This is a genomic window from Phytohabitans houttuyneae, from assembly GCF_011764425.1.
Taxonomy (GTDB): domain Bacteria; phylum Actinomycetota; class Actinomycetes; order Mycobacteriales; family Micromonosporaceae; genus Phytohabitans; species Phytohabitans houttuyneae.
The window spans coordinates 3,829,140-4,047,722 of the sequence record NZ_BLPF01000001.1; the positions used below are offsets into that span (position 1 = coordinate 3,829,140).

General features: G+C 70.7%; 247 protein-coding genes, 35 tRNA genes and 4 pseudogenes (2 of these 286 running past the window's edge). 71 read left to right on the forward strand and 215 right to left on the reverse strand.

Going from position 1 to position 218,583, the window contains the following annotated elements; translation table 11 throughout:
- The 9 genes in view from Phou_RS17150 to Phou_RS17190 are tightly spaced (at most 9 nt apart) and all read right to left on the reverse strand, a layout consistent with a single transcriptional unit that may run on beyond the window.
- Window positions 1-635, reverse strand: the 5' portion of a protein-coding gene (locus Phou_RS17150; protein ID WP_173056944.1) for a nucleotidyltransferase domain-containing protein. Its footprint begins 46 nt before the window's first position; 635 of the gene's 681 nt are visible here — the first part of the coding sequence; the start codon lies at window positions 633-635; its stop codon lies off the left edge, out of view.
- A 2-nt stretch (window positions 636-637) separates the two neighbouring features.
- A complete protein-coding gene (locus Phou_RS17155; RefSeq protein WP_173056945.1) occupies window positions 638-1,072 on the reverse strand; it encodes a phosphatase domain-containing protein in 435 nt (144 codons plus the stop codon).
- Window positions 1,069-1,458, reverse strand: coding sequence for a hypothetical protein (locus tag Phou_RS17160; RefSeq protein ID WP_173056946.1), 390 nt, complete (start codon window positions 1,456-1,458; stop codon window positions 1,069-1,071). The genes Phou_RS17155 and Phou_RS17160 overlap by 4 nt, the downstream gene beginning before the upstream one ends.
- Entirely contained in the window at window positions 1,445-2,023 is a 579-nt protein-coding gene (locus Phou_RS17165) for a hypothetical protein (RefSeq protein WP_173056947.1), read from the reverse strand. Before Phou_RS17165 ends, Phou_RS17160 begins: the two co-directional genes overlap by 14 nt.
- Window positions 2,020-3,705: an ATP-binding protein gene (locus tag Phou_RS17170; RefSeq protein ID WP_173056948.1), complete on the reverse strand. Its 1,686-nt coding sequence runs from the start codon at window positions 3,703-3,705 to the stop codon at window positions 2,020-2,022. The genes Phou_RS17165 and Phou_RS17170 overlap by 4 nt, the downstream gene beginning before the upstream one ends.
- A 2-nt stretch (window positions 3,706-3,707) precedes the next feature.
- Window positions 3,708-4,637, reverse strand: coding sequence for a hypothetical protein (locus Phou_RS17175; RefSeq protein WP_173056949.1), 930 nt, complete (start codon window positions 4,635-4,637; stop codon window positions 3,708-3,710).
- Window positions 4,634-5,122 (reverse strand): hypothetical protein, encoded by a 489-nt coding sequence (locus Phou_RS17180; RefSeq protein ID WP_173056950.1) that lies wholly within the window; start codon window positions 5,120-5,122, stop codon window positions 4,634-4,636. Before Phou_RS17180 ends, Phou_RS17175 begins: the two co-directional genes overlap by 4 nt.
- A gap of 3 nt (window positions 5,123-5,125) precedes the next feature.
- Window positions 5,126-5,470, reverse strand: a complete 345-nt coding sequence (locus tag Phou_RS17185; protein ID WP_173056951.1) for a hypothetical protein — start codon at window positions 5,468-5,470, stop codon at window positions 5,126-5,128.
- A 9-nt stretch (window positions 5,471-5,479) separates the two neighbouring features.
- Window positions 5,480-5,992 carry a hypothetical protein gene (locus tag Phou_RS17190; protein ID WP_173056952.1) on the reverse strand — a complete coding sequence of 171 codons (513 nt, stop codon included), beginning with the start codon at window positions 5,990-5,992 and terminating at the stop codon, window positions 5,480-5,482.
- A gap of 144 nt (window positions 5,993-6,136) precedes the next feature.
- On the opposite strand from Phou_RS17190, the gene Phou_RS17195 reads away from it, so the two are divergent.
- From Phou_RS17195 to Phou_RS17205, 3 genes are read left to right on the forward strand one after another with little or no spacing between them, the layout of a single operon-like run.
- Window positions 6,137-6,403 carry a hypothetical protein gene (locus tag Phou_RS17195; RefSeq protein ID WP_173056953.1) on the forward strand — a complete coding sequence of 89 codons (267 nt, stop codon included), beginning with the start codon at window positions 6,137-6,139 and terminating at the stop codon, window positions 6,401-6,403.
- Between the two features lie 9 nt (window positions 6,404-6,412).
- Entirely contained in the window at window positions 6,413-6,667 is a 255-nt protein-coding gene (locus Phou_RS17200; RefSeq protein ID WP_173056954.1) for a hypothetical protein, read from the forward strand.
- A gap of 28 nt (window positions 6,668-6,695) precedes the next feature.
- Window positions 6,696-6,896, forward strand: a complete 201-nt coding sequence (locus tag Phou_RS17205) for a hypothetical protein (protein WP_173056955.1) — start codon at window positions 6,696-6,698, stop codon at window positions 6,894-6,896.
- 7 nt (window positions 6,897-6,903) lie between these two features.
- On the opposite strand, the gene Phou_RS17210 is transcribed toward Phou_RS17205, so the two are convergent.
- The 45 genes from Phou_RS17210 to Phou_RS51130 all read right to left on the reverse strand — a co-directional run bounded on the left by Phou_RS17210 (window position 6,904) and on the right by Phou_RS51130 (window position 15,214).
- Window positions 6,904-7,449 (reverse strand): hypothetical protein, encoded by a 546-nt coding sequence (locus Phou_RS17210; RefSeq protein WP_173056956.1) that lies wholly within the window; start codon window positions 7,447-7,449, stop codon window positions 6,904-6,906.
- 386 nt (window positions 7,450-7,835) lie between these two features.
- Entirely contained in the window at window positions 7,836-8,105 is a 270-nt protein-coding gene (locus Phou_RS17215) for a hypothetical protein (protein WP_173056957.1), read from the reverse strand.
- Window positions 8,106-8,241: 136 nt separating this feature from the next.
- The gene (locus tag Phou_RS54460) at window positions 8,242-8,376 is read right to left on the reverse strand and encodes a hypothetical protein (RefSeq protein ID WP_281365037.1); all 135 of its coding nucleotides are present in this window, start codon (window positions 8,374-8,376) and stop codon (window positions 8,242-8,244) included.
- Window positions 8,377-8,848: 472 nt separating this feature from the next.
- Window positions 8,849-9,175, reverse strand: a complete 327-nt coding sequence (locus Phou_RS17220; protein WP_173056958.1) for a hypothetical protein — start codon at window positions 9,173-9,175, stop codon at window positions 8,849-8,851.
- A gap of 5 nt (window positions 9,176-9,180) precedes the next feature.
- A complete protein-coding gene (locus Phou_RS17225; protein ID WP_173056959.1) occupies window positions 9,181-9,513 on the reverse strand; it encodes a hypothetical protein in 333 nt (110 codons plus the stop codon).
- 104 nt (window positions 9,514-9,617) lie between these two features.
- Window positions 9,618-9,926, reverse strand: coding sequence for a hypothetical protein (locus Phou_RS17230; protein WP_173056960.1), 309 nt, complete (start codon window positions 9,924-9,926; stop codon window positions 9,618-9,620).
- Window positions 9,926-10,114 (reverse strand): hypothetical protein, encoded by a 189-nt coding sequence (locus Phou_RS17235; RefSeq protein WP_173056961.1) that lies wholly within the window; start codon window positions 10,112-10,114, stop codon window positions 9,926-9,928. Before Phou_RS17235 ends, Phou_RS17230 begins: the two co-directional genes overlap by 1 nt.
- Before the next feature lie 41 nt (window positions 10,115-10,155).
- On the reverse strand, window positions 10,156-10,695 hold the full coding sequence (locus tag Phou_RS17240) for a hypothetical protein (protein ID WP_173056962.1): 540 nt from the start codon (window positions 10,693-10,695) through the stop codon (window positions 10,156-10,158).
- Between the two features lie 219 nt (window positions 10,696-10,914).
- Window positions 10,915-10,987: transfer RNA gene (locus Phou_RS17245), tRNA-Arg, on the reverse strand.
- Window positions 10,988-10,991: 4 nt separating this feature from the next.
- Window positions 10,992-11,073, reverse strand: a tRNA-Tyr gene (locus tag Phou_RS17250).
- A 1-nt stretch (window position 11,074) separates the two neighbouring features.
- Window positions 11,075-11,149: transfer RNA gene (locus Phou_RS17255), tRNA-His, on the reverse strand.
- 2 nt (window positions 11,150-11,151) lie between these two features.
- Window positions 11,152-11,223, reverse strand: a tRNA-Val gene (locus Phou_RS17260).
- Window positions 11,224-11,235: 12 nt separating this feature from the next.
- Window positions 11,236-11,309 (reverse strand) — tRNA-Ile (locus Phou_RS17265).
- Window positions 11,310-11,313: 4 nt separating this feature from the next.
- Window positions 11,314-11,395: transfer RNA gene (locus Phou_RS17270), tRNA-Ser, on the reverse strand.
- A gap of 1 nt (window position 11,396) precedes the next feature.
- Window positions 11,397-11,487 (reverse strand) — tRNA-Asn (locus Phou_RS17275).
- Window positions 11,488-11,492: 5 nt separating this feature from the next.
- A tRNA-Glu gene (locus Phou_RS17280) sits at window positions 11,493-11,566 on the reverse strand.
- Window position 11,567: 1 nt separating this feature from the next.
- Window positions 11,568-11,643, reverse strand: a tRNA-Val gene (locus tag Phou_RS17285).
- Between the two features lie 2 nt (window positions 11,644-11,645).
- A tRNA-Met gene (locus Phou_RS17290) sits at window positions 11,646-11,721 on the reverse strand.
- Window position 11,722: 1 nt separating this feature from the next.
- Window positions 11,723-11,794: transfer RNA gene (locus Phou_RS17295), tRNA-Lys, on the reverse strand.
- A gap of 6 nt (window positions 11,795-11,800) precedes the next feature.
- Window positions 11,801-11,872, reverse strand: a tRNA-Arg gene (locus Phou_RS17300).
- A gap of 4 nt (window positions 11,873-11,876) precedes the next feature.
- Window positions 11,877-11,949, reverse strand: a tRNA-Arg gene (locus tag Phou_RS17305).
- A gap of 6 nt (window positions 11,950-11,955) precedes the next feature.
- Window positions 11,956-12,028 (reverse strand) — tRNA-Lys (locus tag Phou_RS17310).
- A 1-nt stretch (window position 12,029) separates the two neighbouring features.
- Window positions 12,030-12,115: transfer RNA gene (locus Phou_RS17315), tRNA-Ser, on the reverse strand.
- Window positions 12,116-12,119: 4 nt separating this feature from the next.
- Window positions 12,120-12,194, reverse strand: a tRNA-Pro gene (locus Phou_RS17320).
- 1 nt (window position 12,195) lies between these two features.
- Window positions 12,196-12,272 (reverse strand) — tRNA-Pro (locus tag Phou_RS17325).
- A 5-nt stretch (window positions 12,273-12,277) separates the two neighbouring features.
- A tRNA-Arg gene (locus Phou_RS17330) sits at window positions 12,278-12,350 on the reverse strand.
- A gap of 5 nt (window positions 12,351-12,355) precedes the next feature.
- Window positions 12,356-12,429, reverse strand: a tRNA-Ile gene (locus Phou_RS17335).
- 1 nt (window position 12,430) lies between these two features.
- Window positions 12,431-12,518: transfer RNA gene (locus Phou_RS17340), tRNA-Ser, on the reverse strand.
- A gap of 4 nt (window positions 12,519-12,522) precedes the next feature.
- Window positions 12,523-12,598, reverse strand: a tRNA-Asp gene (locus tag Phou_RS17345).
- Between the two features lie 9 nt (window positions 12,599-12,607).
- Window positions 12,608-12,680 (reverse strand) — tRNA-Leu (locus Phou_RS17350).
- A 5-nt stretch (window positions 12,681-12,685) separates the two neighbouring features.
- Window positions 12,686-12,758 (reverse strand) — tRNA-Ala (locus Phou_RS17355).
- Window position 12,759: 1 nt separating this feature from the next.
- Window positions 12,760-12,834 (reverse strand) — tRNA-Thr (locus Phou_RS17360).
- 1 nt (window position 12,835) lies between these two features.
- Window positions 12,836-12,912 (reverse strand) — tRNA-Thr (locus Phou_RS17365).
- 4 nt (window positions 12,913-12,916) lie between these two features.
- Window positions 12,917-12,988 (reverse strand) — tRNA-Gln (locus Phou_RS17370).
- Window positions 12,989-13,024: 36 nt separating this feature from the next.
- A complete protein-coding gene (locus tag Phou_RS17375) occupies window positions 13,025-13,468 on the reverse strand; it encodes an HNH endonuclease (protein WP_173056963.1) in 444 nt (147 codons plus the stop codon).
- 35 nt (window positions 13,469-13,503) lie between these two features.
- Window positions 13,504-13,577 (reverse strand) — tRNA-Gly (locus tag Phou_RS17380).
- Between the two features lie 4 nt (window positions 13,578-13,581).
- Window positions 13,582-13,654: transfer RNA gene (locus tag Phou_RS17385), tRNA-Thr, on the reverse strand.
- Between the two features lie 5 nt (window positions 13,655-13,659).
- A tRNA-Leu gene (locus Phou_RS17390) sits at window positions 13,660-13,732 on the reverse strand.
- 1 nt (window position 13,733) lies between these two features.
- Window positions 13,734-13,807: transfer RNA gene (locus Phou_RS17395), tRNA-Gln, on the reverse strand.
- A gap of 6 nt (window positions 13,808-13,813) precedes the next feature.
- A tRNA-Gly gene (locus Phou_RS17400) sits at window positions 13,814-13,886 on the reverse strand.
- Between the two features lie 15 nt (window positions 13,887-13,901).
- Window positions 13,902-13,975, reverse strand: a tRNA-Glu gene (locus Phou_RS17405).
- A 129-nt stretch (window positions 13,976-14,104) separates the two neighbouring features.
- Window positions 14,105-14,177, reverse strand: a tRNA-Ala gene (locus Phou_RS17410).
- A 5-nt stretch (window positions 14,178-14,182) separates the two neighbouring features.
- Window positions 14,183-14,255: transfer RNA gene (locus Phou_RS17415), tRNA-Pro, on the reverse strand.
- Between the two features lie 110 nt (window positions 14,256-14,365).
- A tRNA-Trp gene (locus Phou_RS17420) sits at window positions 14,366-14,439 on the reverse strand.
- A gap of 295 nt (window positions 14,440-14,734) precedes the next feature.
- Window positions 14,735-15,214, reverse strand: coding sequence for a YozE family protein (locus Phou_RS51130; RefSeq protein WP_218579040.1), 480 nt, complete (start codon window positions 15,212-15,214; stop codon window positions 14,735-14,737).
- 120 nt (window positions 15,215-15,334) lie between these two features.
- Here Phou_RS51130 and Phou_RS17430 point away from each other — a divergent pair, with 120 nt between their 5' ends.
- From Phou_RS17430 to Phou_RS17485, 12 genes are all read left to right on the forward strand, one after another.
- On the forward strand, window positions 15,335-15,592 hold the full coding sequence (locus Phou_RS17430; RefSeq protein WP_173056964.1) for a hypothetical protein: 258 nt from the start codon (window positions 15,335-15,337) through the stop codon (window positions 15,590-15,592).
- A gap of 117 nt (window positions 15,593-15,709) precedes the next feature.
- A complete protein-coding gene (locus Phou_RS17435) occupies window positions 15,710-16,276 on the forward strand; it encodes a hypothetical protein (protein ID WP_173056965.1) in 567 nt (188 codons plus the stop codon).
- Window positions 16,273-16,551 (forward strand): hypothetical protein, encoded by a 279-nt coding sequence (locus Phou_RS17440; protein WP_173056966.1) that lies wholly within the window; start codon window positions 16,273-16,275, stop codon window positions 16,549-16,551. The genes Phou_RS17435 and Phou_RS17440 overlap by 4 nt, the downstream gene beginning before the upstream one ends.
- Before the next feature lie 133 nt (window positions 16,552-16,684).
- Entirely contained in the window at window positions 16,685-16,840 is a 156-nt protein-coding gene (locus Phou_RS17445; protein WP_173056967.1) for a hypothetical protein, read from the forward strand.
- Window positions 16,841-17,019: 179 nt separating this feature from the next.
- Complete coding sequence (locus tag Phou_RS17450; protein ID WP_173056968.1) at window positions 17,020-17,178, forward strand: hypothetical protein; 159 nt, start codon at window positions 17,020-17,022, stop codon at window positions 17,176-17,178.
- Window positions 17,175-17,360, forward strand: coding sequence for a hypothetical protein (locus Phou_RS17455; RefSeq protein ID WP_173056969.1), 186 nt, complete (start codon window positions 17,175-17,177; stop codon window positions 17,358-17,360). Before Phou_RS17450 ends, Phou_RS17455 begins: the two co-directional genes overlap by 4 nt.
- Before the next feature lie 43 nt (window positions 17,361-17,403).
- On the forward strand, window positions 17,404-17,604 hold the full coding sequence (locus tag Phou_RS17460) for a hypothetical protein (protein ID WP_173056970.1): 201 nt from the start codon (window positions 17,404-17,406) through the stop codon (window positions 17,602-17,604).
- 220 nt (window positions 17,605-17,824) lie between these two features.
- Window positions 17,825-18,187, forward strand: coding sequence for a hypothetical protein (locus Phou_RS17465; protein ID WP_246273597.1), 363 nt, complete (start codon window positions 17,825-17,827; stop codon window positions 18,185-18,187).
- Between the two features lie 232 nt (window positions 18,188-18,419).
- A complete protein-coding gene (locus tag Phou_RS17470) occupies window positions 18,420-18,848 on the forward strand; it encodes a hypothetical protein (protein WP_173056971.1) in 429 nt (142 codons plus the stop codon).
- Window positions 18,845-19,285 carry a hypothetical protein gene (locus tag Phou_RS17475; RefSeq protein WP_173056972.1) on the forward strand — a complete coding sequence of 147 codons (441 nt, stop codon included), beginning with the start codon at window positions 18,845-18,847 and terminating at the stop codon, window positions 19,283-19,285. The genes Phou_RS17470 and Phou_RS17475 overlap by 4 nt, the downstream gene beginning before the upstream one ends.
- Before the next feature lie 56 nt (window positions 19,286-19,341).
- The gene (locus Phou_RS17480; protein WP_173056973.1) at window positions 19,342-19,599 is read left to right on the forward strand and encodes a hypothetical protein; all 258 of its coding nucleotides are present in this window, start codon (window positions 19,342-19,344) and stop codon (window positions 19,597-19,599) included.
- 85 nt (window positions 19,600-19,684) lie between these two features.
- Entirely contained in the window at window positions 19,685-19,912 is a 228-nt protein-coding gene (locus Phou_RS17485; protein WP_173056974.1) for a hypothetical protein, read from the forward strand.
- Window positions 19,913-20,171: 259 nt separating this feature from the next.
- Here Phou_RS17485 and Phou_RS17490 read toward each other — a convergent pair whose 3' ends face one another.
- The 3 genes from Phou_RS17490 to Phou_RS17500 all read right to left on the reverse strand — a co-directional run bounded on the left by Phou_RS17490 (window position 20,172) and on the right by Phou_RS17500 (window position 21,575).
- Window positions 20,172-20,525 carry a hypothetical protein gene (locus Phou_RS17490; RefSeq protein ID WP_173056975.1) on the reverse strand — a complete coding sequence of 118 codons (354 nt, stop codon included), beginning with the start codon at window positions 20,523-20,525 and terminating at the stop codon, window positions 20,172-20,174.
- The gene (locus Phou_RS17495; protein ID WP_173056976.1) at window positions 20,506-20,988 is read right to left on the reverse strand and encodes a hypothetical protein; all 483 of its coding nucleotides are present in this window, start codon (window positions 20,986-20,988) and stop codon (window positions 20,506-20,508) included. The genes Phou_RS17490 and Phou_RS17495 overlap by 20 nt, the downstream gene beginning before the upstream one ends.
- A gap of 299 nt (window positions 20,989-21,287) precedes the next feature.
- Window positions 21,288-21,575 (reverse strand): hypothetical protein, encoded by a 288-nt coding sequence (locus Phou_RS17500; RefSeq protein WP_173056977.1) that lies wholly within the window; start codon window positions 21,573-21,575, stop codon window positions 21,288-21,290.
- 154 nt (window positions 21,576-21,729) lie between these two features.
- On the opposite strand from Phou_RS17500, the gene Phou_RS17505 reads away from it, so the two are divergent.
- From Phou_RS17505 to Phou_RS17535, 7 genes are all read left to right on the forward strand, one after another.
- Window positions 21,730-22,893, forward strand: coding sequence for a coiled-coil domain-containing protein (locus Phou_RS17505; RefSeq protein WP_173056978.1), 1,164 nt, complete (start codon window positions 21,730-21,732; stop codon window positions 22,891-22,893).
- A 1,576-nt stretch (window positions 22,894-24,469) separates the two neighbouring features.
- Window positions 24,470-24,838, forward strand: coding sequence for a hypothetical protein (locus Phou_RS17510; RefSeq protein WP_173056979.1), 369 nt, complete (start codon window positions 24,470-24,472; stop codon window positions 24,836-24,838).
- A gap of 55 nt (window positions 24,839-24,893) precedes the next feature.
- A complete protein-coding gene (locus Phou_RS17515; RefSeq protein ID WP_173056980.1) occupies window positions 24,894-26,867 on the forward strand; it encodes an ATP-binding protein in 1,974 nt (657 codons plus the stop codon).
- Window positions 26,864-27,061: a hypothetical protein gene (locus Phou_RS17520; protein ID WP_173056981.1), complete on the forward strand. Its 198-nt coding sequence runs from the start codon at window positions 26,864-26,866 to the stop codon at window positions 27,059-27,061. Before Phou_RS17515 ends, Phou_RS17520 begins: the two co-directional genes overlap by 4 nt.
- 27 nt (window positions 27,062-27,088) lie before the next feature.
- Window positions 27,089-27,289 (forward strand): hypothetical protein, encoded by a 201-nt coding sequence (locus Phou_RS17525; protein ID WP_173056982.1) that lies wholly within the window; start codon window positions 27,089-27,091, stop codon window positions 27,287-27,289.
- A 220-nt stretch (window positions 27,290-27,509) separates the two neighbouring features.
- The gene (locus Phou_RS17530; protein ID WP_173056983.1) at window positions 27,510-27,926 is read left to right on the forward strand and encodes a hypothetical protein; all 417 of its coding nucleotides are present in this window, start codon (window positions 27,510-27,512) and stop codon (window positions 27,924-27,926) included.
- 4 nt (window positions 27,927-27,930) lie between these two features.
- Window positions 27,931-28,248: a hypothetical protein gene (locus tag Phou_RS17535; RefSeq protein ID WP_173056984.1), complete on the forward strand. Its 318-nt coding sequence runs from the start codon at window positions 27,931-27,933 to the stop codon at window positions 28,246-28,248.
- 50 nt (window positions 28,249-28,298) lie between these two features.
- On the opposite strand, the gene Phou_RS17540 is transcribed toward Phou_RS17535, so the two are convergent.
- A complete protein-coding gene (locus Phou_RS17540; RefSeq protein WP_173056985.1) occupies window positions 28,299-28,571 on the reverse strand; it encodes a hypothetical protein in 273 nt (90 codons plus the stop codon).
- Window positions 28,572-28,693: 122 nt separating this feature from the next.
- Here Phou_RS17540 and Phou_RS17545 point away from each other — a divergent pair, with 122 nt between their 5' ends.
- On the forward strand, window positions 28,694-29,956 hold the full coding sequence (locus tag Phou_RS17545; protein ID WP_173056986.1) for a helix-turn-helix domain-containing protein: 1,263 nt from the start codon (window positions 28,694-28,696) through the stop codon (window positions 29,954-29,956).
- Here the strand turns inward: Phou_RS17545 and cutA are convergent.
- Window positions 29,886-30,212, reverse strand: coding sequence for a divalent-cation tolerance protein CutA (gene cutA / locus Phou_RS17550; protein ID WP_173056987.1), 327 nt, complete (start codon window positions 30,210-30,212; stop codon window positions 29,886-29,888). The genes Phou_RS17545 and cutA overlap by 71 nt on opposite strands.
- Window positions 30,213-30,496: 284 nt before the next feature.
- Between cutA and Phou_RS17555 the strand changes: the two genes are divergently transcribed.
- The 4 genes from Phou_RS17555 (at window position 30,497) to Phou_RS17570 (ending at window position 31,764) form a co-directional block, all read left to right on the forward strand.
- Window positions 30,497-30,664 carry a hypothetical protein gene (locus tag Phou_RS17555; protein ID WP_173056988.1) on the forward strand — a complete coding sequence of 56 codons (168 nt, stop codon included), beginning with the start codon at window positions 30,497-30,499 and terminating at the stop codon, window positions 30,662-30,664.
- The gene (locus tag Phou_RS17560) at window positions 30,661-30,837 is read left to right on the forward strand and encodes a hypothetical protein (RefSeq protein ID WP_173056989.1); all 177 of its coding nucleotides are present in this window, start codon (window positions 30,661-30,663) and stop codon (window positions 30,835-30,837) included. Before Phou_RS17555 ends, Phou_RS17560 begins: the two co-directional genes overlap by 4 nt.
- On the forward strand, window positions 30,834-31,112 hold the full coding sequence (locus Phou_RS17565) for a hypothetical protein (protein WP_246273598.1): 279 nt from the start codon (window positions 30,834-30,836) through the stop codon (window positions 31,110-31,112). Before Phou_RS17560 ends, Phou_RS17565 begins: the two co-directional genes overlap by 4 nt.
- Before the next feature lie 400 nt (window positions 31,113-31,512).
- Window positions 31,513-31,764 carry a hypothetical protein gene (locus tag Phou_RS17570; RefSeq protein ID WP_173056990.1) on the forward strand — a complete coding sequence of 84 codons (252 nt, stop codon included), beginning with the start codon at window positions 31,513-31,515 and terminating at the stop codon, window positions 31,762-31,764.
- Between the two features lie 135 nt (window positions 31,765-31,899).
- Here Phou_RS17570 and Phou_RS17575 read toward each other — a convergent pair whose 3' ends face one another.
- Window positions 31,900-32,376 carry a helix-turn-helix transcriptional regulator gene (locus Phou_RS17575; protein ID WP_173056991.1) on the reverse strand — a complete coding sequence of 159 codons (477 nt, stop codon included), beginning with the start codon at window positions 32,374-32,376 and terminating at the stop codon, window positions 31,900-31,902.
- Window positions 32,377-32,458: 82 nt separating this feature from the next.
- On the reverse strand, window positions 32,459-32,665 hold the full coding sequence (locus Phou_RS17580) for a hypothetical protein (RefSeq protein ID WP_173056992.1): 207 nt from the start codon (window positions 32,663-32,665) through the stop codon (window positions 32,459-32,461).
- A 169-nt stretch (window positions 32,666-32,834) separates the two neighbouring features.
- On the opposite strand from Phou_RS17580, the gene Phou_RS17585 reads away from it, so the two are divergent.
- The 3 genes from Phou_RS17585 (at window position 32,835) to Phou_RS17595 (ending at window position 34,004) form a co-directional block, all read left to right on the forward strand.
- Window positions 32,835-33,062 (forward strand): hypothetical protein, encoded by a 228-nt coding sequence (locus Phou_RS17585; RefSeq protein WP_173056993.1) that lies wholly within the window; start codon window positions 32,835-32,837, stop codon window positions 33,060-33,062.
- A gap of 89 nt (window positions 33,063-33,151) precedes the next feature.
- Complete coding sequence (locus tag Phou_RS17590) at window positions 33,152-33,493, forward strand: hypothetical protein (RefSeq protein WP_173056994.1); 342 nt, start codon at window positions 33,152-33,154, stop codon at window positions 33,491-33,493.
- Window positions 33,494-33,500: 7 nt separating this feature from the next.
- Window positions 33,501-34,004, forward strand: a complete 504-nt coding sequence (locus tag Phou_RS17595) for a hypothetical protein (RefSeq protein WP_173056995.1) — start codon at window positions 33,501-33,503, stop codon at window positions 34,002-34,004.
- Between the two features lie 130 nt (window positions 34,005-34,134).
- On the opposite strand, the gene Phou_RS17600 is transcribed toward Phou_RS17595, so the two are convergent.
- From Phou_RS17600 to Phou_RS17615, 4 genes are read right to left on the reverse strand one after another with little or no spacing between them, the layout of a single operon-like run.
- Entirely contained in the window at window positions 34,135-34,551 is a 417-nt protein-coding gene (locus Phou_RS17600) for a hypothetical protein (RefSeq protein WP_173056996.1), read from the reverse strand.
- A 4-nt stretch (window positions 34,552-34,555) separates the two neighbouring features.
- On the reverse strand, window positions 34,556-34,723 hold the full coding sequence (locus Phou_RS17605) for a hypothetical protein (protein WP_173056997.1): 168 nt from the start codon (window positions 34,721-34,723) through the stop codon (window positions 34,556-34,558).
- On the reverse strand, window positions 34,720-34,887 hold the full coding sequence (locus Phou_RS17610; protein ID WP_173056998.1) for a hypothetical protein: 168 nt from the start codon (window positions 34,885-34,887) through the stop codon (window positions 34,720-34,722). The genes Phou_RS17605 and Phou_RS17610 overlap by 4 nt, the downstream gene beginning before the upstream one ends.
- Window positions 34,884-35,255 carry a hypothetical protein gene (locus Phou_RS17615; RefSeq protein ID WP_173056999.1) on the reverse strand — a complete coding sequence of 124 codons (372 nt, stop codon included), beginning with the start codon at window positions 35,253-35,255 and terminating at the stop codon, window positions 34,884-34,886. Before Phou_RS17615 ends, Phou_RS17610 begins: the two co-directional genes overlap by 4 nt.
- A 178-nt stretch (window positions 35,256-35,433) precedes the next feature.
- On the opposite strand from Phou_RS17615, the gene Phou_RS17620 reads away from it, so the two are divergent.
- The gene (locus Phou_RS17620) at window positions 35,434-35,793 is read left to right on the forward strand and encodes a hypothetical protein (RefSeq protein WP_173057000.1); all 360 of its coding nucleotides are present in this window, start codon (window positions 35,434-35,436) and stop codon (window positions 35,791-35,793) included.
- Here Phou_RS17620 and Phou_RS17625 read toward each other — a convergent pair.
- On the reverse strand, window positions 35,778-36,158 hold the full coding sequence (locus Phou_RS17625; RefSeq protein ID WP_173057001.1) for a hypothetical protein: 381 nt from the start codon (window positions 36,156-36,158) through the stop codon (window positions 35,778-35,780). The genes Phou_RS17620 and Phou_RS17625 overlap by 16 nt on opposite strands.
- Entirely contained in the window at window positions 36,155-36,781 is a 627-nt protein-coding gene (locus Phou_RS17630) for a collagen-like protein (protein ID WP_218579041.1), read from the reverse strand. The genes Phou_RS17625 and Phou_RS17630 overlap by 4 nt, the downstream gene beginning before the upstream one ends.
- A gap of 91 nt (window positions 36,782-36,872) precedes the next feature.
- Between Phou_RS17630 and Phou_RS17635 the strand changes: the two genes are divergently transcribed.
- A complete protein-coding gene (locus tag Phou_RS17635; protein ID WP_173057002.1) occupies window positions 36,873-37,133 on the forward strand; it encodes a hypothetical protein in 261 nt (86 codons plus the stop codon).
- Window positions 37,134-37,164: 31 nt separating this feature from the next.
- On the opposite strand, the gene Phou_RS17640 is transcribed toward Phou_RS17635, so the two are convergent.
- From Phou_RS17640 to Phou_RS17745, 22 genes are all read right to left on the reverse strand, one after another.
- Window positions 37,165-38,049, reverse strand: coding sequence for a hypothetical protein (locus Phou_RS17640; protein WP_173057003.1), 885 nt, complete (start codon window positions 38,047-38,049; stop codon window positions 37,165-37,167).
- Window positions 38,050-38,498: 449 nt separating this feature from the next.
- Window positions 38,499-39,017 (reverse strand): hypothetical protein, encoded by a 519-nt coding sequence (locus Phou_RS17645; RefSeq protein ID WP_173057004.1) that lies wholly within the window; start codon window positions 39,015-39,017, stop codon window positions 38,499-38,501.
- Between the two features lie 10 nt (window positions 39,018-39,027).
- Window positions 39,028-42,447, reverse strand: coding sequence for a hypothetical protein (locus Phou_RS17650; RefSeq protein WP_173057005.1), 3,420 nt, complete (start codon window positions 42,445-42,447; stop codon window positions 39,028-39,030).
- Window positions 42,447-46,001, reverse strand: a complete 3,555-nt coding sequence (locus tag Phou_RS17655; RefSeq protein ID WP_173057006.1) for a hypothetical protein — start codon at window positions 45,999-46,001, stop codon at window positions 42,447-42,449. The genes Phou_RS17650 and Phou_RS17655 overlap by 1 nt, the downstream gene beginning before the upstream one ends.
- Window positions 46,002-46,007: 6 nt before the next feature.
- Entirely contained in the window at window positions 46,008-46,361 is a 354-nt protein-coding gene (locus tag Phou_RS17660) for a hypothetical protein (protein ID WP_173057007.1), read from the reverse strand.
- A gap of 47 nt (window positions 46,362-46,408) precedes the next feature.
- Window positions 46,409-47,014 (reverse strand): hypothetical protein, encoded by a 606-nt coding sequence (locus Phou_RS17665; protein ID WP_173057008.1) that lies wholly within the window; start codon window positions 47,012-47,014, stop codon window positions 46,409-46,411.
- Entirely contained in the window at window positions 47,011-47,511 is a 501-nt protein-coding gene (locus tag Phou_RS17670) for a phage tail tube protein (RefSeq protein WP_173057009.1), read from the reverse strand. Before Phou_RS17670 ends, Phou_RS17665 begins: the two co-directional genes overlap by 4 nt.
- Window positions 47,508-47,840, reverse strand: a complete 333-nt coding sequence (locus Phou_RS17675) for a hypothetical protein (protein ID WP_173057010.1) — start codon at window positions 47,838-47,840, stop codon at window positions 47,508-47,510. Before Phou_RS17675 ends, Phou_RS17670 begins: the two co-directional genes overlap by 4 nt.
- A gap of 68 nt (window positions 47,841-47,908) precedes the next feature.
- Window positions 47,909-48,235, reverse strand: a complete 327-nt coding sequence (locus Phou_RS17680) for a hypothetical protein (RefSeq protein ID WP_173057011.1) — start codon at window positions 48,233-48,235, stop codon at window positions 47,909-47,911.
- Entirely contained in the window at window positions 48,236-48,673 is a 438-nt protein-coding gene (locus tag Phou_RS17685; RefSeq protein WP_173057012.1) for a hypothetical protein, read from the reverse strand.
- Window positions 48,666-49,013 carry an HK97-gp10 family putative phage morphogenesis protein gene (locus tag Phou_RS17690; RefSeq protein WP_173057013.1) on the reverse strand — a complete coding sequence of 116 codons (348 nt, stop codon included), beginning with the start codon at window positions 49,011-49,013 and terminating at the stop codon, window positions 48,666-48,668. Before Phou_RS17690 ends, Phou_RS17685 begins: the two co-directional genes overlap by 8 nt.
- 22 nt (window positions 49,014-49,035) lie before the next feature.
- Complete coding sequence (locus Phou_RS17695) at window positions 49,036-49,488, reverse strand: DUF6093 family protein (protein WP_173057014.1); 453 nt, start codon at window positions 49,486-49,488, stop codon at window positions 49,036-49,038.
- Window positions 49,488-50,141, reverse strand: coding sequence for a DUF2057 domain-containing protein (locus Phou_RS17700; protein WP_173057015.1), 654 nt, complete (start codon window positions 50,139-50,141; stop codon window positions 49,488-49,490). Before Phou_RS17700 ends, Phou_RS17695 begins: the two co-directional genes overlap by 1 nt.
- Before the next feature lie 13 nt (window positions 50,142-50,154).
- Window positions 50,155-51,186, reverse strand: a complete 1,032-nt coding sequence (locus Phou_RS17705; protein ID WP_173057016.1) for a DUF4082 domain-containing protein — start codon at window positions 51,184-51,186, stop codon at window positions 50,155-50,157.
- A gap of 25 nt (window positions 51,187-51,211) precedes the next feature.
- Window positions 51,212-53,176: a N,N-dimethylformamidase beta subunit family domain-containing protein gene (locus Phou_RS17710; protein WP_173057017.1), complete on the reverse strand. Its 1,965-nt coding sequence runs from the start codon at window positions 53,174-53,176 to the stop codon at window positions 51,212-51,214.
- Between the two features lie 15 nt (window positions 53,177-53,191).
- Complete coding sequence (locus Phou_RS17715; protein ID WP_173052357.1) at window positions 53,192-53,425, reverse strand: hypothetical protein; 234 nt, start codon at window positions 53,423-53,425, stop codon at window positions 53,192-53,194.
- On the reverse strand, window positions 53,425-53,811 hold the full coding sequence (locus tag Phou_RS17720) for a hypothetical protein (protein WP_173057018.1): 387 nt from the start codon (window positions 53,809-53,811) through the stop codon (window positions 53,425-53,427). The genes Phou_RS17715 and Phou_RS17720 overlap by 1 nt, the downstream gene beginning before the upstream one ends.
- Window positions 53,811-54,968 carry a phage major capsid protein gene (locus Phou_RS17725; protein WP_173057019.1) on the reverse strand — a complete coding sequence of 386 codons (1,158 nt, stop codon included), beginning with the start codon at window positions 54,966-54,968 and terminating at the stop codon, window positions 53,811-53,813. The genes Phou_RS17720 and Phou_RS17725 overlap by 1 nt, the downstream gene beginning before the upstream one ends.
- A 13-nt stretch (window positions 54,969-54,981) precedes the next feature.
- Window positions 54,982-55,356, reverse strand: coding sequence for a capsid cement protein (locus Phou_RS17730; protein ID WP_173058478.1), 375 nt, complete (start codon window positions 55,354-55,356; stop codon window positions 54,982-54,984).
- On the reverse strand, window positions 55,353-57,167 hold the full coding sequence (locus Phou_RS17735; RefSeq protein WP_173057020.1) for a hypothetical protein: 1,815 nt from the start codon (window positions 57,165-57,167) through the stop codon (window positions 55,353-55,355). The genes Phou_RS17730 and Phou_RS17735 overlap by 4 nt, the downstream gene beginning before the upstream one ends.
- Before the next feature lie 75 nt (window positions 57,168-57,242).
- Window positions 57,243-57,881 (reverse strand): HNH endonuclease, encoded by a 639-nt coding sequence (locus Phou_RS55520; RefSeq protein WP_173057021.1) that lies wholly within the window; start codon window positions 57,879-57,881, stop codon window positions 57,243-57,245.
- A 183-nt stretch (window positions 57,882-58,064) separates the two neighbouring features.
- Window positions 58,065-59,201: a phage minor head protein gene (locus tag Phou_RS17745; RefSeq protein WP_173057022.1), complete on the reverse strand. Its 1,137-nt coding sequence runs from the start codon at window positions 59,199-59,201 to the stop codon at window positions 58,065-58,067.
- Between Phou_RS17745 and Phou_RS17750 the strand changes: the two genes are divergently transcribed.
- Complete coding sequence (locus Phou_RS17750) at window positions 59,200-59,520, forward strand: hypothetical protein (protein ID WP_173057023.1); 321 nt, start codon at window positions 59,200-59,202, stop codon at window positions 59,518-59,520. The two genes, Phou_RS17745 and Phou_RS17750, sit on opposite strands and share 2 nt — an antisense overlap.
- On the opposite strand, the gene Phou_RS17755 is transcribed toward Phou_RS17750, so the two are convergent.
- The 6 genes from Phou_RS17755 to Phou_RS17780 form a co-directional block, all read right to left on the reverse strand.
- Window positions 59,517-59,801 (reverse strand): hypothetical protein, encoded by a 285-nt coding sequence (locus Phou_RS17755; protein WP_173057024.1) that lies wholly within the window; start codon window positions 59,799-59,801, stop codon window positions 59,517-59,519. The genes Phou_RS17750 and Phou_RS17755 overlap by 4 nt on opposite strands.
- Window positions 59,798-60,346 carry a hypothetical protein gene (locus Phou_RS17760; protein ID WP_173057025.1) on the reverse strand — a complete coding sequence of 183 codons (549 nt, stop codon included), beginning with the start codon at window positions 60,344-60,346 and terminating at the stop codon, window positions 59,798-59,800. The genes Phou_RS17755 and Phou_RS17760 overlap by 4 nt, the downstream gene beginning before the upstream one ends.
- Window positions 60,347-60,365: 19 nt before the next feature.
- Entirely contained in the window at window positions 60,366-62,702 is a 2,337-nt protein-coding gene (locus tag Phou_RS17765; protein WP_173057026.1) for an ADP-ribosyltransferase, read from the reverse strand.
- Window positions 62,699-64,537 (reverse strand): hypothetical protein, encoded by a 1,839-nt coding sequence (locus tag Phou_RS17770; protein WP_173057027.1) that lies wholly within the window; start codon window positions 64,535-64,537, stop codon window positions 62,699-62,701. Before Phou_RS17770 ends, Phou_RS17765 begins: the two co-directional genes overlap by 4 nt.
- An 18-nt stretch (window positions 64,538-64,555) precedes the next feature.
- A complete protein-coding gene (terL, locus tag Phou_RS17775; protein ID WP_218579042.1) occupies window positions 64,556-66,064 on the reverse strand; it encodes a phage terminase large subunit in 1,509 nt (502 codons plus the stop codon).
- Window positions 66,065-66,139: 75 nt separating this feature from the next.
- On the reverse strand, window positions 66,140-66,781 hold the full coding sequence (locus Phou_RS17780; protein ID WP_218579043.1) for a hypothetical protein: 642 nt from the start codon (window positions 66,779-66,781) through the stop codon (window positions 66,140-66,142).
- A 49-nt stretch (window positions 66,782-66,830) separates the two neighbouring features.
- Here Phou_RS17780 and Phou_RS17785 point away from each other — a divergent pair, with 49 nt between their 5' ends.
- Complete coding sequence (locus tag Phou_RS17785) at window positions 66,831-67,007, forward strand: hypothetical protein (protein WP_173057028.1); 177 nt, start codon at window positions 66,831-66,833, stop codon at window positions 67,005-67,007.
- Between the two features lie 173 nt (window positions 67,008-67,180).
- Here the strand turns inward: Phou_RS17785 and Phou_RS17790 are convergent, their stop codons facing one another.
- The 23 genes from Phou_RS17790 to Phou_RS17900 form a co-directional block, all read right to left on the reverse strand.
- Window positions 67,181-67,558, reverse strand: coding sequence for a helix-turn-helix domain-containing protein (locus Phou_RS17790; protein WP_173057029.1), 378 nt, complete (start codon window positions 67,556-67,558; stop codon window positions 67,181-67,183).
- Window positions 67,555-68,625 (reverse strand): hypothetical protein, encoded by a 1,071-nt coding sequence (locus tag Phou_RS17795; RefSeq protein ID WP_173057030.1) that lies wholly within the window; start codon window positions 68,623-68,625, stop codon window positions 67,555-67,557. The genes Phou_RS17790 and Phou_RS17795 overlap by 4 nt, the downstream gene beginning before the upstream one ends.
- 121 nt (window positions 68,626-68,746) lie before the next feature.
- Complete coding sequence (locus Phou_RS17800; RefSeq protein WP_173057031.1) at window positions 68,747-69,022, reverse strand: hypothetical protein; 276 nt, start codon at window positions 69,020-69,022, stop codon at window positions 68,747-68,749.
- Window positions 69,019-69,384, reverse strand: a complete 366-nt coding sequence (locus tag Phou_RS17805) for a hypothetical protein (RefSeq protein ID WP_173057032.1) — start codon at window positions 69,382-69,384, stop codon at window positions 69,019-69,021. Before Phou_RS17805 ends, Phou_RS17800 begins: the two co-directional genes overlap by 4 nt.
- A complete protein-coding gene (locus tag Phou_RS17810; protein ID WP_173057033.1) occupies window positions 69,381-70,148 on the reverse strand; it encodes a hypothetical protein in 768 nt (255 codons plus the stop codon). The genes Phou_RS17805 and Phou_RS17810 overlap by 4 nt, the downstream gene beginning before the upstream one ends.
- Window positions 70,145-70,459, reverse strand: a complete 315-nt coding sequence (locus Phou_RS17815) for a hypothetical protein (protein WP_173057034.1) — start codon at window positions 70,457-70,459, stop codon at window positions 70,145-70,147. The genes Phou_RS17810 and Phou_RS17815 overlap by 4 nt, the downstream gene beginning before the upstream one ends.
- Window positions 70,456-70,935: a hypothetical protein gene (locus Phou_RS17820; RefSeq protein WP_173057035.1), complete on the reverse strand. Its 480-nt coding sequence runs from the start codon at window positions 70,933-70,935 to the stop codon at window positions 70,456-70,458. The genes Phou_RS17815 and Phou_RS17820 overlap by 4 nt, the downstream gene beginning before the upstream one ends.
- Window positions 70,936-70,946: 11 nt before the next feature.
- Window positions 70,947-71,216 carry a hypothetical protein gene (locus tag Phou_RS17825; protein WP_173057036.1) on the reverse strand — a complete coding sequence of 90 codons (270 nt, stop codon included), beginning with the start codon at window positions 71,214-71,216 and terminating at the stop codon, window positions 70,947-70,949.
- Window positions 71,217-71,277: 61 nt separating this feature from the next.
- The gene (locus tag Phou_RS17830) at window positions 71,278-72,060 is read right to left on the reverse strand and encodes a dATP/dGTP pyrophosphohydrolase domain-containing protein (RefSeq protein ID WP_218579044.1); all 783 of its coding nucleotides are present in this window, start codon (window positions 72,058-72,060) and stop codon (window positions 71,278-71,280) included.
- Window positions 72,061-72,349: 289 nt separating this feature from the next.
- On the reverse strand, window positions 72,350-72,976 hold the full coding sequence (locus Phou_RS17835) for a hypothetical protein (RefSeq protein WP_173057037.1): 627 nt from the start codon (window positions 72,974-72,976) through the stop codon (window positions 72,350-72,352).
- Between the two features lie 3 nt (window positions 72,977-72,979).
- Window positions 72,980-73,531: an HD domain-containing protein gene (locus Phou_RS17840; protein ID WP_218579045.1), complete on the reverse strand. Its 552-nt coding sequence runs from the start codon at window positions 73,529-73,531 to the stop codon at window positions 72,980-72,982.
- Window positions 73,528-73,965 carry a hypothetical protein gene (locus Phou_RS17845; RefSeq protein ID WP_173057038.1) on the reverse strand — a complete coding sequence of 146 codons (438 nt, stop codon included), beginning with the start codon at window positions 73,963-73,965 and terminating at the stop codon, window positions 73,528-73,530. The genes Phou_RS17840 and Phou_RS17845 overlap by 4 nt, the downstream gene beginning before the upstream one ends.
- Window positions 73,958-74,266 (reverse strand): DNA translocase FtsK, encoded by a 309-nt coding sequence (locus Phou_RS17850; protein WP_173057039.1) that lies wholly within the window; start codon window positions 74,264-74,266, stop codon window positions 73,958-73,960. The genes Phou_RS17845 and Phou_RS17850 overlap by 8 nt, the downstream gene beginning before the upstream one ends.
- Complete coding sequence (locus Phou_RS17855) at window positions 74,263-74,532, reverse strand: hypothetical protein (protein WP_173057040.1); 270 nt, start codon at window positions 74,530-74,532, stop codon at window positions 74,263-74,265. Before Phou_RS17855 ends, Phou_RS17850 begins: the two co-directional genes overlap by 4 nt.
- Before the next feature lie 2 nt (window positions 74,533-74,534).
- Entirely contained in the window at window positions 74,535-76,250 is a 1,716-nt protein-coding gene (locus Phou_RS17860; RefSeq protein ID WP_173057041.1) for a hypothetical protein, read from the reverse strand.
- Window positions 76,247-77,407 carry a hypothetical protein gene (locus Phou_RS17865; protein WP_173057042.1) on the reverse strand — a complete coding sequence of 387 codons (1,161 nt, stop codon included), beginning with the start codon at window positions 77,405-77,407 and terminating at the stop codon, window positions 76,247-76,249. The genes Phou_RS17860 and Phou_RS17865 overlap by 4 nt, the downstream gene beginning before the upstream one ends.
- Window positions 77,404-77,901: a hypothetical protein gene (locus Phou_RS17870; protein WP_173057043.1), complete on the reverse strand. Its 498-nt coding sequence runs from the start codon at window positions 77,899-77,901 to the stop codon at window positions 77,404-77,406. Before Phou_RS17870 ends, Phou_RS17865 begins: the two co-directional genes overlap by 4 nt.
- Window positions 77,902-77,954: 53 nt before the next feature.
- Window positions 77,955-78,257 (reverse strand): hypothetical protein, encoded by a 303-nt coding sequence (locus tag Phou_RS17875; protein ID WP_173057044.1) that lies wholly within the window; start codon window positions 78,255-78,257, stop codon window positions 77,955-77,957.
- A gap of 38 nt (window positions 78,258-78,295) precedes the next feature.
- Complete coding sequence (locus Phou_RS17880) at window positions 78,296-78,886, reverse strand: hypothetical protein (protein ID WP_218579046.1); 591 nt, start codon at window positions 78,884-78,886, stop codon at window positions 78,296-78,298.
- Between the two features lie 266 nt (window positions 78,887-79,152).
- Window positions 79,153-80,496 carry a replicative DNA helicase gene (gene dnaB / locus Phou_RS17885; protein WP_425571165.1) on the reverse strand — a complete coding sequence of 448 codons (1,344 nt, stop codon included), beginning with the start codon at window positions 80,494-80,496 and terminating at the stop codon, window positions 79,153-79,155.
- On the reverse strand, window positions 80,484-81,140 hold the full coding sequence (locus tag Phou_RS17890; protein WP_173057046.1) for an ATP-binding protein: 657 nt from the start codon (window positions 81,138-81,140) through the stop codon (window positions 80,484-80,486). The genes dnaB and Phou_RS17890 overlap by 13 nt, the downstream gene beginning before the upstream one ends.
- Window positions 81,137-82,003 (reverse strand): phage replication protein O, encoded by an 867-nt coding sequence (locus Phou_RS17895; protein WP_173057047.1) that lies wholly within the window; start codon window positions 82,001-82,003, stop codon window positions 81,137-81,139. Before Phou_RS17895 ends, Phou_RS17890 begins: the two co-directional genes overlap by 4 nt.
- 43 nt (window positions 82,004-82,046) lie before the next feature.
- Complete coding sequence (locus tag Phou_RS17900; RefSeq protein ID WP_173057048.1) at window positions 82,047-82,241, reverse strand: hypothetical protein; 195 nt, start codon at window positions 82,239-82,241, stop codon at window positions 82,047-82,049.
- Window positions 82,242-82,371: 130 nt separating this feature from the next.
- Between Phou_RS17900 and Phou_RS17905 the strand changes: the two genes are divergently transcribed.
- A complete protein-coding gene (locus Phou_RS17905; RefSeq protein ID WP_173057049.1) occupies window positions 82,372-82,584 on the forward strand; it encodes a hypothetical protein in 213 nt (70 codons plus the stop codon).
- A gap of 8 nt (window positions 82,585-82,592) precedes the next feature.
- Here the strand turns inward: Phou_RS17905 and Phou_RS17910 are convergent, their stop codons facing one another.
- From Phou_RS17910 to Phou_RS18010, 21 genes are all read right to left on the reverse strand, one after another.
- Entirely contained in the window at window positions 82,593-83,591 is a 999-nt protein-coding gene (locus Phou_RS17910; protein WP_173057050.1) for a hypothetical protein, read from the reverse strand.
- The gene (locus Phou_RS17915) at window positions 83,588-83,956 is read right to left on the reverse strand and encodes a LexA family protein (protein WP_246273600.1); all 369 of its coding nucleotides are present in this window, start codon (window positions 83,954-83,956) and stop codon (window positions 83,588-83,590) included. Before Phou_RS17915 ends, Phou_RS17910 begins: the two co-directional genes overlap by 4 nt.
- A gap of 25 nt (window positions 83,957-83,981) precedes the next feature.
- Window positions 83,982-84,638: a hypothetical protein gene (locus Phou_RS17920; RefSeq protein WP_173057051.1), complete on the reverse strand. Its 657-nt coding sequence runs from the start codon at window positions 84,636-84,638 to the stop codon at window positions 83,982-83,984.
- The gene (locus Phou_RS17925) at window positions 84,635-84,925 is read right to left on the reverse strand and encodes a helix-turn-helix domain-containing protein (protein WP_173057052.1); all 291 of its coding nucleotides are present in this window, start codon (window positions 84,923-84,925) and stop codon (window positions 84,635-84,637) included. Before Phou_RS17925 ends, Phou_RS17920 begins: the two co-directional genes overlap by 4 nt.
- The gene (locus Phou_RS17930) at window positions 84,922-85,527 is read right to left on the reverse strand and encodes a helix-turn-helix domain-containing protein (RefSeq protein ID WP_173057053.1); all 606 of its coding nucleotides are present in this window, start codon (window positions 85,525-85,527) and stop codon (window positions 84,922-84,924) included. The genes Phou_RS17925 and Phou_RS17930 overlap by 4 nt, the downstream gene beginning before the upstream one ends.
- Entirely contained in the window at window positions 85,520-86,116 is a 597-nt protein-coding gene (locus Phou_RS17935) for an ASCH domain-containing protein (RefSeq protein ID WP_173057054.1), read from the reverse strand. Before Phou_RS17935 ends, Phou_RS17930 begins: the two co-directional genes overlap by 8 nt.
- A complete protein-coding gene (locus Phou_RS55525; protein WP_371872188.1) occupies window positions 86,113-86,478 on the reverse strand; it encodes an endonuclease VII domain-containing protein in 366 nt (121 codons plus the stop codon). Before Phou_RS55525 ends, Phou_RS17935 begins: the two co-directional genes overlap by 4 nt.
- A 266-nt stretch (window positions 86,479-86,744) precedes the next feature.
- Complete coding sequence (locus tag Phou_RS17945; RefSeq protein WP_218579047.1) at window positions 86,745-87,197, reverse strand: DUF4326 domain-containing protein; 453 nt, start codon at window positions 87,195-87,197, stop codon at window positions 86,745-86,747.
- The gene (locus Phou_RS17950) at window positions 87,197-88,237 is read right to left on the reverse strand and encodes a DUF5131 family protein (RefSeq protein WP_173057057.1); all 1,041 of its coding nucleotides are present in this window, start codon (window positions 88,235-88,237) and stop codon (window positions 87,197-87,199) included. The genes Phou_RS17945 and Phou_RS17950 overlap by 1 nt, the downstream gene beginning before the upstream one ends.
- A complete protein-coding gene (locus Phou_RS17955) occupies window positions 88,230-88,985 on the reverse strand; it encodes a hypothetical protein (protein ID WP_173057058.1) in 756 nt (251 codons plus the stop codon). Before Phou_RS17955 ends, Phou_RS17950 begins: the two co-directional genes overlap by 8 nt.
- Window positions 88,982-89,218, reverse strand: coding sequence for a hypothetical protein (locus tag Phou_RS17960; RefSeq protein ID WP_173057059.1), 237 nt, complete (start codon window positions 89,216-89,218; stop codon window positions 88,982-88,984). Before Phou_RS17960 ends, Phou_RS17955 begins: the two co-directional genes overlap by 4 nt.
- Before the next feature lie 77 nt (window positions 89,219-89,295).
- A complete protein-coding gene (locus Phou_RS17965) occupies window positions 89,296-89,628 on the reverse strand; it encodes a hypothetical protein (protein WP_173057060.1) in 333 nt (110 codons plus the stop codon).
- Complete coding sequence (locus Phou_RS17970) at window positions 89,625-90,104, reverse strand: hypothetical protein (RefSeq protein ID WP_173057061.1); 480 nt, start codon at window positions 90,102-90,104, stop codon at window positions 89,625-89,627. The genes Phou_RS17965 and Phou_RS17970 overlap by 4 nt, the downstream gene beginning before the upstream one ends.
- On the reverse strand, window positions 90,101-90,628 hold the full coding sequence (locus Phou_RS17975; RefSeq protein ID WP_173057062.1) for a hypothetical protein: 528 nt from the start codon (window positions 90,626-90,628) through the stop codon (window positions 90,101-90,103). The genes Phou_RS17970 and Phou_RS17975 overlap by 4 nt, the downstream gene beginning before the upstream one ends.
- Window positions 90,621-90,890: a hypothetical protein gene (locus Phou_RS17980; protein WP_173057063.1), complete on the reverse strand. Its 270-nt coding sequence runs from the start codon at window positions 90,888-90,890 to the stop codon at window positions 90,621-90,623. Before Phou_RS17980 ends, Phou_RS17975 begins: the two co-directional genes overlap by 8 nt.
- Before the next feature lies 1 nt (window position 90,891).
- Complete coding sequence (locus tag Phou_RS17985; protein ID WP_173057064.1) at window positions 90,892-91,458, reverse strand: hypothetical protein; 567 nt, start codon at window positions 91,456-91,458, stop codon at window positions 90,892-90,894.
- The gene (locus tag Phou_RS17990; RefSeq protein ID WP_173057065.1) at window positions 91,455-92,309 is read right to left on the reverse strand and encodes a hypothetical protein; all 855 of its coding nucleotides are present in this window, start codon (window positions 92,307-92,309) and stop codon (window positions 91,455-91,457) included. The genes Phou_RS17985 and Phou_RS17990 overlap by 4 nt, the downstream gene beginning before the upstream one ends.
- Window positions 92,306-92,827: an HNH endonuclease gene (locus tag Phou_RS17995; protein ID WP_173057066.1), complete on the reverse strand. Its 522-nt coding sequence runs from the start codon at window positions 92,825-92,827 to the stop codon at window positions 92,306-92,308. Before Phou_RS17995 ends, Phou_RS17990 begins: the two co-directional genes overlap by 4 nt.
- Window positions 92,824-94,662 (reverse strand): UvrD-helicase domain-containing protein, encoded by a 1,839-nt coding sequence (locus Phou_RS18000; RefSeq protein WP_173057067.1) that lies wholly within the window; start codon window positions 94,660-94,662, stop codon window positions 92,824-92,826. Before Phou_RS18000 ends, Phou_RS17995 begins: the two co-directional genes overlap by 4 nt.
- Entirely contained in the window at window positions 94,659-95,159 is a 501-nt protein-coding gene (locus Phou_RS18005) for a hypothetical protein (RefSeq protein ID WP_173057068.1), read from the reverse strand. Before Phou_RS18005 ends, Phou_RS18000 begins: the two co-directional genes overlap by 4 nt.
- Window positions 95,156-96,139: an AAA family ATPase gene (locus Phou_RS18010; RefSeq protein WP_246273601.1), complete on the reverse strand. Its 984-nt coding sequence runs from the start codon at window positions 96,137-96,139 to the stop codon at window positions 95,156-95,158. The genes Phou_RS18005 and Phou_RS18010 overlap by 4 nt, the downstream gene beginning before the upstream one ends.
- Before the next feature lie 86 nt (window positions 96,140-96,225).
- On the opposite strand from Phou_RS18010, the gene Phou_RS54980 reads away from it, so the two are divergent.
- Window positions 96,226-96,534 carry a helix-turn-helix transcriptional regulator gene (locus Phou_RS54980; RefSeq protein ID WP_308784459.1) on the forward strand — a complete coding sequence of 103 codons (309 nt, stop codon included), beginning with the start codon at window positions 96,226-96,228 and terminating at the stop codon, window positions 96,532-96,534.
- Between the two features lie 5 nt (window positions 96,535-96,539).
- Here the strand turns inward: Phou_RS54980 and Phou_RS18020 are convergent, their stop codons facing one another.
- The 19 genes from Phou_RS18020 to Phou_RS18110 form a co-directional block, all read right to left on the reverse strand.
- The gene (locus Phou_RS18020) at window positions 96,540-96,899 is read right to left on the reverse strand and encodes a hypothetical protein (RefSeq protein ID WP_173057069.1); all 360 of its coding nucleotides are present in this window, start codon (window positions 96,897-96,899) and stop codon (window positions 96,540-96,542) included.
- Window positions 96,892-97,158, reverse strand: coding sequence for a hypothetical protein (locus Phou_RS18025; RefSeq protein ID WP_173057070.1), 267 nt, complete (start codon window positions 97,156-97,158; stop codon window positions 96,892-96,894). The genes Phou_RS18020 and Phou_RS18025 overlap by 8 nt, the downstream gene beginning before the upstream one ends.
- Window positions 97,155-97,580 (reverse strand): helix-turn-helix domain-containing protein, encoded by a 426-nt coding sequence (locus Phou_RS18030; RefSeq protein WP_173057071.1) that lies wholly within the window; start codon window positions 97,578-97,580, stop codon window positions 97,155-97,157. The genes Phou_RS18025 and Phou_RS18030 overlap by 4 nt, the downstream gene beginning before the upstream one ends.
- The gene (locus Phou_RS18035; protein WP_173057072.1) at window positions 97,573-98,145 is read right to left on the reverse strand and encodes a hypothetical protein; all 573 of its coding nucleotides are present in this window, start codon (window positions 98,143-98,145) and stop codon (window positions 97,573-97,575) included. The genes Phou_RS18030 and Phou_RS18035 overlap by 8 nt, the downstream gene beginning before the upstream one ends.
- On the reverse strand, window positions 98,142-98,597 hold the full coding sequence (locus Phou_RS18040; protein WP_218579048.1) for a protein-tyrosine phosphatase family protein: 456 nt from the start codon (window positions 98,595-98,597) through the stop codon (window positions 98,142-98,144). Before Phou_RS18040 ends, Phou_RS18035 begins: the two co-directional genes overlap by 4 nt.
- Window positions 98,594-98,932, reverse strand: coding sequence for a hypothetical protein (locus tag Phou_RS18045; RefSeq protein WP_173057073.1), 339 nt, complete (start codon window positions 98,930-98,932; stop codon window positions 98,594-98,596). Before Phou_RS18045 ends, Phou_RS18040 begins: the two co-directional genes overlap by 4 nt.
- Window positions 98,929-99,585, reverse strand: coding sequence for a hypothetical protein (locus tag Phou_RS18050; RefSeq protein WP_173057074.1), 657 nt, complete (start codon window positions 99,583-99,585; stop codon window positions 98,929-98,931). Before Phou_RS18050 ends, Phou_RS18045 begins: the two co-directional genes overlap by 4 nt.
- Window positions 99,586-99,587: 2 nt before the next feature.
- The gene (locus tag Phou_RS18055; protein ID WP_173057075.1) at window positions 99,588-99,866 is read right to left on the reverse strand and encodes a hypothetical protein; all 279 of its coding nucleotides are present in this window, start codon (window positions 99,864-99,866) and stop codon (window positions 99,588-99,590) included.
- Between the two features lie 142 nt (window positions 99,867-100,008).
- Window positions 100,009-101,358, reverse strand: coding sequence for a glycosyltransferase (locus Phou_RS18060; RefSeq protein WP_173057076.1), 1,350 nt, complete (start codon window positions 101,356-101,358; stop codon window positions 100,009-100,011).
- Entirely contained in the window at window positions 101,355-101,546 is a 192-nt protein-coding gene (locus Phou_RS18065) for a hypothetical protein (protein ID WP_173057077.1), read from the reverse strand. Before Phou_RS18065 ends, Phou_RS18060 begins: the two co-directional genes overlap by 4 nt.
- Window positions 101,546-101,851 carry a hypothetical protein gene (locus Phou_RS18070; protein WP_173057078.1) on the reverse strand — a complete coding sequence of 102 codons (306 nt, stop codon included), beginning with the start codon at window positions 101,849-101,851 and terminating at the stop codon, window positions 101,546-101,548. Before Phou_RS18070 ends, Phou_RS18065 begins: the two co-directional genes overlap by 1 nt.
- A gap of 53 nt (window positions 101,852-101,904) precedes the next feature.
- A complete protein-coding gene (locus tag Phou_RS18075; RefSeq protein ID WP_173057079.1) occupies window positions 101,905-102,093 on the reverse strand; it encodes a hypothetical protein in 189 nt (62 codons plus the stop codon).
- Complete coding sequence (locus Phou_RS18080) at window positions 102,071-102,979, reverse strand: deazapurine DNA modification protein DpdA family protein (protein ID WP_218579049.1); 909 nt, start codon at window positions 102,977-102,979, stop codon at window positions 102,071-102,073. The genes Phou_RS18075 and Phou_RS18080 overlap by 23 nt, the downstream gene beginning before the upstream one ends.
- Window positions 102,976-105,009: a DNA cytosine methyltransferase gene (locus tag Phou_RS18085; RefSeq protein ID WP_173057080.1), complete on the reverse strand. Its 2,034-nt coding sequence runs from the start codon at window positions 105,007-105,009 to the stop codon at window positions 102,976-102,978. The genes Phou_RS18080 and Phou_RS18085 overlap by 4 nt, the downstream gene beginning before the upstream one ends.
- Window positions 105,006-105,452, reverse strand: a complete 447-nt coding sequence (locus Phou_RS18090) for a hypothetical protein (protein ID WP_173057081.1) — start codon at window positions 105,450-105,452, stop codon at window positions 105,006-105,008. The genes Phou_RS18085 and Phou_RS18090 overlap by 4 nt, the downstream gene beginning before the upstream one ends.
- Entirely contained in the window at window positions 105,449-105,814 is a 366-nt protein-coding gene (locus Phou_RS18095; RefSeq protein ID WP_173057082.1) for a hypothetical protein, read from the reverse strand. Before Phou_RS18095 ends, Phou_RS18090 begins: the two co-directional genes overlap by 4 nt.
- A 130-nt stretch (window positions 105,815-105,944) precedes the next feature.
- On the reverse strand, window positions 105,945-106,193 hold the full coding sequence (locus Phou_RS18100; RefSeq protein ID WP_173057083.1) for a hypothetical protein: 249 nt from the start codon (window positions 106,191-106,193) through the stop codon (window positions 105,945-105,947).
- Complete coding sequence (locus Phou_RS18105; protein ID WP_173057084.1) at window positions 106,190-106,480, reverse strand: hypothetical protein; 291 nt, start codon at window positions 106,478-106,480, stop codon at window positions 106,190-106,192. Before Phou_RS18105 ends, Phou_RS18100 begins: the two co-directional genes overlap by 4 nt.
- Entirely contained in the window at window positions 106,477-106,725 is a 249-nt protein-coding gene (locus tag Phou_RS18110) for a helix-turn-helix domain-containing protein (protein ID WP_173057085.1), read from the reverse strand. Before Phou_RS18110 ends, Phou_RS18105 begins: the two co-directional genes overlap by 4 nt.
- Window positions 106,726-106,901: 176 nt before the next feature.
- Between Phou_RS18110 and Phou_RS18115 the strand changes: the two genes are divergently transcribed.
- Window positions 106,902-107,378, forward strand: coding sequence for a helix-turn-helix domain-containing protein (locus tag Phou_RS18115; protein WP_173057086.1), 477 nt, complete (start codon window positions 106,902-106,904; stop codon window positions 107,376-107,378).
- Here the strand turns inward: Phou_RS18115 and Phou_RS18120 are convergent.
- Window positions 107,375-108,778, reverse strand: a complete 1,404-nt coding sequence (locus tag Phou_RS18120; RefSeq protein ID WP_173057087.1) for a tyrosine-type recombinase/integrase — start codon at window positions 108,776-108,778, stop codon at window positions 107,375-107,377. The genes Phou_RS18115 and Phou_RS18120 overlap by 4 nt on opposite strands.
- 315 nt (window positions 108,779-109,093) lie before the next feature.
- Window positions 109,094-109,549 carry an iron chaperone gene (locus tag Phou_RS18125; RefSeq protein WP_173057088.1) on the reverse strand — a complete coding sequence of 152 codons (456 nt, stop codon included), beginning with the start codon at window positions 109,547-109,549 and terminating at the stop codon, window positions 109,094-109,096.
- Between the two features lie 188 nt (window positions 109,550-109,737).
- Between Phou_RS18125 and Phou_RS18130 the strand changes: the two genes are divergently transcribed.
- Window positions 109,738-110,919, forward strand: a complete 1,182-nt coding sequence (locus Phou_RS18130) for a monooxygenase (RefSeq protein WP_173057089.1) — start codon at window positions 109,738-109,740, stop codon at window positions 110,917-110,919.
- Window positions 110,920-111,925: 1,006 nt separating this feature from the next.
- On the forward strand, window positions 111,926-114,040 hold the full coding sequence (locus Phou_RS18135) for a copper-translocating P-type ATPase (protein ID WP_173057090.1): 2,115 nt from the start codon (window positions 111,926-111,928) through the stop codon (window positions 114,038-114,040).
- A gap of 116 nt (window positions 114,041-114,156) precedes the next feature.
- Here the strand turns inward: Phou_RS18135 and Phou_RS18140 are convergent, their stop codons facing one another.
- The 3 genes from Phou_RS18140 to Phou_RS18150 form a co-directional block, all read right to left on the reverse strand.
- Window positions 114,157-114,441, reverse strand: a complete 285-nt coding sequence (locus Phou_RS18140; protein ID WP_173057091.1) for a hypothetical protein — start codon at window positions 114,439-114,441, stop codon at window positions 114,157-114,159.
- Complete coding sequence (locus Phou_RS18145) at window positions 114,407-115,474, reverse strand: TerC family protein (RefSeq protein ID WP_173057092.1); 1,068 nt, start codon at window positions 115,472-115,474, stop codon at window positions 114,407-114,409. Before Phou_RS18145 ends, Phou_RS18140 begins: the two co-directional genes overlap by 35 nt.
- 210 nt (window positions 115,475-115,684) lie before the next feature.
- Complete coding sequence (locus Phou_RS18150) at window positions 115,685-116,695, reverse strand: coiled-coil domain-containing protein (RefSeq protein WP_173057093.1); 1,011 nt, start codon at window positions 116,693-116,695, stop codon at window positions 115,685-115,687.
- Window positions 116,696-117,015: 320 nt separating this feature from the next.
- Here Phou_RS18150 and katG point away from each other — a divergent pair.
- Window positions 117,016-119,204 (forward strand): annotated as a pseudogene (gene katG / locus Phou_RS18155) (catalase/peroxidase HPI).
- 304 nt (window positions 119,205-119,508) lie between these two features.
- A complete protein-coding gene (locus Phou_RS18160; protein ID WP_173057094.1) occupies window positions 119,509-119,796 on the forward strand; it encodes a hypothetical protein in 288 nt (95 codons plus the stop codon).
- 46 nt (window positions 119,797-119,842) lie between these two features.
- Here Phou_RS18160 and Phou_RS18165 read toward each other — a convergent pair whose 3' ends face one another.
- From Phou_RS18165 to Phou_RS18185, 5 genes are all read right to left on the reverse strand, one after another.
- The gene (locus Phou_RS18165) at window positions 119,843-121,702 is read right to left on the reverse strand and encodes a Xaa-Pro dipeptidyl-peptidase (protein WP_173057095.1); all 1,860 of its coding nucleotides are present in this window, start codon (window positions 121,700-121,702) and stop codon (window positions 119,843-119,845) included.
- A gap of 89 nt (window positions 121,703-121,791) precedes the next feature.
- On the reverse strand, window positions 121,792-122,790 hold the full coding sequence (locus tag Phou_RS18170; RefSeq protein WP_173057096.1) for a hypothetical protein: 999 nt from the start codon (window positions 122,788-122,790) through the stop codon (window positions 121,792-121,794).
- Window positions 122,791-125,031: a xanthine dehydrogenase family protein molybdopterin-binding subunit gene (locus Phou_RS18175; RefSeq protein ID WP_173057097.1), complete on the reverse strand. Its 2,241-nt coding sequence runs from the start codon at window positions 125,029-125,031 to the stop codon at window positions 122,791-122,793.
- The gene (locus Phou_RS18180; RefSeq protein ID WP_173057098.1) at window positions 125,028-126,005 is read right to left on the reverse strand and encodes an FAD binding domain-containing protein; all 978 of its coding nucleotides are present in this window, start codon (window positions 126,003-126,005) and stop codon (window positions 125,028-125,030) included. The genes Phou_RS18175 and Phou_RS18180 overlap by 4 nt, the downstream gene beginning before the upstream one ends.
- Complete coding sequence (locus tag Phou_RS18185) at window positions 125,992-126,519, reverse strand: (2Fe-2S)-binding protein (protein WP_173057099.1); 528 nt, start codon at window positions 126,517-126,519, stop codon at window positions 125,992-125,994. The genes Phou_RS18180 and Phou_RS18185 overlap by 14 nt, the downstream gene beginning before the upstream one ends.
- Window positions 126,520-126,624: 105 nt before the next feature.
- On the opposite strand from Phou_RS18185, the gene Phou_RS18190 reads away from it, so the two are divergent.
- The 6 genes from Phou_RS18190 to Phou_RS18215 all read left to right on the forward strand — a co-directional run bounded on the left by Phou_RS18190 (window position 126,625) and on the right by Phou_RS18215 (window position 134,048).
- On the forward strand, window positions 126,625-129,291 hold the full coding sequence (locus tag Phou_RS18190) for an AAA family ATPase (protein WP_218579050.1): 2,667 nt from the start codon (window positions 126,625-126,627) through the stop codon (window positions 129,289-129,291).
- A 78-nt stretch (window positions 129,292-129,369) separates the two neighbouring features.
- A complete protein-coding gene (locus Phou_RS18195) occupies window positions 129,370-130,452 on the forward strand; it encodes a hypothetical protein (protein WP_173057101.1) in 1,083 nt (360 codons plus the stop codon).
- 104 nt (window positions 130,453-130,556) lie between these two features.
- Window positions 130,557-131,144 carry a hypothetical protein gene (locus Phou_RS18200; protein ID WP_173057102.1) on the forward strand — a complete coding sequence of 196 codons (588 nt, stop codon included), beginning with the start codon at window positions 130,557-130,559 and terminating at the stop codon, window positions 131,142-131,144.
- Between the two features lie 71 nt (window positions 131,145-131,215).
- Window positions 131,216-131,455 (forward strand): DUF6458 family protein, encoded by a 240-nt coding sequence (locus Phou_RS18205; RefSeq protein WP_173057103.1) that lies wholly within the window; start codon window positions 131,216-131,218, stop codon window positions 131,453-131,455.
- A gap of 209 nt (window positions 131,456-131,664) precedes the next feature.
- Window positions 131,665-131,886 carry a hypothetical protein gene (locus Phou_RS18210; protein WP_173057104.1) on the forward strand — a complete coding sequence of 74 codons (222 nt, stop codon included), beginning with the start codon at window positions 131,665-131,667 and terminating at the stop codon, window positions 131,884-131,886.
- Window positions 131,886-134,048, forward strand: a complete 2,163-nt coding sequence (locus tag Phou_RS18215) for a bifunctional polysaccharide deacetylase/glycosyltransferase family 2 protein (RefSeq protein WP_173057105.1) — start codon at window positions 131,886-131,888, stop codon at window positions 134,046-134,048. Before Phou_RS18210 ends, Phou_RS18215 begins: the two co-directional genes overlap by 1 nt.
- A gap of 10 nt (window positions 134,049-134,058) precedes the next feature.
- Here the strand turns inward: Phou_RS18215 and Phou_RS18220 are convergent, their stop codons facing one another.
- The gene (locus tag Phou_RS18220; protein WP_218579051.1) at window positions 134,059-134,673 is read right to left on the reverse strand and encodes a hypothetical protein; all 615 of its coding nucleotides are present in this window, start codon (window positions 134,671-134,673) and stop codon (window positions 134,059-134,061) included.
- 88 nt (window positions 134,674-134,761) lie between these two features.
- Between Phou_RS18220 and Phou_RS18225 the strand changes: the two genes are divergently transcribed.
- Window positions 134,762-137,788 carry an AfsR/SARP family transcriptional regulator gene (locus tag Phou_RS18225; RefSeq protein WP_218579052.1) on the forward strand — a complete coding sequence of 1,009 codons (3,027 nt, stop codon included), beginning with the start codon at window positions 134,762-134,764 and terminating at the stop codon, window positions 137,786-137,788.
- A gap of 141 nt (window positions 137,789-137,929) precedes the next feature.
- Here Phou_RS18225 and Phou_RS18230 read toward each other — a convergent pair whose 3' ends face one another.
- The 24 genes and pseudogenes from Phou_RS18230 to Phou_RS18345 form a co-directional block, all read right to left on the reverse strand.
- The gene (locus Phou_RS18230) at window positions 137,930-139,084 is read right to left on the reverse strand and encodes a molybdopterin molybdotransferase MoeA (protein ID WP_173057108.1); all 1,155 of its coding nucleotides are present in this window, start codon (window positions 139,082-139,084) and stop codon (window positions 137,930-137,932) included.
- 80 nt (window positions 139,085-139,164) lie between these two features.
- Window positions 139,165-140,625 carry an adenosylhomocysteinase gene (ahcY, locus tag Phou_RS18235; protein WP_173057109.1) on the reverse strand — a complete coding sequence of 487 codons (1,461 nt, stop codon included), beginning with the start codon at window positions 140,623-140,625 and terminating at the stop codon, window positions 139,165-139,167.
- A gap of 121 nt (window positions 140,626-140,746) precedes the next feature.
- Window positions 140,747-142,924 (reverse strand): MMPL family transporter, encoded by a 2,178-nt coding sequence (locus tag Phou_RS18240; protein WP_173057110.1) that lies wholly within the window; start codon window positions 142,922-142,924, stop codon window positions 140,747-140,749.
- A gap of 82 nt (window positions 142,925-143,006) precedes the next feature.
- Window positions 143,007-143,609, reverse strand: coding sequence for a TetR/AcrR family transcriptional regulator (locus tag Phou_RS18245; protein WP_173057111.1), 603 nt, complete (start codon window positions 143,607-143,609; stop codon window positions 143,007-143,009).
- Between the two features lie 199 nt (window positions 143,610-143,808).
- Window positions 143,809-145,281: an RICIN domain-containing protein gene (locus Phou_RS18250; RefSeq protein ID WP_173057112.1), complete on the reverse strand. Its 1,473-nt coding sequence runs from the start codon at window positions 145,279-145,281 to the stop codon at window positions 143,809-143,811.
- A gap of 26 nt (window positions 145,282-145,307) precedes the next feature.
- Window positions 145,308-146,753, reverse strand: coding sequence for a pectinesterase family protein (locus Phou_RS18255; RefSeq protein WP_246273602.1), 1,446 nt, complete (start codon window positions 146,751-146,753; stop codon window positions 145,308-145,310).
- 229 nt (window positions 146,754-146,982) lie between these two features.
- The gene (locus Phou_RS18260) at window positions 146,983-148,218 is read right to left on the reverse strand and encodes an ROK family transcriptional regulator (protein WP_173057114.1); all 1,236 of its coding nucleotides are present in this window, start codon (window positions 148,216-148,218) and stop codon (window positions 146,983-146,985) included.
- On the reverse strand, window positions 148,215-149,102 hold the full coding sequence (locus Phou_RS18265) for a DUF6807 domain-containing protein (protein WP_173057115.1): 888 nt from the start codon (window positions 149,100-149,102) through the stop codon (window positions 148,215-148,217). The genes Phou_RS18260 and Phou_RS18265 overlap by 4 nt, the downstream gene beginning before the upstream one ends.
- A gap of 98 nt (window positions 149,103-149,200) precedes the next feature.
- Window positions 149,201-150,073 carry a DUF6807 domain-containing protein gene (locus Phou_RS18270; protein WP_173057116.1) on the reverse strand — a complete coding sequence of 291 codons (873 nt, stop codon included), beginning with the start codon at window positions 150,071-150,073 and terminating at the stop codon, window positions 149,201-149,203.
- A complete protein-coding gene (locus tag Phou_RS18275) occupies window positions 150,067-151,548 on the reverse strand; it encodes a glycoside hydrolase family 43 protein (protein ID WP_173057117.1) in 1,482 nt (493 codons plus the stop codon). Before Phou_RS18275 ends, Phou_RS18270 begins: the two co-directional genes overlap by 7 nt.
- Window positions 151,545-152,744, reverse strand: coding sequence for a Gfo/Idh/MocA family protein (locus Phou_RS18280; RefSeq protein ID WP_173057118.1), 1,200 nt, complete (start codon window positions 152,742-152,744; stop codon window positions 151,545-151,547). The genes Phou_RS18275 and Phou_RS18280 overlap by 4 nt, the downstream gene beginning before the upstream one ends.
- Entirely contained in the window at window positions 152,741-153,568 is an 828-nt protein-coding gene (locus tag Phou_RS18285) for a carbohydrate ABC transporter permease (RefSeq protein ID WP_173057119.1), read from the reverse strand. The genes Phou_RS18280 and Phou_RS18285 overlap by 4 nt, the downstream gene beginning before the upstream one ends.
- Window positions 153,558-154,499 (reverse strand): carbohydrate ABC transporter permease, encoded by a 942-nt coding sequence (locus tag Phou_RS18290; RefSeq protein WP_218579053.1) that lies wholly within the window; start codon window positions 154,497-154,499, stop codon window positions 153,558-153,560. The genes Phou_RS18285 and Phou_RS18290 overlap by 11 nt, the downstream gene beginning before the upstream one ends.
- Window positions 154,496-155,821 carry an ABC transporter substrate-binding protein gene (locus tag Phou_RS18295; RefSeq protein WP_173057120.1) on the reverse strand — a complete coding sequence of 442 codons (1,326 nt, stop codon included), beginning with the start codon at window positions 155,819-155,821 and terminating at the stop codon, window positions 154,496-154,498. The genes Phou_RS18290 and Phou_RS18295 overlap by 4 nt, the downstream gene beginning before the upstream one ends.
- 333 nt (window positions 155,822-156,154) lie before the next feature.
- Window positions 156,155-157,015, reverse strand: coding sequence for an alpha/beta fold hydrolase (locus Phou_RS18300; protein WP_173057121.1), 861 nt, complete (start codon window positions 157,013-157,015; stop codon window positions 156,155-156,157).
- Between the two features lie 27 nt (window positions 157,016-157,042).
- The gene (locus Phou_RS18305) at window positions 157,043-159,058 is read right to left on the reverse strand and encodes a beta-galactosidase (protein ID WP_173057122.1); all 2,016 of its coding nucleotides are present in this window, start codon (window positions 159,056-159,058) and stop codon (window positions 157,043-157,045) included.
- Window positions 159,059-159,060: 2 nt separating this feature from the next.
- Complete coding sequence (locus Phou_RS18310; RefSeq protein ID WP_173057123.1) at window positions 159,061-159,885, reverse strand: carbohydrate ABC transporter permease; 825 nt, start codon at window positions 159,883-159,885, stop codon at window positions 159,061-159,063.
- Window positions 159,882-160,772, reverse strand: a complete 891-nt coding sequence (locus Phou_RS18315; protein ID WP_173057124.1) for a carbohydrate ABC transporter permease — start codon at window positions 160,770-160,772, stop codon at window positions 159,882-159,884. The genes Phou_RS18310 and Phou_RS18315 overlap by 4 nt, the downstream gene beginning before the upstream one ends.
- A 70-nt stretch (window positions 160,773-160,842) precedes the next feature.
- Entirely contained in the window at window positions 160,843-162,171 is a 1,329-nt protein-coding gene (locus Phou_RS18320) for an extracellular solute-binding protein (RefSeq protein ID WP_173057125.1), read from the reverse strand.
- A 52-nt stretch (window positions 162,172-162,223) separates the two neighbouring features.
- Complete coding sequence (locus tag Phou_RS52720) at window positions 162,224-162,820, reverse strand: Gfo/Idh/MocA family protein (RefSeq protein ID WP_246273603.1); 597 nt, start codon at window positions 162,818-162,820, stop codon at window positions 162,224-162,226.
- Between the two features lie 167 nt (window positions 162,821-162,987).
- Window positions 162,988-163,308 (reverse strand): annotated as a pseudogene (locus tag Phou_RS52725) (Gfo/Idh/MocA family protein); the annotation flags it as partial.
- A gap of 17 nt (window positions 163,309-163,325) precedes the next feature.
- Window positions 163,326-164,321, reverse strand: coding sequence for a Gfo/Idh/MocA family protein (locus tag Phou_RS18335; protein WP_173057127.1), 996 nt, complete (start codon window positions 164,319-164,321; stop codon window positions 163,326-163,328).
- Window positions 164,318-165,307: a Gfo/Idh/MocA family protein gene (locus tag Phou_RS18340; protein WP_173057128.1), complete on the reverse strand. Its 990-nt coding sequence runs from the start codon at window positions 165,305-165,307 to the stop codon at window positions 164,318-164,320. Before Phou_RS18340 ends, Phou_RS18335 begins: the two co-directional genes overlap by 4 nt.
- Entirely contained in the window at window positions 165,304-166,377 is a 1,074-nt protein-coding gene (locus Phou_RS18345; RefSeq protein ID WP_173057129.1) for a Gfo/Idh/MocA family protein, read from the reverse strand. The genes Phou_RS18340 and Phou_RS18345 overlap by 4 nt, the downstream gene beginning before the upstream one ends.
- Before the next feature lie 196 nt (window positions 166,378-166,573).
- On the opposite strand from Phou_RS18345, the gene Phou_RS18350 reads away from it, so the two are divergent.
- The gene (locus tag Phou_RS18350; RefSeq protein ID WP_173057130.1) at window positions 166,574-167,602 is read left to right on the forward strand and encodes a LacI family DNA-binding transcriptional regulator; all 1,029 of its coding nucleotides are present in this window, start codon (window positions 166,574-166,576) and stop codon (window positions 167,600-167,602) included.
- Window positions 167,603-167,826: 224 nt separating this feature from the next.
- Entirely contained in the window at window positions 167,827-168,624 is a 798-nt protein-coding gene (locus Phou_RS18355; protein WP_173058505.1) for an SDR family NAD(P)-dependent oxidoreductase, read from the forward strand.
- Window positions 168,625-168,628: 4 nt separating this feature from the next.
- Here Phou_RS18355 and Phou_RS18360 read toward each other — a convergent pair whose 3' ends face one another.
- Both Phou_RS18360 and Phou_RS18365 read right to left on the reverse strand, forming a co-directional pair.
- Window positions 168,629-169,015 (reverse strand): VOC family protein, encoded by a 387-nt coding sequence (locus Phou_RS18360; RefSeq protein WP_246273604.1) that lies wholly within the window; start codon window positions 169,013-169,015, stop codon window positions 168,629-168,631.
- Window positions 169,016-169,076: 61 nt separating this feature from the next.
- On the reverse strand, window positions 169,077-170,057 hold the full coding sequence (locus Phou_RS18365) for a hypothetical protein (RefSeq protein ID WP_173057131.1): 981 nt from the start codon (window positions 170,055-170,057) through the stop codon (window positions 169,077-169,079).
- 272 nt (window positions 170,058-170,329) lie between these two features.
- On the opposite strand from Phou_RS18365, the gene Phou_RS18370 reads away from it, so the two are divergent.
- The 4 genes and pseudogenes from Phou_RS18370 to Phou_RS56180 form a co-directional block, all read left to right on the forward strand.
- Window positions 170,330-170,932 (forward strand): DUF4956 domain-containing protein, encoded by a 603-nt coding sequence (locus Phou_RS18370; protein WP_173057132.1) that lies wholly within the window; start codon window positions 170,330-170,332, stop codon window positions 170,930-170,932.
- Window positions 170,929-171,744 carry a polyphosphate polymerase domain-containing protein gene (locus Phou_RS18375; RefSeq protein ID WP_173057133.1) on the forward strand — a complete coding sequence of 272 codons (816 nt, stop codon included), beginning with the start codon at window positions 170,929-170,931 and terminating at the stop codon, window positions 171,742-171,744. Before Phou_RS18370 ends, Phou_RS18375 begins: the two co-directional genes overlap by 4 nt.
- A pseudogene (locus Phou_RS54470) lies at window positions 171,720-173,363 on the forward strand (CotH kinase family protein); the annotation flags it as partial. The gene Phou_RS18375 and the pseudogene Phou_RS54470, both read left to right, overlap by 25 nt.
- Window positions 173,364-173,405: 42 nt before the next feature.
- Window positions 173,406-173,816: pseudogene (locus Phou_RS56180) on the forward strand (cellulose binding domain-containing protein); the annotation flags it as partial.
- 68 nt (window positions 173,817-173,884) lie between these two features.
- Here the strand turns inward: Phou_RS56180 and Phou_RS18385 are convergent.
- Window positions 173,885-175,879, reverse strand: coding sequence for a glycosyl hydrolase family 28-related protein (locus Phou_RS18385; RefSeq protein ID WP_173057134.1), 1,995 nt, complete (start codon window positions 175,877-175,879; stop codon window positions 173,885-173,887).
- A gap of 160 nt (window positions 175,880-176,039) precedes the next feature.
- Between Phou_RS18385 and Phou_RS18390 the strand changes: the two genes are divergently transcribed.
- The gene (locus Phou_RS18390) at window positions 176,040-176,648 is read left to right on the forward strand and encodes a GNAT family N-acetyltransferase (RefSeq protein WP_246273605.1); all 609 of its coding nucleotides are present in this window, start codon (window positions 176,040-176,042) and stop codon (window positions 176,646-176,648) included.
- 44 nt (window positions 176,649-176,692) lie between these two features.
- On the opposite strand, the gene Phou_RS18395 is transcribed toward Phou_RS18390, so the two are convergent.
- Window positions 176,693-178,534 (reverse strand): pectate lyase-like domain-containing protein, encoded by a 1,842-nt coding sequence (locus Phou_RS18395; RefSeq protein WP_173057138.1) that lies wholly within the window; start codon window positions 178,532-178,534, stop codon window positions 176,693-176,695.
- A gap of 172 nt (window positions 178,535-178,706) precedes the next feature.
- Entirely contained in the window at window positions 178,707-179,711 is a 1,005-nt protein-coding gene (locus tag Phou_RS18400) for an NAD(P)-dependent alcohol dehydrogenase (RefSeq protein WP_173057140.1), read from the reverse strand.
- A gap of 166 nt (window positions 179,712-179,877) precedes the next feature.
- Here Phou_RS18400 and Phou_RS18405 point away from each other — a divergent pair, with 166 nt between their 5' ends.
- The 3 genes from Phou_RS18405 (at window position 179,878) to Phou_RS18415 (ending at window position 183,510) form a co-directional block, all read left to right on the forward strand.
- Window positions 179,878-181,914 carry a family 20 glycosylhydrolase gene (locus tag Phou_RS18405; protein WP_173057142.1) on the forward strand — a complete coding sequence of 679 codons (2,037 nt, stop codon included), beginning with the start codon at window positions 179,878-179,880 and terminating at the stop codon, window positions 181,912-181,914.
- A gap of 175 nt (window positions 181,915-182,089) precedes the next feature.
- A complete protein-coding gene (locus Phou_RS18410) occupies window positions 182,090-182,443 on the forward strand; it encodes a hypothetical protein (RefSeq protein ID WP_173057144.1) in 354 nt (117 codons plus the stop codon).
- A gap of 92 nt (window positions 182,444-182,535) precedes the next feature.
- Complete coding sequence (locus Phou_RS18415; RefSeq protein ID WP_173057146.1) at window positions 182,536-183,510, forward strand: aldo/keto reductase; 975 nt, start codon at window positions 182,536-182,538, stop codon at window positions 183,508-183,510.
- On the opposite strand, the gene Phou_RS18420 is transcribed toward Phou_RS18415, so the two are convergent.
- Window positions 183,427-184,563: an FAD-dependent oxidoreductase gene (locus Phou_RS18420; RefSeq protein WP_173057148.1), complete on the reverse strand. Its 1,137-nt coding sequence runs from the start codon at window positions 184,561-184,563 to the stop codon at window positions 183,427-183,429. The genes Phou_RS18415 and Phou_RS18420 overlap by 84 nt on opposite strands.
- A gap of 59 nt (window positions 184,564-184,622) precedes the next feature.
- On the opposite strand from Phou_RS18420, the gene Phou_RS18425 reads away from it, so the two are divergent.
- The gene (locus Phou_RS18425) at window positions 184,623-185,210 is read left to right on the forward strand and encodes a TetR/AcrR family transcriptional regulator (protein WP_173057150.1); all 588 of its coding nucleotides are present in this window, start codon (window positions 184,623-184,625) and stop codon (window positions 185,208-185,210) included.
- On the opposite strand, the gene Phou_RS18430 is transcribed toward Phou_RS18425, so the two are convergent.
- Window positions 185,207-186,532, reverse strand: coding sequence for an MFS transporter (locus Phou_RS18430; protein ID WP_173057152.1), 1,326 nt, complete (start codon window positions 186,530-186,532; stop codon window positions 185,207-185,209). The two genes, Phou_RS18425 and Phou_RS18430, sit on opposite strands and share 4 nt — an antisense overlap.
- A gap of 848 nt (window positions 186,533-187,380) precedes the next feature.
- Here Phou_RS18430 and Phou_RS18435 point away from each other — a divergent pair.
- On the forward strand, window positions 187,381-187,929 hold the full coding sequence (locus tag Phou_RS18435) for an RNA polymerase sigma factor (protein WP_246273606.1): 549 nt from the start codon (window positions 187,381-187,383) through the stop codon (window positions 187,927-187,929).
- A 58-nt stretch (window positions 187,930-187,987) separates the two neighbouring features.
- On the forward strand, window positions 187,988-188,683 hold the full coding sequence (locus Phou_RS18440; protein WP_173057154.1) for a hypothetical protein: 696 nt from the start codon (window positions 187,988-187,990) through the stop codon (window positions 188,681-188,683).
- A gap of 26 nt (window positions 188,684-188,709) precedes the next feature.
- Here the strand turns inward: Phou_RS18440 and Phou_RS18445 are convergent, their stop codons facing one another.
- Together Phou_RS18445 and Phou_RS18450 are read right to left on the reverse strand one after the other, a co-directional pair.
- A complete protein-coding gene (locus Phou_RS18445; RefSeq protein ID WP_173057156.1) occupies window positions 188,710-193,026 on the reverse strand; it encodes a galactose-binding domain-containing protein in 4,317 nt (1,438 codons plus the stop codon).
- Window positions 193,027-193,180: 154 nt separating this feature from the next.
- Window positions 193,181-194,146 (reverse strand): oxidoreductase, encoded by a 966-nt coding sequence (locus tag Phou_RS18450; protein ID WP_173057158.1) that lies wholly within the window; start codon window positions 194,144-194,146, stop codon window positions 193,181-193,183.
- Between the two features lie 93 nt (window positions 194,147-194,239).
- Here Phou_RS18450 and Phou_RS18455 point away from each other — a divergent pair, with 93 nt between their 5' ends.
- Window positions 194,240-194,797, forward strand: coding sequence for a TetR/AcrR family transcriptional regulator (locus Phou_RS18455; protein WP_173057160.1), 558 nt, complete (start codon window positions 194,240-194,242; stop codon window positions 194,795-194,797).
- A gap of 15 nt (window positions 194,798-194,812) precedes the next feature.
- Here the strand turns inward: Phou_RS18455 and Phou_RS18460 are convergent, their stop codons facing one another.
- The 3 genes from Phou_RS18460 to Phou_RS18470 form a co-directional block, all read right to left on the reverse strand.
- A complete protein-coding gene (locus Phou_RS18460; protein ID WP_308784460.1) occupies window positions 194,813-195,157 on the reverse strand; it encodes a hypothetical protein in 345 nt (114 codons plus the stop codon).
- A gap of 169 nt (window positions 195,158-195,326) precedes the next feature.
- On the reverse strand, window positions 195,327-198,863 hold the full coding sequence (locus tag Phou_RS18465) for a choice-of-anchor D domain-containing protein (protein WP_173057161.1): 3,537 nt from the start codon (window positions 198,861-198,863) through the stop codon (window positions 195,327-195,329).
- A 149-nt stretch (window positions 198,864-199,012) separates the two neighbouring features.
- Window positions 199,013-200,539: an MFS transporter gene (locus Phou_RS18470; protein WP_173057163.1), complete on the reverse strand. Its 1,527-nt coding sequence runs from the start codon at window positions 200,537-200,539 to the stop codon at window positions 199,013-199,015.
- 99 nt (window positions 200,540-200,638) lie between these two features.
- Here Phou_RS18470 and gadC point away from each other — a divergent pair, with 99 nt between their 5' ends.
- From gadC to Phou_RS18495, 5 genes are read left to right on the forward strand one after another with little or no spacing between them, the layout of a single operon-like run.
- Entirely contained in the window at window positions 200,639-202,144 is a 1,506-nt protein-coding gene (gadC, locus tag Phou_RS18475; RefSeq protein ID WP_246273608.1) for a glutamate/gamma-aminobutyrate antiporter GadC, read from the forward strand.
- A gap of 13 nt (window positions 202,145-202,157) precedes the next feature.
- Entirely contained in the window at window positions 202,158-202,622 is a 465-nt protein-coding gene (locus Phou_RS18480) for a hypothetical protein (protein WP_173057165.1), read from the forward strand.
- Window positions 202,623-202,626: 4 nt separating this feature from the next.
- On the forward strand, window positions 202,627-204,003 hold the full coding sequence (locus Phou_RS18485; protein WP_173057167.1) for a dipeptidase: 1,377 nt from the start codon (window positions 202,627-202,629) through the stop codon (window positions 204,001-204,003).
- The gene (locus Phou_RS18490) at window positions 204,000-205,115 is read left to right on the forward strand and encodes an aminopeptidase P family protein (RefSeq protein ID WP_173057169.1); all 1,116 of its coding nucleotides are present in this window, start codon (window positions 204,000-204,002) and stop codon (window positions 205,113-205,115) included. Before Phou_RS18485 ends, Phou_RS18490 begins: the two co-directional genes overlap by 4 nt.
- A complete protein-coding gene (locus tag Phou_RS18495) occupies window positions 205,115-206,413 on the forward strand; it encodes a chloride channel protein (RefSeq protein WP_173057171.1) in 1,299 nt (432 codons plus the stop codon). Before Phou_RS18490 ends, Phou_RS18495 begins: the two co-directional genes overlap by 1 nt.
- On the opposite strand, the gene Phou_RS18500 is transcribed toward Phou_RS18495, so the two are convergent.
- From Phou_RS18500 to Phou_RS18515, 5 genes are all read right to left on the reverse strand, one after another.
- Complete coding sequence (locus Phou_RS18500) at window positions 206,382-208,100, reverse strand: FtsX-like permease family protein (protein WP_308784485.1); 1,719 nt, start codon at window positions 208,098-208,100, stop codon at window positions 206,382-206,384. The two genes, Phou_RS18495 and Phou_RS18500, sit on opposite strands and share 32 nt — an antisense overlap.
- Window positions 208,101-208,135: 35 nt before the next feature.
- Window positions 208,136-208,597, reverse strand: coding sequence for a hypothetical protein (locus Phou_RS54985; RefSeq protein WP_308784461.1), 462 nt, complete (start codon window positions 208,595-208,597; stop codon window positions 208,136-208,138).
- On the reverse strand, window positions 208,594-209,283 hold the full coding sequence (locus Phou_RS18505) for an ABC transporter ATP-binding protein (RefSeq protein WP_173057173.1): 690 nt from the start codon (window positions 209,281-209,283) through the stop codon (window positions 208,594-208,596). The genes Phou_RS54985 and Phou_RS18505 overlap by 4 nt, the downstream gene beginning before the upstream one ends.
- A complete protein-coding gene (locus Phou_RS18510; protein WP_173057175.1) occupies window positions 209,283-209,807 on the reverse strand; it encodes a PadR family transcriptional regulator in 525 nt (174 codons plus the stop codon). The genes Phou_RS18505 and Phou_RS18510 overlap by 1 nt, the downstream gene beginning before the upstream one ends.
- Window positions 209,808-209,874: 67 nt before the next feature.
- Entirely contained in the window at window positions 209,875-210,825 is a 951-nt protein-coding gene (locus tag Phou_RS18515; protein ID WP_173057177.1) for an LLM class F420-dependent oxidoreductase, read from the reverse strand.
- 137 nt (window positions 210,826-210,962) lie between these two features.
- Between Phou_RS18515 and fgd the strand changes: the two genes are divergently transcribed.
- The gene (gene fgd / locus Phou_RS18520) at window positions 210,963-211,967 is read left to right on the forward strand and encodes a glucose-6-phosphate dehydrogenase (coenzyme-F420) (protein ID WP_173057179.1); all 1,005 of its coding nucleotides are present in this window, start codon (window positions 210,963-210,965) and stop codon (window positions 211,965-211,967) included.
- 4 nt (window positions 211,968-211,971) lie between these two features.
- Window positions 211,972-212,802 (forward strand): alpha/beta fold hydrolase, encoded by an 831-nt coding sequence (locus tag Phou_RS18525; protein WP_173057181.1) that lies wholly within the window; start codon window positions 211,972-211,974, stop codon window positions 212,800-212,802.
- Here the strand turns inward: Phou_RS18525 and Phou_RS18530 are convergent.
- The 3 genes from Phou_RS18530 to Phou_RS18540 all read right to left on the reverse strand — a co-directional run bounded on the left by Phou_RS18530 (window position 212,750) and on the right by Phou_RS18540 (window position 214,035).
- Entirely contained in the window at window positions 212,750-213,316 is a 567-nt protein-coding gene (locus Phou_RS18530) for a TetR/AcrR family transcriptional regulator (RefSeq protein ID WP_173057183.1), read from the reverse strand. The genes Phou_RS18525 and Phou_RS18530 overlap by 53 nt on opposite strands.
- Window positions 213,313-213,636 carry a DMT family transporter gene (locus Phou_RS18535; RefSeq protein ID WP_173057185.1) on the reverse strand — a complete coding sequence of 108 codons (324 nt, stop codon included), beginning with the start codon at window positions 213,634-213,636 and terminating at the stop codon, window positions 213,313-213,315. Before Phou_RS18535 ends, Phou_RS18530 begins: the two co-directional genes overlap by 4 nt.
- Before the next feature lie 114 nt (window positions 213,637-213,750).
- Window positions 213,751-214,035 (reverse strand): hypothetical protein, encoded by a 285-nt coding sequence (locus Phou_RS18540; RefSeq protein WP_173057186.1) that lies wholly within the window; start codon window positions 214,033-214,035, stop codon window positions 213,751-213,753.
- Window positions 214,036-214,099: 64 nt separating this feature from the next.
- Between Phou_RS18540 and Phou_RS18545 the strand changes: the two genes are divergently transcribed.
- Window positions 214,100-215,080 carry an IS30 family transposase gene (locus Phou_RS18545; RefSeq protein WP_443094375.1) on the forward strand — a complete coding sequence of 327 codons (981 nt, stop codon included), beginning with the start codon at window positions 214,100-214,102 and terminating at the stop codon, window positions 215,078-215,080.
- A 206-nt stretch (window positions 215,081-215,286) separates the two neighbouring features.
- On the opposite strand, the gene Phou_RS18550 is transcribed toward Phou_RS18545, so the two are convergent.
- A complete protein-coding gene (locus Phou_RS18550) occupies window positions 215,287-215,748 on the reverse strand; it encodes an aminoacyl-tRNA deacylase (protein WP_173057187.1) in 462 nt (153 codons plus the stop codon).
- Between the two features lie 18 nt (window positions 215,749-215,766).
- Between Phou_RS18550 and Phou_RS18555 the strand changes: the two genes are divergently transcribed.
- A complete protein-coding gene (locus Phou_RS18555) occupies window positions 215,767-218,361 on the forward strand; it encodes a patatin-like phospholipase family protein (RefSeq protein ID WP_173057188.1) in 2,595 nt (864 codons plus the stop codon).
- Here the strand turns inward: Phou_RS18555 and Phou_RS18560 are convergent.
- A protein-coding gene (locus Phou_RS18560; RefSeq protein WP_173057189.1) for a zinc-dependent alcohol dehydrogenase crosses the window boundary here: on the reverse strand, window positions 218,306-218,583 show its final stretch. The gene runs 745 nt beyond the window's last position; 278 of the gene's 1,023 nt are visible here — the last part of the coding sequence; the start codon falls outside the window, past its right edge; its stop codon occupies window positions 218,306-218,308. The two genes, Phou_RS18555 and Phou_RS18560, sit on opposite strands and share 56 nt — an antisense overlap.

The window sequence follows — 218,583 nt, forward strand, 5'->3', positions numbered from 1 at the left end:
TCGATGGTGGCCTTGTCTGGCTCGGCGGGCAGCGGGGAGGTGGCGGCGTCGAACTTCGCCTCGGCCTCCGCGAGCGCGGCCCGCGCCAAGTCCGGGTCAGTGGCGACGCGCTCACCGAAGTCGAGGTAGCGCTGCGGATCCTCGACACGGATCGGCAGGTGACCGGTCGTGTAGAGCGCGTATCCCTGATCGAGGAGGCGGAGCAGGTGGCGTCCGTGTTTGGCCTGGCGCTTGCGCATCTTCGACTGGAACTGCCCGGTCTCCAGCAGCCGCTTCAACTGGGAGACGGCGTACCCGAAGTAGGCGTCCCGGCAGCGCTTCGCTGATGTGAACGCCATTCGGATGTCAACGAGGTCGTCGCCCAGCGCGGTGCGGATCTCGTACGACTCCAACCAAAGGATCTCCGAGAGGGTTGGGTTTCCGCCCATCATGAGCGTGCAGGCTTTGAGCGCCTCGTGGAACGTGGAGTCGCCCGGCTCGTGGTGGACCACGGTGGCCTGCTTGCCCATCGGCGGGTTCAGGCCATGGAACGCGACCGTCGGGGCGGCGAAGATCCCGATCCGGTCCACGTCGGAGTCGGGGCCCGCGAGCCCGTAGGCGGTGCTCCCCACGATGCCCGACAGGAGTACATGCATGATCAGAACCTCCCTTCGGCGACCTGGAAGCAGGTCAACCCCATCTGACGCCACTGCTGTACGACACCCTCGCGGTCGTCGACCACGAAGGCCACCTCATATCGGCCGTCGACGTGCGCCTCGTACAGTTCCTTCTTCACGACCGTGTCGGGCCGGTTGTCCTTGTGGGCCCGCATGTGCAGTTCGTCAAACTGGACGCCCTGCGCGGCGAGCCACATCTCCGTCTGCCACCGGCACACCTCGTCACGGCCCGACATTACGATCAGCTTGTAGCGGCCGGACTCGGCGACCAGGCGGCCCAACTCGATTACCGCGGTGTTCGGCAGGTCTTCGCCGACGCGGTCCCAGTCGAATGGCGAACGCACGTCTGGGCCGTCGCCGCGGAGGGCGAGCGTGCCGTCGATATCGAAGAGCACGGCACGGGGCAGGGCGGTCAACGGGTCTCCTCGTTTGTGGTCAGCACGCGGGTCGGGTCGGCTCCGCGCTTCACAGCGCCGGGCCAGTCGAGCCACTGCTCGGCGTGCACATCCCACCAGCGGCGGTGGTAGCGCCGGTCTGGGTCGTTGTGGCCTTCGGCGTCGTCGCGGCGGAAGACGCGGACGTTGGTGCCGCCCGGCTCGGTTCCGGCCAGCCAGGTCCCGTCGCCGGGCTCGTCGGGCACCTCGGTCAGCACGACGTCGGCGATGTCGTCTTCGCGCACCCACGCCTGGTATTGGTCGGTCTTGGAGAACAGCTCGACCAAGGCGCCGACGCCGTCGATGTAGCGGACCACGGTGCCGCGCACGAGGACCTCGTCGCCGACCATCGGCTCACGGCGTGCCATCAGAAACCTCCACTGCAGGCGCTGTCAGAGCGCACTCGGTCAGGAACTCGTCGATCTGCCGCAGATGCCGGCGACACAACCCGGTCTGCGGTGACGGCGCGACGATCAGCGTCGGCTGGGCGGAGGTGATCCGGGTCCGGACGGCGTTCGGCAGGCTCCACACGTCGGAGGCGTCATCGTCGGTCCACAGCAGCGGCCGCCGCTCCTCCTCAACGACGCGCAGGGCGGCGCCGATCTTCCACCACTGCTCGGTTTCCGCCCGCAGGAACAGGTGCCATTCCGGAGCCTCCGCCACCGGGAACGACGGCAGATCCAGCAGCTCTTCGAGGGAGCGTGCCCACTGCTGCCACGTGGTGTGCCAGCGGATCTCCGCCCTGCCCCGTGCGTGCACCTGACGGATGAACTCGGCCACCGGCTTCGCGGCGAGGATCGGCCACGACCGCCCACCGTCCCGCGCCCGGCCGGCGACCCAGTCGACGAGAGGCCACACGTTCCGGTCCGGCTGCTTCGTCGCGGCGTTGATGACCCCGTCGATGTCGAGCAGCCACACAGGGAGGGCCCTCACTGGATGGCCTCCATGAATTCGTTGGACGCGGCCCAGCCGGCGATCAGGTCGAGGGACCGCAGCCGGCCGAGGGCGTTCGACAGCGACGAGGAGCTAGCCGAGTAGCCGGTCCGGGCGGCGACCTCATCGCGGGGCAGGGCTTCCGGCCACGCAGCGACGAGCACGTCGAGGACCGCGCGTTCGGCCTTGCCGAGCCGGCCAGCCCACACCTCGTACAGTGCCTGCCCGGTCGGCAGCGCCTCGAAGTCGTGGAAGTCGGTGGCTGCGTTAAGGCCTGCGTCGGTGGCCTGGATCGGCTCGCCGCCCTTCGTCACCAAGCCCTGCGAGCGGAGTGTCCCGAGGGCGTTCGAGAGCGACGACGACTTCACGCTGTACCCGGTCAGCAGGGCCAACTGGACGCGGGTGCGGCCGGCCGGGTGCTGGGCGAGGACGGTCAGGATGGCGCGTTCGGCGCGGCCAAGCTTCGCCTCCTGCGGGCCACTAGCGACGGTTGCTGCCTTCACCGGACGCGCGGGCGAGGCTGGTGGAGCGGCAATCGGTGTGGGCGCAGCGCGGGGCAAAGGCTCTGTCCGGACCGGCGCGGGCCGGGAAACGACCGCGGCGATCGGCTCCATCGCGGCCGTCAACGTTCGTAGCGCCTCGGCCAGGCGAACGTGGTCGTCCAAGCTGAGCGCGGGCACCTCGACGGTGCGGACCTCGGCGCGGACGGTTTCGAGCTCGGCTCGCAGCGTTGCCACCTCGCCGCGCAGGCGCGCGACCTCTGCCGTGTCCGTCTGGCGGTCGGCTGTTGGAGCCGGTTCGGCGAGACGTTTCCGGAGGTCGTCCAGGTCCACATCGGCGAGCACGCGCGGCGGGACGACGATCTGGCCGGGCTTCGGAGTCGCCGACGAGTCGAACGTCCACCGCCGGCGCACCTGGATCTTCTTCAGAACGCCGAGCCACCCCGGCGACCACACCCACGCCGTTCCCACCGGCAGCGACGCGAGGGAGTCGCGCACCTTCGCGGCTTCGCCTTCCTCGGCGTGTAGGTTCACCCACTCGTTGATGGCCGCTACGTCGCGGACGCCGGTCATCCGCAGTGCGATCAGCACCTCGGACTGGGTGAGGATGTCTTTGTGCAGCGACGCTGGGCGCTGTGTGATCGATGTACACCCGAGGCCGCGGGCGCGGCCGCGGCGGACGATGTCCTCGTAGGCGCCGACCAGGCGGGCAGTGTCGGCGCCTCCGCGCTGCGGGGCGAACAGGTCCGCCTCGTCGACCACCAGGTGCAGCGGGTTCCGGTTGCGGAAGTACAGGCGCTCCATGAAGTCGCAGACGAGTTTCCTGCCCTTGGTCTTGGACAGGTGAGACAGGTCGAGGACCGCAGGGATCCGTTCGCCGATGATGAGGTCGGCGATGGCCGCGCCAGCGTCTGCCGGCAGAGGCAGGTCAGCGTGGTCTCCGCCGAAGATGACGACCGGCAGGCCGGGGCCTTCGCCGTCGGCGGACGAGCGGAGGCCGAACCAAACCCCGACCGGGTCGATGACACAGACGGGCTGCCCGGTGGCGACCATCTCCTCGACCATCACCGAGGCGGTGAACGTCTTGCCGGCGCCGCGCTTCGCCAAGATCGCAAAGGTCTCGACGACCGCCTCGATCGGCAGCGTGAGGTTGTCGGCGATGGCCAGCCCTGGCGTCTGCACGGTCAGACCGCCGCCTCGGCCATGCGCCTCAGCACCCGCAGCATCCAGTGGACCTGGTCGATCGGCTGGCCCGGCATCACCGGCTGTTGAACGGCGGCATGGTCGGAGCTGTTCGGGGCGATCTGGCCAACCCAGTCGCTGTACTGCTTGCGCAGTGTCCGATGCTCCGGCACCCGCAGCAGTTGGTGGCTGCTGCCGGGCTGCGACCAGATCGTGTCCGTGCGGCCCTTGCCGTAGCCGGTGGCGGCGTCCCGCAGGTCAGTCGCCAGGTGCCAGGCCTCGCTCTCCTGCCATGCCACCAGCCGCCGGCCGACGAGCCGGTCGGTGATCTCGGCGGCGACCTCGACGATCGGTCGGCCCGCGGGCGGCAGGTCCCGCTTACGGGTCGGTGCCTCCTGCGGGTGAAGCAGATAGTCGGCCTCGCCGATGCCGGAGATCGGCAGGATCGCGACGTCCACCACCGCCTCCCGCTTCCGCGTCATCGTCGGCGGTTGGCGGACTGCGACGGTTCGGACCTTGAACAGCACGGCGGTGGGGTCCGCCAGGACGTGTTCCGCCCACTGCCGCGCGTGGTCCCGCCAGCCCGGTCGGGCCTCAAGCAGTTGCAGGATGCGGCGGATCCGGCCACACGGCACGCACCGCCGGCCACCGCTCGGGAGTGCCGGAAGTGCGTCGATGTCGTACCGCCCGCACTCGCCACACAGGTGGGCGTCCTCCTGGGCGACGACCGCGGCGCGCTGGCGGGCGTTGAGCGGCGGCAGCAGTTCTGCGTCGTCGATCCGGTACAGGTCGGCGTGCTTGTTGCCGTGGTACAGCAAACGCGCGACCGGCTTCTGCCGGGGTGCAGGCTGGCGGCGCAGCTGGCGCAGCCGGGTGACGCTGGCCAGGCCAGCCGGCACGCTTTGATGGGTGGGCAGGTCGGCCACCGTCATCGGCCCTCTCCGTTCATTGGGGCGGCGGTGGCCGCCACGAGCCGCTCCTCCAGCTCGGCGATCCGCTCGGCTGGCGTCTTCCCACCGCACCGCTGCACGGTGACCGCGTACCGGCCGAGCTCGTCGTGCTCCAGCGTGTAGGTGACGTAGTTTCCAGGGCCGCCGGAGTTCTCCAGGATCGCGATCATCCCGGCGCACATCGCCTTAATCGCGTCGTCGTCCTGCTCGCTGGCGGCAAGGAACGCATGGGCAAGCAGGTCGCCCGGCTCGTCCACACCGAGGGCTACCTCGCCGCGAGCCTGGGCCTGCCGCTCGACGGCCGGTGCGGCGGTCGCGTCGTGCCAGATGACCATGCCGCCGCGCTCTGGGTCGTTCCCGAGCGACAGGGTGTGCTCCGGGTAGGCGGATGCCATGCCCCGCATCGCGGCGAGGGCGTCGTCGAGGGTGATCCCGGGCGGGATGATCGCCACCGCGTTCTTGGCCATGTGTCAGCCCTCGCTTCCGCCGCGCTCGGCGGCGAGTCGCTCCAGCGTCCGCTCGATCTCCACGACCTCCGCGTTGACCGCCGCGACGTCGCGATGGGTCAGCAGGTCGGGGTGGCAGATCGCCAACTCGACGAGGTAGCGCAACGGGTTGAGCTGGGCCTCGGTGAGTTCGCGCTGGATGAGGCCGGCCTCGTGCAGGATTTTGCTCAGGTGGTCGTCGAACGCAGCGTATGCGTCGAGGCGCCGCACCAGGTCGAACTTGGCCAGGTCCTCCTCGCGAGCCTTCCACTCGTCGCCGTTCGCGAGCCGGACGATCAGCGTCGCCTCGACGGGCCGGTCGTAGGTCACGCCCATAGGTCAGCCCTCCACGAGCTGGTAGTCGGCGAGCAGGTGCTTGACGTAGATGAGCCCGGCGGCGCCCCCGGGCCAGTTCGGATGGGCGTTGGGCGGCACGTCGTTGTTTGCGGTCACCCGCACCTGCCAGCCCGTCACTGTGTTGCCGACGGAGGTGACTTTGACGAGCCGGCGGTGGCCGCCCGGCAGCCACGACACCGCGTGCATGTCCTGCCACACGGTGCCCGGCATCGGGAGCGGGTCGAAGCCGGCGGCCGCCAGCGCGCGCCGCAGCTCGTGCTGCTCCAGCACCTCCCGGCCGACGTCCGTCAGGCGCCAGCGTGGCAACTGGAACGACCGGTGCTGACCGGTGTCGTGTAGCTCGGCCCAGCCTGCGGCGGCCATTTCCGCGACACGCGCCGTAACCCGTGTGCCGCCGTCGATGTAGGAGTAGCCCACCGTGTCCCGGAATACCCGGCCGGCGCGGACGTCCGCGAGGAGGGCGAGCCGGGTAGGCGTCGGGTGCAGGTCGCTCATCCGACAGCCCTTCGCCCGCGCGGCCTCTCGGGCGCGATCGTCATCGTCTCGGGCATAGGTACCTCCAGTGGTCTACACAATCTGGTTAACCAGATTCTACGACGGCGGACGACAGTTTGGTTAACCAGATGAGAGACTGATCGAGTGACAGACGAGCGGAAGAGTCCGGACCGGCACGAAACCCGGTCCGGTGTGCTCGCCCGCCCCGATCCCGAGCTGCGCAAGGAGGCTCAGCGCACACTTGCGGAGCACGGCTGGACGATGAACCAGTTCCTCATCGCCTGCCTCGCCCTGGTCGTCGGCAACCCAGCGGCGATGCTGAAGAGCCTGGAGCGGTTCAAGCCGCCAGTGAAGAAGCCCGGCCCAAAGCCTGGTCGGAAAGCCGCCCGGAAGGGTCGGCCCACGCCGTAGATTCGGATCATGGCCGCATTCGATGTGAACAAGTGGTGGGCCGGGCTCAGCCAGCAGGACCGCGACCTGGCACTGCACTGGCGGCACGCCAATCCGCTACCCAACATCGTCATCGAGCGACTTAATCGCCACGGCGTCATGACCGGTTCGGGCTCCGGCAACGAACCGACGTCGAGGTGGGAGTGGGCAAGCGAGGTTCACGGGTTCCTGTGCGCCGAGGCGGGCGATACCGACATGGGAGGCTTCTGGGCTCCGGCCACCTAACCGGTCCATCCGGCGTACCGTCTGGATCATGGCCGAGTTCGACGTAGACGAGTGGTGGGCCGGACTCACCGACCAAGAACGCGAACTCGCCCAACGCCACCGCGACGACGACCCCTTGCACCCCGAAGTCGTCCGCCAACTCCACGCCGACGGCGTAACCGTCCAAACGTCACAGTGGTGGCATTGGACGCCCGAAGTCCGCGACTACCTCGCCGGAGGATGCGAGTAGTTGGCAGTCACCGGCGCCGAACACGCCGCGAGTGAACCCGGGTCCGCCTGGGAATTTGGCGACTCATGTCGTGCCAATGGCCGAAGTCGGGAGAACGGCCACATTCGCATGGGTCCTCGCCATCCGCCAACTTGAACTCAAGCGTGAGGCGGACATCCTTTATGTCGGGATCGAGTCCACGTTCGACTGCCCGCGCCCCACGACGACCTGTCGACGGTCGAATCACGGTGCCGAAGCCCTGTGGCGGCATCTCGACCTCCTCGGGCCGGGCTTGCTTGCCGTCGGTGAACACCGTTGTAGTTCTCACCACATAGCGCCGCCAGGTGAGGTTATGAAGCTCCAGCCAATAAGGCATGTCGGCGGGCGCGTGCTTGATCTCGTATCGAGGCGCCAGCTCCTCATGGCGGCGTGCGGCCTCGATTCGGGCCACGGTTTTGGCGGCTTCAGTCGATGCCTCCGCGGCTTGGGTCGCCTTTTCGCTGATCCAGAGCGCAACGCAGGCGGCTGCGGCGGATGCGACGGTGGCGATGCAAGCGAACGCCTCAATGACCACGAGATCAGCATGATCCGAGTTGGCGGACGTGGGTGGGCGTATCGAGAAGGATCGCAACCCAGCGACGCACAAAGGGCGGGCCTGGGTGTCATCCCGACAACCCGCCGCCCCTGAGGCTGGGTGCACGAGGCGGGATCCTCCGTGCCCATGGGCAAGGCATCTCGCCCTGGTGCGTGGTGGCCGGCTTGGGCCGCTGTAGCGGGTGGCACCGTTTCCAATGCCTGACAACCACCCATGCAACCCCTGATTCTACCGGGCATTCGCAGGTGTCGGTACCGCGAAAGGGTTACGCCGCAAGGGATAACGGCTCTTGCGCGTCAGCCTCCGTCGCAACCACCTCAGCGCCGTGATGGGTTGCGGGATTCATCCCGTCTCTATGCGGGGTTCTATCCGTCACGCCGGTCGGGGACCTGGTCGGTGCGGATGACGATCCAGCCCGCGTTGATCGAAGAGTCGCCGGTGCGGACGGAGGCGCTCGCGGAGACCGTGCTGTTGTCCATAGGGTCCGGGTGGTAGGCGGCCGGGAGTGGCTCCTCGTGCAGCCAGCCGGTTTCTCGGGCGCCGAACAGCGGCACACCGAACACGATGAGCGCCGCGGTGCCGGCGGTGATCTGCCGACCAACCCTGCAGCCGGGGCACTTCGGGTCGTAGGTCATGGCCATGAGTGTGCCGGTGGACGTTCACGCGGTGGGGGTGCACAAGGGTGTATAGGGGTGCATATTGCCGTCGTCTGAGCGTGCTGACCTGCGACGAGGATCACGAACGGTCATCTGGTGGAGCGCAGATCGTCGCTCACGTCGGTAGCGTATCGCCGTCCTTGGACGGCTTGATCTCGTACACGGTGGCGCCGTCGATCTCCCCGGCGGTGACCTTGTAGCCGACCTGCCGCGCCCACTCGACGTGATCGCCAGGCGGCGCGACGATCACGTCTGCCTCGCCGAGGTCGAGCTGGGTAAGTGCCTCCCGGAAGCCGGGGTCGGGTCCTAGTCGGTCATCCGGGGACGCTACCGCCGGGGTGTGACCTGCGCAAAGGTCGTGGACGGGTAGGGCGGTATCGCGCATGGTGAACCACTTATTCAGTCTCTTGTGGACAGAAATTCGCCGTGTCAGGCTGAGGGTGTCAGAGGGAAGCGGGCAACCGCTAAGCCTGGCAGGGGGCTGAGTCTCTGCCCCCACCCCGCTCCCGGGGGTGCTCACGAGACAGGGGGCTGGTCTCTGCTCCCGCCCTCACCAAGGGCGCTCACGAGGCGGGATCGGGAGGCATCCCAGCGGACGCGCGAAACGACTCGACACGATGCCGGAGGTAGCCGGCCGGGGATCCGCCCCGAGGCGAGGGCCACGACAGCGGGCAAGCGCGAGCGGCCAGGCGGCACCAACCGCCTCGGCCGCTCTCGCGCGTCTACGGGTAGTCCGCGACCCGGCAGGTCGCCAGGCTCAGCCAGCCGTGCTCCTCCGCCAGCTCGAGGTAGCGGTGCTCGTCGCCGGCGGCTTCCTCCCACAGCACCGTGGGCATGATCCGCGGGCGCTGCTTGCGCGGGTCTACAGGCTCCCGCACCGCGAGGACCTCGTCGACCAGGCGGGCATCGGCGAGGAACGGGGCGGCGGCCTCGACGGCGGCGCGGGCCAGCTGCTCGGGGTTGCAGCCGCCGGTACCGGTCAACGATTGTGTGATGGCGGCCGCGGCGACGTCGACGGCGGCGGCGCGGAGATCGTCAGCGAGGGACATGTGGATCAGCTTGGCGGCCTGCGGCGGTTGGTGGAAGAACCCCACCGAACGCCGATCAGCCACGGCGTCAGTTTGGGCAGCCGGCCGCGGAGCCGGGCGATCGTCATGTCCCAGTCCATGGTGATGGCCAAGAGGGCGAGAGCCGCGAGCGGGAGTTCCATCCACTGGCTGGTGGCGGCGGCGTAGGCGGCGACAGCGACTGCGGCGAGCGTGCACAAGGCGAGGAGTGCCAGCCCTGCGTGGACCCGGTCAGGGTCGTCGGCTTTCGTCAGGAGGCCCGAAACGACGAGGAGCGGTATCAGGGCCATCAGTGTGAGTGACAGGTAGATGCCGGTCATTCGCGGACGATACGCACGACGCCGGTCCGGGAGAGATCCACGGTTCGGTCAGGATCAGCGTTAACGGCACCCATACGGGTGACGGGTTGGCGACACCGCCGCGGTCACCGTTGCCGACGCTCTCGCTCCAGTGCCTCCATGGTCGCCTCCGCGACTGCGACTCCGACCGACGGTTCACGCGCGTCCGGCACGTCAAGCCAGGCCGGCGGATGTACCGCTTCCTCTGCCGCGATCATCGCCCGGTCTCGGGTGTCGCCCAGCCACCCTCTCTCCATGATGGGTTCGGCTGCTGCCGCGCCTTGCTGAAAGACGACTGGGAACAGGCCCTCCTGCCCGTCGACCTCGGTCCAGGCGACGATCCGCGCGACCCGATCTGGGGATGTGGCGATCCACAGCGGGTACGGCTGGGGCATCACGCGGCGGCCTCCGTCGAATGGCTGCCGGGCCACACCAGCGTCACCCGGACGATCGGGTCCCCCTCGGCTGCGATCTTCTTCCGCCGGGCTGTATCGCGGGCGGCCCGGAGAACGGTGTCGGGAGACTGCCGCACCCGCCACCACGGCACGGTGATCGTCACCTCGTCAGCACCCTCAGTGCTCATAGATCCATGGTGGCGTATGGGTCCGACAAAGTCGATCGGGATCACTCCGACAGCGGCTTCACTGGCACGTACATCTGCCCATCCGCCCGGTTACGCCAATACCGCCGCCCGGCGTTCCGACACAGCATGCAACCCACCACCTGCGGCTCGCCGGGCCTTGGCGCCCAGGCGCCGCCCTGACCGCAGCACGTGGGCGTTGGCGGCGGCGACGGCCGCCACGCCTCGCCGCGGCTCTGCCGCCGCTGCTGCTCATCCCACCAACCCACCGGATTGCCGCCGTCCGGGGGAAGAGACGCGCGTACGTCGAAACCTTCGGGACACAGCACGCGAAGCGCGGAATCCACTGCGCCGGCTGGCTCCACCCGCAACTCAAGCTGCTTGCCCTCGCTGTTGCCGTCACGATGCCGGGAAATGCGCCAAAGGGCCGCAGCCTGGATCGGTGTCAGAGGTCCCTCGATGACGAACTCGCGGCGGCGCGTGGTGATCTGCGCACCGGCCGCACGCAGGTATGCGCTCACGGTCCGCAGGTCCTCGACGCCGGGCACGGTGACGAAGATCCGCGGGAGGGTAGCGTCGGTCATGGGGTCATCGTGCACGGCCGGTCCGACATACCGACGCTGACCAGCGTCGCGAGCCCGGGTGACGATCCCGGCAGGCCGCCGTTATGAGCAGCGGCTGGACCCAACGTCCGCCCGCGAAGGGCTCCGCAGTGGATGGCATCGAGGCGAAGCCGGGACTCGAACCCGTATCACGCGTTTTGCAGGCGCGGCGCCCACCCAGAACGATCACTTCGCCGTGCGTGCCCCCGGACCGATTCGAACGGCCGGCCTTCAGGTTCGGAACCTGGTGCTCTATCCGCTGAGCTACGAGGGCATCGTGCGCGTCCCTGGACTCGAACCAGGCATGCACGAGGGCAACGGTTTTACAGACCGCCGGGCGACCAGCCGCCCACGACGCGCTTGGGGTGACGGACGGGAGTTGAACCCGCAACCACTGGGGCCACATCCCAGCGCTCCACCGTTGAGCTACCGTCACAGTGCCCGCGGAGGGTGTCGAACCCCCGGCCTCCTGGGTGTGGACCAGGCGCTCTTCCGTTGAGCTACACAGGCATCCGCACGACGTGCGCCGCGCGAGAGTTGAACTCGCCACAGTCCGCTTATAAGACGGCTCCCACCGACCGGATGGGCTGCGGCGCGAAGCGGAGGGAGCGGGATTCGAACCCGCGAGGGTGTGACCCCTACGCCGTTTCCAGCGGCGTGTCCGTGACCAGCCGGCCCCTCCATGGCTCTGGCGGCAGGACTCGAACCTGCAGAAGGCTTGCGCCCGCCGGATTAACAGTCCGGACCGCTACCAAGATTACGGTTTACGCCAGAACGGGTAGCGTCGACGGGGTTCGAACCCGCACCATCCGGATTGAAAGTCCGGCGACCTGACCGGTTAGTCGACGACGCCATGGTGTTCCGACCTGGGATCGAACCAGGGGCCTCCGCCGTGTCGAGGCGGTGCTCTGCCATCTGAGCTTCCGGAACGGGAGCGAGGGCCGGATACGAACCGACGAGCTCGGGCTTATGAGGCCCGCGGGAACGGCCGAACTTCCCCACCTCGCAGTGCCGCCGAAGGGAATCGAACCCCCGCAATCCGCATTAAAAGTACGGAGCCCGGCCATCAGGCGCCGGCGGCATGAAGTCTCCCGCCCAGGAGTTGAACCCGGACCCTCCGCTTAGGACGCGGGTGCTCTATCCATTGAGCTAGCGGGAGCAAGTCCCCCGGACCAGAGTCGAACTGGCACCCGTCCGCTTAGAAGGCGGCCGCTCGGTCCGTCGAGCTGCCGGGGGATGTCGTACGCCGGGAGGGACTCGAACCCTCGGCCCACCGCTTAAGAGGCGGTTGTCTCTGCCGCTGAGCTACCGGCGCATGGAGGAAGGTAGAGGAGTCGAACCCCCGCCGTTACCGACGGCCCGGCTTTCGAGACCGGTTGCCCACCGCTGGGCACTACCTTCCACTGTCGGGCTGGCGGGATTTGAACCCACGACCCCTCGCTCCCGAAGCGAGTGCGCTGACCAAGCTGCGCTACAACCCGTTGGTCGGGACGGCCGTATTTGAACCGACGGCCGCCGGTCCCCCAGACCGGTGCGCTACCAAGCTGCGCCACGTCCCGATACGTGCCCTGAGCAGGATTCGAACCTGCGACCCCCTGATCCGTAATCAGGTGCGCTATCCGCTGCGCTACCAGGGCATGAGTCCCGTCGGAAGGAGTTGAACCTTCTGTCTCCTCGTTATCAGCGAGGCGCCTCTACCTCTTTGGCCTCGACGGGATGGAGGAGGGTGTCGGATTCGAACCGACGCCGGGCGAACCCGGTCTGCCTTAGCAGGGCAGCGCGATAGACCTCTCTGCCAACCCTCCGCTGCGGCGTCGACGGGATTTGAACCCGCGCCCTCTGCCTTGACAGGGCAGCGCTCTAGACCAAGCTGAGCTACGACACCATGTGCGCGTACCCGGAGCGCGACTCGAACGCGCACTGACGGCGGTCTGAGCGCCGCGCCTCTACCGTTGGGCTACCCGGGCAAGAGTGGAGAAGGCCGGACTCGAACCGGCTACCTCCTGTTTGCAAGACAGGTGCTCTACCAGGTGAGCTACATCCCCATGGAGCCAGTGGTCGGGCTCGAACCGACTCCGCGCGCTTACGAGACGCGTGCACCACCCGTCGTGCTGCACTGGCGTGGAGCCGACGGCCGGTCTCGAACCGGCTACCTCGCGCTTACAAGGCGCGTGCACGAACCCGTTGTGCTTCGTCGGCATCGCTCCCTCGCCTGGATTCGAACCAAGCTTTCGGCGTTCAGAGCGCCGCGTCCTCCCAGATAGACGACGAGGGAATAGCGGCCGGCGGGCGAGAGATGCCGCCGGCCGCGTCAGCGCTGGGCCAGGGCCGCCCACGTCGGGGCGGTCGCCTTGAACCGCAACCTCATCCCAGCCTCGGCCGGGGTGCGGTCGCCTTTGCGCTGGTTGCAGCCGCCACAGGCCGCAATCGTGTTGGACCAGGTGTTCCGGCCGCCGCGGGAGCGGGGCAGGATGTGGTCGACGGTCGTGGCCACGCCGGGGCAGTAGCCGCAACGGTGACCATCCCGGTTCAGAACCCCGGACCGGGACCAGGCTGGCCCGGCGGTGTACCGCCATTTCGTGACCACGTACTGGACGAGCCGGACGACCTTCGGGAGCGGGTAGACGCCGATCAGCCGGTCCGGCTCGGCTTCGTGGACCTCGGCGACACGCCGGCACAACATGCGGATCGCGTGGCGGAGACTGACCCGGTGGAGCGGGCCGAGGTCGGCGTTGATGACCAAAACGGTGTCCACCGGAAGCCTCCTCTCGGTCGTGGCCGGTGGGTCGTTGGAGCGGCTACGGAGAGTCGAACTCCGGTCTGCTGCATGGCAAGCAGCCGCACTACCGTTGTGCTACAACCGCATCGAGCCTTCGGCGGGATTCGAACCCGCAGCCTCGCCCGTACCAAGGGCGCGCTCCACCTCGTGAGCTTCGAAGGCATGGGTACCGCGAGCGGGGGTCGAACCCGCGCTGGACCGGGTTTGAGCCGGCCGCCTCTACCGTTGGGCTACCGCGGCTTGGCTGGGGATGCAGGATTCAAACCCGCCCTTCCGAGGCCAAAACTCGGCGGCCTGTCACTAGCCCAATCCCCAACGACGAGCGGCCGGCGGGCACCGACCCCGCTGCTCCAGTTTGGAAGACTGGCGTGTCCGCCGAGTTCACCACGACCGCATTGATGGCATTGCGTAGGCCGTACGGGACTCGAACCCGTGATCTCCTCGTTGAGAGCGAGGTGAGCATTCCAACTGCTCCGACGGCCCATGGAGCTGGCGCGGGCGGGCATGGCGTACCGACCAATCCCGCACCAACGTGCCCTTCCTCCGGATCGAACGGAGAACCTCGCCCACTTCACGGGCGCGCTCTGCCTTCTGAGCTTGAAGGGCATGACGTGGACCAGGGCGGATTCGAACCGCCGACCTCCCGCCTGCCGAGCGGGCGCGCTACCAGCTGCGCTACAAGCCCATACGTCGGGAACCGGGGAGTCGAACCCCGCATTTCCTGATCCCAAATCAGGCCCGGTCACCGTGCCGGACGCTCCCGATTGCCCGGCCGCCGACAACAGTTCGCCGGCAGCCGGGCCTTTCGTATGCCATCCACTGTGGAGTTCTCAACCATCAACGCCATTCCGCGCACAAATGCGCAGGGCGAAGCAGGGGCGACAGGACTCGAACCTGCAACCGGCGGTTTTGGAGGCCGCTGCGCTACCAGATTGCGCCACACCCCTATGAAAGTTGTTGTGCTACAACGAAAACGCCGCCCTGTCCCTGGTCGGGTGGGCGGCGCTCGCGCTGTTTGTGTGCGCTACCGTCGCCGCCTGCCCAGGTTCGGCTTCTCGCTGGCGGTCACGTCGATGGGTCGCCCGACGTATGAGGGCATGCCCGCGAAACCGCACAGCGTTTGCCGCTGCGGTTCGGATGAGGCGTGCCACAACATGTCGGTGACTCCCGAGGTTCGTTGGTGTCTTGGTGTTCAAGGTAAGGGCGTCTGTCCAGAAGGGTCAACCACCTTTTCGGCTGCGGCTATTCCGTTTCGCCGGCGCCCGCCTCCAGTTCGTACTGCCGCCACGCCTCGCGCAGCGCCTCCACAGCACCCGGATCCGCGCCGAGGCCCTTGAGGTGCTGCTCGTACCTGCGCAACGATCCCGGGCCTCGCGGCCAGGATCCGTCGGCGAACACGTCGCGGGCGAGGTCGCCGACCGGCGTGTTCTCGTCCTTGCGGGTGCGGAGCCAGTCCCGGAACGACGCGGTCTTCTGCGCCACGCGGCGGCCCGCGCTCGCCCCGACGGTCTGCTCACGCGCGTCGGGGTTGAGCGCCTGGCGGACGGTCTCGCGGCTGTACCCGGTGAGCTCGACGAGCTCCACCTGCTTCCAGCCTGCCGCAGCGGCGCGGCGCAGCTTCTCGTCGCGGGTGCGGATCGCCTCCTCCTGCGCGGCGGCCAGCTGTTGCTTGTATTCGGCGGGGATGCGGCGGATGTCGTCCTCGGTCATGTCGTCGGCCATACCATCCATCCTTCCATGTTTGTTTTGGCCTTTTCACTGTAGGCCAAGTGACACTTGACGACTAGTGACACTTGGCCTAGTGTTACTGGCATCGCAAGGCCGAACGAAGGAGCAGACGAGATGACCACCGCCGCCGCCGAGCAGCCCGTCGAGATCGTCGGAACCGGCAACTCCCCGCTCCATCTCACCGGCGTGGCCATCGACATCAACGGCCGGACCGCGACGCTCGTGACCGCCGACGGCGTCCGCGACATCGACATGAACCACGTGTCGCTCGTCCGCTCGAACGGCGTCCCGATCTGGCTCCGGTCGCAGCACACGACGTGGAACGGCGAGGGCTTCTCCGTCCCGGGCGTCTTCGTCCCGACCGGCCGCTAGACGCAAGACGGCCCCGGCAGGCGATTCCAGCGCCAGCCGAGGGCCTACCGCACCACCCGGAGTTCGAGCTCCGGCCAGTACTTGATCCACACCTGAGGAAGCCAGGAGTGATCCGAAATGCAGCTTACGGCTGACCGCCCGCTCACCGCCCGAGCCGGCACCCACATCGTCCAGCTCTCCATCGCCGGCCCCTCCGCATACCGCGTCGAGGTCCTCGCCGGCGGCGCCGTCGCCACCCCGGTCGACGACCTCACCCGCTCCTACGTCGACGAGCAGCTGGCCCGCACGGTCGCCCGCGTCATCACCCTGGCGCTGCGCCGGGAGGGTGCGACGGTCGAGTCGGCGGCCGCGGCAGTCGCACAGTTCCTCACCGCCGCGCCTGTCCTCGTCGCCGGACCGGTCGGCCTCCAGGCCCTCGCCCGCCTGGGCGAGCGGCGCCAGGTCCGGCCCACCATGGCCGGCGCGCACCACGCGGCGATCAGCGTCCCGCAGCGGCTCGCGCTGGCCACGGCGGTGCAGACGGGCGGCAGCATCCGCCGCGGCAGATCCTTCCCGGCGCCGGTGCTCCGCGCGCTGGCCCGCAAAGGGCTGGCCACCCTCATCTACCGGGACGGCTCGTCGCGCCCCGACATCGTGTCCGCGACGCTGACCGCGCTCGGCTGGCGCGAGGCGGTGGCGGCGTGAGCGAGATCCGCGGCGCGACCGCCGGCAACCTCCTCGACGCGCCGTTCGCCGCCTCGGTCGAGGTTGCGATCCAAGACGGCATCGGCGACGGCGAACGCTGGCTGGCCACGTCCGTCGACCGCGTTCGCCGCTTCCCGGAGTCGGTGCGGTGGAAGCGGGTCGCGAACGCCGAGCTGGTCGGCGCCGAGGTGTCGGTGCAGGTCGACGGGGACCTGTACGCGCAGGCGCCGTCGTACACGATCGTCGTCCGCGACGCGCCGCCGCCCGGTCTCTGATCTTCCCATGTGGGCCCGGCTTGCCGGCCGGGCCAGGCGCCCGCCGCCGCTTCCCCCGCACCGCGCGGCGGGCGCCCCTTCGCCTGATCTTCAACGGATTCAACTGATCGTCAACTGAGAGGCGGCCATCGCCATGCACGGCACCGACCTGAACCACGAACCCAAGCTGCGCACCTTCCACGTGCACACCTCCGCCGGCGGCCGCCGCACCCGCGTCTACCGGACACGGCCGTCCCGGCAGGTGCAGCTGCGGCAGGCGCTGGCCGGGCTGACGGGCCGTCGCCGGTGAGCGCCGTCGAATCGCGGTGCTGTTGATCCCGGCCGGCCTGTTCGTTGCCGTGTGGCCGCTGGTTGAGCTGTCCGCCGGGCGGAAGCCGCGGGACATCGCGCCCTTGACCGCGGGACAGGCCATCTGCCGGGGCGGCCGGGCCGCCGTTCCGATGAGCTAGTGGAGAGCAACCGATGTGGATGGTCAGTGATCTCGGTGTCCCCGACGGGGAGTTGCCCGCCCCGTGGCACCTGCCTCAGCACTACGCCGACAAGCTCCTCGCGCAGGGCGCCGACCAGGAGACCGCGGTCGCCTCCGGCTGGCATCTGGCGATCCGGGCGTGGGAGGTCGGCCGGTGAACCCCGACCTCGAGCAGCTACGCCCGGACCTGCGGGCGCTCGCCGAGGCGATCCTCGCCGAGGCCGCCGCGAACCCCCACTACCGGATCGCGGACCTGATCCGGGCGAGCGGGGTGTCCACGTGGGAGCAGCAGTGCCTGCTCGACGCGCTCGTCGGCGACACCGACGGCGAGACCCGGTAACACCGACCGGTCGCAGACGCGACCAGACAAGGAGAAGCCCACCATGGGTCTGTTCAGGAGCAAGCCGTCGGCGGAGGACATTGCCGCGGACGCGACGACCACCCTGTTCGGTCGGAAGCTGGCCGAGAAGGGGGTCTACGAAGAGGTGATCGGCAGCATGCCGGCCGCAGAGCGGCGGCAGGTCGAGGACGCGATGGACCGGCACGCGGCGCGGATGCGGGCCGAAGGCCAGCCCGGCTGGTAGCGGCGCACCGGCCAGGGTGCGGCCTGACAATCTGGCAGGAGAAACTCCGTACACATGTTGACTCACACGAACCTTTGTGCCTAAACTAGGTACACAACAGAGCGACAGAGTTTGACAACTCCACAGTGGACCCGCGCGAGCGGGACATCGGGGCCTCCCCAACGCCCACGGGGCGTGCAGGGAACGCGAGCACCTCAACACCCAACCCAGGGAGGTCCCCATGTCCATCACCTTCGCCCCCGCGGTCGTCACCGCCCTCGGCGACGAGTCGGTCACCCACGTCCTCACCGCCGAGGGCGTCAACGTGAACGACCGCAACGGGGCCGACCTCCTCACCCTGCTGGGTTTGGACTTCGACGGCGACTACGGGGAAACCGCCGCCGAGGACTTCCTCGGCCGCGTACTGCTCGCCCAGGCGCTCCTCGACGTCGCCACCGACGACGAGCACGGCCGGTTCGCCGCCCGTGAAGCGCGCTGGACGGAGTGCGGACGCCGACCCGGCCACCTGGCCGAACGGCTCACCGAACTCCACGAGGTCGCCCTCCAGGCGATCGAGCGGGACGCGGTCATCAGCTGGAGCTGACGACGGCAACGGGGCGCCCCACCGCCAAGCAGGTGGGGCGCCCACCGGGTCCACTGCCGGTACCACCGACACGGAAGCAGGCACGAATGGGCACCTATGTGATGCGCAGCTACAGGGTCCGGGATTTCGCCCCCGCCCTGCACAACGGCGACGTACGCCCGGCGGCCACCGCCGGCGGACCTTCCTGGGACGTCGCGGCCCGCACCGCGTTGCTCGCCTCGCTGGAGCGGCGGTGGCCGATCGGCACCCTCACCGCCTGGGCGCCGCCCGGTGGCGTCACCTACTTGCTCGACGGCCACCGACGCGCGGGCTGCATCGCGGCTCTCCTCGGGGCGACGACCTTGTCCGCGACCTCCACCACGCAGATCCGGCCTACCTGCACGCGGACGATGTCGTCGCCGGCGGCTCGTATCTGCCCACGAGTGTTCTGCTGGAGACGCTGCCGTTCCTCGCCGCCATCCGGGGCCTGGCGTCGGCCGCGGCCGACCGCGCCCACCACGTCGCCACCGCGGTGATGGGCGCATCGGTGGAGGTGCTCACCGTCACCACCGCCGACCCGAACCGTCTCGTCGAGATCTGCGACCGGCTGGTTCCAGGCCGGGTCAACGCCCGCATCCTGGACGGCGTCGCCGGCGCCACCCAGGCCGGGGGCCGGCCGTGACGTTCACACCGCCCGAGCTGGCGATGATCCGCCACGCCGTGCAGGACTACGCCGGCCGCTGGTACGGCCAGGTCGGCGCGATGACGTTCGGGCGTGACGACGCGGCCCGGTACGTCTCCGAGGGGCACCTCGGCATGCTGTGCGACCGCTACACCCTCAAGCAGGTTTGGCGCGCAGTCGCCGAGGTGATCAACGAGGACCCGGCGGTGCTTGAGCTGCGGCTGTCGGACGCGGAGGTTGAGGAACGCGCAGCGGCCCGCCGTGCCGCCGCGGACGAGATCGACCAGCGGGCCGCCGCCGCGTTCCACGCCGGGGACCTTGCAGGAACGCTCGCCCTGATCGACGAGGCCGAGTTGGCAGCGCCGACGTACCGGAACTGGGACGACCTGCGCCGGTTGGTCCGCGAGCGGCTGACGCCCGCCAGGGATCCGCGATGACGCCCGCGCTGCTCTATCGTCGTCCCCGTGATGACGACCGAGTTTCGGAGGACGCCGTGGCCGAGCAGCCGTTCCTGACCCTCGCCGACGTCGCCGAGATCGGCGAGGTGGAGAAGCGGACGGTGTCCCGGTACCTGACACGGTCGCGGCCGGGACAGCCGTACGCGGACGATCCGTTCCCGGCGCCGGACGGGCTCAACGGGAAGTCGCCGTGGTGGAGCAAGCGGCGTCGCAAGGTGATCGAGGGTTGGTTCGAGCGGCACCGGGATCGGGCTGGTGTGGGCGGTCGGCCACGCAAGGACGCCGGTAGCTAGAAAACTCCGTACACGTGTTGCCCCCTTTTCACTCCGTGGGCTAAACTCAGTACATCACAGAGCGACGGAGTTAGGGAGACCGGAGATGCAGACCACCGCAACCACCACCCCCTGCCAGGTCCGCAGCCACGCAAGGACGCTCGCCGCCCCGCACGCGCTCGCCGTCCGCCTCGGCGAACTCTCCGGCAACACGCACATGGCCGCCACCGGCCGCCGCCACCTCCAGCGCCTCGCCGACCGGTTCGGCTACACGGCCGCCCAGCTCCTACTGGCCGCGAACCGGGACGCCGACCGAGCCTGGCCCGAACGGTAGGGCCGCTCCGGCGGCCACCATCCACCGACCCGACGACCGCCTGAACGGGGCCACGTCGCCGACGACATCGCCGAGACCGCCCGAGCTGCAGAAGCGAAACGACACCGGTGCGGCGCCGGACCACCCGCGGGAGACAACGCAATCGCCGCCATCGGCGCCGGGCCGGCCGGGCGCGAAAGGCTACGGCTGCGGACGCCTAGTCTCCAGACGCTGCAGAGCCCGCTGACGAACCGTCAGCGGGCTCCGAGCGGAGAAGATCTCAGTCAGTCGCCTTGGGATGGCCAGTCCTGGCTAGCGTCACCCAGACGATCCGCCTCTCCGAATCCGGGCAGTACCAGATCCGGCCGCCGCCGGTGACCTCGTACTGCCACTGCTCGAGGTTCTTCCCCTGCACCATCCGGGTGCCCAACTCCCCCTTGAGCGGATGCTGCCGCTCAAAGTTGTCGGGTGTCTCCGGCTGAGTGGAGATCACGTGCCAGGCTTTGAACAACGCGTTCGGCGCCTGTCGATTGAGCTCTTCCCATCCGTCTACGGCACCCTTGCTCGCGTGCCGCAGCTCCCACCCACCAGGCGGAGGCGGCGGCGCGACACGGTCACCCTTCTTCGGCGGCACCCGAGTCTCCCTCGGTCGGCATCATGACGGGCCCGAGGTCGGCATCCAGGGCGCGGGATAGTTCCTTGGCGAGGCGTGGATTGGCGTGGATCGCGGCGGTCTGCTTCCAAGAATGGAGCAGACGTCCGAACGGAGCCCACAAGCCCAGGTCGCTGCACGCGCCGACGGTCCAGGTGAACTCCCGGGCGAACGCGATCTGGTCTTTCTCGGGCAGGAACTTCACCCAGGGAAGCGCGGCCTTGAGGGCGCGGCCGAGGGTTTCGGCGTTGTCGTCGCCGCCGAGGGCATTGAGGAGGCGGGCCAGGGCATCAAGTCCCTCGCGGGTTTGCTCGACTCGGTCCTTGCTGATGAGCAGGAACGAACCTTCCCCGCGGCGTTCGAGGCACACCTCGCCGGCTTCGTCGACGGCGGCGGCTACCTCCTTCGAGTGACGTTGCATCTCGCTCCATGGCATCGTCCGCATACCCCAATGCTGAACTACTTCATGCGATCCTCGCAACTAATTCAGTGTGACACGCGCGATGTGCTTGACGCGCCACGCCGACACATCTAGAGGTCTCGTACTTAATGTTCCAAATGTCTACTTCTGGCGTCCTTGATCTGACTGCACGCAGGAAGTACACACCCACCGTCCGTCATCACCGCTCATCACAGCCCCGCCGGACAGCGTGTCCACCGAACGGGCGAAACCTCTAAGTCCAGCACGCGGCCCTTGCGCTTCCGCGAAGAGCATGCCTAGGCGCGCACTCGCCCGCGCAGCGTTCAGTCCGCAGTAAGGCCGGTCGTCCCGTCCGGGTCGTCCGCGCTTCGCACCTTCCGCGTCTCTGCCAGTACAGCGAGCACGTCGCCCGGGTGCGCCTCGCGCGCCCCGCCCGCTCGGACCCGGTAGCGGATCACCATGCGCTGGGAGCCGGCGAGGCGGACGCCGTCGTTCAGCCACCGGTCGACCATCGAGCGGGTCGCGTCAAACAAGACCATCAGGTCGCCGATCAGCAGCCACTCCCCGTCGCTGACTGCCCGCTCCAGCTCGGCGCGATCTCGTTTGCCCACGTCCCACCCCCTCACCGCGGTTGGCGGTGATCGTAACGGGGCCGGTAGCGCCACACATAGAGGCGCACGGGCGAGGGCCGTGGGCGACACGGACAGATGATAACCCGATCAACCCTGCTATCCCGATCATCCCGTATGTGGCACACTCTCTGATGTGACCACGAGCGGAGATCGCGACAAGCTCGCCGCCGAGCTCGCCTCGACCAGGCGAGAAGCCGGCGTCATCCAGACCTGCGTCTGGATCGTCGTCGGCGGCGTCATGATCTACGGCCTCGTGAACGTCACCGGCATGCTCATCGACCACAAGGTCCCCGCCGAGGTCGCCTGGATGCTGTCACTCCTCGTCGAGACCGGCCTCGTCCTCGCCCTCGTCGGCACCCGCGCCCTCGCCCGCCACGGCGTCCGCGCCGGCTGGGTCGGCTCCCTCCGCTGGATCACCGCCGTGATGACGTGGCTGCTGAACATCGCCACCCCGCTCACCGCCGGCGGCGGCCCGGACTGGATCGGTGTCGGGATCCACTCGGCCGGCCCGGTCCTGCTCTTCTGGGTGGTGGAAGCAGCCGCCTCCTACCAGCACAAGATCGGCGCCGTGATCGCGGACCTGCAGCGGAAGGTGGACGACGTCGACGCCCAGCGGCGCTCCGACCGGGCGGAGCGGGCCGACATGGCGGAGCGGCTCCGCCGCCTCCAGACCGACCTGGACGCAGCGGAGCGGGCCGCGAAGGAGGCCGCGGAGCACGCCGCCACGCTGGAGGCGGAGCAGGAGTCGGAGCGCGCCGCCGCCGACCGCGCCGTCACCTCAGCGGAGCAGGAGGCGATGGCGCTCCGGAGCAGGCTCGCCGAGCAGGCGGAGCGCCTGGCCGCGGAGCAGGCTTCGACGGTCGCGCGGATCCAGGCGGAGTGGGCCGCGCGCACCGACCGCATAGCCGCTGAGCACGCCAGACAGGTCGCCGAACTTCAGGCGGAGCAGGCCGCGAAGATCGCCGCTCTCAGGGACAAGGCGGCCTCGGCGGCGGCCCGGAGCGGCGGGCGGAGCGGGTCGAAGACGAAGGCCGCCGACGACGGCGAGACCCGCTCCGGAGCACCGAAGCTCACCGACGACGAAGCGGTCGCGGCGATGCTCCGCGCCCACCCGGAGCCGGGCTACGAGTGGAAGTCGCGGGAGGTTCACCGGATCACCGGAGCGGGCTTCGGCCGGATCCCGAAGCTGATCGCGATCGTGGCGGAGCACCACGCCCGCCAGACCCAGACCGCCGGCGGCGAGCCCGCCGACGACTCCCAGGAGGATGCCCGTGAACTCGTCGACGTCGGCGCCTGACGCGCGCCTGCCGGTGCTCCGTCAACGCGGCACTGTCGCTGCCCGACGGGCGCCGGCCGTGCCGGTTCCGGTGCTGAGGCTGGGGCCGCTCGCGCACACCGCGGTGGTCGCGACGCTGTTCGCGGTCCCGCTTGTGGGCGCGCTCGCGGCCATCACCACCTGACGTTGTCGGCTGTCGTTGTCGTGTCGCCCCGACAACAGTCACCAACAGGCCCGTGAGCTGCGGAAACGCCGATCCGACACTGTCGCTTGTCGGGGCCGACAAGCGACGCGACAAGCGACAACCGCGAGGGGAGGGAACCAGATGCACCCCGCCGATGTCGACGAGCCGCTGCCCCCGGCAGGGCCGTGGGCGCCGCCCGAACTGCCTGACCCTGCCCTCTCCGGCTGGGTTCCCCCACCCCCGGCCGACACGATCGAGGTGGAACAGGCTTCGCGCCCGTGGGGGCCAATCATCGGCGGGTCCGCGTTGGCGGCCGCGATCGTCGGCCTGGGCGTGTTCAACGTGTTCGGTGTAGCCGGCCTCGCGGTCGCGGGCGCCGTGACCGCGGCTGGTGCGCCGGCGGCCGCGGTCGGTGTCGCCGACTTCCGGCGCAGGTTGAAGACGGGCCGGTGGCGGGCGCCGGGCTCGGGCCGTGGCCGGCGAGGCGCCGGGGCCGCAGCCGGGCGTCTTGGGCAGGCTCTGAAGGGCGTCAGGAGGACGCCGAGCCGGTCGGGCGGCGGCGGCCGGCTCGGCGGCATGCTCCGAGGTGCCCGCCGCGCTGGAGCCGGCGGACGGGCGAAGCCGACGCGGGGGAAGCTGGCCGCAGTCCGATCCGGTGGGCTCCTGGGCCGGCGTGGCGCGGGTGCCGGCCGGGCCGGGGCGGGTCGCCGGGCAGGGCTGCTCGGCCGTCTGCGGCGGCCGCGCGCCGGGCTGGGCCGCGGCTCGGGCTGGCTGCTGGGTAACTCGCTACCACGGTCGGCGACTCAGCGGGCAGGTCGACGAGGTCTTGGCCGCAAGCGCCAGTTGCTCGCGGCGATGGGTCTCGGGCACACCCCGGCGACGCGGAAGCAGCAGCGGATGGCGTTGCGGGCGATGCGGTTGAACCGGCGGCTGGAGGCGCGCCGCCGCAGGTATGCACGGCGGGACGAGCGGCGGACAGCGCGCGGCGCTCGCCGTGCTGTCCGGAGGCAGAGGTGGTCGGGTCGTCTCGCCCGGACCTGGCGGGCACCCTGGCGGACGGTTCGTTGGCTGGGGCGGCGCGGCCGGCGGCCGTTGTCGGCGGCGTGGCGGCGGATCCTGCGGACCCGGTGGGCGCGGAAGGCCAAGGACGTCGGTTTCCGGCGTGCGCTGCGCCTGGTGCTGGCCTGGTGGTGGCAGCGGCTGCGCAGCCTGCTGTGGGTGCCCGAACCTGAACCGGTCGCCGCGGCGACACCCGTCCCGGACCAGCACGACGACGAGCAGGACTCCGACGCGCCCGCCGTCGCCCGGCCACCCCGCGTGCGGCGGCCCGCGCCCCCGGTGGTGTTTCGGCCACCAGTGTCTGCGCCCGCTGTGGCGCCACCACGATCCAAGACCAGAGGAAGAGGTACAGGTATGTCTGATGGGCGTCCACTTCACCCGGCCTGGGAGGCCGTGGTCGAGGCGTTCCGGGAGCACGTCGGCGGCTACGAGATGCCCGAGGGCGGCGAAGGTATCCCCGACGCTGACAGTTTCCTCGGCACCGCCGGGGAGGCGTTCCGCCAGTTCCAGGAGATCATGGCCGGACTCGCGGACCGGTTCGACGGCGACGAGCCCGTCGAGGCCGAGGTCGCCGACCACTGGCGGGACTGCGGCGGCGGCATGGGCCAGATGGGCGAGTCCGCGGACGAGGTGTACGAGACGTGGCGGGTGGCGCAGGCCGCCGACATCGAGCGGCACGAGAACCCGCGGCCGAACGAGTCCAAGACGAACATCCCGGCCTGATCAGGATGGTGACGACGGGGGTCCTACGGTGGCCCGCAGCCGAAAGGTCCAGCCGTTGACGTGGCTGGGCCGGCCGTGGCGTGATCGGGCGTGGCTGCACCCCTTGTACGGCACCGCCACCGTGTACGTCGCCGGCTCCACGATCGAGGCGGTCGTCTCCGCCCATCCGGACTGGCCAGTGTGGGCGGTCGGTGCCGCTACCGGCCTGGTCGGCGCGGCCACAACGGCGGCCGGTGTGCTCGCCGCTGCTGGGGACCGGTTCACCGGCTGGGCGCGCGGCTATCTCGGCGCCGCCGGCCTGGCCGGCGGGACGTGGCTAACGTACGCGGCGGTCACGTCCCCGTACGAGCCGAAAGCGGTCGTGTCCGCGCTGGTCGGGGCCGCCCTGTTCACCGGCGCCTACCCGGCGGTGCGACACGCCCAACTCGAGCACGAGGCCCACTACCGGGCCGTCCGGGCGCGGCCCGCACCGCCGGTCGCCGCAGCTGTACCGCAGTTCCGTAACCCTGAGGCCGCGCGGTGGGAGGGCCTGCTCGCGTCGGTCGGGCTTGCAGGCTGCACCTACCGTGATCGGGAGGAGAACAGGGCCGGGTTCGCGATCCTCATCTCCCTGCCGACCACGGGGAAGGTCACTTATCGGCAGGTGGTCGGCAAGTGTGACGCGTTGGAGATCGCAACGAAGATGCCGGAAGGCACCGTCCACGCCGAACGCGCCGTATCGCCCGACGGGCGCACTCTGGCCTCCGAGGTGTGGATCCACTTCGACGTCGAGGACATCCTCACCAAGACCCTGCCGATGCCCGACGACCACACCCCGCTGTCGATCAACGCCGCGTTCCCGGTCGGTCTGTTCGCCGACGGCGAGCCGATCCTGCTGAAGCTCCGCGAGATCGCGATGCTGATCGTCGGCGTCCGCGGCCGTGGGAAGACGAACCTCCTCAACGTGATCATCCACCAGTTGTCGCGGTGCACCGACGTCGTCATCTGGATGATCGACTTGAAGGGCGGCCGTGCCGCGAAGCCGTGGCTGAAGCCGTGGTTGGACGGCAAAGTCAAACGCCCCGTCCTGGACTGGGTGGCAACCACCCGCACCGAAGCACACCGGATGCTCGTCGGCGGCCACGCCCTGATCGAGCAGCGCGCGAACGCCGGCTACGGCGGCTCCAAAGTGGAACCGACGCGCCAGCGTCCCGCGGTCATCGTCATCTGCGACGAGATCGCCGCCCTGGTCGGGCAGCACGCCCGCGGCCAGAAGGGCGACGGCGGGCCGAAGCTGTACGACCTGATCGCCCAGCTCACGCTGGACATCCAGCTGGGACGGTCGGAGGCCGTCGACTTCGTCCTGGCCACCCAGCGCGGCACCGTCACAATGACCGGGTCCGGTGACCTGAAGTCGCAGTGCGAGCTCCGCGCCGGCTTGGGCGTCACGAGCCCGCAGGATGCACAGTCGGTGTTCACCGGCAACGCCCCTGCGGCGAAACTCCTCGCGAAGCTGAAGGACAAGGCGACCCGTGGCGCGGTGCTGATCCAGGACGGCGACGGCGGCCGGATCTCCCCCGGGAAGCTGCACTTCTACGGCGACGGCGACGCCATGCTCGCCAACGTCCACCGTGCGGCGACGCTGCACGCCAACTACCCGGCGCCCCTCGACGAGGCGGGCGCCCGCGCGGTCGACGCCGCGGTGCGCAAGCTGTACGACGGCTCCGGCTATTCCGGCGACGACGGCCGCTGGTCCGCGGCCCGCGCCGAGCACCTGTACGCCGACGACGGTCTGCCGCCCGAGTTCAGCGACGACGAACCGGCCGCGTCGACGCCCGCGCAGCCCGCGGTGGCCGAGCCGACCGCGCGGGCGTCAAGCCGCGGGGGCGGTTCATGCCGACCCGGGAGGAGCGCGCCGCGCGGCGCGAGGCGCGGGAGCAGCAGGTGTACGACGACGAATGGGCGCAGATTGTGGAGCATTTCCAGGTCGCCGGGGAGCCGGAGCCGGACGCGGCGCCACCGGCCGATGTGGACCGCTACGAGGCCATGATCGCGATCATCGCGCAGGCCGGCAGGAGCGGGATCATGCCCGGCCAGGTCCTGGCCCGCATGGTGAAGCAGAACATCGCCTGGGATGCCCGCACATCCATGTATCCGGCGTTGAAGAGGGCGCTCGCCGACGGCCGGATCGTGCAGCCGGGTGGCCGGAAGGGCCTGTACTACACGCCCGAGAACGCCGGCTGACCCATGCTCGCGAAGATCACATTCCGGGTGGGTGGGCAACCCATCGGCGAAACCGCCGCCGGCGCAGTCCCGGACATCGGGCAGCAGGTGACGCTCGAGCACGGCCTCCGCGGCCGGCTGGTCTACCGCGTCGTCGACGTCGTGCACCAGTACACCGACACCCGCGCTCGGCGCGTTGACCTGTTCCAGCCGGCGCCCGTCCTGGTCGACCTGGAGGAACAGCGGTGACCGCGCCCACCCGTGCACGTACTACCCGCCGCCGCCCTGCCGCCGGCGTGCGAGTCGGGGTCGTCTACGGCATCTACGTCCTGCACCCGGTCACCGGCAACATCGTGCTCGGCTACGTCGGGAAGACCCGGCAGAGCCTGCGGGTTCGGGAGGGCAGCACCGCGACGAGCAGCCGTGGGCCGACACGATCGTCGGCAGCGCGTTCGTCATCGCCAAGGGCGTGTGGACGGAAGCCCAGCTCGACGCCTGCGAGCAGCACCACATCCGGTCACTGCGCCCGCTGTACAACATCGACCACAACGGTGGGAACCCGAACCGGATCCCGCCGTGGGAGGCGGTCGCGCAGAGGCAGGCCCGTGAGCCGGGCTGGACGCCCCACCAGCCGCCGGCGGTCCCGTACCCGCGGTACGCGCCGTACGCCGGCTGGACGTGGCGGCAGTGGCGTCGGGTGCTGCTCGCCGGGCTGTGGCTGCTGCTGGCGGGTGGCCTGTGGTGGACCGCCGCCGATGTGTGGCACGGCTGGGACGGTCCCCGCAACGCCGCGGTCGGTGCGTCGGTCCCGTACGGCGTTGCTGGTGCTGCCCGGTTGCGTCGGTGGTGGCGCCGGCTCGGCCGCCGACCCCGGCGGCGGCGGTGAGCCAGTGGACACGCCTGCCGAGCCGGCCCCGGCCGGCTCCCTGTACTCGGTGACCTGGGTGTGGGAGATCCGCCGCAAGTCCGGGACGGTCAAGGACCAGGGCTCGTTCGTCGGCTGGCGGTACGCGCAACCTCAGGCCGTCGCCGACGACCAGATGGCGCTCCTCGTCGTCGACCTGGCACCCCGCTACCACCTGCTCAAAGGGCTGGTGTGCCGGGCATGGCCGGAGGATGCGCCGGAGGACTTCGGCGAGTCCAGGGGCGACGACTGGTTTGCTACTGCGAAGCCCCACCTGGCGGCGAAGCCGAGTCGGGCGGCGTGAGCGGCAGCGGGGAGATACCCACCTGCCACATCCGGCCAGCGGGCGGTCTCCTAGAACGGCGGCGCTCCACTGCCCTTGATCGACATGCGCGTGGTGTCGGCCCCGTCCATCCGCGACGGAAGGATGTCGCCGACCTTGCCGTCGGGCAGTTGCAGCCGGCCGCCGCTCGCCTCGAACAGCGGGTACAGGTCGTGGTCACTCGACAAGGAGCCGTGCCAGCCGGGAAGGTTGCCGGACCGGTCGATTCGCAGACGTGCAGTAACCGGGATCTCGACGTCGCTGGCGAGGAGCACCGTCGCCGGCCCTGAATAGCTGTCATCCATTCGGGTCACGCTAGAGCGCGGGTGCGACAAATGCTTCCCGTCGACACGCTACGGTGATGGTGGCGGGCGCCGTGTCTAGCGGCCGGCGCCCCACCCCTGTCCGCTAGCAGGGAGCCCAGCACATGCCCCGGTCTATTGCCGACCCACGGTTCCCGCAGACGCTGCGCCGTCTGCGTGTCGACCGCGGGCTCACCCTCCGCGAGCTCGGCCGCCTCGTCCACCACAGCAAGTCGCTACTCCACGAGCTGGAGACCGGCACCCGGCAGCCCAGCGTGGAAACCGCGCAGGCACTCGACATCGCCCTGGAAGCCGGAGGCGAACTCGCCCGCATGGTCACCGCCGACAACGCCGGTGTGCGCCGACGCACCTTCGTCGCCGCCGCGGGCATCGCCGCGTCGCTGCCGCACCAGCGGCTCACGTTCGGCCGCCGGGTCGGCGCCGGCCTGCCCGCCCAGCTCGTCACCCGTCTGGCCCGGCTGCGCCGCCTCGACGACTTCCTCGGCGGCGCCGACACCTACCGGGTGTACATGGCGGAGGTGGAGTCCACAAAGGCCTTGATCCGCGACGGGTCCTACACGGAGAAGACCGGCCGAGCCCTGCTCGCGGTGCTCGCCGAGCAGGCGCAGCTCGCCGGCTGGGCCGCGTTCGACGCCGGCCTGCACGACGACGCCGACGGCCTCTACCGGATGTCTCTCGCTGCTGCTGAAGACGCCGACGACACGGCCCTCGCCGGGAACGCGTGGGCGTTCATCGCCTACCTGCGGCTCGGGCTCGGTCAGCCCGGTGTCGACGAGGCGGTCGCCGCCGTGGATACCGCTGGGCCGAGTGTGACCCCGGGTGTGCGGGCGCTGCTGCATTGCCGGCGGGCCTGGGCGCACGCGGTCACCGGGCAGGCGCAGGAGGCGGAGACGCATCTCGCGCTCGGCGCGACCGCGCTCACCGAGCACGACGACCGGCCCGAACCCGACTGGGTGTACTGGGTCGACCGGTCCGAAGTGGAGATCATGACGGGTCGCTGTTGGACGGTGCTGCGCCGGCCGATGCGGGCGATCACCGTGCTGGAGCAGGTCCTTGCCGCGTACGACGACACCCACGCCCGCGACAAGGCCCTCTACCTGTCGTGGCTGGCCGACGCCTACCTCGACGTGCACGAGGTCGAGCAGGCGTGCGACACCGCCGGCCGGGCGATCGAGCTGTCCGCCGGCATCGGCTCCATCCGACCGGGCCAGCGCATCGACGGGTTCCTCGGCCGGCTCGAACCGTACGGCTCGCTGCCCTGCGTCGTGGATCTGCGGGCGCGGGCGGTCGAGTGGGCTAGGCAGGGTCGGCGGTTGACTGCCGCAGCCACTCCAGACACCGCTCCGCCCCCGCCACGATCGGAGTAGCGGTCACCTGCGGGTTGTCCCACGGGTGGTGCTCGAGCAGGTGCGCCTCCAGGTCGGGGTACCGGTCGCCGGTGGTGTAGAGCAGCAGCTGGTACTCCTCGCCGGTGCCCTGCTCGCCGAGGTGCCAGAACACGCTCACCACCGGGCCGATCACCTGTGCGTTGCCGGCCAGCCGGGCAGCAACCGCGCCCCCAGCGAGGGCGATCGCCTGCTCGCGTGTTTGGGTCGCGGTCGCGACCACCAGGAAATCCGTCACGTGGCTGAGGCTAGCGGCCGGCTTGTCCGCGGACAGGGGTGGACAGACTGCGGACGCTCACCTACTCGACCTTGCCCCTGGTAGCGGTGACGCTACGAAGGTGCCGGCTTGGTCAGGGCCTCCGCCCCGCCCAGGCCGGCACCCAGATCGGAGTGCGGCGGCGTGGTCCCCGCAGGTGTGACTCGGGCGCGCGCCGCCGTACTCCCAAGAACCGGCGCGGCGGCTCCGCTACTTCGGGTGGGGCCGTCGTGTCGTCAACGTTGGATCCGAAGAGGTGATCGCTTGTGGCCCAGGACGGCGCCGTCAAATGGTTCGCCCAGCCCGACGGCGTGCGGCGACCCGCCGACCGCCCCACTGACGCGGCCGCGGCCACCACTCCCGGCCGCACGCCGCACCAGGTGCGCTCTGCCGTCGGCACAAGGGCCGCCGCGGAGCGCGACGCCGGCCGATGAGCGAGTCGAGGTGGGCGAACGCCCCGACCGTCGACTTGCGACAGTTCCGGCCTGTCCGCGGCCAGCAGCTGCCCGGCAACCGGCAACCACCCAACCTGGCCAAGTGGTCATGGCTGGTCCGGGTGCGACCCGTGCGGCCCGACATGCCGCACGAGCCGCGAGAAGGCCAGTGACCGTGGTCGTCCTCGGAGACCACCTGCCGCACCCGCCGGACTGGGTATGTACCGGCTGCAGTAAGGATTGGCCGTGTGACCCAGCCCGGGAAGCGCTCGCAACCGAGTTCGGGGCGGGTGCCGGCGTGGTCACCTTGGGCGCGTTGATGTCGATGCATCTGGCGAACGCCACCGTGGACCTGACCAGTGTGCCGCCGGCGGAATTGTATGAGCGGTTCATCGCCTGGACCCGGCCCGTCCCGCTGGATGCACCGTCGCCCGTAGAGGTCCCGTGATGGTGTTGTGGGAGCGGCCCAGTCGGCCCGTCACCAACGTTGTCATCGACGCGATGGTCGCCGCAGTCTGGTACCAGCGGGCGGTCACGAGAGCGAGGTGGGCCTGGCTACGGCCGTGGACCATCCGACGGCGCCGGGAACAGGTGCGGCTCTGGTACCGCCACGCCTCGTCCTCCCTTGACCGAGTGCGGCGAGCGGTCGGCGAAGCAGACCAGGAAGCCCCCGGTCTTTCCGCGGAAGGAATCGACCGGGAAGAGGGCGCAGCCGGCGGCACGGCGTCAGCGCCCTGAGCGGGGCGCCCGGACGTCAGCGGCCGGGCGCCCTGCGAAATTAGGCCGGCGGGGGTCGCTGGTTGCCGACGGTGGCCCCTGTCTTGACGCTTCGCAGCTACGGTGATCATGTGGCGCGCAAGGACATGGTCCTGGTCTACATCGCCGACCCCCGGTGGTACATCACCGAGGAGGTCGATGACCCGCAGCGGCCGAGGCGGCGCTGGTGGCGGCTGTGGTGGAACTCGATCGACCACGGGTATACCGGGCGGCGGGACGGCGACCAGCTCCGCGAGCTTCTAGAGCGCGCCCGGCTTGACCCGGATCCGGGGGCGTGGCGGCAGCCGACGGCGGAGGAGAAGCGACCACGCCGCGACGGCTGACCCGCGAGCCATCTGTAGACGGGCTGCCGTCAAGGCGAAAACGACCACGGCTGAGGAACCGCGGTCGCGGGGACGGGTAACGGTGAGGCCCCGCAGAGCGGCAGCACTGCGGGGCCTCATGGCCACGATAGCCAGTCAGTTATCGGCACGACGCGGGCGGCCGGGGGTACGGTCCCAGCCGCGGTTGAACGCGTCGATGTCGTCGGCTCGGTAGATGCGGCCGCCGGCGAGCGTCAGGGCCGGCTTCGGGAAGTCGGGCCGCTGCTCCAGCTGGCGCACGCGGGCCGTCGTCACGCCGAGCCGCTCGGCGATTTCGGCGGCGCCGAGCAGGTCCCACATTCGCGCCCTTGCGGCCGACGTCTCGATGACCATGCGCTCAGGGCCTGAGAGCACACCTGCGCGGACGAGTTCGGCGGCGCCGGTCAGTCGGACAGGCCAGTCCTGTGCCTCGCGGACGGCGTCGTCGTACTCCACGGCGTCGAGGGGGCCGCGGAGCCTCAGCACCTGGACGCCGGCCGTGTAGTGCGCGAACGGTGCGCCTTCGGCGGCCTGTTCCATCTGGTCTGGCTCCAGCGGGCCTGTGAACTCGAGCTCGATAAACCATCCACTCATGACGTCTCCTCATGTCGTGGGGTGAGCCGATGGGGTATCGGAGGTGTCCGGGGCCAGGCCGGCTGCCTGGCCCCGGTGCCGACTAGCCCTCCTTGTGGAGGGACCAGTCGAGGCCGGCGCTGATCAGCACCCGGAGAACCTCCAGCACGTCGCCGGCGTCCTTGGGGGATACGAGCCAGTTGTCGTTTCCCTTGCGGAAGTGCCACATGCTGCTTCGGGTCTGCCGGACGAGGAAGCCCTGCCGCTCGGCCTCCTCGGCGATCAGCTGCATCGCCTCTCCGATCTCCATTTCTCACCCCCTCTCCTTGTTGACACCATCGTAGCACGATTCCCTGTCGCGCGCGTAAGGGTTTTGACCAGGTAAGTCTGTCCGAACGGCTGACATAACCCTTGCGTACACGCAAGGGTTTTCGGGTAGCATGGTCATGACGCCAACAAGGGAAAGGAGGTGAAACTACTTGGATTCCTGGGAGGAACTGCTCCTGTGGATCGTGATCCAAGGCGGCTCGTTCCACACGAACGAGTCCGGCGCATGGCTCCTCGACCTCGACGAGGACGACCCATACGCCCCCGCCGTCGCGATTCCCCGGCGGCCCGCCGACCAGTTTGAGCTGGCGCAGCTACTCGGTGCGCTCACTCGGCTGGGGCTGGCATGGCCGCCGCCCTGGAGCGGGCGACTGAACTAGTCGCCCAAGCGGGGGTCGCGTGTACGGCGCGGCCTCCGCCCTCCCGGCCCACAACCAGAAACCCTTGCACACGCGCAAGGGTTTCTGGTATGATTCCCCTTGACACCAGCAAGGGAAAGGAGGTGACAATAGACGTGGAGGACAGCCTCGACGGACTGGTCGACCTGCTGATCAAGGAGGTTGCCGCACAGGGACATGGCGCCTGGATCTCCAAGAGCGGAGTTCGCGTCTTCCAAATAGGAGACGAAATGATCTTCGTGCCGGAGACGCCGCGCGACCTGCCCCAATGGCGGCGCCTGCTATACCAGCTGATCGCCGCCGGGCTGCGCTGGCCTCCCCCAGAGGGGAGTAAGCGCACCGGGGCCGCGTGTACGGCGCGGCCCCGGGTTCCTCCTCCAACCACCGACACCAACAAGGGAAATTGGAGGTAACTCCAGCATGCCGCAATGGAACGCGACCGTCGAGTACGACGGAACCACCAGCCCCGAAGACGCCATGACCCTCGCAGGCCGCGGCGACTTCGTCGTCGTCGCCACCGACCCCCAGCGCGACCGCACCAGAATCTCCTTCGGCGTCACGGCGTCGACGCTGCGCCAGGCAACCGACGACGCGTGGCGACAGGCCCGCACGGTCACCGCCGGCCTCATCAACACGTCCGCCCTGTCGCTGCGGATCATCACCGACCACGACCTGGCCGCCGAGCTCGAGCGGCCCACCGTGCCCGAACTCGTCGACACCACCGGCGCGCGGGAGATCCTCGATGTGCGCACGCACCAGCGGATGTCCGAGCTGGAGCAGCGCGACGACTTTCCTCGGCCGGTCGCCGTCGTGTCCGGTGGTCGGCGTATCTACACGGCGGCCTCCATCAAGGCGTTCGCGAAGGGCTGGACACGTAAAAGTGGCCGTCCGCCTCGGGCTCCCCGCCCAGAAGAGGCCGGTTAGGAGTCCCCGCGTCGCGGCCGACCAGCTCCGCGCCTGGCCGAGCCACGACACGACGAAAATCGGGCCCACGAGCCTGGTCCGAAGACCAGGCACGTGGGCCCGTTGCTGTGCCGGCCACCGCCGGCGGCCGCTACGTCAGCTCGGCGCCCCCGTCGTCGGGCTCGGCCGGCCGGTGGCTCGCGGCCGCCGCCGACGCGGCGATCCAACAGTTCTGGATCTTCTCGCCGAGGTCCTCCCAGCGGGGCATCGGGTCGCCGCGGAAGTTCTTCCAGCCGGCCACATCGCCGTAGCAGGAGTACGCCGCCTTGGCCCGGGCGACCGGGTCGACCTCGGCCGGCTGCTGGTGCAGCGCGAGCGCCGCCCGGTGCGTCTCCGCTGTCTCCCCCACTGCGGTCACCGACGCGACCGCTGACGCCCAGGTGTGCGGGTCGATGTCGACGGTCATCGGCGCGCCGCTGCTGCCAGTCTCGGGTGGGGTGCCGCGCTGGATGCGGACGGCACCGTCTGGCAGGCGGGTGAAGAACCAGTCGCCGTGCGCGTGGAACACGAGGTCAGCCTTTCCAGGTGAAGACAGCCGAGGAACTGTTCGCTGCGGTCGACGACGCCGCGCGGCGGCCGCCGGCGACCCAGACCAGGTGGGCCGGCCCGCCGCCCGACACGGTGACGACCTGCCGTGGCGGGCCGTCGGGTGGTTCGGCGGCGGCGACAAGGGTCTTCACGTCACGGTCACCGCGGCGTCGATGGCGGGCAGCGCCCACACGGCGAGGATCACGCACGCGGCCGCGAGCCAGCCCCACGTCGCCCGGCGCCCGTACCCGTCGAACGCGGCCATGAGCGCGAACACCACCGCGGCGGCGAGGAGCAGCGCCAGCAGCACGGTCACCGCACGACCCGGCCGTTGATGACCTTGTCGCGGACGATGCCGCCCTGCAGCGCCGCCTGCTGGATCTTCGACTTCTGCAGCAGGCCGAAGTAGAAGACCACCGCGAGACCCCAGTTGATCAGCACCGTGTAGGAGGCGGTCACGAAGTTGAACGCGAGGTTCTCCGCGACCGCCGCCGCCCACGCCTCCAGGAACGTCTTCACCGCGGCGACGGCCAGCAGCACGAGGCCCTTGGTGGTGGCCGACCAGTTCGCCCGCATGAACAGGGCGGCGACGAGCGGCAGGACGAAGGTGAGGGCGAGGGACAGCAGCCCGGCGAGCGTGGGCTCGAACAGGTAGGTCGGCAGCTCGGGCAGGACAGGATCCATGGTGTGCCCTCCTTCAGGGCTAGATGCTGCTTTGGAACGGCGTCGCGACGTCCTGGTCACCGGTGGTGCAAGCGATGGCGATGAGCAGCGCGGCCGGGAGGTGGTCGAGGTCGGCCAGGCCGGTCACGACAGGCAGCCGACTCGCCACATCGATAGAACAGGTGTGCGAAACTCGGGCATGGAGTGGGTGCGGACCTGGCTGGTGATCAGCCGACGCGACGACGCCACCAGCAAGGTCGAGCAGCCCGCCCACACCGCCGCCGAGGTCCGTCAACTCCTCACCGCCGCCCGCGCCGACCCAGCCGTATGGCACACCCGCGTCGAGTCCCGCCGCGAGCTCGCGGGCGACAAACCCACCCACTGCGTCTGCGGGGAGGCGTACCGGACCGCCGGGAGCTGGCCGACACCACACGACTGGCTGGACTGCGGCTGTGGCGGTCATTTCTGGTGGCGCTGCCGCGAGTGTGGCCTCGAGCGGGTCGAGCCGCCGGCCGCCTACGACTGCCGGCCACACTGGCCGGGTCAGCGCATGTCGTAGTCAATACGCACGATGCGACCGCCGAGCCACCCATAGTTGTCCGGCTTGTGGTCACCCGGATCCGGATCAAGCCGCGGAAACTGCAGAGTGCCCCACTCCCGCTCCGTCAGCGCTACGCAGCGCGGGTAGACCTGAACCAGCCCCCACAGCCACGACCGGAGCACCGGCGCGACCTTGCCGGCCCACGGCTCGTATTCGTGCCACTGGTACTCGGCCTGGTTGGCCAGCACGCCCCATGCGAACGCTTGGAGCCGGCCGCGAACGCCGCCAGTCGAGCCGCCCCGGAGGCTCGGCACCTTGATCGCGTAGCGGCGGGTCAGGATCACCGTGCGGGTGATGCCGTGCCGTACCAGTAGCGTGCTCACCGCAACAACCTGCTCGGTTGGCTCGTTGTCCGGCACGTGTAGGTCGGGGCGCTTTCCGGCGAGCCGTCGTCGCGCAGGCACTCGTACTCGGCGCCGTCCGGGTCGGTCCACCGCCACGACGCCGGCGGCTTCCCAGCCACGCCGTCCTTGCCGGCGGGGCCCGGCTCACCCTGCGGCCCGGCAGGGCCCGGCTCACCCGCAGCGCCTGCAGGTCCCGGCTCACCAACACCGTCCCGCCCGTCCGCGCCCGGGGCGCCGCTCGGCCCGACCGGACCCATCGGGCCCGGTGGGCCCATGTTTCCCGTCGGTCCCGGAGGGCCTTGCGGGCCGGGCGGCCCGGCCTCACCCTGCGGCCCCGCCTCGCCGCGCAACTCCGCAGGGTCGATCACACATTGCCGACCCAACTGCTCCACCTGCGCGCACAGCTGCTCCGCCGATGAGACGGCCTGGTCGGCGCGCTGCTCCTCGCTGGTGGCCCGCGATGTCAGGCCATGGGCCCACCAGCCGAGTAGGCCAGCCACGACACACAGCAGCAGCCCGAGCACGACGGTCCGGCGGCGGCTGCGTCGGCGGATCAGCCGCTCCAGCCGCTGGCCGGCGATTTCGCGGGTCGTGTCATCCACCGTCGGCCCCCGGGGCAGCTGGTGGGAGGACGATGCTGCGGGTGACCAGCAGGTCCGTTAGCCGCCTCACCTCGCCCTCCAGGCGCTGCACGTGCTCGTTGAGTTCGGCGATCTGGTCGGCCGCCCGTTCGGCGGCCCGGACCGCTCGGGCGAGTTCGTCCTCGGCGCGCCGCCGCGCGGCCCGCGCCTCGTCGAGTTGCTGCTCGGCGAGGTCCCGTTCGGCGCGGGCGGCGTCGGCCTCGCGGCGTTCCGCAGCGATCGCTTCCCGGTAGTCGATCCGGTCGTCGCGGTTCGCTTTGAGGAGGAGGCCGATGACGAAGGCGAGGACACCGAAGCCGCCGGCTGCTGGTAGCAGCGTTGCAAGGTCCACACGACGTGCCGGCTCAGCCCGCAGCGAGGAGCGCACCGACGGCGGCCGACTTGTCCCCGAGCACCGCCTTCAGCCGCTCGGCGATCTCCTCCGGCGTGTCCGCGCCGAGCAGCGTCACCACCTTGTCGGGGGTGGCGTCCACGCCGGCCTTGAGCTCCGCGAGATCCTTCTGCAGTTGCTCTTTGGTGGCCTCGTCGACGTTGCCGACGGCGGTGGCGAGGGCCTTGACCGCGTCGGTCATCCAACCGGCCCACACATGCAGCGGCACCTTGCCGTCGCCGGTCGGGTTGGGGATGGCCACCGCGGTGGTGTAGTGCGCGTCGCGGAGCTGCTGCGCCTGCAACGGGGTCATCTCGGGTACCTCCTGCTGGTCGATTCCGAGCGCGATCGCGACGATCCGCGCCATGAGCGCTTTGTCCGTGAGGTAGCGGCGGTCGAGGCCCGCATGCCAATGCCACAGGTGCGACGAGTCGGAGGTGGCGGCCCGGTCGCGGACGTTGTCCCAGCCGTCGACGACCTGGTCGCCGTCGACGTTGCCGTAGAACTCGCGGACCTCGTTGAGCCGGCCCGCCCGCATCGCGGCGAGGATCCGCTTCGACTGGGCGATCATCTCGTCGACGCTGCCGGGCGTGAAGTCGAACCCGGCGACGTAGCGCTCCTGCAGCGGACTCAACCCGCCCTGAACGGTGTAGGTGCGGTTGCTGCAGAACGCCGACCGCTTGATCCACTCCTGGGAGCGGTGGGAGCCGCGCAGGTGATGCCGGTCGCCCTTCGTCCCCGCCGCCACGCGAGGCCGGCCGGTCCGGCGGCACAGTTCGTCGCCGAGCCAGTCGAGCTCGACGGTGACGATCTCCCGATCCCACCAGGGCTCGGCCTCAAGCTGCGCAAGCGTTGCCATCATCGCCTCCCGTTCGGGGTTCGTCGGCTACCCGACACCAGGTGAAGCCGCGGGTCACGGGCCGACTACGGTGCGGGCCATGGTCGTGCCCGTCCCCCCGCGACGCCGCAGCCGACGGCTTTGGATAGCCGCAGGCGTGGTCGCCGCGGTCATCGCCGCCGCCACCTTCGTTGTGCTCTCGCTCATCCCGAATCGGGAACTCCGAGATCGAGACTTCGTCAAAGACGACCCGCACGGGGCGTCGGCGTGCGCGTACTACGAGATGTGGGTCAACGGTCTGCTCCCAGCCAACGAAGGATGGGCACGGGTCCGCGGCGAAGCCGACCAGGCGGAGACAGGCGCCGTCCGGTCCGCGTCGGATCCGGCCGCGTTCCACGCCGCTTGCGTTGACGCGGGTAGGCCGATGGGTCCTTACAAGCCGCCGCCCGGCTTCTAGCCCGAATGGACTGTCAGGCGACAGGTGTCGCGGTGACCCACGACCCGGCCTTGAGCACTGTCGCGGTCGCGTTCGAGTTTTGCTGGGCCCAGATCAGGGTCAGCGTCACATCGGCGGGGCCAACGATGATCCGGTCGTTGATCCGCACCGACACACCGCCAGCCGATGTCGCGTACGGCGTGTCGGTCGACGGTGATGCCGAATCTGCGGCGCGGAACACCCACTCGGCGTCGCCCTGCGAGCCGGACGCGATGCTGTTGTGTGGGCCCACCGCTCCCATGAGGACGGTCCCAGTGTTGGTCCACGACCACGCGTACTTGAAGTCACCGGCGTTGTCGCCGCCGGTCGTATACGCCTGGCCCATCAGGTTGTAGGTCGTGTTCGCCTTCAACACGAGCACAAGATCCGGGTCGGCTGTCGACGTGGTCGTCGACGCACGGGAGGTGTCGCCCGGTTTGGACGCCTCTACCGGGTTGCGGAGATTCAGGCGCGCCGCCGTGATCCTTTGCCCGACGCTCCAGGTGAGAGTCACGGGTGCCTCCTCACCAGGCCACGTCCGCGGGTTCGGCGACCTCGATCACCGTGCCGGCGTCGTGTGCCTTGCTGATGCCGTTCGTGGAGCGGGTCACGGTCAGCCTTTGCGGCGCCACCGCAACAAAGTCGTCGAAGTCGATGTTGGTGGCGCCGTTGGTGTTCCCTGACTCGCGGCGAGTCAGGAACCCGATCCGGGTGCCGGTCGTGAGGCCGTCGTCTTGGCCCACCGTCAGCCAGCCAGGCTGCGGGTTCGTGGTCTTCCACGCCTTCGCCGCCAGCGTCGTGCCGAAATATTTGAGGCCGATCGACCACGAGTTCCCGGCCGAATGCGCCCCGGACACGGTGACGGCGTTGCCACCCGAGTCGAGGACCCCGCCGGATCCGCCGATGCGGCGGAAAATCTGCAAGGTGACCACGCCGGTGGTGGCGATCGAAATTTGGGCCTCGTAGTAGTTGGCCGCGTCCGTGCACCTGCCGGCCACCCGGACCGTTATCGGCGCACCCGTCGGCACCACCGGAATCGACGTCGTCACATAGATTTCGCCGTCGACAGACCCCATGTCGGCGTGGGCCATGTACAAGGTGTTCGTGACCGAGGTGTTGATCCGGCCGGTGGTGCCGCCAACGACCGAGTACAGCGAAGCTGTTCCCTCCACCACGTAAGCGGTGGCCGGGTAAGAAACACCGGGCGTGCCCATCCCGTTCGACACGGTGCGGGAGAACGAATCCCGGAAACCCTGGTCGACATCGGTGATCGTGACAACCTCGCCGCCCACGACGGCGTCCATCGGGAAGTCGTCGGGGGACTCGGCGTCGTCAGAGACGGTTGCCCAACGCTGCTCCCCAGATACAGAGCCAACAAGCAGGGTGGTGTCGACCGCGGCGGCGGCCGCCGACAGCGCCATATCGTCGCCGCCTGCGACACGCAGATCGAAATCGTGCGTCGCATCATCGTCGTGGACCTCGGCCACCGCCCACGGCCCGCCCGGCGACGCGTTGATGTCCAGCGTCCACTCGAAGCCGTCGAACCGCTCAGTGAACCCCTGCGCCAGTAGGTCCACGTCCCTGGGCGGCAGCCACGCCGGCGGATCGGTGAGGGTGAACCGGTCACCGACGTCGAGCTCCGCGGCGGCCACCGCCACCGCCAGTTTGTCCTCGAGCGCAAGCGCGGGCGGGTCGACGCGCACAGTCGGGTAGCGGGACTCGTCCCAGGTCCCCAACCGCAGGAGCCAGTTGGCGACGTCGGGCAGCTGCTCGTCTTCTGCGACGTTGACGGTTACCTCTTGCGGATACACGCCGACACCGTCCGGCGGGTCCTGAGTGGACAGCGGCCCCGTCTCCAGTGCCGCACGGGCGGACGAGCCCGACAGCCGGTTCGCGGTGACGTCATTGCGCAGCAGCTGGTCGTCGTCGGTGGGCTCCAGCGGCGGCGTCAGCTCCTTGCCGGTGATGCTGAACGCCGCACGGCGGCGCTGGGTGTATATCGACGCCCGGGTCCGGTAGGCGAGACCGACGAAGTCGCGGGGCTCGAACAGGATCCCGCCGTCCGCGTCGGCGGCGTCCTGGATGACCTCCAGGCGGCTGGCGAAACGCTGCGACCCGCACGGCTCCGAGTCGTCTGGGTCGCCGATGATGACGCACGGGATGCCGCCCTCGTCGCAGATGCGTTGGATCCGTACCGCGGCGGGTTCGAAGGCGTAGCCGGTCATGCCGTCGTCGATGTTCTCGGCCAGCGTGACGCTGGTGCCGGTCATGACGTGCCCGAGGGTGACGTCGACGAAGTCACCGTTCGGGGCGATGTACAGCTCGGCCGCACGGTCCACGGTCAGCGAGGTGAACGTGCCGTCGAAGCCGCCCTGGATGACTTCGCCGTCCGCGACGTGCCGGCCGAACAGGTGCCAGTCGACGTCGGCGCCGTCCTGGATCACCGTGAAGCCGATCATCATCGACTTGCCGTTGAGCCCGAACCCCGCCGACCCGCTCTGCAGTATGACGTTGCCGGACCCGACGGCGGCCATTTCCAGCGACCCGGACGACGCTGTCAGGTACGACAGCCGCCACCGGCGGGGGCTGCCGGTGGCCTGCCACAGATCGACCAGGACGGTGCCGTTCGACAACCCGCCGGGCGGGAAGGTGAACAGCGCCCGGAACGCGATCGTGCCTGTGCCCGCGTGCGGGGGGATTCGCCCGCTCAGGGCGTTGCCGCTGGACACGACGAGCAGCGGGGCGCTGCCGGGGAAGCTGGTCGAGTCGGCTGCGAACTGCCGGTTTCCGACGAGCCGCAGGGGTGTGCCGCCGGGCAGTGCCGACGCCACCTGTGTGGCGTCTGAGGCGTCCTCGGCAGGCCAGTAGCCGGTCGTCACGGCCAGGTTGTGCTGCTGCAGGGCCTGTTGCCGGAACGTGGACTCGGCAATGGCGCGGCTGCGTCCGAGCCGCCGCAGGATCCCGGACGCTTCGAGCGGCACCCGGACGACCGTGCCGGTTTGGTCGGACCGCGGCGGCCACGATGCGACTTCGCCGGAGAACCTGATGTTGGGGTCGGCGATCCACGCGTCGACGACGGTCCACGGGCGGCCGGCCGCGTCGTTGAACGCGGTAGTTGGGCCGGGCTCGACTGTGCTGGCGGAAGGGTTCGCGACCACGGTGCCGCCGATGCCGTTGCGGAGTTCGAACCCGTACAGCTTCCCGGTCGGTTTGACCACGCCGAGGGTGTCGTTGTCGCCGACCCGCACTGTTGCCGTGCCGCCATGGACGGACGTGGTGCCCGCTGTCACCACGGGGGTGCCGAGCTGGGTCCATGGCCCGGCCAGTGTCGGTGCCGTGTAGAAGGTGACGGTGTGTCCGCCGGCGCCGTTGTTGACGTCGAGGGTCGCGCGGATCGCGAGCCGCTGGCCAGGTGCCGTCGCTGGCGCCGCATTGGCGGAGATGTCGTGGACGGTGGCGAACGTGCCGGCCGTCGTCCAGCGCAGGATCGGCGACGTCGCACCCATGTGCAGGAACCACGATCGTTGGTCGCCGGCGACCAGGTACTTCTGGGCGAGCCCGATCGAGGCCCAGTCGTCGGGTGCGAGGTCGACGCGGATGTCGATGTCCCCGGTGATGTCCAGCGAGGCGTGGTCGTCGGTGACGAGGTATCCGTGCCGGTGTGGCGACAGCACGACGTGCCGGTCGTCGACCCCGGACACCGACACCCGCAGCGGGGTGTTGCGGCCGAGCTGGCCGTAGTACGGGGAGGTGGGGTTCCGGGGCGAGTACTTGCCGGTGTCGTTGGCCAGGGAGAGCGTGCACGAGCCGGTGTCGACCCGGGACGCCTCGTTACGGCGGCCACGGTTCACGTCGACCAGTTCGCCGGCGGCGTCGGCGGTGACGTCCGTCCAGGTGCCGCCGAGCCGCAGCTTGACGGTGGCGCCCTCGGGTCCGTCGAGCATCAGGAGGTCCCGATCACGATCTGCACGTCACCGCCCCGGACCCGCACCGCACGACGCAGCCTTTCGAGGAGCAGTTCGTCTTCGCTGCTGCCGGACGACCGGATCTCCAACACGATCGGGCCGTGCGGTGCCGCCGGCACGGGGATGAGTGACGGGGGCAAGCTCATCGCCTGCCCGTACGCGGCAGCCAACGCCCCCTTCGGTACGACATCCATCCCGTGCCAGCCCATGGCCCGCTGACCGATCGAGACCGCCCGAGCCCGGTGCCCGTACCTGGGAATGAACGCTTCGCCACCGGTAGCACGTTCGGCGTAGGCGTAGCGGGCTACCGGGTGGGCGGCGGCGATGTGGGCCTCGCGGAGCTTGCCGATCTGGGCGTGCTCGTAGACGCCACCCCACCGGTTGCCGCCGATGCCGACGAAGTTGCCGTTCACCCCGAACCCGCCGGCCTTCACGTTGCGCCGGATTCGGTCCAGGGCGGCGTTGTACCGTTCGGCTTCGCGCCGCATCGTGTCAAGATTCGAATCGACGTTGAGCGGCGGCATCGTCGTGTACCGCTTGATCAGCGTGTCGATCTGCGCCTTCGTCAGGCCGGCCTGCCGCAACTCTTCCCGGAGTGCGGCGATGTGCTGGTTGTAGGCCCGGGACGCCTGCTGCACGGAGCCGGTCTCTTGGTACTTCTGCTGGGCGAGCGCGGCGCCCTGCTCGGCGGCACGCTGCACAGCGATCCGGTTCTCCAACGCGGCTTTGGAGTTTCCGTCGATGGCGCGCCCGTTCTCAGAGAAGGACTCACCGACCGCGTCGATCGCCTCCGCAGCGCGGAGGGCGGCCTCGTCCGCGGACAGCATTTCGCCATGTAGCGCCTTCCACGCGTCGGTGTAGCTGCCGGTGATCTCGATCGCGTCTTCCATCGAGCCGTTCAGCAGCCGCTGAGACAGGTTCGCCCCGCCGACACCGGACGCCAGCTTCTCCATCGCCGCGGTGGACTCCGGCAGCAGCGCCTTGAATTCCTCGAAGGAAAGGCCCGACCGATAGAACTCGTTGTTGTATGCCGCCTGAGCGGCGGTCACGTCCTCACTCGTGTTGAGGAAATTCGTCAGTTCCGCGTCGAGCTGGGCGACGTTCTCCTTGGCGCCAGAGAAGCTTTGGCCATGGAACGTTTCGGAGAAGCCGCGCTGTAGGTCGCCCCAGATCGGGATCGACTCAGCGAACCGTGCTGTGTCTTGCGCCCAGCCGCTCGCCGCCGCCGAGTAGATCTTTCGGGTGTCCTCAGTGTCCCGGCCGAACGTGCGTTGCAGCTCCCCGGTCCGCTTCCCAGTTTTGCCGTACTCCTCCAGCGCCCTGCTCAGCGCCGACACCTTGACCTCGGCGTCGGAGAATTGGTCGAGCAGGATGGCACCGATCTGCATCGCTGCGAGGGCGATCCCGGCCGCCTTGGCTGCGCGGCCCACACGCTCGAGGCCCGCGGCGGCTTGGGCTCCCATCGGACCCATGTGGCCCAGCTGGCCGTTGGCGCGGCCGAGGATCCCGCCGAGCCGGTCAAAGAGCCCGAAAATCTTCGACCCGACCAGGAACAGGGCGGCGCCAGCGAGGACCACCGACTGGATGGGGTCGGGTAGCGCCGAGAACAGCTGGGCAAGGTTTCCCACGATCTGCGCGCCGACCTTGAGGATGTCGAAGAACAGGATCACCGCGTCGCGGGTGCCTTCGTCTGCGAGGGTTTCGCCGAGGGTTTCGCCGAGGACCAGCAGCACCTCGACGAGGCCCTTCACCGCGGCGTTGCCGGTGGCGATGATCCCCTCGACGGACCGCATGTCATGCGCCTCGTCGTTGAACTTCTCCAAGGCGTCGGCCATGTCGCGCAGCAGCGTGGACCCCTGATCCATGCCACCGATCCGGCCCACGAGCTCGATGACCTCACGCCCGATGTCGAGGAGCGCCTCGGCCTGGTCGGCGGCGTCCTCGAAGAACTCCTCCAGCGACCCGTCCTGGGCGGCGCGGTCGATGAAGTCGTTGAAGTCGTCGACGTAGCTGAGCAGGGTGTCGCCGAACCGGTCGATGAACGGCACCGATCCGGTGAACAGGTGGGAAAGGGTCCGCCCGGTGGCGGGGATCCGCTTGTTGACGTTGTCGAAGAAGCGGTCGCTGGCAGCCAGTGCATCATCGAGACCCGCCAGGAACTGGTCGTCGCGGCCCAGCCTCAGCAGGTTTTTGAAGGTGGTGTTCCAGTCGTCGCCGAACCGGATGATCTGCTTGCGGGCGAACGGCAGCGTTTGTGTGAAGGTCTGGGTGAACTCGCGGTCCAGCCCGGCGAAGATCCGATCCTGGGCGAGGTGGCGGAGGCCTTCGATCTCGGTCTTCTGCGCCCGGATCGCGTCGACGAACTTCTTCGCGTTCTTCGACAGCTTGTCGTAGGCGGTCGCCGCAGCCGCCCCGCCACCGCCACCGCCGGCCTGCGCCGCAGCGAGAGCCTCCTGCGCGTCGAGGACTCCGTACTGGGCGTCCTTGACAGCGTCGTACGCGCGTTCCTGGTCGCGCAGCGCCTGCTGGACCGTGTCGGAACCCTCGACGCCGGCCTTCGCCGCCTTGCCCTGGTCCACGGTCAGGTCTTGGAGCCGGTTCCGGGTCTCCTCCACCGCGTGCTGCGCCTGTTCGTACGCGAGTTGGGCACGTTCGACCTCGAGCGGATCGCCGCCGCGGGCCCGGACTTCCCGCAGGTCCCGTTCGGCCTCCAGCACGGCAATGGTCGCGGACCGCTCATCGAGGCGGGTGCCCTTGAGCTGCAGCGCCATATCCCGCAGGTCACGGGTGGCCTGCTCCCGGGCCCGGTTGAGCGCGACCTGGCTCTCGCGGGCGTCCCGCTGCGCGTACCGCAGTGCCCGCTCGGCCTGTTCGAGGCGCCGTAGCGCGCCGGCGGTCTGGTCGATCCCCCCGCCACCGCCGCCACCGCCCGCAGGCGGATCGAAGACCTCTCCGATCGCCCCACCGACACCGGACAGGCCGACGCCGAGGGTGGCCAGGGCGGCTGACGCGCCCGCGGCTAGGCCGGGGATTGCGCCGAGGCCGCCACCGATTGCCGCCAGGACCGGCGGAACGCCCTGCAGCGCACCGACCGCGGCGACCCCGCCGGCGGCGAGCAGCAACAGTGGCCGGCCGGAGATGCCGGACAGGCCGGGCACGACCCCACGGGAGATTCCCCGGCCGAGGCTGCCGCCGAGCCGGGCACCTTCCGTTGCGAACCGGCCGTCCGCGGTCCGGAGCCGCCCCGACGCGTCCCGGGTAAAAGCGTCGCCGAACTCACGGCCGGCCGCCGAACCAGCTCGACCGAACTCGGCACGCGCGCCAGCCATGGAACTGGCCGCCTGCCGAGCCGACTGAGCCACCTGCGCGGATGCACGCTGCGACTCTGTGCCGAGCTTGGCGACCTCGAGCTGCGCGGCCCGGGACTCGTCCTTGAGCCGGCGAACGTCGTCGGCTCCGGACTGCATGTCCCGGTGGAACCGCAGCATCTCGGCGACGAACTCGACGGCGATCCGGCGACGCGCCACGCTCACCGCCGATCACCAGTCGAGGCGTGGCGCGGGCTCCCCGCGGCGCTGCTTCACCACTTGCGGGATCAGCGCCCGCTTGTCGTCCGGTTTCTGGTTGTACAGGCGGGCGGCCGTCCCCACGTGGCAGACCTTCGGCAGCTTCGGCCAGTACACCCACTTGCCGCGCGGGTTGTCCTTGTCAGCGAGCGGGTCCTGACATTCCGCTGGGTCGCCGCCGCAGACTGGGCAGCGGGCCGCTTCCCACTCGGCGTAGGCGAGCATCAGCGCTTGCTGGCGTTCGTCCCACGCCGACTCGACCCACTCGCGGGAGCGGACCAGCTTGCCGTCCGCGTCGTACTCGTACTCGGTGGTGCGTTCCGGCACCCACCCTTCGAACTCCCGCAGGCTGATGCCGAGCTGTCGCGCCGCCGCTACTCGGGCTCGGAGGGCCGGAGAATCCGAGAGGCGGCGAACGAGTTTGGGACGTTGACCTTGTTGACGTTCAACGCGTACGCGGTGTTCTGCAGCTGCACGAACTGGTACTCGGTGAGCACCTCGTCGAGCAGGTGCTCCCAGGCCGCGTCGTCGAGGTCGGCCGGTTCGACCGTGCACGCCTTGATCGCCGCAGGGACGAAGTCGTCGACGTTGTAGCCAAGCTCCTGGTCGGCCTCGTTGTCCTTGCGCGGAGGGTGGTCCTTCTGCAGCGCCGTCCACTTCTTGCGGGGCAGGGCACGCATCCGGAACACGAGCGTGTCGGCGCGCATCTGCCCCTGCAGGGCCTCGATCTGCTGCGCGAGCCGCCTCGACTCACCGCCGGAGTTGAGACGCTTGTCGCCCTGCTCCCGCGCGAACGCCTCGCGGAGCTGCCGCTCAAGTTCCTCCCACTCGGCCTGCAGATCACCGCGCAGGCAGATGTCGACCGTGCGCTCGGGCAGCTTCGCCGCCGCGATCCGGTCCTTCGTGGACCGTGGAACGATCTCATCGGTCGCTCCTGCGGCCTCCACCCCCTCGACGAGATCGGCTGCCTCCGTCGTCATGCGGCGACCACCGCGTCGTCGTACGACTCGCCCGTGATGAACATCTTCTGCGTGACCGTGAGGACGGTGTTCTCGGCGGGCGGGTTCTTGGACGGCTTGCCCGCCTGGATCGGGTACACGTCCGCCAGGTCCGAGGCGGCCCACGCGTTCTCGTAGGGCACACCCCATCGGGCGACGATGTAGCCGGTGGCCAGGTACGGGAACGTCAGGTAGGCGACGTTGTTTGCCGTGCTGTCCGGGTTGTGGACGTACGACAGCGTCATCTGCTTCTGCCAGCGGCCCGGCCGCTCGTATGTTGCCCGGCTGCACAGACGGTTGTCGGTGATCGTCTGCTCGTCGAGCGTGGTCTGGAAGCCGTCCGAGGTGATGTAGCAGGACAGGTCCTTCGACGTGCCCGCGTTCAGCTCGGTGACAGTCGGGTTCTCCGGGTCCGCCAGCGTCGCGACGTAGTAGACCTTCAGATTCCCATCGGCGGGGACCGCGGCCGGTTGCGTCACTGCTCAGCTCCTTCGCTGCTGGTTGGGTTTTCGGCCGGCGGCTCAGCCGGGGCCGCGGTCTTGCGCGGCTTCCTCGCCGCGGGCTCGGTCGGGTCGGTCGCTGCGGTGGTCTGGTGGTCGACCTCGGAGCTCGCCGGTTCGGGCGGCTCAGCGATCGAGCGGCGCGGCTTCGCGGGCCGAGGCCCAACGTCTGGGCCCTCGTTGGGCGCGTAGCCCTCGACGACCTCGACGGCCTTCGCCCTCAGCAGCCGCGGCAACTGCCGGGCATCGACGTCCATGTGGTGGCCGGTTGTGGTATCGCGGCACCACACCCATTTGCGCCAAGCCATGAGCCCTCCTTCGGGCACGAAAAAGCCGGCCCCACAACGGATGGCCGGCGAGACGAACGGGAAGGGGGTTAGCGCTTGATGACGGCGCGGGTCACCCCGGTGGTCGCAGACCACGTGAAGTGGGCAAGGCCGTCGGACGGGTCCTTGTACTCGTCCAGCAGCGGGATCATCTGCTCGCCGCTGTCGGCGGCAAGCGTGTACACCTTGTCCGGGTTCGGCTCACCCCACGCGGTGTTGCCGGGCACGGCGATCGTGACGGTGCGGCTGGCGGCGTTGGCGTTCTTGGCATGCAGGAAGTAGCCCGGCCCGCACTTCGCGGTGTCGCCCGATGCGGCGGCGTTATACGTTGCGGCGCCGCCCGCGATCGTGACTGTGAACGGCTGGATCTCGGCCATCTACGGCTCCTCGGGTGCGCTGAACAGGGAGAACTGAAGGAAGCTGAAGAAGATCGGCTGCCCGTCCGTGGTGCGGACGTTCGGGTCCTTCTCCGGCGCGGGCGGGGCGGGCACGTCCGGCGTCTGTGTGATCGGCGAGCACCTGCGGCCCGCGATCGTTGGCCTCTGGCGGTGCAGGGCCGCAGCCACCCGGTCCAGGGCAGTGATCACCTCGCGGACGGTGCGGCCCGCCGCGGTTACCTGCGTGGTCGTGCGGGCCTCGCCGCCGTAGCCGTTGAGCGTCGACCGTGGCCGGTTCGCCGGCGGGGACCACAGCACCAGGTACTGGTCGGCGTCGTCGGGGATGTCCGCGCCGCCGATGTACACGGTGTACGGCAGCCCGCCGAGCATGGTCTTGATGGCGTCGGCGTGGGCCCAGCCGATGTCGGTGTCAGCCATCGAGCACCGCTGCGCCGAGCGCCTCCGCCGCGGCGTAGAACTGCGGCTCGACGACGTCGGCTGCCCGGTACATGAACGGGTTCGGCGCGATCCGCGACGTGCCGTCGTGTGGGAAATGGGAGTACCAGGCGGTCGGCCCGGTCTCGCCCGCGCTGCGGTCGGCGGTGCGCTCGAACTCGCTGGTGATCGACGCCCGCATGAACCCGGTGCGGACGTTCGCGCCGGCCTTGCCGAGCGCCTCGGTCTGCAGGGTTGAGGCGCGCACGAGCGCGTCGGCGCGGTCGGCCAGATTGTCCGGCGCCTGGTCCATGTCGCGGGCGAGGCGGTCGAGGTCGTCCACAGTGGCCACCCCCGCCCTGCGGCTACGCCTGGTTCGTGGTCGGCTGCGGCATCTGCACGGTCAGCGTCCGCTCCCACGTCTTCGCCGACCTGGTGGCGCCCATCACCTGCAGCGTCTTCCCGACCGCAGCCGGGTCGCCGTCGCAGGCGGTGAGCCGGACGACGTCGTTTTTGAGGATCTCGTCGCTGTCGGTGGGGATCGTGACCGTGTACTGGCCGCGCGGCATGTCCTTGTCCGCGACGGGCGCCGAGCTGGACGGCGCGGTGCCGTGGAAGCGGCACATGCCTTCGTAGACGAGCGCCGGGGCGGGGAACACGTCCCGGCCAGCGACGTCGTCCCACACCGGGCTGGTCGCGGGCCGTTCGATCCGGCACTCGGCCTGCATCCCGTCCTCCGACACCGGCCGGTGATGGGTTTCCCACTCGGCGGGGATGACGCGGGTGCGGGCGAGGCCGGGCCGGCCACCGAGGGGCATCAGAGGTACGTCCGGTAGGCGGCGTACTGGTCGAAGTCGACGATCTCGATGCCGTAGTCGTCGGGGTCGCCGGCCTCGACGTCGGCTTGGTCGCGGAGTGCCTTGGCCCGCTTCATCAGCGAGTCGGCGAGCTTGGCACCGTCGGTCGTCAAACCATCCGAAGTGGTCAACACCTTGGAGACGAGGGCTTCCGACGTGGCGATCGTCTCGATGGCGAGCGCGGCGGCCCGTTTCACGTTGCCCTCGATGGCCAGGAACGCCGAGATCTGGCCGTCCTCGAACACTGCGTCGTCCTCGGCCAGGTCCGTGGCGAGGAGCCGGATCTTGCCGATGTCCGTCGTCGGGTCAACGGTGATCGGCGGGAGGCCGACCAGGGACCGGCGGACCACGAAGGTGGCTTCCTCGGCGCCGTCGGCCACGCCGGTGGCGACGAGCCGGACCGCGTGGGTGCCGGCCACGATGGGGTTGTAGGTGGCCCGGTACAGCTGCTCGGCGGGGACCTCGGCGACGACCATCGGGGTGGTGCCGCCCGGGGCGGGTGGGAGGGTGACGGTGCCGGTGACGGTGACGCCGGGGACCCACGTGCCTTCCGGGTCGCGGATGGGCCAGTCGACGACGACCAGCTTGTCGACCCAGTACGTTTCCAGCGCCACGCGAGCCTCCTCCCTACCGGATGATCAGGCGTGTGCCGCGCGGTCCGAACCGGACCGCGGAGCGGGCAGGGATCGGCTGCGACGACGGGTCCGCGAGGGCGGGCGCGCCCGGTGTGACCGGCACAGCGATCCCGTCCGGGCCCACAGTCGCGGACCATGTCAGCGTCGGGTCCCCCAGCTGGAGGGCGACGGCCAGCCCGTCCGGGGCGACCTGCTGCCCGCCGACGGTTGGATCGCCCAGCGTCACCGGCACGGCGATGCCATCGGGTGCGATGGTGGCCGACCAGCCGAGGGCCGGATCGCCGAGCGTGACCGGTACGGCCAGGCCGTCGGGGGTCACCTGAGGCAGTTCCTCGAGCGCGGGCGGTCCCGGTTCGACCGGGACGGTGACGCTCGTCGGGAAGACGCTGCCCGACCACGTTAGGGCCGGCGCGCCGAGCTCGACGGGGATCTCAAGGCTCGCCGGGGTGATGGTGTCTTCGCTGTCCTGGCTGAGGGTGGGTTCGCCGAGCGTGATCGGAATGGCCAGGCCGTCGGGGGCGATGTTGTTGGGGTCGGCGAACACGATGTCGGCGAAGAACGACGCCGCGTTGCCGGAGATGATGTTCGGGAATTCGTCGGTGCTGCCCAGCCAGCCGTTGTTTTGCTCGGCGCCGCCGTCGTTGCCGGGTGCCGTGATGTCGTCGTTGATGTGGTCGGCGGTGGCGAAGAAGTTCGGCGTCGCGACGTAGTCGCCGGGCGTGTAGATCGCCGCGCGCAGCACAGTGTTCGCGGTGTAGGCGACCGGCACCGCAAGGTCGGGGGTTTCGTTCCACTGCCCGGCGGCGGGGTCGACGAACGCCTGCCGGGCCAGTTCGGTGCCGGCGTCGCTGTACAGCACCCATTCGACCGTGCCGGCGGGCAGCGGGTCCGGGAAGTACCAGCGGCCCCGCACGATGGACCCGTCGACGGAGCGAAGGAACTTGGTGCCCAACGTGTAGTCGGTGGCGTCGTCGCCGTTCGTGATCGCCGGGGTGGTGGCGGGGCTGAAGATGCTGGTGGCCATCGCGATCCCCCTCGGCTGGGGCCGGTTAGCCGACCTTCAGGATGCGGTTGGTGCCGCCGGACCAGCCCACCGCGACTGTGCCTGTGCCGGGCTGGATGGGCAGGCCGGTGCCGGTGTCGTAGTAGGCGATCAGCCGCTGCGCCGACTGTGCGACGTCGGCGCCGCCGGTCACCGCGCTGGACTGGAACACCAGCAGGCCGTGGTTGGTGGCGTTCGCGGTGGTGGCGATCGACGTGTCGTCGGCGTCGAACACGCCGTCGGTGAGGGTGGGGTTCGCGAGCGCGGCGCTGGTGCCGTTGATGGTGCCGGTCGCGACCACGTCGGCGACGAACTCGTCGGTCGGGTCGAAGGTGTAGCCGCGGACCAAGGCGGCCTTGATGGTGGCGGTGTTCAGGTCGTAGAGGCCGCCCAGCAGCCCTTCCTTGAACTTGTTGAAGGCGGCGTTGGCCATTGGGTCCTCCGTGAAGCCGTAGGCGGTGGAATCAACCGGGACCGGCTCGACGAGCCCGGCCGGGAGGGTTTCGGGCGGGACGCCCATGTCGGCGAGCAGGTTGGTGAGCGCCTGCTGCAGCACGGTGGTGGCGAGGGTGCCGCCGGGGTGGCGGTCGTGGATGTCGTCCAGGCCCCACGCGTACTGGACGGTGCCGGCCCCGAACACCATCGCCCCGGACTGCGCCCGGTAGAGGGTGAGGGCGTGGGTGTAGTCACCGGAGCCGGTGTAGATGTTGCCGTCGTCGTCCGCGATCAGGTTCGCCACCGTGTAGGTGACCTCGGACAGGCGCAGCAGCCCGGACGGTGTTTCGCCGGGGTCCATGTCGGCGGGTTCGTCGCCTTCGAAGCCGATGATGTGGTCCGGCGACGTCCAGGTGCTGGCGCCGGACAGCGCCGCCACGGCGGTGTCGCGCCAGAACGGGCTACCCGCGTGGTCGGCGGTCGCGACGAGCTCGTAGGCGGACAGGCCGTTGAGGCGGAACCGTTGCCCGTTCAGGAGGGCGGCCGGCCGCCGGTCGGGGTTGAAGCCGCGGGTGTCCTGCCAGGTGCCCGAGTACACCCCGGTCGGGTTGAGGGCGCCGTCGTGGGTGTCTTTCCAGCAGGCGTACTGGCGGCGGTCGGCGTTGTAGTTGATCCGCCAGAACGCTTCGTTCCCGGACAGGTACAGCTGGTTGACGCCAGCGTCGCGGGCCTCGATGTGCGCGTCCCGCATGCCGGGTGACCAGTACTCGTCGTGCCCGGACGACACCACGGCCTCGCGGTCGAGGAGCAGGTCGGGGTTGGTGTCCACGTCGACGCACGACACGTAGTCCAGGTCGTAACCGCACCGCTCCAGCCACCGCACCAACGGGTATTCGGCGTTCCAGAACGACGTCTGCGGCAGGTGCTGCCGGGTGACCAGCGGCCGGTGGTACGACACCGCCCGCGAGCGGGTGGCCTGGCTGAAGGTGAAGGCGCTGCTGGTCCCGGTGCCGTAGATCGACTTGCCGTTGAGGATGTCGTCCGGGTCGGCGCCGGCGTGGTTGTACGCCTGCCACGTCGAGTCCGACGTCTTCACCGCGAGCGGTGCTTTGCGGCTGGGGTCGCGGACGACGAACGGGCCGATGTGGGAGGCGAGGGCGGTGTTGTCGGTCCGCCAGATCTTGATCACGTACACGCCTGGGCAGGCGTCGGCCGGCACCGCCCAGCTGCCGTTGGTCAGCCAGTTCCCGCAGTCGACCATGCCCGTGGTCGCGTTGGTGGTGCCGGCCGGCTGCGCGGTTTGCGGGCCGGAGACGTCGTCGATGTCGCGGCCGCCGTCCCCGCTGTACCAGCCGAGCCGGTACACAGTTCCTGCCCAGGCGCTGTCCGGCGAGTGGACCGAGAACTGGAGCGTGTCGCCTTGGTTCACGGACATGCGTCGGGGGAAGCCCTGGATGCTGGTGTCGCCGGCGCCGGTGACGTCCCACGTGGCTTTTGGGGTGCCGGTGAGCGCGTTCTCGTCGGAGATCACCGACACCGGTCAGCCCTGGCCTCAGGTGTCGAGCAGGGTGGAGGTGCGCAGCGACGCGAGCAGCGCGTTCACCGTTGTCCTGAGGGCGACGACATCGGCGCGGAGCGCGTTGAATTCGGCTTCCGTCGGCGACTCGCCGCCGCTGATCGGGGCGGCCGACGTCATGGCCGGAGCGTCCGCGACCGCAACGGCCTGGGTCGCGTCGCCGAGGACGGGCTTGGTGCCGTAGTAGGCGGCACGGGGTGCACCTGGCATCAGGGTGTCTCCTTCGTGGTGCTGGTGCGGCGACCGGCCGCGGCCTTCTTGGTCGCCTTCCGGGCGGTCTTCTTCACGGGCTGGGCCGGCTCGGTGAGCGCCACCTGCTCGGCGGTCTGCTCCTCGTCCGGCTCGGCGCCCGTGTCAGGCGACGCAGCGGGTGGTGCGGCGAGGACCGGCGGCGGCGCGGCAGGCTCCCGCAGCTCCACCGCGCCGCCTTCCTCACTCGCCGGCTCCGCGGCCGGCTGCCCGTCGGTGGTCCGCTCGGGCAGCCGGTCACGGATGTCGCGCAGCAGTTCGTTGGTCTCCGCGAGCAGGCCGCACATCGCGGCGTAGAACTTCTGGTCCGGCACCCGCGCCTTCGGCAGCCCGCTCACGTCGACCATCAGGACTCGGAGCCGTTGGAGGCCACGGTCATCTTCGGGTCGACCTGCGCGCCGCCGAAGACGTGCTGGACCTTCTTCTCGCTGGCGCCGTGGTCGAAGCTCCACGGAACCTCGCCGCCGCCGATGCGGCGCATGTCCGGGATCTTCTCGTACAGGGCCGGCTGCTCGTAGCCGCGCAGCCGGCCGAAGGCCAGCGCCGGCCGCGGGCCGTTCGGGTTCGCGAACACCCACCAGCTCGTGTCGGCGTTCGCCGTGCTCGCGACGGTCGGGATCCAGTAGTTGACGGAGACCCGCAGGTTCGCGCCGATACCGTTGCCCTTGATGACCGTCACGTCGCCGTTCGCGGCGACCGCCCGGTACTCGGTCGCGTTGATGATCTCCTGCGCCTCCATGGCAAGGCCCGGGCCGACGACCAGCTCGACCGCCTTGACGACGATCGGGTTGCCCTTCTCGTCCGTCCGCTTCATCAGCTTCGTGATAGCGGCCTGCAGCGCCTCCCGGTCCAGGGCCGGGTTGCCGGTCAGGAGGTTGTCGTTGCCGACGGTGTAGAACGCGGCGTCGGGCCCGCTGGCGTCAGCGAACAGGGTCGTGACGAAGTGCTCCTCGGAGTCCCGCGCCGAGTCAGCGAGGTCCTGCGGCATGCGCATGAACGCGCCCAGGTCGTCGTTGATCATCGCCTCGAACGAGAGAGCGAAGCCGGCCTCGTACTTGTCGACGCCGTACTTGTACTCGGTCTCCGTCTGCGACCGGCGCGGGTGGTCAGCGAGTTCGCCGACCTTGGTGAGAATGCCGCGGATGCCGCTCGTCGCGAACCGCTTGACCTCGCGGAAGTCGTTGACGACCTCCGAGCGGGCGTAGTTCTGCCACGTCGGGACCGTGGCCTCGTAGGCGCCATAGAGCTGGCGGTCGAGGGAGTCGGCGAACAGCAGCGGGAAGTCGCTGGTGCTCATCGCCTCCCGGAACTGCCACAGGTCGCGGCGCCCGGTACGCAGGTCCTGCATGAACCGCTCGGCCTCGAGCAGCTTGCCCTCCCAGGCAGGGTCGTGACGCGGGGCGCGCTGCCCGACCTGGGAGAGGCCGCCGAACGCCTCGCGGATGTCCACGGCGCCGGCGTCGAGCCGCTCCACCGTGGTGCTGAACGTGGTCGTGGTGGTCATCTACTCGGCCTCCTCAGCCGTTCAGCCGGACGAGGATGGTGGCGGTGGCCCCGGAACCGACAGTTGCCATGGCCTGGCCGACCAGCCGGCCGGTGTTCTTCTTCGAGATGGGCGGGGTGTCGGCGTCGACGTAGAACAGCTGGTCGCCGTCGGCGACGGCACTGTTGCCGCCGCCGTTGACGCCCTTGACCGACAGTTCGGCGGTGCCGTTGAACTTCACCGGCGTCTTACCGGTAGCGGTGTCCTCATCGGCGAGGGCGACGCCGACGAGCTCGCCCCAGCGGACCGGCTGGCCCGACTCGGGGCGGCGGGGTGGGAGACGACGATGTCGAGCTGGTCGCCGATCTCGTGCACGATGTTGAGCGCCATGGGTCAGCTCCTTCCTCAGAACGGACGGCCGTTGGCGGCCTTGTTGGCGGCGTCCTCGGACAGGCCGCGGGCGCGGTAAGACTCGACGAGCGCCGCGCGGGTACGGGTCCGCTCGTCCACCGACGGCGTCGCCGCGGCGGTACCGGTGACCGCGGTGGAGCCGGCGCCGCGGACCTGGCCCTCGCCGGCCGACTCGCGCAGCTGCGCCAGGTAGGCGCCCTCCGCGGCGATCTCCGCCCCAATCCGGGTCCGGAACGCCGCCTCGTCCAGGGCGAGCGCCTCGGTCAGCGGCACCCGCTCCCCGGTCACACCGGCCAGGACGCGCTGCTGCGCGGCCGGCGGCAGGTCGGACTCGGCCAGCAGCGTCGTCGCGATCGGCCGGGCGGTGTCCAGCGCCCGGTAACGGGCCAGCGCGCGGTCGCTCTCCGCGCGCTGCGCCTTGGCCTCGGCGGCCTCCCGCAGCGCCAGGTCGCGCTCCGTCTCGGCCTTCGTGCGCGCCTCGGCAGCCTCACGAAGCTGCTCAGGGGTCAGCTCGGGCATGACGCCCTCCTCCTCAGGTGTTTGTTTGGTGTCGGGCGGGCTGCCCGGCCCGGATCCCGGCTCGACGGCCGGAGCTTGTGATGCGGTGGGAGAACGGTCGGCCTCAACGACCTGGGTCTCCGCGCCGCCTGCGTCGGCCGGATCGGCTGGCCGGACGGGGGTGTAGACCATGCGCGGCACGACCTCGACGCGGCCGCCGGTCAGGGAGGCGACACCGCCGACGACCTGGTAGCCCTCCTGCCAGGTGGTGCAGGCGTCGTCGCCGGTGACCTCGTACCAGACGACGGACCGTTCGGCGTCGTAGTCGCGGACCCACACGTGCCGGTCGTCGCCGCCGTAGGTGGCCCACAGCACTGTGGACAGGGCGCGGCGGACGTCCTCGGTGGCGGCCTCGACGATCGCGGTCACGGGCTGCGGTGGCTCGTCGTAGAGGTCCCGTTTGAACAGCTGCGGTGCCCTTTCGAGAACGACCGCGGTCCACGCCTCCAGGCCCTTGCCTATCGCGTTCGACAGGGCGATCCGCTCATCCCGGGTGAGCCGGCCGTCGCCGTACGCGTCGTCCGCGAACTGGGTCAGGGCGAGGTGTAGCCGGGACTCCAGCCACGCGCCGAAGGAGCGGGCTTCCCGCAGCCCGGTCTGGCGCGCCGATTCCAGCAGCGACAGGATCCGGCCGCCCGCACCAGGCTTCGTCACGAAGTCAACCGACTTGCCGAAGTCGATCGACTCCACGATCAGGCCGCGGCGACCCTCCCGCTCCCCGTACTCGCCGGCCCCGTCCGCGTTGATCGAGACCCCGATGTGCGGCCACATCTCTGCGAGCAGGGGGGCGTACGGGGAGAAGACCCGGGCCTTCGCGCGCATGACCTGCTTGCCCTCGACCATCGCGAGGTACGGGGTTTCGGTCAGGACGGCGGTGAGGGTGGACAGCGACCGCTCGGGTCGTTCGACCGCCTCGGACAGGCTGGGGTGGTCCCAGTGCTGGTGGGTGCCGGCCGGGAAGACGGTCGGGATGTCGCGGGCGAGCACGTCGGCCGGGTAGTAGCGGGTCCCGGCCTGGTTCCAGCCGGCCTCGATCAGGATCAGGTCCACGACCGTCGGTCCGCCCGCGCTGGTCGGTGCTTCCGTGAGCGCGGCGGTGACCGTTTCCCGAAGCTCAGCGCGCTCACCGCCGGTGGACGCCACCGGGGCACCGGGCGCCTCGCCGATCGTCACGGTCGCTCCGGGCGCGACGGCGGTGGCGGATTCGCGCAGCCTGTACGGCCCGGGCCGCAGCCTTCGCCGGTTGGACATGGGACCTCCCGTCGAATGCGTGCACGACCAAGGCCCCGGTGATCCCGGGGGCCTTGGGTGTACGGCGGGTTTGGGTTAGAAGAGCAACGGCTGGAAGATCGGTGCCGCTCTGTCGCCCTTGCGGCTGTTGCATCGCTGGCAGGCGGGTACGACGTTGGACGCCGTGTGGGGGCCGCCCTTTGACAGCGGAACTACGTGATCGATCGTCAACGGCAGCCTGCGGCGGCAGTAGGCGCAGCGGAACCGGTAGACAGCCTTGATCTCACGCCACTGCCGCGCCGTCAGGTCGTTGACAGGCGCGTTCTTGTGGAGCGCCTTGCGGCGGCTGTTGGCCGCCCGAACGACGTCGCGGTTCGAGGCGCGGTACCGGCGCCGGTACTCACGGACCCGTTCGCGGTTGGTCGCGTACCACGCGCGCACCGAGGCGGTTGCACGCTCCGGGTTCGCCCGCCGCCACTCCCGGCTCCGCTCACGAGCCGTCTCGCGGTTGGCCGCGCGGTAGACGGCCTGGCTGGCCTTGACGCGTTCACGGTTCGTCTCGTAGTAGAACCGCGTGTGGTGACGCCGGCAGAAGCCTTTGGCGTAGTACTTGTTGCGGCATTCGGCGACCTCGCACAGACGCACTGGCCGCTGACGCACCGGCGCTTCGGGGTCTCCATACTGATGCCACCGGTTGTAGTGGGTGCCGCACCAGCCCCGGGCCTTGGCGGACATACCGCAACTACCGACGGAGCACTTCGGCTTCCGGGGCGCGTCTGTACCATCAGGCATGTCGATCCTGTTCGCTCAGGTCGGCCACAGCCCGGGGGGTGTTACCAGCACCCGCCGGGCCTAACTATTCTCTCAGTCCGCTGACTGTGGACGAAGCCAGACGACCTACGGCGCAAGGGATCCGCGTCACGCCCGTCGTCCGGCGGCGCGCTGCAACGCGTGCAGCGGTGTCGGCACGTAGCTGGGCCGCCAGCCGGGGTTGTCCTTACGGATCGCGAGCTGGTCCCAACGGATCCGACCGGACCGGAGCAGGTCGAGGCGTGCCCGGCCGAGGACCGCCAGCTGGTCGGCTTCGTCGAGGGCGTCGAAGGTTGCCCGCCCGTCGGGGAGGACGTCGGCCGGCTCGTCGACCGCGAACCCGAGCTCGCGCCATGGTTTGACCTTCGGTGCCCGCGCGCACCGGCCTTGCGGGTGGTCGAGCGGGCCAGGTTCGGAGAGCGGGAAGACGGTGCCGTGCATGGCCCAGCAGGCGACGCATGAGGTGGTGTCGAGGCGGCACAGCCACGTCCACCCGGCCAGCACGTCGCTGTTGGCCTCGTGCGCGTACCGGGACGCTTGGCGGTAGGCATCCACCATCTCGGTGCGCGCGACAACGATCGCGCGGCCCAAGCCGCCCTCGAAGGCGTCCTGCACGCGGGCGAGCATGTCCCGCGCGGCGACGTTGGGGTTGTCGCCGACGGCGATGCCCCGGATCAGGGCGCGGCGGACGGCTTCGTCAGCGGTACGGCCGAGCGGCCGGGTCTGCGCGGTGATCCGCTCGGTGGTGCGCTGCACGATCACGTCGAGCGCGGTCGGCAGGACCGCGGCGGCGTAGACGGCGGCCGCGTCGGCGGCCATCTCGGCGGGTAGCTGCGACGCGATGATCAGCGGCTCTGCTGCTGCGGTCGCGGCGACTGCGGTGGACGCCCCGGCGGAGGTGGTGATGCCGGCCTCGGCGGCCAGCGCAGTCAACGCCATCTCGGTCTGCTGTGCGGCGGCCGACACGGACGCGACGCGGTACAGCTGCCATGGCGCTGGCCAGGCGCCCGTGGCCGCCGCGCTGGAGAGGATGTCGTTGAGGGCGCGTCGCCACGCCGGGTCGAGTTCGTCCCACGCCCGCACCCACGCGGCGGTCAGCGACCGGACGGTGTCGTCAACCTCGCCGCCGACGGTTGAGGCGAGGTCGCGGAGCCGGCGCAGCGTCTCGGCGGTGATCGCCACGCGCCACCTCCGGGCGCGCAGGGCGCGACTGCCGTTGTGTCCGTCGAGCACGATGGGCGGCATGCAGCGTTGGGAGTATGGCTACCTAATCTTGATTCGGGTGGCGACCGGGCCGGTCGGGCAGGTCGGCCGTGGCGCAACGATTGTCGTGATCAGCGACCGCGAGGGACGGAACGCCGTTGAACTCGGGCCGCTCGATCCGGGGGACGTTTGGGCGTTTAACCTCGCTGGTGACCGCGGATGGCTGGTCAACGTCAAGGGCGTGTTGTCCCAGAGGAACTCGCCTTGGATGCTCGACCTAGTCGTGAGTTTGGTGGGCCCGGAGGCCCGGTTCGAGTCGGTAACGTCCTACGACATGCGCCGGCCCGTGGCGGCGTCCTAGGTAACGACGCACAGCCGTTCGTCGGCGTCGAGCGGCCGGTCCGTCGGATCGACCACATAGGTGAGCCCGCCGGCCCCGGGCTTGGTGATGCCGGTGCCGATCCGCGCGCCGACCGGCCACCACGACGGCCCGTACCGCTCGGCGCCTTCCATCACGGCGACCCGACCCTCGACCCAGGCGGTGTTGTCCATCAGCGGCCACCCGCACGACACGCACGCCTGCACCATCCCGACCGGCGCGCCCGCAGTGTGGACCGTGAAGACGGGCAGGGTCATCGTCACCCGGCCACCTCCCTCGTCAGCGTGAACGGACCACGGACGCCCGCACTGTGCCGCTCGGCCGCCCGCAGCGCCAACACGATCCGGTCCTCGCCCACCATGTCGGAGCCCGCAGTCGCGTACAGGACGCCGAGCGCGACATCGTCGCCGCAGCCGACCGCGGAGTAGCCGTCGAGCGCTTCGCCGACCTGGTAGTCGCCGTGCACCTCGAACAGCCGGCCGCGGACGCCGACGAGGAACGTGCCGCCGGACTCTTGGCCGTCGTCGATGCGGGCGTAGCCGCCGTCCTTCAACGCCTGCCGGACGGCGTCGATCCACGTCGTGCACATGAACCGTTCGAGGTCCACATCGGAGGGCGGGACCGGTGGGGTGAACGCGTGCCGCAGGAGCTGCCCCATGCGGAAGCTGCCGCAGAAACCGAACACATACGGGCCGTTGACGAACGTCTTCGCGTCGCGGCGGACGGTCATCTGGTACCCGCCGACGCCGGCGGAGTCGCCGCCGAGCAGGACGGTGCCGTTGTCGACGAGCCCGGCGATGACGGTCACTTGCACCTCCGGCCGCACTTCATCGGGCGGTGAGCGCGGCGACCGCTCGGTCGACGGCGCGGTCGATCTCGAACTTGCCCTCAACGGACTCGTGGCGGCGGTTCCGGAGACGGCGGATCGCGTCGGCGAGGCGGCGGCCGCTCAGCCGGCCCGCGGCGACCTGCGTCGCGAGGTCGGCGAGCGCGTCCTCCTCCGGGCCCGGCTCACGGCGAACGAGCGGCACAGCGTGCAGGTCGGCGGCAAGCTGCCGGAGCGCGTCCGGGGTGCCGTCCGGCAGTTCCGGGGCCGGGCTGTCGGGGGCGTCGAGCCGGTCGATGGCGAGGTCAAGTTGGCGGCGGGCCTGGCTGCCGTCGGGCAGCCGGTCACGGACCGCCTTGATGCCGTCGAGGGTCTGCTGCGAGGTGCCGCGGCCCAGCACCGCGTCGGTGGCAAGGCGGCCGAGGATGTCGGCAAGGGGTTCGCCGTCGATGTCCATGAGCGCGTCGTCGCCCATGGCCTTGATGGCGGTGCCAATCTCTCCGTCGTCGTGGAAGTGGATCGGGTCGTTGCCGCCGGTCGCCTGCCCCCACGTGTTTGGCGTTGGTGGTGTGGCGGATCTTGCGCCGGTGACCGCTCCACCGGCCGGCGCGGTTGCGGCGGTCGTCGGCTCGTCCGCAGTTACTCCGGCGGTGTCTGCGTCGCCGTCGCCCCCTGCGGCGGCAGGGTTAGCTCCACCGGGTAGTCCATCGTCATCCTGTCCAGCGCCGCCTGGTCCTCGGCTTCCGCCGACACCTGCGGCTCCTCGCCGTCGTCCGACGGTGTCGGCTCCGCCATCGGGGACCACCTCCACAACCAGCTCACGGTTCTCGCCCGGCCCGCTGTCGGACACCACCCGCATTGTCAGGCCGCGCCTGAGCAGGATCTCAGACTCGCTGCTGGCGCCGATGCCGCCGCCGGACAACTCCACACCAGGGGTCCCGGCTGGCACCCGGATACGCATCTTCGCGCCGCCGCGGGCGCCGAAGTCAGCGAACTGGCCGGCCGTCTTCTCGCTGGTGCTCGTGGACACGTACGCGTGTTCCACCCATTCGGCGCCGGTCAGGTCGCCGTCCCAGGCGTCGCCGAACACAGCCCGGCCGGTCTTGACACCCCGCGCGACTTCTACGTCTGCGGTCAGCGGCGACTTGGCGATCGCGGCGTCGGTGCCTTCGATCCGGCGGGCCAGCGTCCGATACTCGGGGCTGTCCGGGACCTGGCCGGCGCCTTGCCGCAGCACCCCGTTGGCCGACAGGTACAGAGAGCCGCGGTAGTCGACGAGCGCTTGCCGCTCGGCGCGGGTCAGGCCACCGCGTGCGCGGCCGCGGGCGATAGAGACCGGTGCGGCGTCGCGGGCGGCGTCTCCTACCAGGGGTCCGGTCGTCCGGCTGGGAGCCGCCGGCGCGGGCGCCTCCGGGGCTGGGGTGGTGTCGCCGCTGTCGTCACCGCGCTCATCCGCGACGATCATGTCGACGAGCTGTGACTTGCGGGCCCGGCCAGGCTTCAGGCCGCGCTCCCGGGCGCGGCGCTGCAACTCCGGCACCCGTAGCCGCATCAGCTCCGCGCGGAGCGCCGCATCGGTGTCATCGCCGGATGGGGCCGGGCTGGCCTCAGGCATAGCATCGGCAGCCGGCGGCTCTGCCTCCGGCGTCTGGTCCGAACGCTCCCCGCCGGCAGGGGACCGGCCGCCGCTGCCGTCTCGGGCGCCGTCCTTGGGAAGGACGACGAGGTGCATGTCCCAGCCGCCGACGGTGTTCTTCTCGACGCTGGTGACGGCCATCTCCAGGTCGCGGTCAAGGACCAGCTCACCGCTGTCCGGGGCGACGATCGCGGGGGTGCCCTTCGGGACGGCGATCCGCAGGCGGACGTCGTCGGCCTTGCCCGGCACCGTCGACAGGCTCACCGGCGAGTAGGCGGCGTCGCGGACTTTCATCCCGACCAGCTGGTCCGGGGTGGCGTCACCGAACATCGCGAGCGGCACCCGGCGGGAGACGAGCAGGTCGTCCGGCAGTTCGATCATCGCGGCGTCGAGCTCGGCGACGTCCGGGTTGTCGGCGCCCTTGCCCGCCCGCAACGCCTGGTGGACGTCGACGAAGCCGCCTTCGTTCAGGTACCGCTGCACCGCGCTGGTCTGCCCCGGCCCGCTCGAGCCGCTGATCCCGGACAGGTAGCCGGCCGCCTTCGCGCCAGCGACACCGCGCTTCGGCTTGAACCCGGCCATCACCGCGGCCGCCGCCGTACGATCGCCCTTCTTCAGGTCGCGGGTGCCGGACCGGGTGAAGCGGCCGTTCTTGTCCCGCGGGTGCAAGGTCGGGTTGAACTTGCGGCGGGCCACGGTCACCCCGCCTGCAGCTGGAAACGACCCAGGTCGACGTCCTCGTCGTCTTCCTCATCGACCGGCTCGGCGCCAACCTCGCCGCGGTCGCCGTCGCCGGCGTTGTCGCGGCGGCCGCCGAACAGCCCCCAGTCCATGTCCGCCTGCCGCTGCCCGGCCGGATCGTCCACGGCGGGCTGCTCGTCTGCGGGGGCCATCCGTCCAGGGCCGGCCTGTGCGGGATCTCCACCACCGCGGGCCAGGGCGGCCGCGTCGGCGCCGGTGCCCGCACCGGGCGGGGTGGGCCAGCGGAACTCGCCGTCCTCGCCGACCATCTTCCGCATGATCCCGTCGACGTCCCGCACCCCGAGCGCGGTCAACAGCAGCCGGAGGATGACCTCGGGCGGGACGGTGCCGGTGTCGGCGGCGGCCTTGATCGCGGTGATGACGGCGCCGGTCTCGGTTTCGTCCAAGTCCGGCCACGCCAGGTCGATCGTGTCGTCGGTCTCCCCAGCCAGGGTCAGGACTTCGCGGCCGGTCACCTGGTCACGTTTCACCTGGCCCTTGAGCGCGCCCTTCGGCGCGCGGACGGCCTCGGTGATGGCGTAGCGGATGAGCCGCTGGTAGACGGCGCCCCACAGGTCCCGCCGCTGCCCCATCGCCAGCTCGGTCGGCTGGTCCAGCGTTTCGGCGACGGCGCGGGCGCCGGTCTGGCCGGGGTCGGACAGCAGCATGGTGACCGGCATGTCGAGCGCGGACGCGACCATCATCGCCAACGGTCGGCCCGACTCGGCGTCGATCGTCGCCCCGGACTTCGGGATGGCCTCAAGGACCGCGTCCATCGGCGTGATGGCCGTGCCGCCGACGTCCTGGGCGTCGCCGGTGGCCGGGTCACGGCCGGGGGCTTGGGCGATGCGGGCGCGGGCCTGCGCCCGCTGGGAGCCTTTCGCCGTCAGCCGCCAAGCGAACCGGGCCAACGCCTTCATCAGGGTGGCCCACTGCTCCAGGAACTCCTTGTACGCGCGCGCCCAGTTCACCGCGGCATAGGCGTCGGGGATGCCGCGCAGCCAGCCCTCGGGCCGGTTGACGTTGACGTGCATCGTCGGCGTGTCCCAGGCGATATCGATGCCGCCGAGCTGCCGCAGCTTCTGCCGGCCGATTGGCCGGTAGTCGATGTCCGGGTACAGGCGCTCCCGCTGGGCGTAGGTGACCGACCCGTCGGCGTTGTACACCTTCTCGGTCCAGACCCGCCGGTAGTACCAGGGTTCGGACCGGTCCTCCGGGTTGTGGATGACCTCGCTGATCTCGTCGGCCAAGAACACCCGGGTCTGCACGTGCCCGGACACGGGCCGGGTGAAACAGGCGATCCACAGTTCACCGTCGGTACCGAGGCAGTGCTCGAGGCGGTCCCGTGCGGCGGGGCCTGTGACGGCGCGCTGGTTGGCTTCGTCGTCGAGGAACGCGGCGACGACGGCCTGGACGTCCTGCTCGTCTTCGTCTTGCCCGTCGGCGCGGGCGGTGATCTCCACACCGGACGCCCACACGTACGCGCTGCGCAGGTTGAGGCCGCGGCGGATGAGCGGGTTCGCGATCGACATGAGGCGGCACACCGCGCGGAGCTGGCGGCGGCCCTCGTCGGTGAACTCCTGCTCGGTCAGGGTGGTGAAGCGGCGCCAGCCAGGGTCGTTTAGGACGGCGCGTTCGAGGTCGGCGACCGACTCCTCCAGGCTGACGCGGGCGAGGCGGCGTTCGGCGAGTTCGGCGTTGTTCTCCGCGATGGCGACCCGGTGCCGCAGGTCCGCCGACTCGGCCACCGCGACCGCGACCGGCCGGTGCTGGCGGTGACGGCGGGAGCGACCCACGAGGAACCCCTCGCGGGCTCAGTACTGCGAGATGCTGCCTTCGGGGTCTTCGTCGTCGGGGTCCTCGACGATCTCGTCGTCGAAGAGGATCGGGTTGAGTAGCAGCCGGTTCAGCGCCTGCGACATCGCGTCGACCCGGTCGTCGTTCGCCGCACGCGGGAAGGCCTGCGCTTCTTCGATCAGCTCGTCTACCCACGGGCACAGCTCGACGGCGGGGAGTTTAACGTTGCCGGACTCGACGAACGGTGACACCGCGGCGGCCCGGGCCGCCTTTGACCCGTCCGGTTCCACCGGAACCAACCCCGGCACCTTGCGGGAGAGCGCGTTGATGACGGCCGGCCCGTTGGCCTTGTCCTCGACCAGCTTCAGCGCCGCCTGCGGCCACCGGGCGGCGAGCGCCCGCACCTTGTTGCAGGTGCCGACAAAAGACAGCCGATCGTGCACCTGGTCGAGCAGGAAAGCGTCGGCGCCGCGGCGGCCCCAGATCTGGCCGCACACGTAGTCGGTGCCCTCGGTGTCCTTGAACGACATGTCCCACGAGGCGATGACCTCGTCGAAGCCGACCGCCCAGCGGGTGCCGTCGGCCCGTTCTGTCCACTGCGGCTGGTCGTAGTGGACCCACCAGTCGCGGTGGAAGATGTTGCCCTGCGCCGGCGACGGCCTGCCCTGGCAGAGTGCGTTCCAGGCGCGGGAGCCCATCTCCCGCTTCCGCTGCTCCCACTGCTCGTCGGTGCGGCCCCGGGTCGACTGCATGTACTCGCCGGGTTCGCGGCCGAGCGGGTCGGTTTCGCCCTTGGCTGGGTTGTGGTCGGCCTGGGCGGGGATGTTGATGATCCGCCAGTTGACGCCGTCGTCGCGCTTCTGCAGCCAGCCGGACAGGTCGTCGTGCCGCCACCGCGTCTGGATGATCACGACGGCGACGCCGGGGCCGAGGCGTGGGATGGCGACCTCGGTCCAGAAGTCCTGGACGATCTCCTGCCACGCTTCGGAGTCGGCCTGTTCGCCGTTTTTGTACGGGTCGTCGATGATCAGCAGGTCGACTGGTCGTGAGGTGAGCGAGCCGGTGATGCCGACGCAGTAGACGCCGCCCTCGTGCCCGTCGAGCTCCCACTCGTGGGCGGCCGCCGAGTTCGGGTTCACCTTCAGGTCGAGGGTGCTGCTGTGCATGCCGATGTCGTCGCGGATCGCCCGGCCCCACCGGCGGGCGACGCCGTGGGCGTACGACACGATCGCGACCCGCAGGTTCGGGTTGCGGGTCAGCATCCACAGCGGGAACCGCCGCGACGTGCGCTGAGACTTCCCTTCCTGCGGGGCGAGGGAAATCATCAGCCGGTCTTCGCGGCCCTCGGCGACGTCGACCAGCGCGGCGTCGATGAGGTCGAGCGCCGGGGTCTGCACCGTCTTCGGATCGAGGGCCTTCGCCAACTCGCCCGGCGACTGCCACGGCGACTCGCGGGGCTCCGGCGGCGGGGGCGGCTCGAACATGCGGGCGGCGGCTTCCCACGGCGACACCGGCGCGACCGTCACACCATCACCTGCCCGAATGGGCGACTACCAGGCCCGGCAGCGAGTACCACCGCCGGTCAACCGAACAGCCGGGGGTCAGGCGGCTTGAGCCACCGCACGCAGATGCAACGGCACCACCGTCGCGACCTTCTGCTGCTGCTCCGGCGACAGGTCCAGGTCACCGAGGATGCCCTTGATCACCCCGGCCAGGAGCGCGCCCTGCTGCTCAGCAAGCCGCACCTTCCGCTCCTCGATACCGGCGGCGATCGCAGCCTTGCACACGTCGAGCAGGTGCTTGCGTTCCTTTTGCCACAACTCGACCCAGATGTTCGGCGCGGCCGCGAACTTGGTGTCCGTGCCGGGGAACTCGCCCGAGGTCTTGTCGACCTCCTCCGTGCGGCCCCACACCGCGTCCGCCGGGTCGAGCTCGCGGACCTTCTCGCCCAGCCAATCCACGGCGCCGGCGGTCCGGTACACCTCTTCAAGGAGCGCGTCCCGCGGATCGATCTGCCGCGGTAGCCCGAACGTGGCTACCGCGGCCTGCGCGCGCCGCTCGCCGAGGCGCTCGTTCGCCGCGGCCCGGACCTGGGGCGCCTTGCCTCCGTGTTTGATGCACACCGTGCCGCCCTTGATCGGCCAGGCGACGCACTGACGACCGGTGCTCTTCGCGTGGCCGGAGCACTTCGCCAGGTCATGGGGTGACCCGCATGTCGGGCAGGCTGTGGGGTCGGTGGCCACGTCGCAACCTCCGCCCGAATTGTCAGGGGTGCGGCCTAGGATTTTCGGCATGAGTGTGCAGGAGTACGAGATCAACAAGAACTACGACCACGACAGGCGCACGGTCAAAGCGACGAAGGTCGTGACCACGGACGACTTCGTCGACTTCCACGACGGCCTCGGCCTGGTGCTGCGTCTACGAAAGTCGGCCGTTTACACGGTCGAGCGGAAGCAGCCGACGAGTTGAGCTCTTCGCGAGGGCCCTCTGACGGCGGCTCCGTTGAGGGCTCTCGCGGCGGGTGCGCGCTGACCGCTGCGCCACTCCGCGATGCACAAAGGCCCGCACGGTGGCGGGCCTTCCTGTCCTAGGGCATACGTCACCTAGGTCGTGCGGAGCGTATCTGTTACGCGCAAGCAGGGTCAACTTCCGCCACGCGGGCGCCCATTCTGGAGTTCGCGGAGGTCGGCGACTCGGTACCGCCACCCCTCGTTTGTCTCGATGCCTTTCAGCCGGCCGGCGAGGCGGAGCCGGCGAACGTTGGCTGTCGAGGTGCAGAGGAAGTCTGCGGCCTCGGAGGGCCGGAGCACGTCGTCGTCCTCGACGGTGACGAGCTGCGGGACGGCCCAGTCCTCGCCGAACATGCGGGCGGTGGCGTCGGCCTCGTCGCAGGCGGGCACATCCAGGGCGCGGAGCCGGGCACGGTACATGTGGGCGATCTTGCGGGCGCGGACGAGCGGGTTGTCGCCGGGAAACGGCCAAGCGGCGCGGCGCGGCTGCTCGTTCGGTGCCCGGCTCACGCGTCTTCTCCCACTTCTGCTGCCGCGCGTCGCCGCGGGTATGCGAGCTCCAGGCCGACGTACCGCTCGTACTCGTCGTACGTCCAGCGGGATTCGCAGCCCGCCGGGTTGGAGCAGTAGATGTCGCAGGGGTCGCCCTCGTAGCGGGGTTCGTCGCGCCACAGCGCCCAGCCGCAGGTCGAGCAGGAGCCGGGGACGGTGGTGGTGCGGTGGGTACGCCCGAGCAGGGATCGGGAGCGGCGGTGCAGGTCGGCGAGCGCGACGACCGCGTCGACGCCGGTGAGCTCCGCGACTGGGTCGGTGATGCCGGCCGGCCGGACCGGGGTCGCGGGGAGGCGCGAGAGGTCGGGGATGCGGGCGGCGAGGAACCCGGCTGCGCGCTGGACGTCGCGGCCGGGCAGGGTGCGGGCTGGCGGTGGAGGGTTCGACTTGGTGGTGTGCCAGGCGCCGACGATCAGGGTGGTGCGGCGCTGCGCCCGCTGCAGGATCCGCATCTGCGTCTCCCAGGTGAGCAGGACGTGCCGGATTTCGGCCTGCAGCGCTTCGGGGTTGCCCGCAAGGGGCATGGGCGGGCCGGGCCGGACGGACCGCTGGGTGTCCAGGGCCTGCGACAGCATGGGGAGCTGCATCTGCTCGAGGTCGAGCCAGTCGAAGGGCAGCATGCGGACGTCGCGTTCGTAGCCGGCGGTGCACGGCGGGCAGAACAGGTCGGGGCTCCAGCGGGTGTCGTCGGAGACGATCCCTGGGTGTTTGCCGACGTAGTCGTAGCTGCGGCAGGTGGGCCGGCCGTCCTCGCGCTCGGGTGAGGCGCAGAACCTGGCCACGTCGCCGAACTGGTCGACGTCGCTCGCGTTGGCCGACGCGGTTCGGGCGTGCGGGGCCGCCGCGGTGTTGCCCGTGTTGGCGGTGCCGCAGCCGTGGGAGCCGCAGCCGCCGGGAACGGAGCAGGGTGTGTCGAGACCACCGGTGTGGCAGTCACAGTCCACAGGGCACAAAGGGCCAGCGGCGATGAGCCGTTCGAAGGACACGGCCGGCTCGATCGGGTGACCTTGGGTGTTGCGTGGCATGGCGATCTCCATTTGCGCAGGTGAGGAACTACGCTTTCGTGATCGCCGGGGTGGGGACTCCGGTCTCATGGGGTGGTTGGCCCGGGCGCGCTGTGGGGGCGGTGTCCGGGCCGCCGTTTGCTCAGAGCCGGAACGGTCTTCGCAGGTCCTCCTGGAACTCGGCCTCGATCGCCTGCTGGTCGACCACGAGCAGCGTTCCGGCAGGGACCCATTGCGACTCGACGACAGTGAGGATGTCGGCGATTCCAGCCTGGTCGATGAGCCAGCGGACGCGGGTCGCCTGGTCCGGTGGGCAGAGGATGGTGCGTTTCGCCTCCTGGCGGATGATGTCGGCGAAGGCGGCGTCGTGGGCGGCCTGCTCGAATACCGCGAACGAGTTCGTCCAGTCGACGGTCACCGGCTCCTCCTCGGGTCGATGCGGCGCGGCGCCCGCTGCCGTACCGGCGGGCCGGTCGTCGGGGCGCGTTCGGCCGGCGGGCGGAGGACGTTCGTGCACTCGTGGCCAAGCTCGCGGACCACAGCATGTAGGCGGTGGCTGGCCTCGTCGCAGCGCCGAACGGTGGGGAGGTGGTGGGCCTCGTCGAAGATCGACCTGCCCGTGTGTTGCGGCTCGGCGATGTCCATCGCCCACACCACGGTGTACGTCTCGCCGGCCTCCAGCAGGTAACCATCCTCGCCAGGCTCGACAGTCGTACCGTCCGCGCGGCGGACCTCCACGACCACCGGGTGTGGGCCGACAGCGGCGCGGACGCCGCTCACCCGGCCGCCGCTCGGCACGGTGACCGTGGCGAAGACGTGCTCGTCGAACGTCGGCGGTCGCTCGGGACGAGGTGCCGGTGGTTGGTCAGCTCCCGCTCCAGCCGCTCCCACGCCTCGCCGTACGCCGCTGGCACCTCGGCGCCTGCGGGGATATCGCAGCCCACGAACCGGTGACCGTCGTCCAGGCGCAGGTGGACGGTGCCGTCGGCACGGCGGAACGCGGAGCGGAAGAGACCGTCACCAACGTTCAGGCGTTCGCCGACGCCGATCGGCGTGAGGTCCTCGTCCGGTGCATCCAACACGAGGTCTGGACGCCACCTCATCGCCGTCGCGACCCCATGCTGTCCACTGACCTGGCCAGGGCCATTGGTGTCGGTGTCACGGCTGATATGGGTGGGTTCGCAGTCGGACGAGCAGTACGCCGATCCCTCGCGCGGCTCGGCGCCGCACGGGCACAGGCCGTCGACGGCGGCGTCGATCCGGCCGAGGAGGCTGCCGAGCCGGGCGCCGAGCCGGGACTCAAACAGCTCGGCGAGCGAGGCGGTCGACGCGTCCGACGCGACTCGCGGTGCAGGCGCGCCGGCCGGGAGGTCCGCGAGCAGGTTCCCGACCATCGCGTCGGCAGCCTCCCCGTCCAGGGCCGGTTCGAGTGGCCCGGCGAGGTAGGCGCCGAGGTCGACGGCGGCGCCGAGGTCGGCCTCCGTCGGGTTCGTTGGATCGGCGAGGTCGGGCACCCAGTAGATGCGATTCGCAGCGAAGCTCATCGTTCTGCTCCCTCCTCGCTTGCTGGCCCCTTGCGGACATCGGCCATCACCGCGGTCATCAGCCTCTCGTGCTCGCGCGCACGGTCGTCTGCGGCGTCCGGGTCGGGTGAGCCGAACAGCACCATCCGGGTGACACGCTGGCGCACATCCTCGGCGACTCCCTCGGTCTCCAGCGCCAGATCGACCGTGTACAACATCCGTCGGATGAACTTCATCTGCGCCGCGTACGTCGCATCGTGTACGTAGGCGGCGCGCGCTCCAGGCATCCGGTCGACGTAGCGCTGGAATTGTTCGGCGACCACGCGGCTCATGGCCTCACCGTCACCGGGTAGCGCTTCGGGACCGGCGGCCAGCCGCCGCCGGCCGACGGGAGGTGGTAGGCGATCACGTAGTCGCCGTGATCCTCCGGTGGTGGGCTGTACAGCACCTCATCCGGGTTGATGCCGTTAGCGCGCAACAGTTTGATCATCGCGAAGTTCGCGGAGCAGTGCACACACTCCTTCGCGGCGGCAGCCCACGCTGCGTCGTCTGTGCCACCCATCGGTGGATGTCCGTGTGGGTGGGGCGGAAGGCCGCGCTTGGCTCCTTCCGGTAGCAGCCGGCCGGCCCGTTCCAGCCGCTGCCGCTCGTCTTGGCGGATCAGTTCGGCCACCGCGTCGTACGTGACCCGCGCTGCGGCCGCATTCGGGAGCTCGCCGAGGTACGCCATCCGGTCGACGGCGGCCTTCACGCAGCGGTCGCGAAGTTGGACGGCGGCACGTACCCGGGCCAGGTCCTCTGACGTCATATCGGGCATGGTCAGTTCGCCTCTCGCCTGATGCTTCTGGTCCGGTGGCACGGTGCGCAGTTGAAGATGTCCCGGTCGCCCACGCTGCGCTCGAACACCATCTCCTGGTCGCAGCGCGGACACAGCACCACCAGCTCCAGCTTGAGGTTGCTCGCGTCGTGGTCCGGTTCAGTCTCGAAGTGGGCCTCGACCACGCCCATCGTCAGCTCGCCGATAGGTCGCCATCGGCAGGTCGCGCAGACGAGCGCCATGCCATCGGACACGTTCAGGCCCTCGGTCATTCGGCGTTGCCTTTCTCGACAGATCCAAGATCAGCATTTGGTGGACCGCCTCCGACTGCGCCTACGGCAGTGGTCGCGCTCTCGACCCGAGGTGCGCATGGTCCGGCGTGCGCGTAGTGCAGCCGGCAAGCCTCGGTGGAACACGCGCCCTTGAGCTCCAACAGCTCCCGTTCGCGTTCGGCCAGCACCGCTTGGGTGGCCGCGAGGCGGTAGGCCGGCACCACCGCGAGGGGCACATCTTCCTTGCCCCTGCGCGAAGCGCGGAGATAGCTGTTGGAGCCCCTACGACGCTCTCAGCGGGCGCGACGCCGCGGTCGTGCTCGATCGCCTGGCCGGGATCGGTGGTACGCCAGTCCGGCCAGGTACGCGCTTCGCAGCGTGCCTGCTTGGCGACAATCGCGTCGAGGATCTCCTGCGGCTCGTGGCCGGCACGCCAGGCGCCATCCAAGCCCAACATGATGACGTCCACCCACTCACCGAGATCGGTCGGATCAGCCTCGACCTCCACAAGCTCCTTGCGGATGTGGTCGATGACGCCGGCGAGGGCCTGTGGTCCGAACGTGCGCGCCGAGAACTCCCGCTTGCGGGCGACGAACGACGCATCCACGGAGGCCGGCGCGGAGGCTGCGTCAGCACGTACCCGAGCAACCTCGCGCCGCAACGTCTCGATGCGGTCGAGGCAGAACATCACCCACGACCACGAAGGCGCGTTGTCGGCGTACGGCCGGATGCCGAGCGTGTCGAGGCCGGCGACGAGCTTGCGGATCGAGACGTTCAGGTCGTCGGCGCTCTCGTTGAAGAACGGCCCGAGGTTGGATTGTTGCCCTTCGGGTAGCTCGATCATCGGTGCGCCTCCGTGCACGTGCTGGTCTGTCGGGGTGTCCGGAGAGGTGCCTTCCCGGTCTTGCATCGGACCTCTTTCCACAGGGTTATCCACAGGCTGTTTGGTCAGTGGGAGGCGCGTGCCGGCGCCCACCAGCAGCGGGCCGCCACCCGACGCGCCGCCCGCCGGCGGCCACGGATCCGCGCCACCACCGTCTACCGGATCAGCTCCCGGCGCGCCGCCTCCGGGACGCCGGCAGGAGGCGGGACGAAGCCCAGCGCACGCAGCTGATCGGCGGCCGCGGCGTCCATCACCGGGCCGCCTCCGGACGGCGGTCGTCGAGGCGGGACACGCCCACGAACCGCTGCTCGGCGTACTCGGCCGCGGCGAGGAACGCCAAGCCGATCCGGCGGGCGTCCTCGATCCGCAGCGCCTCCCAGTTCCCTGCCCCGTCGAACCGGTAAGCGAGGCTCGGGCTGTCGCAGTCGTGGTCGACGTACACGGCGCCGGCGCTGTCCGGGGTGTCGATCGCGAAGACGCGCCAGCCTCTCGCCGGTGTCCACTCCGGGCCGGGATGCGTGTGGCGGCCGCGCACGTGGTCGGGGCGGGGCAGGGTCGCCGTGTCGATCTGCGATAGCAGCGCGGCGACCTGCCGGCGCAGCAGGTCGAGGGCGACGGGTGCGGCGTCGAGGTCCACGGCGGGCGCCTCCAGGTCGAAGAGGGTTAGGTCGTCTGCCGCCGACCGGGCGGCGGGCAGCCGCGCCGGGCTGGCCGGGCGCAGGCCGACACGCTCGGCGCACTCCGGCCCGACCTCGAGCGACACCCACGGCTCCCGGACCAGCACCAGGCCGCAGAGGCGCCCGGATTCGCGGAGGGCGCGGCAGCGGCTCGTGCGGCGCGGCGCCGGCGCGACGGCGGGCAGCGGCAGCATGGACATCGGTCAGGTCACCGCCGGCGCAAGAACCGCCGCTGGGAGCAGTTCGTGGAGCCGGTCGAGGTAGCGATTCTCCGCCTCGTCCGGCGTCCAGCAGCGGATCTCCACGCCCAGCGGTTGCAGGTGCTCGACGGCCCACGGCTGCGGAGGTGGCGCCATCAGGGCGGCACGCTCGTCGAGGAGAATCCGCGTATCGGCGAGTTTCACCTCGTCCGGGCAGACACGGAAAAGGCCGAACCGGTCGACTATTACCGCTGCAAGCCTGTCCTCCACCTGCCGGTACTCAGGCATCGCGGACTTCAGCGGCCGGATCATGTCACCCAAGTACGCCTCTGTGGCGTCGTGTAGGAGCGCCCACAGCGCGTTCCCCGGCGCCACTGCGTGGCTCAACAGCACGCAGTGCTCGGCCACCGAGTAGGCCAGCTTGACGTGGCCGCCATACCGGCACAGCAGCGACAGCGCATGCGCGATGTCCACCGGGTCGATGTCCTCAACATGCGGGTCGAGCGGGTAGAACGCCCGACCTGTGTAGGTTTGCATCCAGTCACCGTGGCTCACGAGGCCACCTCACCCTTCGCGGCGTTCTCCAGCTGTTCAAGCCGGTAGGTCGCGCGCCACCTCGCGTTCGAGTCGGCCGTGGCGAGCACGTAGCCGGTGAGGTCGTCGAGCTGGCCGCGGACGTGCCGCAGCGACATGCACGGGTCATGCCACACCGCACGCTCGGACGACTGGTAGCTGTGCCGTGCCTCCTTCCAGCGGAACCGCTGGCCGCAGCCTTCGCAGCGGTCCACGATCCACCGCTTGACGTTGAGGTACCGCCACCACCGGAAGTGCAGGTGCCGGACGTGGCGCAGCGCCCAGGCCAGACGGCGAAGGATGCGCTGCGGCGGGTGGCCGCACACCACGGTGGCGTCGTGGCCGCCCGGCTCGTCGTGCCAGATGTCCAGCTTGAGCACGGGCACGGCAAACAGCAGGACGGACGGATCATGCATGGCTGCCCCCGAGCGCGGCGTTCCGGCCTTCGTGTTGGTCGACGGTCAGCACGATGCGGCCGTCGGCGATGGCCCGGTCGATGTCGGCCGCCACCAGTTCTCGGTGACAGGTCAGTCGCAGCGCCGGCCGCTTGCCCTTTGCGCCGACCGGCCCGAGGACACCGACGTCCTCCAGGGCGAGCAGGAGTTGGCTAGCAGTAACGAATCCGACCCGGACCCGGCGCTGGATCAGCGTCGTGGAACCGAACTGTGCCCGGATGCTCACCATGGCCGCGTCGAGAAGAAGATCCCTAGTGATCACGGGCGACGCTCCCGGATCACGTCGCTGACCGTCTTCGTCCCCGCGTCCAGGGCGGCCTTGTCGTCGTCGGTAAGCAGGTGCACGCCCCGCTCGGCGAACAGCCGGACGATCGCCGGCTCGTCCCTGTACTCCTGCGCCAGCATCGCCGGGACGCCGTGGCGGTCCATGAACGCGGCGAGGGTGTCGTAGATGGTCTGGTCGTCGGCGGCCCCCGCCTTGAGTTTGGCGACTTCGGCACGGAACAGGCGGTGGGTCTGTGTCGGCATGATCACTTCTCCTCGTCGTTGGCGTGCTGGGGCGGTGTCCAGGTGCAGCCGCAGCCCTGGATGTCGCAGCCGCGCGCGGTGTGCGGGTGCTCTCCGGGCCCGGCTGGGCAGGTGCAGCGCGGCGAGCGGCTCGCGAGCGCGTCGGCGAACGGATCACCCGGACCGGGCGCCGTGGCCTCCAGGTAGTCGGCGAGGCCGATCGTGACCGCGGGAGAGAAGATCTCCCGCTGTGGCACGCCCTGCGGGTACTGGTGCTGCACCCACCAGGTTTCGTACTGGTCGCGGTCGCGGAGCCGGCGCACGGCCTCGGCGTAGCCCTCGCTGAAGCCGCGCTGCCCGACGCTGGGCTGCTCCGCGGGCTGGGCGCCGTCGCGGATGTACGGCTCGAACCCGCGGGCAATCGCCAGCACCGCGGCGATGACCTTCGCTGGCGTGTCGAGTCGCGCGGCAGGGTCCTTGATCAGGACCTTGCCGATCGCTGTGGTGGCGTGGCCGAGGGCCCGGTCGTGGATCTCTTGTTCGGTGCTCAGCCCGCCGTCGTACACCGCCTCCGGCTCGACGGCCTCGTGGGCGTCGCGGGCGGCTTCGTCCAGGGCGTTCTGGAGCTCGTCAGCATGGATGCGGAGCTTGTCCACGATGGTGAGCGCATTGGCTACGACGTCGCCGCCGAGGCCCGGGGCGACGTAGCCGCGCTCGCTGAGGGCGCGGGCGAGGCGGCCCTCGGCGGGCTCCCAGGGTTGTCCGGCGCGATAGGCGTCGATGGCGGCCTTGGCGAGGGCGTAAGCGAGCTTCCGCTCGTCGGGCATGTCCCACATCGCAGTCGCGCTGAGTCCGCACCGCTCGGCGTGGATGACGCGGGCGACGCGTTCGTGGGCGGCTTCGTCGGCGAGGTCGGCGACCAGGGTGGTGGGCGGGGCGGCCTCGCGCGCGCCGAGCTGGTCGCCCAGCCAGGCGAGCATCAGCGCACAGGTCTGCTCAAGCAGCTTCCGGGGCCTCGACGACTCGTCGTCCCAGTCGGCAGTACCCGTCGGCTCATAGCCGTACCGCGGTGCCAGTTCCCGGTACGTGGTCAGGAAACGGCGAGTCGTCTCCTCGACGGACGGCCAGGCGGCGGCCTCTCGCAGGCGGGCATCGAGGTCGTCGGCCGGCTCGTCGCGGAGGTTGTGGCGGGCGTCGAGCATGGCGTCGACGGCCTTGATCAGCTTGAGTTCCTGGTCGCTGAAGTCGTCTTTCTGGCCGTCGATGAACTCGGCCGGGCCGAACCCGTCCTGCCGCCACAAGATCGCGGCGTCGAGGACGGCGACCACGAGCGGGTCAGGCCGCTCACGGCGGGCCAGTTCGCGGACCGCGTCGACGACGTTGCCGAGCGCCTCCGGTGGCGATTCGCCGGTCGGTGACATGGCCTCGCCGACGTCGAGCAGGGCCTGCGCGCGGCCGTCTGCGAACCGGTCAATGGGCTCGGCGTACCGGCCGCCGTTGGCGTGTATGAGCACCTCCAGCGCGTGGTCGTACTCGGCGAGGCGCTCGGCATCCAGCTCGGGCGAGTGACCGGCGTCGGCCATCGAGTACCTGACCCACGCCGTCGCTTGGTCGATCTCGCGGTCGGTGGCGCGGCGGGGTTGGCCTTCGCAGTCCGGGATGTTGGGGTCGCCGCCGACGTCGCGGTGCGGCGGGTGGACGGCAGAACTGCCGCAGCGGGCGCGTGCCACGTCGGTCATGACGGCGACCCCGCAGCCGCACGCTCGGCGCGCATCGCGTCCACAATCTCCGTGGCGACCGGTGTGCCCTCGAACCCGAGGACCTCCCGCAGCGCTGACGTCACCGTGAGCAGGTCCTTCAAGGTGACGAACTGGACGTTCGGGGTTGCCGCGCCGGTGAACAGCGCCTCGTTCTCCCGCCGGAACGAACCGGCCGCCTTGTCCGCGTACTCGGCCAGGGCGCCGTCGAGGACCGCGTCGAGCTCCTCCACCGTGTCGCCGCCGAAGTACTCGTTGCTGCGCTCGAACACGGCCCGCACGGCGGCGCGCGCCGCGGTGAACGACTCGGCGGGTGCCTGCCCGTCCAACCAGGCCCGGACCCGCCGCCGAGCCGCGCACTCCACGCACACGGTGTTCGCCTTGCCGGGCCGGTTGTCCGGGTCCCAGATTCCCGGCCGGGTGTGAGCGTGCCCCGTCCTCTGGTTCAGCATGATCTCGATGTCGGCGACCAGCGCCGCCAACGCGTCCGCATCGGGTCGCGCCGGCGGCTCCTGGATGACGTCCCACAGGTCGCGGAACAACCGGCAATCGCCGAGTGCGGTGTGACGCTCGTACGCCTGCAGGGCGAGGCCGCACGCCGCGGCGATCAGGTCCGACTTCTCGTCGCCCTGCTCGTTCGTCGGCACCGGGCGCCCCGCCCCTGCCAGCCAGCCGGCGGCCCGGTCCGCGACATCCAAGCCGCGGTAGTACCACTCGGGGACGATCCCGTGCACGGCCATTCGCGGTGCCAGCGTGTGCATGTCGAACGCCGGGTTCGACCCGTGGATGATCGCCTTCCCCTTCGTCCACGACGCGGCCACCGACATCACCGTCCGCTCCGACCAGACCGCCCCTTCCGGCGCAGTCGCGGGCAGGTCAGGGACCACGCCGGCGAGCCGGCCGATGAGCGGCACCTCGGCGGCCTGCGGGTGGCGGCGCCAGAACCCGCCGATCTCCAACGCCTCCGGGTCCGCAGTGCTGGGCAGGTCGAGGTCGTCGATGTTGACGAACCACGACCACTCCGTGTCCGTCGAGGGATCATTGGCGCCGCGGTGGATCAGCGCCACCTCCCAGGCACGGCGATCGGGGTCGAGGCTGACGGTCTCGCAGTCCAGCCAGACGCGGGGTCGTGTGGTCATGCGGTCACCGCCGCGCTCGGGCTGTTGAAGTCGGCGGCGTCGAACCACCGGTACAGGTCCGCCGGGTTCACACCCAACCCATCAAGGTTGTCGGCGAGCCAGTCGACGTCCTCGCCGTTCAGGTTTCCGGCCTCCGGAGTCAGCTCCCACAGCAGCTTGGATATCTCGGCCGGGTCGCCAAGAAGTGCGGCAGCGGCAGCCGTGGATGACACGGCAAGGGCTGTCAGGTAGCCAAGGTCCGGACGCGACCCCTTGCCCGGGTTCGGTGGCAGGCCAGCAACTGCCTCCCGGGCCACACCGTGCGCGGCCAGAGCCAGAGCGGCGTGGTGACGAGCCCAGTCGGACGCCGGGACGTCACGCGAATCGGGGCGCGGGGCCACACGCTCGGCAAGCGCGAACGCGTCACGGGCGAGGACAGCGGTCACGTGGATTGCCGCTCCCCGTTGAAGTTGCTCCTGGATCGCGGGGGACGCGGGGACGAATTCGTCGGTCATGTTGTTCTCCTTCAGGTTGGGTTGCCGTACACAGGACGGCAGAACTCAAGCGGTCATCGCGCGAGGTGGTAGACCCTTTCGCCGCCGAGCAGGGGCTTGTCCTCGGGTCCCTTGACATGCGGAGCAATCCAGAGCGGGCGGTGGACTTGGCGGGCCGGATACCACTGCTGGCGCCAGTGGCCGCGCACGATCCACTGGTGGTTGTACTCGCGGTCTGAGTGACCCGATGCCGTCGAGGCTGGACGCCGCAGGGAGATGACGCGAACCCGCGGTGACGGCTGGCCTTGACGCTCCGCGCGGCGGCGGGCTGCCCGGTCGAACTCGGCCTCCTGCACCGACGCGACCGGCTGCGACATGAGCAGCCACGTCGCGCGGAGCGTGGCCAGCCAGCGCACTACACCGGTTGCCTCTGCGAACGTGGTCTCCTGCCCATCCTGGTCAGCGACACCAACCGGGGTTGTGGTGAAAGGGCTCTGGGACTCGTTGTCCACGAGGAGGCGCCCACTGACCCGGCGGGCGGCCTCGATCCTCCTCGGGTTCCCGCGCCGCGCTCCAGCGCGCTGTCGAAGTTCGCGTCCCGGTCGGCGTACCACGTGACCCAAACGCCGCCGTTGACCCAGGCGGGATTGTTGCCGGTCCAGTGCCCCCACGACGCGGCGACAATCGGGGACTCGGCCTCGTTCTCGTACCACTGGCTGTAGTCGACGGCTGCGATCGGCTTGGCGAAGTAGACCAGACCCGACGGGCTCGGCAGATCTTCTGGCATCAGCGTGAACTCGGGCAGCGACCGGCCCGCCGCGACGGCGAGGGTGGTCATCTGTTCCGAGACGTAGAACAGGTCCGCCTTCCGAAGCCGGCCAACCTCCTGCGCGGTAAGGATGGCGGCACCCCGAGCAGATGAGGCCACCATCGGCTTCACAAGCTGGCGGCCGTCAAGAATGGCCCGCTCGTACAACTCGGGTCCCGAGGCGGAAACCCAGTCCACGGTCTCGTCGCGGAGGGACGGAAGGTCCACCGGGCGGATCAACATCAGGCGGCCTCGCTGTCGGTGGAGTGGGGCGCACCGGTCCACCAAGCCCAGTTGGTGTACCACGTATGCCCGCGAGGGCAGGCGTAGTCGGCAGTCACCCCCGTGCCGCGTTGGTTCCGCCGGACGAGCAGAGGGGGCACGACAGTGCGGATTCGACACTTCGGGCAGCGATCCGCGTATGGAGGCAACTCGTCATCGACGTCGTTCACCGTTAGTGCCTTTCAGGGGAGGATGGCCATGCTGGAGAAGCGGGACAGGTGGAGCTGCGACGCGACGGTGATCGTGTCGGTGGGTCCGGCGCGGTTCTTGTCGACGATGAAGTCGGCCTCGCCCGCCCGCGGGGACTCCTTGTCGTAGTAGTCGTCGCGGTGAATGAGGATGATCACGTCGGCGTCGTTCTCGATCGCCCCGGACTCCCGCAGGTCAGCCTTGGTGGGCCGCTTGTCGGTGCGCATCTCCGGCCCGCGGTTCAACTGGCTGACCGCGATCACAGGTACTTGGAGCTCCATCGCCAGCAGCTTCAAGCCGCGCGAAAGAGCAGCCACGGCGGTCTGCCGGTTCTCGCCGCGCTCCACCGCGATCAGCTGGAGGTAGTCGACGACGATCAGCTTCAGCCCGTGCTGGCGATGCAGTTTGCGAGCCCGGGCGCGGATCTCGGCGAGGCCGATACTCGCCGTACCGTCGAGGATGAGAGGCGCCTCCGACGACTCTCCGGCAGTCCGGGCGACCTTCGCCCAGTCCTCATCGGAGAGGGCGCCGGAGGTGATGACGTTCAGCGGCACACGGGATGCCGAGGACAGCAGCCGCTTGCCCATTTCGACGTCGGTCATTTCCAACGAGAAGACGGCGGCGGGCAGCTTGTGGACCCAGGCGGCGTGCTGGGCGAAGCCGAGCGTGGCGACCGACTTCCCCACTGATGTGCGGGCGGCGACGACAATCAGCTGCCCCGGGTGGAAGCCGTTCAGCAGCCGGTCGAGGTCGTGGAGGCCTGTCGGGACGCCAGGAACCTGGTCGAGGTTGGAACCTGCCTGCTCGATCGAGTCGAGGACGTCGGGGACGACCTCGCTCCACATTCGAGGGCCGGCCGTGTCGGCAGTGGACGCGTCGAGCTCGGCTAGCGCCTCGCGGATCATGTCGGCGATGTCGGTGGCTTTGCGGGTGCCTTCGCCCCCGAAGATGCCGTGCTCGACCTTTTCGGCGAGGGCCGCGAGTCGGCGGAGCCTGGCTTTCTCGGCCACAATGCCCGCGTAGTAGCCGACGGTGGCGACCGTGGGCGGCGCGTTGTAGCACTCGTGGAGGTAGGCGACGCCGCCTACGCGGCTGAGCCGGCCAGTTTCGACGAGTCGGTCGGCAACCGCTACAGGGTCGGTCGGTTCCTTGCGGGCGGCCATCTCCACGAGCGTGGCGAAGATCAGTTCGTGGGCCGAGCGGTAGAAGTCGCCCGGCTTGACCGCTGCCTCAGCCTCGGTCAGCGCCTCCGGGGATAGCATCGCGCATCCGAGCACGATCTTCTCCGCGCCCGCGTCGTGGGGTGGGATGCGGGGTTCGGTGCTCACGCGGCCCACCGCCGGTCTGTGCCCTTGATCGTCACGTGGACGGCGTCCGCGAGGCGCGAGACGACGCGGTCGCCGACGGCGTCGGTGAGCGCCTTCGCGGTCAGGTTGGTCGAGTAGATGGTGGTCTTGCGATTCGACCAGCGGTGATCGACTAGCCGGTACAGGGAGTCACCCGTCCAGTCCGACTGCTTGCCCGCGCCAACGTCGTCAAGCAGGAGCAGTTCGGCTTCGAGGTACGGCTCCAGGGCCCACGAGTGTGACTGGTCCGGCTTCGGCCGTAGGGCTGCGTTCAGATCCGGGTGGGTGGTCGCGCGCCAGATGAGCCCGCGGCCGGTCGCGGCGAGCCCTTCGACGATCGCGCGGGCGGCACCCCAGCACTGCCACGTCTTCCCGGTGCCGGTCGGCCCGACGAGCACCAGCGACGGCGCCTCGTTGGGAGCCTTGAGGTAGCGGCGCACCCAGTCTGCGACCTCCGGGTGGTCCGCCTTCGCTTCCGCGAACCGAGTCGGAATTACGCGGGACAGCACCTCGCGTGCCTGCTCGGTGCGGAACGTCACCGGGTCGTACTCGGCCGGCACCCAGGCGTCCGCGGCGGCCGGGTCGATGCCACGGCGGGCGAGGATCTCGGCCGTCAGCGGGGGGATGTCGGTCATGCCGGCGCCTTCTTCCAGTCGTTGTAGTCGTCCTGGTTCTCGGGGTTGCGGTAGGGCTGGTTGCCGCCGGACCTTTGCCGGTCCTGCTCGTTCTGGCCTTCCATCTGCAACCTGATCGCGTCGAACTCGCTCCGCAGCCTCGGCACCGAGAGGACCCTTGATCGCCAGAAGTGATGCCGTTGGGACCAGGCAATTACGGCTCGAATTTGTTCGAGCGAACGCTTGTCCGCGTCGATCATGAGTCGGGCGTCCGTTCGCCACTTGTCGGTGATCGTGGGGCGCTTGGAGCCGTTGCGGACGACCCATTCGGCGAGATAGCGGCAGATGCGGTCGGCGTCCTCGCGGAATTCCCCGTCCTTTTTTTCTTTTCGAGGCTTCGCCGAGGAAGAAGGGGGTTTGGTTTCTTCGGTCGTAGGGTCGTGTACTTCGTGTCCAGCCCCTGGACTAGCCCCGTCCGGCTCCTGGACTAGTCCATCTCCTGGACTAGCGCCGGTGTCCACTTTGGGTGGTTCTGGTTGGTCCACGTCCTGGACTAGTCCACCCTGTGCACTAGCAGGGACGAGGAGGGCGTACTGCGTCTTGGCCTTGTTCATGCGCGCGTCCTTCATGGACGGCTGGACGCGCTTAACCCAGCCCTCGCCATTCTCTGAATTCTCGACGTCGACCGCCTTGAGCGATTCGGCCACAGTGGAACGACCGAGGCTTGTCATCCGAGAAAGGTCAGTGAGGCTCGGTGTGAACCGCTCCGGGATTACGCCCGTCGCTGGGTCTGCAAGTGAGGCCAGCGTCAGCAGGACATGCTTGACCGGATGCGAGAGGTCCGAGTTGCGCACCGCTCGCATGAAGGCCCAGATGTCTGGCACTGACGTCGTCTCCCGTGGGTTGAGAGTGCGGATAGGTGTCGGCCTAGGCCGCAGGTGTGCGCGGCGCGATCTGCGCCCACTGGTCCTGCGGCGTGGGCTCCTCGGCCATGCCGGGCAGATGCCTCTCCAGGAGGTCGGTCAGGAGTTGCGTCAGCGGGATCTCGCGTCGGTCGGCCTCGCGCTGCGCGGCCTGCCAGATCGGCTGGGCCCGGCGTCCGATCCAGAGCGTCTTGTTCATTGATGGCACCTCACCTCTCGCAAGTGGGCCCCCATGTGGACCCCCACACTCTATCGCACGGTCGATCTCCGACGCGCCAGCGGCGCAAACATTGATTGCCGTGTGGGGGTCCACGCCTTACGGTGGCGACGTGGGCACCGACAGGCACCGGACTCCGCGCTTCAACGTGAGCGTCGATCAGGAGCTGTGGGACGCCTACGGGGACGTGGTCGGCGACGGCGGCCGGTCCGACGACCTGCGCGAATACATGACCTGGCGCGTCGAACACCCTGACGAGCCGCTGCCCGGCCGGTTCCGAGGGCCGGTCAAGAAGGTCCGCGCACGACGCACCGGTGACGAATAGGGACCCGCTCACGCCGCCGCCCTCCCGTCGCCGGGATCGGCGGGCTGCGGCCCGGGCACGGCGTCGTACCGCGCCCACCGGCGGTCCTCACCCGACAGGGTGTCCAGGTGCTCTTCCCACGCGAGCTTCCGCATGCCTTCGCACAGGGCGGCGTGGATTTCGTCGCGGTGCTCCCAGTCCTCGTTCCGCCGGCGGGCCTGCCGACTGCGGGCCGGGTGCAGCGGCTGCTGGCACGTCGAGCACGGCGGCGGCTTGACCGCGGCCAGCTTCCGTGCGCTCTCGCGGGCGCGTTCGAGTGCCTGCTCCGCCTTGTTGTGCGCCAGGTCGAGGTCGTGGCGCAGCCGCTTCAGCTCGGCACGGAGCCGGCCCGGGTCGTCGCCGTCACGCTCGACCCCGAACCCGTAGCCCTTCAGTTCGGCCTCCGCACGCGAGGCCCGGTAGAACGCGTCCATAATGTTGGCCAGCGGCAGCGGGCCCGGGATGTGGCCGGTCTTCGGCGCGGTCCGAGCGAAGCGAACCGATGCCGCACGGTTGTCGGGGTTGACCACGATCAACCCCGAGCCGGCTGGCACCTCCAGCACGCCGACAAGCCCTTCGGGGACCGCGTACGCGTGCCGGTGCGCGAGTTCCCGCCACGGCGCCTGTTTCGACGGGTCCCGAACGTCCTGGAGGAAGTCGCCGCGAGACACCTTGATTTCGATGGCGAGGCGTTCGATCCCGCCGTCGTCGCGAACAGGCACGTCGGGCGGCTGCCCAGCCTCGGGCAGGGCGAGCGGAAGCTGTGGTCCCGTGTGTGCGGGCGCCCGGTGCGGCGACGGACGGATAGCCACACGCATGCCGCCACGGACAAGCAGCATGTCGATCCGCCGGTCGCGGGCGCCGGCGGGGATGCGGCCGCCCACTGCGGCCGGTCGTGCGGTGACTTCGGTGAGGATCGCCCACCGCCCGGCGAAATGCCGGTACAGGGCGGTGACCATGTCCCGCGACGTCAGCTTGGGCGCCGTCACCCGGCGGCCCTCCGCGGCTCGGCGAGAGTGATCGCCCGCGCATGGCGCGCGCCTGACGGTGTCGACCGGGCCAGAATCCCCTGGCCGATCAGCGCTGCGATGTGCCGGAACACCGAACTCACGTTGTTCGGTGATAGGCCGACCGCCCGAGACACTTCACGCAAGCTCGGCGGATAGCCGTGCCGGCCGGTGTATTCGGCGACGAACCCGACGATCTGCACCTGCCGACGGGTCAGCCGCGCCGGGTGTGCCATGCCGGCCGGGCCGTCGACCGCGTCCGCCCGTTGCCAGTCCGCGCCGGCGGGGCCGACCGGGGCGAGCGCGTACGCCCCGGCCGGCTCGACGTTGGTGATGTGGCTGGCCAACGCTGGCCTCCCTCCGAGGTGAAGGTCAGGCGGCGGCCAGCGTCGCCTGGAGCGGCTTCTCACCGGACCGGTCGGGGGCGATCGACGCCAGGAAGCGGTCGCCGATCGTCACCTGGGTGCGCTGGCCCCCGAACCGCATCCGCATCAGCCCCCGTGGCCGGACTGCGCCCAGCCGGGCGAGCGCGGCCGGCGAGTAGGCGACCTGGTCGACGGCGGCCACGCCGGCGAGCTCGTCGAGGATGGCGCCGACCCGCGGGAAGTCGACGGCCCGGCCTTCCAGGACGATGCGTTTCGCGGCGTAGCGGGTGTCCCGCGAGCGGCGGATGGTGAGCGCACCGTCGTGGTAGTCGAGGGTGAGCGGCACGCCGGCCTCTTTGCCGGACAGCTTGTAGTCCTTGACGACCTCCTTCACGTCGGCGAACGAGGCGAGCAGCGCCCACGGGTCGTCGGCGCCGCCGAACACGGACGTCAGCGTGGACTGGTCGCTGCGGCCGTCAACGTCGTCGGGCCCCCAGCTGGAGCGGGCGGCGTGGAGGGTGTCGGTCGCTTCGGCGTGGAGCATCGTGCCGTCCCACTCGATGCGGACCACGTTGATGTGCGGCAGGTCCGTGTCCGTGCACGCGAAAGGCAGCACGTCGGCGAGGACGCCGACGAGCTCCCCTGTCGGGATCGTGATGGTCATGCTGTAGGTGCTCCGTTCTGCAATGGGGTGGCCGGCTCGACGTCGGCCGTGAGGATTGGTTTCGGGGTCGCGCTCCTGCGGCCGCCGTCGACCGGCAGAAGTTCCATGCGCAGGTCGAGGAACCGCAGGACGTTCAGGAGGATGTCGAGCCGGGGCGATGAGGTGCCACGGAACCAGGCGTAGACGGTGTTCTCGTGCACGCCGACGGCGGCGGCGAGGGCCGTGCCGGTGCAGCCGCGGGCGTGCATCACGCGGCGGATCGTCTCGATCAGCAGGTGCTGGTTCACGCCGCCTCCCGTCCAGCCGGCGTTCCGTCGACGGCGTCGCGGGCTTGCTCGATCAGCTCCGGGGTGAGGACGTCTTGGCGGGCGAGCGCGTCGAACGCCTCCTCGAAGCGGCGGATCCGGGCGCGAAGCTCCCGCAACTCGACGCGCATCGCTGGCGCCTCCCGCCGCCGCAGCCCGGCGACCTCCTCGGCCAGCGCAGCATTGCGGGCCTCGAGTTCGACGACGCGCGCTTCGGCGTCCGCCCGGCCCTCGACGGCGGCATCTACCTGCTGCCGCAGGTCGCGGAGGCCCTGCCACGTCATCACGGTCCGCAGCTCCGCGACCTGTTCCGCCAGCTCGGCGAGGCGGACGGCGACTCCGTCGGCGGGACCTGCGTCGACGATCAGGAGCTGCAGGCCCAGCCGGTCGAGGATCGGGATCAGGGTTGGAATCCGCGGAGACGCGGCGCCGCGCTCGATCCGGCCGAGGTGCGTGTCCTGCAATCCGGCGCCCGCGCCTGCGTCCTCCAGGCGTAGGCCGAGTTCGGTGCGGCGGCGGCGAAGCAGCGGACCCAACTGCGCCGGATCGGTGATCGCGGCCGCCGGCCAGACCCCGTCACGCACCGGCATCACCGCCTACCACAAGTCGGCGGCTGCGTTCGACAAGCTCACCCGGAGCCGGGTCGACTTCCTCGAATGCGGCGCGCACCTTGCTCAGCAGTCCGCCCTGGCCGAGGCTCGCGACCGCTGTCGCAAGCCCGTAGTTGGCGGTGACGGCCGCGGCCGCTTCGACGGGCAGCCGCCACGGCACGGCGAGCTGGCCGCGCAGCGGCCCGACCGGGTCGATCCGCACCGTGTCGGCGAGCTCCAAATGCCAGACGATCGGTACCGCGGCGGTGGGCTGGTCCGCCCACGGCGTGGTGCAGCAGCCCGGCTCGGCCTGGTGGCAGCCGTTCAGGTTGGTGACGGCGATGACCCGCCGGAAGGCGTAGGCGAAGTCGCCGGACTCCAGCGACGGCCGGTGCCGCCACGCCGGGTCGCCCCACCACCAGGCGCGGACGCGCGGGTCGTCGCCGCCCTGGATCGCCCACGAGGCGGCGGCGTGGATCGCGACCGGGCCGCGGTACGACGTTGGTCGGGTGCGGTTCTCGACCGGCTTCGCCCCAGCGGCTATCGCGATGCACCAGGGAGCGCGGACAGTGATGGCCTTCATGCCGCCTCCCGGTGGCGTAGGAGATAGGCGATTGCGCTGCGGAGGATCTCTGGGTCGTCTCGTAGCCCGCCGAGACCTTGGTTGCACAAGTTGCAGAGAATGCCGCGCACACGCCCGGTCTTGTGACAGTGGTCAATGTGGGGTCGGAACCCGCGGGAATCACCAGGCGGACCTCCGCAGATGGCGCACAGGCCGCCCTGCGCTTCCAGTAGCGCGTCGTAGTCCGCCTCGGTCATGCCGTACTTACGCCGAAGGTAAGACCGCCGCTGGTTCCGCTCCCACTGGCTCGGATTTGCTTCCGCCCAAGCTCGTGTCGCCGCGTTCCGGCATGGCTTGCAGAGGTGCGGTGATCCCTTGGACATGTCGGCGCGGGGCTTCTGCTGCTGGCAATGAGCGCAGATCGGCAGTTCCTGGCTCCGCGCCTCGGCGACGTGCTGGCTGTAAAGCGCTTCACTCCTCGCGCGGGTGGGTGTCGGAGCCAAGGCCTGCCAGCCACATCTGCAGGCGACCTTCCATCCTCCCGGCGGAGCCTGGCGTGGCTTCGGTTGGCCGATCGGGAGGAGACGGCGCTCGTGCCCCCTGATCCTGGGGCTGCGCCGCGCGGGACGGTCTGCGATGACGCGGTCGATCACGGATTCTCCCCGCGCGCCACGGCCAGGAGAACATCGCCATGGCACGGCTGATCGCTGCGGCACCAGCAGAGGAGGTCCTTGCCGGCCAACTCCCGGCGCACGTCCTCGACGGACAGCGGCCGCCGCTCGACGCGGTGCCACAGCCGCAGCTGCGGGGTCGGCTCGCACAGGGCCCGCCGGTACGTCTCGACGATCTCCTCGCGGGTCATGTACCGGACGCGGTGGAGGGTGACGGTGCCGTCGGCGTGGTGCATGTTGTGCTGCATGCCGTCGGCGGAGAGCCGGCCCTCGTACTCCCACGCCGACCCGTCGAGGGCGGGCACCCGGGCCAGGCCGGTGTACGTCCGGTAGCCGAACGGGCTCCCCCAGACGGTCGGCCGGGCGACGACGACCGCGCCGGTCGGCATGCGCCACCCCTTCTGACGGCTGAGTTGGAGACGCTGAGCCATCAGGCGTTCACCGCCTCGGGGTACTGGTCCCAGGTGCGGCCGTCGAGCTCGCGGAGCGACTTGGAGCGCGGCGCGTACATGAACGCCTCATTGCCGCCCGTGCCGTCATCGACCCAGTGCGATCGCGAGTACCAGCCGTTGCGGTCGCCGGGAGCCCAGGCGCCCCACTGCTTGAAGAAGAACGCCACCTCGGCGCGCACGCACTGGTCGCGAAGCGAGCGCGCCCAGTCCGGGTGCATGGGCCGTGCGCTGTGTCCGGACTCGCCGCCGACCACGACCCAGTGCAGGTCGCGCGCCGGAACGCTGGTGAACGCCTGACCGCCGATGCCCCCAGCACCGCCGCGGCGACGGCCGGCGAAGTCGTAGAACGGTCCGGCGGTCGACGCCCCCGTGAGCCACAGGTAGCGGGAGATGTCGACCGGGCCGAGCAGCGGCTCGCAGGACAGCCAGCGGACGGCGGCCGGAGTGTCGAGCAGCGCCGGGATGCGGATGTCCGCCCACTTCTGATCTTCGACGGACACACCGAGCCAGAGATTCGGCAGCGGCCAACGCATCAGCGGTCCACCGGGGCGGAGCTTGCGGGCCTCCTCGTACACGGCCTGGACAAAGGGCGACGTGTGACGCGGCACGATCCACGCGTACTCCGGACCGCCCGAGAGTAGCGACCGCATCCGCCCGTGCCGCTTCGTGAGGAGCTGGAAGGTGTGCTGCGGCGACAGCGCCATCACCGCGAACACGCGGGCGATGAAGTCGTCGGGTACCGCTTCGTGGAACAGGTCCGACATGGAGTTGACGAAGATGCGGCGCGGCGTTCCCCAGCCGAGCGGGTCGACAAGCGTGTCTTCGTGGGTAGCGACCCCGAACCCAGGACCGCTGGTTCGGGGGTCGCCGTCGGTCTGGTACTTCGGCGAGCCCATCGCCTTGAGCCGCTTGGCGAGCGTGAGGGCGTAGCAGTTGTCGCAGCCGCCTGAGACGCGATCGCAGCCCGTGGTCGGGTTCCACGTGGCCTGGGTCCACTCGATCGTGGTGTTGTCAGCCACGACGCTGCTCCACGCCCACGCCGAGGACGACGAGCACCGCGCGGGCACTCCACGCCGGCACCGTCTCCGGCTCCTCGGCGTACGCCGGGTGGTTCTTTCTCCACGACGGGCCGCGGCGGCACCCGACCACCGAACCGGGCTCGGCGATCGCCTGCCGCAGCTGCTTGACGAGCGGCCGGTCGTCGGCGGGGCAGCCGGCCTTGTGCGCGTTGATCGACTTGTAGTCGGCGGTGCAGCGGCACGTCCGGTCGGGAGATAGGACGTCGCGGAGCCGTTCGACCGTGTACGCGAGCGCCTGCTGATACGCGGTTTCGCCGTCGGCGGTGAAGGTTGCCGCCGGGGTGGGCTGCTGGTCGAGGTCAGCGAGAACGGCCACGACGCGCGCCAAGCGTGCTTCGGCCACGTCGAGTCTCGCCTTCCGCGCTTCCAGCGCTGTGCACACCGCGCGGTAGGCGTCGGCGGTCGGGTACGGCTGCCGATCGTGGGCGACCGCCAGCCGCGCCTGGTGCGCCAGTCCTGCGATCGCCTCGCGGGCGGCGGTGAGGTTCAGCCCGTGGGCGCTCTCGTCCGCGGATACCGCCTGCATCGCCGCGGCCGCCAGGGCCGTGATGGATGCCTCGGTGACGTCCATCTGCGCGGTGCCGTCCCCGGCCGGCGGCTTGACCCGTTCGGTGAGGCCGGCCAGCCAGCCCTCGGGGTGGGCGATGAGGTCGCCGCCACGGTCGGGCTGCACGTCCAGTTCGGTCATGATGCGGTCGCCTCCTTGCAGGTGGGGCACTCGCTGCGCACGTCGATCAGAGCGATCGGCCGGCCCGCGATTGCGGCCTCGATCTCGGCTTCGGTAACGTCGCCGATCAGCCGGGAGCAGCCGTTGCAGGCCCGCTTGGTGGAGATCCGCTGGCTCGTCGTCGTGAGCCGCAGCGTCGGCGTCCACGTGCGGCCGGCCGGCACGTCGGTGAGGTCGGTGACGTACATGTCCACCCAGCCGATCGGCGCGATTGGCTCGCGGGCGATGTGCAGGTGCGGGCCGTCGAGGTGCTTACGGTTGTCGTTGGAGATCAGCCCGTAGCCGGGAGCCGCAGCCCCTTGAAGTTCTTCGCCGGGTTCGGCTTTTGGATGTGGGGTCGCCCCAGCCCATCGACGAGCGCCTTGGTGGTGGCGCGCAGGTTCTCCTCATCCGGGTCACTGTTCGGCGGTAGCCACACCACGACGTCGATCCGCACCCGGGCCAGCCCCGTGGGAAGCTTCGCCTGCTTCGCGGCCGCCCATCCGGCGGCACGCCACGGTCGGGGCGCGTTCGACCGGCGTTCCCGGCGGTCGTTGAGGTTGAGAAACGGTGCCGGCGGCCGGATCTCCAGTGTCCAGGTGCGCGGTTCGGATGTTGCGGTCACCGACCCACCTCCGCGGCGAGGCGCTGCACGTGCAGGGTGGCCGCCCGCAGGCCGGCGCGCACCGAGTCCAGGAGCTGGTCGGCGCGCCCCTCCGGCAGCGGCTGCTGGCCGCGTCGGTCGTACATCAGCTCCATGAACGTGCGGGCCAGGGAGTGGGCGTCCCACACTGGCAGGGCCTCGACGGCGAGGACGTAGGTGTGTGGCCAGGCGTCACGTACCGCTTCCCGCCACGTGCACTCGATCAGCGGCCAGCCGGGCACGTATGCGTCGGGTTTGCCGGTGTCGGCGTCGGTGAGTCCGAAGTAGGCGATGCCGCCCCACGTGGAGGGGTGGTTGAGCCGGCCGTGTGTTTCGCCGCCGTACGTCCACAGTGGTGTGTTGGCGGTGTCGCCGAGCAGGTCGTCGAAGTCGGGCAGGAGCTTCGGCAGGTCCATGTCGAACCTGTCGGCCCAGAACGGCAGCGGCATGGTCGTCACCGGGGCTCACCTGCCACTGCGAAGACCTCAGGGTGCGCGGCCTTCCAGTCGGTCCACCGCTGCATCGGTTTGTCGTCACAGACCGTGTGGATTCGATCCATCAGCACGTGTAGCGCGAGAGGCCCCCGCCATTCGTGGCCGGCGTAGCGGTCGTCGTTCCGCATGACGGGCCAGACGACGGTGAACAGGAACCCCCGCTCGAACGACTGCCGCCGGAAGCCCCAGTCGTCGTCGCCCCACTTGTGGAAGACGAGCCCGTTGGCGCCGTTGTCCACGTCCAAGGTGCGCTGTTCCATCCGCCGGCGGTAGCCGCTGTCGCCGTAGTGGCGGTCCTTGTACTCGCTGAGGAACGACGCCAGCATTGCTGCCTCGGCGTCAGTTGGCTGGGCTTCGGACTCGCGGTCGAAAGCGACCAGGAACCGCCAGCCTGGATGCGACGACGTGACGGCGATGCGGTGCGCGGTCAGCGGGTGGTCCCGGTCGGCGTCGCGCCCGAACGGCCAGACTTCGATCTGCTCAGCCACTGCTGGTCACCGCCTCGGGTTCGGGCTGGCCGACCTCGAACAGCAGGTCCGGTCCGCCGTGCGCGGCGAGGAGTTGGAGCGCGGCCCGGCCGCCGTTGTGCCGGCGCACCTGCTGCAGCACCTGGTCCCCCAGGTCGACCTGCTCGCAGTTCCCGCTCGTGAGGAGCTGGACCAGGCGCGATACGTCGTGGGTGCCGGACGCCACGAGCACCACGACCGGGTCGCCGTGCTCGTTGTCGTAGGCGCGGGTTTCGTAGGCCACGTCAGGCCCCCGCCTGCTCGATCAGCTCGGCAATCCGGTCCGGCGCCTCGTGGGCTTCCTTGGCGGCGTAGAACTCCGACAGCTTCCTCGGCGTCCACGTGCACTCGCCTTCCACGCCGCCGAGGTGACCCGTGTACTTCGCCCACAGCACCCCGCCGTGCTCGAAGACAATCGGCACGCTGAGCCGGTAGCGGCCGGACAGCTCGGCCTCCGACCGCGAGTTGCGAGGCAGGCCGTGCTGGCGCAGCACCGCGCGCACGTCGACCGGCTGGTGCGTCGCCAACCAGTCGCGGGCGGCCTGCCCGGCGGCGCCGCGGGCGGGCTCCAGCCGGTCGCGGGTCTTCACGTACCGCCAGCCCTCCGGCGGGTCGGTGGGGTCGTCGGCGGCCAGGCCGACCACCCGGTTGGGCAGGTCCCAGATGCCGTAGACGATGAGGGCTCCCTTGTTCTTGCCGAGCTGTACCGCGGCGTCTACTGCCTTGCGCGCCGCAGCACGCTCAGCGTCGACCGCTTCCCGGTAAGCGGCGACGGCCGCAGCGTCGTCGGTGGAGAAGGCGTACTCGCTCATCGGGCCGACACCGTCCCGGCGCCGTGGTTCTCCTGCTGGGCCTCGAACCGCATAAGCCGTCCGTCGGCCAGCGTCACGCGCAGGTCGTGGCGCATCAGGTCCCGCACCCAGAGGATCTGCTTCGCCGTCCGGACCGCCTCCTCGGCGTCGGCGAGCTCCCAGTCCGCGCCGAACATGCGCCCGATGCTGTGGATCATCCGAACGGGGGCGGGTGTCGCGTCCACGAACAGCTGCCGCCACTCCGTCGGCTGCGGGCCGGCCAGACAGGCGTCGCAGCCCAGCATTCCCTCGGTTGCCGCCGTCCGCTGCTCGTCGGACAGGGCTTCGACCCGGCCGCAGCGATGCTGGTAGATCGGCTTCTTCCCGCAGGTCATCGCGGGCTCGAACACCGAATTGTGGTTACGCGTCCAGGAGGCGGCGCGGAGCGCGGCGATGGCCTCGTCGACGCCGACCTCGATGGCGGTGGTGCTACTGGTCATCGTGTTGATCTCCTTGCAGTTCCGGGGAGGTGAGTTCAGAAGTCGTGGGCGCAGAGCGGGCAGAACGCGATCGACCGGGCCGCGGGCGAACCACGACCGCAGCCACCGCCGGATCAGCGCCGGACGCGAGTCGACGAACGCCGGCTGGCTGCCGCGCCACGGCGCACGCGGCCAGTCCGCGCGCAGCAGGTAGGCGAACTCGCGGCGGCACGCCCGTCGCAGCTCCCGCGCCGTCCGGTAGACGTGCCCGCACTCGCCGCACACCACATACGCGCGGACCGCCGGTTCGTCGCGCTGGCAGGAGAAGCAGTGGTTTGCCGGCTCGCAGGCTGGGATGCCGGGCTCGTGCACGGCGGCGAGCAGGACCGTCATGCCGCACCTGCCGCAGACGGGCGCCGCGACGACCAGTTGCCGTCCTCGGTCAGCCACACCAGGCCGTGAAGGAAGTGGTCGACGGGCTTCAGCAGCGGGTCGCCGGCCTGCCACACCACCCAGCCGTGCCGTTCCGCCTCCGCCTTGTGCGACTCGACCCAGCCGTGGCATCCGGTCGTCGCCGACCCGCAGAGAAGGATCAGGTTCTGAAGCCGGTTGGTGTCCGGCCGGCTGCTGCCGCCGCTCCCCCGGGCCCGCCGATGCTGCGCGGACCAGTCGCGGCCCCGTTCGCCGTGGCAGGCGCCGCCGCACCGGACGCACTGGAAGCCGTCCCGCTGCCGCATCGCCTCGACGGTCGCCGCATCCGGTCCGGTGAACCGCGGCCGCCGCACCACGAGCGACGCAACCGCCAGCGCGGGCCGCGCAACCCGCGCCAGGGTGGAGGTCGGGAAGACGCCGGCCGCCTCCAGAGCGGCGCGGCGCTTCGCCGACATCGGATTCAGCGGCGACCGCTTCATGCGTCGATCCCCACCAGCGCGCGGGCGAGGGACTCGACCACGTCCCTTCCCTCAGCGAGGTTCCGGAGGAACGCCTCCCGCTGGGCTGCTGGGCCGGCGGGCTTCCCGGTCCGCTGGGTGAACTCGGCGGCCTTCTGCGGGTCGCATGCGCAGTTGTCGCCGCTGCCGCAGCGGTGGCAGTGCGGCGCCGGCAGTTCGACCGCCCGAGCCGCGCCGTCAACGCCGGTGGCGTCCCAGTCCGCCTGTTCCTCCAGCATCCCAGTCAGGTCCGCGGACAGTGCCTGCCGGCCTGCCTCACGGTGCGCCGTCGCCTCCGGCGTGCCGAGAGACGATGCATCGATCAGCTCGCCGATCGTCGACTTCGACGCATCGAAGGCCGGCCGCACGCCGCTGCGGACCCAGCGGTCCACCCACGCTAGGCCGCCGCGGTCGAGGTACTCCTGGCCCCGTGTGACCGTGACGTAAGCGAGCATCGCGTCTTCGCGGACGATCTCCGGCTCGGGATCGTCCTCGGTGGCCTTCGGCTCGCGGAAGTCGTCGGCGACGCGGACAGTCGGCCACTCGCGGCCTTTGGCCTTGTGCGCTGTGGACACCACGACATCAGCCCGGCTCTCGTCGACCAGCCGGTCAACGGTGTCGATGACGACATCGGCGCCGTGGGAATCGATGAGCCGGACGAACACCCTCAGGTCTGAGCCTGATGTGTCGTGCTCGGCGTAGTCCTGCACCTCCAGCCAGCTGGAGAACATGAACAGCTCGGGGTGGTCGGTGCCGCGGCCGTTCTTCAGGTCGATCGCGGCCTCGGCGAGCCGGCGGATATCAGCACCGCCGCCGACCAGCGCGGCGCGGCGGCCGGCCTTCGCGGCGGCCATCACCTGGCTCACCGTTTCGGCGTTGGTGCGGCACAGGATCGCGGCCGGAGCCGCCAGAGGGCCGATCGTGGAGCCGATCTGCTCGAAGCCGCGGAGCCGCAGCGGCGCGTCGAGGATCTCCAGCCACTTGTTGGCTTCGTCGGCGATCGCCGGCCCGAACCGGAACGATTGCGACAACGTGAGCCGCGCGTCCGCCGCGAACTTCGACATCGCGTCCACGGCGCCGTTCCAGCCGTTGATTGCCTGTGACGCGTCGCCGACCATCACCCGCTGGACATCGGTCTGCTGCTCGAAAATGCTGGCCATCACGGGGTTGGCGTCCTGAGCCTCATCCAGCAGCAGGTAGTCGCAGCGCAGCTGCGGGTCGGAAAGCTGGTAAAGCTTGAGGTAGCAGTTGTGCGTATAGGGCAGTTCGCCGGTGGTGCTGCACAGGTCCGCCCACGCCTCGCGGGCCAGCGGCACCACGACGTCGCGGATCACGCGCATCTCGGAGTCCTGGACGCCGTTGATCCGGGCCACGTGCCAGCGGTCGGGTTCCGGGTCCGCAGACTTGCAGAACCGGTCCACGGCAGCGGTCACGAGTCGGGCGAGCTGCTGTGGTGCGACGAGGGGCATCGTGTCCGACACCTTCACCGGCTCGGTGATCTTTAGGATGCGGGCGACCTCCCGAGCCGGCTTCCGCGGGCCGCTCAGCCTGTGCGCGAACCTCTTGCCGACCGGCCCGAACGCGAGCCCGTGCGCGGTCTTGCACCAGGTGGACGACGGGAACGACCGCTTCGCCTCGTCGACGAGCGCCCGGTTGTAGGCGACGTAGATGCCCTTCGCCGACGGGCGCGTGCGGGCCGCCATCTTCAACGTGGTCGACTTCCCGCACCCGGCGCCGGCCTCCACGACGAGTGTGGACCCGACGCGGAAGGCGGCGATGACTGCCTCCTGCTCGCTGGTGGGCCGGTGGCTGTTCACGCTGCGACCTCGCTTTCCGCCTGGGCTGCCTGGGCCAGGAACCGTTCGGCGGCGCGCGCGGCGGCTGCCCTCGCGTCGGTCGAGGGGCGGATCGACACGCCGCGCGGGGCGCCCCCGGACCGGTATGTCAGCCCGGGGATCACCTCGCCCTGCTCGTCGCACGGGGCACCGCGCTTCGCGGCTGCCTCGCGGACCGCCTTGTCGAACGCGGGCCGCACGTGGACGGTGGTCTCCACCTCCGTGGGGTGGCGCTTGGCGACCCAGGCGAGGTACGCGTCGGGGTCGGTGACGTCCACGCTGTCCGAGGTGAGGGACAGCGGCACGGTGCCGACGCCGGGGATCCGCCAGGTCGGGGCCACGCCGTCACGCTCCAGCTCGGCACGGGCCTGCGAGTCCAGCGCCGCGCGGGCACGCTGCGCCTTCTCCTTCGCGGCGTCGGCGACGGCGGACCAGAACAGTGCGTCCTGCGCCAGCTCGGCGCGGTTCGGGGCGGTCATGACGCCACCGCGACGGGACGCCGCTCGTGTCCGAGCCGGACGATCATGGCGCCGAGGGTGGTGTCGTCGCCGTGCTCGTCGATGATGGCGGCGCCCAGCATGCGCCGCTCCTTGACTTCCTGGTGCAACGCGCGCAGGTCGTTGTACGTCATCTCCTGCCTCAGCGCTTGGTCCCGGTACTCCAAGGCATCCGGTGACGGGGTTCCGTCCGAGCACCACTCAGCGATCACTGCGGCGGTCTCCACGCCTGGCTTGGTGATCTGCGCGTCCTGCAGGTCCTCGCACGTCGACTTGGTGACCGTCATAACGTGGTCGCGATCCAGCTCACCCACGATGGAGAACTCGTACTCAACGCCCTCGCGCTGCTCAGGCTTGAGCCCGACCTTGGTGGGCTTCGCCTTGCCGTTGACGGTCTCCACGACGTAGGCCGTCTTAACGCGCATGGTGACGATGACGTGGCCCGGGTAGGAGAGAACGGCGTCGAGCATCGCGTTCTCGATCGGCCTGTACTCCTTCCAGCCGGCGGAAAACTTGCCTCCCTTGGCCGTGTCGTGTGCGTCGACGAACTCCAGCGCGCCGCCGGTGCCCATCCAGTAGTGGGAGAACGAGTCGATGACGATGGCGCCGTAGCCGGCCGCACCGGCCTGGGCGAGGAGCTTGGTGAGGTCGCGCGGGTCGAACCGCTCGGGAGCGAAGTGGTCGAACTTGAAGCGCCGCTGGTGCTCCTTCATCCGCCCGCGCTCGGTGTCGATCGCAGCAACCTTGTCGGCAAGGTTGGTGGCGAGCGTGAGGGCGGTGAAGGTTTTGCCGCTGCCTGCCGGGCCGTGCAGTGCGATCCGGGCCTTCACGGCTTCCTTGGCGGCTGGCTTGAAAGGGTTCTCAGTCACGAGGTTCTCGCTTCCTGTCGTGGCGGCGGTTTCATCTGCGGAGGCCCGTTGTTTGGGGAGTCGCAGGTGTGGCGCCGGCAGGTGAGGATCCAAATGCCCCCTAGTCACATGACTAGTTAGGCATGTGACTAGAGTGGCACCCCTTGTCCGCTAGTCAAGTGACAAGTAGCGTGTTGACTATGTTGCTGAGCGTGGAAGAGGTGATGGGCGCCGCAGAGATCGCCGACCTGCTCGGCGTCAGCCGCCAGCGCGTCCAGCAACTCGTCTCGCGCCCGGACTTCCCACCGCCGGCGACAACGCTGGCGATGGGAAAGATCTGGCTGGCCAGCGACGTTCGCGCATGGGTACGCGAGCATCGCCCCGAACTCGCCGACCAGGAGACGCCCAGCGCCGCCCCGCCGCTCGGCAGACGACACGGATCGCGCACCAGCCGGATGCCGAAGGGGAAGGACTCTCGGCCCCCCAGGCGAAGACCGAAGGACGACTGACGCGTTCACGGTTGCCTCCGCTCAACCGCGACCACGCACATCGGGCACAGCGGACCAGCCGCCTCCCCGGAAAGCCGGAACAACACCGTCGACGAACCGCACCACCAACGCACCATCTGCCCGACCAGGCGGCCGTCGCGCCAAGCCGTGTACACGCCGTCGGCGATGTGGGTCAGGTAGCCGCGCGCGTGAGTGGACTCGCCGTAGGGCAGGCAGCGAGCCGACCGGTACACGGTGACGCCATACTTCGACAGGACACGGCCGGGCTCGCGCCAGCCGGCAGGTTTGCGGTTACGGCCCCAGAAGAAGCGGCCAGTGGCGGCGGAGAACGCCCAGCGGACGTCACGGTCGGCGATCTCAGGCACAGCCGTCACCACCCGCCGACTTCTCGGCCTCAGCCCGCTCCCGGCGAACCGCCGCCATCGCCGCCACGAACTTGGGGAACAGCCAGCCCGTCGCGGCCACACCGAACACGGCAATGGGCAGCGTGGCCAAGCCGACGATCCCAGCGAGGGTGTGCCACCCGGCCACCCGTAGTGCGGTGGCACAGCCGGCCAGGATCCAGCAGGCGATCATAGAAGCGCCGATCGCGGCGGCGTAGCGGTCGCTGTACGGGCGCCTCATCCCGCGCCACCACCCGACTTCTGCTCGGCGACCACGTCGGCGTGGTGATTGCGGGCCATCTCTAGCCCTTCCGCACGGCCCCGGTAGCGAACAGCGGTCGTGACGTCGAACGCCGCCCACGCCTCGTCGGCCAGGTGCCGATAGACGCGCTCCGACTCGGTGACCCGGCGAGCCAACTCCAGCCACGGCGACGCCTCGACGGCGAGCGGCGCGGTACCAGTCAGGTCGGCGATCGTCGTGCCCAACGCGTCGGCCAGCGCGACGAGGTTGACAACGCCGATGTCGCCCTGGCGTCCGCCCTCCACGTTGGTGATCGAGGCGCGGGACAGGCCCACCCTGTCGGCGAGTTGCTGCTGGGTCATGCCGTGGGCGATCCGCAGAGCCCGGACTCGCTGGCCAAGGGTTGCGAGCAGGTCAGCCATGCGAACCACCCCGCGGCGCGCGGCCCGATCCGACACAGCGGTCGAAGCCCACACTGTGCAGCCGCACCAGACCGTCCACGGTGAGCGCGTAGGACCGCTGGCAGCCCACACACTTCCCGCGACCCGGCGACGGACGTCGAGGCTTGATCCCGGTGTGCTTACGGCACACCTGCAGCCACCGGCCCGACTCGGGGTCACGCCGCTCTGCGACCGCCTCGACGTCGCAGCCGCCCCAGTCACACGTGCCGGTCGGCCAGCCAGCCACCCGCAGATCGGCGCGCTTCGGCACCCACAGCGCCCAGCGGCCGCATCCATCGCACTGCCTCTGGACGGCGACGATCATCGCGTTGTCGGCCCAGCCCGACGCCGCGACATAGCCGGCCGGCTGCGGGACATGGTTCGCGACGTTCGGGCACGTGGTGTCGCTGTCGAACTCCAGCACCGGCCGGCCAGCAGGCACGGTGGTCGGGGTGTGGAAGCCGTTGACCTTCGCGACACCGCCGAGGTCCGGGTCGACGGTCGCCGGGGCCGCTGCGCCGGCGGCCTTGCCGCGCCCGCGCCTCACCGCGCACCCCGCAGGTAGGCGAGAAAGTGCTCGTTGAACAACGCCCACCGCGACCGCCGCGCACGCACCAAGTCGATGGCCGCCTCGACGTCATGACCCAGGCGCACGAGCGTGAGGGCGGTGACCGGCCCTGACCGGTTGTAGCCAGCCTGGCAGCGGACGAGGACACGGGCGCCGGTCATCACGGTGGCGGCGGCGAGATCGGCAAGCTGCCCGGCGGCGACGGCGTCCGAATCCAGCAGGACACCGTCGGGGATGCGCAGGTGCCGGTGTTCGACGCTGTCGGCGGGCCCGCATCCGTCGCGGTGGTAGAGGGAGATGACGAGGTCGAACTCGTCGGCGACGACCGCGGTCCGAACGCGGCCGTCGGCGTCACGCCAGTCATGGCCGCCCTGCCACAGGCCCGGGACGATTTCGTTCCATGGCGCGTCGGCGTACGGAGGCCCGATCACTTCGCACCCCGTGTGGTGATTGGGAGGAACGCGGTGGCGTCGGGTTCGTCGGAGGCGCGCGGCAGCAGCATCGTCGACGCCTCAGTCGCGGCGGGCTGCCTGCGGGTGCAGGCGACCGACGTGGCGCGGCGAGGACCGCGGTGACGGGCAGCCTGCCGCCGCGGCGCGACCGCCGCCCGGCGCGCCAGCGCGCGTCGGAAGACCGTCCACAGCGGACTGACGCGGACCAGGACTGCCAGGCCGCCGGCCAGCAGCACCGCGCCGACGACGACGGGAATCCGGTTCGCGCCGGGGAAGACCGCGATGACCAGCCAGTCCCAAAGGTTCAGGTTCACGCCCGCACCTGCCTCGCCGCGTGCCGCGCGCTGTACTGCTGGGCGCCGCCGAGGCGTAGCAGCCTGCGGGCAAACGAGGCCGCCGCATCTGCGGCGAGCACTGCCGCCTGGCTGGCCGGCCACACCGCCAGCTGCTGGTCGCCGCGCACGACCGCTGAGCTCACGCGGTCGACGGCGGCCGGACCGTCGCCGGCCGGGCCCGGATCCACGTCGGCGAGGGACTCCGGTCTGCCTCTCGGCGCGAGGACGACGGTGGCGCCAGTCCGCTGCAGGCCGTCGACGAGGTTGGCGGCGTGGCCGAGCCGGTCAACAGCCCCGTCCAGCACCATCGTCCGCTGGCCGGCCAGCCGGCCCTCCGCGGCGGCGCCCGGCGACTCGGCGCCGTAGGCCGGCATCCGCGCGAGCTCGACCCGGCCGACCGGGACCGGTGTCACCGGCACACCCACCGGCCCCGAACCGGGACGCGTGGCTGCCGCAAAAGCGGCCCGCACCGTCCGGGCGAGGATCCGCCAGGCGCCCGGCCCGGTGTATCCGTCGGCGCGGTCCTTCAGCCGCCAGATGTACGGCAGGACGAGCGTCACCGTCAGGCCGACACCGGACACGAATCCCCAGCCGGCGAGAACCCACCCAGCAGAGGTCATGGATTCGGGCATGATCAGTCCTCCCGTGCAAGCTCAGGGCTCGGGTAGAAGTCGGTGAGGCGGCGGTCGACGTCGGCGAGGTCGGCCAGCGAGCCGGCGGCGATCCCCGTGAACGCCGCACGGACCCGGACCGACCGGCGGTACGCGGCCAGCCGGGGCGCCATGTAGATGCGCCACACGCCGACGGCCAGCGCCGCGACGCCGGCGAGAAGCGCCGCCGCGGCCAGGAGCGGAAGAAGCAGCAGCAGGACCACCGCACCAGCGGCCGCGGCGAAGTCCCTTGCGCCGTTCATCGCGCACCCCGCACCCGGCCGGCTGCCCAGCGCGCGCCGCGGTACACACCCACCGCCGCCGCGACAGGCGGCGCCATCAGGGCCACGACGACGGCGATGCCGATGCCCGCCAGGACAGTGCCTGCGCCGCGCGGATCCCGCCTCACCGTGCACCCGCCATGGCAACCTCGACGGTCTGGCGGGTGCCCCACCCGGTGCGCCAGCAAGTGGCCACCCCGTACCAGCGGATCGCCCGCAGCACCACCAAGGCCCAGACGACCGCGACCGGCGTCAACGCCCAAGTCGCCCACTGGTAGGCCAGCGACTGGTCGGAGCGGCGAACGGTCATGTACCGCAGGGTTTGTGCGTAGCCGATGATCAGGGGGACCGCGACCAGCCACGGCACCACCGACACATCCGGGTCGGTGATCGGGGCGAACACGGCGACGGCGAAGAACACGACCGCGGCGACCACGGTTTGCGCCCAGCGCAGCAGGTGGGCCCAGTACGCGAACGACGTCAGCGGCAGGTACCGCAGCCGCCACCACGAGCGGATGAAGCTGCCGCGCATCCACCGCAGGAACATGCGCGCGAAGTGCCCGGTCGTCTCCGGCATGAGCGAGAACGCGTAGGCGGTCGGCTGCTGCACTGTGCGCCCGCGGAGCATCGCGAACAGGGTCAGCATCGAGTCGTCGGAGAACGGCACCCGCCGGCCGAAGAACGTCTCCGACAGGTACGCCTCCAGGCTGTCCCGCACCACGGCGGCCCGGTAGACGGCGATCGGCCCCGAGTTGACCCACACCGACCCGAACACCGACAGGCTCGACCGGTCGGTGAGTTGCCCGGCGACGAACCACAGGTCCGTGAACCGGGTGAGGAAGCTTCGGCGGACGTTGGCGGCCATGACGATCCCGGCCACCGACTGCACCCGCTCATCGGCGAGCGGCTTCAGCAGCTCCTCGAGCGCGTGCGGGTCGGAGACGGTGTCGGAGTCGACCGTCCAGTACACGTCCGCGCCGGGCGTCGAATCGACGACCGCTCCTTGTGCGTGTCGCTTGCCGGCGTTGTCCTGCCGGAACCACGCCGCTGTGATCCCGGCCAGCGGCGCAGCCTGCAGAAACCACGCCTTGACGGGCGTGTAGTCGACCGCGGTGGAGCCGTCGTCGACGACGTAGATGATGTTGGGTTTCCGGGTCTGCCCGACCATGGACACCAGGCAGGCCTTCAGCGCGGCCGGGTCCTCGTGGAAGGCGGGCACGATCGCAACCACGTTCAGCTGGTCGAGCTTCAGCCGGTCGTGGACACCGACCTTCGCCGGCCGTTCGAGGTAGGCGACGCCGAGCTGCCACACCAGCAGCCCGAACATGGCCGCGTACACGTAGGTGAACCGGTGCCCAGCACCGTTGACCGCGCCGATGAGGGCGACGACGTGGTGGGCGGCCCACACCGCCGCAGCCGCCAGGACGACAGCTGCAGCGGCCAGGAGCCGCGTCGGGACGAGCCGGGCGGTCACGACACACCCGCGGGACGGCGGCGGCGGAACCCGAGCCGGATCAGCAATGCGCCGGCGAGGACCAGCGCTACACCGACCGCGGCGACTGCGAGCGGCATCGGGATGGACGCTTCGAGGCTGACACCGGCGACGGTGCCGCCGACAGCGAAAGCGCCGGAACCAGTGCGGGGCAGAGAGCCACCGGACATTAATTGATCTCCTGGGGATTGTTGGTGAGGGGCCCGACACCCGGGTGGGCGCGGGCGTTCATCACCGACCCGAATCCGCGGCGGGGCTTCAGATCGGCGATGCGGAACTTGTCGGGGTATGCGAGTCGCACCAGCTGCGTCCACACCGACGACGATGGGAAACACGACGTGCACAGCGATCCGGCCAGCAACGCCACGTGGCCAACTGCCGGGAAAGGGTGCACCAGCAGCCCTTCCGCCAGGCCGCACTCGGTGTGCACGGTGTCATCGCGGACCATGCGGTGGAGCTCGCAGCCCTCCTGCATGCACGTCACCGCGGCGTCGTCAGCGCCTGTCAGACCGTCAGGGATTCGGATCATCACGCACCGCCCAGCCAGATCCAGGCCACGACCCCCGCCACCGCGACCGCGAGCGGCGCAACCACAAGCAGCGCTACGACACGGCGCCGAACGGTGTCGCGCTGCTCCGCGTCGACCGTCCACGTCTCGGCGTGGGAGACCTGCTCGTCCCAGCAGGGCGCACGATCAGGGTCGAACCGGCGCGTCACGCTGCCGCCCCCGTCCGTCGAAGAGCGACAGTTGCTCGTGGTGGCGCTGCCGGTCTGCGTCCAGCAGCTGGACGACCGTCTGACGCCACCGCAGCGCGTACCGGATGCAGTTGGCGCAGTTCCGGTGGTTCGCGCGGGGGTCGGCCTGGCATTCCGGCAGCGGATTCGCGCGCCGGGCTTCGTAACTCCATGCCATCGAGTCGGCGGTGTTCAGAAGGTGGCCGTACTTGTCGAGGCCGCGCAGCTTCACCCCGAAGCCGTGCACCGGCAGCTCGTCGTCAAGGGCGAGCAGCGCCCGCACGATTTCGCCGATCTCGTCCGCGGCCTGGCGGCGACACACCGATCCGAGACCGACCACGGCGAAGTTCCGCAGGTCGACGCCTGCAGCGGCGTACAGGTCCCAGCAGCGCAGGTAGTCGTCACGGTGGTAGCCCTGCAGGACGGGCATGAACGGGCTGTCCCAGTCGCAGCCCCACAGCTCGGTCAGCTCGATGAAGTTCGCGACGGTGCGCCGCTGGTGCTCCTCCACGGACAGGCCCGTGCCGGCGAAGCGGACGCCGTTGGCCACGCCGCCGCTGATGATGATCGGTTCGCACATCCAGTCCTGCGGTGCGGCCCAGCCGAGGTTGCCGATCTCCTCGTCGTAGCGGCGGACCGCGGCGACGTAGTCCTTCGCGGTGGTGCGCCACTCGCCGTAGAGCTGGAGTTCAGAGAAGCCGCCGGAGTCGAGGGCCCAGTGCATCCGCGCCCGTGGGAGCCGGCCGCGTTCGGCGAGTCGCCGATGCGACACGAACAGGCAAGCGTCGCCCGGCACCTCTTCGCGGCCCAGCCAGCTTGGCTCGTGCGTCCCGAGATAGAACGTCGGGGGAGTACCGAGGGCGATCATCGTGGCTTGCTCCCGTCGAGCACGGGGCGCAGTCGCGATGCGATCCACGCTCCGACCGCAGGCGATACCGCGTTGCCGTACCCGTCCACCTGATCGCGGGCGGAGCCCCACACGATGAAGCTGCCCTGGTAGCCGGGGAAGTCCACGTCGAAGCCGCACCCGCGGCCGACCTCGTGGGGCCCGAGCATGCGGAAATAGCAGTCCTCAAGGGCGAGGTCGGCGAGCGCGGCGCGCCATTCGGCGGTCAGCAGTGCGGTGGTGTCGCGGGCGGTGAGTGTGCCGAGCGGGTCGGACAGTGGATGAGCAGCGGTCTCGTCTGCGCCGCTGCCGTTCTGCTTGTACCAGCCGGAGAACAGCAATCCCTGGCTGGCGGCCGACGCAACGATCGTGCCGAGCGGGTTGCTGACCGGGTGGGCGCGATAGCCCGCCTCGTCGATCGAGCCGTTGTTCTTGATGACTCCGGCAGCGGTGAGCAGGCCAGGGATCTGGTCGGAGGTCACCGTTGGCATTGGCTCCGCATGCACGGTCGGCACGGTGTTCTGGCGGAACGGGAGGACACCGGCAGACAGGAGGCTGAGGGTCTCCGAGCCGCCCTGGGTCGGCAGCGGCTCGCCAACACCGCGTGGCGCGCCCTGGAAGTTGTTGACCGCGAGCAGCACCGCCTTTTCGTGAGTGGACGTGACTGTGTCCATCGGGCGAGTGATGTGCTGGCCGTCGCCGTTGTGCCGGTGGGCGGCGAGCACCTGACCGGTGAGTGCGACCGGTGGCGTGAGTAGCCCTGTCGTATTGGTCGCGGGCTGTGCCCACAGCGGCCGGCTCAGGTCGCGGCTCCGGCACTCGGATCCGGGGTGCTCGAAGGTGTTGCCGGCGGCGACCATGACCGCGCCGGTCGAGAGCAGCGCGGTCTCCTGCTGGCTGGTCTGGGTGGGACCCGGCTGCCACGGGTGCCGCTCCGTGCCGCGCACAGCCTTGGCAGGCATCAGCACCGCAGGGAACTCTGGGAACCGCCGCCGACAGCGGTCGGCCCGCGCCATCGTGGCCGCCGCCATCGGCCCGGTTGAGCCGTCCCTGTGTTTCTTGATCGGCTTATCGCCGATCCGGGTACCGAGATTGGTCAGGTCCAGCGCGTTGATCGACGGCGCCATCGGCGGGATGACCTCGGCACGGCAGCGCGGGCAGCGGTAGTTGTACTGCTCGCCGTACCGCACCCGGCCCGTCGGAGGGATGCCGGTCTTCCAGGTCCACACGGCGGGCACGACTTCGTGGCAGGGGTCGCACCACGCCGGCGGCCGGTGTTCCAGATCCGGCTCGGGCAGGCTTTCGTCCCAGAAGACGATGTAGATCCGGTCGCGGGACTGGGAGACGCCGAAGAACTGGCTGTTGAGATAGAGCACTCGAGCCCGGTACTTCATGTTGCGCAGCTTCGTGCGCCACCACTTGTAGGTGCTGCCGTCGCCGACCTTCCTCTTCCCAGGGACGGCCGGTCCCCACGACGTGAACTCGGTCGTGCACTCGATGAGGATCATGCGCGGGTGGTGCTTCTCGGCGTATTGCAGGATGCAGATCGCGGTGGCCCGGTCCCGCTCCGAGCGGGTTACGCGCTCCTCGTATTCCTCATCGCCGGCGATGTCGAACAGCGTCAGGCCCTGTTCGTATGCCTTCTGGGTGTTGGCCTGGCTGTGGTTCGTGCAGCTGATTCCGGCGACAAGGATGTCCGCGGACGGTAGGTCAGCGGCCGAGTGGTAGTCCGACGATTCTGGGTCGACGAGGTCGGCGATCCAGTGTTCGGCGTAGGGGTGGTTGGCCTCGTGGACCCGGGTTTTGTAGTCGTTGTGGTTGGCGGCCATGATCGTGGTGAATCCGGCCTGTCGGATGGCGTCGGTGAGGCCACCGAAGCCGGAGAACAGGTCGACCGCGATGAGGTCGTCGTGGCGGAACCGACGCTGCCGGGTAGCCGGCCGGTGCGTGGCTACGCGGGTTGCGGCTCGCTTCGGCGCGCTTCGGCGGCCGGCCGTGCTGGCGCGGCTCATTGGGACCCCACCGGACCCCACGCCGAGACGGGCTCGGCGGGCTCGAACACCTCGACCAGCACGCCGTCGACCTCGGCCCACATCGAGGCCCTCGGCACCACCGCCACGTGCGGGGCCGCGCAGGCGGCGTCGCAGTAACGCAGCCCGTCCTTCTGCACCCCGCCCGGACCGACCTGCGTACCGCACTTCCCGCAGCGGGACAGGTCGTAGCGGGTACCGTTCCGCTTCGCATACGCCCGCCGGCGAGCGATGGCGTGCGGCTCCCACAGGCTGTCCTCAGCCCGAGTCAGCAGGCAGATCGAGCACCGCTCCTGCCACCAGCACGACCCGTCGGGCGGCACCAGCACGGTCACCGGGTCGGCCAGGTCGAGGCCGGCAGCGAGGCTTGCCACGGTGGCCGGATCGGTCCACTGTGGCGACGTCATGGTCGGCAGGTCGGTCACCGCGCACCCCCGGCCATCGCCAGCGCCGCCACCCGCGCCACGGCCGCCTGCGTTTCGGCGAGCGGCTCGACCACCGCGGCGGCCGGGCCAACAAACCGGGTGACGGTGACGTGCATGGTCAGCAGCAGGCCGGACACGTCCTCGAACTGGCTGCCGCCGGCCTGCCATGGCCGAACCTCGACGGCCGTCATGCCGGCCAACAGCCGGTCGGAGATCGACCGCGCGGTCACCGGAGCCAGGTCGAGAGTCGAGACTTTGACCCGGTCGCAGTCGCGGCCTTGAACCACCGAGACCTGGGCGACGTCGACCGCCCGGGCGAGCGCCTTGACCGCGTGGACGACCGCGTCGGTGGTGGGCGTCACGCTGCTGGTGACCGAACAGCGGGTGTCCGTTAGGCTCTTTGGAGTCATCACGCCGATGCCCTTTCGTGAGATCGGTTGTGGTGCGGTTCCGGAGCCCTCGCCGTGCCAGCGGCGACGGGCTCCTTTGTCGTCAGGCGGTCGGCCCGCTGGTGGGGGCGCCGGCTCCCACGGCTGCCGGCGCCCCCACCTCCTCCCGACCCCGACAGGTCTGTGGGACGCCCGGACCGGCGACCGCGGGGGGTGAGGTGTCCGGTCCGGGCGTCATCCCGGCACGCCCACGGGGGTCGGCGGCGGGAACTTCGGTGGCGGCGTCGCGGGCGTCGCACCATGCCTCGGCGAGCTGGCGCCACGCGGGCGAGTACGTGAGGACGGTGCTCATGCCGCGCGCCTGCGGGTACGGGTGCGGGGGCGGCGCTGCGCCGCCTGGGTCGCGGCGACGACGGCTTCGATGTCGGTGAGCTGCCGCGGCTCGGGCCTGGCGGCCTCGGTGCGGTAGCGGCGAAGGGCCTCGACCTGCGCGGCGGTCATCCGCTTGTGGACCCGCTCGCGGCCGCCGCGGCGGGTGAACTCGACGCGGCCGTCTTCGCAGTCCTGCTCGATGGAGTGCCGGCTGTAGCCGGTCAGGACGGCGACCTCGGCGATCGTGTACAGCTTCTCGCCGGTCATGCCGCTGCCCGCTTCCGTTCCAGCAGGGTCACCGGGCAGTTGAGTGCGTCGGCGAGGCGCTTGAGCAGGTGTGGCGGGGCGTTGCGGGTACCGCCGACGATCTCGGACATGTGGCTGGGTGAGATGCCGACGGCCTCGGCGAGTGCCTTCTGGGTCCAGCCCTTGGCGTCCATGGCCCAGGCGACTGCCTCGGGGTTGTGGTCGAACGGCGTCTTGCGCTCCGTCCGGCTTCGCGTCATGGCCATGCGAAGACAGTACGCACAAACATGCGAAGTCGCAAGAGTTCGCACGAAGCAAGCGCGAAGTGGCGCGTACGCAGGGATGAGTGAACAGATCAACACCCTTGGTTGCGACGACGCGGCCACAACCCACGCGAAGCGGCACCTTTACTTCGCGCAAGTTCGCAGGCAGGGTTGTGCACGTGCCGCACCCGCGAGACCCGGAAGACGCAGGCCAGCTAACGGACGTCGGGAAGATCCTCGAAGACGCCCGTGAATCGCTCCGCCTGAGCAAACGCGAAGCCGCCCGACGCGCAGGCATCAGCGAGGGTCGCTGGCGTCAAGTCGTCACCGGTGTCCAGAAAGCCGGCAACGTCACCGTGCCGGTCAACCCGCGGGCAAGCACCGTCTCTGCGATGGCCCAAGCGGTCGGCGTCGATCCCGCCCTCGCGTTACGCGCCGCCGGCTTCTCGGACGAGGACATCCACCGCTTCGGATCGCCCACCCGCGAGCCGACCGCGTGGCAGCACAAGCTGGAAGAGGTCCAGGCCATCGCCGACAACCAGGACCGCTCGCCCGCTCTGCGCGCCTGGGCAGCCCGGCAACTCGACGACATCGAGGCCATCCTGGCCGCCGCCCGTGCAGAAGAAGACGCTCAGCGGCGCGGCCAGGCCAGCTAGGCCGCCTCGTCGTCGACGGCGAGCGCCCGCTGGCGCGCCACCGACAGCCGGCGGCCGCCGCGCCGCTCCATCCGATCCAGCCGGTCGCGGTCGCCCTGGTTCTGCCACAGGTGGAAGTAGATGTTCACCGTGGTGCTGTAGCTGGCATGGCCAAGCCGGTGCTGCACCTCGATCGGCTGCCAGTTCGCCCGGATGCAGTCCGACGCGTGCGTGTGCCGGCCGTCGTGCAGCCGCGGCCGCCGACGCAGCACACCGGGGCAGGCGCAGTCCGACACCTCGTCCGGCCGCAGCTTGCGCGTGCACCCGCGCCGCGGCTTCGCCGGCGTGGGCGGCGGATGGTCGGGGCAGCGCATGGCCTCCGCGACCGCGGGCAGCCACTGCTGCCTGAACAGGTTCCGCTCCTGCCACACGCCGTCCACCGGGCTGCTCGCGTACGGGGTGGGGAACAGCAGGTCCCGGGGGCGTTTGCCCGCGCAGCGGCGCTCGAGCACCTTGACGACCTCGCTGGAGATGGTGACATCACGGCGGGACTTCTCGCTCTTGGGCGGCCCGATCTGCGGCTTGCCGTCCTTGCGCATCCCGCCGGCCTTCAGCGCGCGGCGGACGCGGATGACGGGGTTGGCGCCGGTCAGCGTCACGTCCTGCGGGCGGAGCACGAGGAGCTCGCCGAGCCGCAGACCCGTGCGGACGAGCACGAACCAGATGTCTGCGATCGCGGGCGAGCAGCGGGAGTGGATGAGGTCGACCTCCCACGGCTCCAGGTACATGCCCTCGAACGGCGTCACCTTCGGCAGGCCGACCCGGGTCTTCCGCGAGCCGGCGGGCCGGGCGGCCGGATTGCGTTCCAGCCATGCGGGGACCGCAGCGGCGAGGACCTGGTGCAGGATCGTGTGCGCGCGGCGCACAGAGTTCGGCGAGATCACCTCGCCCTGCGGGTTCTTCTTGGACCGGCGGACCCGCTGCACCTTAAGCCATTTGAGCCAGTCCTTTATGGCGGGTTCGTCGATCTCCGACAGGTACAGGTGGCCAAGCTTCGGCAGTACCCGCACCTCGAGCGTCCGCACGTACTCGGTGAGCGTGTCGGGCTGGATGTCTTCGAGCTCGGCGCGGTCCTTGGCCCACTCGGCGGCGAACTTGCGAAGGGTGGGCTCGACGCGCGGCTGCTGGTGCAGGCCGAGGACTCGGGATGTCACCTCGTCGCCGGTGATGCGGTGGCCGTGGGCTTCGGCGAGGGCCTTCGCGGCGACGGCCAGCTCGTAGGCGGCCTTCGCGGCCGGGCTTTTGGTGGTGGCGCCTTCGGGGAGGACGAACTTGGCTTGCTCGAATGGTGCGCCGGCGGCGCCGCCGAGGCGCCAGCGGACGCGGTAGGCGTCGCCGCGCAGTTCGGGCTTGGATGCCATGCCGGGACGGTACCTCTGGTTGGTGTGCCCCGGGGCACACTTGTACCGCCTTAGTGGTCCTTAGCTTCCCTTAGCTGTCCCTATTGGACACCGTCTGACCTGCGCAAATGCAAGATCGTGCTGGTCAGGCGTTTCTCGCGACATCCCCTTTTAATCCTTAGGTTCGGGGTTCGAGTCCCCGGCGGCCCACTACCCGCACTGATGTGCGAAAAGTGGGGTCAGCCGGTGTGCCGGTGTCCGCCAGCCAAGCGGCCGCGGCGGCGATCACGATCGGTAGGGTCGCCGAGCATCTTCGCCTGTCGGCGCGAGCCGGGCTCAGCTCGCCGCCTTCTTCACGAGCTCGCCGATCCGCTTCTCGTCGGCGGCGGTCAGCTTCGTCAGGGCGAAGGCGGTCGGCCACATGTTGCCGTCATCGAGCTTGGCCGGGTCGTTGAAGCCGAGCGTCGCGTACCGCGCCTTGAACTTGGCCGCCGGCTGGAAGAAGCACACCAGCTGGCCATCCTTGGCGTAGGCGGGCATCCCGTACCAAAGCTTGGGCGTGAGGTCGGGCGCGGCGGCCTGGACGATGGCGTGGATCCGTTCGGCAATCGCGCGGTCTTCCGGCGTCATCTCAGCGATCTTCGCGAGCAGCTCAGCCTCCGCGTCCTCCTTGGTGGGGCGCGATCCACGGCGGGTGGCGGTCTTCATCTCCTGGGCGCGCTCCTTCATGGCGGCGCGCTCTTCGTCGGTGAATGCCCCGGACCGCTTCGCGGGCTTCGGCGTGGCGCTCATTCCAGGTACCTCCACAAGTCATGATCAGGATGAACCTAACGTTAGAGTGCTGCCACCGTTCCGGCTTCTTGAAAACTGCCCGAGCCCCACGTCAGGCGGATTCGGGGTTGATCCGGGGGCAAACCCGGATGTAGCAGCAACCCCGGCAGGACGATCCTCAGGGGACAACGCCGACTGGGGAGGCACACGTGAAACGCGCAACGAAACTCGGCGAGCGACTCGTGGTGACCGCGGCGGTCCTGGCCCTCGTGGGAGCGAGCGCGGCCTGCGGCGATGACGCCGCCGAGCCGTCGCAACAGGCCGACCCGAGCAGCTCGACGCACGCCAGCCACGGCGCGTTTTCACCGCCGGCGAACGAGCCACTTCGCACCGGCGAACGCTTCGTCACCCTCACGATGCCCCAGCCCTACACACCGCTCGCGCCCAACGGCGGCACCGACGAATACCGCTGCTTCCTCGTGGATCCGAAGCTGTCCGCGAAGGCGTACCTGACCGGCAGCCAGTTCCTGCCGCAGAACACCGACATCGTCCACCACGCGATCTTTTTCCAGATCGCGCCGGAGGCGATCGAGAGGGCGCGCCAGACCGACGAACGCAGCCCCGGCGAGGGCTGGCAATGCTTCGGCGACGCCGGTATCGGCGACGAGACCTGGGTGGCCCACTGGGCGCCAGGCGCAAACGAGGTACTGCTGCGCGAAGGCCTGGGCTACGAGATGCCGCCCGGCAGCCAGCTCGTCATGCAGGTGCACTACAACCTGCTGGCCACCGAGGGAAAGCCGGGCAGCGCCGACCGCTCCAGCGTGCGACTGCGGGTCGCCGACGGCAGCGCGCCCATGACACCGCTGGGCACGTTTCAGGCGCCCGCGCCCATCGAGCTGCCCTGCACGGCGCAGGAGAGCGGCCCACTGTGCGACCGCAAGGCGGCCATCAAGGACGTCACGCACCGCTTCGGCGAGGAGGTCGGCTCCAGCGCCGACCAGCTGATCCAGTGGTGCAGCAACGGAAAGCCGGCACCCGGACCCACCCAGCACTGCGACCACAAGATCGAGGCTGACCTCACCATCCACGCGACGGCCGGACACATGCACCTGCTGGGCCGGTCCATCAAAATCGAGCTCAACCCGGGCGCGCCCGGCGCCAAGGTCCTCCTGGACGTCCCGCGCTACAACTTCGACGACCAGGCCATCCGCCCGCTGCCCGCACCGATCGAGATCAAGAAGGACGACGTCGTGCGCGTCACCTGCACCCACGACGCCGGCCTCCGCGCCATGCTGCCGCAGCTCAAGCAGCTCCCGCCCCGCTACGTCGTGTGGGGCGACGGCACCGCCGACGAGATGTGCCTCGGCCTGCTCATCGGCACGGCTTCCTAGAGCTACCGCGACGTCCGCCGTGGTCCGGACCGTTGCTCCCGCGGCCTCACCCTCCGCGGTGGGCCAGCTCACCCCAAACGGCCGCACGCTTAGCCCCGAGCCGTTGCCCGGACGGTCGTCGTAGACCATGATCGACGGCTGCCACGGTGGCCGTCGGCGCCGTCCTCATCGCCGCCGGGTGCAACCCAGTCTCCGAGCCAGCCGGCTGGCCATGCCGTGGCGCCCACACAGAGTGCGGTCCGCCCGCGCGTCCCTCCTGGCTGTGACTACCGGCGCCGCCTGCTCACCTAACCCCGCCGGCCACCCCGGCCAGCACAAGGCCCACCCCAACAGCACATGACCGAGGCCGACGCCGCCGGGCGTCGCCGATGCCAAGTCAAGACAGCCCGCAGTGGCTACTGGTCTCCATGCCTCCCCACCGGTTAACCCTTTGGGAGTCGACGCCGTAGCGCCCAGCGAGCACTCCGCCACATCATCCAGGTTTGCCGGTCATTCAAGTTCGGTGCCGGGCACGGTGGTCATGGCGTGCAGTGGCACTCACCCGATCAGCCGCACAGCCACGATCATCAACTCGGTGACGCCGGAGAGCTTCGGCTAAGCGGAGAGTCCGTTCCACGATGCGGCGCCGTCGCTGGAGTCCGTCAGGGCACGACAACGATGGTCTTCAAGAAGGGCCAGCCAAGCCAGCTCACCTGTGACAGCGGGCGACCGGCATTGGTCGCCCTGTCGGGCAACAAGCCACCGCGAGCGCGCTCCGCCCGTGCGGCGCGGCCACCAACCACCGAAACGCCAGGGACTGGGCGCATTCGTGCGCCCAGCTCCGTAGACCCCGAGAGCCCGCACCCAACCGCGCAGGGTGAGGTCGCGGGAGCGGCGAGCGGAAGACGACCACAGCACGTCCCTCCGACTGATCGTATTAAAGGCGAGATCGCGGCGGACTGCGACGGCCGCCACGCTTGCTTGATACCCCTGGGGGTATATGTTGAAGCCGCGGAGGTGATCGCTCATGCGACACGAGACGGCGCCCCACGGCGCACAAGGCGCCGGGCACGGCAGCCACGCCGACCACGAGCAGCACGAAACGCACGGCACGCACGAAACGCACGGCACGCACAACACACACGGCACGCAGGAAACGCACGGCGCGCACAACAACCACGGCGGGCATGACAAGCACGCCGGCCACGACCCCGAGATGTTTCGCCGCAAATTCTGGCTCAGCCTCGCCCTCACCATCCCGGTGGTGCTGACCAGCGAGATGGTCATGGACTGGTTCGGCTACGCGCTGGACTTTCCGGGCATCGACTGGGTCGGCCCCGTCCTCGGTTCGCTGATCTTCTTCTACGGTGGCTGGCCGTTCCTCGTCGGCGGCATAAGCGAGCTGCGCGACCGCGCCCCCGGCATGATGCTCCTGATCTCGATGGCGATCACCGTGGCGTACGTGGCCTCCATCGCCACCGCCCTCGGCGCCTTCGACCTGGACTTCTGGTGGGAGCTGGCCGCGCTGGTCACGATCATGCTGCTCGGTCACTGGCAGGAGATGAAGGCGATCGGGCAGGCGCAGGGTGCCCTCGCCGCCCTGGCGGCGCTGCTGCCCGACGAGGCCGAGCTGGTCAGCGGCGAGCGCGTCCCGATCTCCGCCCTCAAGCCCGGCGATGTCGTCCTCGTCCGGTCGGGCGGCCGCGTACCCGCCGACGGCCGTGTCGTGGAGGGTGCGGCCGAGCTGGACGAGTCGATGATCACCGGTGAGTCCCGCCCGGTGCCACGCGGGGAGGGTGACCGCGTGGTCGCCGGCACGGTCGCCACCGACTCCGCCATCCGCGTGCGGGTGGACGCGGTCGGCGACGACACGGCCCTCGCCGGCATCCAGCGCCTTGTCGCGCAGGCTCAGGCCTCCGCCGGCCGCGCCCAGGTGCTCGCCGACAGGTTCGCCGCGATGCTCTTCTACGTCGCGACCGCCGCTGGCGTGATCACGTTCGCCGCCTGGTGGGCCTCCGGCGACCTGGACGAAGCCGTGGTTCGCACCGTGACCGTCCTTGTCATCGCCTGCCCCCACGCCCTCGGCCTGGCCATCCCGCTGGTGATCGCGCTGTCCACCGCCGTCTCGGCCAAGGCCGGCATCCTGGTCAAGGACCGCCTGGCCCTGGAGCGCATGCGGACGGTCGACGCCGTCCTGTTCGACAAGACCGGCACGCTGACCAAGGGCGCGCACAAGGTCACCGGGGTCGCCGGGGGTACCGGCGTGCTACGCCTGGCCGCGGGTGTGGAAGCGGACAGCGAGCACCCGCTGGCCAAGGCGATCGTGCGGGCGGCGAAGGAGCAGGGCGAGCCGGCCACGGCAACCGGGTTCAAGTCGCTGACCGGCCGTGGGGTTCAGGCCACGATCGACGGCGTCCAGTACGCGGTGGGTGGCCCGGCCCTCCTCCGCGAGCTCGGCGCGGGCGTGCCCGGCGAACTCGCCGAGACCACCGCCGAGTGGGCGAGCCGTGGCGCTGCTGTGTTGCACCTGATCCGCCTCGACGGCGACGAGCCGGCCGTCATCGGTGCGCTCGCGCTCGAAGACGAGGTACGACCCGAGGCCCGCGAGGCCATCGCACAGCTGCGGCGTGAAGGCGTCCAGAAGATCGCCATGATCACGGGTGACGCCAAGGCGGTGGCCGATTCCGTCGGCGCGGAGCTTGGCCTGGACGAAGTGTTCGCCGAGGTGCTCCCCGCGGACAAGGACCGCGCGGTCGCCGAGCTCCAGGAGCGCGGCCACCGGGTGGCGATGGTCGGCGACGGCGTAAACGACGCGCCCGCGCTCGCCCGCGCCGACGTTGGCCTCGCGATCGGCGCCGGCACCGACGTGGCGATCGAGTCGGCCGGCGTGGTGCTCGCCTCGTCCGACCCGCGCGGCGTCACCGGCGTCATCAGGCTGTCCCGCGCCTCCTACCGCAAGATGGTCCAGAACCTGGCCTGGGCCGCCGGCTACAACATCGTCGCCATCCCGCTGGCCGCCGGCGTGCTCGCCTGGGCCGGCCTCACCCTCAGCCCGGCAATCGGCGCCGTGCTGATGAGCGGCTCCACCATCGTGGTCGCTCTCAACGCCCAGCTGCTGCGCCGCGTGCGACTGTCGCCTTAGGAGCGATTCCAGAAGATTTGAGCTACCGCGATGTCCGCCGTTGGTCCGGACCGTTGCTCCCGCGGCCTCACCGTCCGCGTCTGGGCACGGTCGGAGCCCAAACGGCGGACATCGCCTCACACACTGCCGGCGATGACGCCGATCACGTCGTCGAGCGCGACCTTGTCCAGGCCGGTGCCGGCCTTCGAGGGTGAGTGGAGTGTGTTGTTCCAGCTGCCGGCGATGCCGGTCCAAGGGTCGCGGTCCGGGGCGAAGACCCTCTCGATGATCGACGTCATGCTCGCCGTCACGTCGATGCAGAGGACCAGGTCGACCGCGTACCCACCGTTCTGAAACTCCACCTCGACCGGCACGTCCTCGAACGGCTCATCGCGCTTTTTTCTCCGGCGGGATCCGAACACGAGAGCCTCCCAGGGTCATCGGCCTCTCGACATTGTTCAACTCGCCCGCCACCGGTCCAGGTTGGACGGCTTCCTGCGCGCGCTCGCGACGGTTGGCGGCCACGCTCGTCAACGTGACCGTGGCCAGGGTGACCAGGATGACGCCGAGCGACAGCGGCGTCGGCACCTCCGGGACCCAGTCCCACACGCCGTGCGCCCAGTGCAGCACCAGCTTGACCCCGATGAACGCGAGGATCACGCCGAGGCCGTAGTTGAGGTGGCGCAGGCGGGCGAGCACGTTGCGCAGCACGAAGTACAGCGCGCGGAGACCCAGCAGCGCGAACGCGTTCGTGGCAAACACCAGGTACGGGTCTTCGGTCACCCCGTAGACGGCGGGAACGGAGTCGACCGCGAAGACCACGTCGGTCATGAACACCGCGGCGACGACCAGCGCCATCGGCGTCAGGGTGCGACGGCCGTCGATGCGGACGGTCAGCCGCGAGCCGTGGTACTCCTGGGTGACCGGCATCAGCCGGCGCAGCAGGCGCACCGACCGCATGCGGCCGATGTCGACCTGGTGGTCGGCGCCGCGCAGCGCGTCGCGGATCACCTTGACCGCGGTGACCAGCAGGACGGCGCCGAAGAGCAGGAAGGCCCACGCGCCGCTGGCGATCACCGCGGCGCCGGCGGCGATGAAGATGCCACGCAGCACCAGGGCGCCGACGATCCCGTACAGCAGGACGCGCTGCGCCAGCGCTGTCGGCACCGCGAATGACGCGAGCAGCAGCATGAACACGAAGAGGTTGTCCACCGACAGGGACTTCTCCACCACGTACCCGGTGAAGAACTCGACCGCCGGTGTGCCGCCATACGCCCACCAGACGAAGACGCCGAAGACGGCGGGAAGCGCGAGGTAGAACACCGTCCAGCCGACGGCCTCCCGCATGGGCACGTCGTGCGGCCGCCGCGTCACCGCGAAGTCGAGCGCGAGCAACACGAGCAGGACCGCGATGGTTGCCGCCCAGAGCAGCGGCGACCCGATGGACTCCAACACTCGCCAATCCCTCCTCGGACACACAAACAAGGTCCGAGGTCTCCCTCACCCACCGTCAGCGCGATGGGTGCTCGTCCCGAGGGCGGTGTGACTGGCCCGTACTGACCGGAACGATCTTGGCGAGGTACTCCCCTCGCGGACAGGATATGGGCGGAACCTGAGCGTTCGCTGGGAATCAGCCAAGCTCAGGCCCGCGATCCGGTCAGAGGGTCAAATGATCGACATGTGCACGTGGTCCTTGTGGTCCTGTGGCCCGTTGTACGACTTCCAGCCGGTGGCGGGGAACCAGATCTGCCGGTACCAGATGACGTAGAGGATCCCGAGCCGGTCGGCGTTTCGCACCAGGAACGCGGTCAGGTTATTGCCGTACAGCCGCATGTCGTCGTTGGACGCGTTGGAGAAGCCGCTGTTCTGCAGTGACCAGTCACACGCGCGGCCCTTGGGATGCTCGAAAGGCCCGCCGGACCGGTGACACCCGACAAAGCGGCGGAAACCAGCCTTGCGTACCTCTGTGTACGCATTGAACGTCCGAGGCGTGATGCACCCCGACGTGGTCGGGTCGTTGACGCTGCACGACTCGTCCGGCCAGGAACCGTCCGACGCTCGCGGCGCCGCCTTCGCCACCGGTGACGTGGCCGAGACGAACCCGCCGGTCAGCTTGGTGCCGCCGACCAGGGCAAGCGCCTTTTCCGCCTCGGTCTTCTGCCTTGCGATGACCGCCAGCTGCCGCTGCTCCTCCGCGACCTCGGCGTCCAGCGCCTTCTTGGCGTCCTCGGCCTGCTTGCGCGCGGCGTTGAGCTCGGCGAGCTTGCGGTCGTTGACCATGTTGAGCTCGGTCAGCATCGCGGCCCGCGACACGAACTGGTCGCGCGACGCCGTCTCCAGAAGCGCGGACACCGCCGTGAGCTTGCCCGTGCGGTACGAGGTCGCGGCCATCTCACCGATCTGCGGCGCCAGCTCGTTCAGCCGGTCTTTCGCCTTGCGCAGCTCGAGGTTGAGCTGGAGCTGCTTGGCGCGCGACTTGTTGAGCGCGGCCTTGGCCTGGGCGTGCCTCTTGCCGGTCACGGTGAGCACGTCGCCGAGCAGCGCGGGGCCGCTCTCGTCCGGCACGGCCGGGTCGCCCGGCTTGGCCATCGCACCCGTCGGCGCGGCAAGGAACAGGGTCGCGGCAGCGACCGCCGCGAGGGCGAGCGTGCACCACCGTCGGACAGATGCCGTCATTCCGTCCCTTCCATCCGTGCAGTGGGTGGCCGGCGGCCAGCTTACCCAACTGTCGGGCCAGCCAGACGCACAAAGAATCCGTTACACCACAACGACTTTCAGTGACCGTCTCCATGCAGCGAGATATCGAAGAGAGATCACGGATCCGGCGCGGCCGTGGATGAGGGCTGTGACCAGCGTCACGCCCGCCTGAGCTGGCCCGGTCGGACAAGGTGTTCAACTGCCGCCCTTTATTCTTGACTGACTCCAGAAAAGTGATCCAGAATCGGGCGGCGCCAGCTAGCTGATCGACGCGTTGTCCGCACGCAAGGAGAGCAAACGTGGGAAGTGAGAACAACGGCCTCATCTCAAGCGAGGCTCCTCTTCGTCCGCCGGTGGCCCGGTCCAACCGGGACTGGTGGCCGAACCAGCTCGACGTGAGCGTCCTGCACCAGAACCCGCCCGCGGGTGACCCGATGGATGGCACGTTCGACTACGCCGAGGAGTTCAAGAGCCTCGACCTCGACGCGCTCAAGGCGGACGTCCACACGGTGATGACCACGTCGCAGGACTGGTGGCCGGCCGACTACGGGCACTACGGGCCGCTGTTCATCCGGATGGCCTGGCACAGCGCGGGGACGTACCGCATCAGCGACGGCCGCGGCGGCGCGGGATCCGGTGACCAGCGCTTCGCCCCGCTGAACAGCTGGCCGGACAACGCGAGCCTGGACAAGGCGCGCCGGCTGCTGTGGCCGGTCAAGAAGAAGTACGGCAAGAAGATCTCGTGGGCCGACCTGATGGTCCTCGCCGGCAACGTCGCGCTGGAGTCGATGGGCTTCAAGACCTTCGGTTTCGCCGGCGGGCGCAAGGACGTCTGGGCGCCCGAGGAGATCAACTGGGGCACGGAGGACACCTGGCTGGGCGACCAGCGTTACAGCGGCGACCGTGACCTCGCCAAGCCGTACGGCGCGGTGCAGATGGGCCTCATCTACGTCAACCCGGAGGGCCCGAACGGCAACCCGGACGCGCTCGCCGCTGCCCGCGACATCCGCGAGACCTTCGGCCGGATGGCGATGAACGACGAGGAGACCGTCGCGCTCATCGCCGGCGGGCACACGTTCGGAAAGGCACACGGCGCTGCCAACCCCGACCGCAACGTCGGCCCGGAGCCGGAGGCCGCCCCATCCAGGAGATGGGCCTCGGCTGGAAGAACGCGCACGGCTCCGGCAAGGGTGGCGACACCATCACCAGCGGCCTCGAGGGTGCCTGGACGCCCACGCCGACGGCCTGGGACAACAGCTTCTTCGAGACGCTGTTCAGCTTCGAGTGGCAGCAGACGACCAGCCCGGCCGGCGCGACGCAGTGGGAGCCGACCGACCCCGCCGCCAAGGGGCTCGTGCCGGACGCCCACGACCCGGCCAAGCGCCACGCGCCGATGATGCTCACGACCGACCTCGCGCTGCGCGTGGACCCGATCTACGAGCCGATCGCCCGCCGGTTCTACGAAAACCCGCAGGAGTTCGCCGACGCGTTCGCAAAGGCGTGGTTCAAGCTCACGCACCGCGACATGGGCCCGATCGCGCGGTACCTCGGCTCGCAGGTGCCGGCCGAGCCGCAGATCTGGCAGGACCCGGTGCCCGCGGTCGACCACGAGCTGGTCGGCGCGGAGGACGTCGCCGCGCTCAAGGACGCGATCATCGCCTCCGGCCTGTCCGTCTCCGAGCTCGTCTCCACCGCCTGGGCGTCGGCCTCGACGTTCCGTGGCACCGACAAGCGCGGCGGGGCCAATGGCGCCCGCATCCGCCTCGCCCCGCAGAACGCGTGGGAGGCGAACGACCCGGCCCAGCTGCGGCGGGTACTCGGTGTCCTCGAGGGCATCCAGCAGCAGTTCAACGCCCAGGGCGGGAGCAAGAAGGTATCGCTCGCCGACCTGATCGTGCTCGCCGGTGGCGTCGGTGTCGAGCTGGCCGCGAAGGCCGCCGGCCACAACATCGAGGTCCCCTTCACGCCGGGTCGCACCGACGCGACGGAGGAGCAGACCGACGCGGAGTCCTTCGCGGTGCTGGAGCCGACCGCCGACGGCTTCCGCAACTACCTCGCCAAGGGGCACACGCGCCCGACCGAGCAGCTGCTCGTCGACCGGGCGCAGCTGCTGACGCTGAGCGCTCCCGAGATGACCGTCCTGGTGGGTGGCCTCCGCGTGCTGAACGCGAACTACCAGCAGTCGCAGGACGGCGTGTTCACGCAGCGGCCGGAGGTCCTGACCAACGACTTCTTCGTCAACCTGCTCGACTTCGGCACCACGTGGACCCCGACCTCGGAGGCGGAGGAAAACTTCGAGGGCCGGGACACCGCGACCGGCGAGGTGAAGTGGACCGCCACCCGGGTCGACCTCGTCTTCGGCTCGAACTCGATCCTCCGCGCGCTGGCCGAGGTCTACGGCAGCGACGACGCGCAGGAGAAGTTCGTCAGCGACTTCGTCGCCGCGTGGGTCAAGGTCATGGAGCTGGACCGGTTCGAGGTCCGCTGACACCGACCTTTTGAAAGTGGGCACCGTGCGAGCGCACGGTGCCCACTTCGCGTAGGTGCCGGCAGCCGCCCGGCGCCGACCGACTCGGGCGGTACGACGAACACGAACGGGCGTGACGAACCGCGGCCGACGCCGACCCCGACCAGGTCGGGCGGACCTGGCGCCGGGCAGACCCAGCAAGGAGCCGGGCCCGAGCGAGGTGGCGACCGTCGAGTGCCCGGCGAGCGACCCCACGGTGTACTCCTGCAACGGCGGGATCTTCCTCGCCGCTGTCGACGACGGGTTCTACGCCTCCGGACTGTAAATGGAGGAGTGGCGGGTCCGGGACTCCCGCACCGACCTGAGGCGCGACGCAAGCAGCCTCTACACCGACAACGGCGAGCTCGCGGTCGTGGACGCGGGCAGCGGCCTGTCCCACCAGAAGTGCGCGGCGGCATCGGGCTGGCGCGGCCGGATCGGCTTCGCCGACCTGGCACGGGGAAGCCAGCTCTGCGTCCGCACCGGCAACGCCCGCTACGCCGGCGTGGTGGTGCGATCCCTGCCGAACCCTGAGAACCCGCACGCCGTCATCGCCGGCTACACCTGGCGGTAGGCGGCGGGCGCGGCCCTCGCGAAGGACCGCGCCCGCGTACGCCCGGTCAGAAGCCGAGCGCTGCCCGGCCGCCGACGACCGGGATGTGCAGCTCGCTTCCGCTTGTCGCTACCCGCAGGCGGGTGCCGCCGAGCGGGAGCAGGGTGTACTCCTGGTCGGTGGAGAAGATCACCACGCCGATCCGGTGTCCGGCAGGGAAGACGTAGTCCTTGGGCTGCAGCGTCCAGCGGTAGTCGTACAGCTTGCCGGTGCGGACCGGCTCGGTACGGGCGGCGGACTTGCGGTTTTGCGGGTCCATCCAGCCGCGGGTGACCACGAAGGGTGCGGTGGTGGAGCCGGCCGGGCCGTAGTCGACCAGATACACGGTGAGGTTGGCGTCCGGCTTGTTGTCGATCGCCATCCGCAGCCGCATCTCGGGGCGACCGGAGAGCCGCACGTCGCGGGTGAGCGCCGGCGACGTGTACGCGAGGCGGTTGGGGCTGGCCACCTCGGGGTTGGCGATCAGGGCGTCGGGGTGGATCGTGCGGCCCTCATCCACAAAGGACTGCTCGGTGCGGCCCCACGTCCGGCCGGTCGTCAGCGAGCTGGGCGCCGCGAGCCGCACCGCCACGTCGCGCGCGGCGGGGTCGGGCCAGTTGCGATACGTCGTGTAGGCCGCGTTTTCCCGCTGCACCACGGCGGTCGGCTCGCTCGTGACGCCGTTGCGCACACCCCAGAGCCAGTAGTCGAACCAGCGGTTTTCGGTCTGCTTGTACGTCCAGGTCTTACCGTTGGGCAGCGTGACGGGCGCGCTGCTCGGGCCGCTGTGCCCGCCCTGGTGCAGCCAGATCTTGCGGGGCACGTGCCGCTTGGCGAGCTCGTCCCACCAGCCGGCGAAGTGCTCGGTCTTGACGTTCCAGTCGTTGAGGCCGTGGACCACGAACACGCTCGCCTTGACCCTGCGGGCGTCGAGGTAGTCACGCTCCGCCCAGTACCGCGAGTAGTCGCCGGTCACCCGGTCCTGCGCCGCGGTGATCGCGGCCATCTCGTCGGCGCAGTCGCCCTCGGAGCGCGCCTGCCCGGCCGTGAACTTGGCCAGCACGTCGAGGTCCTCACCCTGGAACGTGCCGGGCGCGACGACCAGGCCGTTGGCGCGGTAGTAGTCGTACCAGCTGCTGATCGCCGCGACCGGGATGATCGTCTTGAGACCTTCGACGCCGGTGGTGGCGACCTGGTTGGGCAGCGTGCCGTTGTACGAGCCGCCGGTCATGCCGACATCGCCGGTGGTCCAGTCGGCGGTGACCGGCGCGCCGCCGGCGTCCCAGCCCCTGGCGCGGCCGTTGAGCCAGTCGATGACCGCCTTGGTGCCGAGCGTCTCGGCCGCGTCGCCGCTGGTGGAGCATCCGTCGGAGTCGGCGGTGCCGACGCTCTGGCCGAGCACGACGGCGTAGCCGCGGGGCACGTAGTAGTCGTCCAGCGAGCCGGGCAGGTTGCCCTTGGCCTCGGCGCGCGCGATGCCGGCCGCGTCCGCGCGGGCCGCGGCGGCGCGGTCACCGAGCCCGTTCTGCGGCAGCTCGTCCACCAGCACGCTGTGGTAGGGCACGTCGCCCCAGACGTTCTTGCGGTACGGGCTGTGCTCGAAGATCACCGGCACCTTGAACCCGGCCGTGGCGGTCTCCCGCGGCCGGGAGATGTCGATCGCGACGCGGTCACGCCGGCCGTCGTGGTTGGTGTCCAGCGGCGTCTCGACGTAGACCCGCTCCTCGATCGCGTCGGCGAAGGAGAAGACCGGCTGGGTCATGCCGTTTTCGACGACGATCGTGGGCGGCGGGTCGGCCGGTGCGGCGGCGACTGTGGCGGGTGCGGCGAGCACCAGCCCGCCGGTGACGGCGGCGCTGGCGAGCAGCAGATGGCGAGCTTGAGGCATGGCGGTCCCCCAGGAGGTGTCCACTCGTGATGGAGCCTCAAGAACATATCGACGGATGTCCCCGGTGGTCTACCTTCCGGTGACCGAGGCTACGCCGTGTCGCCGAAGGGAAAGCGGCGGCCGATCGCCACGTGCAGGATCACGGATACGCCGATCGCGTTGAGGGTGGCGTGCGCGACCCACGCCTCCGGTTCGGCCCTGGTCCAGGTGGCCACGCCCGCGGCGAGCGTGACCAGCGCGTAGATGGCGACCGTCACGGCGGCGGTCATGGCCAGCGCCGCCGGGTACGAGGTCAGCCAGCCCTCGAAGAGCATCGCGACCACCAGGCCGGCCGCGACGAACGAGCCGCCGACGGCACCGACGACGCCTGGCTCGACGCCGCCGACCTCGCCGACCAGCAGCCAGGTCAGCGCGGCTCCACAGAGGACGACCGCGTTGCCGGCCACGAGCCGTACCGCCTTGGCGTGGATACCGGTCAGCGGCCAGCCGCGCCACACCACAAACCACCAGACCTGCCACACGCCGACCAGGATGAGAAACGCGCCGAACCAGGGGCGGCGGTGCACGCCGGTGGCGTAGACGGCGAGTGCGACGGCCCAGGACAGGGCGAGCGCGGCGAGGCCGGCGGCGAAACGGTTGTACCGGCGCAGCGGCCAGCCCTCGGTCACGAGCGTGAGCTGCAGCATCGCCACAAACCCGGCGGCGCCCAGCGGCATCGTCTCAGGGAAGGCCCGGCCGGCGAAGACACCGCCCGGGTCCCAGCCCTCCACCACGAGCAGGCCCACGGCGGCGAGCACCACCGCGAGGGCGGCCACGAAGATCGTGTCCACCAGGCCGGACCAGCCGGGCCGCAGGCTCGACCCCGGCCAGTCCTCCCACCAGAACGCGACCATCGCGACCGCCGGAAGCGCGAACGTGACCAGCGGCCCGAGGATCCGCAGCGAGGACTCCGGGCCGCCCGCACCGTAGGCGAGCAGGGCGGCGACCGGCACGACGAGCAGCAGGCCCTTGAGACCGACGTACGGCTGGCGTGCGGAACCCGCGGCCGGCGTGGTGACCGCGGGTCGATCCGGCAGCGACACCGCCACCTACGGCGGGTCCATGACGAGTTCGGCGGTCATCGGCAGCTCGCGGATCCGCCGGCCGGTCGCGTGGTAGACCGCGTTGGCGATGGCCGCGGCGACCCCCACCTGGCCGATCTCGCCGACGCCCTTGGCACCGAGCGGGCCAACCACCTCGTCGTGCACCTCGACGAGGTGGATGGTGACGTCGGGGGCGTCGGCGTTGACGGGCACCAGGTAGTCACCGAGGCTCGTGGCGCTCCACCGGCCCTGGCGGGGGTCCATCCGGTTGCCCTCCAGCAGGGCCTGCCCCATCCCCCACAGCATCCCGCCCATGAGCTGGCTGCGCGCGGTCTTGGGGTTCAGCACCCGCCCGGGTGCGAACGCGCCGCCGAGCCGCCGCACGCGTACCAGGCCGAGCTCGGGGTCGACGGCGACCTGGGCGAACTGGGCGCCGAAGGTCAGCAGGCCGTGTGGCGTGTCCGGCGGCGGCGGGGTCCAGCTGCCCAGCGCCTCCGCGTCCTCCAGGTGGTGGCGGCCCATGACGTCGCCGTAGGTCTCGCCCACCTCCGGCCGCGAGCGCAGCCGCATCCGACCTTCCTGTACCTCCACATCGGACGGATCCGCGCCGTGCAACGGCGAGTCGCTGTCCGTCACCGCCATCGCGATGAGCTGGTCGCGCAGGGCGGTGGCCGCGTTGTGCACGGCGGCGCTGACCATCATCGCGCCGGAGGAGCCGACCGCCGCCGAGGTGTTGGGCAGGTCGGTGTCGCCGGCCTCGAAGCGGACCGCGTCCATCGGCAGGCCGAGGCCGTCCGCCGCGACCTGCGTCATCACGGTGGTGACGCCGGTGCCGAACTCCTGGGTGCCGGTCTGCACGACCGCGTCACCGCCGGCGTAGATGCGGGCGCGGGCGCGCTGGGTCGGCATGAAGAACGCGACCGGGTACGCCGCGGCCGCCATCCCGGTGCCGATCAGCCAGTCGCCGTCCCGGCGCATCCGGGGCCTCGGGTCACGTCCCGCCCAGCCGAACGACTCCGCGCCCACCCGCAGGCACTCCGCGAGGCCGTCGCTGGACCACGGGTTGCCGCGCGGGTCGGTGTCGGCGTGGCTGCGCAGGCGCAGCTCGACCGGGTCGACGCCCAGCTCGTACGCGAGCTGGTCCATCGCGGTCTCCAGCACGAACATGCCCACGGTCTCGCCCGGCCCGCGGGTGAACGTCGGCGTCATCGTGTTGCCCTTGACCATGCGGTGCACGCCTTCCGCGTTCGGCACCGCGTACACCTGGATGGTGGTACCGGTCGCCGGCTCGGCCCAGTCGTCGAAGGGCGAGGTGAGCGACAGCTTCTGGTGGCGCAGCGCGGTCAGCGTGCCGTCCCGCTTGGCACCCAGCGAGATCGCCTGCTCCTGCTCCTCGCGGTGGCCCGTCGACGTGAACGCCTGCGGGCGGGTCAGCATCAGCCGCACCGGGCGCCCGACCTGCCGTGCCGCCATCGCCGCCAGCGTCACGTGCGGCCAGGTCATCGCCTTGCCCCCGAAACCGCCCCCGACGAAGTGCGTGATCACGCGGATGTCCGACACGTGCATGCCGAGCAGGTGCGCGACGGTGAGCTGGGTGGCCCGGATGCCCATCGTGGAGTCGTAGAGCGTGAGCCGGTCACCGTCCCAGGCGGCGGTGGTCGCGGAGGTCTCCATGGCGTTGTGGTGGTTGGCGGCGAAGCGGTACGAGACGTCCACGCGAATGTCGGCGTCCGCCAGCCCGGCGTCCACGTCGCCGTGCCCCATGCGGGCCGGCATGAGGCCGCCGAAGAGCGTCTGCGGCTCGTACACGGCGTCGCGACCCTCGTCGAGGGTGGTGATCGAGGGCGTGCGCTCGTACGTCACGCGGACCAGCGACGCCGCGAACTGCGCCCGCTCATGGCTGTCCGCGACGACGATCGCGACCGGCTGGCCGGCGTAGTGCACCTCGTCGTCCTGCATCGGGAAGAAGCTCTCGCCGGGCGCGGCCGCTCCGACCAGCGACGGCAGCAGGTGGGGCGGCTCGGCGATCTTCGGCAGGTTTTCGTGGGTCAGCACGGTGAGCACCCCGCCGGCCGCGAGGGCCGGGACGGCGTCGATCGCCGTGACCCGTCCACTGGGGACTGTCGCGCCGACGATGGCCGCGTACGCGAGGTCGGGCAGCACGATCTCGGCCGTGTACCGCGCCGCGCCGGTCACCTTCGCGGGCCCGTCCACGCGGTCGACGGGCTGCCCCACCGAGGTACTCATGCCGCACCCGCCAGCACGCGCGCGATCGTGCGCCGGGCGAGCGGCACCTTGAACGCGTTGTACCGGCGCACCTGCGCCGCGCTCAGCTCGGCGGCGGCCGCGCGCTCGTACGACTCCGGCGTCGCGGGCGCACCCGTCAGCTCGGCCTCGGCGATCCTGGCCCGCCACGGCTTGGTGCCGACGCCACCGAGCGCCAGCCGTACCTCCCGCACGACTCCCTCCGATACCGTGAGGGCCGCCGCGACCGAGACCAGCGCAAACTCGTACGACTGGCGGTCGCGGATCTTGACGTAGGTGGATCGCGCGCCGATCACCGCCCCGGGCAGGTCGACGGCCACGATCAGCTCGCCCTGGCGCAGCGGGTGCTCGCGCTGCGGCGTGTCATTCGGCAGCAGGTAGAAGTCGTCGACCGCGATCGCCCGCGAGCCGCCCGGCCCGATCACGTGTACGACCGCGTCGAACGCGACGAGCGCCACGGCCAGGTCGGACGGGTGCGTCGCGATGCAGTGCTCGCTGGTGCCGAGCACCGCGTGTCCCCGGTTGACGCCCTCCAGCGCGGCGCAACCGGTCCCCGGGTCCCGCTTGTTGCACGCCGAGATCCCGTCCCGGAAGTAGCCGCACCGCACCCGCTGGCACAGGTTGCCGCCGATCGACGCCATGTTCCGCAGCTGCTCCGACGCGCCGAGCAGCAGCGCCTGCGACACGGCCGGGTAGCGGGCCATCACGCGCTCGTCGCGGGCGACGTCGCTCATCCGGGACAGCGCGCCCAGCCGCAGGCCGCCGCCGGGCAGCTCCTCCACCTCGCGGTACGGCAGCTCGTTGATGTCCACGAGCAGGTCGTGCCGGTGTACCCCGATGCGGAGGAGGTCGACCTCGGTGGTGCCGCCGGCGAGGAACGCGGCGGTCGGGTTCCGCTCGACCAGGGCGACCGCCGTCGCGGCGTCGTGGGGTCGGGCGTAGCTAAGCGGTCGCATCCCGGACCTCCCTGATCGCCGCCCGGATGTTCGGGTACGCGGCGCACCGGCAGATGTTGCCGCTCATGTACTCGGCGATGTCGGCATCGGTGCCGGCGTTCCCCTCGGCGACGAGCGCTACGGCCGACATGATCTGTCCGGGCGTGCAGTACCCGCACTGGAAGGCGTCGTGCTTGATGAACGCCTTCTGCATCGGATGCAGCTCCTCGCCATCGGCGAGGCCCTCGATCGTGGTGACGTCGTGCCCCTCGCAGGCCAGGGCGAGGGTGAGGCAGGACAGCACCCGCCGGCCGTCCACCCACACCGTGCAGGCGCCGCAGGTGCCCTGGTCGCAGCCCTTCTTGGTACCGGTGAGGTCGAGGTGTTCGCGGAGCGTGTCCAGCAGGCTGACCCGCGGCTCGACTCCGATCAGGTAGGTCGCGCCGTTGACGGTGAGCGCGGCGGGCGCGCTCCCCGGCCCGCGGGCTTCCGCGCGGGTGTCGGCTGTGACGGCGACGGAGATCTCCAGGTCCATCGCCCGAGTGTCGATCGTGAGCGCTTCTGCGGACTTCGGTCAGATGACCTCCGCCGTGACTTAAATTGGCAGTCGGTGGTACGGGGGACCCAGGTGGGTGCCGCATTGACGGGGCGCGATGACGAGCTCGAGGCCATCGCGACCGTGCTGGATGGCGGCGCGCTCCTACTGACCGGCAGGGCCGGCAGCGGACGATCGGCACTGCTCGAAGCGGCGGCCGAGCGGGCGGCCGCGTCCGCGATCCGGGTGCTCCGCGGCGCCGGCAGCACCGTCGAGGCCGACCTGGCGTACGCCGGGCTCAACCAGCTGCTGTGGCCGCTGCGCGCACACGTCGACGACCTCGGAGCGGCTCACCGCGACGCGCTGCGCTCGGCGCTGGGGCTGGACGCCGGCCCGCCCCCCGACCGGCTTGTCGTCGCCACGGCGGCGCTGACGCTGCTCACGCGCGCGGCGCCGGTACTGCTGCTCGTCGACGACCTGCACCGCATCGATCCGGCCAGCGCCGCCGTCGTCGGCTTTCTGGCCCGCCGCCTCGACGGCAGCGGCGCGGCCCTGCTCGCCGCGACCGACGCCGGCGACGACGCGACCGGCATCGGCACGCTCGCCGTCCGGCCGCTCGGCGAGGAGGCGGCATCGGCGCTGCTCACGACGCATTTCCCGGACCTCGCGGGACGGGTGCGCAGGCGCGTGCTCGCCACCGCGCGGGGCAGCCCGCTTGCACTGCACGAGCTGCCGGCCGCGCTGACCTCGGCCCAGCGAAGCGGCACGCGCGAACTGCCCGACCCGCTGCCGCTCGGACCGCGCCTGGCCGCGCTGTACGGCGCCCGCCTCGCCGCACTGCCCGCACCGACCCGCCGGCTGCTGCTGCTCGTGGCACTCGACGGGCGCGGCGGCTCGGACGCGCTGGCCTCGGCCGGTGACCTCGCCGACCTGCTGCCGGCCGAACGCGCCGACCTCGTCACCGTCGACGCCTGCCGGATACGTTTCCACGACCCGCTCGCGCGCTGCGCGGTCGTCGCCCTCGCCCCGCCCGGGGAGCGGCGGGCCGCACACAGCCTTCTCGCCGAGGGCGCCGACCGGCCGGAACGCCGCGCCTGGCACCTGGCCCGGGCGACGCTCGGCCCGGACGAGCGGGTGGCCGGGCTGCTGATGCGGGCAGCGCACACCCATCGCCGGCGGGGCGACGCGGCCGGCGCGTACGCGGCGATGGTCCGGGCGGCCGACCTCAGCCCCCGCGGCGCCGACCGGAGCCGGCGGCTCGCCGAGGCGGCGTCGGTACGGGCGGACGTGGACCTGCGCGGCGTGTCCCGGCTGCTCGGCGACGCCCGGCACGCCGATCCCGGCCGCCGCGGCTCGGTGCCCGCGGCCGTGGCCTCCGCGCACCTCGTGCTCAACGACGACGGCGACGTCGACACCGCCCACCGCCTCCTCGTCGCCGCGCTCGACGACCGCGACCCGGCGCACGTCGACGCGCTGCAGACGCTGTTGACCGTCTGCGCGTTCGGCGGTCGGGACGAGCTGTGGGCGCCGTTTCACGCCGCGGTGGCCCGGCTGCGCCCGGGGCCGCCGACGCTGCTGGCGCTGGGCGCGTCGCTCGTCGCCGACCCAGCTCGCGCGACACCGGCCGACCTCGCCCTTCTCGACGATCTCACCGGGCGGCTGCACGACGAGGTCGACCCGGCCCGCATCGTGGCGGTGGGCCGGGCCGCCCTCTTCGCCGACCGGATGGCCGCGTGCCGGGAGGCCCACCGCCGGGTGGTACGCGACGGGCAGCGCGGCGGTGCGGTCATCGCCGTGGTCCGCGCACTCGTCAACCTCTGCCTGGACGGCGTGCGCACGGGACGCTGGGCGGAGGCGACCCGGCTTGCCGCCGAAGGGCAGGCGCTCTGCGCGCCGCACGGCTACCGGATGCTGCGGTGGCCGCTGCGGTTCGGTACGGCGCTTGTCGCGGCCGCGCAGGGCGACGAAACCACGGCCAACGATCTCGCCGGCCGGATGCTCGGCTGGGCCGCCACCCAGGGCGCGCGCTCCGTGACCCGAGCCGCGCACCACGTGCTGGCCGTCGCGGCGCTGAGCCGGGGCGATGCCGAGGAGGCGTACCGGCACACGATCCAGGTGAGCCCACCCGGTGTGCTGGCCGCCAACGCGCCGCTCGCGCTCTGGTCCGGCATCGACCTCGTGGAGGCCGCGGTGCGCACCGGCCGGCACGCCGAGGCAGCGGCCCACGCCACCGCGCTGGGCCGGGTCGCGCCGCTCTCCCCACGGCTCGCGGTGGTGGCCGCCGCGGCGGTGGCGACCGTCGACCCGTCGGGCGACCGCTTCGCGGCGGCGCTCGCGGTGCCGGGTGCCGAGCGGTGGCCGTTCGACCTCGCCCGGGTGCGCCTCGCGTACGGCGAGTGGCTGCGCCGCCACCACGCCACCGCCGCGGCGCGCGAGCACCTTGTCGCGGCGAAGCACGCGTTCGCGCAGTTGGGCGCCGTGCCGTGGACGGCGCGTGCCGACGCGGAGCTGCGCGCGGCCGGCGTGGCGACCGCGGCCGGTCCCGCCGTGCTGACGCCGCAGGAGCGGGAGATCGCGCTGCTCGCGGCGACCGGCCTGACGAACAAGGAGATCGGGCAGCGGCTGCACCTGTCGCACCGCACCGTCGGCGCCCACCTCTACCGGGTCTTTCCCAAACTGGGCATCGGCTCGCGGGCCGCGCTCCGGGACGCCTTATCCCCCGAAGGAATGACAACCGGCCCAGACCGCCCGGAATCAATCGCGCATCGGTAATTTCCGGACCGAACCGTCATTACGCCCTTCCGCCATCGGCGTTGCTGTGCCGACTCACGTCGGCGGAAGGAGGTTTCCATGTACGTGTCCAAACAGGCCCTCGCCTGGCTCTTCGTGCTCGGCGCGGGCCTTGTCGGCTGGTTGCTGTGGTGGTCGTCGGACCATCGCGGCGAGCCGGTGGTGGCGGCAGCGGAGCAGCCGGCGGCGCCTCAGCCACAAACCTTGCGGCTCACGATCGTGACCCCGGACGGCGAAACCATCCGAGAAGTGCCGGTCAGGGCCGGCGCGGCGCCGGACGGCGAAACCACCCGAGAAGTGCCGGTCAAGGCCGCCCCGGCGACCGGCGCGGCGCCTGCCCGGCAGAACGTCGACCACGACCTGACGGTGCTCGCCCACGACGGGGCCATCGTCTACGTCGGCGACGACGGCGAGCTCACCGCCAACACCGGCGACGTCCAGTCGAGCGGCGCGGTGACGATCGACTCCGAGGGCTCGACTCTCCAGACCGGACAGAGCACGGTCACCCTCGCCGCGGATCCAGACCACGCCACGGGGGCGGTCCGGGACGCGGACGGCGAGGTGGTGAACGAGTTCGCGCCGCACCTCGGCGACCGGGCGGTGGCCATCGCCGGCTACGAGAACCACTCGGTCAACGTTGCCGGCAACGACCAGATCGTCACGTACGACGACTCGAACGTCTACGTCAACCGCAACGGCGAGATCATGGGAAACACCGGCGACACCGACTCGAGCGGGCTGAACGCCCTCTTCGTGGTCCGCTCGGTCGTACGCTCCGGCGACTCGGCCGACGCCCCACCCGGGCAGGAGCCGGAGGAGCCCGAGGAGCCGGAGGAAGAGGCGGACCTCGCGGCCGGGACGCTCGCAGCGACGGGAGGCAGCCCGACCGGCTCCGGCGCGGTGACCGACGATGACGGCGGCACCACGGCCAGTGGCCGCAACCCGCTCGTCATCGGCGGCGACGGCTACGACGACCTGGGCATCCGGTCGAGTGGCAACCGCAACGTCGTCACGTACGACGACTCCAACGTGGTCATCGGTGGCACCGGCGGCGCGATGACGCAGATCGGCGACGCGGACACCGGCGGCGCCGTGGTGATGGCCATCATCGACTCGCACGTCGAGGCCGGCGACGCGTTCTGACGACGACCTGCGCCCCTGGCCGCACTTCCCATCCGGCCGGGGCGTGTAACGCCGGCGGCACGCCGGTCGCTTCCCCCTGCGGAGGAACAGCCGGGGAGGCACACGTGGCGGACGAAGGGCAGGCGGGGCGGCATCGAAGGCCGTACTCGCTGCCTGACTGGTTGCCGGACTGGCCGGGGGCACGGGCCTGGCTGCGACAGTGGTGGATCACCGTCGTGTCCGGTGGGCTGATCCTGTTGACCGCGGCGGCGGTACTCATGGTGATCGCCGGCCGGGACGGGGGCCGGCCGGCGGATGTCGCGTTCGCCGCCGCGGCCCCTTCCGACGTGCCGGCGACGCCCACTGTCGACGAGCCCGCGCCCGTGGTCACGACGGTCGCACCGCCCACGCCCTCGGCCTCGCCGACCCCGCGCCGCAGGCCGGTCAACCCCATCGACCGGCTCGCCGCGGTCGCCGTGACGGCGCAACAGCTTGTCGAGAGCGGTGACCTGGACCGCCGCGCCGGGCGGGAGATCCTGCGCACACTCGCCACGATCAGCGTCGCCGTCCGTGACGGCCGGACCGATCGGGCCGCCGAGAGGCTGCGTGAGCTGGAGAATCGCCTCGGTGAGCTGCGCGAGGACGGCAAGCTCAGCCGGGCCGGCTTCGTGGCGCTGGACGTCCTCCAACCGATCATCAGCTCGCTGCGCTGAGCCACGGCGCGGGTTCACAGTTCGGCCGGTTGGGTACTGCGAGGTTGTTCCCCCAACCAAGGAGGCCCCTCATGGGTATCGGAGCCTGCGTCTTTCTCATCGCGGTCGGCGCGATTCTCACCTTCGCGGTCGACGCCACCGTCGGCGGACTCGACATCGACGTCGTCGGCTGGATCCTGATGGGCGCCGGCGTGCTCGGCCTTGTCGTGACGATGATGATCTGGGGCAACCGCCGCCGGACCGTGGTCGCCGAGGAGCCGGTTGAGTACCGGCGGGTCGAGGAACGCCGGGACGTCGCCCCGCCGCTCTGACAAAAGGTCGGCTGGGGCGAGGACCTCGGTTACCTGGGGCACCGAGTTCGATTCAGGCGATCCCACCCCAGCCGACACCTGCATCAGCGTTCCCACACCCCCTCGCGTTACTCCCCAGGAGATTTCTCATGTCTGAGCCGGCACGCCGGCACGGGCGGACCGTCGGCAGGGCGGCGGTCCGCCGAACCGTGGCCCGAGCCAACCCACAAGTGACCCGACGACCTGCGGCGCGAGGCGTCGCCGAGCCGATCGACACGTCGACCCGGCCGGTGCCTCCGCCCGATGCCACCGCCCCGATATTCGTCGACCACTCCGGGCGGCGGGCCCGCGTGCTGCGCCGGGTCGCGTACAGCCTTGTCCTGATCGCCCTCGCCCTGCTCGCGCTGCTGTGGCTGAGCCAGGCCTCGGTCCTCGGCGCGGAGGTGCCCTGATGGGTGTCTGGCATGGACGGCGGCGCGTTGGCGGCACTGGCGAGGTACCGCTCCCGCCCCGCCGCCGCACCCGGTGGGTCGTGCCGCTCGCCGTCACGTTCATCCTGGCCAACCTGCTCGCGATCGGCGCGTACACGAACTCCCGCTTCGCACCCGACGCCGAGCACGCGGGCGCGGGCGGCGGGGCGGTACCGGCGCCGGTGCGGGACGGCGGCGCCGTCGTGGACACCCGCGACAAGCGGAACTCGTCGTACCGGATGCCGGCCCGGACGATCGCGCTGACCTTCGACGACGGGCCGGATCCCGTGTGGACGCCACGCGTGCTCGACGTGCTCGCCAAGCACCGCACGCGCGCCACGTTCTTCGTCGTCGGTGCGCAGGTGGCCCGCCATCCCGACCTGACCCGGCGGCTGCTGCGCGAGGGGCACGAGCTCGGCGTCCACACGTTCACCCACCCGGACCTGGCCGAGCTGCCCTCGTGGCGGCGGCGGCTCGAGTACGCGCAGACCCAGGACGCGATCGCGTACACCACCGGCGCCACGACACCGCTGGTCCGGCTGCCGTACTCCAGCGGCGTGGACGCGCTCGACGGCCCGGAGTGGTCGGTGGCGCGCGAGGCCGGCGGCTGGGGCTACGTGCCGGTCTTCAACGACATCGACAGCCGCGACTGGGCCCGTCCCGGCGCCGCGTCGATCGTGCGCAGCTCAACCCCGGAGGGCGACCGCGGCGCGGTGGTGCTCATGCACGACGCCGGCGGCGACCGGGCGCAGACCCTTGCCGCGCTCGACCGGCTCATCCCCAGCCTGAAGCAACGCGGGTACCGGTTCACGACGGTCTCCGAGGGTGTTGCCGGTGCGGTGCCGGGGCTCGACCGCGACCGGGAGCCCAGCCGGGGTCAGGCGGTCCGCGGCGCGGCACTGGTGTGGGGTGTCACGATCGCCGACGGCGCGCTCCGCGTGCTCTGGGTACTGCTGATCGTCGTCGGGGTCTTGACGCTCCTGCGGACCCTGCTGATGTTCGCCATCGCGGTCCGGCACGCCCGTCGACGGCGGGCCGCCGCGTGGTCCTGGGGGCCGCCCGTCACGCCGCCGGTCACCGTCATCGTGCCGGCCTACAACGAGCACGACACGATCGGCGCGACGGTGCGGTCGCTGGCGGCCAGCACGTACCCGGACATCGAGGTGCTCGTCGTCGACGACGAGTCAAGCGACGGCACGGCCGAGGAAGTGGAGCGGCTCGGCCTGCCCGGCGTACGGCTGGTGCGGGTGCCCGCCGGCGGGAAGGCGGCCGCGCTGAACGCGGGCATCGCGCTGGCACGGCATCCGATCGTGGTCATGGTGGACGCCGACACGGTGGTCCCGCCGGAGGCAATCGCCGAGCTGGTGAAGCCATTCGCCGACCCGTCGGTCGGCGCGGTCGCCGGCAACGTCAAGGTCGGCAACAGGCGCGGCCTGATCGGCCGGTGGCAGCACATCGAGTACGTGATCGGCTTCAACCTGGACCGCCGGCTCTACGACGCGCTGGGTTGCATGCCCACGGTCCCCGGCGCGCTCGGTGCGTTCCGGCGGGACGCCGTGCGCCCGGCCGGTGGCCTCAGCCGGGCCACGCTCGCCGAGGACACCGACCTCACGATGGCGTTGCACCGGGCCGGCTGGCGAGTGGTCTACCAGGAGAGCGCGGTGGCGAGCACCGAGGCGCCGAGCACGCTGCGGGACCTGTGGCGCCAGCGGTACCGGTGGAGCTACGGCACCATGCAGGCGATGTGGCGGCACCGCCGCGCGATCGTCGAGCGCGGGCCGTCGGGCCGGTTCGGCCGCCGCGGGCTGCCGTTCATCGCGCTGTTCACCGTGCTGCTGCCGCTGTGCGCGCCGGTCCTGGACGTGTTCGCGGTCTACGGGCTCGTCTTCCTCGATCGCGTGGAGACGCTCGTCGCGTGGCTGGCGGTGCTCGCCATCCAGATCGTCACCGCGGTACTGGCGTTCCGGCTCGACCGCGAGCCGCTCCGCCCCCTGTGGGCGCTGCCGATCCAGCAGGTCGTCTACCGCCAGCTCATGTACCTCGTGCTGCTCCACGCCGCCGCGACCGCGCTCTCCGGCGGCCACCTCAAGTGGCAGAAGCTGCGCCGCACGGGCGAGCTTGCCGGCAAGCCGTCGCCCGGCTGACCGGTTCTGTCTAAATAGGATTGTCGAGCTGGTTGCCCGCGCGCAGCGCGCGGTCGATGCGGTCGACGGCGTCCGCCCACGGCCGTGCGGCCACCACCGGCACGCCCGCGTCGGCCGCGCGCTCGGCCAGCCGCCGCTCCACCAGCGCGCTGATCAGCGCCCGGCCGCGCGGCACGCCGCTGCCCGGCTCGCGCGCCCGGTAGTTGGCGACGACCTGGTCGGCGACCGGCTCGGACACGACCACCGCGCGTACCGCGCCACCAAAGCCGCCGACCAGGTCGGGCACGAGGTAGTCGCCCTCCAGCAGCACCGGCGCGGGCCCCTCGACGTGATCGGCGATCACGGCCCGGAACGCCGGCCGCAGCGCCTCGGCGACCGCCAGGTGCAGGTCCGCGATCTTTTCCGGCTCCCAGCCGGCGGCCTCAGGGTGCGTGTCCCAGTAGTGCAGGACCGGCTGCTGCTCAGCGGTGGTCACCGCCTTGATGCCGGTCACGAGGTCGTCGGCCTCCGCGAGGGGCACGCCGTACCGCGCGGCGAGCAGGCGGGCCACGGTCGACTTGCCGACACCCGACGCACCGCAGACCAACGTCACCGTCCAAGGTGGTGGATCCCGCGGCACGACCATGCGTCCCATTCTGAACACACGCGCCATCAGTTGGACCGGCGGAGCTAAATTGACGAACGAGAATCGACCAAAGTCCTGGGGGTTGGTCGTGGAGTTGCGCTTGCTCGGTCCGGTGGAGGTGCACACAGGGACGCGGCGACTCGCCGGCGGGCGTCCTCAGCAGGCGGTGGTGCTGGCGGCGCTCGCGGTCGACGCGGGCCGGCTTGTGCCGGTGGAGTCGCTGATCGTGCGGGTGTGGGGGTCGTCGCCGCCGCCCCGGGCGCGCCAGCTGCTCCAGACCCACATCAACCGGATCCGCCGCATGCTCGGCGAGGCCGCCGGCGGTGGCGGCCTTGTCGTCCGGCGCGCCGACGGGTACCTGCTGGAGCTCGCACCCGAGCGAGTTGACATGCACCGCTTCGGCCGCCTCGTCGAGCGCGCCGCCGCTGCCGGCCACTCGGCCGAGGACCGCGTCGAGCTGCTGCGCGAGGCGCTCGGGCTCTGGCGCGGTGAGCCGCTTGCCGGGCTGTCCGGCCAGTGGGTGGAGCACACCCGGCACGTGTGGCGCCAGCAGCGGCTCTCCGCACTGCTTGCCTGGGCACGGGCCGAGCTGGAGGTGAGCAACGCACCCGCCGTGATCGACCGGGTGACCGGTGAGCTGGCCGAACATCCGCTGGTCGAGCCGCTGGCGGCGGTGTTGATGCGGGCGCTGGCGGCAGCCGGGCGGGCTGCCGAGGCGCTGGACCGGTACGCCGCCACCCGCGCACACCTGGCCGAGGAGCTGGGCGCCGACCCCGGGCCGGAGCTGCAGGCCGTGCACCAGGCGATCCTGCGCGGCGAGGGTGGCCCTCCCCCGCCGGCAGCGACGGCGGCAGCCAGCCAGCACACGCCGGCCCAGCTGCCGGCCGACGTGGCCGCGTTCACCGGCCGCGGTGACGAGCTGGAGCGGCTCGACGCCATCCTCGCCGCCCCGGGCGGGACAGCGGCCGCCGCCGTTGTGCTCTCCGCGGTGTCCGGCACGGCCGGGGTCGGCAAGACCGCCCTCGCGATCCACTGGGCGCACCAGGTCCGCGGCCGGTTTCCTGACGGACAGCTTTATGTCAATTTGCGTGGGTACGACCCGGACCAGCCGGTCACCGCCGCCGACGCGCTGGCCCGCTTCCTTGCCGCGCTCGGCGTGCCCGGGCCGGAGATCCCGCTCGACCAGGACGAGCGGGCGGCCCGGTACCGCTCGGCGCTCGCGGGCCGCCGGATGCTGATCCTGCTCGACAACGCCTCGTCGGCGGAGCAGGTCCGGCCCCTCCTGCCCGGCACCGGCGGCTGCGCGGTCGTGATCACCAGTCGTGACCGCCTGGCCGGCCTCGTCGCCCGCGACGGGGCGCACCGGCTCGATCTCGACCTGCTGCCGCCGGCCGACGCGTACGCGCTGCTGCACCGCCTGATCGGTGACCGCACCCACGCCGAGCCGGTCGCCACCGCGTCCCTTGTGGACCTTTGCGCGCGCCTGCCGCTGGCCCTGCGCGTCGCCGCTGAGCTGGCCGTCTCCCGCCCCGGTACCTCCCTGACCCGACTGGCAGGCGAGCTGGCCGAGCGGCAGCGCCGGCTGGAGCTGCTGGACGCGGGCGGTGACCCGCGCTCGACGGTGGCGATGGTCTTCTCGTGGTCGATCCAGCACCTGCCGCCCGAGGCCGCCCGCACGTTCCGGCTGCTCGGCCTCCACCCGGGCGCGGACGCCGACGCGTACGCGGTCGCCGCCCTCACCGGAGCGGACCTCGCGGCGACCCGCCGTGATCTCGACACGCTCACCCGCGCGCACCTCGTGGACCCGACGGCACCGGGGCGGTACGGGATGCACGACCTCCTCCGCGCGTACGCGGCGAGTCTTGCCTCCACACAGGACACCGAGGACACGAGGTCGGCCGCGCTCGACCGGCTGTACGCGTACTACCTCGCCACCGCCATGACCGCGATGGACCACCTCTACCCCGCCGAGTCGCATCGCCGACCACGGGTGCCCCCGCCGTCCACGCCGAGCCCCGCGCTGGCCGGCGCCGGCAGCGCGCGGGCCTGGCTGGACGCCGAGCGGGCCGCGCTCGTGGCGACGGTGCGCGGCGCGCCGCCCGGCTCCGCGTACCCGACGCTGCTGTCCACCACGCTCTTCCGCTACCTCGACGGCGGCCACTACACCGACGCGATGGCGGTGCACGACGCCGCGTACGAGGCCGCCCGGCAAGCCGGTGACCTGGCTGGACAGGCACACGCTCTGCGCGGCATCGGCGCCGTGCACCTGAAGCTCGGCCGCTACACCGCCGCCGCCGAGCACTTCGAGCAGGCCGCGACCCTCTTTGCGAAGGCGGACGACCTCGCCGGGCAGGCGGTCGCGCTGACCGCCCTCGGCACCGTCGAGCAGCGGCAGGGCACCTACGCCTCGGCCGCCGACCACCACCAGCAGGCGATGGCCCTCTTCCGCCAGGCGGGCGACGGCTCGGGCGAGGGGCGCGCGCTCAACAACCTGGCCATCATCGAGACCCTGCTGGGCCGGCACGCCGAGTCCGCCCGCCACCACGAGGAAGCGGCCACCCTGGCCCGCCAGGCCGGTGACGGCTCGGGTGAGGCGGCCGCGCTCAACAACCTCGGCCTCGTCGAGCAGCGGCTCGGCCGCGACGAGGAGGCGGCCGAGCACCATCGGCAGGCGGTGGCGCTGTTTCGCCAGCTCGGCGACCGCTCCGGCGAGGCCAGCTCGCTCGACAACCTGGGGATCGCGCACACCCGCCTGGGTCAGCCGGCGCAGGCCGCGACGTACTTCGAGCTGGCGCTCACGCTGTTTCGCGAGATCGGCGACCGCGAGGGCCAGGCGTGGGCGCTCAACGGGCTCGGCGAGGCCGCGCACGCCCGCGGGGAGCCGGGCGACGCCCTCGAACACCACGGCGCCGCGCTCGCGATCACGCTCGACATCGGCGCCGTCGACCAGCAGGCCCGCGCGCTCGCCGGTCTCGGCCACGCCCATCACGCCTTGGGCGACGCGGAGCGGGCCCGCTCACGCTACGGCGAGGCGCTGGTCCTCTACACCGACCTGGAGTCCTTCGAGGCGGCGAAGGTGCGCACACGCCTGGCAGCACTCCCGCCCCAGCCCTGAGCGCGGGCGCGCACATGCCCGCCTGCCTCGGCCGTGAGCGAAGGTGCCCGGCGCGGGGGACGCCGGGCACCAGCTGTGCGACTCCCCGCAGACTGTGCCGCCGACGACTGGACGCGCACTGGACAGAAAATGGACGCGCCGCTACGGCACGGGGAGCACCGCGGCAGAGCTGCCGGTGACCCAGTCGGGTTCGAGCACCGCGACGGCGTCCGCCATCGCGGCCGCCCGGAGGCTGCCGGCACGGGCGCCCGGCAGGATCCGCGCCTGCCCGCCGCTGACCTCGACCGGCGCGAGACGCACCCCGTCCGGGTACGGGCGCCCGGCACCGAAGACCGGCAGCGTGGCCGGTGCCGGCAGCGAGCGGCCGGCCAGGGACGCCACGAGCGGTTCGAGGATCGTCAACCCGGCGACCAGGCCGGCGAACGGGTTGCCCGGCAGCCCCACGACCCATCGCCCATCGGCGGTCACCGCCAGCGCCTGTGGATGACCGGGCCGGCAGCGGACACCGTCGACGAGCCGGCGCGCGCCGAGCCCGCTCAGCACCGGCCCCAGGTGGTCGGCGGCGCCGGCCGACGAGGACCCCGTCACGACCACCACCTCGGCGTCCGTGGTTTCGATCGCGGTCCGCAGCAGCCCGGCGCCGTCACGCAGATGGTGGTACGCGACCGGCTGGCCGCCTGCCCGCGTGACGAGTGCCGTGACGATCGGGCTCAGCGCGTCCCGCACCTGCCCCGGGCCGGGCAGCCCACTGGTCACCACCTCGTCGCCGGTCACGAGCACGGCGACGCTGGGCCGGCGGTGCACCGTCAGCTCGCCGGCACCGGCCTGCGCGGCCGCGCCGAGCACCGCGGCCGTCACGATGCGGCCGGCGGGCACAAGCTCGTCGCCGGGCCGCGCGTCCTCACCGGCGCGCCGGATGTGGTCTTTGGTCTTCCGCGCACCCCGCACCAGGTCGCCGTCGACCTGGCATTCCTCGTACGGGAGTACCGCCTCTGCCGTGGCCGGCACGATCGCCCCGGTGGCGATCTCGACCGCCTCGCCCTCGGCCAGCTCGCCCACCCAGCCGGGACCGCCGGCCAGCACCCGGCCGCCGATCCGCCACGGACCGGGCCCGGCGACCGCGAAGCCGTCCATCGCCGCGGTGTCGAAGGCGGGCGCCGGGACGGCTGCCCGCAGCGGCGCGGCGAGTACCCGGCCGGCCGCTTCCGCCAGCAGGACGCGCTCGGTCCCCGGCATCGCGGACACGCCGGCGGCCAGCGCCCGCGCCCGGTCCCACGGCATGGCCAGGTCCGGCATGCGACGAATGCCTCTCTCCACCGGCGGTACGAAGCCGCCCGGGTCCGATGTGGACGGACCCGGGCGGCCTCAGGACTGGATCAGTAGCGGTAGTGGTCCGACTTGTACGGACCCTCGACGTCGACGCCGAGGTACTCCGCCTGCTTCTTGGTGAGCGTGGTCAGCCGCACGCCGAGCGCGTCGAGGTGCAGCCGGGCCACCTTCTCGTCAAGGTGCTTCGGCAGCGTGTACACCTTCGTCTCGTACTCACCCGGCTTCGTGAACAGCTCGATCTGCGCCATCGTCTGGTTGGTGAACGAGTTGGACATCACGAAGCTGGGATGACCGGTGGCGTTGCCGAGGTTCATCAGGCGCCCCTCGGAGAGCACGAGGATCGCGTGCCCGTCCGGGAAGAGCCACTCGTGCACCTGCGGCTTCACCTCGGTCTTGACGATGCCCGGCACGCGCGCTAGCCCCGCCATGTCGATCTCGGTGTCGAAGTGACCGACGTTGGCGACGATCGCGTTGTGCTTCATCCGGCCCATCTGCTCGGCCATGATGATGTCGGTACCGCCGGTCGTGGTGATGAAGATGTCGCCCTGCTCGACCACGTCTTCGAGCTCCACGACCTGCAGGCCCTCCATCGCGGCCTGCAGCGCGCAGATCGGGTCGATCTCGGTCACGACGACCCGCGCACCCTGGCCGCGCAGCGACTCGACAGCGCCCTTGCCGACGTCGCCGAAGCCGCAGACCACCGCGAGCTTGCCGCCGAGCATCACGTCGGTGGCGCGGTTGAGACCGTCGACAAGGGAGTGGCGGATGCCGTACTTGTTGTCGAACTTCGACTTGGTCACCGAGTCGTTGACGTTGATCGCCGGGAAGAGCAGCCGCCCCTCGCGGGCGAGCCGGTAGAGCCGGGCGACGCCGTTCGTGGTCTCCTCGGAGACACCGCGGATGCCGGCCGCGAGCCGGGTGAAGCGCTTGGCGTCGGCCGCGAAGCTGGTCCGCAGCGACTCGAGGATCAGCTGGTACTCCTCGTGGTCGTCCGCCTGCGCCTCCGGCACCGCGCCGGCCGTCTCGAACTCCACGCCCTTGTGCACCAGCAGCGTCACGTCACCGCCGTCATCGACGATCATGTTCGGCCCCTGGCCGTCGCCGAAGTCGAACAGCTGCATCGTGCACCACCAGTACTCCTCCAGCGTCTCGCCCTTCCAGGCGAACACCGGGGTGCCGGACGGCGCCTCGGTGCTGCCCTCCGGGCCGACGACGACCGCGGCCGCGGCCTCGTCCTGCGTGGAGAAGATGTTGCAGGAGACCCAGCGCACCTGCGCACCGAGCGCGACGAGCGTCTCGATCAGGACCGCGGTCTGGATGGTCATGTGCAGGGACCCGGCGACCCGCGCCCCCCGCAGCGGCTGCTGCTCGGCGAACTCGCGCCGGATCGCCATCAGACCCGGCATCTCCTGCTCGGCGAGGCGCATCTGGTGCCGGCCGAAGTCGGCCAGCGAGAGGTCGCGGACAGCGAACTCGACACCGTTGAGCTTTTGGATGGACAACGACATGAGAAGAGGACACCTCCTCTGTAGGAGGCGCCCTTCAAACCTGGCAACCATGTCGAGCGTGGCGGGCTCGGTGGCCCGTTGCAGCGCCTCTCGACCGGTGCTACGCCGTGACGGCGTCTCATCACGATAACGCAGACGCCCGCGTTTCGTCAGCGGGCGCCGGCGAGGCTAACTGATGGCGGAGCTTCTCACCCTCGACGTCGACGTTGGGCAGGATGCGGTCGAGCCAGCGGGGCAGCCACCACGCCGAGCGGCCGAGCAGGGTCATCACCGCGGGCACGATCGTCATCCGGACGACGAACGCGTCGAAGAGGATCGCCACCGAGAGCGCGAAGCCGATCGACTTGATCAGTGACTCGTGGGACAGGATGAAGCCGGCGAAAACGCTGATCATGATGATGGCCGCCGCGGTGACCACTCGCGCGCCGTGCCCGAAGCCGGTCACCACCGCCTCGGTGGGCTCGGCGCCGTGCACGTACTCCTCGCGCATCCGGGTCACCAGGAAGACCTGGTAGTCCATGGCGAGGCCGAAGACGATGCCGACCAGCAGCACCGGCAGCAGCGACATGATCGGTGCGGTCTCCTCGACGCCGAAGAGCCCGGCCAGCCAGCCCCACTGGAAGACCGCCACCACCGCGCCGAACGTCGCCACCACCGAAAGCAGGAAGCCCAGCGTGGCCTTGAGCGGCACCACGATCGACCGGAAAACGAGCGCCAGCAGCACGAACGCGAGGCCGACCACCACCGCGAGGTACGGCACGAGCGCGTCACCCATCCGGTCCGACACATCGATGTCCATAGCCGTCTGCCCGGTCACGGAGAGGTCGCCGCGGAGCGCGCCGTCAGTGTCGCGGATAGCCGTCACGAGGTCTTCGGTCGCGGCGCTGCTCGGCGCGCTGGCCGGGATCACGGTGAGCAGCGCGGTGTCGCCGGCCGGGTTGACCACCGGCGGTACGACGGCGGCCACGTCGGGCAGGGCCTGGATGGCCTGTGCCGCCTCGTCCGCCGCGCCCTGCGCGTCCGGTGCGTCGACCACGACCGTGAGCGGGCCGTTGAAGCCCGGACCGAACCCCTGGCTGAGCAGGTCATACGCCTTGCGCTGGGTGGTGTCGGGCGCGGCGGTGCCGTCGTCCGGCAGGCCGAGGCGCAGGCTCAGCGCGGGGATCGCGATCACGCCGAGGGCGAGCACCGCGGCCGCCAGCACCGCGGCCGGCCGCCGGGTGACGAAGCGTGCCCATCGGGTACCGGCGGTGGGCTTGCCGTTGCCGGCGGTCTCCGGGTCACGACCGCGCCGGCCCACGATCCGCCGTCCGGCGAAGCCGAGCAATGCGGGCAGCAGGGTCAGCGCGATCAGCACGGAGACGACCACTGTGGACGCCGCGGCGAGGCCCATCTCGGTGAGCAGCGGGATGTTCACCACGGCGAGCGCGGCCAGCGCGATCACCACGGTCAGGCCGGCGAAGACCACCGCGGAGCCGGCGGTACCCACCGCGCGGCCGGCGGCCTCCTCACCGTCCCGGCCGGTCGCCAGCTCGTGCCGGTACCGGGAGACGATGAACAGCGCGTAGTCGATGGCCACCGCCAGGCCCAGCATCAGCGCGAGGATCGAGGTCGTCGACGCCATGTCCACGAAGCCACTGACGATCATGATGCCGCCGATGCCGATACCGATACCGATGATCGCGGTCAGCAGGGGCAGTCCCGCCGCGACTAGCGAGCCGAACGTGATGACCAGAACGACCGCCGCGACGGCGATGCCGAGCACCTCCGTGGCCGAGGTGCCGACCGGCGGATCGAGCGCGTCGCCGCCCATCTCGACGGTCAGCCCGGCTGCCCGGGCCGGCTCCGCCGCGGCGCTCAGCGCATCCCGCGAGGCATCGGTGATGTCCATGCCCTGCACCGTGTAGGTCACCTGGCTGTACGCGATCGTCCCGGCCGGGTTGACGCCACCCACCTGGTACGGGTCGGTCGCCGCACTCACCTGCGGCGCCACTTTCAGCGCGGCAACCGTCTCCTCGATCGCGGCCTTGCTGGCCGGATCGGCGACAGTCCGGCCGTCCGGTGCGGCGAAGACGACCCGCGCTGTCGCACCACCCGCGCCGGCCTGCGGAAACCGCTCGCCGAGCAGGTCGATCGCCTTCTGCGACTCGGTGCCCGGGACGGTGAACGCGGTGGACGTGGGTCCCGACAGCGTGAGAGCGCCGGCACCGAACGCGGCCAGCACCGCCAGCCACAGCACCAGGACGAGCCGCCGGCGCCGGTACGAGAAACGCGCCAGCCGGTACAGATAGGTAGCCATGGGAAGTTTCTCCGTGTGTCGAGGGCGTGGTTGATCGGCCCCGCCACCGGTCGACGGCGGGGCTTGACGGGCTGTTCAGGTGCTAGCGGGGCGGCTCGCGCAGCCCGGCGCCGAGCTGGTCGAACGCCTCTTTCAGCAGGTCGGTCAGGTCGCGCCCGGTCTTGCCGGCGCGCCAGACGTCCATCGAGGCGATGAGCGCGGCGTGCAGGCTGGCCACGAGCAGGCGGGGGTAGAGGTCGCGGTCGGGGTCGGTGCCGGAGCGCTCGGCCACCGCCTCGACGACCATGCGCCCGACCTCTTCGCGGAGCACGTCGTTGCGCGAGGAGAGCGCCGGGCTGGTCTCCATCAGGCGCATGCGGACCGCGATCTGCTCGACGCTGCCGCCGCTCGTGGCGATCAGGTCGTCGGCGATGTGGCGCATCGCCTCCAGCGCCGACTCCCGCGCCGGCCGGGCCCGCAGGGCGGCCACCACGTCACGGACGAAATCCCACGTCGCGGCGAGGATGGCCTCTTCCTTGTTGGCGAAGTAGTTGTGGAACGTGCGCGGCGAGACCCCCGCCGCCTCGGCGATGGCCTCCGCGGTCACGTGCTCCACGCCGCGCTCCTCGGCGAGCCGCATGGCGGCCTCGCTCAGCGCCACGCGCGTCGCCGCCTTCTTCCGCTCCCGCAGTCCGGCATCGATCACCCTGCCGAAGGTAGCAAACAAACTTGCCGGGAGCCAGCAAAATTGCTGATACCCGGCAAGTTGTGCTCCAGCACACAGACCAGCTCGGGTACGAGCCGGAGCCGGCCGCCGCGAGCGCGAAGCGTCGTTTCATCAGATCCTCCACAAAGGAAGGTGCCGGCCTTCCCCCGTGGGAAAGGGGAAGGCCGGCAGGTCGGATTCAGTTGCCGATGCTCGCCTGCGGTCCGGCGTACTGGCGCAGCAGCCGAGGCACGTCTGCCGCGTTGTGCAGCGTGTACGAGTAGAAGCTGGACGGGTTGAAGGCGGAGCCCTTCGAGGTCACCTTGCCCGAGTCCCACGGGCTGTTGACCCGGACGTTGCCCCGGTTTACCAGCTCGCCGGCCTCGACGTAATACGGGTTGCGGACGTTCTCGAAGTAGCTGTTTTCGATGACCGCCTTGGTCAGACCGCGCACGTAGTTGCCGTACGAGCTGTTGTTCTGCAGGAAGTTGTTGTACATGTGGCAGTACGCGATGTTGTCCGCGCTGGGGTTGCGCGTGACCGTGTTCTGAAACCAGTTGTGGTGAATGGTGATCCGTGCGGTCACGTTCTCAGTCCAGCCGATGCCGAACGTCTTGTTGTGGTCCACGAGGTGGTTCCACGAGACGGTCAGGTTTGTGGTGTCCTTGCGGCTGTCGATGAGGCCGTCGTTCATCCGCGTGAGGCGGTTGTGGTCGATCCAGATGCGGTTCGCGGTGTCCATCTGGATCGCGTCGTAGTCGTACGCGTCGTCGCCCGGGTCGTCATCGGTCATCTGGGTGTCGCGGATCGTCAGGTTCCGGATGATCACGTTACTGACACCCACGCCGAGGAAGAACCCGCCGCCCACGATGTGCCCGCTGGTGCCGACGCCGATGATGGTCTTGTTGGAGGCCACCCGCAGCTCGGTCCCCTTGGGACTGATGTTGATCGTCCCGGCGACCCGGATCACGTACGCGCCGCTCGCCGTCACGTACTGGTTGAGCTGCGACTGGTTGGTGACCGTCACGGTCTGCCCGCCGGCGCCGCCGGTGACGCCCTGCGCGAAGCCGTCTGGCACGTTCGAGTACGGCACGCCAGCCGACGGCGGCGGCGTGGTCGGGTTGGGGCTGCCGCCGACCTGGTTGAACGTCCACTGCATCCGCGCGGCGTCGCCGCAGGTCTCCTGGACGACCGGGTTGTTGCCCGCCGTCGAGCCGTCCCGGTTGCTCACGCACAGCGCGCTCGCCGCGCTCGTGACGATGTACTTGCCGGCGGCCGCGCTCGACGGGGAGAAACCCCACCGCTGGTTGAGCTTCGTGCCGTCACCGCAGCCCCACTGCTGCAGCTGCACGCCGGACGACGACGAGCTGGAGGGTACGTCCGCGCAGCGGGTGCTGCCCGCGTTCACCAGGTTGAAGCCTCCGGCCGAGGACGACTGGACCCGCCAGTGCTGCCGGGTCGCACCCGAGGAGCAGGAGGCCTGCTGGAGCAGCGCACCGTTGTCGGCGGAGCCGCCGGCGACCTCCAGGCACTTGCCGGAGGAGGCGGAAACCACCGTGTAGACGCCGCCGTTGGCCGGCACCGCGGCGTTGGCCGGCAGCACCGAGACCGCGACGATCGCGGCCGGCACGGTCAGGCCGATCACGGCGAGGCCGATCAGTTTCCGTTTCATCGTGTTCCTTCCGTGGGAGAGCGGGTTCACATCGGGTTCCAGCCGTCGGAGCCGGCGAGGTAGCGCTGCGGCGTGTAGTTGGCGGCCTGGGAGTCGGACAGCTGCGGGCGGTTGCTGTTTGTGCCCGCGCCCGAGCCGGTGTTGCGGTACTCGAGGAAGCGCGCGTTCTGCCAGAGGTTGCCGGACATGTCGGTCCACGGCTGCGCGGTGCGGACGGTGGCACTGAGCGTCGACTCGCGGTACAGCACCTGGGCATCCGGACGCCACGGGCGGCCGAGCTGGGTGACGTTGTTCGCCGCGCCGGTGATGTTCGAGCGGTAGAAGAGGAACCCGTACGTCTTGGTGGCAGCGGTGCTGGCCGCGGTGATCGGCCCGCCGGTCGAACGCTTCTCGTAGATGTTGCAGTTGTTGAAGACGATCGTGCCGCCGCCGAAGATGAAGTCGACGGTGCCCTCCACATAGGAGTTGACCATGTAGGCGCGGGTGGCGTCGTTCACCAGGAAGGTGTCCTGCGCCCCGAGGAGCCGCACGTTGTTGAAGACCGCGCGGTCCGCGTTGAGGTTGAGCGCGACGGCCTGGCTGCCCTCGCCGTAGTCGTTGGACATCGTCAGGTTGGTGGCGATGAAGTTGGCGCCGTTGACGAAGACGGTGGCGCTGCCCGACGTGCCCCAGCCGCCGGCGGAGCTGTGGTTGTTGACGATGACCGTGTTGCTGGCGGACGAGCCCAGCCCCTGCAGCGTGATGTGCGGCTTGTTCGAGGGGACCGTGACGATCTCCCGGTACGTGCCGGCCTTGATAGTGATGACCCGGCGGGAGGTGTTGTTCGCCGGCACCGCGTCGACCGCCGCCTGCACCGTGCGGTACGTGCCGGTGCCGTCCGCGGCCACCGTCGGCGTGCCGGTCGGCGGCGGCGTGGTCGGGTTGGGACTGCCGCCGACCTGGTTGAAGAGCCACTGCATCCGGGCGACGTCGGAGCAGGTCTCCTGGACGATCGGGTTGTTGCCCGCGGTCGAGCCGTCGCGGTCGCTCACGCACAGCCCGCTCGCCGCGCTGGTGACCGTGTATTTCCCGGGCGCCGCGCCCGACGCCGCGAAGGACCACCGCTGGTTGACCTTCGTACCGTCGCCGCAGCCCCACTGCTGCAACTGCACACCCGACGTCGTCGAACTCGACGGGACGTCGGCGCAGCGGGTGCTGTTCACGTTAACCAACGTGAACCCGCCGGCGGACGACGACGTCACCCGCCAGTGCTGCCGCGTCGCGCTGGCACTGCACGACGCCTGCTGGAGAAGCGCACCGTTGTCGGCGGAGCCACCCGCGACCTCGAGGCACTTGCCCGAAGCCGCGACGGCGAGCGTGTAGACGCCGCCATTCGCCGGGGTCGCGGCGTTGGCCGGCAGCACGGATACGGCGACTATCGCGGCCGGTACCGCCAGAGCCACGGCGCCGACCAGCGTGAGTCGTTTGAACATTCGCATCCCTTCTTCGCGCGGGTACGGCCGACCGCACACGGATAGGGATGGCGTCGGCCGTCATGGAGTGGCTGCGTGTGTTCGCCGCGAGCCCGGACAGGCGACGAGACTGTGGACGGCGGTTGCCCAGCCACCGATCCCAGTCGATGCGTAGTTGAGGCTATGCCACGCCAGAGTGTTATGTCAATCGATGAAACAAACCCCGCTGGCTGCGGTTTCTTCCGGAGATTTACCGGACGGTCGGCTGGTGGAGCAGCCACGTGGCGGGACGCTGGCGGATCTGGTCGATCGAAGTGAGAGCCGCACCGATGACCGCCGCGTCGGGGCCGAGGATCGCCGGGCGCACGGTGACCGGCGCCCAGTCCGTGGTGAGCACCCGCTGGTTGATCTCGGCCCGCGCGTTGGCGGTGAGCCAGGACGTGAGGAGCGCGTAGCTGCCGCCGAGCAGCACGGTGTCGATGTCGAGGATGTTCAGCACGTCGGACAGGGCGATGCCGAGCGTGGTGCTGGCCGTGTCGAGCGCGGCCAGCGTGGCCGGCTCGCCCGCGTCGGCACGGGTCAGGATCGCGGCGTCCGGCGTGACGCCGGCCGGTGCCGGGTCGTCGCCGAGGATCGCCTCCAGGCTCGCGTACGTGTGCAGGCACCCGCGCGCACCGCAGGGGCAGGGCTTGCCGTCCGGGTACACGGTGACGTGTCCCAGCTCGCCGCTCCAGCCGCGCATGCCGCGCAGCAGCTGTCCATCTAGGACAATGCCGGCGCCGATGCCGAGCCCGCCGGAGACGTACACGAAGCCGGCGCCGGCATCCCCACCGGCGTACAGCTCGGCCAGGGCGGCGAGGTTGGCCTCGTTTTCCACGGTCACCGGGAGGTTGAGGTGGCTTGTCGCGTTGCGCAGCAGGGCGCCGGCGTCCACGTCGCGCCAGCCCAGCGCGGGCGCCGAGCGGACGATGCCGGCGTCCACCGGCCCGGGTACCGCCAATGTCGCCGTCACGACGGTGAGGCTCTCCGCGGCGATGGCCTCGATCGCGGCGTCGGCCATGCGTGCCAGGTCGGCCAGCACCGCGTCGGCCGTCCGCCCCGCGTACGGCGACGGCGCGAAGGCCAGGTGGCGGACGTTGCCGGTCAGGTCGACGGCGCAGGCGGCCAGGCCGTCCGCGCGGATGTCGAGGCCGAGCCCGGCCGGTCCCCGGTCGGAGAGCGTGAGACCCACACGGGGCCGCCCGGCGCGCCCGTCGTGTGCGATGCCGGTCTCGGTGATGAGCTGGCCGGCGAGGAGGTCTTCGACGATCCGCGTGATGGTCGGCCGGGTCAGGCCGGTCGCGGCCGCCAGCTCGGTGCGGGAGATCGGGTGGGTCGCGGCGAGGATGTGCCGGAACACAAGCTCGAGGTTGATGGTGCGCAGGCTCTCCTGCCGGACCGGCTCTTCGCGTCGTCGTGAGCTGCTCGGCCGGATCGGAGTCGTCATGTCGCCTGCCGGGCGAGAGCGGCGGCCGCGGCCGGCGTCAGCGGCCCGTCCACGACGACGGTGACGAGGCTGCGCTCGATCGTCTCGTCCGGACCGAGGACGAGCGGCTCGTCCCAGGCCAGCGAGGAGCCGACCCCGAGGTAGTCGCGGGCACGGACGAACCAGCGGTCGCGGGCGGTGGTCTCGTCTCCGGGTACGAAGAGGACGGTCCAGGTGTCCCCCGACGTGACGCCGGTGACGGCGAGCCAGGCCGCGGTGCCGCCGTGCACCGAGCGCACGTCGCTGCCGGCCGGGCTGAGCACCTGCGCGGTGTCCGCCGCGGCGCCACGCCAGAAGAAGCCGCCGTACCCCGCGCCGGGGCGCCCCTGCGCGGCCGGGCTGCGGATCGGCAGCGGCGCGCCGGTGAGGTTGGTGAGCCGGGTGTGCATGGCCAGCGCCCAGGCTATGTCGGTCAGCGGGCGGCACGCGATCGTCCGCTGCTCGCGCAGCAGCGCCGCTCCGTGCGCGTCCGCCCAGCGCAGCGCGTGCGCGAGCTCGTCGCCGCCGTGCCGCAGCCACCGCTCGTGGTGCTGGACGCCGTGGTTGTCGAGCCACGCCGGTCCGTGGCCGGCGACGAACGTCCGCCCGCCCCAGAAGTTGTGCCCGCCCACGTCCGGCGCCGCGATGCTGATGCCGAACTGGTGGCGGTGCGAGTCCGGGGCCGCGTCGGTGACCGTGACGCCGGCGAGCGTGCGCACGGGATGCAGGTACGGGCGCGGCGACATGGCGAGAGGCAGGTCGGGCTGCCACACGTACCGCGCGACGTCGTGTCCCCGCACGCGCAGGGTGGCGGTGCCGTGCGGCTGGCCATCCAGCGCCTGCGGGTGCACGCCGGGACCCGCCATGGTCACCTCGCCGTCTCTCGTCGCCAGACCTGTGCCGTGTCCCGGCCGGCGCGCCGGGTGGCCGGGCCAGATGGCTGGGACGGACCGGCGGCTGGTGGTCACGGTGGCCGCTCGTCGTCGAGCGCCGCAACCTCACCGGCGATGTCGGCGACCTCGCGCGAGCGGAGCCGGCCGTCGGCCACGACGGTGATGATACGGCGACTGAGCGAGGTGCCCGAGCCCACGACGAGAGGCTGGTCCCAGGCGAGCGAGGAGCCGACGCCGGCGTAGTCGCGGCTGCGGACGAACCACAGGTCCGCCGGCTGGGCCGGGTCGCCCGCCACGAAGATCAGGGTCCACGGGTCGCTGCCCGCGCCGGTCAGCGCGAGCCACGCGGTGCGCTGGCCGTGCAGGCGCCGCTCACCGGTCCGGTCCGGGCCGAGCACGTGTATCCGGCGGTCCCCGCGGCGGGCCCGCCAGAAGAAGCCGCCGTACCCGGCGCCGGGGCGCCCGTTTGTCGCCGGGCTCGCGAAGGCGAGCGGCTCGCCGGTCACGTTGGTGAGCTCGAACCGGAAGTCGAGCGCCCACGCGCGGTCGTTGACGGGGACCGCGGCGATGTGGCGGCGCTCGCGCACGAGGTCGGTGCCGGCCGGGCCGATCCACCGCAGCTCGTGGCGGACGCTGGCGGCCTCGCGCGTGGTCCAGCGGTGGTGGCGCTGGGTGCCGTGGTTGGGCAGGTACACCGGCCCGCGCCCGGGCACGAACGTGCGGCCGCCCCAGAAGTTGGCCCCACCAACGTCCGCGACCGCGACGCTCACGCCGAGGTGGTGCTGGTGGTCGGCGGGCATCGACTCGGTGACCTCGGTACCCGCGAGCGTGCGCACCGGATGCAGGAACGGGCGCGGCGACACGGTCTCGGGCAGCCGCGGCTGCCAGGCGTAGTCGGCGACCCGGCGGTCGCCGATCCGGAGGCTGATCGGCTCCGTCAACATGCCGTCACACCCAGCGCGGCGAACTCCGCGGCGCCGTCCTCTCCGGTGGCGAAAAGCCCAAGCGTGGCGCCGACCCATTGGCCGGCCGTCGCCACGAACGGCGGCCCGATCGGGCGGTCCCCGGCCAGAAACTGGCAACGCGCGTCCGGTGCCACCTCGACACCGACCGCGACCGGCGAACCTCCGAGGGCCGCCGGCGGCGCGGCGTCCCGCTCGGGTTCGCCCGGTGCGGCCGCGCGCTGGACCAGCACGGGGCCGTCCCTGGTGTGCTCGATCCCGATCCAGGCGTAGCCGCGGCCGACGATCGCGAGGCCGGCCCGCGCGCCGGGAGCGGTGCCGGTCAGGCGGAGCGCCGCCGTGGCGCGGAAGCGGTCGGCGGGCAGCCGCTGGCCGAGCACATTCGGCAGCTGTCGCAGGTCGCCTTCCCCGGGCACGCAGGCGAGCCGCAGCCCGCCGCCCGGCGGGAAGCTCGCCCACCCGTCTCGCGGGTTGCCCGCCCAGGACCACTGCGCGCCGAGGTCCGGCCCGGCGAAGTCGTCGCCCGCGGCGGGCGCGGTGGGCACACCGGCCCCGGCCGGCTTGGCGAAGGACGGCACCGGCTGGCCCGGTGGTGCACCGATCGACGGCCAGCCGTCCACCCACCGCATGGGCTGCAGGTGTACGACCCGGCCGAACGCGCCCTTGTCCTGGAAGTGCAGGAACCAGTCCGCGCCGTCCACTGTGGTCACCCAGGCGCCCTGGTGCGGGCCGTTGACCTGAGTGTCGCCCTGTGCCAGCACGATCCTGTCCTCGTACGGGCCGAAGACGTGCCGCGACCGGAACGCCGACTGCCAGCCCTCCGGCACGCCGCCGGCCGGGGCGAAGACCCAGTACCAGCCGTCCCGGCGGTAGACCTTCGGCCCTTCGAGCGTGCGGTATCCCGGCAGCGCGTCGCCGTCGACGATGTGCCGCCCGGCGTCGAGGAGCACCGTGGCGTCCGGGCTCATGCGGTGGCAGGTGAGCTTGTTGTTGAAGCCGGCGCGGCTCTTGGCCCAGGCGTGCACCAGGTACGCCGAGCCGTCGTCATCCCACAGTGGACACGGGTCGATCAGGCCCCGCCCGCCCTTGAGCAGGTGGGGCCGGCTCCACGGCCCGGCGGGATCGGTGGCGGTGATGACGAAGATGCCCCGGTCGGGGTCGGGGTAGACGATCCAGAAGCGGCCGTCGTGGTGGCGGATGGCCGGCGCCCATACGCCGCACCCGTGCTGCGGAGTGTCGAACTCCGGCCCGAGGCTCGGCAGGCCGTGGCCGATGATCGACCAGTTGACGAGGTCACGGCTGTGCAGGATCGGCAGGCCGGGCACGCGGTGAAAGCTCGACGCGACGAGGTAGAAGTCTTCGCCGACGCGGATCACGTCCGGATCGGACCAGTCCGCGTGCAGCACCGGATTGCGGTACGTACCGTCGCCGTTGTCGGCCACCCATGGCATGGTCATCGCGCGCCGAGCTCCTCGACGCGCACGGCCTGTCCGGTGCGCAGCGACTCGTTGCCGGCGATGCCCACCAGCACGCTTGCCGCGCCGTCGGCGAAGCCGGCAGCCCGGCGAAGCGGATCGTCACCCGGCCCGTGGAAGACGTCGTCGAGCAGCATCCCGTCGCCGCCGCCGTGCTCGCCCCGCCCCACCGGGATGGGCACCTCCTGCGCGGCCTCCCAGTGGCGCTGCAGCAGCAGCCGCGACCCGCGCGGCCGCCCGCGCTCCACGACGTCCAGCTCGATCCGCCCGCCAGTGCCGTTGACCGCCACCCGGTAGCCCTCCCACGGGCTGTGCGCGTGCAGCGTGTACGACATCGCGGCCCCGGACCGGTAGCCGACCACCACGTTGAGGTTGTCTTCGATGGTGATTCCGGCCGAGAACACATCCCGGTCCCGGATGTACCCGTCGAGGTGCTCGCCGTCCTTGTAGAGCTCGCGCAGCTCGGTCGTCAGCTCCAGGCCGAACCGGTCGCCCGCCGGGTCACGGTGCCGGGCGTTGCCGGCGCCGTAGAAGCGCAGGCCGCCACGGGCGAAGGCAACCTCCGGCCGGTCGGCGAGCCACCAGTTGACGAGGTCGAAGTGGTGGGTCGCCTTGTGCACCAGCAGCCCGCCGGAGTTGGCCTTGTCGCGGTGCCACCGGCGGAAGTAGTCGGCGCCGTGCACGGTGTCCAGGCACCACTCGAACGCGACCGAGGTGACCTCCCCGATCGCGCCCTCCGCGATGAGCTGCCGCACGAGGGCGTTGCGCGGCGAATAGCGGTAGTTGAACGTGACCGTGAGCTGCCGGCCGCTCTCCGCGAGCGCGTCGCGAATCTCGCCGAGCCCCGCCGCGTCGGTGGTCATCGGCTTTTCGACCACCGCATCCGCGCCGTGCCGCAGCGCCGCGGCGACGTAGCGGGCGTGGGTGGCGTCCGGCGAGGTCACGACCACCACGTCGGGCTTTTCCCGCGCCAGCAGCGTGTCGAAGTCGGCCGCCGCGTAGTGCGGCACCGACAGTTCCGGGCGGGCCTTTCGCACGATCCGGTCGTGATACGCCATCCGCACCTCGTTGGTGTCGCAGAAGGCGACCGGCTCGCCGGCGGCCGCGTGCGTGTCGAGCAGCGCGCCGAGGTACATGCGCGCCCTTGAGCCGGTGCCGACGAACGCGTACCGCCTCATTTGAGTCCCGTCGTCGCGATGCCCTTGACCAGGTACTTCTGTCCGGCGATGAAGAAGCCGATGACCGGCGCCAGCGACAGGAACGACATGGCGAACATCTGTCCCCACTGCGACTGCCCCTCCGAGTCGATGAACTGCCGCAACGCCAGCGGCACGGTGTAGAGCTCCGAGTCGGTCAGGTAGATGAGCGGGCCGAAGAACTCGTTCCAGACCGAGATGAACGTGAAGATCGCGGTGGTCGCGAACGCCGGCAGGCACAGCGGCATGATCACGCTCCAGAACGTGCGGAACGGCCCGCAGCCGTCGATCCGCGCGGCGTCGTCGAGCTCGCGCGGCAGCGAGCGCATGAACTGGACCATCAGGAAGATGTAGAACGCGTTGGTGGCGAGGAAGTTCGGCACCAGCAGCGGGTAGTACGTGTTGATCCAGTCGAGCTTGGCGAACACGATGTACTGCGGCACCAGCAGCACGTGGCCGGGGAGCATCATCGTGCCGAGCATCAGCGCGAAGAAGAGCTTGCGTCCGGTGAAGTTGAGGCGGGCGAAGCCGTACGCCGCGAGCGAGCACGAGACAAGGTTGCCGATGATGCTGAGCACCACGATGACGAACGAGTTGACGAAGTAGAGGCTGAACGGGTGCTCCAGCGCCGTCCAGCCGCCCGGATAGTTGCTCAGGTCCCATTCCGACGGCCACAGCGCCAGGTCGGTGAAGATCGTCTTGCTGGGCTTGAGCGAGCTGGAGACCATCCACAGCAGCGGGTACATCATGACCGCACCGGCGAGGCAGAGCAGCACGTGCCGGGCGAAGCGCCTTCTAGTTGTCATAGAACACCCAATACTTCGCGGCCAGGAAGTTGAGCGCGGTGAACGCGGCGATGATGACCAGCAGCATCCAGGCCATGGCCGAGGCGTAGCCCATGTTGAACTGCGAGAAGCCCTGCTGGTACAGGTAAAGGTTGTAGAACATCGTGGAGTCGGCCGGGCCACCCGTGCCGCCGCTCATGATGAAGCCCTGGGTAAACGTCTGAAACGACGAGATCAGCGACTGGATCAGGTTGAAGAAGATGATCGGGCTGAGCAGCGGCAGCGTGATCGAGCGAAACTGGTGCCACTTCGAGGCGCCGTCGACGGCCGCCGCCTCGTAGTACATCGTGGGGATCTGCCGCAGCCCGGCCAGGAAAATCACCATCGGCGAGCCGAACGTCCAGATGTGCAGCACGATCAGCGTGGTCAGCGCGTAGTCGGGATCCGATGTCCACCCTGGACCGTCGATGCCGAACCAGCCGAGGAAGGCGTTGACGATGCCGTTGAGGCCGAAGATGTACCGCCACAGCAGCACGACCGCGACGCTGCCGCCGAGCAGTGACGGCAGATAGAAGATCGCCCGGTACACCGGCAGACCGCGCACGCCCCGGTTGAGCAGCATCGCCACGCCCAGCGCCACCACCAGCGACAGCGGCACGGACACGAACGTGTAGACGAACGTGACCTTCAGGGACTGCCGCAGCAGCGGGTCGTCGAGCATCTCCCGGAAGTTGCCCAGGCCGATCCACTGTGGAGCGTTCAGCAGGTTGTAGTCGGTGAAGGCCAGGTAGAGCGAGGCGAAGAACGGGATGACCGTGAAGAGCATCCCGATGAACCAGGGCAGCAGGAATAGGTACCCGGCCCGGTCCTTGCGCGGCCTGACCCGGCGTGGCGGTGGCGCGGGCGACGTCGCCGGGCCCGCGGGCAGCGCGACCCTCGTCGTGGTGGTCACTTGCCGAGGGCTTTCCGTCCCGCGTCAAGGAACGCCTTCGCGGCCTGCTGCGGGGTCTGCCGCTTGAACTCCACCTCGGCGGCGATGCTGAGCAGGCTCGACGCGATCTTGGAGGAGCCCGGCGGGTAGGTGAACGAGCGCGGCAGCGTCTCCTTCTGCAGCCCGCCGAGGTACTCCGTCGCCACCTGGTCGTCCGGGCTGAGCGTCGGCTTGATCTCGTCGGCGACCTTGCTGCTCGGCGGCACGCCCCGCGTCGTCCCGGTGGCCTTGGACGCCTCGACGTCGTTGACCAGGAAGTTGAGCAGCTTGAGCGCCTCGTCTTTGTGCTTGGACTGCGCGGCGACCGACCACAGGTGCGGGCAGTCGACTGACTGGCCCCGCCGCACGCCCTGCGTCTCGCCCGGGATCCGCAGCAGCGCCAGGTTGCCACCGGCTGCCGCGTTGTACGACAGGAAGTTGTTGGTCGGGATGATCTGCGAGGCGATCGAGCCCTTGGCCAGGTAGGACTGGTCGGCCGACGCGCCCACGTTTTCGATGAAGCCGGGCGGCGGGAAGCCGCGCTCGGCCCGCATCTTGTTGACCATCTCGAACCAGCTGACGACCGTGGCCTCGCTGATCCCGAGCGCGCCGTCCTCGGTGTAGAAGTCCTCGCCGCGCTGCCGCGTGTACACGATGATGTTGGCCAGTGTCGCCGGCTCGAACGCCGTGCCGTAGATCTTCCCCCCGCTGGCCTTGGTGAAGTCGCGGGCGAACTTCGCCAGGTCGTCCCAGCTCCACGTGTTGCCGTCCGGGATCGCCACGCCGTACTTCTCGGTCACGGTCTTGTTGATCACGAAGCCGATCGCGTTGAGCCCGGCCGGCACCCCGTAGGTCTTGTCGGAGACCGCGGCCAGCGCCTTCGCGTTTTCGCTCAGGCCGGACAGGTCCACGGCGCCGGCGTGCTGGCCGAGGTCGAGCAGGGCGCCGCGGTCCGCGTACTCCCGGAGGCTGTCCATGCGCATGGCCATCACGTCCGGCGGGTCACCCGCCGCGAAGCGGGTCGCCAGCTTGTCCTTGTACGGCGTGCTGTCCTGATATTCGATCTTGACGGTGATGCCCGAGTTCTTCCGCTGGAAGATGTCCAGCGCGGCCTGCGTCTTCTCGGCGCGCTTGGCGTCGCCCCACCACACCATGTTGAGCTGCACGGCACCGCCGGCCGGCTCGTCGTCACCGCCGCCGAAGCCCCGGCCGCACGCGGCGAGGCCCATCCCGAGGCCGGCGAGCCCGGCCATCCTCAGCACGTGCCGCCGGTCGAAGGCGTTTCTTACCGGCTCATCGGTCATGGGCGTGTCCCTTCACAAGGCATGGCGATCCCTTCACAAGGCATGGCGAACCGGGCGCCGCGGGGAGGCGGTGTTCAGGTCGGACGTGGGGCCGCGCGTCATTGGCCCCGCACCGGGCCGGGCAGACGCCCCGGTTGGGGAAGACAGGGAGTTAAACCGCTCGATGTACGGTACGGTCGAGCCTCAGGTTACGTCAACCCATGAAACAAACTGGCGCACCAGCGCGTCCGGCTGATCGAGGTGCACGTCGTGCCCAGCCGCGCGAATCCTCACGTGCCGCACGTCGGGCCGGCGGGCGAGCGCTCGCCGGCCCGAGCAGCGTCGGGCAGCGCGCTACAACGCGGCGGTGATGGCGGCGGCCAGGTCGGCGGGCGCCTCGACCGGCACGAAGTGGCCCACCCCGTCGAGGCGACGCAGCCGCAGGTCGCTGAAGAAGAGGTCGAGCCGGTCGGACCACTCGCGCGGGAAGAGCGGATCGTGCTCGGGCCAGAGCACGGTCGTCGGGGTGGCGACACGGTCCGCCCGGTCCGGTGTCCGCTCGGCGAGGGAGCGGGCGACCGCGCCGGCGCCGGCCCGGTACCACCCGATCGAGGTGACGAACGCACCATGCGGTGAGTAGACGGCGACGAGGTGGTCCAGGTGCTCCTCGGCGAGCACGAAGCCGGGACCGGACCAGTGGGTCCAGAAGTGCCGCAGGTAGGCGCGCACCGCGTCGGGGCGCCCGTCGATGAGCTGCTCGGCGAGCGGGAGCTGGTGAAACGGCTGGTACCAGAACTCGCGCTGCGCGTCGGCGGCCAGGATGCGCTCGCCGGTCCCGGGCAGTGGCGGCGACACCACCACCGCCCGCACCAGGTCCGGCCGGACCGCGGCGACCCGCTGCGCGATGCGGCTGCCGATGTCGTACCCGGCGAGCACCGGCCGCTCCAGCCCCAGCTCCTCGATCAGCCCCACGACGCTGCGGGCCTGCGCGTCCGCGCTGTACTGCTCGGCCGGGTCGGCCGGGTGCTTGTCCGATCCGCCGAATCCCCGCAGGTCCGGCACCACCACCTCGGCCGACGCCGTGAGCAGGGGCGTGACGAGCCGGTAGTCGGTGCGGTCGCCCGGCCACCCGTGCAGCAACAGGACGGCGGGACCGCTGCCGGTCCGCTCGTACGCCAGGCGGAACCCGTCCACCGGTGCGCTCTGATCGGCCACCAACCGAGGGTAAGCCGGACATCGCGGCTACGGGTCGAGGAGCGCCATCCCGGAGCGCGCCGGCACGACCACGGTGGTGACCGGCTCGTCCTCGCCAGGCGGGACCAGCGCCTCGGCGAGCGTGGCCTTCTGCGGTGTGCCGGTCCAGTTGACCGCGACGATCACGCGCCGCCCGTCCGGTCGTACCCGGGCGCGGCTGTAGCGGCCCGGCCCCGGGTCGGCCCACACAAGCTCGCGAGCCGGCGCCCCGATCAGCTCGACCAGTGCCGCCCGCGAGGGGGCGTCCGGCCGGGCGGCGTACGCCAGCGACGGATACGTGGCGATGAGGACGGCTGTCCCGCGGCGGGTGACCGCCGGTGTGCCGTCGGGGAAGGCCTCCACGCACTCCGCGCCGTCGAGCTTGAGCGTCTCGCGCTGCCAGCGGCCGGACAGCCCGGACGGCAGCGTCACCGTGTCGACGATGTCGGCGTCGACCTGGCGCACACCGAAGAGCGCGTCCAACCCGGCACCCGGCACCGACGGGCGGCGAGCGCCGTGCTCGTCGTACTCCCCCGGCGCCGCCTCGGCGACCAGCCTCCCGCCGCGCGCCACGAAGCCCGCGAGGGCAGCCGCGAGCGCGCCGATGGACGTTGCCGGCATCGGCCAGTACAGCGCCTCGATGTGCGCGGGCACCCCGCGCTCCGCGACAAGCTCGTCGTGCAGCACCTCGACCGGCAGGTCGGTGTCGACAAGCGCGCGGTACGCGCCGAGCACGGCATCGCGGTAGAGGGCCATGTCGCGGTCGGTGGCAAACGCGTGCAACGCGCTCCGCCGCGATACCAGCAGGCCAACGCTGCCGGGCGACGGTGCGCTCGCGGCCACCGCCGGGTGGCGTGCGACGGTGGCCAGCGCGGTCACGGCGTCCACCCGTGCGGTGGTGGTGCCGTCGGGGGCGCAGAGGCCGTACCCGGGACTCTCCGGGCCGAGCAGCTCCGGCCGCCACTGCCAGAAGACGATGCCGGTGGCGCCGGCGGCCAGCGCGTTCCACATCCACAGGCCGACCGTGTCCGGCGCGGGGTGCGGCGTGCTCAGCCCGGCGTTGCGGCGGCCCCGCCCACCCTGGAGCTCCGCCTGCCAGAAGGGCTTGCCGGCCGCGGCGCCGCGCGCGGTGTCCAGGTTGAACAGGTGCTCGACCGGATCGTCGGCCATGAGCCAGGTCGGGAAGCTCGACGTGCCGAACGCGTCGACCGGGCCGGTGAGCGTGTACTCGTCGAGCGTGTGCGTGGCGAGCTGTCCGGTGAAGCCGCTCAGCGCGACGTGCGTCATCACCACATGTCCCGGATCGGCCTCCCGCACCACCGCCACGCGGCGGTCGAGCCAGCCGGCAAGGTTGTCAAACCAGAACTCCCGCCAGTCGAGCATGTCCGGCACCGCCTCGAAGACGCGCGGCGGTCCCACCTGTGCCCAGTCCGAGTACCGGCGGCGCCAAGCCGCGTTGAGCGCGTCCACAGTGGAGTAGCGTGCGGTCAGCCAGGCGCGGAAGCGCTCCAGCGAGGCCGGGCAGTAGCAGTAGACGCGGTCCGGGAAGTACGACGCGGGCTCAAGGTGCGGCTCGTTCCACACGTCCCACACGCGCAGCGCCGGGTGGTCGCGGTACCGGCCGGCGACCGTGCCGAGGAACGACGCGGCGGCGGCCCACACCTCCGGGTCGTCGTTGCACAGGCCCGGCCAACCGCCGCCCGGGGTGTTCATCGCAGCGGTCAGCCGCACCGGCCGGTCCTCTTGGTCGAGGTAGTGCGCGTCCGGTCGCCGCTGCTCCAGCCAGTACGGCGCGTTTTCGAGGATCGTGTTGACGACCACGCCGAGCCGGTGCTTGGCGGCCAGGTCCATCAGCTCGTCGAGGTCGGCGAAGTCGACCGCGTCCGGGGTCGGCTGCATCCAGCTCCAGCACGCCCAGAGCTTGACCGTGTCGAGCCCGGCGGCCCGCATGCGGCCCAGGTCGCGGTCCCAGTCTTCGCGGGGTGGGTTGGGCGGGCGGTAGTACTGCGCGCCAACGACAATCACGGCTATCCCTTCACGGCGCCAAACGTCAGGCCACGGACCAGGAAGCGCTGCGCGGCGAGGCCGAGCACGAACACCGGCACCATCGCGAGCACGGCCGCGGCGGAGCTGCCGCCCCAGTCGACCGAGACGGTCCCGATGAACGAGGCCACCCCGATCGGCACGGTCTGCGTGCCGCGCCCGGAGAGGACCAGCGCGAAGAGGAACTCGTTCCAGGAGAAGAGCAGGCACAGCACCGACGTCGCGGCGAGCCCCGGCGCGGTCAGCGGCACCGCCACCCGCAGGAACGCGCCGAGCCGGCCGGCGCCGTCGACAAGTGCCGCCTCCTCCAGGTCGGGCGGCAGCTCCTCGAAGAACGAGCGCATCATCCACACGACGATCGGCAGGTTGAACGTCGTGTGCGCGGCGATGAGCGCCGTGTACGAGCCGAGCAACTCAAGCCGCTGGAAGATCACGTACATCGGCACGACAAGCGCGACCGCCGGCACCATGCGGGTGAAGAGGATCGCGCCGGCCCACAGCTCGCGCCCGCGGATCGGCAGGCGGGCCAGCGCGTACGCCGCCGGCACACCGACCACGATGGACAGCACGGTGCTGCCGGCCGCCACCAGGGCGCTGTTGACGAGGAAGTCCTGAAACTGCAGCTGCCCGAGCACCTTGCTGTAGTTGTCCAGCGTGGGCGTGAAGGCGAGCTTCAGGCCGGACGAGAAGATGTCGTTCGGCCGCTTGAACGAGTTCAGCACGACCGCCGCGATCGGTACGAGCACGCCGACGAGAAACGCGCCGACGACGGCGTAGCTGGCGATGGACCAGCCCCGGCTTGTCTTCACAGCACCTCCCGGCGGCGCAACAGGCGGACGTACACGGCGGAGATGAACACGACGGTCACGAGGATGAAGATGCTCAACGCCATCGCGTAGCCCATGTCGAAGTACGAGAAGCCGGTCCGGTACGTGTAGAGGCCGATCGTCTCGGTCGCCGTCCCCGGACCGCCCTTGGTGAGCACGAAGACGGTGTCGAAGATGCGGTAGGTGTCCATCGTCCGGAAGAGCAGCACGAGCAGGATCTGCGGCACGATGGCGGGCAACACGATGCGCTGCAGGATGCGCAGGTGCACAGCCCCGTCGACCCGCGCCGCCTCGAACTGCTCTTCGCCGATCGAGAGCATCCCGGCGTGCAGGATCAGCACGACGAAGGGCGTCCACTGCCAGATGTCCACCATCATGAGCGCGGGCAGGGCGAGGCTTGAGTCGCCGAACCAGCCGACGCCGCTCGGCAGCCCCACCGCGCCGCTGACCTGCGAGACGAGCCCGAACTGCGGGTCCAGCAGGTACCGCCAGAGCAGCGCGGTGATGACCGGCGCGATGATCATCGGGAGCAGGATCAGCGCGTTGGCCAGCTTGCGTCCCTTCGTCATCTCGAAGAGCGCGGCGGCCACGATGAAGCCGAGCACGAGCTCGGCGCCGACCGAGCCGATGACGTACACGATCGTGTTGCGCAGCGCGACCCGCACCATGGGGTCCTCGAAGAGCCGCGTGTAGTTGTCCAACCCCACGAACGGCTTGGGCAGCCCGATGTCGGTGAGCTTCCACTCGTACGCGGAAAGCACGCCGGAGTAGACCAGCGGGCCGATGATGAGCGCGGCCAGTACCACCATGGCCGGCGCCAGCATGCCGTACCCGAGGCCGCGCCCCCGTGCCGCGCGTCTGCCGCTCATCCGTCCTCCGTGGTGGTGGCCCCGGGCCGGCGCGGGTGCCGCGCGCCGGCCCGGGTCTGTGGTGGTGGCACTAGCCAAGGGCATCGGTGACTGCCTGTCCCATGGCGTCGGCCGCCTGGTCCGGCGTCTTCTTGCCCTCGATCGCCTCCTGCACCGCCAGCTCGATCTGGTCCTGCGCCTTGGGCCAGGTGGCGAGGCTGGGCTGCGGGTTGGAGGTGGTGAGGGCCTGGTTCATCGCGGAGAGGAACGGCAGCTTCGCCGCCACCTCGGTGTTCGTGTAGAAGTCCTTGGTGGCGCCTGCGGTGGCGGCCGCGACGGCCACCTTCGCCTGCTGCGGCCCGTTCGTGTACCACTGCAGGAACGAGTAGGCGGCGTCCTTGTTCGTGGACTTCTCGGCGATGCACCAGTTCCAGTAGATGAGCTCGCCGGCCGGCTTGTCCGCGGTGAACGCGAGCGGCACGTAGCCCCACTTGCCCGCGGTCGTCGACTTCGCCGGGTCCTCCAGCGCCTGCAGCGACGGCGTGGTACTGATGATCATGGCGGCCTTGCCCTGCGCCGCCGCGGTCGCCGCCTCGTCGACGTGGAAGTTGAGCACACCGCTCGGCGCGGTCTTGGCCACCTTGGCGTAGAAGTCGACCGCCTTGGCCGCCGCCGCCTTGTCCAGCGTGGACTTGCCCTGCGCGTCGTACCACCAGTTGCCCTGCGCGGTGAGCAGCGAGCCCATGATGTCCGCGACCGCGCCGCCCCGCTTGCCCGGTATCGACATGCCGGCGAGGCCGTTCTTGCCGTTCAGCTGGGCCGCGGCCGCCGCGACCTCGTCGAGCGTCTTCGGCTCGGGGATGCCGTTGGCCTCGAACACGTCCTTGCGGTACGCGAGCACGGTCGTGGAGACGAAGTCGGGCAGGCAGTACTGCTTGCCGTCGTACTTGCCCTGCGCGAGCACGTTCGGCAGGTACGAGTCGGCCGAGAAGCCCGACGGGTTGCGGTTGGCGTCGCCGAGGTAGTCGTCGATCGGCGCCAGGTAGCCGGCCTTGGCGAACTCGCCGAACCAGCTCGGGTGGACGTAGATGATGTCGTACCCGCCCGCGCCGGTGAGGGTGAGCGCCTGCTTGTCGTGCAGGTTCTCGTACGGGACGGCGTCGATGTCGAGCGCGCCGCCGGTCGCGGTGGCCCACTCGCCGGCGGCCGTCTTCTGGCCGCTGGTCCACGGGTCGCCCGCCCACCGGGAGAGCACGAGTTTGGCTCCGGGGAAGCGGCCCATCGGACCGCCCGCGGTGGCCGGTGCGGCGTTCGGGTCACCGGACCCGCTGCCGCCACCGTCGTCGGAGCCGCACGCGACGAGTCCCGCCGCGGCCAGAAGCGCGACCGCCGCTACGGACCATCGCCTATGTACAGCCATTGCGCATCTCCTTCCAGGAATGAGAACGCGAAGATCGGCCAGACCGGTACGCCTACGCGCCGGCCGGCAAGGGGTCGCGGTCGACGGCTACCGCGCCGCCGCCCGCCGCGGCCGAGGCGTACCCCGCCGCGATGACCGAAAGGCAGGCGAGCCCGTCCTCGAGCGTCGGGCCGAACGGCCGCTGGCCGGTCAGCACCCGGTGCACGTAGGAGGCGACCTCGCGCTTGTAGTGATGCGTGTGCGGCGGCCAGGACCCGTAGTCGTGGGGCTCGGCCGCGTCGGGTTCGATGTGTGGTGTGGTCCAGCCGCGGTAGAGCGGGTCGTCGCCCCCGCGGTAGACCTCGACGCGGGGAAACGGGTCGGTGGCCCGCATCGAAAGGGTGCCGTCGGTGCCGTATATCTCCAGCAGGTTTCGCATGCCGATGTCGGCGTTCATGCTCCAAACCGTGCCGATTTCGCCGAGCCCGCCGCTCGCGTAGCGCAGGATGGCGGCGGCGAGGTCTTCGCCGTCGAAGCCGGGTTTGGCCCGGTTGGCCGTGAACGCGGACACCTCGGTGATGTCGCCGACCAGCCAGCGCAGCAGGTCGATGCCGTGCGAGCCTTCGTCGATCCAGGCGCCCCACCGCCCAGCGCCGGGTCCTGCATCCACGCCGTCATGTCCGGCGGGCAGCCGATCTCGGCGATGCCGGCGAGGCCGATGAAGCTCCGCGTCATCAGCACCTGGCCGAGCACTCCACTGTCGACGATCCGCTTGGCCCGGTCGGCTTCCTTGCTGAAGCGGCTCACGAACGCGGCGGTGCCGTCGACGCCGGCCGCGCGGACCGCGTCGACCATCGCGCGGGCGTCGGCGACCGTGGTGGCGACAGGCTTCTCGCAGAAGACGTGCTTGCCCGCCTCGGCGGCGGCGATGACCTGCTCGGCGTGGCGGGAGTTTTCCGAGTGCACCATCACGACGTCGACGTCGTCACGGGTGACCAGGTGCCGCCAGTCCGGTACGAAGTCGGCAACGCCGAAGCGCTCGGCCGCCGCCCGGCCACGCGCGGCGTCGTCGTCGGCGATGGCGACCACGCGGGCGCCGGGGATCTCGGCGAGCGCCTTGGCGCGGAACTCGGCGTGCACGTGCGCCCAGCTCACCATGCCGATACGGACCTCGTTCACGGTGTGACGTCCTCTCTACGGCCGCTCGCCACCGAGCGGAGTGCGGCGTCGACCACGGCGAGCACGTCGCGGCCCACCTGCCCGTCGGACAGCGAAGGGCCGCCGTCGCGGATGCGGTCGATGAAGTGGGTGAGCATGTCGAGGTGGCCGTCGGCCAGGAGTCCGGGCACGGGCAGCGGGTACGACCAGCCGGCGCGCTCGCTCACCGCCTGCAGCGGCTGGCGGTGGAGGTTGTCGACGAGGATGCGGCCCTCGGTGCCGAAGATCTCGAAGCGGGAGTCCATCGCGCCGGCGAGGCTCCAGCTGTCTTCGCACTGGCCGATGGCGCCGTTGGCGAAGCGGAGCGTGAGGACGGCGGTGTCCTCCGCGGGCGTGCGGTCGGCCCAGCGGAAGGTGCCGGCCTCGGCGTACACGGAGGCGACCGGCGCGCCGGCGAAGAACCGGCAGAACTCGATGCTGTGTACCGCCATGTCGAGGATCGCGCCGCCGCCGCTGCGGGCCGGGTCGAAAAACCAGGGCGAGTGCGGCTCGCCGATGCCCTCGCACGCCTTGACCCGGAAGACGTCGCCGATCTGGCCGCTGTCGACGAGCTTGCGCGCCTCCTGGAGCGCCGGGATGAAGGGCACGTTTTCGGCGTAGAAGAGGCGGGTGCCGGCCGCGGCGACGGCGGCGAGCATCTCGTCGGCCTCCGCGAGTGTACGGCCGAGCGGCTTGATGCAGATCGCGTGCCGGCCGTGCCGGGCGGCGGCGAGCACCGCCGGCAGGTGCACGTCGGGCGGGGCCACGACATCGACCACGTCCACCTCGGGGTCGGACACGGCCGCCTCGAGGTCGGTGAACGCGCGGGCGCCGTACGGGCCGGCCGCCGCCTTGGCCGACTCCTCGCTGGTCGCGACCACGCTAATGATCTTGGCACCGGGAATCCTGGCGAGCGCCGGCAGGTGCATCTCCCGCGCCCAGAACCCCGCCCCGACGACACATACCCCGCTCACAGGACCACCGCCCGGCGCTGGTCCAGCGCCTGCTGGGCGGCGAGCACCAGCGCGAGCGCGTCGCGGGCCTGCGCCGGCGTGGCCGCCCGATCGCCCGGCTCCCGGCCGGCGACCCGGTCCACGAAGTACTGCTGCTCGCCCTGGTAGCCGTAGTCCCACAACATGTCCGGGTAGCCCCAGCCGGAGCCACCGCGGTCGAAGGTGCGCATGACCTGCGAACGCACGAGGTCGACCGCCGCGCTGCCGTCGCTGCCGTACACCTCGAAGGTGAAGTTGCCGTGCCCGGCGGTCCACGTGACGTACATGCTGGTCACCACGCCGGATACGTGCCGGACGGTGACGGTCGCGTTGTCCGGGCTGTTGTGGCGCTTGGCGCCTTCCAGCACGTACGCGCCGCCCTCGGTGTGCACGCTCGCCGCCGGGCCGAAGAGCCACAGCACCAGGTCCGCGAAGTGCACGAGCGTGTCGAGGATGACGCCGCCGCCCTGCGCCGGGTCGTAGAACCAGTCGTTTGTCGGCTCCCACCCGAAGACCGCGGCTCGCGATGCGATCATCTCGCCGAGCTCACCGCCGGCCACCCGGTCGCGCAGCTGCGGCAGCGGCGGGGTGAAGCGCAGCATGAACCCGTGCTGGAGTACCCGATCTGTGCCCTCCGCCGCGGCCACGACGCGGTCGGCGTCGGCGAGCGTGAGCGCGATCGGCTTCTGGCAGAAGACGTGCTTGCCGGCGGCGAGCGCGGCGACCGTCTGGTCCGCGTGCACGGCGTTGGGCGAGGCGATCAGCAGCGCGTCCACGCTCTCGTCGGCCAGCAGCGCGTCGAAGTCGGGCGCCACCTTGAGGTCGAAGTCGCGGGCGAGGGCGGCGGCCGCCTCCGCGTGCGGGTCGGTGCAGGCGACGAGCCCGCCCCGGCTCACGTGGCGGTACGCGTTCGCGTGCACCCGGGCGATCCGGCCGGCGCCGACGAGCGCGACGTTGACCCCACTCATCGCGCGCCCTCCGCCAGCGGGAAGGTGACCCGGGTGCCGGTGCGGTCCGCCTCGTACGCGGCGAGGATCATCTCCAGCGCCTTGAGCCCGTCCTCGGCCGTGGGCAGGCCGTCCGGCTCTGCGCCGCCCACCCAGTCGCGGAAGGCCAGGAGCAGGTCGCGATAGCAGGCCTCGTACCGCTCCTCCCCCACGAGGTCGACGTAACGCCGGCCGGTCCACGGCTCGTCGACGCCCTGGATCTCGGTCTGCGGGCTCTTCTGGTAGTGCAGCTCGATCTCTCCGCGCGTGCCGCTCAGCGAGGCGTGGTCAGGGCTTGTGAGCGGGCCGAAGTAGTCGGCGGCGTGCCACGTGCTCTCCACGGTCACGATCGCGCCAGTGTCCAATGTGTACGTGGCGATGCCGTAGTCCTCGACGCCCAGATGCTTGTAGGTGAGCGTGCCGATGCGCGCGCTCACGTCGACCGCCTCCGCGCCGAAGAACCATCGGAAGAAGTCGGTGAAGTGCACGCCGTGGTCGAGGAAGCCGCCACCGCCGCCGCGCACCGGGTCGGCGTACCACCCCTGCTCGGACGTGAGCGGTGAGTCGGTGATCGCGCCGACCGGGAAGCGGATCGAGTAGAAGCCGGACGTCAGGTCACCGACCGCGCCGGCCCGTACCGCCTCCAGCGCCTGGCGGTAGACGGGCAGGTAGCGCAGCAGGTACGCCATCATGACCTTGACCCGCTCACCGGCCGCGGCGATCCGGCGGGCGTCGGCCATCGTCGTGGCGATCGGCTTGTCGAGCAGCACCGGCTTGCCCGCCTCAGCCGCCAGCTCAACATGGTCGGCGTGTGCCGAGGTGTACGACGTGATGATCACCGCGTCCACGTCGTCGCGGCGGATCAGCTCGGCGTAGTCGGCGGTCCAGGAGCCGTCGCAGTACGCGGCCGCGAACTCCTTCGCCAGGTCGGTCCGCTCGTCCGCGACACCCACCAGCCGCAGCCCCGGAAGCCCGCGGCGCAGATAGTCCGCGAACGGGTAGGCGTGGTAGTGGTTGTGCAGTCCCACGATGCCGATGCCCAGGTCAGCCATTCCTTCGCTCCCCCTCGGAGGTCATTGCGCAACCGGTTGCGTAAACCGGTTGCGTTAGCATGATCCCTGGCGCGGGTGGAGCACAAGAGGTTTCGCGGAAGTTTCCGGCTCTCGGGTCTCCGGGCCGCGTCGCCCGCTGATAGCGTCATCGCACGGAAAGGACAACCGGTTGCGTAACGGACGGAGAGGGACGCACGTGGACGGGCCCAGGAAGCTGACGATCCGCGACATCGCGGCGATCGCCGGTGTCTCCGCGGGCACCGTGTCCCGTGCGATGAACGGTCAGGCCGGCGTCGGCGAGGAGACCCGCCAGCGCATCGCGCGCATCATCGACGAGCACGGCTTCAAGGTCGACCCCACCGCGCGCCAGCTGTCGACCGGCCGCAGCGACACGATCGCGGTCGTCTTTCCCCTGCACGCGTCCGAGGTCGTCATGCACCCCGTCTACCCGGCGCTCCTCGGCGCGCTCGGTGACGCGGCCGAGCACGCGGGCTTCGACCTGCTGCTGCTGACGAGCTCGACGCAGAAGGTCGCCCACGTGCTCGACACGGTCAAGCGCCGGCGGGTCGACGGCGTCGTGCTACCGGCCGCGGGTGCGCACGACCCTCTCATCAAGCGCCTGACCGGCATCGGCGCTCCGACCGTCCTCATCGGACACCGCAGCTCGCTCAGCGGCGTCGGCTGGGTCGACTGCACGCACGACGTGGCCGCGCGCGACCTGACCCGCGGCATGCTCGCCGCCGGGCGCACAGACCTCGTGCTGCTCAACGGGCCGCCCCGGGTGTCCGCGTGCAAGCTGCGCTCGGCCGGCTTCTGGGCCGCGGTCAAGGAGGCGGGCGACGCGGTGGGCTCGGCCCGCGAGGTGTCGGTCCCGTTCGACACGGCCGCCGCGGCGGCGGCAGCGGACGAGGTGCTGGCCGGTGACATCCCGCCCACCGGCGTCGTCTGCTCCTCCGACACGATCGCGGCCGGCGTGCTCGACTCAGCCCGGCGCGCCGGTCTGAAGGTGCCCGACGACCTCGCGGTCAGCGGCTTCGATGACCGCTCGTTCGCCACGCACACGTCACCGCCGCTGACGACCGTGCGCATGCCGCTGCACGACACCGGCCAGGCCGCGGCGACGATGCTCTTCGCGATGATCGGCGGTGAGCCCTTGCCGAGCCGCCGCGTCATCCTCCCCACGGAGATCGTCCCGCGCGGTTCCACCCCGGCCGGCATGCTCTAGCGCCGCGGCGGCCCCGCCGCTGCATTACGACCGCCGCGTGCCAGGGCCCGTCATCAGGTAGCTCAACGCGGCGGACGCCGAGCCGATCGCGGCCGCGTTCGAGGCGCTGGGCTGGCCGGCCGCCACCGCCGCGCCCGGCGCTGAGGTGCGCGTCGACGACGACCTGGCGCTCATGATGACCCGAAAGCTCCGCTAGGCACCTGGCCCGGGTGCGAGACTTGGGCGTGCCCAGCTCGATCGTCCTGACCGGTGCGACGACCGGCATCGGCCGGGCCACCGCGCTCGCGCTCGCCGGCAAGGCCGGACACCTCATCCTGCACGGCCTGGAGCCGCAGTCGCAGGTCACGGACCTGCTCGCCGAGGTGCGGGCCGCGCTGCCGGCAGGTGCCACACTCTCGTACTTCGCGGCCGACTTCAGCGAGCTCGTCGCGGCGGAGCGGCTCGTCTCGCACGTCCGCGGCGTGACGGAGCGGGTCGACCTGCTCGTCAACAACGCCGCCCGCCCGGGTGCACCCACCCGCACGGTCACCGACACGGGGTACGAGCTCACGTTCCAGACGAACTACCTGGCGCCGGTCGTCCTCACCAGCGGGCTGCTCGACCTGATCGGCACCGGCCGGATCGTCAACGTCGCCTCGGCCACTCACCTCTCCGCGTCGCTCCACCTCGACGACCTCACGCTCGCCCGGCACGGCTACTCGCCGTCGGCGGCGTACGCGCACTCGAAGCTCGCGCTCGTCACGTACTCCTGCTGGCTGGCCTCCCACCGCCCCAGCCCGGCCATCGACGTCGTCAGCGTGCACCCGGGCGTCATCGCCACCGACCTGCTGCACGCGATGTTCGCCGTCGGCGGCGACCCGCCGGAGCACGCGGCGGCCAACCTCGAGTACGTCGCCTCGCTTCGTGGCGACAACGGCACCTACTACGACGAGCGCAGCCCGGCGCAGCCAAACCCGGAGGCCACCGACCCGGCGACGCAGGACCAGCTGCACGCCGCCACCGTCGACCTCCTCGCGTACTGAGGCGTCAGGCCGGCGGCTTCTGCCGGCACAGGCAGAAGGGATGGCCGACCGGGTCGGCGAAGACCCGGTGGGTCGCCGGGCTCGTCTGGTGACCCAGCTTGGTCCCGCCCAGCCGGAGCACCGCCTGCTCTGCCGCGTCCAGGTCGGCGACCCGGAAGTGCAGGTGCAGCTGCATGGACGAGGCGGGATCGGGCCAGGTGGGCGGCTGGTAGCCGGGCGACCGCTGAAACGACAGGTGCAGGTCGGCGTCGCGGCTCTCGCCCACCGAGCACCAGTCGGGGTCGGCGAAGACGATCGGCCAACCGGTGAGACCGCTGTAGAACTCGGCGAGCGCGGCGGGGTCCGGACACTCCAGCGCTATCCCGCTCAGGCTGCCCACGCCATCGGCCACGTCACGCCTCCTCGTCGAAGACCACGAGGACATCATGCACGGCCCGCCGGCGTGAGAGACGTCAGCGGATGCCGGCCTCGTGCGCCAGCACCGCCGTCGAGAGCGGCTCGATCCGCGCCCGCATGTCCGCGTACGCCGTTACGGTGAGCGGGTCGGTGAGCAGCCGGATCGCGCCGCTGAGCACGACGCTGACGCCGGAGCTGACCGCGGCGGCGGCGATGATCGCACCGGTGGAGGCGGTGGCCGGCGGTGCGGCCAGGGAAGCGATCAACCCGATGGCCCCGCCGGCGAGCGCCGCTCCGAAGACGATGCCGAGGATCGTGGCCGTCCGGGCCAGCGAGGCGCCGAAGTCGCCGTGGAAGAGCTTGAAACAGCGGCCGATGCCGTTGCCCCGCTCCAGCGCGATCACCGGGGAGAGCACGAGGAGGACGGCGGCGAAGTAGAGCCCGGGCACCACGCAGGCGCACAGCCCGGCGACGATGAGCAGGCCGGCGAGCAGGCCCCAGCCGAACATCGGCCCCACGCGGCCGACGGCGGCGGCAAGTGCCGCGCCGAGGTCCGGCTCCCGACCGGTCGCTGCTTCGACGACGATGCGTACGGCGGCGAGGGTGGCGAGCATCGACACGATCATCACGACCACCGTCCCGACGATCACCAGGCCGCTGCCGGCGAAGAGCGTGATGAGGGCCGGGTCATCGCCCGCCGCGGCGGCCTGGTCCATGTCACGGGTCGCGAATGACTGCCAGGCGGTGCTGACGGTCTCCACGGTGAACGTGAGCACCCCGACGATCGCCTGGAGCGCCAGGATCTGTCGCCAGCAGCGCTTGGCGATCGTAAAGCCGCGCTGCCACCAGCCGCCGAAGTCCGGACTGATCAGCGGATCGGGCGGGTAGCCGGGCGGCGGGCCCCACTGCCCACTCCACTGAGGACCCCACTGCGGGCTCTGCGGCGGCACCCAGGGCCCGGCGTAGGGCGCCGGCGAGGGCTGTCCCCCGGGTCCGGGTGGCACCGGCTGGCTCGGATACGGCGGCAGCTCGGACATGTGAGGCTCCGATGCGCTGGCGGGGGTCGGTGCGCCACACGGTACCGCCGGCGCGCCACGTCTGGAGTCCCGGGCAAGTCAGGAATAGATTGACATTTATCTATTCCTGCCGTTAACCTTCCGGAAGTGTTCCGATAACTATAGCGAACGTTCCATGGCCCACAGATGGCCGGGTGGTAAAGGCAACGTTGCCACAGACCGACCTGGGTACCCCCGGATGTCGCGCGGCCGCCGGACGTCGGAAACACGGACATCCAGGAGGTCACCAGGTCATGGCCCAGCTCATCCTGTTCGCAGCCGACATCGTCGCGGTGAGTTTGCTCGTATTCGGGCTCTACTTCCCGCGGCACCGCCGGCGTGACCTCGTGGTCGCGTACCTCGGTGTCAACGTCGGCGTCTTGGCCGTCGCCAGCGCGCTGAGCGTCAGCACCGTCGGCACCGGTCTAGGGCTCGGCATGGCGTTGTTCGGCGTGCTCTCGATCATTCGTTTGCGCTCCACCGAGCTCGACCAGCACGAGGTGGCGTACTACTTCTCGGCCCTCGCGCTCGGCCTGCTCGGCGCGCTCGACACCAAACCGCTCTGGCGCAACGCCGTGCTGATGGCGCTGATCCTGATCGTGATCTACGCCGGAGACCACCCGCGCCTCTTCCGCGGCTACCGCCACCAGGTCGTGGTCCTGGACTCCGCGATCACCGACCACGTCGCCCTCACCGCCCACCTCGAACAGCTCCTCGGCGCGCGGGTGCACTCCGCCAGCGTCCAGCGCATCGACCTCGTCGAGGACACCACAGTGGTCGACGTCCGGTACATGCCCGGCATGCGGGCCGCCGGCACCGGACAGAGCACCACCACGCAGCTGGTCGGGCACCGGTGAGCGCGGCGCTCTCCGCACTCAGCCCGATCGGCCTCGACGACCTGCTCGACCGCGCGGCACTGCAGACGCGCGTCGACCGCAAGTACGTCGTGCCGCGGGCGGCTGTCGACCACCTGCTGGCGGAGCTCGACAGCGACGCCGAGGTGCTGGAGATCGGCGGGCTGCGGACCTTCACGTACGAGACGCTCTACTTCGACACACCCGAGCTGACCAGCTACCGGCTCACCGCGTACCGGCGCCGCCGGCGGTTCAAGGTGCGCACGCGCACGTACGTCGACTCCGCCGAGTGCTGGCTGGAGGTCAAGCTTCCCGGCGCCCGCGGGAGCACTGTCAAGCACCGCGCGGCGTACGACCGCGAGCATCGGGCCACTCTGGACCCCGGCCGGAACTTCGTCGACGAAGTGCTCGGCGCCCAGGGCGCGGGGGACTTCCAGCCCACGCTCGTCAGCCGGTACCGGCGCAGCACGCTCTACCTGCCGTCCGCCACCAGCCGCGTCACCATCGACACCGACCTGGCCTGGTACGACGAGCACCACGCCCTGCACCTGCCAGACCTCGCCGTCGTCGAGACCAAGACCGGCGCTCGGGCGTCCAGTGTGGACCGCCGGCTCTGGCGGCTCGGCATCCGTCCCACCCGCATCTCGAAGTACGCGACCGCGCTGGCCGCCCTACGGACCGAGCTGCCCGCTCCATCCTGGCGGCGACTGCTCCGCCGCCATTTCCAACCCACCCAACGGTCACTCCCCGCGCCGGGAGCGGACCACCTCTGGCCCTGGAAGGAGCTTCCGTGCGCACTGCCGTCCGTTCGGTAGCCGTCCTGGCATCGGCGATCCTCGTCGCCGGCCTCACCCTGCCGGCCAGCGCCGGCACCACCCGTGCCGCGCCCGACCGACCACAAGCAGCACCCGCCGTTTCCGCGGCGGACACCGAGGCGCAGGCCGCGGCCCAGGCGGACCTCGCCGGCGACATCACCTTCTCGGCGCCGAGCGGCACCTTCCAGGGCGAGCTTTCCGTCTCGCTGAGCACCGCGGTCAGCGGCGCGCAGATCCGCTACACGACCAACGGCCAGCCGCCGAACGCGTCCTCCGCGCTCTACAGCGCTCCCCTGCGCCTGACCGCGACGACCCAGCTGCGCGCGCAGGCGTTCGTCTCCGGCGCCGCGTCCGGCGAGCCGGGCACGGCGCTCTACGTCGCCCGCTCCTTCAACGCCAACCACGACCTCCCGCTCGTCGTCGTCGACGCGTACGGCGCCGGCCGTCCCGGCCGGGAGTACGTGAACGCGGCCACGATGGTCTTCGGCGCGTCCGCCGGCGCCGCGACCTCGCTGTCCGCCGCACCGGCCGTGGCCACACGCTCCGGCATCAGGCTGCGCGGCAACTCGTCGGCCACTTTCGAGAAGACGCCGTACCGGCTCGAGTTCTGGGACAACCAGGACGACGACCTCGACTGGCCGGTGCTCGGCATGCCGGCCGACTCGGACTGGGTCCTGCGTGGACCGTTTACCGACAAGGCCCTGATCAGGGACGCGTTCGTCTACGGCCTCGGCCGCGACATGGGCATACACGCGCCGCGCGTCGCGTTCGTCGAGTTCTACCTCAACACGGACGCCAGCCCGCTCACCGCGAGCGACTACATGGGCGTCTACATGATCGTCGAAACGATCAAGAACTCGAAGGACCGCCTCGACCTGAAGCAGCTCGACGAAGAGGACACCACCCTTCCCAAGCTCACCGGTGGCTACATCTTCAAGTTCGAGTGGATGGCCGCCGAAGAGCCGATCCTGGAGTGCACCGGTGCCGCGGCGACCTGCTGGAACTACCTGGAGGTCGAAGACCCCGACCCCCTCGTGCCACAGCAGGAAGCGTGGCTCACCCAGCACCTGCAACAGTTTCACAACCTGATGCACACCACGGGGTACGCCGATCCACAGACCGGCTATCCCGCCTGGATCGACGTCGGCTCGTTCATCAACCAGCTCATCATCTACGAGCTGAGCCGCGAGATGGACGCGTACGTGCGCAGCGCCTACTTCCACAAGGACCGCGACGCCAAGATCGTGGCTGGACCGCTGTGGGACTACGACCTGAGCTTCGGCGTCGGCGGCTTCTTCAACAACACGCAGACCTCCGGGTGGCAGCACCAGCAGACCCGCCAGCCCGTGGCGAACGACTGGTTCCAGATCCTCCTGCGTGACCCGGCCTTCCTGAACCAGGTGCGGATCCGGTGGCAGCAGCTGCGCCAGGGCCTGCTCTCGCCGGCCTCGCTCAACGCCCGGATCGACTCGCTGGCCGCCCCGCTCACCAACGCGGCGCAGCGAAACTTCCAGCGCTGGCCCAACCTCACCTCGCCCACGGTCGGGTTCTTCCAGACCCCGACGGCCAACACCTGGCAGGGCCAGGTGCAGGTGATGCGGACCTGGCTGACCCAGCGGGCGTCCTGGTTGGACAGTACGAGCGGATGGGGTGGCGCCACGACCACGCCGCCGCCCACGACCCCACCGCCCTCCACGCCGCCGCCCAGCACCCCACCGCCCAGCACCCCGCCGCCGAGCACGCCCCCGCCGAGCACACCGCCGCCGGGCGGCCGGGCCTGCACGGCCACCTACAGCGTGACCAGCCAGTGGACTGGCGGCTTCCAGGGTGAGGTACGGGTCACCGCCGGCACCGCGCCCATCACGGGCTGGACGGTCACCTGGACCTACGCCAACGGGCAGAGCGTCAGCCAGGCGTGGAACGCCACGGTGTCCACGAGCGGTACGAGCGTGACCGCGCGCAACGTGGCGTACAACGGCTCGCTCGGCGCCGGCGCGAGCACCGCGTTCGGCTTCATCGGCTCGTGGAACGGCACCAACGCCGCACCGGCGGTGACCTGTACGGCGACCTGACCCGTGACATGCGGAAGGGGCCGTGCGGTGCCATTGGGCACGGCCCCTTCCGCTTTACCTGCCGCCGGTCACCAGGGGGATGGCGGCGCCGGCGGCACGACCGGTGGGCGGTCGTCGCAGGTGATGGTGTTGGGCAGCATCCACGGGGCGAGCCACGGGCCGGTGACCCCGCCGCCCTCGTTGCCGCCGAGGTCGGTCACCGCAAACTCGGAGCCGGCCGGTGTGAAGTGGAACGAGCCGCAGTTGTTGACGCCGACCGCGCCGACGTTGCGGGCGTCCACGTTTTCGAACGAGGCACCGCCGGCGACGCGGGCGCTCACCACGGAGGTACCCGTGCCGTCGACCCTGATGTCCTTGAACTTCACGCCCGTGATCGAGTAGAGGTCCTTCACGGGCCAGTCGCTGACCAGCATGACCGCGTTGTACGTGCTGTCGAGGTAGTGGTCGCCGGTGACCTGCACGTCGGCCGCGATGCTCTTGTCGAGCGCGTAGAACCAGATCGCGCCGAGGCCGATGTTCCAGTTCAGCTCGTACGTGCCGGCCCGTACCACCGTGTTGTTGGTGATCGAGAGCTTCCCGCCGAACGCCTCCGCGCCGAAGCGCGAGCCCGCGTGGATGCCGCTGCCCTCGCGGATCGGGTCGGCGACGAGGTTGTTCGACACGGTGTTGTCGGTACCGCCGTAGATCGCGATGCCGTTGGCCAGCGTCGGCGTCTGCACGGTGTTGTGGTCGAAGGTGTTGCCCGAGTTCGTCGTCTTCTCGGCCCACATGGCCAGGCCGTCGTCGCCGGTGTTGCGGATGAAGTTGTTGGAGACGACCGAGTTGGTGACGCCGGTGTGGAAGTTGAGCGCGTCGGCGATCTGGTCGACGATCACGTTGTTGGTGATCCGCGTGTTCGTCATCGGCCCGTCAAACCACATGCCGACCTTGGTGTGGCGGATGTAGAGGCCGTCGATCGTGGAGTTGCTCAGCGCGCCACCGATGCCGTTGACCTGGTCGGTGTCGATCCGCTCGCGGACGTCGCCCTCGATCGTAAAGCCGGACAGGTGGACGTTGCTGCTGCCACCGTCCTTGACGTACTTGCCGTAGAAGCCCACGCCCGTGTGCACCGACAGGTCCGGCGCCGGCTCGGGGAGCGCGACCTCCTTGCCCTTGATGATCGTGTACCAGCTGCCCGCGCCCTCGATCGTCACGTTGTCCACGATGATGTGGCGGTTGACCTGGTACGTGCCCGGCGGGATGTAAACCTTGAGCTTGGCCCGCTTGGCGAAGGCGATCGCCCGGTCGAACGCGTCGGACGACTCCCGGCGGCCCGTCGGGTCGGCGCCGAAGAGCAGCACGTTGGCCGCGACGAGCCGCACGTGCGGCGGCGCGACGAGCTGCGAGTCGAGCAGGTCGATGACCGTCCAGGCGGCGTTGGTGCCGGCCGGCGCGGTGAGCCGCACGCGATCGCCCGCCTTGTACGTCTTGCCGAGCAGGAGCCGCTGCTCGTCGTAGAAGTGCATCGGGCGGAACGGCTTGGTGATCGTGGGAGTCGGCGTGGTGGCCGCCGGCACGCACGCGCACTCGGTGATCCACCAGTCGGGGTGCAGCAGGTCCGCATTGGGATCGTTCGTGAACGGGTACTGGTTGTACAGCCACGCGTACTGCGACGTGAGCGTCATGGTCTGTCTTTGCCCGCCCCGACCCGTACCCTTGCCGTTGACCGTGACGTCGAGCGGCGCGGTGATGCCACCCCCGTTGGGCGCGTCGGGGATGCTGTAGCGCACGTTGATGGCGTTGGCCGCGGCCGGCAGCGTGAACTCCACGTACTGCCCGGGGCGGAGCCGCACCGCCTTGCGGCCGGACGCCTCCGCCGGCAGCGTGTAGGCCGTGCGGTCGGGGCCGATGATCGCGCCGTTGGTCACGGCGTTTTCGGCCTCCTGCTCCAGGAAGTCGACGCGGGCGCCGCGGCCGGCGACGAGCGCGGGATCGAGGGCGGCCCGGGTCACGACCGGAGCCGCGGTGGTCCGGGCACCAGCGCTCGCCGGTGCGGCCCAGGCGGCCGCGGAAAGTGTCAACACGAGGGCAGTGCCAGCATGCGTCTGTGGGTCATCAGCACGGGCTCGTTTCTGCGAGTTCGGGAGTGTTGCAGTGACGTTAAATCCCGACGCGGAAGGAGACAAGAGCCGATTGGATGACGAAAAAAGTCGTGCCGATGACGCAAGAACCGTACACCCGCTGTTGACGCACCTCCTCGCCGCAGCCGAAGGACGGTTTGCGCCGGTCGATGGCGGCTGCACCGTACTCCCTTCGCTGCCCGGCGGCCTGGCCTGCTCGGTCGCGTTCACCGGCCACGCGTTCGTGGCCAGCGCACACTCCGCGGAGGACGTGCTGGCCCGCGGCGCGGACGGGTTCGGCGGCTCGCTGGCACCGGACTTCCTGCGCTGGCTGGCCGGGCCGACCGGATGGATCGACGTCGTCGACGCGACGCTTGTCGCCCGCGGCACCGGCGGTCCCGGCCTGCCGGCCCGCACCGACGTCGAGGGGCACCCGCGCGTCCAGCACGCGAGGAGCCTGCGCCGCGACGTCCGGGTGTACGGCGACGAGCGCGGCCTCGTCACGCTCGCCTCCGGCCTGGCCGGCCGCACCGAGCTTGGCATCGAGGCGGCGCCGGAGGGCCAGGGCCGAGGCTGGGGACGGGCCCTGCTGCGCGACGCGCTCGGGCTGGTGCCGGCCGGCGAGCCGGTGTTCGCGGGGGTGGCGCCGGGCAACGCCCGCTCGCTGCGTGCGTTTCTCGCGGTCGGCTTCGTACCGCTCGGCAGCGAGGTCACGATCCGACCTGGACAGTGAACGGGCCGGGACCCGAAAGTCCCGGCCCGTCCGAAATAGCGTCCTTACGGAATCGGGTACTCCGCGATGTAAACGGGGACGCCGATCTTGGTGGTGTCGGCCGCCTCGCCGACGCCGTTCACGACGTGGTCGATCGTGCCGGCGCTCAGGTTGACCGTCATGATGTGGTGCAGCTTGACGCCCGGCCGCTCCGGCACCTCGAAGCCGTTCTCGGTGTGGATGGACGGGTTGTTCTGGTTGAAGACGTAGACACCCGCGCCGTACAGCGTGTGGGTCCGCACCTTGTCACCGACCTTGTAGCCGGCGTAGCCCTCGACCGCGCCGTTCATCCAGTCGGCCTGCGTCGGCGGGTCGTACGGCAGCTCGTTCTGGTAGAGGATCACCGTGCCCCGCTCGCCGTTCCACACGGTGTTGTACCGCTGGAAGTGCTCGACGAAGAGGCCGGTGGCCGTCACGTCGTCGCCGTTGATCACGGCTCCGTACCGCCCGGTGTTGGTGTTCCACCGCTCGGTGTCGGTGAAGCCCTCGACGCCGTGGTCGCCGCGCCACACCCAGGTGTGGTCGATGAGCACGTTGTCGCTGTTGACCTCCAGCGCGATGTTCGTCTTGCCGACGTGCGGGCCACCGACCCGGAAGTACACGTCGTTGAGGGTCGTCGGGTTGCTCGGCGAACTGAAGCCGAGGCCGTGCTTCCTGCCGACCCGAAGCAGCATCGGCGACTCCTTGAGCCCCGCGTCGATGGTCACGCCGGCGACGATCACACCGGGCACGTCCGCGACGTCCAGCGGGATCGAGCCGTTCACCGCGGTCAGCGTCGCGTGGCCGAGGCCGAGGACGACCGTGTTCGGGCGCCAGACCTCGATGCTGCGGGCGATGTCGTACACGCCCGGGGTCAGCAGCAGGTGCTTGCCGAGCGCCAGCGCCAGGTTGATCTTCAGGACCGAGTCACCCGGCTTCGCGACGTAGAAGTCGGAGAGCGGGATGGTGCGACCCGGGGTGAGGCCGTTGGCCCAACTGACGCCGCTCGTGTTGCGGTGCGCCGAGGGCACGCGGACCTGGTACTTGCCCTTCGCGTCGACGAACAGGTACGGCTTCTCCCGGCTCAGCGGGGTGGTCGTCAGCGTCGTGTATGGCGGGCTGGGGAACGCCGAGTCGTCCGGTGCACCGGTGACGCCCGCGAAGACCTGGTTCCACACGCCGTTCGACCAGCCGGCGATCTCGCTGTTGCGGGTCAGCCACTGCTGCTGCGACCCATTCGTGGTGGCCGGCAGGCGCGAGTCGGCGATGAAGCCGCCGCTGGCGTACTGCGGGCCGGCCGTGCAGTAGTCCATCAGCGACAGGTTGCCGCCGGTGATGTTCATGCGGCGCAGGGAGACCGCCTGCGAGACGGCCCAGAAGTTCGCCGACGCCCGGCAGCCGTCCTGCCCCAGCGCGTTGATGTTGAGGGAAAGGTTGGAGAGCGTGCGCCAGAAGTTGACCAGCGCGAGGCAGTTGCTCGTGCCGCCGTTTTCCAGGCAGCGGTTGTAGACCTCGACCTTGCCGTTGATGACGACGTCGGTGGGCGAGGCGCCGAGGCCGGCGATCTCGGTGTAGTAGCCGACCTTGATCTGCAGGGGCTGCTCGGCCGTGCCGTACGTGCCGGGCTTGAACAGGAACGTGTACCGGTTGGTGCCCATCTCGGCGTTGACCTGGGCTGCGTGGGTGGCGTCGAGCTTCGCCTGGATCTCGCTGACCGGCGTGCCGGGGTCGAAGACCGTGACGTTCGGTCCGAAGATCGACGCGGGGGTGGCGGGCGGTGGTCCGGCGACGGCGGCGGTGCCGCTCGCCGCGGTGACGGTGGCCAGCGTCAGGCCGATCGTCAGCGCCCGTTTCAGGAGCCTTGCCATGCGGTTCGTCCTCTCCGCGGCGGCCCAGTGAGAGCGCTCTCCCACCGGGCCACTTCGTTCACGTCGTGGAATAAGGGGACGCTTGTTTCTACCCCGTGAATCGACGCGGCGCCATGCCCGTACGGGTGCTGATTTCCGTACGGGCCGGCGAAGGAAAACCGTAAGGCGGGGTTCAGACCGTGATGACGACCTTCGCGCGCGCGTGCTCCGCCTCGAGGTACCGGATCGCCTCCGGCACCTGCGCGAGCGTGAACGTGCGGTCGATGGCCGGTGCGACCTTGCCCGACTCGATGAGCTCGCGCAGCGTCGCGAGGTGCTCCGCACCCGGCGTGACGCCAGACAGCGACGTCAGGCGGTGGCGGACGAAGCGCGCCGCGACCTGCGCCTTGATCTGCAGGCCCATGGGTCCGGTGACGTACGGGCGGCCGTTGCGCGATACGCCGCCGCCGGAGAGCAGGAGCAGGCCGGTGGGCGTCAGCACCCGCCGGAGGTCCGCCAGCGTGCGGTTGGCAACCAGATCGAAGACCATGTCGTAGCGCTGGCCGCCCTGGGCGAAGTCCTCCCTGGTGTAGTCGATGACGCGGTCCGCGCCGAGCGACCGCACGAGCTCGACGTTGCGCGTGCTGCACACCCCGGTCACCTCCGCGCCGAACGCCTTGGCGATCTGGACGGCGAAGGTTCCCACGCCGCCCGACGCGCCGTTGATCAGGATCCGCTGGCCCGCCGCGAGGCGACCGACGTCGCGCAGGCCGGCGAGCGCCGTGCAGCCCGCCATCGGCACTGCGGCCGCCTGCTCGAACGTCAGGTTGGCCGGCTTGTGCTCCAGCTGCCCCTCCGGCACGCACACGTACTCGGCGAACGCGCCGTCGAGGTCGCACACGTCCCCGTACACCTCGTCGCCCGGCTGGAACCGGGTCACCCCGCCGCCGACCGCCTCGACCCGGCCCGCCACGTCGCTGCCCCGGATCGGGTGCTTGGGCCCGCTGAAGCCGAACACGCTCGGCATGGCCAGGCGGGCGAGGTAGGGGTCGCCGCGCATGACGTGCCAGTCGCGTGCGTTGATCGCCGCCGCGTGCACACGGACGAGTACCTGGCCGGCGGCGGGCGCTGGTTTGTCCACCTCGCGGAGCGCGAGGTCGCTGGGTGAGCCGTACCGCTCCTGGACGATCGCCTTCATGACATCGATGGTGGCGGCCGGGGAGCGCCACTTCATCGGTACATGGGCCGCGGCTTGCACGGCTGATGGTCGGGGCCGCCGACCGTACTAAAGGACGAGTCTATTGATGCCCGTGCCAACAGTTAATAAAGTTGTCTAATTAGGCCCCTCGCCCCGGAGGCCCAGCATGAGATCTCGGGTCGTAACAGCCGCCGTCGCGACGATCGTGGGCGCCTCGGCCGCCCTGGTCGTCACCATCACCTCCGCCACCCCGGCCGCCGCGGCGGCCCTCTCGGACGTCGTGCCCGCGCCGGCCAGCGTCCAGCCGACCTCCGGCGTGACGCACACGATCCCGTCCTCGGCGACCATCCACGCGGCGCCCGGCGCCACCGAGGTCGCGAGCTACCTCGCCGCGCTGCTGCGCCGGTCCACCGGGTACGCGCTGCCCGTCGCGACCGCCGGCACGGCCCCGCCGGGCAGCGGCATCTCGCTGCTGCTGTCCGGCGCCGACGCCGCCGTGGGCACGGAGGGCTACCAGCTCGACGTGACCTCGGCCGCCGTCGTCATCCGCGCGCAGACCGCGGCCGGCCTCTTCCATGGGGTACAGACGCTGCGCCAGCTCCTGCCCGCGTCTGTGGAGAGCGTGAGCGTGCAGCCGGGCCCGTGGACGCTGCCCGGTGGCCGCATCGTCGACCACCCGAGGTTCGCCTACCGCGGCGCGATGCTCGACGTGGCCCGGCACTTCCACCCGGTCGCCACGGTCAAGCAGTACCTCGACCAGATCGCGCTCTACAAGATCAATTATCTGCACCTGCACCTCTCCGACGACCAGGGCTGGCGGATCGCCATCGACAGCTGGCCGCGACTCGCCACGCACGGCGGCAGCACCCAGGTGGGCGGCGGGCCCGGCGGCTACTACATGAAGGCGCAGTTTCAGGAGATCGTGGCGCACGCGGCCAGCAGGTACATCACAGTCGTGCCGGAGATCGACATGCCGGGCCACACGAACGCCGCGCTCGCCTCGTACGCCGAACTGAACTGCAACGGCGTCGCCCCGCCGCTCTACACCGGCACCGAGGTGGGCTTCAGCTCGCTGTGCACGACCAAGGAGATCACGTACACCTTCGTCGACCAGGTGCTGGGCGAGCTCGCGGCGCTGACACCGGGGCCGTTCCTGCACATCGGCGGCGACGAGGCGAACGTGACGCCTGCCGCCCAGTACGCGGCGTTCGTCAACCGGGTACAGCCGATGGTCCCCGCGCGCGGGAAGGCGGTGATGGGCTGGCACCAGATCGGCGCGAGCGCGGTGCAGCACTCCGCCAACCGGGTGGTGCAGTACTGGGGACTCAACACCTCGGACGCCCTGGTCAGCACGGCCGTGTCGCGCGGCGCCCGGGTGGTCATGTCCCCGGCCAACCGCGCGTACCTCGACATGAAGTACAACTCGTCGACGCCGATCGGCCTCTCCTGGGCCGGCTTCGTGGAGGTGCAGACCGCGTACGGCTGGGATCCCGGCGCGTACCTCTCCGGCGTCCCCGCGTCCGCCGTACTGGGCGTCGAGGCGCCTATGTGGACGGAGACGATCGTCACGGCCGACCACATCGAGTTCATGGCGTTTCCGCGCCTGCCAGCCATCGCGGAACTGGGCTGGTCGCCCTGGTCCACGCACAGCTGGGACAGCTTCCGGCTGCGGCTGGGCGCGCAGGGTCCACGGTGGACGGCGATGGGCATCGACTTCTACCGCTCAACACAGGTGCCCTGGGCGACGGCCTCGCCCACCACCGCCCCGCCGACGACGCCGAGCACGCCGCCGACCAGCTCCCCACCCAGCGGTGGAGTGGTCAACGGCGGGTTCGAGAGCGGCTCGCTGATCCCGTGGACCGGTACCCGCTGCTCGATCGTGACCTCACCCGTGCGCTCCGGCTCGCGGGCTCTGGCCGGCGCCGTCACCGCCTCCGACAACGCCCGCTGCCAGCAGGTTGTCGCCGTCCGTCCGAACACGACATACCGGCTGCAGGCCCACGTGCGGGGGTCCTATGTGTACCTCGGCGCCGCCGGTACCGGCACATCCGACGTGAGCGCATGGACGCCGAACACGGGCGGCGCATTCTCGCCATTGACTGTGACGTTTACCACTGGGCCGTCAACCACCTCGACCACCGTCTACTTGCATGGCTGGTACGGCCAAGGCAATTACCACGCCGACGACGTGAGCCTATCCTGAGTGGACGTTTGCCGCTTTTCCAAAATGACGAAAGATCCATCTGTTGACGTCAATGGCTCCGTGGCGCGCAAGGTTCTTCCGCTATCGTCCCTCTTTCGTACTGCTTGGGCTTGTGGTTCGGCGGCGGGGAGGGCAACCGGATGCAGCCTTGCGGGACAAAGGGAGGGGTCTGCCTATGACCCTGAAACGTGCGGCGGTCGTGGCGGCGACCGTCGCGGTCACCCAGTGCCTAACTGTCAACATCCTCGTCGGAGCGCTCACCAGCGGCGAGGTCCCCATCATCGTCAACCTGCTCACCGTCGCGGCCGCGTCGGTGGCAACCGTCATCGCAGTGCAGGCCGAATTTCACAACCGCACTCAAGACCGGCTGATCGCACTGTCCGACTTCCTCGTCACCCGGCTCGCCGAAATCGACGAACGGAGCAACGACCACCACGCCGGATTCGTGGAAGGTTACCTGCTCAGCCACGGACGCGAGAGCGCCGTGCGGCCGTTGGCATCGCCAGGCAACGGACGTCGTACCGACTGAAAAACCCCACCCCGCCGCCGAGCTCCTACGGCTGCGCGGTGTCAGGGCCGCCGGGCCGCGGCTCTGGCACCGCTCGGGAGTACCTTCGGCTGATGCCTTCACCGCCCGTCACCGCCGCGGCCGCCGGGACCTGGAAGCTCGCCGACCGCACCGTCCACCGGATGGGCTTCGGCTCGATGCGGATCACCGCCAACCCCGACCGCGAGCTGGCCCTCACCGTGCTGCGGCGGGCGGTCGAGCTCGGCGTCAACCACATCGACACGGCCGCCTTCTACTTCTCGCCCGGCGGTACGCTCCGCGTGGGCAGCGGCCCGACCCGCTACGCGACGGAGCTGATCCGCGAGGCGCTCTGGCCGTACCCGGAGGATCTGGTCATCGCGACCAAGGTGGGACCCGGCTACGACCCCGTGACCGGCGCGTTCATGCAGGCGCTCACGCCGGCGGCGCTGCGCGCCCAGGTGGAGGAAAACCTGCGTCGCCTCGGCCGCGACCACCTGGACGTGGTCAACCTACGGATCCTGAAGAAGCCCGGCCACGACTCGGTGGCGGAGCGCTTCGGTGTGCTCGCCGAGCTGCGCGACGCCGGCCTGATCCGCCACCTGGGCCTGTCCAACATCCGGGCCGACCACCTCGACGAGGCGGCGGCCATCGCGCCGGTGGTGTGCGTGCAGAACAGCTACGGGCTCGACAACAACCGGCAGGACGACGCGCTGCTGCGGATCTGCGGCGAGCGGGGCATCGCGTTCGTACCCTTCTTCGCGATCGCCGGCGCCCGGCGCGAGGACGGCGCCGGCAGCGACCACGACGCCGCGCTGTGGGACGTCGCCCACGCCCACGGGGTGACGCCGCACCAGGTGCGCCTGGCGTGGACGCTGCACCAGGGCCCGCACGTGCTCGCGATCCCGGGCACCGGCGACCCCGACCACCTCGTGGACAACATCGCCGCGGGCGCGCTGCGCCTCTCTCCCGCCGAGGTGGCGCGGCTAGACAGTCTCGTCGTTGAGGACGCTGCTGCACCGGCGGATGGTCGCCAGGTAGATCCGGCCCATCGGGCGCGCACCGAGTAGGCGGCCGCCGGCCCGGGCGAGCGCCGAGGGCGGGCGGTTGGTCACCTCGCTCGCCGCGAGCCGGGAGATGCGCCGCACCCGCCGGGCACGCAGGCGCTCGTAGCGGCGCAGCGCGTCCGCCACCGGGCCGGACCCGTCCAGTGCGCGGCGCAGCAGCCACGCGTCTTCGAGCGCCTGGTTGGCCCCCTGCGCCTGCGAGGGCGGGAAGGCGTGCGCCGCGTCGCCGAGCAACGTGGCCGGCCCGCGCCCCCACTCGTTCCGCACCTCGTGCAGGACGTGCGGAAACTCCTGCACGTCCGCGCTGTTCAGGCCGGCGAGCAGCTGGTCGACCGGCTCGGCGTAGCCGGTGAACCGGGCACGTAGCCAGTCGACGACCGGCCGGCCGGCGGGCGCGGGCTCCGGCACGTCGAACCACCACTGGAGCAGCCCGTCGCCGGCGGGCATGAGCCCGCAGAGCCCTTCCGGGCCGACGAGGCAGCGGGCGTGTGCGCTCTCCGCGATCTCCGGCACGGAGCGGGTCAGCCCTTGCCAGCTCACCCACCCGTTGCGGGCGGCCGGCGCCGGGTCGAGCACCGCCCGGCGCACAGCGCTGCGGTAGCCGTCGGCGCCGACCACGACGTCGGCGGCGTGCCCGACACCCTCGCCGTCCACGATGGACACGCCGTCCGGCCGCAGGGTGACGGACGTGACCTCCCGCCCATACGTGATCGTGCCGGGCGGGAGCGCGCCGGCGAAGCGGGCGAGGATCGCGGCGCGCGGCACGGTCGCCACGCCGAAGCCGGTGCGGGCGCGCATCACCTCGAGGTCGGTACGGACGAACGCCCGCCCGTCCGACAGGCAGAAGGTGAGCGTCTCGATGCGGCCGCCGAGCCCGTCAAGCGGCACCCCGAGACCCGCCGCGGCCGCCGCACCATTGCTGAAGATCGTCACAGCCGCGCCGTCGGTGCGGGGTGCCGGCGCCCGCTCGAACACCCGCACCCGGTGCCCGCTCGCCACGAGGCCGCTGGCCAGCGCGAGCCCGCCGACGCCCGCTCCCACGATCACCACGTCCACTGCCCACCTCCTTATTCACTACGGGCGTTGTACTACGCATACTGTCATAGGATGAGGAAGTGCCACCACCCAACCAGCGCCGCCGGGCCCAGCTCGCCGACGCCGCCATCGCGCTGCTGGCCCGCACCGGCGTGCACGGCGTCACGCACCGCTCGGTCGAGCGCGAGGCGGGGCTGCCGGCCGGGACCGCGTCCAACTACTTCCGCAGCCGGGAGGCGCTGCTGGTCGCCGTGGCCGAGCGCATCGGCGAGCTGCACTACGCGGACATGGACGCGGCCGGCGCGGCGTTCGAGCCACCCGCCGGGTCGAGCACGCGGGCCCGTGCCACCGACCTGATCGCCGCCTCGCTGCTGGCCGCCGCCACCGTGCATCGCGAGCGCTACCTGGCGATCTTCGAGCTCCGCCTGGAGAGCCTGCGCCGACCCGCACTCGTCGAGGCGCTCGCCGCCCTCATGCGCAACTCGGTGGCGTTCACCGCCGGACACCACGCGGCGCTCGGGCTGGAGATCCCGCCGGAGGCTGTGCCGACGCTGGTGACGCTCTACGGCGGGGCGCTCTTCACCCTGGTCAGCAGCCCGCCCGAGGAGATCACCCCGGAGCTGGCCCACCAACTGGCCGCGGGCATCGTCCGCGCCGCGCTCGGCTAGGCGGCCGAACCGACAAGCTCCTTGGCCGGGGTGACCTCGATGTCCTCGCTCGGCTCGTCGCCGGCCGGCTTGATGTCCAGTGGGTGTGCCAGCTCGTCCTTCGGCATCTTGGCCAGCACGATCGCGAGGACAGCGATGCCGGTCGGCACCAGGCCGGCGACCGCGAACGTCGCGCCAAGGCCGATGCCGCTGCTGACCGGGCCGGCAAGCGCCATCGACACCGGCATGAAGACCAGCGAGACGAAGAAGTCGAGGCTGGAGACGCGGCCGAGCATGTGCGGCGGCACCCGGCGCTGCAGCAGCGTGCCCCAGATGACCATCGGCGCCGAGAAGCAGATGCCGACCACGAAGACGGCCGCGGCGATGACCCACACGTTGGCGGACAGGCCGATCAGCACCAGCGGGAGGCAGCCGGCGCCCCAGAAGAGGTTCATGACGGTGAGGTAGCGGCGGGGCATCTTGAACATCGCCATGCCGAGCGAACCGATCGCGCCGCCGACGCCGAACGCCGCCATGACGATCGCGTGGTCGCCGGGCCCGCCGCCGGCGCGGTCCTTGATGACGAACGGGATCAGCACCTCGACCGGACCCATGATCAACAGGATCAGCGCCGAGGCGAAGAGCAGCGTGGCGAGCAGCCAGGGCGTGCGCACCATGTACACGAAGCCGGCCTTGAGATCGACCACCGCGGAGCGGACCGGATGGGCCGGCTCGGCGACCTTGTCGCGGCGCAGCGGCACCTGGCGCACGAGCAGCAGGAACGCGACCCCGATCGCCTCCAGCACCGCCACCACGGCGATCGCCGCGCCCGGCGAGGAGGCCGCGATCAGCGCGCTGGCCAGCGCGGGTCCCGCGGCCTGCATGATGGTCGGCCGCAGCATGCCCTCGACGCCGTTGGCCGCCATCAGGTCTTCGGCCGGCAGGATCGAGGGGAGCATCGCCGAATACGCCGGGTAGGTGAACCCATTGCCGAGGCCGATCACGCCGGCGGCCACGATCAGATGCCACAGGTGCAGCACGTCACCAACCGCGAGCGCGGCGACCGCGGCGATCGCCACCGTGCGCGCGCCGGCGACGGCGAGCAGGATCCGGCGCTGCGGCACCCGGTCGGCCAGCACGCCGCCGAGCAGCGTGGTGGCCACCATGCCGCCCGCCGCCGCGGCCGACACGAGCGAGAGCTCCGTGGGCCCGCCCCCGAGCGCGATGACCTGCCAGACCAGCGCGATCAGCCAGACACCCGCGGCGAACAGGGACATCGTGACCGAGCCGGCGAGCAGCCGGTACTGCCCCAGCGGAACGGGCGCAGCGGCCCCCGCATCCATCGCGACCCGCTTGTGGCGGTGACCTCGCTCATCGTCCTGCCCCTCGTGTGGTGTGCGTACACCTTCTGAGGACTATGACGACTGGCACCGACAAAACTCATCGGCGTTTGCGCTACTGCGCAGGTCGGGTGCCGGTGGCGGGCATGCGGTGGGCCCGCCACCGGTCACCCTGGTCGCTTTCTCAGGGAGGAGGAGCCCGCGGCGAAGGAGGGGGCCTCCGGCGCGGGCGTACCACGAGAAGAGCGACCGCGCCCGCCGGGCCCGCACCAGCCATACCGGAGGCCGGACCGCGTGACGTGGCGAGCGCGCCCGAGCCGGAGACGGTGGGCGTTGGGGGGCGCGCCACCGCCTCCGGCCGGACGGCTGGGGCATGGGTCGAACGCCGTGGTGGGCACGCTGCCGAGGGCGGCGCCGGCCGTCGTGCCGGCCGGGCGGGCGCCACCGCTCCGACCGCGGCCGACAGCCGCCCCGGCCAATGTGCCCCCATTGTGGATTCCTCCTACGTGCCCACCAGGCGCTTCCGGAAGTCGATGCCAACAGACCCGGTACAAGCGGCGCGACCGGTCGATCGGGCCGAGGCCGTGGGCAAACAGGTAACGGGTGCCGACGTCTGGGCACATTTCGCGTCCGGGGCCGTTTCCCGGTAACGCGATGCGGGACACCTTGCGCGTGCCGGACTCAACAATGCGCCCACCGACGGTAGCCACGGTCCCCCGCGACAGGTGTAACGTGCTGGCTCGGCGGGGTTCGACGGGGGGCGGACGAAACGGACCAGCGCGACAGGAATCGAGGCTTTGGACGACGAGGAACTCGCGGGCGCCCTCGCCGATGCGGCACGAGGAGACTCCGTGGCCTTCGCCGCCCTGTGGCGGGCGCAGCAGCCAGCACTGCTGCGCTACCTGCGGGTGATCGTAGGCGATACGGCCGAGGACGTGGCATCCGAGACGTGGCTTCAGACGGCAAAGGCCCTGCGCGACTTCAGCGGGACGCCGGCCGGCTTCCGGGTGTGGCTGTTCACGATCGCCCGCAACCGCGCGATCGACGAGCGGCGGCGGGTCCGGCGCCGGCCCGAGGAGCCTCGCGACCTGGTCGAGCGTGAGCTGCCCGGCGCGCATCCCGACGTGGCCAACGAGGTGATCCAGCGGTCCGAGACCGACTGGGCACTGAGCGTGATCGCCACGCTGCCCAAGGACCAGGCCGAGGCGGTGACGCTGCGGGTCGTGGCGGGGCTCGACGTCGCGCAGACCGCCCAGGTGCTGGGCAAGCGCCCAGGGGCGGTGCGGATCGCCGCGATGCGGGGCCTGCGCCGCCTCGCCGAGCACGCCGAGGTCAAGACCCGTCGCGCCGACTCGCGGCCGCCGCTGGACCTGCAGTCACCGCGCACCGAGGGGGTGTAACGCCGTGCCACTTTGGGACGCTTTTTCCAATGTCATGCGTATCTCGCGAAGGCGCCGTGTGCGGCGGGACGAGGCCGAGCGCCTCCTCACCGGCGGCCACGACGCTGCCCACCCTGAGCTGAGCCGCCTGCTCGCCGCGGCCGCCGCGCCGCCGCAGCCGCACGAGCTGACCGGGCTGGACGCGGCCCTGGCCGCCTTCGAGCAGGCGGGCCGGGTCGAGCAGCGGGTTTCCGCGCCCCGGCGACGGCGGGTGCTCCGGCCGCTGGCCGCCGTCGCAGCGGTGTCCGGCCTGCTCGTGGGCGGCGTCGCCGTGGCGGCCGAGACCGGGTACCTGCCCGGCACCGATCCGCCGCCGTCGCGGCAGAGCCTCGACAGCCGCGAAGCGCCGCCCGCCTCGACCCGGACAAGCCCCGGCCGCGGGAGCGGCCCGGTCGGTACGCCCGCCCCCTCCGCGACCTCTCCGCCGGCGGCGACCCGCGACATGGCCAAGCTCTGCAAGAGCTGGGAGCAGGCGCGGGAAAAGGGCAAGAAGCCGATGAAGCCGGAAGACCTGCGCGAGCTGGCCAGCGCGGCCGGCGGCGAGGACAGGATTCCCGGCTTCTGTGCCCCGCTGCTCCAGCCGCCCGGCAGGCGGTCGGCGACTCCCACTCCCTCGCGGACGCATCCTTCGCCGAGCCATCCAAATCCACCGGGAGCGTCCGACCGCCCCGGCAACGACAGGGGCAACCAAAGGGACGGTGGCCCGGCCGGTTAGGCCAGGCCACCGTCATCGAGGGCGGGCTAGCCGCCGGTGATCTGGAACTGTGAGCCCGGCTCGACCACGATGTTTCCGGTCGCCGAGTTCGTGATGGTGACGTTGGTCAGCGTCGCGCTGCCGCGGGCGCTGCCCTGCGCCAGGATGCCGGCGCCGTTGTTCGACTTGTCGATGCGCACGTTCGTGATGACGACGCCCGGTATGTTGCCGCCGCCGCCCTTGAACTGGATGCCGTCGTACGTGGAATCGATGATGTCGCTGTCGCGGATGACGACACCGGGGATGTCCCGCCCGGGGGCAAATATCGTGATGGCGCCAAACTTCTGCTGCTCGCCCCAGAAGACGCCGCCGCACCGGTAGAGCCCGTTGTTGGCGAGCAATGTGGTGCCGGAGAAGGGCTGCGGGCTGTGATCGGTCGCCAGCATGATGCCCGGGTAGTTCATCGTGTCGTAGATGAGGTTGTTCTCGGCCGTGTTTCCGTACCCGCCGTAGATGGCGATGCCATTCGCCCGCCACGGCAGCTGGATCGTGTTGTTGGTGAAGTGGTTGTCGTGCCCGATGTCGGTGGCCTGGTCCTTGACGTAGGTGCTCGACCAGACCGCCAGAGAGTCGTCACCGGTCGTACGGAACGAGGAGTTGAAGACCCGCGAGTTTCGCGTGCTGTTGGCGAAGTTGATGCCGTCGGCGTACGTGTTGCGGATCCGCATCCCGGAGAAGTCGAGGCCGTCGCCCGGGTTCCAGTACGCGGGGGTGTCCGAGTAGTCGCGGCCGACCCAGGCTCCGACGTTGACGTGCTCGATCCACACATTGCTGATTCGGGTGTTCTTGCCGAGCCGCCCGTTGATCCCGTGACCTCGGTTGGCGCGGTTGGTGGTCATACCGAAGATGGCCAGGTCCGAAATCTGGGTGTTGTCGTCGATGTCGAAGCCGACGTTGCCCTCGTGCGGGTGGTTGATGTTGCCCTGCACGTTCTGCGGCTCGGTGTTCGTGTAGAGCTTGGTGTGCCACGTGCCCGCGCCGCGGATCACGGCGTTGCGGATGCCCTTCTGGTTGTACTGGCCACGGGTCGGATCCGGCGACAGGATCTTCTGCTCCTGGCGCCACTCACCGGCCGGGATCCAGACGCAGCTGATGACGCCGTTTTCATCGTCGGTCACGGCCCGCTGGATGGCCGCGCTGTCGTCGACGCCGTCGCCCGCCACCGCGCCGTACTGCGTGATCGAGGTGCACCCGGCGGGCTGGGACAGCGCCGGAGCCACCTGCTCCAGGTCGACGAGATCGATGATGTAGAACTGCGCGCCGTCGTTCGCGTCCCGCTGGAGCCGGAACTTGGTGCCTGGCGGGTAGCTCTGCCCGAGCAGCGCGTTCGACTCGTCGAAGAGCCGGCGGGCGTTCGCCTGCGGCGAGTTCGAGAGCCCCTCGGTGTCGTCGGTCGTGCCGTACAGCCAGCTGTTGCGCGACGACAGCGTGATCTTCCGGGAGAACGTGCCGTTGATGTAGAGGCTGATGGTGGCCTCGATGCCACCGCCGCCGGCCGAGTCCGGAATCGAGTTGCGCACCACGATCGAGTTCGCCTGGTTGGTCGAGGTGAACTCGACGTACTGACCCGTGCTGTTCAGCCGCACCGACTGGCGCCCCGAGGACTCGGTGGCGAAGTTGGTGTGCCCGAACGTGCGCAGCGGGTCGGCCACCAGCAGCGTGCCCTGGTAGTCGGCGGCCTCGGCCTCGTACTCGGTGTACGGCACCGCGGCGCCCCGCCCGACCACGATCGAACGGGCGAGCGAGTTGTTGTTCTCGTTCGTCTCGGTGACCGCGTTTGTCGCGTCGGCGGTGGCCGTGATGGTGGCGCCACCGCTTGTCGCGGTCCAGCTGCCGCTGATTGCCACATTGACGGTCGCGCCGGCCGCGATGGAGGCGGTGTTGGTGTTCAGCGTCGTACCGCCCACGACGACCCGGGTCACCGTCGTCGCGCCGCTCGCGGTGGTGCCGCGGTTGTTGACCGCCACCGTGAACGTGACGGACGCACCGACCGCCGGGTTCGGCGGGTTCGAGGTGATGTTGGTGACCTGCAGGTCCGGCCCCGGCGCCTGGGCCACGACCAGCGGCGACGGCGCGGTGAAGCTGTTGTTCGCGTCGTCCTGCTCGACGATCTGGTTGGCCGGGTCGACCGTGGCCGTGTAGCTGTAGCTGCCCATCGGGCGGGTACCGGCGTTGAACGTGACGGTCGCCGAGGCGCCGGCGGCGAGGCCCGCCACCGGGGCGCTGCCGACCAGCCCGCCACCGAGGTTGAAGTTGACCGAGGTCGCCCCGGCGGCTGCCGAGCCGGCGTTGCGGACGGTGGCCGAGAGGTTGATTGGACTCGCCTCGTTCGGCGCGGCCGGCGTCCAGGTGGCCGCGGACACGACCAGGTCGGGGTTGGGCGCCATGGTGCCGATGACCTGCACCTCGGCGACCTGCCCACCGGGTGCGCCGCTGTTGGCCGTGAACCGCAGCTGCACGTCGGCGGTACGACCGGTGACCGGGATCGTCACCGAGTTCTGGTTGACCGACGGGCTGAAGCTGTACGTTCCCGCCGCTCGCAGCGACGTGTACCCGGTGGCACCCTGGTCCCGGCCGAGGACCTCGATGTTCTGCGTGCGCGCGCCCCACGCGGAGTCGGGGTTGAGCTTGACCGTCACCGAGCTGATGTCGGCGTTCGCGCCCAGCTTGACGGTCAGCGTCGCGGGGAAGCCCGCCGACTCCCAGTACGTGGCGAGGTTGCCGTCGTTGGCGTTGGTCGCCACGAACGTGTGGATGTGGGAGGACTCCTCCATCGGCTTGCCGGCGGCGAGGTTGGTGCCACCCGGCGGGTTTTCACCGACCCGCGTGACGTGGTTGCTGTCGGCGGAGACGTTGTTGGCGGCGTCGCGGGCCCGCACGAAGTACTCCACGGTCGCGGTCGACGGCTGGGTGTCGGTGTACGTGAGCACGTTGCCCGCCACGCTCGCCCGCTCGGCGCCGTTGGCGAAGATCGTGTACCCGGTGACGCCCACGTTGTCGGTCGACGCGTTCCACGTCAGCCTGATCTGGCCGGCGGCCGGCTGGGTGAACGCGAGCCCACCCGGCGCGCTGGGCGCCTGGCTGTCGCCGCCACTGCCGGTGCGGGTGACGTGGTTGCTGTCCGCGGACTCGTTGCCGGCCGCGTCCCGGGCCCGCACGAAGTACTCGACGGTCACGTTCGTCGGCTGGTTCTCGGTGTACGAGAGCACGTTGCCGGCGAGCGTCGCGATCGGGGTGTTGTCGCGGTAGACCGCGTACCCGGTCACGCCGACGTTGTCGGTGGAGGCGGTCCAGGCGAGCCGGATCTGGCCCGTGGCCGGCTGGGTCAGCACCAGGTTGCCCGGCGCCGAGGGCGGCTGGGTGTCCCCACTTGTCGTGCCGTACACCTCGAACTCGCTGAGCTGACCGGCTGGCCAGCCGGTGTTCGCGGTGATGTTGACCCGCACGTACCGTGCCGAGGTGGCGGTGAAGTCGATCGTGACGGTGTTGGCCGACGCCGGGTCGAACGCCCGCGCGGCCGACGCGGAGAGCGTGCTGAACGTGCTCCCGTTCGCGCTGCCCTGCACGGACAGCGTCTGCGTGCGCGCACCCCAGCCGGTCGGCAGCTTGAGCACGACCCGGCTCACGTTCGCCGCCGCGCCGAGATCCACCTGGATCCACTGTGGAAACGCGTTGTTCGCACTCTCCCAGTAGCTGCCCTGGTTGCCGTCGTTGGCGAGGTTGGCACCGAGGCCGCCCTGCGCACTGCTCGCCGAGAGCACCTTGCCGGTGGCGAGGTTGCCGCTACCACCGCTGGCGCCGTAGATCTCCAGCTCGGAGAGCTGCGCGGCCGGCCAGCCGGTGTTGGCGGTGACGTTCACCCGGACGTACCGCGCGCTCGCGGCGGTGAAGTTGACGGTGACCGCGTTGCCGCTGGCCGGGTTGAAGACGCGGCCGGCGGACGCGGAGAGAGTGCTGAAGTTTGTGCCGTTGGTGCTGCCCTGCACGCTCAGCGTCTGGGTGCGGGTCTCCCAGTTGCTCGGGAGCTTGAGCACGACCTGGTCGATGCTCACACTGCTGCCGAGGTCGACCTGCACCCACTGGGGCAGTGAGTTGTTGGGGCTCTCCCAGTAGGAGGCCGCGTTGCCGTCGTTGACGTTGCCCGCGCCGTACGGCCCGGTGGACCCGCTGGCCGACGCGGTGCGCCCGGCGGCCAGGTTGGGTCCGCCGGCCGCCGACGCGGGTGCCGGTGCGAGCCCGGCGTAGACGAGACCGGCGGCGAGGAAGCCGCTGATCAGCCGCCAGCTGAGCTGTTTCCGTCTCATGGTGTCCCCTTGTGCTGGTGAACGACAGAGGTGGAGCGCCGCTGGTCCGGGACAGCCGTGCGGCATGGCGGTGTTGTTTAGTGCGAGCTTCTGCTAGCTTCTTGCGCGCAAGCATCGAATTCTTGCGGGCTAGGCGTCTAAGGTTTCAGATATGTCACTGGTTCGTCAACAGCTCACGCACATCGATCGTCACGCCGGTCGATCCCTCGGAAAGCTCCCAGAGGCGGCGCTGCGCGGTGACGTCGTACGACTGCGGCGATGACTCGATCTTGGCCGGATGCCCGGTGAACTGGGTCCGGCCGGGCGGACCGAAGAAGTCGCCGCCGCGCGCGTCCGGGTCGACCGCGGCGCGCAGCGTGGCGAGGGCGCCGACCCTCGGGTCCTGCAGCAGCCACCAGGTGAGCGGCCGCAGCCAGCGGCTCATCACCGCCCGGGAGGCCGGGTCGAGCTCCCGACCGAACTCGGTCCGCGCGTTGCCCGGGTGGGCCGCCACCGCGATCGTGTGCGCGCCGGCCGCCGCGAACCGCCGCTGCAACTCGTACGTGAACAGCAGGTTGGCGAGCTTCGACTGGAAGTAGGCGGCGCGGTCGCGGGCGCTGTAGACCCAGCCGCGGGTGAAGTGCGGGTCGTCGAAGTTGAACCCGCCGGACCCGAACCGGTGGCCAATGCTGCTCACGGTGACGACGCGCGAGCCTGGCACCGGCAGCAGGCGGTCGAGGACGAGCCCGGTGAAGGCGAACGGGCCGAGGTGGTTGGTAGCGAGTGTCCGCTCGAAACCGTCCACCGTGGTCTCTCGGCGCGGCCACAGGCCGCCGGCATTGTTGACCAGCAGGTCGAGCCGCGGGTGGGCGGCGCGCAGCTCGGCCGCGGCACGCCGCACGGACTCCTGCGAAGCCAGGTCGAGCAGGAGCGTCTCGACGGCCGCGCCCGGCGACTCGGCCCTGATCCGCTCCGCGGCGGCCGCCGCCCGCTCGGGTGAGCGGCAGGCCAGCACCACCGTCGCGCCACGCGCGGCGAGCACCCGCGCGGTCGCGAAGCCCAACCCTGTGTTACCACCGGTGACCACCGCGACGCGGCCGCTTTGATCCGACACTTCTGCCTCGGTCCATCGCCGTGCCATCGCGCACCTCCTGGGATAGAATCCGGGACGAGCGTCCCGCTTCTCTCGGGACTATACGGGACGGGCATCCCGCTTAGCAACGGAGGAGTGTGCGTGGCAAGAGAGCTCCGTGCCGACGCCCGGCGCAACCGGGCCCGGGTGCTGGCCATCGCCGCCGAGGTCTTCGCCGCCGAAGGGCTGGGTGTGCCGATCCACGAGATCGCGCGCCGGGCGGGCGTGGGCACCGGCACGGTCAGCCGGCACTTCCCCACGAAGGAGGCGCTGTTCGCGGCGATCCTCCTGGAGCGCATGGAGCGGCTCACCGCCGAGGCCGACGCGCTCGCCGCGAGCGAAAAGCCGGGCGAGGCGTTCTTCAGGTTCTTCGGCACGCTGGTGCACGAGGGCGCAAACAACCGCGGGCTCGCCGAGGCGCTGGCCGGCGCGGGCTACGACCTGGACGCGGCGGGCGTCGAGGCGGGCTACGACGTCTCGGGCCGGCTCCGCACGCTGCTCGCGATGGCACAGCAGGCCGGCGCGGTCCGGTCCGATGTGGAGTACGCCGACGTCAAGGCGCTGATGGTGGGCTGCCAGGCCCACCCGGGCGGCAGCACCGACAAGGCCGCCCTCGACCGCATCGTCACGGTCGTCTGCGCCGGCCTACGCGCCCCGTAACCGGCCCGAGCTGTCTCAGTCCGGCGGAGTGCGGGCGTAGCGCTTCTGCCACGGTGTCTCGACGGCATGCCGGTCGTAGTGGGCGCGGATCCAGGCGACGGCCTCCGCCGGTGGTACGCCGTCGAGCACGGCGATGCGGGCAAGAGCCGTGCCGGTGCGGCCGCGCCCGCCGCCGCAGGCCACCTCGACCCGCTCGCCGGCGGCCCGCTCCCATGCCTCGTGCAGCGCGGCGCGCGCGTCGTCACGGTCGCTGGGCAGCCAGAAGTCCGGCCACCGGATCCACCGGCTGGCCCAGTCCACTGTGGGCGGCGGCTTTCCCAGTAGGTAGAGGCCAAAGGTCGGCGCCGGTCCAGGCGGCAACGGCCGCCGCAGCCCCGCCCACGCACGAGCCGCCCGGACGGCAGCTGAACCACTCCCGGCGTCCCGACCTCCCACATCCGCCCACTCTATCCGCGCCGTTGATCAGGGACTTGGTGTAGCGACGCGCCGGACGACACGCCCACCGAGTCCCTGATCAACGGGAGAGGGGTCAGCTGTTCCAGACCTGGAAGGAGGAGATCTGGCCCGCCGGCCAGCCGGTGTTCGCGGTGATGTTGACCCGGAAGTAGCGCTGGGTCGTTGCCGGGAAGGTGATCGTGACCGTTGGCGCGAAGTTGTACGTCGCCGAGGCGGCCACCGTCGTCCAGGTGCTGCCGTTGGTGCTGCCCTGGATGGAGAGCGTCTGGTTGCGCGCTCCCCACGAGGCGGGAAGCTGGAGCACCACGCGGCTGGCGCTCTGCGCCGTACCGAGGTCCACCTGCACCCACTGCGGGAAGGCGTTGTTGGCGCTCTCCCAGTACGTGTTCTGGTCGGTGTCGGTCACGTTGCCGGCCGCGTAGTTCTGCTGCTGGCTGGAGGCGCTTGCCGGCCGGCCCGCGGCCAAGTTGACGCTCGTCGTGCCGCCGCCCGTGCCGGACAGCGCGACCGTGGTCGGGCTGTTGGTCGCGCTGCTGTTGACCGTCAGCGTGCCGGTGCGGTTGCCGGTCGCGGTGGGCCGGAAGGTCACGTTGACAGTGCAGGACGCGCCTGCCGCGAGCGAGGTACCGCAGTTGTTGGTCTGCGTGAAGTCGCCCGTGACCGAGACGCCCGTGATCGTGGCCGCCGCGCCGCCGGTGTTGGAGACCGTCACCGCCTGCGCGGAGCTGGCCCCACCGACCGGTACCGAGCCGAAGCTCAGCGCGGACGTACCCGCCGACAGCGTGGCACCACCGGGCGTGCCGCTGCCTGGGTAGACCTCAAGCTCGGAGGCCTGGCCCGCGGACCACCCCGTGTTGGCGGTGATGTTGACCCGGACGTACCGCGCGCTGGTCCCCGACGGCAGCCCGATGCTCACCGTGTTGCCGGTCGCCGGGTTGAACGTGTACCCGGACGACGGCACGACCGTCGTGAAGGTGGAGCCGTTGGCGCTGGTCTGCACCGACAGCGTCTGCGTACGGGTGGCCCAGGCCGCGTCCGGCGGGAGCTTCAGCGCGATCCGCCCGACGTTCGTCGCCGCGCCGAGGTCCACCTGCACCCACTGCGGGAACGAGCCGTTGGTGCTCTCCCAGTACGTGGCGGCGTTGCCGTCCGTCACGTTGCCGGGTACCAGCGATCCGTTCGCCTGGCTGCTCGCGGACGCCGGCTTGCCCGCGGCGATGTTGGTGTTCGAGCCGATGCCGCTGCCGGAGAGGCCGACCGTCGTCGGGCTGTTGTTGGCGTTGCTGGTGACCGTGACCGAGCCGGTGCGGCTGCCCTCAGCCGTCGGGCGGAAGGTGACGTTGACCGTGCAGGAGGCGCCGACCGCGAGCGTGCCGCAGTTGTTTGTCTGTGCGAAGTCACCGGACGCCGAGACGCCCGAGACCGTCGCGCTGGCCGTACCGCTGTTGGTGACCGTCACGCTCTGCGCGGCCGTGGTCGAGCCGACCGTCGTCGCGCCGAACGAGAGCGAGCCGGGGTTGGCGGAAAGGACCGGGCCGGGTGCCACGCCGACACCGGAGAGGCTGGCCGTGGCCGGCGCGGCCGAGTTGGCGACGGTGAGCGTGCCGCTGCGGTTGCCGGCGGCGGTCGGCCGGAACGTCACGCTGACCGTGCAGGAGGCGCCGGCCGCGAGCGAGGTACCGCAGTTGTTTGTCTGCGCGAAGTCGCCGGTGACCGAGACGCCGCTCAGCGAGACGGCGGACGACCCGTTGTTGCTGACCGACACCGTGCGGGCGGCGCTGGTGGTACCGGTGCCCTGCGCACCGAAGTCCAGCGCGCTGGGCGCCACGGTCAGCCCGGCCGAGTCGGGCCAGATGACCGGCTGGGGCCACTGGCCGCACTGCGCGTACGTGGGTCCGTTGATCCACGGGCCGTTGCCGCCGGCGTCGACGATCTGGAAGCCGCCGCCCATGCAGTTGTAGATCGGCGCGTTGGCCTGGCCGATCCGGGTCGCCTGCACGTTGGCGAACGACACCGAGCCACCGACCTGCGCCTGCAGCACGAACGTGCCGACACCGTCGATCGTCGCGTTGCGGATGCTGACGTTCGTGATGCTGGAGCCGGAGACGAAGTGGATCGCCTCGTAAGGCGCGTTGCGGATCACCAGGTCGTCGACCACCACGGCACCGGTCATCGCGCCGTCCCGCGCGTCGAACCAGAGCGCGCCGACGCCGAACTGCCAGTTGGGGTCGAGGCTGCCGGACCGGATGATCGTGTTGCGCAGGACGTTTGTGGTGCCGGCCAGCGGTGTCGAGGCGAAGCGGTTGGCCACGTGCATGCCGCCGCCCTGCGAGATGCCCGAGTCGATCACGACGTTGTCGGTCATGCTGTTGTTGCGACCGCCGTAGATCACCATGCCGTTCGCCCACTGGGTCTGCTCGACCGTGTTGTGGTGGAACGTGTTGCCGGCGTTCTCGACCTGGTCGGACCACATCGCCATCGCGTCGTCGCCGGTGTTGCGGAAGTGGCTGTTGGAGACGACGGAGTTTGTCACTCCCTTGTGGAAGTTCATGCCGTCGGCGGTCTGGTTGCGCACCCGCATGCGGTCGAAGGTCAGGTTGGTCATCGGACCGTCCATCCACATGCCGACCTTGGTGTGCTCGATCCAGATGTTGTTGATGTTCGAGTTGGAGATCGCGCCGCCGATGCCGTTGACCTGGCAGGAGTCGCAGCGCTCGATGACCTCGCCGCGAATCTGGAAGTTCGACATGTTGACGGCCGTGCTTCCGCCCTGGTCGATCCACCGGCCGTAGAAGCCGATGCCCTCACCACCCACAATGGAGTGCCACATGCCGGCACCCCGGATGTTGATGTTGTTGAGCACGAGGTGGCCGGTGACCAGGAAGCGGCCGGCCGGGATCCACACCGTTCCACCCGGTCCCGCGGCGGCGATCGCCGCGTTGAAGGCGTTCGTGGAGTTGGCCGCGCCGGTCGGGTCGGCGCCGTGGCTGGTGACCGAGACCGAGCCGGCCGGCTGCGACAGCGCGCCCGCCACCTGCTCGAACTCCATGAAGTCCACCGTGTACGACGACGCCGAGCTGTTCGAGTCCTTCTGGATGCGCACCTTCGCGCCCGCGCTCATCTGGGGCAGCAGCCGCTGGTACTCGTCGTAGAACCAGTGGTGGTTGCCCTGCGGTGTGTTGGAGAACTGGTAGCCGCCGTAGAGGTGGCTGTACTTGTTCGTCGTCGTGATGTCGGCCTGGCGCGTGCCGTTGAGGTAGAGCGAGAGGGGCGCGGTGTAGACCGAGCCGGTCGCGGTGTCCGGGATGCTGACGCGCACGACCATGGAGTTGGCCGACGACGGGACGGTGAACTCGACGTACTCACCGGTGGCGTCGAGCGTGACCGCGCGGCGGCCGGACGCCTCCGCTTCAAGCGTGTTGTACGTGTAGTTGGGGCCGATCACGGTGCCGTTCGTCGCCGAAGCCTCGGCCTCGACGTGCACGTACGGCAATGGGGCGCCGGCGCCGCCGGCGGCGGAGGCGGGAGTGGCGAGGATGGCGCTCGCCGCGGCGGCGACAAGCACGCCGGTGGCGGCGGCGCCGGCCAGAGTTCGGGGGCGGGGAAGCATGCGCTGCTCACTTTCGACTGGGGGCGGTAGAAAGTGGGGGGACAGGGGCAAGCCGGGTTACCCGGGACCGTAACGCCCCTGACACACGAGCGCAATATCTAGATTAATCTCTGCAATTTTCAGGCTGTCCGACGAAAGAGCGGAGCGGCCTACCGGCGGCGTGGCCAGAGCCAGAGCACGACAACGACCGCTACCAGCGCCAACACCCCTGCGATCTTCACCGAGCCGGCCACGCCAGCGGCGTACGCATCGTGGTACGCGGCCATGACCGCCTGCCGCTCGCCCTGCGGCAACTGGCCGAGCACCGCCGCAGCGGCGTCCGACCCGCTCAGCGCGTTCGAGAGCTTGTCGATGTCATCCTCGGTGAGCCCGGCGGCGAGCGCGTCCTTGCGGGCCTGGCCGGAGCCGATCCCCTTCGCCACGGCGGCGCACAGCGCGACGCCGATCGCGCCGCCGAGCATGCTGCTCATCTTGAACAGGCCGGACGCGGTGCCGGCGAGCTCGGGCGGCGGGCCGGCCACGGCCGTGTTGGAGACCGGGACGGAGAGCAGGCCAAGGCCGGCGCCGAGCACGAGCAGGCCGACCAGCAGCAGCCAGTATGGCGAGTCGGTGCTCACCAGGCCGGCCAGCACCGTGCCGAGGCCGAGCAGCACCAGGCCCCACGCCACCGGGGTACGCGAGCCGAGCCGAGCCGCCATCCGCGACCCGACCGGGTTGAACGCCAGGATCGTCAGCGTCGACGGGAAGAGCAGGAGGCCGGCCTCGAGCGCGCTGTATCCACGCACCGTCTCCAGGTAGAGCGCGAGCAGGAAGCTCATGCCGGCGAAGACGATGTTCATGACGAGGTTGGCGGTCAGCGCGCCGTCGAAGTCGCGGGCGCGGAAGAGGCGAAGGTCGACAAGTGGCTCGCGGACGCGCCGCTCGACGAGTACGAACGCCACGCCGAGCACCACAGCGGCAACCAGCAGCCCGATGATCAGCGGGTCGGCGAAGCCCGTCGTCTGTCCTTCGGTGAACGCGTATAGCAGGCAGAACGCCGCCGCCGCGCTGGCCAGCAGGCCGATCACGTCGACGCCGCCGGACGCGTTTTCGTCCCGCGACTCGGGCGTGAACCGGAGGATCACCAGGAACGCCGCGGCGGACAGCGGCGCGGCGATCCAGAAGAGCGACCGCCAGCCCAGAGCGCTGGTGAGCGAGCCGCCGACGGCCGGTCCGGCGGCCTGCCCGACCCAGGCGACAGCCATCCAGGCGCCGAACGCCTTGGGCTGCTCCTCCTTGGGAAACATCGGCGGGATCAGGGCCAGTGTCGCCGGCAGGATCATCGCGGCGCCGACGCCCATCAGCGCGCGGCCGGCGACCAGGCCGGCGAGGCCGGAAAGAAAAGCGGTCAGCAGCGAAAAGCCGCCGAACATCGCGACGCCGACGAGCAGGACCCGGCGCCGGCCGTACAGGTCGCTGCAGCGCCCGGCGGCGAGCACGAGCGCACCGCAGGCGAGGCTGAACGCATTGATCGTCCACTGCAGATCAGTGACGCCGATGGCCAGCTCGGTGGAGATCGTCGGCAGCGAGACCCCGAGGTCCGCGAAGGCCAGCCAGACCAGCCCGGCGGCCGCGCAGAGGCCGGTCAGCGCGATCCATCGATGACTGGCCACCTTGGCAGTGGCGGAAACGGCCATTGACCCCTCCCGACTTCCAGATTTTCCCAGCATGCCCCGATATAGGCAATTAGTCTCACGTTTCGGGGTGTGGAGCATCTAACCGACGGGAGGCGCCACATGACCGCCATGGATCTGCCCGGATCGAGCCGAAGAATTCCGACAAGCTCGACCGCCAAGGCCTCCCCCGCCACCCCAGCGGTGGCGACCAAGGCGAAGGCGCCCGCCGTCGCTTACATCTCCTGGATCGCGCTGGCCCTGATGACCACAAGCTCGGTCGCCAGCCTCCGGGCCGCGCCCACGATGGCTGTGTACGGCCTCGCCGCGGTCTTCCTCTACCTGCTTCCGGCGGTCGTCTTCCTGCTGCCGACCTCGCTTGTCTCCGCCGAGCTCGCCTCGGGCTGGAACGGCGGCGTCTACCGCTGGGTCAGCGAGGGCATCTCCGCGCCGATGGGCTTCCTGGCCGTGTGGTGCCAGTTCGCCATGACGATCTTCTACTACCCGAGCCTTCTCGGGTTCGTCGCCAGCACGCTCGCGTACGTGATCAACCCGGCGCTGGCGTCGAGCGGCCTCTGGACCGCCGCGGTCATCATGGTCTGCTTCTGGGCCGGCGTGTACATCTCCTCGCAGGGCACCAAGTCGATCGCCGGCCTTTCCAGCATGGGCCTGATCATCGGCACCCTGATCCCCGGTGTACTGCTGGTCGTGCTCGGCGTGGTCTTCCTCGGCCAGGGCAACCCGTCGGCCGCGCCGATGGACGCCAGCCACATCCTCCCGGCCTGGGCCGGGCTCGCGAGCCTGGTGCTGATCGTCAACAACTTCCTGTCGTACTCCGGCATGGAGATGAACGCCGTGCACGTCTCCTCGCTGCGCAAACCGGGACGCGAGTTCCCGCGGGCGATGTTCCTGGCGATGGGGCTGGTGCTGCTCATCTTCGTGCTGCCGGCGCTGGCCATCTCCTGGATCGTCCCGGCCCAGCAGATCAGCCTCACCTCCGGCGTGATGCAGGCGTTCGACGCGGTGTTCGGGCAGTTCGGCGTCAACTGGCTGACCCCGATCCTCGGCGTCATGCTTGTCGTCGCCTCGCTCGGCGGCATGCTCACCTGGCTCGCCGGCCCGTCGAAGGGCCTGCTGCTGGTCTCGCGCCAGTACGGCTACCTGCCGCCGTTCCTGCAGCGGCTCAACAAGCACGGCGTGCAGCAGAACATCCTGGTCACCCAGGGTGTGATCACCACGGCCATCGCGCTGATGTACGCGTTCATCCCGGACGTGTCCAGCACGTACTGGATCCTCTCGGTGATCACGACCCAGGTGTACCTCGTCGTGTACCTGCTGATGTTCGTCGCCGCGGTCCGGCTGCGGCGCAACCAGCCGGACCACCCGCGGGGCTTCAAGGCACCCGCGCTGATGGCGCTCTGCATCGTGGGCTTCCTGGCCTCGATCGCCGCGCTGCTGATCGGCTTCGTGCCGTCGTCGCAGTTCGGCGGCGGCAGCGTCGCCCTCTACGTGTCCATCGTCGGCGGCGGCCTGGTGCTCATCGGCCTGCTCGTGCCGTTCCTGTTCTACAAGCTGCGCAAGCCGCACTGGAAGACCGCCGACCCGGCGGTCACGACGGCGATCGAGTAAGTGGGGGCGTGCGATGACTACGACGGCACCGAGTGAGCCGACCACTTTTCACGACCCGCACAAGCACCGGCGGATCACGTACATCATCGTCGCCGCCGTCGCCGTGGTGCTGGTGATCCTGGGCCTCGCGATGTACAACCGCGCCGAACGCAACCAGGCGGCCGAGGACAAGGCCGACCAGCTGATCGCGCTGTTCCAGGCGCAGGACCTGCCGGTGCCCGACCGCGACCAGATCATCCGGGTGTTCGGCGACGACGGCGGTGCCATGTGCGACGACCCCGGCAACGCGCTGAAGAAGGCGGTCCGCGACGGCCTCGGCTCGAACGGGGCGGCGGGTCCGGGCCAGCGCCCGGTCTTCATCGCCCAGCGCACGATCGAGGGCGAGAAGCTCGCTCTGAGCGTCTACTGCCCGGACCAGCTGCCCGCGTTCCAGACGTACGTGAACGGCCTGGATCTCAGCGATGTCGTCAAGGGGTGACGCTATGGACGGGACCAAAGCCAAGGACGGGAATGGCTTGCGGGGGCGGGTGCACGACCTGATGGACCGGGCCCGCACCGACCTGACCGAGCTCGTCTCGTACCGGTCGGTCGCGGACCCGCGGCAGTACCCGCCGGAGGAGTGCACGAAGGCGGCCAAGTGGGTGCTCGACGCGTTCGGCGAGGTCGGCTTCACGGGCATGCGCCTGGAGGAGACGCCGGACGGTTCGCGCGCGGTGTACGGCGAGCGCAAAGGTCTGGCCGGCGCGCCCACGGTGCTGCTCTACGCCCACTACGACGTGCAGCCGCCGCTCGACGAGGCGGCCTGGCGCACCCCGCCCTTCCAGCTCACCGAGCACAATGGACGGTGGTACGGGCGGGGCACCGCCGACTGCAAAGGCAACATCCTCATGCACCTGACCGCCCTGCGCGCGCTCGGCGACGACGTACCGGTCAACCTCAAGCTGATCGTCGAGGGCTCCGAGGAGCAGGGCACCGGTGGGCTGGAGGAGTTCGTACCCGGCCACGCCGACCTGCTCGCCGCCGACGTGATCCTCGTCTGCGACACGGGCAACGCGGCGGTCGGCGCGCCAGCCGCGACGATCAGCCTGCGCGGCCTCGCCAACGTCATCGTGACCGTGGAGGCGCTGGGCTCGGAGATGCACTCGGGCATGTTTGGCGGCGCCGCGCCGGACGCGCTGGCCGCGCTCATCCACATGCTCTCGACGCTCCGCGACGAGAAGGGCAACACGACGGTCAAAGGGCTGGACAACACGCAGACGTGGAATGGCGAGGTGTACGACCCGCAGCAGTTCCGCACCGACGCGAACGTGCTCGACGGCGTCAGCCTCCTCGGCGACGGCACGGTCTCGGACATGCTCTGGGCCCGGCCGGCGGTGACCGTGCTCGGCATCGACTGTCCACCGGTCGTCGGGTCGGCCGCCGCGATCCAGCCGCACGCGCGGGCCCGGATCAACCTGCGCGTACCGCCGGGCATGGACCCGAAGGTCGCGCAGGACGCGCTGATCGCGCACCTGGAGGCGGTGGCGCCGTGGGGCGTCAAGGTAAAGACCGAGCGCGAGGCGTCCGGCGCGCCGTTCCGCGCGGCGACCGGCGGTCCCGCGTACGACGCGCTCGCCGCCGCGATGCGGGAGTCGTACGGAAGGAACCTCACCACGCTCGGGCAGGGTGGCTCGATCCCGCTGTGCAACGTCTTCGCGGACACGTACCCGAACGCGGAGATCATCCTGATGGGCGTGGAGGAGCCGCTGACGCTCATGCACGCACCCAACGAGAGCGTCGACCCGGACGAGATCGAGCGCATGGCCTTCGCCGAGGCGCTTTTCCTCAAGCGGTACGCGACCGCTGGGCGGGCGTCATGACCGGGTTCACGGCCGGGGACTACGCGGCACGCATGGAACGCGCCGCCCGGGCGGCCGCCGACGCCGGCCTGTCCGGGGTGCTTGTCGCGCCCGGGCCGGACCTGGCATGGCTCACCGGCTACCAGCCGACCGCGATCACCGAACGGCTCACGCTGCTGGTGCTGGCGCCCGGCCGCGATCCGGCGCTGGTCGTACCCACGTTGGAGAAGCCGGACGCCCAGGCCGCGCCGGGGGCATCCGCCCTCGCGCTCACCGACTGGACCGACGGCACCGACCCGTACGGCGTGGCCGCCCGGCTGCTGCTGGCGGAAGGGCACTACGGGATCAGCGACTCGGCGTGGGCGATGCACCTGCTCGGGCTCCAGCGGACGCTGCCGGCGAGCCGGTACACCGCGCTGACCGACAGCCTGCCGATGCTCCGCGCGGTCAAGGACGCGCACGAGCTCGAACGGCTCGCCGCGGCGGGTGCGGCGGCGGACGCCACGTACGAGGAGATCCTCGGGGTCAGCTTCGCCGGCCGGCGGGAGACCGATGTGGCCGCCGACCTCGCGGGCCTGCTCCGCAAGCACGGTCACGAGCAGGTCGACTTCACCGTGGTGGGCAGCGGGCCCAACGGCGCCAACCCGCACCACGAGGCCGGCGACCGGCTCATCCAGCAGGGCGACACGGTGGTGCTCGACTTCGGCGGGCTGATGGGTGGCTACGGGTCGGACACCACCCGCACCGTCCACGTCGGAGGGTCACCCACCGACGAGGTCAAGGCCGTGCACGATGTGGTACGCCGCGCGCAGCAGTCCGCCTTCGAGGCGGTGCGGCCGGGCGTCACCTGCCAGGACATCGACCGGGTGGCGCGGCGTGTGATCACCGAGGCGGGGTACGGCGAGTACTTCATCCACCGCACCGGCCACGGCATCGGGGTCACCACACACGAGCCGCCGTACATAGTGGAGGGTGAGGAGCGCCCGCTCGTGCCGGGCATGTGCTTCTCCATCGAGCCCGGCGTCTACCTGCCCGGCCGCTTCGGGGTACGGATCGAGGACATCGTCACGGTCACCGAGGACGGCGGGCGGCGGCTCAACGGCACCGACCACGCACTCGGCACCGTCGCGTAGTGCGGCCGGGCGTGCAGCGACCCAGCGGCGGCACGTACCTGCGGCTGGTCGGGCTCGGCGCGGCGGTCGGGGTGCCGGCGGCGCTGGTGGCGGCGGCGTTCCTGTCGCTTGTGCACCAGCTCCAGCACTGGCTGTGGCACGACCTGCCGGACGCGCTCGGCGGCGACGCTCCACAGTGGTACCTCGTGCTGCTTCTGCCGGTGTGCGGCGCGCTCATCGTGCTCGGCGCGCGCCTGCTGCTGCCCGGCGACGGCGGCCATCTGCCGCTTGACGGCCTGAGCACCAAGCCGACGCCACCCCGTCACGTACCCGGCGTCGCGCTCGCCGCACTCGGCACGCTGGGCTTCGGCGCGGTGCTGGGGCCGGAGGCTCCGGTCATCGCGCTCGGTTCGGCCGTCGGCGTGGCGGTGAGCCGCCTGTACCGCTCGGCCGGCGAGCAGGGCACGGCGATCCTCTCCAACGCCGGCTCGTTCTCGGCGATCTCCGCGCTCTTCGGCGGGCCGATCGTCGCCGGCATGCTCCTTGTCGAAGGCGGTGTGGGCATCGGTGCGGCGCTGCTGCCCGCGCTCCTGCCCGGCCTTGTCGCCGCCGCGATCGGCTACCTCATCTTCATCGGACTCGACCACTGGCCCGGGCTCGGCGCGCCCGGCCTCGCGGTGCCCGACCTGCCCAGGTACGAGGGCACCCACATCTACGACCTGCTGATCGCGATCGCCGTCGGCGCCACCGCCGCCGTGGTCGTGGCCGCCGTGCACCGACTCGGCGGCCGGGTCGCGCGGATCGGCGCCCGGCCACTCGTCCTGGCCGGTGGCGCCGCGGTCGGCGCGCTCGCGCTGGTCGGCGACGCGCTCGGCGCCGACCCGCAGGACGTGCTCTTCTCCGGCCAGAACTCGATCGCGACGGTGGTGGAGACCGACTCCACGCAACTGGTGCTCGTGCTGCTCGCCACCAAGTTCCTCGCGTACGGCATCAGCCTCGGCTGCGGCTTCCGGGGCGGCCCGATCTTCCCGGCCATCTTCCTCGGCGTTGCCCTCGCGGCGCTGGCGGTCGTCTGGTTCGACACGTCACCGACGCTCGCGATAGCGGTCGGCGCGTCCGCCGCCATGGCCGCGCAGACCCGGCTCCTCTTCTCGCCGCTCATCTTCGCGGCGCTGCTCGTCGGCACGGCGGGGACGGACGCGGTGCCGGCCGCGGCGCTCGCCTCAGCCACCGCGTGGCTGGCGATCAGTCGCCTGCAGCCGGCACCCGCGCCGGACCAGCCCGCGCCTACTCGTTCCGCGCCGTCTCCGGACCGGTGATCCGCCGCAGCAGCGGGAGGGTCGACGCGATGATCGCGAACGAGGCGAGCAGGCCGGCCGCGACCGCCAGGTAGTACGCCAAGCCGGGCGCGTGCAGCGTGTAGTCCAGCTGCGAGGTGAGGAAGAGCTGGGCGGCCACGAAGCCCATGCCGATCGCCAGCAGGGCCACGAAAACCAGCGGCACGGCGCTCTCCAGCGTCACCACCCGGCGCAGCATCCCGATGGGCACGCCGGTGAGCCGGAGCAGGCTGAACGGCCGCTTGCGCTCGGTGATGCCGCCGGCCACGCCGACCGCCAGGCTGCACCCCGCGATCGCGAGGCTCGCGACGATCACCACGTTGGCCAGCTGCTGCCACTGCACGAGCGTGCGCCGGAAGTCGCTCTCGTAGTCGGCGACCGTTGCGGGTGAGCGGTTGACCTCCGGGAAGGCGGCTTCCAGCACCGTGCGCGATCGTTCAACGGCCGTCGCCGACCCGTCCGTGGCCACCACGACCGAGAGCAACGGCAGCTTTTCGACGCTCGCCGCGTCGACGGGCGCCGGCGCCCAGACCGGTGGCTCGTTGGAGGCGCGGCGCGGGCCGAGCAGGTCGTGCCACACGTACGCGACCTCGGCACCGGGCGCGCACCGGCCGAGCTCCGGCGAGCGGGCGAGGTCGGCGCACGGCACCAGGCCGGGCAGCCAGTCCGGTCGGCTCGGCTCGTGCTCCGGGTTTGCGTAGACCGGGTGGACGGCACCGACCCCGGGTATCGACGCCAGCTCGGCGGGGATCCGCGCCTTGCTCCCACCGGCGCCGCCCTTCGTGTCGAAGGACTGGACGAGCGCGCTGCTCAGCACCGAACCAGTACGCGGCTCGCCCCGCTCCGCCACGATCGTGGTCATCACGCCCGTGGCGACGCTGGTGACGAACAGGGCCACGGCGAGCCCGCTGACCGCGCGGAAGCCGGCGTGCGGGTTGTCCGCCAGCCGCCGCCCGGCGATCAGCGCCGCACCGCGGCGGGCCCGCGCGGCCAGCAGCCGCGACCCGACCAGGGTCAGCCACGGACCGGCCACCACCAGCCCGACCATGATCATCACGAAGCCGGACATGTACGCGATGAGCTGCCCATTCGTCGAGCTCGGCTGCCGGCCGACGAAGTAGAGAAGCTCCGCGACCCCGGCCGCGAGCAGGACAAGGCGCCAGGCCCGCGGCGGGCTGGGCGTGACGCGCCGGGTAACGCCCAGCGGTGAGATCTGCACCCGGCGCAGCGCGAGCCGCGCCACCACCGCCGCGGCCAGCGGGACGCCGACCACGACCGGCACGATGTCGAGCAGGCCGAGCGAGAGGTCGCCGCCAAAGAAGCGCTCGCCGGTGAACGGGATCTGCGCGATCGCCGGCCGGAACGCGAAGAACAACGCGATGCCGGCGAGGGTGCCCGCCACCGCGGCGACGGTCGACTCCACCGCGGAGATCACCGAGACCTGCCGGGGTGTCGCACCGACCAGGCGCATCGCGGCGAAGCGCTGCTCCCGCCGGGCAGCGGCAAGTCGGGTCGCCGTGCCGATCAGGATCAGCACCGGCACGATCAGGGCTCCCGCCACGATCGACAGCACCAGGCTCATGCCGTCGGCACCGATGCCGATCACACAGCGGTCGCAGTCGCTCGGGTCGGTGGTCATGATGCTGGCCACGCGGTCGGCGCTCGACATCCCCGAGAGCTCGTCGGGCGTGCGGCCCACCACGATCAGCAGCGAGTCGGGCGAGGGCAGCGCGCTGTCGCCGATCTTGCCGACGCGGCTGCCCGGGTATCGATCGGCCAGCTCGGACGGCGGGTGTGACCGCAGCAGGTCGCCGAGTGCGGGCGACACGTAGTACTCCCCGGGGCGGGCAGCCGCGGAATGCCGGGCGGCACCGGCGAGTCGGGCCCGGTGGCCGCGATGTCGAGCCGGGCGATCCGCTGCGCCGCGAAGTAGTCGTCGCGCAGCACCCACCAGCTTGGGTTGGCCGCCTTCGGCCCGGCAGTCTCTCCGACCAGGCCGCTGTTGAGCCACGCGTACCGCTGGTTTTGCGCGCCGACCGCGTTGATGCCCGCGAGCGCGGTGAGCAGCAGGCCCACCCCGAGCGCCACCGCCGCCGAGATGATGGCCAGCCGGACGATCGCCTCCCGGCCTGTGGCCAGGGCGAGGCGCAGGCCGAACCGGATCATGACAGCACCCGCTCCGGCGCGAGGGCGGCGACCTTGCCGTCGCGGACCATCACGTGGCGGTCCGCATACGCCGCGACGCGTGCCTCGTGGGTGACCAGCACGACCGTGGTGCCGTGCTCGCGCGCGGCGCCGACCATCTGGTCCATCACTTGCTCGCCGGTGAGCGAGTCGAGCGAGCCGGTCGGCTCGTCGGCAAACAACACCTTCGGGCTGGTCACCAGCCCACGGGCCAGAGCCACCCGCTGCGCCTGCCCACCGGAGAGCTCTCCGGAGCGCCGGCGCTCGAGCCCGTCGAGCCCCAGCCGGCCGAACCACGGGCGGGCCTGGCGAAGCGCCGCCTCCCGCCGCACGCCGCCGAGCAGCAGCGGGAGAGCGACGTTTTCCTCCGCGGTCAGCTCTGGCACGAGCTGACCGAACTGGAAGACGAAGCCGAAGCTGTCCCGGCGCAGCGCGCTGCGGCCCGCCTCGTCCAGCGTGTCCACCCGGCGGCCGTCGAAGTGGATCTCGCCCTCGTCGGGCACGAGGATGCCGGCCAGGCAGTGCAGCAGCGTCGACTTTCCGGAGCCGCTCGGGCCCATGATGGCCAGGATCTCGCCCGGCGCGACCGCCACGGTGGCTCCCCGCAGCGCCGGCGTCTGGCCGAACGACCGCATGACGTCGCGGGCCTCGATCATCACGTCGGACATCACTTCACCACCTCGGCGGCAAGGGCGTCGAGCCGGGCGACGGTCGTGTCGATCCAGCGGAGGTCGGCCTCCAGGTGAAAGAGGCCGTGATCGGCGAGCAGCCCGTCGACGAGGCTGCCGCTGCGCCGGATCTCGGTCAGCTGGCGCATCCGCTCGAGGTGGGCGCCGCGCTGAATGTCGAGGTATTCACTAGCGGGGCGCCCGAGCATCAGCGCGAGCACCACCTTGCTGAAGAGCACCGACTGGAGGTGGGGCTCCGCCTCCAGCGGCTGGACAAGCCACGCGTCGAACTCTGTCGCCCCCGCCTCGGTGATCACGTAGCGCTTGCGCTCGGGGCCGACGCCCGGCTGCACCTCGCTGATCACCACTTTGCCGTCCCGCGCGAGGCGCCCGAGAGTGGCATACACCTGGCCGAAGGGCAGCGGGCGCCCACGGCCGAAATAGGCGTCGTAGTCGCGCTTGAGGTCGTATCCGTGGCTGGGCTCGCGCTCCAGCAGGCCGAGGAGGGTCAAGGGAACGCTCATGCCAGGAAGCGTACCCTGAGCGTATACCTCGCGTATATACCCCGGCGTACATGCGGGGAACTGGGCTTCAGCCTATGAACTCCGCCGCGAACCGCTCGATCTGCTCCACGCTCGTCCCGTCCTCGAACCCGATGATCAGCTCCTGCACGCCCGCTGCCGCGAAGGCCGCGATCCGCTCGCGGACGGTTTCGACGGTGCCGACAAGGCCGTACGAGGCGACGTCGCCCGGGTAGGCGAACTCGATGCCCGGCGGCACCAGCGCCCGCGCCTCGTCGTCGCTGTCGCGGATTATGCAGAGCGTCGTGGCGGTACGGCGGATGCTGTCGTAGTCGCGCCCGAGCTCGTCACAGTGCCGGCGCAGGATCGCGTACTTGCGAGCGAGGCCGTCCGGCGACTCCATCATGTTGCAGGCGTCGGCGTACTCGGCGACCAGCCGCAGCGTCACCTTCTCGCCCCCGCCCGCGATCATCAGCGGGATGTGCGGCGCCTGCACGCCCTTGGGCTGGTTGATCGCTCCCCGCACCCGGTAGTAACGCCCCTCGAAGGTGGCCTCCTTCTCGCTCCACAGCTGCTGGATCACCTGTACCGCCTCGCCGAGCTTGCGCAGCCGGTCGCCCGCGGTACCGAAGTCGTAGCCGTACCCGACGTAGTCCGGTTCGTACCAGCCGGCACCGATCCCGAAGCTGAACCGGCCGTGCGAGATCACGTCGACGGTCGACGCGAGCTTCGCCTGTAGCGCGGGATTCCGGTACCCGTTGCCGGTGACCAGCTGCCCGAGCCGGACCTGGGAGGTCTCCCGGGCCAGCGCGGTGATCACCGACCACGCCTCGAAGACGAAGTCCTGCGAAGGCGGGATCGTCACGAGGTGGTCCGGCGCCCACAGCGTGTGATAGCCGAGCGGATCGGCTGCCTGAGCCACCCGGACCACCGACTCGAACGCCTCGACCGGGTCCGTCACCTGCGCGAACTCGTGTCCGAACCCGGTGGGGAGAAAGATGCTGAACGAGACCGACACCATGATCGTCCTTTCTGGGCGTGGCCGGCGGGAGCGCCGTACGGTTCAGGAGTGGTGACCCGGCCGCGGCCGCAAAGGAGTCGCTCCGATTCCTCCGGCGCGAAAGGGTGGTCAGAACCAGCGACGAGGAAGGGACGGCAATGGGCCTCACGATCGGCTACAAGGCGTCGGCGGAGCAGTTCGGGCCACGGCAGCTCGTCGAGTACGCCGTGCGCGCCGAGGAGGTCGGCCTGGACAGCGTCCTTGTGTCGGACCACTTCCTGCCCTGGCGGCACGAGGGCGGGCACGCGCCGTTCGCGCTGTCGTGGATGGCGGCGGTCGGCGAGCGGACCCGCCGGGTGCGGATCGGCACGAGCGTGCTCACGCCGACGTTCCGGTACAACCCCGCGGTGATCGCCCAGGCGTTCGCGACGATGGCGCTGCTCTACGAAAACCGGATCATGCTTGGCGTGGGCACCGGCGAGGCGCTGAACGAGATCGCGGTGTCCGGCCTGCAGTGGCCGGAGTTCAAGGAGCGCTTCGCGCGGCTGCGGGAGGCGGTGCGGCTGATCCGCGAGCTGTGGACCAAGGACGAGGTCAACTTCGACGGCGACTACTACAAGCTGGTCAACGCGGTGATCTACGACCGCCCCGAGCGGCCGGCGCCCATCTACGTCGCAGCTGGCGGCCCGCTTGTCGCGAAGTACGCCGGCCGCTCCGGCGACGGGTTCATCTGCACCTCCGGCAAGGGCATGGACCTGTACACCGAGAAGCTGATGCCCGCGGTGGCCGAGGGCGCGGCGGCGGCTGGCCGCGACGCGGCGCAGATCGACAAGATGATCGAGATCAAGCTGTCGTACGACCGCGACCACGACGCCGCGCTCGAAAACACCCGCTTCTGGGCGCCGCTGTCGCTGACCGCCGAGCAGAAGCACACGGTCGACACCGCTCTGGAGATGGAGCGCCTCGCCGACGAGCTGCCGATCGAGCAGGTCGCCAAGCGGTGGATCGTCGCGTCCGACCCGGACGAGGCGCTCGCACAGATCAAGCCGTACGTGGACGCCGGCCTCAACCACCTGGTCTTCCACGGACCCGGGCATGACCAGGAGCGCTTCCTGACCCAGTTCGGCGAGGATCTCCTGCCTCGGCTGCGCGCCCTAGGCTGAGCGCGTGGAGATCGATCTGACCCTCCCCGGCGGTGGCCGGCTGCACGCGTACGACACCGGGGGCGACGGCCGGCTCGCGATCCTCTGGCACCACGGCACGCCCAACATCGGCGCGCCGCCCAAGCCACTCTTCGCCGCCGCCGACCGGCTCGGCATCCGCTGGATCTCGTACGACCGCCCCGGCTACGGCGGTTCGCCACGCATTCCGGGTCGCACCGTGGGTGACGCCGCGACCTGGGCCGCCGCGATCGCCGACGCGCTCGGCATCGAACGCTTCGCGGTGATGGGCCACTCGGGCGGTGGCACACACGCCCTGGCCACCGGCGCGCTGCTGCCCGACCGCGTTGTCGCCGTGGTGAGCGCGGCCGGCCTGGCCCCACCCGATGCCGAAGGGCTCGACTGGTGGGCGGGCATGGGCGACTCCGGCATCGCCGCACTCTCCGCGGCCAAGGAGGGCCTGGTCGCCAAGGAGGCTTTCGAGACCTCCGGCACCGAGTACGACCACCAGTTCACGCCCGCCGACTTCGCCGCCTTCGAAAGCGGGTGGTCATGGTTCAGCGAGGTGGTCGGCCCGGCCGAGGCGGGCGGCCCGGGTGGGCACGTGGACGACGACATCGCGTACGTCACGCCGTGGGGCTGCGACCCTGCCCAGATCACCGCGCCCGTGCTCCTCATCCACGGTGGGCTCGACAAGGTGGTGCCCAGCACTCACGCGGAGTGGCTGGCCAAGCGGTGCCCGCGTGCCGAGCTGCGGCTCGTACCCGACGGGGCGCACATATCGGTCATGACCTCGGGCGAGGCCGCGCTGGAGTGGATCCGGACAGCAGCTTCGTGAGCGAGGCGGTGAGGGCCGGCAGGTCGAGCGGCTCGTCCCGGACCAGCGCGTGCACGAGTACCCCGTCGAGAAAGACCGCCACCGCCCGCCCGGCCGCCGGATCGGCGTGGGCGGCGAGGATCCGGGCCAGGCCGTCGCCCCACGCCCTGGCCAGCGGCCGCAGCTCCGCCCGCCGCGCGGCGGCCACGTAGAGCTCGGTCTCCAGCAGCGCCCGCCCCCGGTCGGCCAGGTAGTCGGCCATCAGACGGGCGAGCGTCGCCGGCACGTCGGCGCCGGCGTCGAGGGCCGCAGCCCACCCGTCCAGCTCAGCGGTCGTCTCGTCGGCGAGGTGCCGCAGCGCCGCGGCGGACAGGTCGTCGAGGCTGGTGAAGTAGTAGGTGGTCGCGCCCAACGGCACCTCGGCCCGCGCGGCGACCAGCCGGTGGGTCAGCCCGGTCACCCCCACCTCCGCGATGAGCTGCCCCGCCGCCTCGACGATCTTCCGCCGCCGGCCCTCAGGGTCGCGCTTGCTCAATGGACACCGCCGAGGTTCAACACGACGACGCCCGCGATCACCAGGGCCACCCCGACCACCTTGACGAGCGTGACCGGCTCGCTGAGGAAGAGCGCGCCGATGATGACGATCAGCGTGGTGCCGAGGCCGGACCAGATCGCGTACCCGACGCCGACCTGCAGCCCTTTCTGAATGGCGATGGCGAGCGCGAAGAACGAGACCGCGTAGGCCGTCAGGCTCGCGACGGTCGGCCAGAGCCTGCTGAACCCGTCCGTGCTCTTCAGCAGGCTCGTCCCGAGCACCTCGGCCCCGATCGCCAGCCCGAGCAACAGGTACGCCATGATCGCCTCCATCTAGTACGCCCGTACATGTACAAGCGTACAGATATGTCGGTTGAAGGTCTCGGAGAAGTGAGCGCGCCTGGGCAGTCTGCGGCCGTAACCCAGTCGTCAGGGTCACTCGCCAAAGGCGGCACCCGGGTATGGATAGCCGGACTGGTCTGCTACCAGCCCGGCCACCGCAGCCGCCTGATCTACCGCACCCTCGCCTACCAAGACCGCAAAGGCTTCCGCGAACGCGAACTGGTCAACCTCCTCGACACCAGCTACCAACACGTAGTTGCCGCTGTGCCGCGGTTGCTGCTCACCCTCTGCGGTCGCCCAGCTCAACCCTGGAGCCGGCTCCGGCAGATCTTGGCAAGTTAGCGTCGAAATGGCGGTTTCAATCGGTGGTTGCGACACTCTTTGATGATCTTGGTGGGTGGTGTGGTGGCGGCGCGGTTGAGTTTTTGCTGAGCGTGAGCAGATTGCGTTGGGTCGGGCTGGTGGTGAGTCGATCGGGTCGATCGCGCGGCGGTTGGGGCGGCATCGTTCGACGGTGTCGCGGGAGGTTCGTGCGGATGAGCAGTACGGTCAGCGGTATCGAGCCAGCGTGGCTGATTACCGGTGTTATCTGCGGTCGCGGCGGCCGAAGCGGGCCAGGCTGGTCGGGTCGGGTCGGTTGCGGGAGGTGGTGCTGGGGTGGTTGCGGCGGCGTTGGTCACCGCAGCAGATCGCGGCCCGGTTACGGGTGGAGTTCCCGGACGAGCCGGAGATGTGGGTGTCGCACGAGACGATCTACCAGGCGATCTATCTGCAGGCGCGGGGGAACCTACGCGGGGAGTTGGCTCGGCAGGTGGCGTTACGGTCCGGGCGGGCCCGGCGTCGGGCTCGGCCGGTCGATGGTGGGCCGGTCCGCTCGCAGCGGCCCTGGCTGGGGTTGAATATCTCCGCCCGTCCGGCCGAGGCCGGTGATCGGGCGGTGCCCGGGCATTGGGAAGGTGATCTGCTCGAAGGCGGCCGCGGTGCCGGCGGTTCAGCGATCGCGACGCTGGTGGAGCGGCATACCCGGTTCGTGATCCTGGTCGGGTTACCCGACGGCAAGGTCTCCGAGCATGTCATCGCCCAGTTGGCCACCGCGATGAGCTGGCTACCCGAGCGGCTGCGGGCCTCACTGACCTGGGACCAAGGCACGGAGATGGCCCGCCACCTGCAATTCACGACGGCTACCGGCTGCCCGGTCTACTTCTGCGACCCCCGATCACCGTGGCAACGCGGCAGCAACGAGAACACCAACGGCCTACTACGCCAATACTTCCCCAAAGGCCGTACCGACTTCACCACCATCAGCCAAACCGACCTGGACACCGTCGCCGACGAACTCAACAGCCGCCCCCGCCAAACCTTGGCCTGGGCCACCCCCAGTGAGAAGATGGCCCAGCTCCTAGGCGTTGCAACCACCGGTTGACCCCGCCAATAGCGCGCCAACTCACCAAGATCTCGAAGCTCACGCCGCCGGCACCTGATCGGCAGTCACCGACGGCGAGATCAGGCAGGTGGATCTTGCGCCTTCCTGGTCAAATGCCTGACCCCGTAAGCCGGCCACCGCGGAGGGTGAGGCCGCGGGAGCAACGGTCCGGACCACGGCGGACATCGCGGTAGCCCCGAAAGTGGTTAGGAGGGGTCGGTGACGTCGGCGTACGTGGCGTCGAGGGCGGCGAGCGCCTCCTCGGCGTCCAAGGCCACCGCCACGCCGTGCTCACCGGCGCCGAGGGTGATCTCGCGGCCACGCACGCGTTCGTCGGCGATGACCGGCCAGGTGGTGGTCGAGCCGAACGGGGTGATGGTGCCGCGCTCGTAGCCGGTCGCCTCCTTGGCCGACGCGGCGTCCGGCATGGACAGTCGGCTCACGCCCAGCAGCGTGCGCAGCTTGGGCCAGGAGATGACGCGGTCGCCGGGCACGAGGACGAAGAGGAAGTCGCCGTCGCCGCGGCGCACCACTATGGTCTTGACCACATCGGGCACCTCGACGCCCCGGGCCGCGGCGGCTTCGCCCAGGCTGCGCACCGGGCCGTGCCGGATGATCCGATACGCGACACCGGATTTGTCTAGCGCTTGCAGCGCGGCACCTGCCATGCGCAGCAGACTATCCGCATGGCTGTCCGAAGCTCAGGCGAAGCGCGCCAAGCCCTCCAGCAGCTCATCGGCACGGAGCGCGTGCCCTACGTGACGTTGCTGCACGACGGTGACCTGCCCGGTGGCCTCAGCGTCCCCGATCCCGCCGCCGGCCGGCAGTGGCTGTGGTCGGTGCCGCCGCCCGGCACCGTCGGCGGATACGGCAACCCGGAGACGTACACGCTTCCGGACGCGCCACCGCAGGTGTGGGAGCCACCACACACAGTGGACGGCGCCGACGAGGAGACCTGCCGGTCGTACATGCGACACAGCGTCGACCTCACGATGCGGGGCGGCACGACGTCGGGTGTGGTGTACCCGCTGGCGGTCTGCGAGGTGGCCAGCCGCTTCCGGGTGCGCAACGTCGGCGGCGCCTCGGCCGGTGCGATCGCGGCCGCGGTGACCGCTGCGGCAGAGGTGGGGCGGAGCAGCCGGCTCCCCGCGGAGCGGTACGCGCCACTGTCCGAAGAGGAGCGCGAGGCGGGCCACGTGCGCCCCGGCTTCGTCGGCATGTCCGACACGATTGCGTGGCTGGCCCAGGTGTCGCCGGACGACCTGGGCGGCGAGCGCGACGCGTACCGGCTGGCCCAGCTCTTCCGCCCCGGCCCGCGCGACCGGCGGCTCTACGCGCTCGTCACCGCGTTCATGCGCAAGCAGGTGTGGGCGGGCGCGCTGGCGCTGCTGTTCGCGTTCGGAAAGTGGTCCAAGCTGCTGGTGGCGGTGCTGGCCGCCGCCGGCCTCTACCTCGCGGTCTGGGTGGGCGCGCGCCTGCCCTCGTGGCCCGCTGTCGACCGGCCGGGCGGCGAGCACGGCTGGTGGCGGTACGGGTGGGCCGCCCTCGACCTGTACCTCTTCTTCGCCAGCGTCGGCGCGCTGCTGGTGCTAGTGCCGCCGCTCGTCAGCCGCTCGGCCAGATCCTCACCACCGCGCTGGCTGACGCTCCTCACCAGCGTCTCCAGCCGGCACCGCACCGAAAAGCGGCTGCTCTCGTACTCTCTGTGGCGACCGCTGACGGCCGCGGTCGTCCTGCTGGTCACCGCGGTCCTCACCTGGCTGCGCTGGTGGGACTGGGTCGCCGGCGCGCTGGCCGGTGCGGCGCTCAGCCTGGCGATGGGTGCCGTGGTGGCGACCAGCGGCTGGCGGTACATCGTGACGGTCGGCCGCCGCCACTTCGGCCTGCTCGCCGGCTCGGCGCCGCAGACGCCGCGGCGCCCCTCGGAGTTTCTCGCCGGTGCGGCTCGCCCGACCGTCTCCCGCGCGGTGATCCCGTGGCTGAACGGCTGCCTCAGCGAGGTCGCCGCGCTGGACGGGGGCGAGGTGCTGCGCTTCGGCCACCTGTGGCAGGGGCGGTCCTTCACGCCGCTGGCGCAGGCGACACCCGAGATCCTCGCGCTCGCGAGAAACCCGGAGCGGCGGCTGGTCAACCTGGAGCTGATCACCACCGACCTGTCGCGGCAGCGGCCGTACCGCTTTCCGCTGAACACCACCGAGCCCGACGACCCGGATGCCGAGGCGCTGTACTTCCGGATGGAGGACCTCGCCGACGGCGACAACGCGGTCTTCCCGCCGGACGTGATCGAGGCGCTGCGCGACCCGTCACCGCAGACCGTGCCGCAGACCGACCCCAGCGCGGAGGCGGTGACGCTGCACCGGCTGCCCGAGCCGTGGAACCTGCCGGTCATCTTCGCGGTACGGCTGAGCCTCGCGCTCCCCGGCCTTTTCAAGGCCATCCGCCTGTACCGGCTGGTGCCCGCGACGGAGATCGGTGACGAGTTCGGTCGGGGCATCCTCGACCACGCGCGCAACCGTCTCATGTGGCCGGAGGATGGCCGGCGGCGGGCGCAGGAGCTGTGGTTTTCGGACGGCGGCATCACGTCGAACTTCCCGGTGCACCTCTTCGACTCGCCGCTGCCGCGGTGGCCGACGTTCGGGCTCAACCTGGGCCCGCACCCGTACCAGTTTCCACACCAGGACGTGTGGCTGCCGCAGGACTGGGAGCAGGCCGTGGTGCCGGCGACCGACCTCGGCGCGGCGGGCACGCGGTTCGTGGGGTCCATCTTGGACACCGCGCGATCGTGGCGGGACTCGATGCAGACTTCCATGCCCGGCTACCGAGGGCGCGTGGCCTGGGTGCGCCAGCGCTCGGACGAGGGCGGCACCAACCTCTACATGCCCCGCGAGATCATCGCCTCGATGGCGCTGCGGGGTGCGCTCGCCGGTGCCCGCCTGAGCCGCCGCTTCGGGCACCAGACACAGTGGGACCGCCACCGGTGGCTGCGCCTGCGCTCGGCACTTGACAACCTGGACGAGCTGCGCGGCGCGGTACGGGACAGCCTGCCCTACTACTCCGACATCCTGAAGGGGCGCGAGGAGTTTCTGCGGCGGGCGGGCGTCGACTACCCGTACGACCCGCCGGGTGCGGTGGAGGCCGCGTGGTTCGAGCCGGAGGACGCGACGTTCTGGCCGGCCGCCGCCGAACTGCTGGACCACCTCGCCAAGGGCAACGCCGGCGAGGTCCTCACGCGGGGGACGCCACGCCCGCAGCCGCATCTCCGCCAGGTGCCGCCGGAGTAGCCGGCTGCACCACGACCTTGAGGCCGCGGCGGGCGACCGCGGTCTCGAAGGCGTCCGCCGCCTCGTCCAGCCCGTAGCGGGCACTGACCACAGTGGATACGTCGACGAGGCCGCGGCGGACGAGGTCGATGGCGCGGGGATAGGTGTCCTTCATCCGCCGCACCATCGCGATCGTGAGCCCTTTGCGGCGTGCGACCGAGGCGGGAAACGTGGTGCTGTCGC

What these genes read in the sequence shown, in the direction of transcription:
- Phou_RS17520 (WP_173056981.1), top strand. Translation starts at nt 26,864, where the DNA reads ATGATCGCGATCATCGCGCAGGCCGGCAGGAGCGGGATCATGCCCGGC.
- Phou_RS18175 (WP_173057097.1), bottom strand. Translation starts at nt 125,031, where the DNA reads ATGAGTACCTCGGTGGGGCAGCCCGTCGACCGCGTGGACGGGCCCGCG.
- Phou_RS17235 (WP_173056961.1), bottom strand. Translation starts at nt 10,114, where the DNA reads ATGAGCACTGAGGGTGCTGACGAGGTGACGATCACCGTGCCGTGGTGG.
- Phou_RS17725 (WP_173057019.1), bottom strand. Translation starts at nt 54,968, where the DNA reads ATGACCACCACGACCACGTTCAGCACCACGGTGGAGCGGCTCGACGCC.
- Phou_RS18165 (WP_173057095.1), bottom strand. Translation starts at nt 121,702, where the DNA reads ATGCCTCAAGCTCGCCATCTGCTGCTCGCCAGCGCCGCCGTCACCGGC.
- Phou_RS17665 (WP_173057008.1), bottom strand. Translation starts at nt 47,014, where the DNA reads ATGACGACGGAGGCAGCCGATCTCGTCGAGGGGGTGGAGGCCGCAGGA.
- Phou_RS17695 (WP_173057014.1), bottom strand. Translation starts at nt 49,488, where the DNA reads ATGCCCCTCGGTGGCCGGCCCGGCCTCGCCCGCACCCGCGTCATCCCC.
- Phou_RS17580 (WP_173056992.1), bottom strand. Translation starts at nt 32,665, where the DNA reads ATGGAGATCGGAGAGGCGATGCAGCTGATCGCCGAGGAGGCCGAGCGG.
- Phou_RS17180 (WP_173056950.1), bottom strand. Translation starts at nt 5,122, where the DNA reads ATGGCCAAGAACGCGGTGGCGATCATCCCGCCCGGGATCACCCTCGAC.
- Phou_RS17935 (WP_173057054.1), bottom strand. Translation starts at nt 86,116, where the DNA reads ATGAAGGCCATCACTGTCCGCGCTCCCTGGTGCATCGCGATAGCCGCT.
- Phou_RS18515 (WP_173057177.1), bottom strand. Translation starts at nt 210,825, where the DNA reads ATGGTGTCGGTCTCGTTCAGCATCTTTCTCCCCACCGGGTTCGGACAC.
- Phou_RS18150 (WP_173057093.1), bottom strand. Translation starts at nt 116,695, where the DNA reads ATGACGGCATCTGTCCGACGGTGGTGCACGCTCGCCCTCGCGGCGGTC.
- Phou_RS18065 (WP_173057077.1), bottom strand. Translation starts at nt 101,546, where the DNA reads ATGTCCGGTGGCTCTCTGCCCCGCACTGGTTCCGGCGCTTTCGCTGTC.
- Phou_RS17190 (WP_173056952.1), bottom strand. Translation starts at nt 5,992, where the DNA reads ATGAGCGACCTGCACCCGACGCCTACCCGGCTCGCCCTCCTCGCGGAC.
- Phou_RS17875 (WP_173057044.1), bottom strand. Translation starts at nt 78,257, where the DNA reads ATGTCGCAGCCGGTCGCGTCGGTGCAGGAGGCCGAGTTCGACCGGGCA.
- Phou_RS18195 (WP_173057101.1), top strand. Translation starts at nt 129,370, where the DNA reads ATGTACGTGTCCAAACAGGCCCTCGCCTGGCTCTTCGTGCTCGGCGCG.
- Phou_RS18480 (WP_173057165.1), top strand. Translation starts at nt 202,158, where the DNA reads ATGACTACGACGGCACCGAGTGAGCCGACCACTTTTCACGACCCGCAC.
- Phou_RS17160 (WP_173056946.1), bottom strand. Translation starts at nt 1,458, where the DNA reads ATGGCACGCCGTGAGCCGATGGTCGGCGACGAGGTCCTCGTGCGCGGC.
- Phou_RS18510 (WP_173057175.1), bottom strand. Translation starts at nt 209,807, where the DNA reads ATGAGCGTTCCCTTGACCCTCCTCGGCCTGCTGGAGCGCGAGCCCAGC.
- Phou_RS17545 (WP_173056986.1), top strand. Translation starts at nt 28,694, where the DNA reads ATGCCCCGGTCTATTGCCGACCCACGGTTCCCGCAGACGCTGCGCCGT.
- Phou_RS17865 (WP_173057042.1), bottom strand. Translation starts at nt 77,407, where the DNA reads ATGACCACACGACCCCGCGTCTGGCTGGACTGCGAGACCGTCAGCCTC.
- Phou_RS18105 (WP_173057084.1), bottom strand. Translation starts at nt 106,480, where the DNA reads ATGACCGGCGAGAAGCTGTACACGATCGCCGAGGTCGCCGTCCTGACC.
- Phou_RS54980 (WP_308784459.1), top strand. Translation starts at nt 96,226, where the DNA reads ATGTTGCTGAGCGTGGAAGAGGTGATGGGCGCCGCAGAGATCGCCGAC.
- Phou_RS17540 (WP_173056985.1), bottom strand. Translation starts at nt 28,571, where the DNA reads ATGGATGACAGCTATTCAGGGCCGGCGACGGTGCTCCTCGCCAGCGAC.
- Phou_RS18240 (WP_173057110.1), bottom strand. Translation starts at nt 142,924, where the DNA reads ATGGCTACCTATCTGTACCGGCTGGCGCGTTTCTCGTACCGGCGCCGG.
- Phou_RS17200 (WP_173056954.1), top strand. Translation starts at nt 6,413, where the DNA reads ATGGCCGCATTCGATGTGAACAAGTGGTGGGCCGGGCTCAGCCAGCAG.
- Phou_RS18055 (WP_173057075.1), bottom strand. Translation starts at nt 99,866, where the DNA reads ATGAACGGCGCAAGGGACTTCGCCGCGGCCGCTGGTGCGGTGGTCCTG.
- Phou_RS17595 (WP_173056995.1), top strand. Translation starts at nt 33,501, where the DNA reads ATGCCGCAATGGAACGCGACCGTCGAGTACGACGGAACCACCAGCCCC.
- Phou_RS17715 (WP_173052357.1), bottom strand. Translation starts at nt 53,425, where the DNA reads ATGCCAGGTGCACCCCGTGCCGCCTACTACGGCACCAAGCCCGTCCTC.
- Phou_RS18135 (WP_173057090.1), top strand. Translation starts at nt 111,926, where the DNA reads ATGCGACACGAGACGGCGCCCCACGGCGCACAAGGCGCCGGGCACGGC.
- Phou_RS17705 (WP_173057016.1), bottom strand. Translation starts at nt 51,186, where the DNA reads ATGGCCACCAGCATCTTCAGCCCCGCCACCACCCCGGCGATCACGAAC.
- Phou_RS18220 (WP_218579051.1), bottom strand. Translation starts at nt 134,673, where the DNA reads ATGGTCGTGCCGCGGGATCCACCACCTTGGACGGTGACGTTGGTCTGC.
- Phou_RS17985 (WP_173057064.1), bottom strand. Translation starts at nt 91,458, where the DNA reads ATGAGCGAGTACGCCTTCTCCACCGACGACGCTGCGGCCGTCGCCGCT.
- Phou_RS17795 (WP_173057030.1), bottom strand. Translation starts at nt 68,625, where the DNA reads ATGCCACGCAACACCCAAGGTCACCCGATCGAGCCGGCCGTGTCCTTC.
- Phou_RS18050 (WP_173057074.1), bottom strand. Translation starts at nt 99,585, where the DNA reads ATGCCCGAATCCATGACCTCTGCTGGGTGGGTTCTCGCCGGCTGGGGA.
- Phou_RS17900 (WP_173057048.1), bottom strand. Translation starts at nt 82,241, where the DNA reads ATGAACAAGACGCTCTGGATCGGACGCCGGGCCCAGCCGATCTGGCAG.
- Phou_RS18030 (WP_173057071.1), bottom strand. Translation starts at nt 97,580, where the DNA reads ATGGCTGACCTGCTCGCAACCCTTGGCCAGCGAGTCCGGGCTCTGCGG.
- Phou_RS18285 (WP_173057119.1), bottom strand. Translation starts at nt 153,568, where the DNA reads ATGACAACTAGAAGGCGCTTCGCCCGGCACGTGCTGCTCTGCCTCGCC.
- Phou_RS18400 (WP_173057140.1), bottom strand. Translation starts at nt 179,711, where the DNA reads ATGAAGGCGATCGTCCAGGAGCGGTACGGCTCACCCAGCGACCTCGCG.
- Phou_RS17745 (WP_173057022.1), bottom strand. Translation starts at nt 59,201, where the DNA reads ATGCCGCCCATCGTGCTCGACGGACACAACGGCAGTCGCGCCCTGCGC.
- Phou_RS18215 (WP_173057105.1), top strand. Translation starts at nt 131,886, where the DNA reads ATGGGTGTCTGGCATGGACGGCGGCGCGTTGGCGGCACTGGCGAGGTA.
- Phou_RS17720 (WP_173057018.1), bottom strand. Translation starts at nt 53,811, where the DNA reads ATGGTCGACGTGAGCGGGCTGCCGAAGGCGCGGGTGCCGGACCAGAAG.
- Phou_RS18185 (WP_173057099.1), bottom strand. Translation starts at nt 126,519, where the DNA reads ATGGACCTGGAGATCTCCGTCGCCGTCACAGCCGACACCCGCGCGGAA.
- Phou_RS18275 (WP_173057117.1), bottom strand. Translation starts at nt 151,548, where the DNA reads ATGACCATGCCATGGGTGGCCGACAACGGCGACGGTACGTACCGCAAT.
- Phou_RS18125 (WP_173057088.1), bottom strand. Translation starts at nt 109,549, where the DNA reads ATGAGCGCCACGCCGAAGCCCGCGAAGCGGTCCGGGGCATTCACCGAC.
- Phou_RS17990 (WP_173057065.1), bottom strand. Translation starts at nt 92,309, where the DNA reads ATGACGGTCCTGCTCGCCGCCGTGCACGAGCCCGGCATCCCAGCCTGC.
- Phou_RS17430 (WP_173056964.1), top strand. Translation starts at nt 15,335, where the DNA reads ATGACCACCGCCGCCGCCGAGCAGCCCGTCGAGATCGTCGGAACCGGC.
- Phou_RS18405 (WP_173057142.1), top strand. Translation starts at nt 179,878, where the DNA reads ATGAGATCTCGGGTCGTAACAGCCGCCGTCGCGACGATCGTGGGCGCC.
- Phou_RS18260 (WP_173057114.1), bottom strand. Translation starts at nt 148,218, where the DNA reads ATGACGACTCCGATCCGGCCGAGCAGCTCACGACGACGCGAAGAGCCG.
- Phou_RS17750 (WP_173057023.1), top strand. Translation starts at nt 59,200, where the DNA reads ATGCAGCGTTGGGAGTATGGCTACCTAATCTTGATTCGGGTGGCGACC.
- Phou_RS18085 (WP_173057080.1), bottom strand. Translation starts at nt 105,009, where the DNA reads ATGAGCCGCGCCAGCACGGCCGGCCGCCGAAGCGCGCCGAAGCGAGCC.
- Phou_RS17445 (WP_173056967.1), top strand. Translation starts at nt 16,685, where the DNA reads ATGCACGGCACCGACCTGAACCACGAACCCAAGCTGCGCACCTTCCAC.
- Phou_RS18255 (WP_246273602.1), bottom strand. Translation starts at nt 146,753, where the DNA reads ATGTTCAAACGACTCACGCTGGTCGGCGCCGTGGCTCTGGCGGTACCG.
- Phou_RS17510 (WP_173056979.1), top strand. Translation starts at nt 24,470, where the DNA reads ATGTCTGATGGGCGTCCACTTCACCCGGCCTGGGAGGCCGTGGTCGAG.
- Phou_RS17450 (WP_173056968.1), top strand. Translation starts at nt 17,020, where the DNA reads ATGGTCAGTGATCTCGGTGTCCCCGACGGGGAGTTGCCCGCCCCGTGG.
- Phou_RS18395 (WP_173057138.1), bottom strand. Translation starts at nt 178,534, where the DNA reads ATGGCAAGGCTCCTGAAACGGGCGCTGACGATCGGCCTGACGCTGGCC.
- Phou_RS17575 (WP_173056991.1), bottom strand. Translation starts at nt 32,376, where the DNA reads ATGAGTGGATGGTTTATCGAGCTCGAGTTCACAGGCCCGCTGGAGCCA.
- Phou_RS18345 (WP_173057129.1), bottom strand. Translation starts at nt 166,377, where the DNA reads ATGGCTGACCTGGGCATCGGCATCGTGGGACTGCACAACCACTACCAC.
- Phou_RS17465 (WP_246273597.1), top strand. Translation starts at nt 17,825, where the DNA reads ATGTCCATCACCTTCGCCCCCGCGGTCGTCACCGCCCTCGGCGACGAG.
- Phou_RS17920 (WP_173057051.1), bottom strand. Translation starts at nt 84,638, where the DNA reads ATGACCATCACGATCCCGACAGGGGAGCTCGTCGGCGTCCTCGCCGAC.
- Phou_RS17890 (WP_173057046.1), bottom strand. Translation starts at nt 81,140, where the DNA reads ATGACCGACATCCCCCCGCTGACGGCCGAGATCCTCGCCCGCCGTGGC.
- Phou_RS17845 (WP_173057038.1), bottom strand. Translation starts at nt 73,965, where the DNA reads ATGCATGATCCGTCCGTCCTGCTGTTTGCCGTGCCCGTGCTCAAGCTG.
- Phou_RS18080 (WP_218579049.1), bottom strand. Translation starts at nt 102,979, where the DNA reads ATGATCGCCCTCGGTACTCCCCCGACGTTCTATCTCGGGACGCACGAG.
- Phou_RS18465 (WP_173057161.1), bottom strand. Translation starts at nt 198,863, where the DNA reads ATGCTTCCCCGCCCCCGAACTCTGGCCGGCGCCGCCGCCACCGGCGTG.
- Phou_RS17225 (WP_173056959.1), bottom strand. Translation starts at nt 9,513, where the DNA reads ATGACCGGCATCTACCTGTCACTCACACTGATGGCCCTGATACCGCTC.
- Phou_RS18005 (WP_173057068.1), bottom strand. Translation starts at nt 95,159, where the DNA reads ATGACCGCCCCGAACCGCGCCGAGCTGGCGCAGGACGCACTGTTCTGG.
- Phou_RS55520 (WP_173057021.1), bottom strand. Translation starts at nt 57,881, where the DNA reads ATGTCCGCCAAGGCCCGGGGCTGGTGCGGCACCCACTACAACCGGTGG.
- Phou_RS17955 (WP_173057058.1), bottom strand. Translation starts at nt 88,985, where the DNA reads ATGACCGAACTGGACGTGCAGCCCGACCGTGGCGGCGACCTCATCGCC.
- Phou_RS18500 (WP_308784485.1), bottom strand. Translation starts at nt 208,100, where the DNA reads ATGTCGAGCGCCGACCGCGTGGCCAGCATCATGACCACCGACCCGAGC.
- Phou_RS18320 (WP_173057125.1), bottom strand. Translation starts at nt 162,171, where the DNA reads ATGGCTGTACATAGGCGATGGTCCGTAGCGGCGGTCGCGCTTCTGGCC.
- Phou_RS18280 (WP_173057118.1), bottom strand. Translation starts at nt 152,744, where the DNA reads ATGAGGCGGTACGCGTTCGTCGGCACCGGCTCAAGGGCGCGCATGTAC.
- Phou_RS17735 (WP_173057020.1), bottom strand. Translation starts at nt 57,167, where the DNA reads ATGTCCAACCGGCGAAGGCTGCGGCCCGGGCCGTACAGGCTGCGCGAA.
- Phou_RS18100 (WP_173057083.1), bottom strand. Translation starts at nt 106,193, where the DNA reads ATGAGCACCGTCCTCACGTACTCGCCCGCGTGGCGCCAGCTCGCCGAG.
- Phou_RS18205 (WP_173057103.1), top strand. Translation starts at nt 131,216, where the DNA reads ATGGGTATCGGAGCCTGCGTCTTTCTCATCGCGGTCGGCGCGATTCTC.
- Phou_RS18365 (WP_173057131.1), bottom strand. Translation starts at nt 170,057, where the DNA reads ATGTCCGAGCTGCCGCCGTATCCGAGCCAGCCGGTGCCACCCGGACCC.
- Phou_RS17615 (WP_173056999.1), bottom strand. Translation starts at nt 35,255, where the DNA reads ATGGATCCTGTCCTGCCCGAGCTGCCGACCTACCTGTTCGAGCCCACG.
- Phou_RS17175 (WP_173056949.1), bottom strand. Translation starts at nt 4,637, where the DNA reads ATGACGGTGGCCGACCTGCCCACCCATCAAAGCGTGCCGGCTGGCCTG.
- Phou_RS17240 (WP_173056962.1), bottom strand. Translation starts at nt 10,695, where the DNA reads ATGACCGACGCTACCCTCCCGCGGATCTTCGTCACCGTGCCCGGCGTC.
- Phou_RS17640 (WP_173057003.1), bottom strand. Translation starts at nt 38,049, where the DNA reads ATGGCAACGCTTGCGCAGCTTGAGGCCGAGCCCTGGTGGGATCGGGAG.
- Phou_RS18340 (WP_173057128.1), bottom strand. Translation starts at nt 165,307, where the DNA reads ATGAGTGGGGTCAACGTCGCGCTCGTCGGCGCCGGCCGGATCGCCCGG.
- Phou_RS51130 (WP_218579040.1), bottom strand. Translation starts at nt 15,214, where the DNA reads ATGGCCGACGACATGACCGAGGACGACATCCGCCGCATCCCCGCCGAA.
- Phou_RS17995 (WP_173057066.1), bottom strand. Translation starts at nt 92,827, where the DNA reads ATGAAGCGGTCGCCGCTGAATCCGATGTCGGCGAAGCGCCGCGCCGCT.
- Phou_RS18230 (WP_173057108.1), bottom strand. Translation starts at nt 139,084, where the DNA reads ATGCCGGACCTGGCCATGCCGTGGGACCGGGCGCGGGCGCTGGCCGCC.
- Phou_RS18410 (WP_173057144.1), top strand. Translation starts at nt 182,090, where the DNA reads ATGACCCTGAAACGTGCGGCGGTCGTGGCGGCGACCGTCGCGGTCACC.
- Phou_RS18430 (WP_173057152.1), bottom strand. Translation starts at nt 186,532, where the DNA reads ATGGATGCGGGGGCCGCTGCGCCCGTTCCGCTGGGGCAGTACCGGCTG.
- Phou_RS17650 (WP_173057005.1), bottom strand. Translation starts at nt 42,447, where the DNA reads ATGCTCGACGGACCCGAGGGCGCCACCGTCAAGCTGCGGCTCGGCGGC.
- Phou_RS18370 (WP_173057132.1), top strand. Translation starts at nt 170,330, where the DNA reads ATGGCCCAGCTCATCCTGTTCGCAGCCGACATCGTCGCGGTGAGTTTG.
- Phou_RS17230 (WP_173056960.1), bottom strand. Translation starts at nt 9,926, where the DNA reads ATGCCCCAGCCGTACCCGCTGTGGATCGCCACATCCCCAGATCGGGTC.
- Phou_RS17680 (WP_173057011.1), bottom strand. Translation starts at nt 48,235, where the DNA reads ATGGCCGAGATCCAGCCGTTCACAGTCACGATCGCGGGCGGCGCCGCA.
- Phou_RS17820 (WP_173057035.1), bottom strand. Translation starts at nt 70,935, where the DNA reads ATGACGTCAGAGGACCTGGCCCGGGTACGTGCCGCCGTCCAACTTCGC.
- Phou_RS17870 (WP_173057043.1), bottom strand. Translation starts at nt 77,901, where the DNA reads ATGACCGACGAATTCGTCCCCGCGTCCCCCGCGATCCAGGAGCAACTT.
- Phou_RS17435 (WP_173056965.1), top strand. Translation starts at nt 15,710, where the DNA reads ATGCAGCTTACGGCTGACCGCCCGCTCACCGCCCGAGCCGGCACCCAC.
- Phou_RS17685 (WP_173057012.1), bottom strand. Translation starts at nt 48,673, where the DNA reads ATGGCTGACACCGACATCGGCTGGGCCCACGCCGACGCCATCAAGACC.
- Phou_RS17560 (WP_173056989.1), top strand. Translation starts at nt 30,661, where the DNA reads ATGAGCGAGTCGAGGTGGGCGAACGCCCCGACCGTCGACTTGCGACAG.
- Phou_RS18025 (WP_173057070.1), bottom strand. Translation starts at nt 97,158, where the DNA reads ATGAGGCGCCCGTACAGCGACCGCTACGCCGCCGCGATCGGCGCTTCT.
- Phou_RS55525 (WP_371872188.1), bottom strand. Translation starts at nt 86,478, where the DNA reads ATGTCCAAGGGATCACCGCACCTCTGCAAGCCATGCCGGAACGCGGCG.
- Phou_RS17620 (WP_173057000.1), top strand. Translation starts at nt 35,434, where the DNA reads ATGGAGTGGGTGCGGACCTGGCTGGTGATCAGCCGACGCGACGACGCC.
- Phou_RS17860 (WP_173057041.1), bottom strand. Translation starts at nt 76,250, where the DNA reads ATGACCGACGTGGCACGCGCCCGCTGCGGCAGTTCTGCCGTCCACCCG.
- Phou_RS18550 (WP_173057187.1), bottom strand. Translation starts at nt 215,748, where the DNA reads ATGGCAGGTGCCGCGCTGCAAGCGCTAGACAAATCCGGTGTCGCGTAT.
- Phou_RS17945 (WP_218579047.1), bottom strand. Translation starts at nt 87,197, where the DNA reads ATGGCTCAGCGTCTCCAACTCAGCCGTCAGAAGGGGTGGCGCATGCCG.
- Phou_RS17220 (WP_173056958.1), bottom strand. Translation starts at nt 9,175, where the DNA reads ATGTCCCTCGCTGACGATCTCCGCGCCGCCGCCGTCGACGTCGCCGCG.
- Phou_RS17205 (WP_173056955.1), top strand. Translation starts at nt 6,696, where the DNA reads ATGGCCGAGTTCGACGTAGACGAGTGGTGGGCCGGACTCACCGACCAA.
- Phou_RS18445 (WP_173057156.1), bottom strand. Translation starts at nt 193,026, where the DNA reads ATGAGACGGAAACAGCTCAGCTGGCGGCTGATCAGCGGCTTCCTCGCC.
- Phou_RS18505 (WP_173057173.1), bottom strand. Translation starts at nt 209,283, where the DNA reads ATGTCCGACGTGATGATCGAGGCCCGCGACGTCATGCGGTCGTTCGGC.
- ahcY (WP_173057109.1), bottom strand. Translation starts at nt 140,625, where the DNA reads ATGTCGTTGTCCATCCAAAAGCTCAACGGTGTCGAGTTCGCTGTCCGC.
- Phou_RS18470 (WP_173057163.1), bottom strand. Translation starts at nt 200,539, where the DNA reads ATGGCCGTTTCCGCCACTGCCAAGGTGGCCAGTCATCGATGGATCGCG.
- fgd (WP_173057179.1), top strand. Translation starts at nt 210,963, where the DNA reads ATGGGCCTCACGATCGGCTACAAGGCGTCGGCGGAGCAGTTCGGGCCA.
- Phou_RS18070 (WP_173057078.1), bottom strand. Translation starts at nt 101,851, where the DNA reads ATGCAGGAGGGCTGCGAGCTCCACCGCATGGTCCGCGATGACACCGTG.
- Phou_RS18490 (WP_173057169.1), top strand. Translation starts at nt 204,000, where the DNA reads ATGACCGGGTTCACGGCCGGGGACTACGCGGCACGCATGGAACGCGCC.
- Phou_RS18110 (WP_173057085.1), bottom strand. Translation starts at nt 106,725, where the DNA reads ATGGCCATGACGCGAAGCCGGACGGAGCGCAAGACGCCGTTCGACCAC.
- Phou_RS17495 (WP_173056976.1), bottom strand. Translation starts at nt 20,988, where the DNA reads ATGCGGACGATGCCATGGAGCGAGATGCAACGTCACTCGAAGGAGGTA.
- Phou_RS17815 (WP_173057034.1), bottom strand. Translation starts at nt 70,459, where the DNA reads ATGAGCCGCGTGGTCGCCGAACAATTCCAGCGCTACGTCGACCGGATG.
- Phou_RS17825 (WP_173057036.1), bottom strand. Translation starts at nt 71,216, where the DNA reads ATGACCGAGGGCCTGAACGTGTCCGATGGCATGGCGCTCGTCTGCGCG.
- Phou_RS18160 (WP_173057094.1), top strand. Translation starts at nt 119,509, where the DNA reads ATGGAGGAGTGGCGGGTCCGGGACTCCCGCACCGACCTGAGGCGCGAC.
- Phou_RS18555 (WP_173057188.1), top strand. Translation starts at nt 215,767, where the DNA reads ATGGCTGTCCGAAGCTCAGGCGAAGCGCGCCAAGCCCTCCAGCAGCTC.
- Phou_RS18415 (WP_173057146.1), top strand. Translation starts at nt 182,536, where the DNA reads ATGCCTTCACCGCCCGTCACCGCCGCGGCCGCCGGGACCTGGAAGCTC.
- Phou_RS18120 (WP_173057087.1), bottom strand. Translation starts at nt 108,778, where the DNA reads ATGGCATCCAAGCCCGAACTGCGCGGCGACGCCTACCGCGTCCGCTGG.
- Phou_RS17590 (WP_173056994.1), top strand. Translation starts at nt 33,152, where the DNA reads ATGATTCCCCTTGACACCAGCAAGGGAAAGGAGGTGACAATAGACGTG.
- Phou_RS18315 (WP_173057124.1), bottom strand. Translation starts at nt 160,772, where the DNA reads ATGAGCGGCAGACGCGCGGCACGGGGGCGCGGCCTCGGGTACGGCATG.
- Phou_RS17485 (WP_173056974.1), top strand. Translation starts at nt 19,685, where the DNA reads ATGCAGACCACCGCAACCACCACCCCCTGCCAGGTCCGCAGCCACGCA.
- Phou_RS17460 (WP_173056970.1), top strand. Translation starts at nt 17,404, where the DNA reads ATGGGTCTGTTCAGGAGCAAGCCGTCGGCGGAGGACATTGCCGCGGAC.
- Phou_RS18295 (WP_173057120.1), bottom strand. Translation starts at nt 155,821, where the DNA reads ATGACCGATGAGCCGGTAAGAAACGCCTTCGACCGGCGGCACGTGCTG.
- Phou_RS17785 (WP_173057028.1), top strand. Translation starts at nt 66,831, where the DNA reads ATGAGTGTGCAGGAGTACGAGATCAACAAGAACTACGACCACGACAGG.
- Phou_RS17215 (WP_173056957.1), bottom strand. Translation starts at nt 8,105, where the DNA reads ATGACCTACGACCCGAAGTGCCCCGGCTGCAGGGTTGGTCGGCAGATC.
- Phou_RS18265 (WP_173057115.1), bottom strand. Translation starts at nt 149,102, where the DNA reads ATGGCGGGTCCCGGCGTGCACCCGCAGGCGCTGGATGGCCAGCCGCAC.
- Phou_RS17810 (WP_173057033.1), bottom strand. Translation starts at nt 70,148, where the DNA reads ATGAGCTTCGCTGCGAATCGCATCTACTGGGTGCCCGACCTCGCCGAT.
- Phou_RS17830 (WP_218579044.1), bottom strand. Translation starts at nt 72,060, where the DNA reads ATGATCGAGCTACCCGAAGGGCAACAATCCAACCTCGGGCCGTTCTTC.
- Phou_RS18270 (WP_173057116.1), bottom strand. Translation starts at nt 150,073, where the DNA reads ATGTTGACGGAGCCGATCAGCCTCCGGATCGGCGACCGCCGGGTCGCC.
- Phou_RS18450 (WP_173057158.1), bottom strand. Translation starts at nt 194,146, where the DNA reads ATGGCACGGCGATGGACCGAGGCAGAAGTGTCGGATCAAAGCGGCCGC.
- Phou_RS18535 (WP_173057185.1), bottom strand. Translation starts at nt 213,636, where the DNA reads ATGGCGTACCTGTTGCTCGGGCTGGCGATCGGGGCCGAGGTGCTCGGG.
- Phou_RS17675 (WP_173057010.1), bottom strand. Translation starts at nt 47,840, where the DNA reads ATGGCTTGGCGCAAATGGGTGTGGTGCCGCGATACCACAACCGGCCAC.
- Phou_RS18250 (WP_173057112.1), bottom strand. Translation starts at nt 145,281, where the DNA reads ATGAAACGGAAACTGATCGGCCTCGCCGTGATCGGCCTGACCGTGCCG.
- Phou_RS18485 (WP_173057167.1), top strand. Translation starts at nt 202,627, where the DNA reads ATGGACGGGACCAAAGCCAAGGACGGGAATGGCTTGCGGGGGCGGGTG.
- Phou_RS17835 (WP_173057037.1), bottom strand. Translation starts at nt 72,976, where the DNA reads ATGTCCATGCTGCCGCTGCCCGCCGTCGCGCCGGCGCCGCGCCGCACG.
- Phou_RS54985 (WP_308784461.1), bottom strand. Translation starts at nt 208,597, where the DNA reads ATGATCCGGTTCGGCCTGCGCCTCGCCCTGGCCACAGGCCGGGAGGCG.
- gadC (WP_246273608.1), top strand. Translation starts at nt 200,639, where the DNA reads ATGACCGCCATGGATCTGCCCGGATCGAGCCGAAGAATTCCGACAAGC.
- Phou_RS17855 (WP_173057040.1), bottom strand. Translation starts at nt 74,532, where the DNA reads ATGCCGACACAGACCCACCGCCTGTTCCGTGCCGAAGTCGCCAAACTC.
- Phou_RS18180 (WP_173057098.1), bottom strand. Translation starts at nt 126,005, where the DNA reads ATGCGACCGCTTAGCTACGCCCGACCCCACGACGCCGCGACGGCGGTC.